Annotated in this window: 217 protein-coding genes, 5 tRNA genes, 1 other RNA gene, 3 pseudogenes and 1 riboswitch (1 of these 227 cut by a window edge); of the genes and pseudogenes, 139 read left to right on the forward strand and 87 right to left on the reverse strand. The window is 53.1% G+C overall.

The window, feature by feature from the left end:
- Nucleotides 1–152: GtrA family protein (locus tag VSR74_RS00005; protein WP_347794320.1), on the reverse strand; the 152-nt coding region annotated here is incomplete at its 3' end.
- A gap of 360 nt (nt 153–512) precedes the next feature.
- Here VSR74_RS00005 and VSR74_RS00010 point away from each other — a divergent pair.
- Nucleotides 513–890 (forward strand): HumD family translesion DNA polymerase, encoded by a 378-nt coding sequence (locus VSR74_RS00010; RefSeq protein WP_347794321.1) that lies wholly within the window; start codon nt 513–515, stop codon nt 888–890.
- On the opposite strand, the pseudogene VSR74_RS00015 reads toward VSR74_RS00010, so the two are convergent.
- The 3 genes and pseudogenes from VSR74_RS00015 to yedE form a co-directional block, all read right to left on the reverse strand.
- Nucleotides 891–1,369 (reverse strand): annotated as a pseudogene (locus VSR74_RS00015) (SOS response-associated peptidase family protein).
- A gap of 239 nt (nt 1,370–1,608) precedes the next feature.
- Complete coding sequence (gene yedF / locus VSR74_RS00020; RefSeq protein WP_347792801.1) at nt 1,609–1,842, reverse strand: sulfurtransferase-like selenium metabolism protein YedF; 234 nt, start codon at nt 1,840–1,842, stop codon at nt 1,609–1,611.
- A complete protein-coding gene (yedE, locus tag VSR74_RS00025; protein ID WP_347792802.1) occupies nt 1,839–3,053 on the reverse strand; it encodes a selenium metabolism membrane protein YedE/FdhT in 1,215 nt (404 codons plus the stop codon). Before yedE ends, yedF begins: the two co-directional genes overlap by 4 nt.
- A 181-nt stretch (nt 3,054–3,234) precedes the next feature.
- On the opposite strand from yedE, the pseudogene yedD reads away from it, so the two are divergent.
- Nucleotides 3,235–3,648: pseudogene (yedD, locus tag VSR74_RS00030) on the forward strand (lipoprotein YedD); the annotation flags it as partial.
- Between the two features lie 107 nt (nt 3,649–3,755).
- On the opposite strand, the gene amyA reads toward yedD, so the two are convergent.
- From amyA to fliD, 4 genes are all read right to left on the reverse strand, one after another.
- The gene (gene amyA, locus VSR74_RS00035; protein ID WP_347792803.1) at nt 3,756–5,243 is read right to left on the reverse strand and encodes an alpha-amylase; all 1,488 of its coding nucleotides are present in this window, start codon (nt 5,241–5,243) and stop codon (nt 3,756–3,758) included.
- 83 nt (nt 5,244–5,326) lie between these two features.
- On the reverse strand, nt 5,327–5,701 hold the full coding sequence (gene fliT / locus VSR74_RS00040; RefSeq protein ID WP_347792804.1) for a flagella biosynthesis regulatory protein FliT: 375 nt from the start codon (nt 5,699–5,701) through the stop codon (nt 5,327–5,329).
- The gene (gene fliS / locus VSR74_RS00045; RefSeq protein ID WP_347792805.1) at nt 5,701–6,111 is read right to left on the reverse strand and encodes a flagellar export chaperone FliS; all 411 of its coding nucleotides are present in this window, start codon (nt 6,109–6,111) and stop codon (nt 5,701–5,703) included. Before fliS ends, fliT begins: the two co-directional genes overlap by 1 nt.
- A 16-nt stretch (nt 6,112–6,127) precedes the next feature.
- Nucleotides 6,128–7,537: a flagellar filament capping protein FliD gene (gene fliD / locus VSR74_RS00050; protein WP_347792806.1), complete on the reverse strand. Its 1,410-nt coding sequence runs from the start codon at nt 7,535–7,537 to the stop codon at nt 6,128–6,130.
- Nucleotides 7,538–7,784: 247 nt separating this feature from the next.
- On the opposite strand from fliD, the gene VSR74_RS00055 reads away from it, so the two are divergent.
- The 8 genes from VSR74_RS00055 to sdiA all read left to right on the forward strand — a co-directional run bounded on the left by VSR74_RS00055 (nt 7,785) and on the right by sdiA (nt 15,156).
- Nucleotides 7,785–9,323 carry a FliC/FljB family flagellin gene (locus VSR74_RS00055; RefSeq protein WP_347792807.1) on the forward strand — a complete coding sequence of 513 codons (1,539 nt, stop codon included), beginning with the start codon at nt 7,785–7,787 and terminating at the stop codon, nt 9,321–9,323.
- Between the two features lie 160 nt (nt 9,324–9,483).
- Nucleotides 9,484–10,203, forward strand: a complete 720-nt coding sequence (locus tag VSR74_RS00060) for an RNA polymerase sigma factor FliA (RefSeq protein ID WP_347792808.1) — start codon at nt 9,484–9,486, stop codon at nt 10,201–10,203.
- Between the two features lie 51 nt (nt 10,204–10,254).
- Nucleotides 10,255–10,806, forward strand: coding sequence for a flagella biosynthesis regulatory protein FliZ (gene fliZ / locus VSR74_RS00065; RefSeq protein ID WP_347794322.1), 552 nt, complete (start codon nt 10,255–10,257; stop codon nt 10,804–10,806).
- A gap of 85 nt (nt 10,807–10,891) precedes the next feature.
- Nucleotides 10,892–11,692, forward strand: a complete 801-nt coding sequence (gene tcyJ / locus VSR74_RS00070) for a cystine ABC transporter substrate-binding protein (RefSeq protein ID WP_347792809.1) — start codon at nt 10,892–10,894, stop codon at nt 11,690–11,692.
- Nucleotides 11,693–11,785: 93 nt separating this feature from the next.
- Entirely contained in the window at nt 11,786–12,772 is a 987-nt protein-coding gene (gene dcyD, locus VSR74_RS00075) for a D-cysteine desulfhydrase (RefSeq protein WP_347792810.1), read from the forward strand.
- Between the two features lie 15 nt (nt 12,773–12,787).
- Nucleotides 12,788–13,456, forward strand: coding sequence for a cystine ABC transporter permease (gene tcyL, locus VSR74_RS00080; RefSeq protein ID WP_149462193.1), 669 nt, complete (start codon nt 12,788–12,790; stop codon nt 13,454–13,456).
- Complete coding sequence (gene tcyN / locus VSR74_RS00085; protein ID WP_347792811.1) at nt 13,453–14,205, forward strand: L-cystine ABC transporter ATP-binding protein TcyN; 753 nt, start codon at nt 13,453–13,455, stop codon at nt 14,203–14,205. The genes tcyL and tcyN overlap by 4 nt, the downstream gene beginning before the upstream one ends.
- Nucleotides 14,206–14,433: 228 nt before the next feature.
- Nucleotides 14,434–15,156: a transcriptional regulator SdiA gene (gene sdiA / locus VSR74_RS00090; RefSeq protein WP_347792812.1), complete on the forward strand. Its 723-nt coding sequence runs from the start codon at nt 14,434–14,436 to the stop codon at nt 15,154–15,156.
- Between the two features lie 68 nt (nt 15,157–15,224).
- Here sdiA and VSR74_RS00095 read toward each other — a convergent pair whose 3' ends face one another.
- On the reverse strand, nt 15,225–15,449 hold the full coding sequence (locus VSR74_RS00095) for a DUF2594 family protein (RefSeq protein ID WP_347792813.1): 225 nt from the start codon (nt 15,447–15,449) through the stop codon (nt 15,225–15,227).
- A gap of 451 nt (nt 15,450–15,900) precedes the next feature.
- On the opposite strand from VSR74_RS00095, the gene uvrY reads away from it, so the two are divergent.
- The 6 genes from uvrY (at nt 15,901) to VSR74_RS00125 (ending at nt 19,426) form a co-directional block, all read left to right on the forward strand.
- On the forward strand, nt 15,901–16,557 hold the full coding sequence (gene uvrY / locus VSR74_RS00100; RefSeq protein ID WP_015963967.1) for a UvrY/SirA/GacA family response regulator transcription factor: 657 nt from the start codon (nt 15,901–15,903) through the stop codon (nt 16,555–16,557).
- Nucleotides 16,554–18,386, forward strand: coding sequence for an excinuclease ABC subunit UvrC (gene uvrC / locus VSR74_RS00105; protein WP_347792814.1), 1,833 nt, complete (start codon nt 16,554–16,556; stop codon nt 18,384–18,386). Before uvrY ends, uvrC begins: the two co-directional genes overlap by 4 nt.
- Nucleotides 18,387–18,440: 54 nt before the next feature.
- Nucleotides 18,441–18,989, forward strand: coding sequence for a CDP-diacylglycerol--glycerol-3-phosphate 3-phosphatidyltransferase (pgsA, locus tag VSR74_RS00110; RefSeq protein WP_015963969.1), 549 nt, complete (start codon nt 18,441–18,443; stop codon nt 18,987–18,989).
- 150 nt (nt 18,990–19,139) lie between these two features.
- Nucleotides 19,140–19,215: transfer RNA gene (locus VSR74_RS00115), tRNA-Gly, on the forward strand.
- A gap of 38 nt (nt 19,216–19,253) precedes the next feature.
- Nucleotides 19,254–19,327: transfer RNA gene (locus tag VSR74_RS00120), tRNA-Cys, on the forward strand.
- 12 nt (nt 19,328–19,339) lie between these two features.
- Nucleotides 19,340–19,426 (forward strand) — tRNA-Leu (locus VSR74_RS00125).
- Nucleotides 19,427–19,614: 188 nt separating this feature from the next.
- Here the strand turns inward: VSR74_RS00125 and VSR74_RS00130 are convergent.
- Complete coding sequence (locus VSR74_RS00130) at nt 19,615–20,235, reverse strand: glycoside hydrolase family 19 protein (RefSeq protein ID WP_347792815.1); 621 nt, start codon at nt 20,233–20,235, stop codon at nt 19,615–19,617.
- Between the two features lie 281 nt (nt 20,236–20,516).
- Here VSR74_RS00130 and VSR74_RS00135 point away from each other — a divergent pair, with 281 nt between their 5' ends.
- Nucleotides 20,517–21,185, forward strand: a complete 669-nt coding sequence (locus VSR74_RS00135; protein WP_347792816.1) for a YecA/YgfB family protein — start codon at nt 20,517–20,519, stop codon at nt 21,183–21,185.
- Nucleotides 21,186–21,217: 32 nt separating this feature from the next.
- On the opposite strand, the gene tyrP is transcribed toward VSR74_RS00135, so the two are convergent.
- A complete protein-coding gene (gene tyrP / locus VSR74_RS00140; RefSeq protein WP_347792817.1) occupies nt 21,218–22,429 on the reverse strand; it encodes a tyrosine transporter TyrP in 1,212 nt (403 codons plus the stop codon).
- A gap of 194 nt (nt 22,430–22,623) precedes the next feature.
- Here tyrP and VSR74_RS00145 point away from each other — a divergent pair, with 194 nt between their 5' ends.
- Complete coding sequence (locus tag VSR74_RS00145) at nt 22,624–22,863, forward strand: YecH family metal-binding protein (protein WP_347792818.1); 240 nt, start codon at nt 22,624–22,626, stop codon at nt 22,861–22,863.
- A 34-nt stretch (nt 22,864–22,897) separates the two neighbouring features.
- On the opposite strand, the gene ftnA is transcribed toward VSR74_RS00145, so the two are convergent.
- Nucleotides 22,898–23,395 carry a non-heme ferritin gene (gene ftnA, locus VSR74_RS00150; protein ID WP_347792819.1) on the reverse strand — a complete coding sequence of 166 codons (498 nt, stop codon included), beginning with the start codon at nt 23,393–23,395 and terminating at the stop codon, nt 22,898–22,900.
- 153 nt (nt 23,396–23,548) lie between these two features.
- Complete coding sequence (gene yecR / locus VSR74_RS00155; protein WP_347792820.1) at nt 23,549–23,887, reverse strand: YecR family lipoprotein; 339 nt, start codon at nt 23,885–23,887, stop codon at nt 23,549–23,551.
- A gap of 260 nt (nt 23,888–24,147) precedes the next feature.
- On the opposite strand from yecR, the gene VSR74_RS00160 reads away from it, so the two are divergent.
- A complete protein-coding gene (locus tag VSR74_RS00160; protein ID WP_347792821.1) occupies nt 24,148–24,786 on the forward strand; it encodes an RpiB/LacA/LacB family sugar-phosphate isomerase in 639 nt (212 codons plus the stop codon).
- Between the two features lie 48 nt (nt 24,787–24,834).
- Here the strand turns inward: VSR74_RS00160 and VSR74_RS00165 are convergent, their stop codons facing one another.
- Nucleotides 24,835–26,259, reverse strand: coding sequence for an MFS transporter (locus VSR74_RS00165; RefSeq protein WP_347792822.1), 1,425 nt, complete (start codon nt 26,257–26,259; stop codon nt 24,835–24,837).
- Nucleotides 26,260–26,466: 207 nt separating this feature from the next.
- Between VSR74_RS00165 and azuC the strand changes: the two genes are divergently transcribed.
- Both azuC and VSR74_RS00175 read left to right on the forward strand, forming a co-directional pair.
- Nucleotides 26,467–26,556 (forward strand): stress response protein AzuC, encoded by a 90-nt coding sequence (gene azuC, locus VSR74_RS00170; protein WP_347792823.1) that lies wholly within the window; start codon nt 26,467–26,469, stop codon nt 26,554–26,556.
- Between the two features lie 96 nt (nt 26,557–26,652).
- Nucleotides 26,653–26,901: a DUF2766 family protein gene (locus VSR74_RS00175; RefSeq protein ID WP_347792824.1), complete on the forward strand. Its 249-nt coding sequence runs from the start codon at nt 26,653–26,655 to the stop codon at nt 26,899–26,901.
- A gap of 63 nt (nt 26,902–26,964) precedes the next feature.
- Here VSR74_RS00175 and VSR74_RS00180 read toward each other — a convergent pair whose 3' ends face one another.
- Nucleotides 26,965–27,468: a non-heme ferritin-like protein gene (locus VSR74_RS00180; protein ID WP_347792825.1), complete on the reverse strand. Its 504-nt coding sequence runs from the start codon at nt 27,466–27,468 to the stop codon at nt 26,965–26,967.
- Nucleotides 27,469–27,997: 529 nt separating this feature from the next.
- On the opposite strand from VSR74_RS00180, the gene VSR74_RS00185 reads away from it, so the two are divergent.
- The 6 genes from VSR74_RS00185 to otsA all read left to right on the forward strand — a co-directional run bounded on the left by VSR74_RS00185 (nt 27,998) and on the right by otsA (nt 34,770).
- Entirely contained in the window at nt 27,998–28,555 is a 558-nt protein-coding gene (locus VSR74_RS00185; RefSeq protein ID WP_347792826.1) for a DJ-1/PfpI family protein, read from the forward strand.
- A gap of 293 nt (nt 28,556–28,848) precedes the next feature.
- Nucleotides 28,849–29,829, forward strand: coding sequence for an arabinose ABC transporter substrate-binding protein (locus VSR74_RS00190; protein WP_347792827.1), 981 nt, complete (start codon nt 28,849–28,851; stop codon nt 29,827–29,829).
- Nucleotides 29,830–29,896: 67 nt separating this feature from the next.
- Nucleotides 29,897–31,411 carry an L-arabinose ABC transporter ATP-binding protein AraG gene (araG, locus tag VSR74_RS00195; protein WP_347792828.1) on the forward strand — a complete coding sequence of 505 codons (1,515 nt, stop codon included), beginning with the start codon at nt 29,897–29,899 and terminating at the stop codon, nt 31,409–31,411.
- Between the two features lie 14 nt (nt 31,412–31,425).
- Nucleotides 31,426–32,406, forward strand: coding sequence for an L-arabinose ABC transporter permease AraH (gene araH, locus VSR74_RS00200; RefSeq protein WP_347794323.1), 981 nt, complete (start codon nt 31,426–31,428; stop codon nt 32,404–32,406).
- Between the two features lie 164 nt (nt 32,407–32,570).
- On the forward strand, nt 32,571–33,371 hold the full coding sequence (gene otsB, locus VSR74_RS00205; protein ID WP_347792829.1) for a trehalose-phosphatase: 801 nt from the start codon (nt 32,571–32,573) through the stop codon (nt 33,369–33,371).
- Nucleotides 33,346–34,770, forward strand: a complete 1,425-nt coding sequence (gene otsA / locus VSR74_RS00210; protein WP_347792830.1) for an alpha,alpha-trehalose-phosphate synthase — start codon at nt 33,346–33,348, stop codon at nt 34,768–34,770. The genes otsB and otsA overlap by 26 nt, the downstream gene beginning before the upstream one ends.
- A gap of 49 nt (nt 34,771–34,819) precedes the next feature.
- Here the strand turns inward: otsA and uspC are convergent, their stop codons facing one another.
- The gene (uspC, locus tag VSR74_RS00215; RefSeq protein ID WP_347792831.1) at nt 34,820–35,239 is read right to left on the reverse strand and encodes a universal stress protein UspC; all 420 of its coding nucleotides are present in this window, start codon (nt 35,237–35,239) and stop codon (nt 34,820–34,822) included.
- Between the two features lie 786 nt (nt 35,240–36,025).
- Between uspC and flhD the strand changes: the two genes are divergently transcribed.
- From flhD to cheW, 6 genes are all read left to right on the forward strand, one after another.
- The gene (gene flhD / locus VSR74_RS00220; protein WP_347792832.1) at nt 36,026–36,376 is read left to right on the forward strand and encodes a flagellar transcriptional regulator FlhD; all 351 of its coding nucleotides are present in this window, start codon (nt 36,026–36,028) and stop codon (nt 36,374–36,376) included.
- Nucleotides 36,373–36,957: a flagellar transcriptional regulator FlhC gene (gene flhC, locus VSR74_RS00225; protein WP_347794324.1), complete on the forward strand. Its 585-nt coding sequence runs from the start codon at nt 36,373–36,375 to the stop codon at nt 36,955–36,957. Before flhD ends, flhC begins: the two co-directional genes overlap by 4 nt.
- Nucleotides 36,958–37,074: 117 nt before the next feature.
- Nucleotides 37,075–37,965 carry a flagellar motor stator protein MotA gene (motA, locus tag VSR74_RS00230; RefSeq protein ID WP_347792833.1) on the forward strand — a complete coding sequence of 297 codons (891 nt, stop codon included), beginning with the start codon at nt 37,075–37,077 and terminating at the stop codon, nt 37,963–37,965.
- A complete protein-coding gene (gene motB, locus VSR74_RS00235) occupies nt 37,962–38,870 on the forward strand; it encodes a flagellar motor protein MotB (RefSeq protein WP_347792834.1) in 909 nt (302 codons plus the stop codon). Before motA ends, motB begins: the two co-directional genes overlap by 4 nt.
- Nucleotides 38,871–38,874: 4 nt before the next feature.
- On the forward strand, nt 38,875–40,821 hold the full coding sequence (gene cheA / locus VSR74_RS00240) for a chemotaxis protein CheA (protein ID WP_347792835.1): 1,947 nt from the start codon (nt 38,875–38,877) through the stop codon (nt 40,819–40,821).
- A gap of 19 nt (nt 40,822–40,840) precedes the next feature.
- A complete protein-coding gene (gene cheW / locus VSR74_RS00245) occupies nt 40,841–41,344 on the forward strand; it encodes a chemotaxis protein CheW (protein ID WP_347792836.1) in 504 nt (167 codons plus the stop codon).
- 53 nt (nt 41,345–41,397) lie between these two features.
- Here cheW and VSR74_RS00250 read toward each other — a convergent pair whose 3' ends face one another.
- Nucleotides 41,398–42,669, reverse strand: coding sequence for a dicarboxylate/amino acid:cation symporter (locus tag VSR74_RS00250; RefSeq protein WP_347792837.1), 1,272 nt, complete (start codon nt 42,667–42,669; stop codon nt 41,398–41,400).
- Nucleotides 42,670–42,926: 257 nt separating this feature from the next.
- On the opposite strand from VSR74_RS00250, the gene VSR74_RS00255 reads away from it, so the two are divergent.
- The 10 genes from VSR74_RS00255 (at nt 42,927) to bglB (ending at nt 54,231) form a co-directional block, all read left to right on the forward strand.
- Nucleotides 42,927–44,528: a methyl-accepting chemotaxis protein gene (locus VSR74_RS00255; RefSeq protein ID WP_347792838.1), complete on the forward strand. Its 1,602-nt coding sequence runs from the start codon at nt 42,927–42,929 to the stop codon at nt 44,526–44,528.
- Between the two features lie 20 nt (nt 44,529–44,548).
- Nucleotides 44,549–45,403, forward strand: a complete 855-nt coding sequence (cheR, locus tag VSR74_RS00260; RefSeq protein WP_347792839.1) for a protein-glutamate O-methyltransferase CheR — start codon at nt 44,549–44,551, stop codon at nt 45,401–45,403.
- Entirely contained in the window at nt 45,400–46,449 is a 1,050-nt protein-coding gene (locus tag VSR74_RS00265) for a protein-glutamate methylesterase/protein-glutamine glutaminase (RefSeq protein ID WP_347792840.1), read from the forward strand. Before cheR ends, VSR74_RS00265 begins: the two co-directional genes overlap by 4 nt.
- 14 nt (nt 46,450–46,463) lie before the next feature.
- Nucleotides 46,464–46,853 carry a chemotaxis response regulator CheY gene (cheY, locus tag VSR74_RS00270; protein WP_015964001.1) on the forward strand — a complete coding sequence of 130 codons (390 nt, stop codon included), beginning with the start codon at nt 46,464–46,466 and terminating at the stop codon, nt 46,851–46,853.
- 10 nt (nt 46,854–46,863) lie between these two features.
- Nucleotides 46,864–47,508 carry a protein phosphatase CheZ gene (cheZ, locus tag VSR74_RS00275; RefSeq protein ID WP_347792841.1) on the forward strand — a complete coding sequence of 215 codons (645 nt, stop codon included), beginning with the start codon at nt 46,864–46,866 and terminating at the stop codon, nt 47,506–47,508.
- A 131-nt stretch (nt 47,509–47,639) separates the two neighbouring features.
- Nucleotides 47,640–48,788 carry a flagellar biosynthesis protein FlhB gene (flhB, locus tag VSR74_RS00280; protein ID WP_347792842.1) on the forward strand — a complete coding sequence of 383 codons (1,149 nt, stop codon included), beginning with the start codon at nt 47,640–47,642 and terminating at the stop codon, nt 48,786–48,788.
- Entirely contained in the window at nt 48,781–50,859 is a 2,079-nt protein-coding gene (gene flhA / locus VSR74_RS00285; protein WP_347792843.1) for a flagellar biosynthesis protein FlhA, read from the forward strand. Before flhB ends, flhA begins: the two co-directional genes overlap by 8 nt.
- Entirely contained in the window at nt 50,859–51,251 is a 393-nt protein-coding gene (gene flhE / locus VSR74_RS00290) for a flagellar protein FlhE (RefSeq protein WP_347792844.1), read from the forward strand. Before flhA ends, flhE begins: the two co-directional genes overlap by 1 nt.
- A gap of 251 nt (nt 51,252–51,502) precedes the next feature.
- Nucleotides 51,503–53,086, forward strand: coding sequence for an MFS transporter (locus VSR74_RS00295; protein WP_347792845.1), 1,584 nt, complete (start codon nt 51,503–51,505; stop codon nt 53,084–53,086).
- A gap of 5 nt (nt 53,087–53,091) precedes the next feature.
- Nucleotides 53,092–54,231, forward strand: coding sequence for a beta-galactosidase BglB (gene bglB / locus VSR74_RS00300; protein ID WP_347792846.1), 1,140 nt, complete (start codon nt 53,092–53,094; stop codon nt 54,229–54,231).
- Between the two features lie 81 nt (nt 54,232–54,312).
- Here bglB and argS read toward each other — a convergent pair whose 3' ends face one another.
- A complete protein-coding gene (gene argS, locus VSR74_RS00305) occupies nt 54,313–56,046 on the reverse strand; it encodes an arginine--tRNA ligase (protein WP_347792847.1) in 1,734 nt (577 codons plus the stop codon).
- Between the two features lie 230 nt (nt 56,047–56,276).
- On the opposite strand from argS, the gene VSR74_RS00310 reads away from it, so the two are divergent.
- The 4 genes from VSR74_RS00310 to VSR74_RS00325 all read left to right on the forward strand — a co-directional run bounded on the left by VSR74_RS00310 (nt 56,277) and on the right by VSR74_RS00325 (nt 58,940).
- The gene (locus VSR74_RS00310) at nt 56,277–56,843 is read left to right on the forward strand and encodes a VOC family protein (protein ID WP_347792848.1); all 567 of its coding nucleotides are present in this window, start codon (nt 56,277–56,279) and stop codon (nt 56,841–56,843) included.
- 75 nt (nt 56,844–56,918) lie between these two features.
- On the forward strand, nt 56,919–57,662 hold the full coding sequence (gene cutC / locus VSR74_RS00315) for a copper homeostasis protein CutC (RefSeq protein ID WP_347792849.1): 744 nt from the start codon (nt 56,919–56,921) through the stop codon (nt 57,660–57,662).
- Between the two features lie 184 nt (nt 57,663–57,846).
- Nucleotides 57,847–58,248, forward strand: a complete 402-nt coding sequence (locus tag VSR74_RS00320; protein ID WP_347792850.1) for an MbcA/ParS/Xre antitoxin family protein — start codon at nt 57,847–57,849, stop codon at nt 58,246–58,248.
- Nucleotides 58,245–58,940, forward strand: a complete 696-nt coding sequence (locus VSR74_RS00325) for an RES family NAD+ phosphorylase (protein WP_347792851.1) — start codon at nt 58,245–58,247, stop codon at nt 58,938–58,940. The genes VSR74_RS00320 and VSR74_RS00325 overlap by 4 nt, the downstream gene beginning before the upstream one ends.
- Before the next feature lie 47 nt (nt 58,941–58,987).
- Here the strand turns inward: VSR74_RS00325 and cmoB are convergent, their stop codons facing one another.
- Genes cmoB through VSR74_RS00350 form a run of 5 tightly spaced genes read right to left on the reverse strand, consistent with a single transcriptional unit; the run spans nt 58,988 to nt 62,565 of the window.
- On the reverse strand, nt 58,988–59,956 hold the full coding sequence (gene cmoB, locus VSR74_RS00330) for a tRNA 5-methoxyuridine(34)/uridine 5-oxyacetic acid(34) synthase CmoB (RefSeq protein WP_347792852.1): 969 nt from the start codon (nt 59,954–59,956) through the stop codon (nt 58,988–58,990).
- Complete coding sequence (gene cmoA / locus VSR74_RS00335) at nt 59,953–60,696, reverse strand: carboxy-S-adenosyl-L-methionine synthase CmoA (protein ID WP_347792853.1); 744 nt, start codon at nt 60,694–60,696, stop codon at nt 59,953–59,955. The genes cmoB and cmoA overlap by 4 nt, the downstream gene beginning before the upstream one ends.
- A gap of 39 nt (nt 60,697–60,735) precedes the next feature.
- On the reverse strand, nt 60,736–61,131 hold the full coding sequence (locus tag VSR74_RS00340; protein ID WP_347792854.1) for an MAPEG family protein: 396 nt from the start codon (nt 61,129–61,131) through the stop codon (nt 60,736–60,738).
- A gap of 52 nt (nt 61,132–61,183) precedes the next feature.
- Entirely contained in the window at nt 61,184–62,002 is an 819-nt protein-coding gene (locus VSR74_RS00345; protein ID WP_347792855.1) for a DUF72 domain-containing protein, read from the reverse strand.
- Nucleotides 61,999–62,565 (reverse strand): hydrolase, encoded by a 567-nt coding sequence (locus VSR74_RS00350; protein WP_347792856.1) that lies wholly within the window; start codon nt 62,563–62,565, stop codon nt 61,999–62,001. The genes VSR74_RS00345 and VSR74_RS00350 overlap by 4 nt, the downstream gene beginning before the upstream one ends.
- A gap of 244 nt (nt 62,566–62,809) precedes the next feature.
- Between VSR74_RS00350 and aspS the strand changes: the two genes are divergently transcribed.
- From aspS to ruvC, 4 genes are read left to right on the forward strand one after another with little or no spacing between them, the layout of a single operon-like run.
- On the forward strand, nt 62,810–64,597 hold the full coding sequence (gene aspS, locus VSR74_RS00355; protein WP_347792857.1) for an aspartate--tRNA ligase: 1,788 nt from the start codon (nt 62,810–62,812) through the stop codon (nt 64,595–64,597).
- A gap of 1 nt (nt 64,598) precedes the next feature.
- On the forward strand, nt 64,599–65,042 hold the full coding sequence (gene nudB / locus VSR74_RS00360; protein WP_347792858.1) for a dihydroneopterin triphosphate diphosphatase: 444 nt from the start codon (nt 64,599–64,601) through the stop codon (nt 65,040–65,042).
- A gap of 27 nt (nt 65,043–65,069) precedes the next feature.
- On the forward strand, nt 65,070–65,810 hold the full coding sequence (locus VSR74_RS00365; protein WP_347792859.1) for a YebC/PmpR family DNA-binding transcriptional regulator: 741 nt from the start codon (nt 65,070–65,072) through the stop codon (nt 65,808–65,810).
- Between the two features lie 33 nt (nt 65,811–65,843).
- Nucleotides 65,844–66,365, forward strand: a complete 522-nt coding sequence (gene ruvC / locus VSR74_RS00370; RefSeq protein WP_015964021.1) for a crossover junction endodeoxyribonuclease RuvC — start codon at nt 65,844–65,846, stop codon at nt 66,363–66,365.
- On the opposite strand, the gene VSR74_RS00375 is transcribed toward ruvC, so the two are convergent.
- The gene (locus VSR74_RS00375) at nt 66,366–66,968 is read right to left on the reverse strand and encodes a YebB family permuted papain-like enzyme (RefSeq protein WP_347792860.1); all 603 of its coding nucleotides are present in this window, start codon (nt 66,966–66,968) and stop codon (nt 66,366–66,368) included. It lies immediately after the preceding gene.
- A 348-nt stretch (nt 66,969–67,316) separates the two neighbouring features.
- Between VSR74_RS00375 and VSR74_RS00380 the strand changes: the two genes are divergently transcribed.
- From VSR74_RS00380 to ruvB, 3 genes are all read left to right on the forward strand, one after another.
- On the forward strand, nt 67,317–68,033 hold the full coding sequence (locus VSR74_RS00380) for a hypothetical protein (protein ID WP_347792861.1): 717 nt from the start codon (nt 67,317–67,319) through the stop codon (nt 68,031–68,033).
- A 189-nt stretch (nt 68,034–68,222) separates the two neighbouring features.
- Nucleotides 68,223–68,834: a Holliday junction branch migration protein RuvA gene (gene ruvA / locus VSR74_RS00385; RefSeq protein ID WP_347792862.1), complete on the forward strand. Its 612-nt coding sequence runs from the start codon at nt 68,223–68,225 to the stop codon at nt 68,832–68,834.
- An 8-nt stretch (nt 68,835–68,842) separates the two neighbouring features.
- Nucleotides 68,843–69,853, forward strand: coding sequence for a Holliday junction branch migration DNA helicase RuvB (gene ruvB, locus VSR74_RS00390; protein WP_347792863.1), 1,011 nt, complete (start codon nt 68,843–68,845; stop codon nt 69,851–69,853).
- A gap of 64 nt (nt 69,854–69,917) precedes the next feature.
- On the opposite strand, the gene znuB is transcribed toward ruvB, so the two are convergent.
- The gene (gene znuB / locus VSR74_RS00395; protein WP_347792864.1) at nt 69,918–70,703 is read right to left on the reverse strand and encodes a zinc ABC transporter permease subunit ZnuB; all 786 of its coding nucleotides are present in this window, start codon (nt 70,701–70,703) and stop codon (nt 69,918–69,920) included.
- Nucleotides 70,700–71,455 (reverse strand): zinc ABC transporter ATP-binding protein ZnuC, encoded by a 756-nt coding sequence (gene znuC / locus VSR74_RS00400; protein WP_347792865.1) that lies wholly within the window; start codon nt 71,453–71,455, stop codon nt 70,700–70,702. The genes znuB and znuC overlap by 4 nt, the downstream gene beginning before the upstream one ends.
- Before the next feature lie 77 nt (nt 71,456–71,532).
- Here znuC and znuA point away from each other — a divergent pair, with 77 nt between their 5' ends.
- From znuA to lpxM, 3 genes are all read left to right on the forward strand, one after another.
- Nucleotides 71,533–72,489 carry a zinc ABC transporter substrate-binding protein ZnuA gene (znuA, locus tag VSR74_RS00405; RefSeq protein WP_347792866.1) on the forward strand — a complete coding sequence of 319 codons (957 nt, stop codon included), beginning with the start codon at nt 71,533–71,535 and terminating at the stop codon, nt 72,487–72,489.
- Between the two features lie 15 nt (nt 72,490–72,504).
- Nucleotides 72,505–73,815, forward strand: a complete 1,311-nt coding sequence (gene mepM, locus VSR74_RS00410; RefSeq protein WP_347792867.1) for a murein DD-endopeptidase MepM — start codon at nt 72,505–72,507, stop codon at nt 73,813–73,815.
- A gap of 132 nt (nt 73,816–73,947) precedes the next feature.
- Entirely contained in the window at nt 73,948–74,913 is a 966-nt protein-coding gene (lpxM, locus tag VSR74_RS00415) for a lauroyl-Kdo(2)-lipid IV(A) myristoyltransferase (RefSeq protein ID WP_347792868.1), read from the forward strand.
- A 109-nt stretch (nt 74,914–75,022) separates the two neighbouring features.
- On the opposite strand, the gene pyk is transcribed toward lpxM, so the two are convergent.
- Nucleotides 75,023–76,465 (reverse strand): pyruvate kinase, encoded by a 1,443-nt coding sequence (pyk, locus tag VSR74_RS00420; protein WP_347792869.1) that lies wholly within the window; start codon nt 76,463–76,465, stop codon nt 75,023–75,025.
- Nucleotides 76,466–76,562: 97 nt separating this feature from the next.
- Nucleotides 76,563–77,467 (reverse strand): annotated as a pseudogene (locus VSR74_RS00425) (MurR/RpiR family transcriptional regulator).
- A 311-nt stretch (nt 77,468–77,778) separates the two neighbouring features.
- Between VSR74_RS00425 and zwf the strand changes: the two are divergent.
- The 3 genes from zwf to VSR74_RS00440 all read left to right on the forward strand — a co-directional run bounded on the left by zwf (nt 77,779) and on the right by VSR74_RS00440 (nt 81,977).
- Entirely contained in the window at nt 77,779–79,254 is a 1,476-nt protein-coding gene (gene zwf, locus VSR74_RS00430) for a glucose-6-phosphate dehydrogenase (RefSeq protein ID WP_347792870.1), read from the forward strand.
- A 232-nt stretch (nt 79,255–79,486) separates the two neighbouring features.
- The gene (edd, locus tag VSR74_RS00435) at nt 79,487–81,298 is read left to right on the forward strand and encodes a phosphogluconate dehydratase (RefSeq protein WP_347792871.1); all 1,812 of its coding nucleotides are present in this window, start codon (nt 79,487–79,489) and stop codon (nt 81,296–81,298) included.
- Nucleotides 81,299–81,335: 37 nt separating this feature from the next.
- Nucleotides 81,336–81,977: a bifunctional 4-hydroxy-2-oxoglutarate aldolase/2-dehydro-3-deoxy-phosphogluconate aldolase gene (locus VSR74_RS00440; protein WP_015964039.1), complete on the forward strand. Its 642-nt coding sequence runs from the start codon at nt 81,336–81,338 to the stop codon at nt 81,975–81,977.
- Between the two features lie 47 nt (nt 81,978–82,024).
- On the opposite strand, the gene purT is transcribed toward VSR74_RS00440, so the two are convergent.
- Complete coding sequence (gene purT, locus VSR74_RS00445; protein WP_347792872.1) at nt 82,025–83,203, reverse strand: formate-dependent phosphoribosylglycinamide formyltransferase; 1,179 nt, start codon at nt 83,201–83,203, stop codon at nt 82,025–82,027.
- Between the two features lie 180 nt (nt 83,204–83,383).
- Here purT and VSR74_RS00450 point away from each other — a divergent pair, with 180 nt between their 5' ends.
- The gene (locus VSR74_RS00450) at nt 83,384–84,025 is read left to right on the forward strand and encodes a tellurite resistance TerB family protein (RefSeq protein WP_347792873.1); all 642 of its coding nucleotides are present in this window, start codon (nt 83,384–83,386) and stop codon (nt 84,023–84,025) included.
- Nucleotides 84,026–84,107: 82 nt separating this feature from the next.
- Entirely contained in the window at nt 84,108–86,168 is a 2,061-nt protein-coding gene (gene ptrB, locus VSR74_RS00455) for an oligopeptidase B (protein ID WP_347792874.1), read from the forward strand.
- 1 nt (nt 86,169) lies between these two features.
- Here the strand turns inward: ptrB and exoX are convergent, their stop codons facing one another.
- The 3 genes from exoX to VSR74_RS00470 form a co-directional block, all read right to left on the reverse strand.
- Complete coding sequence (gene exoX / locus VSR74_RS00460; RefSeq protein ID WP_347792875.1) at nt 86,170–86,829, reverse strand: exodeoxyribonuclease X; 660 nt, start codon at nt 86,827–86,829, stop codon at nt 86,170–86,172.
- A gap of 23 nt (nt 86,830–86,852) precedes the next feature.
- On the reverse strand, nt 86,853–87,521 hold the full coding sequence (locus tag VSR74_RS00465; protein ID WP_347792876.1) for a carbon-nitrogen hydrolase family protein: 669 nt from the start codon (nt 87,519–87,521) through the stop codon (nt 86,853–86,855).
- Between the two features lie 98 nt (nt 87,522–87,619).
- The gene (locus VSR74_RS00470; RefSeq protein WP_347792877.1) at nt 87,620–87,850 is read right to left on the reverse strand and encodes a DNA polymerase III subunit theta; all 231 of its coding nucleotides are present in this window, start codon (nt 87,848–87,850) and stop codon (nt 87,620–87,622) included.
- 136 nt (nt 87,851–87,986) lie between these two features.
- Here VSR74_RS00470 and yobA point away from each other — a divergent pair, with 136 nt between their 5' ends.
- The 3 genes from yobA to VSR74_RS00485 are packed head-to-tail and all read left to right on the forward strand — an operon-like array spanning nt 87,987 to nt 89,579.
- The gene (gene yobA, locus VSR74_RS00475) at nt 87,987–88,361 is read left to right on the forward strand and encodes a CopC domain-containing protein YobA (protein WP_347792878.1); all 375 of its coding nucleotides are present in this window, start codon (nt 87,987–87,989) and stop codon (nt 88,359–88,361) included.
- A gap of 1 nt (nt 88,362) precedes the next feature.
- Nucleotides 88,363–89,226 carry a copper homeostasis membrane protein CopD gene (gene copD, locus VSR74_RS00480; RefSeq protein ID WP_347792879.1) on the forward strand — a complete coding sequence of 288 codons (864 nt, stop codon included), beginning with the start codon at nt 88,363–88,365 and terminating at the stop codon, nt 89,224–89,226.
- A 14-nt stretch (nt 89,227–89,240) separates the two neighbouring features.
- Nucleotides 89,241–89,579 carry a YebY family protein gene (locus VSR74_RS00485; RefSeq protein WP_347792880.1) on the forward strand — a complete coding sequence of 113 codons (339 nt, stop codon included), beginning with the start codon at nt 89,241–89,243 and terminating at the stop codon, nt 89,577–89,579.
- A gap of 387 nt (nt 89,580–89,966) precedes the next feature.
- On the opposite strand, the gene VSR74_RS00490 is transcribed toward VSR74_RS00485, so the two are convergent.
- Both VSR74_RS00490 and VSR74_RS00495 read right to left on the reverse strand, forming a co-directional pair.
- Nucleotides 89,967–90,566 carry a serine acetyltransferase gene (locus VSR74_RS00490; protein ID WP_347792881.1) on the reverse strand — a complete coding sequence of 200 codons (600 nt, stop codon included), beginning with the start codon at nt 90,564–90,566 and terminating at the stop codon, nt 89,967–89,969.
- 107 nt (nt 90,567–90,673) lie between these two features.
- Nucleotides 90,674–91,672, reverse strand: a complete 999-nt coding sequence (locus VSR74_RS00495; protein ID WP_347792882.1) for a glycosyltransferase family 2 protein — start codon at nt 91,670–91,672, stop codon at nt 90,674–90,676.
- A gap of 680 nt (nt 91,673–92,352) precedes the next feature.
- Between VSR74_RS00495 and lpxP the strand changes: the two genes are divergently transcribed.
- Entirely contained in the window at nt 92,353–93,285 is a 933-nt protein-coding gene (gene lpxP / locus VSR74_RS00500; protein ID WP_347794326.1) for a kdo(2)-lipid IV(A) palmitoleoyltransferase, read from the forward strand.
- Between the two features lie 9 nt (nt 93,286–93,294).
- Here the strand turns inward: lpxP and VSR74_RS00505 are convergent, their stop codons facing one another.
- The 5 genes from VSR74_RS00505 to yebS form a co-directional block, all read right to left on the reverse strand.
- The gene (locus VSR74_RS00505) at nt 93,295–93,486 is read right to left on the reverse strand and encodes a YdfD/YebW family protein (RefSeq protein ID WP_231827023.1); all 192 of its coding nucleotides are present in this window, start codon (nt 93,484–93,486) and stop codon (nt 93,295–93,297) included.
- 127 nt (nt 93,487–93,613) lie between these two features.
- Complete coding sequence (locus tag VSR74_RS00510) at nt 93,614–93,853, reverse strand: YebV family protein (protein ID WP_347792883.1); 240 nt, start codon at nt 93,851–93,853, stop codon at nt 93,614–93,616.
- 117 nt (nt 93,854–93,970) lie between these two features.
- Nucleotides 93,971–95,407 carry a 16S rRNA (cytosine(1407)-C(5))-methyltransferase RsmF gene (rsmF, locus tag VSR74_RS00515; protein WP_347792884.1) on the reverse strand — a complete coding sequence of 479 codons (1,437 nt, stop codon included), beginning with the start codon at nt 95,405–95,407 and terminating at the stop codon, nt 93,971–93,973.
- A gap of 78 nt (nt 95,408–95,485) precedes the next feature.
- A complete protein-coding gene (locus tag VSR74_RS00520) occupies nt 95,486–98,119 on the reverse strand; it encodes a PqiB family protein (protein ID WP_347792885.1) in 2,634 nt (877 codons plus the stop codon).
- Nucleotides 98,088–99,371: a membrane integrity lipid transport subunit YebS gene (yebS, locus tag VSR74_RS00525; protein WP_347792886.1), complete on the reverse strand. Its 1,284-nt coding sequence runs from the start codon at nt 99,369–99,371 to the stop codon at nt 98,088–98,090. The genes VSR74_RS00520 and yebS overlap by 32 nt, the downstream gene beginning before the upstream one ends.
- Nucleotides 99,372–99,515: 144 nt before the next feature.
- Between yebS and VSR74_RS00530 the strand changes: the two genes are divergently transcribed.
- The 4 genes from VSR74_RS00530 (at nt 99,516) to htpX (ending at nt 103,939) form a co-directional block, all read left to right on the forward strand.
- A complete protein-coding gene (locus VSR74_RS00530) occupies nt 99,516–100,013 on the forward strand; it encodes a GAF domain-containing protein (protein ID WP_347792887.1) in 498 nt (165 codons plus the stop codon).
- A gap of 97 nt (nt 100,014–100,110) precedes the next feature.
- Nucleotides 100,111–100,785 (forward strand): RNA chaperone ProQ, encoded by a 675-nt coding sequence (gene proQ, locus VSR74_RS00535; protein WP_347792888.1) that lies wholly within the window; start codon nt 100,111–100,113, stop codon nt 100,783–100,785.
- A 19-nt stretch (nt 100,786–100,804) separates the two neighbouring features.
- Nucleotides 100,805–102,853 carry a carboxy terminal-processing peptidase gene (gene prc, locus VSR74_RS00540; protein ID WP_347792889.1) on the forward strand — a complete coding sequence of 683 codons (2,049 nt, stop codon included), beginning with the start codon at nt 100,805–100,807 and terminating at the stop codon, nt 102,851–102,853.
- Nucleotides 102,854–103,054: 201 nt separating this feature from the next.
- Nucleotides 103,055–103,939: a protease HtpX gene (gene htpX, locus VSR74_RS00545; protein ID WP_347792890.1), complete on the forward strand. Its 885-nt coding sequence runs from the start codon at nt 103,055–103,057 to the stop codon at nt 103,937–103,939.
- 43 nt (nt 103,940–103,982) lie between these two features.
- Here htpX and VSR74_RS00550 read toward each other — a convergent pair whose 3' ends face one another.
- Entirely contained in the window at nt 103,983–105,356 is a 1,374-nt protein-coding gene (locus VSR74_RS00550; RefSeq protein WP_347792891.1) for an MFS transporter, read from the reverse strand.
- 177 nt (nt 105,357–105,533) lie between these two features.
- Here VSR74_RS00550 and kdgR point away from each other — a divergent pair, with 177 nt between their 5' ends.
- Nucleotides 105,534–106,325 (forward strand): DNA-binding transcriptional regulator KdgR, encoded by a 792-nt coding sequence (gene kdgR / locus VSR74_RS00555; protein WP_347792892.1) that lies wholly within the window; start codon nt 105,534–105,536, stop codon nt 106,323–106,325.
- A 44-nt stretch (nt 106,326–106,369) separates the two neighbouring features.
- Here the strand turns inward: kdgR and VSR74_RS00560 are convergent, their stop codons facing one another.
- Nucleotides 106,370–106,609, reverse strand: coding sequence for a YobH family protein (locus VSR74_RS00560; RefSeq protein WP_347792893.1), 240 nt, complete (start codon nt 106,607–106,609; stop codon nt 106,370–106,372).
- A 164-nt stretch (nt 106,610–106,773) separates the two neighbouring features.
- Between VSR74_RS00560 and mgrB the strand changes: the two genes are divergently transcribed.
- The 6 genes from mgrB to rlmA all read left to right on the forward strand — a co-directional run bounded on the left by mgrB (nt 106,774) and on the right by rlmA (nt 111,207).
- On the forward strand, nt 106,774–106,917 hold the full coding sequence (mgrB, locus tag VSR74_RS00565) for a PhoP/PhoQ regulatory lipoprotein MgrB (protein ID WP_347792894.1): 144 nt from the start codon (nt 106,774–106,776) through the stop codon (nt 106,915–106,917).
- Nucleotides 106,918–106,990: 73 nt separating this feature from the next.
- A complete protein-coding gene (locus tag VSR74_RS00570; protein WP_347792895.1) occupies nt 106,991–107,281 on the forward strand; it encodes a YebO family protein in 291 nt (96 codons plus the stop codon).
- Nucleotides 107,282–108,023: 742 nt separating this feature from the next.
- Complete coding sequence (locus VSR74_RS00575; protein ID WP_347792896.1) at nt 108,024–108,167, forward strand: DUF2627 domain-containing protein; 144 nt, start codon at nt 108,024–108,026, stop codon at nt 108,165–108,167.
- 12 nt (nt 108,168–108,179) lie between these two features.
- Entirely contained in the window at nt 108,180–108,389 is a 210-nt protein-coding gene (cspE, locus tag VSR74_RS00580; RefSeq protein ID WP_001062678.1) for a transcription antiterminator/RNA stability regulator CspE, read from the forward strand.
- Nucleotides 108,390–108,603: 214 nt separating this feature from the next.
- Nucleotides 108,604–110,346, forward strand: coding sequence for a peptidoglycan glycosyltransferase FtsI (ftsI, locus tag VSR74_RS00585; protein ID WP_347792897.1), 1,743 nt, complete (start codon nt 108,604–108,606; stop codon nt 110,344–110,346).
- Between the two features lie 63 nt (nt 110,347–110,409).
- Nucleotides 110,410–111,207, forward strand: a complete 798-nt coding sequence (gene rlmA, locus VSR74_RS00590; protein WP_347792898.1) for a 23S rRNA (guanine(745)-N(1))-methyltransferase — start codon at nt 110,410–110,412, stop codon at nt 111,205–111,207.
- Here the strand turns inward: rlmA and mntP are convergent.
- The 5 genes from mntP to manX form a co-directional block, all read right to left on the reverse strand.
- Nucleotides 111,204–111,773, reverse strand: a complete 570-nt coding sequence (mntP, locus tag VSR74_RS00595; protein WP_347794327.1) for a manganese efflux pump MntP — start codon at nt 111,771–111,773, stop codon at nt 111,204–111,206. The genes rlmA and mntP overlap by 4 nt on opposite strands.
- A gap of 107 nt (nt 111,774–111,880) precedes the next feature.
- Nucleotides 111,881–112,008: riboswitch (yybP-ykoY riboswitch) on the reverse strand.
- 198 nt (nt 112,009–112,206) lie between these two features.
- A complete protein-coding gene (locus VSR74_RS00600; protein ID WP_347792899.1) occupies nt 112,207–112,665 on the reverse strand; it encodes a DUF986 family protein in 459 nt (152 codons plus the stop codon).
- Nucleotides 112,666–112,719: 54 nt separating this feature from the next.
- Nucleotides 112,720–113,571 carry a PTS mannose transporter subunit IID gene (locus VSR74_RS00605; protein ID WP_347792900.1) on the reverse strand — a complete coding sequence of 284 codons (852 nt, stop codon included), beginning with the start codon at nt 113,569–113,571 and terminating at the stop codon, nt 112,720–112,722.
- Between the two features lie 12 nt (nt 113,572–113,583).
- On the reverse strand, nt 113,584–114,384 hold the full coding sequence (manY, locus tag VSR74_RS00610; protein WP_347792901.1) for a PTS mannose transporter subunit IIC: 801 nt from the start codon (nt 114,382–114,384) through the stop codon (nt 113,584–113,586).
- Between the two features lie 61 nt (nt 114,385–114,445).
- Nucleotides 114,446–115,399 carry a PTS mannose transporter subunit IIAB gene (gene manX, locus VSR74_RS00615; protein ID WP_347792902.1) on the reverse strand — a complete coding sequence of 318 codons (954 nt, stop codon included), beginning with the start codon at nt 115,397–115,399 and terminating at the stop codon, nt 114,446–114,448.
- A 459-nt stretch (nt 115,400–115,858) separates the two neighbouring features.
- Here manX and yoaE point away from each other — a divergent pair, with 459 nt between their 5' ends.
- Entirely contained in the window at nt 115,859–117,418 is a 1,560-nt protein-coding gene (gene yoaE, locus VSR74_RS00620) for a CNNM family cation transport protein YoaE (RefSeq protein WP_347792903.1), read from the forward strand.
- Nucleotides 117,419–117,426: 8 nt separating this feature from the next.
- On the opposite strand, the gene VSR74_RS00625 is transcribed toward yoaE, so the two are convergent.
- From VSR74_RS00625 to pabB, 4 genes are all read right to left on the reverse strand, one after another.
- Nucleotides 117,427–119,001, reverse strand: coding sequence for an EAL domain-containing protein (locus VSR74_RS00625; protein WP_347792904.1), 1,575 nt, complete (start codon nt 118,999–119,001; stop codon nt 117,427–117,429).
- Between the two features lie 121 nt (nt 119,002–119,122).
- Nucleotides 119,123–120,487, reverse strand: coding sequence for an L-serine ammonia-lyase (gene sdaA / locus VSR74_RS00630; RefSeq protein ID WP_347792905.1), 1,365 nt, complete (start codon nt 120,485–120,487; stop codon nt 119,123–119,125).
- Between the two features lie 165 nt (nt 120,488–120,652).
- On the reverse strand, nt 120,653–121,231 hold the full coding sequence (locus VSR74_RS00635) for a CoA pyrophosphatase (RefSeq protein ID WP_347792906.1): 579 nt from the start codon (nt 121,229–121,231) through the stop codon (nt 120,653–120,655).
- A 2-nt stretch (nt 121,232–121,233) separates the two neighbouring features.
- On the reverse strand, nt 121,234–122,589 hold the full coding sequence (gene pabB, locus VSR74_RS00640; protein WP_347792907.1) for an aminodeoxychorismate synthase component 1: 1,356 nt from the start codon (nt 122,587–122,589) through the stop codon (nt 121,234–121,236).
- Between the two features lie 59 nt (nt 122,590–122,648).
- Here pabB and VSR74_RS00645 point away from each other — a divergent pair, with 59 nt between their 5' ends.
- Nucleotides 122,649–122,834: a YoaH family protein gene (locus tag VSR74_RS00645; RefSeq protein ID WP_347792908.1), complete on the forward strand. Its 186-nt coding sequence runs from the start codon at nt 122,649–122,651 to the stop codon at nt 122,832–122,834.
- 4 nt (nt 122,835–122,838) lie between these two features.
- On the opposite strand, the gene VSR74_RS00650 is transcribed toward VSR74_RS00645, so the two are convergent.
- Nucleotides 122,839–123,183, reverse strand: coding sequence for a RidA family protein (locus VSR74_RS00650; protein WP_347792909.1), 345 nt, complete (start codon nt 123,181–123,183; stop codon nt 122,839–122,841).
- A 129-nt stretch (nt 123,184–123,312) separates the two neighbouring features.
- On the opposite strand from VSR74_RS00650, the gene VSR74_RS00655 reads away from it, so the two are divergent.
- The 5 genes from VSR74_RS00655 (at nt 123,313) to rnd (ending at nt 129,712) form a co-directional block, all read left to right on the forward strand.
- Nucleotides 123,313–125,223 carry an ATP-dependent DNA helicase gene (locus VSR74_RS00655; protein ID WP_347792910.1) on the forward strand — a complete coding sequence of 637 codons (1,911 nt, stop codon included), beginning with the start codon at nt 123,313–123,315 and terminating at the stop codon, nt 125,221–125,223.
- Between the two features lie 78 nt (nt 125,224–125,301).
- Nucleotides 125,302–126,000 (forward strand): tRNA (adenosine(37)-N6)-threonylcarbamoyltransferase complex dimerization subunit type 1 TsaB, encoded by a 699-nt coding sequence (gene tsaB, locus VSR74_RS00660; protein ID WP_347792911.1) that lies wholly within the window; start codon nt 125,302–125,304, stop codon nt 125,998–126,000.
- Between the two features lie 37 nt (nt 126,001–126,037).
- Nucleotides 126,038–126,625, forward strand: coding sequence for a Slp/YeaY family lipoprotein (locus VSR74_RS00665; RefSeq protein WP_347792912.1), 588 nt, complete (start codon nt 126,038–126,040; stop codon nt 126,623–126,625).
- A 204-nt stretch (nt 126,626–126,829) separates the two neighbouring features.
- Entirely contained in the window at nt 126,830–128,515 is a 1,686-nt protein-coding gene (gene fadD / locus VSR74_RS00670) for a long-chain-fatty-acid--CoA ligase FadD (RefSeq protein WP_347792913.1), read from the forward strand.
- A 69-nt stretch (nt 128,516–128,584) separates the two neighbouring features.
- Nucleotides 128,585–129,712 carry a ribonuclease D gene (gene rnd, locus VSR74_RS00675; protein WP_347792914.1) on the forward strand — a complete coding sequence of 376 codons (1,128 nt, stop codon included), beginning with the start codon at nt 128,585–128,587 and terminating at the stop codon, nt 129,710–129,712.
- 59 nt (nt 129,713–129,771) lie between these two features.
- Here the strand turns inward: rnd and minE are convergent, their stop codons facing one another.
- From minE to VSR74_RS00695, 4 genes are all read right to left on the reverse strand, one after another.
- Nucleotides 129,772–130,041 carry a cell division topological specificity factor MinE gene (gene minE / locus VSR74_RS00680; RefSeq protein WP_015964086.1) on the reverse strand — a complete coding sequence of 90 codons (270 nt, stop codon included), beginning with the start codon at nt 130,039–130,041 and terminating at the stop codon, nt 129,772–129,774.
- Nucleotides 130,042–130,044: 3 nt separating this feature from the next.
- Nucleotides 130,045–130,857, reverse strand: coding sequence for a septum site-determining protein MinD (minD, locus tag VSR74_RS00685; RefSeq protein WP_149462772.1), 813 nt, complete (start codon nt 130,855–130,857; stop codon nt 130,045–130,047).
- A 22-nt stretch (nt 130,858–130,879) separates the two neighbouring features.
- On the reverse strand, nt 130,880–131,587 hold the full coding sequence (minC, locus tag VSR74_RS00690; protein WP_347794328.1) for a septum site-determining protein MinC: 708 nt from the start codon (nt 131,585–131,587) through the stop codon (nt 130,880–130,882).
- A gap of 408 nt (nt 131,588–131,995) precedes the next feature.
- Nucleotides 131,996–132,256 carry a hypothetical protein gene (locus VSR74_RS00695; RefSeq protein ID WP_347792915.1) on the reverse strand — a complete coding sequence of 87 codons (261 nt, stop codon included), beginning with the start codon at nt 132,254–132,256 and terminating at the stop codon, nt 131,996–131,998.
- Nucleotides 132,257–132,831: 575 nt separating this feature from the next.
- Between VSR74_RS00695 and VSR74_RS00700 the strand changes: the two genes are divergently transcribed.
- From VSR74_RS00700 to VSR74_RS00725, 6 genes are all read left to right on the forward strand, one after another.
- Nucleotides 132,832–133,392, forward strand: coding sequence for a YagU family protein (locus tag VSR74_RS00700; protein ID WP_347792916.1), 561 nt, complete (start codon nt 132,832–132,834; stop codon nt 133,390–133,392).
- Between the two features lie 215 nt (nt 133,393–133,607).
- Nucleotides 133,608–133,889, forward strand: coding sequence for a YcgL domain-containing protein (locus VSR74_RS00705; protein ID WP_347792917.1), 282 nt, complete (start codon nt 133,608–133,610; stop codon nt 133,887–133,889).
- Between the two features lie 80 nt (nt 133,890–133,969).
- Complete coding sequence (locus tag VSR74_RS00710; RefSeq protein WP_347792918.1) at nt 133,970–134,629, forward strand: fumarylacetoacetate hydrolase family protein; 660 nt, start codon at nt 133,970–133,972, stop codon at nt 134,627–134,629.
- A gap of 93 nt (nt 134,630–134,722) precedes the next feature.
- Nucleotides 134,723–135,169, forward strand: a complete 447-nt coding sequence (locus VSR74_RS00715; RefSeq protein WP_347792919.1) for a YcgN family cysteine cluster protein — start codon at nt 134,723–134,725, stop codon at nt 135,167–135,169.
- 152 nt (nt 135,170–135,321) lie between these two features.
- Nucleotides 135,322–135,741, forward strand: coding sequence for a translesion error-prone DNA polymerase V autoproteolytic subunit (locus VSR74_RS00720; protein ID WP_347792920.1), 420 nt, complete (start codon nt 135,322–135,324; stop codon nt 135,739–135,741).
- Between the two features lie 2 nt (nt 135,742–135,743).
- Nucleotides 135,744–137,009 carry a Y-family DNA polymerase gene (locus VSR74_RS00725; RefSeq protein ID WP_347792921.1) on the forward strand — a complete coding sequence of 422 codons (1,266 nt, stop codon included), beginning with the start codon at nt 135,744–135,746 and terminating at the stop codon, nt 137,007–137,009.
- A gap of 79 nt (nt 137,010–137,088) precedes the next feature.
- Here VSR74_RS00725 and dsbB read toward each other — a convergent pair whose 3' ends face one another.
- Entirely contained in the window at nt 137,089–137,619 is a 531-nt protein-coding gene (gene dsbB, locus VSR74_RS00730; protein WP_347792922.1) for a disulfide bond formation protein DsbB, read from the reverse strand.
- Nucleotides 137,620–137,746: 127 nt separating this feature from the next.
- Nucleotides 137,747–139,297, reverse strand: a complete 1,551-nt coding sequence (nhaB, locus tag VSR74_RS00735) for a Na(+)/H(+) antiporter NhaB (RefSeq protein ID WP_347792923.1) — start codon at nt 139,295–139,297, stop codon at nt 137,747–137,749.
- 212 nt (nt 139,298–139,509) lie between these two features.
- On the opposite strand from nhaB, the gene fadR reads away from it, so the two are divergent.
- A complete protein-coding gene (fadR, locus tag VSR74_RS00740; protein WP_347794329.1) occupies nt 139,510–140,214 on the forward strand; it encodes a fatty acid metabolism transcriptional regulator FadR in 705 nt (234 codons plus the stop codon).
- Nucleotides 140,215–140,259: 45 nt separating this feature from the next.
- On the opposite strand, the gene VSR74_RS00745 is transcribed toward fadR, so the two are convergent.
- Nucleotides 140,260–141,792, reverse strand: a complete 1,533-nt coding sequence (locus VSR74_RS00745) for a SpoVR family protein (protein WP_347792924.1) — start codon at nt 141,790–141,792, stop codon at nt 140,260–140,262.
- Nucleotides 141,793–142,118: 326 nt separating this feature from the next.
- On the opposite strand from VSR74_RS00745, the gene VSR74_RS00750 reads away from it, so the two are divergent.
- Both VSR74_RS00750 and dadX read left to right on the forward strand, forming a co-directional pair.
- A complete protein-coding gene (locus VSR74_RS00750) occupies nt 142,119–143,417 on the forward strand; it encodes a D-amino acid dehydrogenase (protein WP_347792925.1) in 1,299 nt (432 codons plus the stop codon).
- Between the two features lie 9 nt (nt 143,418–143,426).
- Nucleotides 143,427–144,497 carry a catabolic alanine racemase DadX gene (gene dadX / locus VSR74_RS00755; RefSeq protein ID WP_347792926.1) on the forward strand — a complete coding sequence of 357 codons (1,071 nt, stop codon included), beginning with the start codon at nt 143,427–143,429 and terminating at the stop codon, nt 144,495–144,497.
- A gap of 17 nt (nt 144,498–144,514) precedes the next feature.
- Here dadX and VSR74_RS00760 read toward each other — a convergent pair whose 3' ends face one another.
- Nucleotides 144,515–146,248 (reverse strand): potassium/proton antiporter, encoded by a 1,734-nt coding sequence (locus VSR74_RS00760; protein WP_347792927.1) that lies wholly within the window; start codon nt 146,246–146,248, stop codon nt 144,515–144,517.
- A 94-nt stretch (nt 146,249–146,342) separates the two neighbouring features.
- Nucleotides 146,343–147,254 (reverse strand): muramoyltetrapeptide carboxypeptidase, encoded by a 912-nt coding sequence (gene ldcA, locus VSR74_RS00765; protein ID WP_347792928.1) that lies wholly within the window; start codon nt 147,252–147,254, stop codon nt 146,343–146,345.
- A gap of 94 nt (nt 147,255–147,348) precedes the next feature.
- Between ldcA and emtA the strand changes: the two genes are divergently transcribed.
- Nucleotides 147,349–147,960 (forward strand): membrane-bound lytic murein transglycosylase EmtA, encoded by a 612-nt coding sequence (emtA, locus tag VSR74_RS00770; protein WP_347792929.1) that lies wholly within the window; start codon nt 147,349–147,351, stop codon nt 147,958–147,960.
- Here the strand turns inward: emtA and ycgR are convergent, their stop codons facing one another.
- Nucleotides 147,961–148,695: a flagellar brake protein YcgR gene (ycgR, locus tag VSR74_RS00775; protein ID WP_347792930.1), complete on the reverse strand. Its 735-nt coding sequence runs from the start codon at nt 148,693–148,695 to the stop codon at nt 147,961–147,963.
- Between the two features lie 261 nt (nt 148,696–148,956).
- Here ycgR and VSR74_RS00780 point away from each other — a divergent pair, with 261 nt between their 5' ends.
- Complete coding sequence (locus tag VSR74_RS00780) at nt 148,957–149,214, forward strand: GlsB/YeaQ/YmgE family stress response membrane protein (RefSeq protein ID WP_113857059.1); 258 nt, start codon at nt 148,957–148,959, stop codon at nt 149,212–149,214.
- Between the two features lie 162 nt (nt 149,215–149,376).
- A complete protein-coding gene (locus tag VSR74_RS00785; protein WP_347792931.1) occupies nt 149,377–151,479 on the forward strand; it encodes a TonB-dependent siderophore receptor in 2,103 nt (700 codons plus the stop codon).
- Between the two features lie 367 nt (nt 151,480–151,846).
- Here VSR74_RS00785 and VSR74_RS00790 read toward each other — a convergent pair whose 3' ends face one another.
- Nucleotides 151,847–153,490 (reverse strand): alpha,alpha-trehalase, encoded by a 1,644-nt coding sequence (locus VSR74_RS00790; protein WP_347792932.1) that lies wholly within the window; start codon nt 153,488–153,490, stop codon nt 151,847–151,849.
- A gap of 366 nt (nt 153,491–153,856) precedes the next feature.
- Between VSR74_RS00790 and atzF the strand changes: the two genes are divergently transcribed.
- The 8 genes from atzF (at nt 153,857) to urtE (ending at nt 165,487) form a co-directional block, all read left to right on the forward strand.
- The gene (gene atzF, locus VSR74_RS00795; protein ID WP_347792933.1) at nt 153,857–155,659 is read left to right on the forward strand and encodes an allophanate hydrolase; all 1,803 of its coding nucleotides are present in this window, start codon (nt 153,857–153,859) and stop codon (nt 155,657–155,659) included.
- On the forward strand, nt 155,652–159,269 hold the full coding sequence (gene uca, locus VSR74_RS00800; RefSeq protein WP_347792934.1) for an urea carboxylase: 3,618 nt from the start codon (nt 155,652–155,654) through the stop codon (nt 159,267–159,269). The genes atzF and uca overlap by 8 nt, the downstream gene beginning before the upstream one ends.
- Before the next feature lie 9 nt (nt 159,270–159,278).
- Nucleotides 159,279–159,953 carry a GntR family transcriptional regulator gene (locus tag VSR74_RS00805; protein ID WP_347792935.1) on the forward strand — a complete coding sequence of 225 codons (675 nt, stop codon included), beginning with the start codon at nt 159,279–159,281 and terminating at the stop codon, nt 159,951–159,953.
- A gap of 53 nt (nt 159,954–160,006) precedes the next feature.
- Nucleotides 160,007–161,278, forward strand: coding sequence for an urea ABC transporter substrate-binding protein (gene urtA / locus VSR74_RS00810; protein WP_347794330.1), 1,272 nt, complete (start codon nt 160,007–160,009; stop codon nt 161,276–161,278).
- An 83-nt stretch (nt 161,279–161,361) separates the two neighbouring features.
- On the forward strand, nt 161,362–162,927 hold the full coding sequence (gene urtB / locus VSR74_RS00815; RefSeq protein WP_347792936.1) for an urea ABC transporter permease subunit UrtB: 1,566 nt from the start codon (nt 161,362–161,364) through the stop codon (nt 162,925–162,927).
- Nucleotides 162,927–164,003 (forward strand): urea ABC transporter permease subunit UrtC, encoded by a 1,077-nt coding sequence (gene urtC, locus VSR74_RS00820; RefSeq protein WP_347792937.1) that lies wholly within the window; start codon nt 162,927–162,929, stop codon nt 164,001–164,003. The genes urtB and urtC overlap by 1 nt, the downstream gene beginning before the upstream one ends.
- On the forward strand, nt 163,996–164,787 hold the full coding sequence (urtD, locus tag VSR74_RS00825) for an urea ABC transporter ATP-binding protein UrtD (RefSeq protein WP_347792938.1): 792 nt from the start codon (nt 163,996–163,998) through the stop codon (nt 164,785–164,787). Before urtC ends, urtD begins: the two co-directional genes overlap by 8 nt.
- A 1-nt stretch (nt 164,788) precedes the next feature.
- Nucleotides 164,789–165,487, forward strand: a complete 699-nt coding sequence (gene urtE, locus VSR74_RS00830) for an urea ABC transporter ATP-binding subunit UrtE (protein WP_347792939.1) — start codon at nt 164,789–164,791, stop codon at nt 165,485–165,487.
- A gap of 39 nt (nt 165,488–165,526) precedes the next feature.
- Here urtE and VSR74_RS00835 read toward each other — a convergent pair whose 3' ends face one another.
- Both VSR74_RS00835 and VSR74_RS00840 read right to left on the reverse strand, forming a co-directional pair.
- Nucleotides 165,527–165,706, reverse strand: coding sequence for a hypothetical protein (locus VSR74_RS00835; protein ID WP_347792940.1), 180 nt, complete (start codon nt 165,704–165,706; stop codon nt 165,527–165,529).
- Nucleotides 165,700–165,903 carry a hypothetical protein gene (locus tag VSR74_RS00840; protein WP_347792941.1) on the reverse strand — a complete coding sequence of 68 codons (204 nt, stop codon included), beginning with the start codon at nt 165,901–165,903 and terminating at the stop codon, nt 165,700–165,702. The genes VSR74_RS00835 and VSR74_RS00840 overlap by 7 nt, the downstream gene beginning before the upstream one ends.
- Before the next feature lie 380 nt (nt 165,904–166,283).
- Here VSR74_RS00840 and VSR74_RS00845 point away from each other — a divergent pair, with 380 nt between their 5' ends.
- On the forward strand, nt 166,284–167,651 hold the full coding sequence (locus tag VSR74_RS00845) for a hypothetical protein (protein ID WP_347792942.1): 1,368 nt from the start codon (nt 166,284–166,286) through the stop codon (nt 167,649–167,651).
- A 7-nt stretch (nt 167,652–167,658) separates the two neighbouring features.
- On the opposite strand, the gene prpR is transcribed toward VSR74_RS00845, so the two are convergent.
- Nucleotides 167,659–169,236 carry a propionate catabolism operon regulatory protein PrpR gene (gene prpR / locus VSR74_RS00850; protein ID WP_347792943.1) on the reverse strand — a complete coding sequence of 526 codons (1,578 nt, stop codon included), beginning with the start codon at nt 169,234–169,236 and terminating at the stop codon, nt 167,659–167,661.
- Between the two features lie 272 nt (nt 169,237–169,508).
- On the opposite strand from prpR, the gene prpB reads away from it, so the two are divergent.
- The 4 genes from prpB to prpE are packed head-to-tail and all read left to right on the forward strand — an operon-like array spanning nt 169,509 to nt 175,010.
- The gene (prpB, locus tag VSR74_RS00855) at nt 169,509–170,399 is read left to right on the forward strand and encodes a methylisocitrate lyase (protein WP_347792944.1); all 891 of its coding nucleotides are present in this window, start codon (nt 169,509–169,511) and stop codon (nt 170,397–170,399) included.
- Nucleotides 170,400–170,439: 40 nt separating this feature from the next.
- On the forward strand, nt 170,440–171,606 hold the full coding sequence (gene prpC / locus VSR74_RS00860; protein ID WP_347792945.1) for a bifunctional 2-methylcitrate synthase/citrate synthase: 1,167 nt from the start codon (nt 170,440–170,442) through the stop codon (nt 171,604–171,606).
- Between the two features lie 44 nt (nt 171,607–171,650).
- Nucleotides 171,651–173,102: a bifunctional 2-methylcitrate dehydratase/aconitate hydratase gene (locus VSR74_RS00865; RefSeq protein WP_347792946.1), complete on the forward strand. Its 1,452-nt coding sequence runs from the start codon at nt 171,651–171,653 to the stop codon at nt 173,100–173,102.
- Nucleotides 173,103–173,123: 21 nt separating this feature from the next.
- Nucleotides 173,124–175,010, forward strand: coding sequence for a propionate--CoA ligase (gene prpE / locus VSR74_RS00870; RefSeq protein ID WP_347792947.1), 1,887 nt, complete (start codon nt 173,124–173,126; stop codon nt 175,008–175,010).
- A gap of 38 nt (nt 175,011–175,048) precedes the next feature.
- On the opposite strand, the gene VSR74_RS00875 is transcribed toward prpE, so the two are convergent.
- On the reverse strand, nt 175,049–176,236 hold the full coding sequence (locus VSR74_RS00875; protein WP_347792948.1) for an MFS transporter: 1,188 nt from the start codon (nt 176,234–176,236) through the stop codon (nt 175,049–175,051).
- 626 nt (nt 176,237–176,862) lie between these two features.
- On the opposite strand from VSR74_RS00875, the gene VSR74_RS00880 reads away from it, so the two are divergent.
- The 3 genes from VSR74_RS00880 (at nt 176,863) to VSR74_RS00890 (ending at nt 182,281) form a co-directional block, all read left to right on the forward strand.
- Nucleotides 176,863–179,649 carry an AAA family ATPase gene (locus VSR74_RS00880; RefSeq protein ID WP_347792949.1) on the forward strand — a complete coding sequence of 929 codons (2,787 nt, stop codon included), beginning with the start codon at nt 176,863–176,865 and terminating at the stop codon, nt 179,647–179,649.
- 156 nt (nt 179,650–179,805) lie between these two features.
- Nucleotides 179,806–181,443: a hypothetical protein gene (locus tag VSR74_RS00885; protein WP_347792950.1), complete on the forward strand. Its 1,638-nt coding sequence runs from the start codon at nt 179,806–179,808 to the stop codon at nt 181,441–181,443.
- A gap of 40 nt (nt 181,444–181,483) precedes the next feature.
- Nucleotides 181,484–182,281 carry a hypothetical protein gene (locus VSR74_RS00890; RefSeq protein ID WP_347792951.1) on the forward strand — a complete coding sequence of 266 codons (798 nt, stop codon included), beginning with the start codon at nt 181,484–181,486 and terminating at the stop codon, nt 182,279–182,281.
- 126 nt (nt 182,282–182,407) lie between these two features.
- Here VSR74_RS00890 and VSR74_RS00895 read toward each other — a convergent pair whose 3' ends face one another.
- From VSR74_RS00895 to pth, 5 genes are all read right to left on the reverse strand, one after another.
- On the reverse strand, nt 182,408–182,641 hold the full coding sequence (locus tag VSR74_RS00895; protein ID WP_347792952.1) for a DNA translocase FtsK: 234 nt from the start codon (nt 182,639–182,641) through the stop codon (nt 182,408–182,410).
- Nucleotides 182,642–182,688: 47 nt separating this feature from the next.
- Nucleotides 182,689–183,069, reverse strand: a complete 381-nt coding sequence (locus VSR74_RS00900; RefSeq protein WP_347792953.1) for a hypothetical protein — start codon at nt 183,067–183,069, stop codon at nt 182,689–182,691.
- A 75-nt stretch (nt 183,070–183,144) separates the two neighbouring features.
- Nucleotides 183,145–183,315 carry a hypothetical protein gene (locus tag VSR74_RS00905; protein ID WP_347792954.1) on the reverse strand — a complete coding sequence of 57 codons (171 nt, stop codon included), beginning with the start codon at nt 183,313–183,315 and terminating at the stop codon, nt 183,145–183,147.
- A gap of 311 nt (nt 183,316–183,626) precedes the next feature.
- Complete coding sequence (gene ychF / locus VSR74_RS00910; protein ID WP_347792955.1) at nt 183,627–184,718, reverse strand: redox-regulated ATPase YchF; 1,092 nt, start codon at nt 184,716–184,718, stop codon at nt 183,627–183,629.
- A gap of 115 nt (nt 184,719–184,833) precedes the next feature.
- Nucleotides 184,834–185,418, reverse strand: coding sequence for an aminoacyl-tRNA hydrolase (gene pth, locus VSR74_RS00915; protein ID WP_347792956.1), 585 nt, complete (start codon nt 185,416–185,418; stop codon nt 184,834–184,836).
- Between the two features lie 272 nt (nt 185,419–185,690).
- On the opposite strand from pth, the gene ychH reads away from it, so the two are divergent.
- Entirely contained in the window at nt 185,691–185,966 is a 276-nt protein-coding gene (ychH, locus tag VSR74_RS00920) for a stress-induced protein YchH (protein WP_108475377.1), read from the forward strand.
- A gap of 39 nt (nt 185,967–186,005) precedes the next feature.
- Here ychH and dauA read toward each other — a convergent pair whose 3' ends face one another.
- From dauA to lolB, 4 genes are all read right to left on the reverse strand, one after another.
- Nucleotides 186,006–187,688, reverse strand: a complete 1,683-nt coding sequence (gene dauA, locus VSR74_RS00925) for a C4-dicarboxylic acid transporter DauA (RefSeq protein WP_347792957.1) — start codon at nt 187,686–187,688, stop codon at nt 186,006–186,008.
- 124 nt (nt 187,689–187,812) lie between these two features.
- Nucleotides 187,813–188,760, reverse strand: a complete 948-nt coding sequence (gene prs, locus VSR74_RS00930) for a ribose-phosphate diphosphokinase (RefSeq protein WP_003856663.1) — start codon at nt 188,758–188,760, stop codon at nt 187,813–187,815.
- Nucleotides 188,761–188,909: 149 nt separating this feature from the next.
- A complete protein-coding gene (gene ispE / locus VSR74_RS00935) occupies nt 188,910–189,761 on the reverse strand; it encodes a 4-(cytidine 5'-diphospho)-2-C-methyl-D-erythritol kinase (RefSeq protein ID WP_347792958.1) in 852 nt (283 codons plus the stop codon).
- Nucleotides 189,758–190,378, reverse strand: a complete 621-nt coding sequence (gene lolB, locus VSR74_RS00940) for a lipoprotein insertase outer membrane protein LolB (RefSeq protein ID WP_347792959.1) — start codon at nt 190,376–190,378, stop codon at nt 189,758–189,760. The genes ispE and lolB overlap by 4 nt, the downstream gene beginning before the upstream one ends.
- A gap of 233 nt (nt 190,379–190,611) precedes the next feature.
- Between lolB and hemA the strand changes: the two genes are divergently transcribed.
- The 6 genes from hemA to kdsA all read left to right on the forward strand — a co-directional run bounded on the left by hemA (nt 190,612) and on the right by kdsA (nt 195,996).
- Nucleotides 190,612–191,868, forward strand: coding sequence for a glutamyl-tRNA reductase (gene hemA / locus VSR74_RS00945; RefSeq protein WP_347792960.1), 1,257 nt, complete (start codon nt 190,612–190,614; stop codon nt 191,866–191,868).
- A gap of 35 nt (nt 191,869–191,903) precedes the next feature.
- On the forward strand, nt 191,904–192,986 hold the full coding sequence (prfA, locus tag VSR74_RS00950; RefSeq protein WP_347792961.1) for a peptide chain release factor 1: 1,083 nt from the start codon (nt 191,904–191,906) through the stop codon (nt 192,984–192,986).
- Nucleotides 192,986–193,825, forward strand: coding sequence for a peptide chain release factor N(5)-glutamine methyltransferase (gene prmC, locus VSR74_RS00955; protein WP_347792962.1), 840 nt, complete (start codon nt 192,986–192,988; stop codon nt 193,823–193,825). The genes prfA and prmC overlap by 1 nt, the downstream gene beginning before the upstream one ends.
- A complete protein-coding gene (locus tag VSR74_RS00960) occupies nt 193,825–194,217 on the forward strand; it encodes a SirB2 family protein (protein ID WP_347792963.1) in 393 nt (130 codons plus the stop codon). The genes prmC and VSR74_RS00960 overlap by 1 nt, the downstream gene beginning before the upstream one ends.
- 3 nt (nt 194,218–194,220) lie before the next feature.
- Nucleotides 194,221–195,030 carry an invasion regulator SirB1 gene (sirB1, locus tag VSR74_RS00965; protein ID WP_347792964.1) on the forward strand — a complete coding sequence of 270 codons (810 nt, stop codon included), beginning with the start codon at nt 194,221–194,223 and terminating at the stop codon, nt 195,028–195,030.
- A 111-nt stretch (nt 195,031–195,141) separates the two neighbouring features.
- Entirely contained in the window at nt 195,142–195,996 is an 855-nt protein-coding gene (gene kdsA, locus VSR74_RS00970; protein WP_015964131.1) for a 3-deoxy-8-phosphooctulonate synthase, read from the forward strand.
- 152 nt (nt 195,997–196,148) lie between these two features.
- Here the strand turns inward: kdsA and VSR74_RS00975 are convergent, their stop codons facing one another.
- Nucleotides 196,149–196,256, reverse strand: a complete 108-nt coding sequence (locus VSR74_RS00975) for a type I toxin-antitoxin system toxin Ldr family protein (protein WP_347792965.1) — start codon at nt 196,254–196,256, stop codon at nt 196,149–196,151.
- Between the two features lie 439 nt (nt 196,257–196,695).
- On the opposite strand from VSR74_RS00975, the gene VSR74_RS00980 reads away from it, so the two are divergent.
- The 3 genes from VSR74_RS00980 to VSR74_RS00990 are packed head-to-tail and all read left to right on the forward strand — an operon-like array spanning nt 196,696 to nt 198,529.
- Nucleotides 196,696–197,175 (forward strand): Imm57 family immunity protein, encoded by a 480-nt coding sequence (locus tag VSR74_RS00980; RefSeq protein WP_347792966.1) that lies wholly within the window; start codon nt 196,696–196,698, stop codon nt 197,173–197,175.
- Between the two features lie 5 nt (nt 197,176–197,180).
- The gene (locus VSR74_RS00985; RefSeq protein ID WP_347792967.1) at nt 197,181–197,801 is read left to right on the forward strand and encodes a hypothetical protein; all 621 of its coding nucleotides are present in this window, start codon (nt 197,181–197,183) and stop codon (nt 197,799–197,801) included.
- Between the two features lie 11 nt (nt 197,802–197,812).
- Nucleotides 197,813–198,529, forward strand: a complete 717-nt coding sequence (locus tag VSR74_RS00990) for a hypothetical protein (RefSeq protein ID WP_347792968.1) — start codon at nt 197,813–197,815, stop codon at nt 198,527–198,529.
- Nucleotides 198,530–198,632: 103 nt separating this feature from the next.
- On the opposite strand, the gene VSR74_RS00995 is transcribed toward VSR74_RS00990, so the two are convergent.
- Both VSR74_RS00995 and chaA read right to left on the reverse strand, forming a co-directional pair.
- Entirely contained in the window at nt 198,633–198,740 is a 108-nt protein-coding gene (locus VSR74_RS00995; RefSeq protein ID WP_041686436.1) for a type I toxin-antitoxin system toxin Ldr family protein, read from the reverse strand.
- Between the two features lie 321 nt (nt 198,741–199,061).
- Nucleotides 199,062–200,162, reverse strand: coding sequence for a sodium-potassium/proton antiporter ChaA (gene chaA / locus VSR74_RS01000; protein ID WP_347792969.1), 1,101 nt, complete (start codon nt 200,160–200,162; stop codon nt 199,062–199,064).
- A gap of 287 nt (nt 200,163–200,449) precedes the next feature.
- Between chaA and chaB the strand changes: the two genes are divergently transcribed.
- A complete protein-coding gene (chaB, locus tag VSR74_RS01005) occupies nt 200,450–200,680 on the forward strand; it encodes a putative cation transport regulator ChaB (protein WP_347792970.1) in 231 nt (76 codons plus the stop codon).
- 216 nt (nt 200,681–200,896) lie between these two features.
- Nucleotides 200,897–201,577, forward strand: a complete 681-nt coding sequence (locus tag VSR74_RS01010; RefSeq protein ID WP_347792971.1) for a gamma-glutamylcyclotransferase — start codon at nt 200,897–200,899, stop codon at nt 201,575–201,577.
- 33 nt (nt 201,578–201,610) lie between these two features.
- Here VSR74_RS01010 and VSR74_RS01015 read toward each other — a convergent pair whose 3' ends face one another.
- Both VSR74_RS01015 and VSR74_RS01020 read right to left on the reverse strand, forming a co-directional pair.
- Nucleotides 201,611–201,844 carry a DUF1883 domain-containing protein gene (locus VSR74_RS01015; protein WP_347792972.1) on the reverse strand — a complete coding sequence of 78 codons (234 nt, stop codon included), beginning with the start codon at nt 201,842–201,844 and terminating at the stop codon, nt 201,611–201,613.
- Nucleotides 201,845–202,108: 264 nt separating this feature from the next.
- On the reverse strand, nt 202,109–202,462 hold the full coding sequence (locus VSR74_RS01020; protein WP_347792973.1) for a DsrE/DsrF/TusD sulfur relay family protein: 354 nt from the start codon (nt 202,460–202,462) through the stop codon (nt 202,109–202,111).
- 66 nt (nt 202,463–202,528) lie between these two features.
- Between VSR74_RS01020 and nasR the strand changes: the two genes are divergently transcribed.
- The 7 genes from nasR (at nt 202,529) to VSR74_RS01055 (ending at nt 215,001) form a co-directional block, all read left to right on the forward strand.
- Entirely contained in the window at nt 202,529–203,725 is a 1,197-nt protein-coding gene (gene nasR, locus VSR74_RS01025) for a nitrate regulatory protein NasR (protein ID WP_347792974.1), read from the forward strand.
- A 223-nt stretch (nt 203,726–203,948) separates the two neighbouring features.
- The gene (locus tag VSR74_RS01030) at nt 203,949–205,205 is read left to right on the forward strand and encodes a CmpA/NrtA family ABC transporter substrate-binding protein (RefSeq protein ID WP_347792975.1); all 1,257 of its coding nucleotides are present in this window, start codon (nt 203,949–203,951) and stop codon (nt 205,203–205,205) included.
- A gap of 1 nt (nt 205,206) precedes the next feature.
- Nucleotides 205,207–206,088 (forward strand): nitrate ABC transporter permease, encoded by an 882-nt coding sequence (ntrB, locus tag VSR74_RS01035; RefSeq protein WP_347792976.1) that lies wholly within the window; start codon nt 205,207–205,209, stop codon nt 206,086–206,088.
- A 10-nt stretch (nt 206,089–206,098) separates the two neighbouring features.
- Nucleotides 206,099–206,887: an ABC transporter ATP-binding protein gene (locus VSR74_RS01040; RefSeq protein WP_347794331.1), complete on the forward strand. Its 789-nt coding sequence runs from the start codon at nt 206,099–206,101 to the stop codon at nt 206,885–206,887.
- Between the two features lie 11 nt (nt 206,888–206,898).
- Nucleotides 206,899–210,963 carry a nitrite reductase large subunit NirB gene (gene nirB / locus VSR74_RS01045; protein ID WP_347792977.1) on the forward strand — a complete coding sequence of 1,355 codons (4,065 nt, stop codon included), beginning with the start codon at nt 206,899–206,901 and terminating at the stop codon, nt 210,961–210,963.
- Complete coding sequence (locus tag VSR74_RS01050) at nt 210,960–213,563, forward strand: nitrate reductase (protein WP_347792978.1); 2,604 nt, start codon at nt 210,960–210,962, stop codon at nt 213,561–213,563. The genes nirB and VSR74_RS01050 overlap by 4 nt, the downstream gene beginning before the upstream one ends.
- Before the next feature lie 37 nt (nt 213,564–213,600).
- Nucleotides 213,601–215,001: a YchO/YchP family invasin gene (locus VSR74_RS01055; RefSeq protein ID WP_347792979.1), complete on the forward strand. Its 1,401-nt coding sequence runs from the start codon at nt 213,601–213,603 to the stop codon at nt 214,999–215,001.
- Here the strand turns inward: VSR74_RS01055 and narL are convergent.
- Both narL and narX read right to left on the reverse strand, forming a co-directional pair.
- Entirely contained in the window at nt 214,998–215,648 is a 651-nt protein-coding gene (gene narL / locus VSR74_RS01060) for a two-component system response regulator NarL (protein WP_347792980.1), read from the reverse strand. The two genes, VSR74_RS01055 and narL, sit on opposite strands and share 4 nt — an antisense overlap.
- On the reverse strand, nt 215,641–217,437 hold the full coding sequence (gene narX / locus VSR74_RS01065) for a nitrate/nitrite two-component system sensor histidine kinase NarX (protein ID WP_347792981.1): 1,797 nt from the start codon (nt 217,435–217,437) through the stop codon (nt 215,641–215,643). The genes narL and narX overlap by 8 nt, the downstream gene beginning before the upstream one ends.
- A 310-nt stretch (nt 217,438–217,747) precedes the next feature.
- Between narX and VSR74_RS01070 the strand changes: the two genes are divergently transcribed.
- The 5 genes from VSR74_RS01070 (at nt 217,748) to narI (ending at nt 226,143) form a co-directional block, all read left to right on the forward strand.
- Nucleotides 217,748–219,139, forward strand: coding sequence for a NarK family nitrate/nitrite MFS transporter (locus VSR74_RS01070; RefSeq protein ID WP_347792982.1), 1,392 nt, complete (start codon nt 217,748–217,750; stop codon nt 219,137–219,139).
- 341 nt (nt 219,140–219,480) lie between these two features.
- Nucleotides 219,481–223,224 (forward strand): nitrate reductase subunit alpha, encoded by a 3,744-nt coding sequence (locus VSR74_RS01075; RefSeq protein ID WP_347792983.1) that lies wholly within the window; start codon nt 219,481–219,483, stop codon nt 223,222–223,224.
- Entirely contained in the window at nt 223,221–224,759 is a 1,539-nt protein-coding gene (gene narH, locus VSR74_RS01080; protein ID WP_347792984.1) for a nitrate reductase subunit beta, read from the forward strand. The genes VSR74_RS01075 and narH overlap by 4 nt, the downstream gene beginning before the upstream one ends.
- A complete protein-coding gene (gene narJ, locus VSR74_RS01085; protein WP_347792985.1) occupies nt 224,756–225,466 on the forward strand; it encodes a nitrate reductase molybdenum cofactor assembly chaperone in 711 nt (236 codons plus the stop codon). Before narH ends, narJ begins: the two co-directional genes overlap by 4 nt.
- Complete coding sequence (gene narI, locus VSR74_RS01090; protein ID WP_347792986.1) at nt 225,466–226,143, forward strand: respiratory nitrate reductase subunit gamma; 678 nt, start codon at nt 225,466–225,468, stop codon at nt 226,141–226,143. The genes narJ and narI overlap by 1 nt, the downstream gene beginning before the upstream one ends.
- Before the next feature lie 155 nt (nt 226,144–226,298).
- On the opposite strand, the gene VSR74_RS01095 is transcribed toward narI, so the two are convergent.
- From VSR74_RS01095 to VSR74_RS01115, 5 genes are all read right to left on the reverse strand, one after another.
- Nucleotides 226,299–226,429: non-coding RNA, RtT sRNA (locus tag VSR74_RS01095), on the reverse strand.
- A 46-nt stretch (nt 226,430–226,475) separates the two neighbouring features.
- A tRNA-Tyr gene (locus tag VSR74_RS01100) sits at nt 226,476–226,560 on the reverse strand.
- Between the two features lie 35 nt (nt 226,561–226,595).
- A tRNA-Tyr gene (locus VSR74_RS01105) sits at nt 226,596–226,680 on the reverse strand.
- A 159-nt stretch (nt 226,681–226,839) separates the two neighbouring features.
- Nucleotides 226,840–227,682, reverse strand: a complete 843-nt coding sequence (gene purU / locus VSR74_RS01110; RefSeq protein ID WP_347792987.1) for a formyltetrahydrofolate deformylase — start codon at nt 227,680–227,682, stop codon at nt 226,840–226,842.
- Nucleotides 227,683–227,730: 48 nt separating this feature from the next.
- Complete coding sequence (locus VSR74_RS01115; RefSeq protein ID WP_347792988.1) at nt 227,731–228,189, reverse strand: YchJ family protein; 459 nt, start codon at nt 228,187–228,189, stop codon at nt 227,731–227,733.
- Between the two features lie 111 nt (nt 228,190–228,300).
- On the opposite strand from VSR74_RS01115, the gene rssA reads away from it, so the two are divergent.
- The 3 genes from rssA to galU all read left to right on the forward strand — a co-directional run.
- The gene (gene rssA, locus VSR74_RS01120) at nt 228,301–229,212 is read left to right on the forward strand and encodes a patatin-like phospholipase RssA (protein WP_347792989.1); all 912 of its coding nucleotides are present in this window, start codon (nt 228,301–228,303) and stop codon (nt 229,210–229,212) included.
- 90 nt (nt 229,213–229,302) lie between these two features.
- Nucleotides 229,303–230,316 (forward strand): two-component system response regulator RssB, encoded by a 1,014-nt coding sequence (gene rssB / locus VSR74_RS01125; RefSeq protein ID WP_347792990.1) that lies wholly within the window; start codon nt 229,303–229,305, stop codon nt 230,314–230,316.
- Nucleotides 230,317–230,504: 188 nt separating this feature from the next.
- Nucleotides 230,505–230,686 carry the start of a UTP--glucose-1-phosphate uridylyltransferase GalU gene (galU, locus tag VSR74_RS01130; protein ID WP_347792991.1) on the forward strand. 727 nt of this gene lie beyond the right edge of the window, so 182 of the gene's 909 nt are visible here — the first part of the coding sequence; its start codon is at nt 230,505–230,507; its stop codon lies beyond the right edge, outside the window.

A 230,686-nucleotide genomic window follows, 5' to 3' on the forward strand; every position in this document is an offset into this window, starting at 1 on the left:
TAGAAACTGAAGCTGACGGCTACCACGAATCCGGCAAAGTTCGCTAATGCCTGGTTTGTGGATAGCCCATACACGCAAACACCAAACACAACCCAGTGAATGAGCGTGTTTAAAACGCCAATCGATGTGTACTTAGCAAAAAGTTTTAACATTAGAAAAATCAGTCAATTCTGAGAAGGCAGAAGTTTAGCACCAACAGACAACTTGATCGACTATCAGAATAAGATATGCTGTATGTGTATACAGTGTTTATTTTTAGGTGATTGCATGCCGCGTCGTTCAGATTACGAAATCGCTTTTAGGGCCTCTATTGTGCATGAAAGGTCAGGCCTCAGGATTGTGAAAACTGATGATTTTGTTCAGGAACTATAAAGGTCAATTGGGACTTTACCCTGGAAGAGGCGAATCAATTTATAGCCAGATACACAACCTGCTTCAAAGACATCGCTCCCGATCATGGATAGAACAAGACATGGTTCATGTACAACCCGAACGGAGAACTTTGATATGGCATTGCATCCCCAGCCAAGGACTATGTAGAGCGCGGCATCTCATTAGATGCTGAGCTGATCAGCCACCCATCGGCAACTTACTATGCCAGGTCTGACATAGCTATTTTACGGGCTGGCATTAAGCAAGGCGCGCTGCTTGTCGTGGACTCCGCAGTAAACCCCTGTGATGGTTCGCTCGTTCTCTGTTCTATCGATGGGCAGTTTGTCTTGAGATATTACCGCGTGTTACCAGACTTGCATTTGGAGAATGTGGAGACAGGCCGGAAAGAGAGGGCGCGCGGGCTCGATGACGGAAGTGCGGTTGATGTTTTCGGCGTGGTGACATACATCATTAACGATGCGCGAACCGGAGAATTCGACGACAACCCGGTAATTTAATCAGACGGGCTCGATTAACTCCGGGCCCTGATTCTTCACATTTCCAACGGCGCGCGACACTGCGTGCCAGATAAATGCATCTGCTGGCACCGAACCGTCGAAAACAATCTCCTCTGCTTCTTTCCCGCCTACATCCTGCCGCATCCATTCGCGTGCTGCCTCCGGTGACAGGACCAGTGGCCTGCGGTCGTGAATATCGACCAGTCCTTTATCGGCAGCCGCCGTGACTATCAGAAAGCCTTCCGCTTCATCTCCACGTTCGAAGGGAGTGCTGCCTATCGCCGCCATGAATATCGGCTTACCGTCCTGTGGATGAAGTACGGCTGGTTCTTGTCGGCTTCTCTCTTCCATTCGAACCAGCCATCAGCGAAGAACCGGCCAATGGGTTCCGGGTCGAACGGGATGTCGCGCTCGGCTTCTTCGGCGATTAACGCCTGGTAATCTTCACGGGTCATTGACTGAGAGAAACGTCCGCACATGGATACCTCCAGTAGTCGAACTGAAAGTATAGAAGAGGATGAGTGCTGAAAGAGAATGGGGCATGGATGGGGCAAAAATGGAGGGTGATTCTTGGGGGAACTTGGGAGTGGAGTGTTTTTAACGACGCCAACCAACTGTTATGTAATGCGCTCTTGGACGATCTTTGTCGTTTATTAAAAATACATGCTCATGTGATGAGCATGCAGGTGTAATTGATGGGTGAGGGGACAAAACGACGCTACTTCTGAATCAAATAGCGAATCGTTGGCCCATCCTGCTGGATATCCAGCACGGTATAGCCGTAGTTGCGGGCATCCAGCGGAATATTGTTAATTGACTGCGGACAGTCGCTGACCACTTCAAGAATTTCCCCTTTCTTTAGTTGCGGCATTGCCTCAAGCGTTGCTACGGCGGGATAAGGGCAGGGTTCGCCAACCATGTCCAGACGATAATCAGGTACTATCTCTTTCATGCTGTCTCCTTCGCTGTGACTGCGGCCTGCTGATTTTTGCGTTTAAAGAAGTGTTTTTCCCAGCCGATGACCAGCATCAGCGCGGCGAACAGCAGAATATAGGTCATTAGCAACCCGCCGGTGGGGCCGAAGGTATTGAGCAGATTCACTTTGTCCCAGCTTGTTGCCAGCGCCGGGGAGAGGTCATCCCAGTAGTAGGCCAGAATCGTTGAGCCAATGACGTTACCGATCCCTACCCACCAGAAGTGTACCTGGCCTTCGACGGCACGGTACATCCAGCCAGTTTCACAGCCGCCCGCCAGCACGATGCCAAAGCCAAATAACAGCCCGCCAATGACGGCATTTGGGCCAGCCCACATGATTTTTGCTTCCGCCCCTAACTGAACGTAGCCGAAAATACCGATGGCGCTCGCTGCCATTCCGAAGATGATCGCTTTCGCCATATGGGTGCGCCCTGTGATCCACATGTCGCGGAATGCCGAGGTAAAGCAGATTTGCGCACGTTCAATCAACAGGCCAAAGCCGACGCCGAACAGCATCGCCAGGCCCAGCTTTGGCTTGTCAATGGCGGTAAACAGCGCCCAGCCGACAATGCCGACAAACACTAACACGCCCAGGCGGAAGCGGCGACGCGCCTGATCGGGTTTTTGCGTCAGAGGTGAGGCGGTCGAGACTTTCTGCATTTTTACCGGAATGCGGAACAACGGCAGCAAGGTAAAGCGCGCGCCAAACCAGGAGCCGATTGCGGTTGCGACGGCAAAGAACCATGCGTGCAGGGAGAACTGTGGGATCCCGGTAAAGAATGCTGCCAGATTACAGCCCATCGCCAGACGCGCGCCGAAACCGGCAATCGCACCGCCGATAATCGCCTGCAGAATGCGCACACGGCTGCGGGGCATCCGTAGTTTGACGTTGTTAGCCCATAGTGCCGCCGCAAAGCAGCCGCCAAACATGCCGATGATCATCATGCCGTCGATACGGGTCAGCGGGGTTCCTTCAAGGTGGATGAGTTTGTAATATCCCCACTCTTCGCTATGAACGCCGGCCAGTTGTAACAGTTGCCCGCCCCAGCGGGTAAATTCCCCGGTTACAGCCCAGAAGGTGCCAGTAATGCCGAAATAGTAGGTGGAGAGAATACCGGCTGCGATAACGGCCGGGGCAGGGGCCCAGAATTTAATCAGGTACGCCTGTTTGAAGTGTTGCCAGGTCATGGTGCTAGCCTCTGAACTCAGAAGGATCGAAAGAGCGGAGATTCTACGCTGCAACATTCATATGGCGAATGCTTTTTGCGTAAAACCTAGTTCAGATCAATTTCAGAGATGGGGCGTGAAAGGGTGGCGGGCTTAAGGCTATAATGTCACAATATTTTTTTCTCCGTGTGCAGGATGAATAATGAAGAAATTAGCAATGGTAGCCGCACTGTTGACGCTGGCAGGCTGTGTGCAGGTGGATAAATATAGTGAAGTGGTGAAAGCGCCTGCGCCGGAAGGCCTGGTCGGCTACTGGCAGAGCAAAGGGCCGCAGCGTTCTCTGGTCAGCCCGGAAGCTATCGCCAGCCTGATTGTGACGAAAGAGGGCGATACCCTTGATTGCCGTCAGTGGCAGCGTACTCTGGCTGTGCCGGGCAAACTGATGCTGCGTGGGGATTCTCTTTATAACGTTACTGAGAAACTCGATGTGTATGCCATTGACAGTGATAGCCGCAGCACGCTGGAGTATGACGGGATGACTTTACAGCGCGTCGATAGCCCAACGGTCGAGTGTATCGCTGTGCTGGAGAAGAAACCGTTAGCAACGGCACTGCCGACCGAGCTGACGCCGACGCAGCCGGAAGCGAAAACCAGCAGCGTCCCGGCGGATATCGTTCCCGTCCCCTGAGTACATTCCCGGCGGTTATCCCGCCGGGTTGCCTTTTACAGTACATCCTCCATAACCCAGACGCTAACGCTGCCACCGTTACAGGTGAAAACGGCGCACCCTTCGTCGTCCGTTTCGACACACTCTTCGCGATTATTAAGAAAATCTTTCCAGCGTTTGTTGCCGTAGTTTTCTCCCAGCGTGATCGTTTTTTCACCGTCGTCGCCGTTTGACAGCACAACCACGCAGCCAGGCGCATCATCGGTGCCGCTGCGACTGAAAGCGATGCAGTTAGGGTGATCAAACCACAGGGTTTGCACACCGTGGGCGAAGCGCTGGCGGGCGTCGATCAACTCATGCAACTGTTCAATGACCGGCATGTCGATGGTGTAGTTTTCGCCATCGCCGCCCGTATCTTCATAGTGCGCGCCGAAAAGGTCGGGATAGAAGACCGATGGTACGCCGTTTTCCCGGAGCAGGATCAGCGCATACGCCAGCGGTTTAAACCAGGCTTCCACCGGCGCTTCCAGTGCCTGAAGCGGCTGAGTATCGTGGTTGGCAACCAGCGTCACGGCGTGAAAGGGGTCGGCTTCAACCAGCGTGCCGGTGAAAATTTGGCTCATGTCGTAGTCGGCGCCCATACGGGAGGCCTCGTGGAAATGCATTTGCAGCGGCGCATCGAACAACATCGTCTGGCCATCAACCTGGTCGATGTACTGTTGCAGCTTGTCCACTTCGTGAGACCAGTATTCGGCAACAATAAACAGCGGTTTTGGCGCGACTTCCTGGACGTGCTCGATCCACTCTTTATAGAACCAGGCGGGAATATGTTTGACTGCATCAAGACGAAAACCGTCGCAGTGGGTTTGCTCCATCACCCAGCGCGCCCAGTATTTGATCTCTTCGGTGACCGCATGGTTGCGAAAGTCGATATTTTCGCCCATCAGATAGTCGAAGTTGCCCATCTCGTCATCGACCTGATCGTTCCAGCCTTCGCCGGTATAGTCGTTGACGATTTTAAAAATACCGTCCTCAGTGGGATCTTCAATATGGTCGATGCCGCTGAAGCATTTGTAATCCCAGATAAATTGTGAATATTTCCCTGCACGGGCGGGGAAGGTATAGCGCGTCCACGCTTCGCACTCGATGATCGTCTCATCAATTTGCGTGCGATCATCTTCATTCACCCTTTGTACGCGGATGCGCTCTTTTTCATCCGCGCCCATCTTATGGTTGACCACCACATCCAGCAGGACGGCGATATCGTGCTGTTTCAGGGCGTCAATTGCGGCCAGCAACTGGGCTTTATCGCCATATTTGGTGGCGACGGTGCCTTTTTGATCAAATTCGCCTAAATCAAACAGATCATAACTGTCATAACCGACAGAATAGCCGCCGGAAGCCCCTTTACTGGCGGGCGGCAGCCAGATCATATTGATGCCAATTTCATTCAGATTTGGCGCGAGCGCTTCGACTTCCGGCCATAACTCGCCGCCAGTGGGGTAATACCAGTGAAAGCATTGCAAGAGGGTGGGATTGCGCATACCTGTTCTCCGTGAAAGGCGATACAAGCACTATAAGTGGGAAATGCGCGCGGCGCGAGATTCAATCACTCGCGCCGCCGGGATTAATGGTTGCTGTCGTTACTGCTCTGCGGGGCCAGAACGTGTCCCCCCTGCTTGCCGTATACGGTCAGTACCGATTTTTGTACGGAAGATTGGCCGACCAGCCTGGCCAGTTCATCCATCCGCAACTGCAGTCGCCGCTTCACTTCGGCTTCGTTATCCAGTACGGCGCGCAGCAGGGGTTTGAGCTGATCCTGAATAGCGCTGGCGGGCGGATTCTGCTGAGTGAGCTCCGCGACCTGATGCACCGCACGCACATACTCCATCTCACTGGCGATCAGCTCCTCCCACAATCCTTCTGTCGCAAGTTGTCGCATCGTTTTGCTTTTTTCAACCAACTGCTGCCAGGCAATATACAAGTGCGGTGCGTGGTTCATTAGACGGCGTCCTGAATCAAGTTAGGCGTAAGTAAAGACTCCTTCCAGGCCTCGGCAATATTCCGCAGCAGACCTTCCACTTCCTCAACGGCGGCGACATCATTATGCAGATTAGCCTGCAACAGGCGTCGCACCATATAGCTATACAGCGCAACGAGATTTTGCGTGAGCTCGTCGCGGCTAGTCTCATCGAGCCCAACCTTCAGACCGTTTTCGATGATATTGATGGCCTTTGAGAGTGAGAGGCCTTTCCCTTCCTGCTGATTGTCCTGCATAAACAGGCGGGCGCGAACCAGCGCGCTTAGCGCGCCGTCAAACAGCATAGTGACCAGTTGCGACTGGCTGGCGCTCATTACCGCGCTCTCCACTCCGATTTGTGCGTAGGCCTGAGTGCCTTTTGCGCCGTACATGTCATCTCCTGGCTAATTATTTAGAGTTGCTGCTGGATGTATCGAACTGCTGCGTCAGATAGCTGCTGGTCGAGTTCAGGGAGTTCATCAGTACGTCCAGTTGCGTGAACTGGGCTTTGTAGCGCGCCATCATCGTATCGATGCGATCGCTGGCGGCATTGTACTGTTCTGTCAGGTTATTTAGCGTTTTGCTCACGCCATCTTTTGCGGCCTGGATAATCCCGGTAGTAGAGAGCCAACTGGTCAGGTTATTGCTGATGGTGGTCGTTACCCCGGTATTTTTACCGTCGCCGATGAACATCTCGCCGACGCCGGAGGCATCTTTTTTCAGCGCCGCCTGCAGTTTTTCGCTGGAGAGTTCCAGTTTGCCGGTGCTGGCGTCCGTGGTGATACCTATTTGCGAGAGCGTTTTATAAGTAGAACTGCTGTGAGTATTGCCGAGCAGGGTTTTCAACTGAGTTTGAATAGTACGCAGCGTTGAGTCGCCGAGCAGCGCGCCATTGCTTGAATCCTGGCTGTCAGCACCCGCATCGACAGAGGTGTATTTCGTTAAGCTGCTGAACGTATCCTGTAGCGCGTTATAGGCATCGACCCAGGCTTTAATCGCGCTTTCCGCTTTAGACGTATCTTTAGTGATGGTCAGCGTCTGGTTGCCGGTGGTGACGTCATTGAGGTTGAGCGTAATATCCTCCAGCGCATCGCTGATGGTATTGCTGCTGTTCTCAATTGCCACGTTGTTCACCGTTAGCTTCGCATTCTGTGCGGTGACGCTCTCCTCCATGCCGTTGCTGCCGTCAGTGCCATCGTAACCCATGAAACTTTGCAGGGCGCTGTCGCCGCTGATACTCAGGGTCATTGCGTTGTCGCTGCCGGTATCATTCGAGGTAATTGACAGGCGATACTGGCCGTTGCCGACGTTAATAATACTGGCGCTAACGCCAGCCTTTGCGTTGTTGATCGCATCGCGAATGTCGGTCAGGGATGAATTTGCGGCGCTGATATCAATAGTGACCGGGTCTTTTCCGCCGCCCTGCTGAATAGTCAACACGCTGTCGCTGGTGGCGATAGCCGCTTTAGTGTCGCTTTGGCTACTTTTCGTCGTTAACGTCTGCGCTTGCGCCAGTTGGGTAATGCTTATGGTGTATTTCCCGGCAATCGCGCTACCGGTGGTGGTGGCGCTAAAGGCGGTGGAGCTGCTGGTAGTCGACGTGGCGGTGAACAGGTCAGCTTTATTCAGCGCGGTGTTGGCGGTCTGAAAGGTTTCCAGCGCGCTTTTCAGGGTGCCGTAGGCGCTCAGCTTTGCGGTATACGAACTCTGTTGACTTGAAATAGGCGTTAGCGTGGATTTTTGCGCGGCTTCAAGACTATCCAGTATGCCGCTCAGATCTAAACCCGACCCGACGCCCAGCGTTGAAATACTTGCCATTATGGATTCCTTAATCGTGTGACACGTAGAACGAATACCGGGGTTATCGGCGGGAATGGCACAAAGTTTACGATTAATTTTGCCGGGTTAATGGCCAGAATAGGGCGGTGTGAGGAGAGTATTTCAGCGACTAGAAAAAAAGTCTAAAGGTTGTGAGTGACCAGACGATAACAGGTTTGACGGCGACGAAGCCGAAGGGTGGAAGCCCAATACCTAAACCGTAGACTTGAAAACAGGAACCGATATCATGGCACAAGTCATTAATACCAACAGCCTCTCGCTGATCACTCAGAACAATATCAATAAAAACCAGTCCGCGCTCTCCAGCTCTATTGAGCGTCTGTCATCTGGCCTGCGTATCAACAGCGCGAAAGACGATGCAGCGGGTCAGGCGATCGCTAACCGCTTCACCTCTAATATTAAAGGCCTGACCCAGGCGGCGCGTAATGCTAACGACGGTATTTCTGTTGCTCAGACCACGGAAGGCGCACTGTCTGAAATCAACAACAACTTACAGCGTATTCGTGAGCTGACCGTTCAAGCCTCTACCGGCACCAACTCCGATTCTGACCTGTCTTCTATTCAGGATGAAATTAAATCTCGTCTGGATGAGATTGACCGCGTCTCCGGCCAGACCCAGTTCAACGGCGTGAACGTGCTGGCGAAAGATGGCTCAATGAAAATTCAGGTTGGCGCGAACGATGGCCAGACTATCACTATCGACCTGAAGAAAATTGACTCCGATACTCTGGGCTTGTCCGGTTTTAATGTAACCAAGACGCCGACCATTACCACCACGGCTGTTACAAGCGGCACCCCGACTTACGCGGATTCCGGCACCGCTATCCAGGCTGTTGATGTCTCTTCTCTGCTGGACGGCGCGGCGGCGGATGCCACCTCTACCGTTGACCTCAGCACCATCAAATTCGATGCGACCACCAATAAATACTACGGTACCGTATCCGCCTCTACTAACACGGCTAACGACGGCGATTATGAAATCACCGTTAACACGGATGGTACGGCCTCTATCGCGGGTGGTAAAGTCACTATCCCGGCAACGGCAACCGCTGCTGTAACCGAAGTTCAGGAAGATACTTCCGCCATTGATACCACGACTGCCGCTGCGGCACTGGCTGCTGCGGGTGTGACGGGCGCGGACAAAACCAACGTATCGCTGGTTAAACTGACCTCAACGGATTCCGCGGGTAATGCCACCGATGCGGGTTACGGCCTGAAAGCGGCGGATGGCAAAATCTATGCGACCGATTACGATGGCACCAACGCCGCAACCTTCACGGCAAAAACCGTAAGCTACACGTCGGCTGCTGGTACTGCAGCGAATGCGGCTGTTACCCTGGGCGGCGCTGATGGTAAATCTGAAGTTGTGACCATCGGTACTGGCGCTGACGCGAAAACTTACGCCAGTGCTGACCTCAATGGCGCAGACCTGAAAACGGGCAAGACCAGTTCAGGCGCTGAGCTGAAAGAGACCGCAACGGGCACGACCGCTGATCCGCTGAAAGCGCTGGATGCGGCCATTGCGCAGGTTGATAAATTCCGTTCTTCTCTGGGTGCGGTACAAAACCGTCTGGATTCCGCGGTCACTAACCTGAACAACACCACGACTAACCTGTCTGAAGCGCAGTCCCGTATTCAGGACGCCGACTATGCGACCGAAGTGTCCAACATGTCGAAAGCACAGATCATCCAGCAGGCTGGTAACTCCGTGCTGGCGAAAGCCAACCAGGTTCCGCAGCAGGTACTCTCTCTGCTGCAGGGCTAATCGCCTGAACCCTTACAACCCCGCTCCGGCGGGGTTTTTCACGTTTAACGCTCTCCGACAGCGCAAATAGCCCCACATTTCACCCACTATTCCCTCAATTAAAAATAATGCAGAAACGGATAATTATGCCGATAACTTAATTAATGCAGGGCTGTTTATCGTGGATTCACTCTATACCGCTGATGGTGTAATGGATAAACACTCGTTATGGCAACGTTACGTACCTCTGGTGCGCCATGAGGCACTGCGCCTTCAGGTGCGATTGCCGGCGAGTGTGGAACTTGACGATTTGCTCCAGGCGGGCGGCATAGGGCTGTTGAATGCTGTCGAACGCTATGATGCTCTGCAGGGCACGGCATTTACCACTTACGCAGTGCAACGCATTCGTGGGGCGATGCTGGACGAACTACGCAGCCGTGACTGGGCACCGCGTAGCGTTCGGCGTAACGCGCGTGAAGTTGCGCAGGCGATGGGGCAACTGGAACAGGAACTGGGCCGTAACGCGACCGAAACAGAAGTTGCGCATCGGTTGGGGATACCCGTCGAGGAGTACCGTCAGATGCTGCTCGATACCAATAACAGCCAGATATTCTCGTGGGATGAATGGCGAGAAGAGCATGGCGATGGTATTGAGCTGGTGACGGATGTGAATCAACAGGAGAATCCGCTACACCAATTGCTGGAGGGCAATCTTCGCCAGCGCGTGATGGAGGCCATTGAAGCTCTTCCGGAACGGGAACAATTGGTGCTGACGCTCTACTACCAGGAAGAGCTGAATCTCAAAGAGATTGGCGCGGTACTGGAAGTCGGGGAGTCACGAGTCAGTCAGTTGCATAGCCAGGCAATCAAACGTCTGCGCACGAAGCTGGGTAAGGTGTAGTTGGCGATTCGCCACGTAAATGTCGCATAAGAAATGACAACGTGGAGTTTAATAACCATGCAGCAGTTAAAAAGACGGCCATTAAGCCGCTACCTTAAAGACTTTAAACACAGCCAAACACAGTGTACGCATTGCCATAAACAGCTCGATCGTGTCACCCTGGTGCGTCAGGGTGAAATCGTCAATAAACTCGCCATTGCTCGCCTGGATATGCTGGTGGATGAAGAGATGTGGTTGCAGCAGCGTGGTGATTGGGCGGCACTTTGCCGTTTCTGCGGCGATCTGCATTGCAAAGCGCAGAGCGACTTTTTTGATATTATTGGATTTAAACAGTTCCTGTTTGAACAGACCGAGATGAGCCCCGGAACCGTGCGCGAGTATGTCGTGCGTCTGCGGCGTTTGGGCGAACATCTGGTAAAAAACAACATCTCCCGAAACCTGCTGCAAAATGGCGCGCCGGATGAAATCTTAATTCCGTGGCTGCCAGTGACCAGCACCAACAACTACCGTATTGCGCTACGAAAATATACGCAATTTGTTAAGCGCGCGGGCATGATGCCGGGTCAGAACCTCGCTTATCCCGAAACCTCTGATATATATTAAAACGGAATAGCTTATAACTGACGGATGTTTGTCTGTTCAGACAAACGTCCTACACTACAAAAAAAGCAATCTTTTCGGGGGCATAATGAAATTAGCACTTTTCGGTCGTCAGGCTTTGATGGGCGTGATGGCGGTAGCACTGATGGCGGGCGTAAGCGCCAAAACGTTCGCAGCGGAAAACCTGCTCAACCAAATTAAAGAGCGCGGTACGCTGCGTGTGGGTCTGGAAGGCACCTATCCACCGTTTAGCTTCCAGGGCGATGATGGCAAATTGACCGGTTTTGAAGTTGATTTTGCTAACGATCTGGCAAAACACCTCGGTGTGAAAGCGGATTTAAAACCGACTAAATGGGATGGCATGCTGGCGTCGCTGGATTCTAAACGTATCGATGTCGCGATTAACCAGGTCACTATCTCGCCTGAACGGCAGAAAAAATATGACTTCTCCACCCCGTATACCATCTCCGGTATTCAGGCGCTGGTGAAAAAAGGCAATGAAGGTTCCATTAAAACCCCGGCTGATCTGAAAGGTAAAAAAGTGGGCGTGGGTCTGGGCACCAACTACGAAGAGTGGTTGCGCCAGAATGTACAGGGCGTTGACGTTCGTACCTATGATGATGACCCGACTAAATTCCAGGATCTGCGCGTAGGCCGTGTCGACGCCATTCTGGTTGACCGTCTGGCGGCGCTGGATATGGTGAAGAAAACTAACGATACGCTTGCTGTAACTGGCGAAGCTTTCTCTCATCAGGAGTCAGGCGTTGCGCTGCGTAAAGGCAATGAAGACCTGCTGAAAGCGATTGATGGCGCTATCGAAGCCATGCAGAAAGACGGCACAATGAAAGCGCTGTCTGAAAAATGGTTCGGGGCTGACGTAACGAAGTAAGTTAAATTGCTTAAAAAAGGCGCTAACAGAGCGCCTTTTTTTATTTCGGCGTCAACTGGGTGCATAATCAAAAGAATTTAGTCAGGAGGTTCCATGTCTCTGCAAAACTTAACGCGCTTCCCGCGCCTCGAATTTATCGGCGCGCCTACGCCGCTGGAATATCTACCGCGCTTCTCGGATTACCTCGGGCGTGAAATCTTTATCAAACGTGATGACGTCACGCCGCTGGCAATGGGCGGCAATAAATTACGCAAACTGGAGTTCCTCGCTGCCGATGCATTGCGTGAAGGCGCGGATACGCTGATTACCGCAGGCGCGATCCAGTCCAACCATGTGCGCCAGACGGCTGCTGTGGCGGCAAAGCTCGGCCTGCACTGCGTGGCGCTGCTGGAAAACCCAATAGGCACCACCTCTGAAAACTATCTCAGCAACGGCAACCGCCTGCTGCTGGATCTGTTTAATACTCAGGTTGAAATGTGTGATGCGCTGACCGACCCCAATGCGCAACTGGCTGAACTGGCGACGCGTATTGAAGCACAGGGTTTTCGTCCGTATGTGATCCCTGTTGGCGGCTCTAATGCGCTGGGGGCGCTGGGGTACGTTGAAAGCGCGCTGGAAATTGCCCAGCAGTGTGAAGGTGCGGTGGAGATCTCTTCCGTTGTGGTCGCTTCCGGTAGCGCCGGAACGCACGCCGGGCTGGCGGTGGGGCTGGAACACGTTATGCCGGGCGCAGAGCTGATTGGCGTGACCGTTTCCCGTAGCGTCGCCGATCAAAAACCGAAAGTCGTTACCCTGCAACAGGCAGTAGCCGAAAGCCTTGAGGTGAGCGCCAATGCCGATATCCAGTTATGGGATGACTATTTTGCACCTGCCTATGGCATGCCGAATGAGGCTGGCATGGAGGCAGTAAAACTCCTCTCACGGCTGGAAGGTATTCTGCTGGATCCGGTGTATACCGGTAAAGCAATGGCCGGGCTTATCGACGGGATTACGCAGAAGCGCTTTAAGGATGAAGGGCCTGTTCTGTTCGTTCATACGGGTGGCGCGCCTGCGCTGTTCGCCTATCATCCGCATATCTAAAAAAGAACAACACTTATGCAAGAGAGTATACAACTGGTCGTTGATTCGCTGCCGTATCTGCTGAAGGGCGCAGTTTTCACGCTGCAACTGAGTATTGGCGGCATGTTTTTTGGCCTGGTTCTGGGGTTTCTGCTGGCGCTGATGCGCATGTCACAAATTTGGCCTGTCCGCTGGTTGGCGCGTTTTTATATTTCCATATTCCGTGGTACGCCGCTTATCGCGCAGCTCTTTATGATTTACTACGGTCTGCCGCAGTTCGGAATTGAGTTAGACCCGATTCCATCGGCGATGATTGGCCTGTCGCTCAACACGGCGGCGTATACTTCTGAAACGCTGCGCGCGGCGATATCTTCTATTGATAAGGGGCAGTGGGAAGCGGCTGCCAGTATCGGCATGACGCCGTGGCAGACGCTGCGTCGGGCTATTCTGCCGCAGGCGGCGCGAGTGGCGTTACCGCCGCTCTCCAACAGCTTTATCAGCCTGGTGAAAGATACTTCGCTTGCGGCCACCATTCAGGTGCCAGAGCTGTTCCGTCAGGCGCAGCTTATTACGTCTCGCACGCTGGAAGTCTTTACCATGTACCTCGCGGCCTCGTTGATCTACTGGGTGATGGCGACGGTGCTTTCCTCGCTGCAAAACTACTTTGAAAATCAGCTAAACCGCCAGGAGCGTGATCCCAAATGAGTGCCATCGATGTAAAAAACCTGGTGAAGAAGTTTCATGGTCAAACGGTGCTGCACGGCATTGATTTGCAGGTGAATGAAGGGGAAGTGGTGGCGATTATCGGGCCGAGCGGCTCGGGTAAAACCACGCTTCTGCGCAGCATTAACCTGCTGGAGCATCCGGAAGGCGGCACCATTCGGGTCGGTGATATCACCATTGATACCGGGAAATCGATTAACCAGCAAAAAGGCTTGATCCGTCGCCTGCGTCAGCATGTCGGTTTTGTTTTCCAGAGCTTTAATCTGTTTCCACACCGCACGGTGCTGGAAAATATCATTGAAGGCCCGGTGATCGTCAAAGGTGAAAACAGGGCTGAAGCGAGCGCGCGTGCGCGTGAGTTGCTGGCGAAGGTGGGATTAACGGGAAAAGAGAACAGCTATCCGCGTCGTTTATCCGGCGGTCAGCAGCAGCGCGTGGCTATCGCCCGTGCGCTGGCAATGCGCCCGGATGTGATCCTGTTTGATGAACCGACGTCGGCGCTTGACCCTGAGCTGGTGGGTGAGGTGCTGAATACCATTCGTCAACTGGCGCAGGAGAAGCGCACCATGGTGATTGTGACGCATGAGATGAGTTTTGCCCGCGACGTAGCGGACAGGGCCATCTTTATGGATCAGGGGCGTATTGTGGAGCAGGGCGAAGCGAAAGCGCTGTTTGCTAACCCGCAGCAGGCTCGCACCCGTCAATTCCTCGAAAAATTTCTGCTGCAATAACGTCCGATTCATTCATTTACCGCCCTTATCGCAAGGGCGGTTTTTCTCACTGCCATTTCTCTGTACCAACGCTCTTTCCCGCACACTAGCCTGAAAACCAGAGGCCAGCTAGTGGATAATTAAGATTATTTTGCGGTAATGTAATATTTTATACATATAAGCGATGTTTATGTGTTAGTTTTCTGTGTTGAAAATAATTATTCTCAATAAGAGGCTTTCTCGTTCGTTATGAGGGACAGTGACTTTTTCAACTGGCGGCGGGAAATGCTGCATCGCTTTCAATCCGCATCGACCAGTGACCAAATCTATACGCTTTTGCAGCAGCAAACCGAATGTCTTGAATATGATTTTTTCTCGCTGTGTGTGCGTCATCCCGTGCCGTTTACGCGTCCAAAAGTTTCGCTTTATACCACTTACCCCGATGACTGGATGTCACACTATAAAGCGGCAAATTACGTGGCAGTAGATCCGGTGCTGAAAACGGAGAATTTTCGTCTTGGACATCTGCGCTGGGATGATCGTTTATTTAGTGACGTTCAGGTGTTGTGGGATGCCGCTCGCGACCATGGTATCCGTACCGGTGCCACGCAATGTCTGATGCTTCCTAATCATGCTTATAGTTTCTTCTCAATCTCCCGAACACATGAGAACCACTCCTCACCCTATAGCGATGAAATTGAACTGCGTCTGCAAATGTTGCTGGAAATGAGTTCGTTGGCGCTATTACGTGTGGAAGATGAAATGGTTATGCCAAAGGCGATGAAGTTCAGCAAACGTGAACTGGAAATACTACAATGGACGGCGGAGGGAAAGACTTCGGCAGAGATATCGATGATTCTTTCAATTTCCGAGAATACGGTGAATTTTCATCAAAAGAATATGCAGAAGAAGTTTGATGCGCCCAATAAAACGCAGATTGCCTGCTATGCGGTGGCGATTGGTCTTATCTGACTCTTCCGAATGTTCTGCGTGACAGACAGCAAACCGACCGTAAGCAACGCCTACAGTCGGTTTTTTTATTACTGGCGATAAGCTTGTTTAATTTGCTTAACGGTGCTGGAAAATACAGCAGACTGGGCTTCATCTTCCAGGTTTGCAATTTGCTTTTCCATTTTTAGAATCACGCGACCAGCATCAGCCTGACCCATAGCCTGCAGCATCAGGGTCAGCATGGCTTTCAGACAGGATACCTCCTGGGCCAGGTGTTGATTATTCTCCGCGGTGGAAAAATCAGGTGTGCTCATTTATTGCCTCGTATGATTTCTGCGCGCATGCGCGATACTGATATAGTGAAGGGCGCGAAGTATACCACAAGCCGACAGAAAATATGGAGTGCTTGTTTTTTACTCGCCTAACAAACTTGTGTCGATATATTTAATCGGCCGGGCAGGTGATTTGCCCCCCAAATGTTTAAATCTGGTTCACCCCTCGTTAATTATTGTTACATATTATATTTCGTATTTATCATCTGCGACAAATTGTCCATTTACGGACGGAGTCTGGAAAAGTAGCCAGAAAGGCGCACTGCATCTCACTGTTTTTAAGACCTTTCCAGCTTATGTACATTCTGATTTCCAAAAACGGGATCAAAATCGACGCCCAGGCACTTTTAGACTTTTAAAATTGTTATAAAACCCGGTAGTATGGGGGGAATTAAGAGGCAGTAGCGTTATCCCTATTCTGGAGATTATTCCTTTGATCAACGTCCTTCTTGTTGATGACCACGAACTGGTGCGCGCAGGGATACGACGCATTCTCGAAGATATTAAGGGTATTAGAGTCACCGGCGAAGTTAACTGTGGTGAAGATGCCGTGAAGTGGTGTCGCGCTAATCCCGTCGATGTTGTACTGATGGATATGAACATGCCGGGTATCGGCGGGCTTGAGGCTACGCGTAAAATTGCCCGCTCCGCTGTTGATACGAAAGTGATCATGCTGACGGTTCATACCGAAAACCCGCTTCCCGCCAGGGTTATGCAGGCAGGTGCGGCAGGCTATTTAACCAAAGGGGCAGCACCGCAAGAGGTGGTGAATGCCATTCGTTCTGTATTCTCCGGTCAGCGCTATATTGCATCCGATATTGCGCAACAAATGGCCCTGAGCCAGATTGAGCCGGAAAAAACAGAATCGCCATTCGCCAGTTTGTCTGAACGCGAATTGCAGATTATGCTGATGATCACTAAAGGCCAAAAAGTCAACGAGATCTCAGAGCAGTTGAATCTGAGTCCGAAGACGGTGAACAGTTATCGCTACCGGATGTTCAGCAAGCTGAACATCCACGGCGATGTCGAACTGACTCACCTGGCAATTCGCCATGGTCTATGTAATGCGGAGTCGTTAGCAAGTCAGTGAGTGAAGTTTTTGATTCGAAAGCCTTCCTGAAAACGGTAACCAGCCAGCCCGGCGTCTATCGTATGTATGATGTCGGCGGTACCGTTATTTATGTCGGTAAAGCCAAAGATCTTAAAAAACGCCTCTCCAGCTATTTTCGTCGCCAGGTCTCTTCCCGTAAAACGGAAGCGCTGGTGGCGCAAATCGCGCAGATTGACGTGACCGTAACCCATACGGAAACCGAAGCGCTGCTGCTGGAGCACAACTACATCAAACTTTATCAGCCGCGTTACAACGTGCTGTTGCGTGATGATAAATCGTATCCCTTCATTTTCCTGAGCGGCGATACCCATCCGCGCCTGGCGATGCATCGCGGGGCGAAGCATGCGAAAGGTGAGTATTTTGGCCCATTCCCCAACGGTTATGCCGTGCGGGAAACGCTGGCGCTGCTGCAAAAAATCTTCCCAATCCGCCAGTGCGAGAACAGCGTGTATCGCAACCGTTCGCGCCCCTGTCTGCAATATCAGATTGGCCGTTGCCTCGGGCCGTGCGTGGCCGGGTTGGTGAGCGAAGAAGAGTATGCGCAGCAGGTCGACTATGTGCGGTTGTTCCTGGCCGGAAAAGATGACCAGGTGCTAACCCAGCTTATCGCGCGTATGGAAAAAGCCAGCCAGGCGCTGGAGTTTGAAGAAGCCGCGCGCATTCGCGATCAGATTCAGGCTGTCCGCCGCGTCACCGAAAAACAGTTCGTCTCCAATAATGGCGACGACCTTGATGTGATTGGCGTGTCGTTTGAAGCGGGAATGGCCTGTGTTTACGTGCTTTTCATCCGACAGGGCAAGGTTTTGGGAAGTCGCAGTTATTTCCCGAAAGTACCCGGTGGCACGGAGCTTGACGAAGTGGTGGAAACCTTTGTTGGCCAGTTCTACTTCCAGGGCAGCCAGATGCGTACTCTGCCCGGAGAGATCCTGCTCGACTTTGCCCTCAGTGATAAAACCCTGCTGGCCGATTCGCTGTCGGAGCTGGCAGGACGACGTATTCACGTAGAAACGAAACCCCGTGGCGATCGCGCACGTTATCTGAAACTGGCTCGCACCAATGCGGCCACGGCGTTAACAACAAAACTGTCGCAGCAATCGACGGTGCATCAGCGTCTGAAAGCGCTGGCCGCGCAGTTGGAACTGCCCGAAATTAAGCGTATGGAGTGTTTTGATATCAGCCATACCATGGGCGAACAAACCGTAGCCTCTTGCGTGGTGTTTGATGCCAACGGGCCGCTGCGAGCGGAGTATCGGCGCTATAACATCACCGGTATTACGCCTGGTGATGATTATGCGGCGATGAATCAGGTACTGCGTCGTCGCTATGGTAAAGCGATAGAAGAGAGTAAGATCCCGGACGTTATTTTGATCGACGGTGGGAAAGGGCAACTGGGGCAGGCAAAAGCGGTATTTGCCGAACTGGATGTGCCGTGGGATAAAAGCCATCCATTGCTGCTTGGCGTGGCGAAGGGCAGCGATCGTAAAGCGGGCCTTGAAACGCTCTTCTTCGAACCGGAAGGCGAGGGCTTCAGTCTGCCACCCGATTCTCCGGCGCTGCATGTTATCCAGCATATTCGCGACGAATCACACGATCATGCGATTTCCGGGCACCGTAAAAAACGCGCTAAAGTGAAGAACACCAGTACGCTGGAAACGATAGAAGGTGTGGGGCCTAAGCGGCGCCAGATGCTGCTCAAATATATGGGCGGCCTGCAGGGGCTGCAGAACGCCAGCGTGGAAGAGATTGCGAAAGTTCCGGGCATTTCACACGGGCTTGCAGAAAAGATCTTCTACTCGTTGAAACATTAGGGGCTCTGTAGCAACATAGGGCTAATATTTACTAACAACAGATAGTTACCTTGCATGCAATATAATATTCCTACGTTGCTTACCCTGTTCCGCGTCATCCTCATTCCGTTCTTTGTGTTGGCGTTTTATCTTCCGTTTGTCTGGGCGCCGTTTGCCTGCGCGCTCATCTTCTGTATTGCCGCCGTGACTGACTGGTTTGATGGCTACCTGGCGCGTCGCTGGAATCAAAGCACGCGGTTTGGCGCCTTCCTCGATCCGGTTGCTGATAAAGTGATGGTGGCTATCGCCATGGTGCTGGTGGTCGAGCACTATCACACCTGGTGGGTAACGCTGCCTGCTGCCATTATGATTGGCCGTGAAATTATCATCTCTGCGCTGCGTGAGTGGATGGCGGAGCTGGGTAAACGCAGCAGCGTGGCCGTTTCGTGGATCGGCAAAGTGAAAACCACTGCGCAAATGGCAGCGCTGGCGTGGCTGCTGTGGCGTCCTAATGAGTGGGTTGAGTGGGCAGGTATTGTGTTGTTCCTGTTCGCTGCGGTACTGACACTGTGGTCAATGCTGCAATATTTAAACGCTGCGCGCGCAGATTTGCTTGAACAGTGATCGTTTCGGCGTAAATTTCAGCAAACGATTCAGGGATGCAAAAATATCGTTGACTCAGTGCGTCAGGTAAGTAGAATGCAACGCATCGAACGGCGGCACTGATTGCCAGACGATAGCAAAATCAAGTGATTAGCAAATCATCTTGATAACGCGGGAATAGCTCAGTTGGTAGAGCACGACCTTGCCAAGGTCGGGGTCGCGAGTTCGAGTCTCGTTTCCCGCTCCAGATTAAAACATCGGCAAATGCGGGTGTTAAGTTTTAAAGGCGCGTTAGCAAAGCGGTTATGTAGCGGATTGCAAATCCGTCTAGTCCGGTTCGACTCCGGAACGCGCCTCCACTTTCTTCCCGAGCCCGGATGGTGGAATCGGTAGACACAAGGGATTTAAAATCCCTCGGCGTTCGCGCTGTGTGGGTTCAAGTCCCACTCCGGGTACCATGGGAAAAGTAGAATAAAATCAATGATAAGCAGTGTCGTATAAGCCACCTTCGGGTGGTTTTTTATTGCCTGTAATCCTCCCTTTTATAACAAGTCTTCATAACGACCGGCCGCCAGCAACAGACATAATCATCATCTCAGCAGGCAACTCTTTGCGCCGCGCATATTTTTCATCGCTGTGAGTCGCCTCAGCCAACCGTATAGCTGATGGCGGCATAATAAGTTTTCGCATAACCTGCTACACGGTCAGCGCTCTCCAGACCGTTGATTATTTTTCGCGCCCGTACCCAGCTTTCACTCGTGTCGTTAAAAAAGTCTGCAAGTCGATGTGAAGTGAAAAGCCCGTTTTGCATTCCGACGAACATAATTTCCAGAGCGGTATCAAGAACCATGACCTTATCCGGTTCGCTGGTGAGATTACTGTGAATTGCTTTGCCCAGTTTTTCGTAGTTGGTTTTATGCGTTAACTGGACAAAACCCCGACCATACCATGACTTGCCATCGGCATCGGGGCGCCAATAGGGTTTAGTTACCCATGTCAGTTTTCCCGCATGCCAGGCTTTATCTAACCGCTTGATCGCATCTTCGTCTGTCGCAGCGAAGGTTTCCCGCACAGGCTGCATAGCGTGACCCGTTTCATGGTGCACGGTGCCGAGCATATAGGCCAGCCATCTGTCATCCGCATGAGGAGACTCCTTCTCCCACTTATCAAGGATCGCTTCAATACCTTCAAGCTGGCTCTGACGGATTGAACCCTGGAATAAGGCCGCCCTGATATGGTCGAAGAAAAAGTGTCTATTGATGCTCACTGGAACCTCCGGAACGGATGATGATGGCTATCACGCGCTTACCGATCCAAATATAGAGGTAGGGAAAAGGGGGACGAAGTAGTCGTAATTGATGATCTATAGAGGAAAAAATCACCCTTTAATCATATGCCGATCCGTTCGACAGGGCAGAAACCGGGTACGAATAAAAAGGAAGAGTGAAAAGGGCGCTGTGATTTCAGGAGGGCAGATCCCAATGGGGTTGGCGTGGTAATATTCAGCCATGGCGAACTGCCCCATAATCCCACTGACATGAGAATTGTATGAAAACAGGACCGTTAACCGAAAGCGAACTGGAATGGCTGGATGAGGTAATCACGAAGTATGCCACGGATAAATCTATCATCGATGTTTCCGAACTGGACGGTATGCTGACGGCGATCCTCTCCTCACCGCAGGAGATCGAGCCCGCAGACTGGTTACTGGCCGTATGGGGCGGGGCCGATAGCGTACCGCGCTGGGCAACGGAGCGCGAACGCGACCACTTTATCAACCTTACCCTGCAGCATATGGGCGATATTGCCGAGCGCCTGAATGATTATCCCGATCAGTTTGAACCGCTGTTTGGTACCCGCGAAGAAGAGGGGCAGGAGCTGACTATCGTTGAGGAGTGGTGCTACGGTTACATGCGCGGTGTGGCGTTAAGCGACTGGTCTGGTCTGCCGCAGGCGCTGCAGACTGAGCTGGATGCTATCGCTCTGCACGGTGACGAAGAGAAAACGGTGGCGCTGGATACCTTTACGGCGGATCAGTACCTTGAAAGTATCGACAAAATCCGCCCGGCGGCGTTGATGCTGCATGCCTACTGGATGGCGCACCCAAAAGTTGCGCCCGTTCAGCAGCCCGTCAGAAATGAAGCTAAGGTGGGGCGCAATGACCCCTGTCCGTGCGGCAGTGGCAAGAAATATAAGCAGTGCTGCGCAGGGAAATAATAACAATGCCGGGTAATAAACCCGGCATTTTTTTAGCCCACAGCGGGTAACAAATTGGCGGCAATGGCCACCTGAATCGCTATCACCGCAATCCCACAGGCAAATACAAACCACAACGCCGGGCTCCCCCCCGCAACGCGGTAGCCGCTCTGTGGATGATGCTTACGGCTTTGCATCGTTAACAGCGCGGGGATAATCAGCGCCAGAACGGCCAGCGCGACACCCGCGTATCCGAGTGCCATGACAAATCCACGCGGGTAGAAGAGGGCGAACGCCAGCGGCGGCAGGAAGGTGATACCGCCGGTTTGCAGGCGTCCTCTGACGCTGTTTTTACGCTGGAAGAGGTCAGCCAGGTAATCAAACAGCCCCAGCGCCACGCCCAGGAAAGAGGTTGCCAGCGCCAGATCGGCAAAGAGGTGCACCGCCAGTTCAACGTGTGCAGAGGCCACCACGGCGCGAATCGCTTCCAGCAGCCCATTCAGGCCAGTATGCTGTGCCATCAATGCCGCAAATACGCCTGATTCAATACTGCCAAGCGTTGCCAGTTGCCAGAAGAGATAAGCGACCAGAGGAATAAAGCTACCGATCATAAATACACGGCGCAGTTTACGAATGTCGCCATTCATATAGCTGACAATACTGGGCACACTACCGTGGAAACCAAATGAGGTAAAAATTACCGGGATGGCAGAGAGCGCCAGCCCTTGTTTTAGCGGTAGCGTCAGTAGATTGATTTTGTGGATATGCGGTAGCAGCAGTGCCAGCATGACCACCAGAAAGATGATTTTTGCGCTGAACAGGAAACGGTTGAAGAGATCAACCAGCGAGGTGCCGATACAAATTACCGTGCCGCCAATTGCTGTGAACAGCAGCACTCCGGTAGCAGGCGGCATCTCGACCGAGAGCCATTGGCTCAGGCTGGAAGCGAGTAACTCCCCCGCACCGCTAATGTAGGCCGCCGTCAGCGCGTACATTAAAAATAACATGCTGAAGCCGGTTAGCCACTGGCCGTAGCGGCCAAGGTAACGTTGCGCCAGCGACCCAAGCCCGGTATCCGCAGGAACGTGTTGATAGACTTCCAGCAGCAGCAGGGCGGTGTAACACATCAGTGCCCATAACCCAATTAACAACAGCAGCGTAACGCCAAACCCAACACCAGCCGACGCCAGCGGCATGGCCAACATTCCTGCGCCAATGGTGGTGCCCGCTACGATTAAAATACTCCCCAGGGTACGGTTCTTCACGCTTTCCTCTGCAACAACACGTCATAACGATACAATTATGTCGCGCAGGGTATGTGAATCCAGCCTATTCGTCAAATCCCGATTACAGGCTGTGTAATTATTTGTTTACGATATCAGGCGTTAACAAAAATCTGCGCTAGCGCAAAACAGGTAAGTGAAATGCAGGTTAAGGTGCGGGTTTTACAGGAGGCAATATGGATTCAATTCACGGTCATGAAGTGTTGAATATGATGATCGCAGCAGGTGGGCAATATTCTACAGAAAGTCTGGTGACGGCTATTGAGGCGCGTTTTGGCGCAGAGGCTCGTTTTCATACCTGTTCAGCAGAAAATATGAGCGCGGCCGAGCTGGTGGCTTTTTTTGCGCAGAAAGGGAAATTTATTCCGCTGGATGCCGGCTTTACGACGGCGGAAAGTAAAATCTGTCGGCATTAAAAAAGAGCGGCGAATTAACGCCGCTATCATTAAATTAATTCTGGGTATCGAGCGTAGCAAGCTCTTTATCGATAAAGTAAAGCCCTTCACCGCTTTTACCCGCGAGGGTCAGTTTATCAATCACTGATTTAAACAGCTTCTCTTCTTCGTGCTGCTCAGCAACATACCATTGCAGGAAATTAAAGGTTGGGTAATCCTGGTTGGTCATTGCGGCATGAGCCAGCTCATTGATCTTCGCCGTAATCAACTGTTCATGTTCATAGGTGGCGCGGAACAGGTCATCAAGCGAACCATATTCCGCAACCGGCGAGGCGACGCTATTAATGCATGGCAGGCTGCCGGTATCAGTCAGGTAATCAAACAGACGCTGCATATGCTGCATCTCTTCCTGTGCGTGGCGGCGCAAGAAGGCGGCTGCGCCCTCAAAACTATTGAAACTACACCAGGCGCTCATTTGTTGGTAAAGCAGGGAGGAATAGAGTTCGAGATTCATTTGTTCGTTTAATTTCTCGATCATTTCTGCTTTTAGCATTGTCAGGCTCCATAAAGATGTTAATTATGGGGGAACTATAAATTGTTATTAAATTATTTGCAAAAGGTAAAAATAAAAATATTTATTTAATAATGCGAATGGGAATAACACGCATTGGCATAATAATATCGCCGGTTTTATTCCGGCGATATATTAATTGAGGGCGGCGGTGGGCGATGTGACGGCAATACCCCGACACTGAAACTGGAGAGTGACACTTTCATTGATACACAGAGGGCCACTGCTGGTGGTGCAGGTGGTGATGGGCTGTCCGAAGGCGAATGCTGTCGCATAGCCCATCTGCTGGCAGGCTTTGGTGGCAGTGCCGTTTACGACATAGTCATCCGTTCTGGCGTTTTGCAGCATAGCCTGACCATAAGTCAGGCGCACGATCCCGCTGGTGGCGTCCATTTCGCTGACGCTCGCCTGACGGGTGACGTTACAGCCGGTCAACATCAGGGTAATAGCGCTAATCAGCAAGAGTGGTTTCATGAGAGTACTCCGGGCAATCTTTCATCCCTTTATCCTACCTGGCTGCCGGTCTGAACAATCCGCCGAATAGCCGCGCAAAGCGCACTCTCTTATCAGGAAGACAACTCTCCCGACGAAGAAAAAGTAAAAATGTGAGCTTTGCTGTGAATTTTAAAACCATTTTTCATAAAATTTGAAAGTATGTTTGAGAGGTTGTAAGGTTGATACATTGCTATCGAACCTTGCGGGAGACGCCCGCGCAGCATTCAGGAGAGGAAAGAATGAAAATTGCACTGATGATGGAAAACAGCCAGGCCAGCAAAAACGCCATCATTCACAATGAGTTAAAAGCCGTTGCTGATGAAAAAGGCTTCCCGGTGTTTAACGTCGGTATGAGCGATGAGAATGACCATCATCTGACCTACATTCACCTGGGCATTATGGCCAGCATCCTGTTAAATTCCAAAGCCGTCGATTTCGTCGTGACGGGCTGCGGCACCGGTCAGGGCGCGCTGATGTCTCTTAACATCCATCCGGGCGTGGTGTGTGGCTACTGCATCGACCCGGCGGACGCTTTCCTGTTCGCCCAGATCAACAACGGCAACGCGCTGTCTTTGCCGTTTGCTAAAGGTTTCGGCTGGGGCGCTGAGCTGAACGTCCGCTTTATCTTTGAAAAAGCATTCACCGGCCGCAATGGCGAAGGCTATCCGCCGGAGCGTAAAGAGCCGCAGGTTCGCAACGCGGGCATTCTGAACCAGGTAAAAGCCGCTGTCGTGAAAGAGAACTATCTCGATACGCTGCGTGCGATTGATCCGGAACTGGTAAAAACGGCAGTTTCCGGTCAGCGTTTCCAGCAGTGCTTCTTTGAAAACTGCCAGAATAAAGAGATTGAAGCATTCGTGCGCCAGATCATCGGCTAATCTTCTCTTTCCTTTAACCATCCCCACCCTCCGTGGGGATGGTCGTTTTTAGGCCTTCGCTTTTTGTGATACGGCGATGCCGGCATCTCTGCTCAGGCGCAGGGTGTCTACCATACCAACCAGACAGATCAGCGCAATAAACACAAACGCCAGCCGGAAACTAATGCCTGGCAGAGCGCTCAGTGCGAGCACTTCACCTATTTTCTCCCCGAGCCTAATCCCAATGGCGCCAAGCGTTATCCCCAAACCAATGGCAAGCTGACTGGCGGTGCTGAATAACGTGTTGGCATGGCTCATTTGTGGCGTTGGCACATCAGCAAAGGCCAGCGTGCTGACACCGGTGAACTGGATAGAGCGGAACACCCCACCCAGATAGAGCACCAATAAAATTACCCAGACAGGCGTTTGCGGCGTCAGAAAAGCGCAGGCGGTGAGCGCCAGCACGTTCAGTGCGCCATTTATAAGCAGCAAGCGGCGAAAACCAAGCCAGCGGATTAAAGGCGTGGTCGCGGGTTTGATAGTCAGGTTGCCGACAAACACCGCCAGTACCAGAAGGCCAGAATGGAATGGATCCATACCGAAACCGATCTGGAACAGCAGCGGCAGCAGAAAAGGCACCGCGCTGATTGAGGCGCGAAACAGAGACCCGCCGTACAGCGTTACCCGAAAAGTCGGGATATTCAGCGCATCCAGGCGGATCATCGGCCATTGAGCGCGCCGGAAATGGTACAGCGAGAAACAGAAAGCCAGCCCGCCAATCAGAAACAGCGTGATAACCAGCCCGCTTTGTAGCATCTCGCTACCCAGGGCTTCCATCGCGCAGACAAGGCTGACCATCGCCACCGATACGGCGAGAAAACCGGGCACATCGAACGGACGTCGCTGCTCATCGCGGATATCCGGAATAATGCGCAGCGACAACAGGATCGCGATAAGACCCAGCGGAATATTAATAAAGAAGATCCACCGCCAGTTGGCGACGCTGGTGATAAATCCGCCCAGCGGTGGGCCGATGATCGGCGCGATGAGGGCAGGCCAGGTGAGGGTGGCAATGGCGGTGATAAGCTGATGTTTGGGGGTAGTGCGTAAAACGGCGAGTCTTCCTATGGGAACCATTAATGCGCCGCCCATCCCTTGCAAAATGCGCATAGCGATAAAGCTTTCGACGCTGGTAGCCAGCCCACAAAACACGGAGGAAAGCGTAAAAATAGCCAGCGCAAGGGTGAAAATTTTCCGCGCGCCGAAGCGGTCAGCTATCCATCCGCTGGCAGGTATGAGCACCGCCAGGGTAATCAGGTAGGCGCTGATCCCGATATTGAGATCGACGGCGTCAACGGCAAAACTTTTCGCCATATCGGGCAGGGCGGTGGCGATCACCGTGCCATCAAGAAACTCCATAAAAAACGCGCCGGCAACCAACAACGCTGCGGGGGAGAGGCCGTGTGACTTCTGTGCCTGGAGAGGCTCACTCATTTCGTTTTCACCCTATCAAAACAGTTTGCAAAGTCTCGATGAAAATCAGCGGGAAGTTAACAGATTTGTTGCAAGTAATAGAATTTTTATGGTCGATTGCTGAGAAATAAAATGTGACGTATGTCTTGTTTTTGTTGATTTATGTGACGAATGTCATATTATGGGCGAAAAGACAATAACACCTGCGTAACAAAAAGGAGCATCACAATGAAACAACGCATGCGCAAAATCTTCAAAAGCATGTTCGAGAATTATTGTAAAACTTTCAAAGACGTACCGCCAGGCGGGATGTTCTGATAAAAAAACCTGCTCCGGCAGGTTTTTTTATATCTGTCGCGGGCGCGCTCCTGCCCTTTCGGGTACCATAGCCCCCCTAAATGTTAAGGAGCGTATATGTCCCAGAAACTGACCGCTGATGAAGAGCTGGTATCCGACGTTGTGGCCTGCCAGTTGGTGATTAAGCAAATTCTTGATGTCATTGATGTCATCGCCCCCGTTGAAGTTCGTGAGAAGATGTCCACTCAACTGAAATCGATAGATTTTTCCGCAAATCCGTCCGCCGACCCGGTGACGCTGCGCGCGATTCAAAAAGCGATTGCCCTGATTGAGCTAAAGTTCACGCCGCAGAACGAAGCGCACTAAAACGTGTAACCGGAAAGCGTTTGAGGCAACCGGCAGATAGCACTGCCGGTTATCGAAGCGAGATTAGTGAAGCTGGTGATTAACCACATTCAGTAGATGCTGATCGGTTTGCTGCATACACAGGCCCGCTTTTTTGGCGTTGCGTACTTCTTCGAGGATTGCCTGCAGTAATACGCCATCCTGCTGCTGTTCTTCCTCAATGTTCGTCAGGAAGTTCAGCGTGGTGTCGTCGCGCAACACTTTTGCCTGTTCGGTCAGCTCTGAGAGCGTATGGCTGCGCTGTTCATACTCTTCAATGGTTTTCAGGAAGAGTTCTTCAAGAGACGTGCATTGATCTTCATTGGGCTCGATAGCCTTCACCACCGGATATCCACCCGATTTCTTCATATAATCGAACATACGCATCATCTGGGTGACGCTGGTTTGTGCCTGTGCGCGCAGAAACGTTGCTGTTCCATTGAGGCGCTGCTCGGAACACCATTCGCTCAGGCGGAGGTAGAGGTTAGATGCATAAAACTCAAGGTTCATTTGAGTGTTAAGTTTTTGAACCATTCCTGGGACTGCCATACCAATATCCTTATTTCCTGGAAGGGACAACATGCGCTATTCACGCGTCAGAGAACAGATACAGAATGTAATATTCAGCAAACTCTGAATGTGACCGATGTACAATTCCTGTATCGGTTAAAAAATAATACTCCCCATAGCAATCTAAGAAAACTCTTAAGTCTCCAGATTTACGTTTCGTTACAACAATACAACAGAAACGGATTGCCTCTACGAATGTCGTTATAATGAATTTATGTAGTGCGCTGATTTATTTGGCAAATATATTAAATCTCATCTTTATTTGTGATCTATCTATCATTTTTTATCGGCGAGCGCTAAAACACGCTTCTCCCCGGCGGGGGAATTTCGTAGTATTTATACAATAAAATGAAACAGTGGTTTATTTTCCATTGTTTTTATTTTGTGGCACTGCACAGGATGGTAAAAAAGCCATAGATTGTTTTAGATCATTTTTGCCATAAATGCTGCAAATGGATTCTTTATTATTTATTCGGCCAACACCCGATTACAAAAAACAGGAGTTAAGATGAAAAAGGTTGCAGTGCTGTTGGCACCGGGGTTCGAAGAAGGCGAAGCGATTGTCACCATTGATATTCTGCGCCGTTTACACCTGGACGTTGAGCTGGTCTCCTGCGCTGAATCACGCGCGGTGGTCAGCTATCACGATATCCCGATGGTGGCGGATGCGACGCTCGCTGAGCGAATGGATAAAATGTACGACGCCGTGGTGCTGCCGGGTGGGCCGCAGGGTAGTGTTAATCTTGCCGGGAACAGGGATGTAGTCAGGTTTATCGCCATGCACGATAACGCCGGGAAATATATCTGTCCGATTTGTTCCGCTGCTGCGCGCGTACTGGCCGGAAACGGTCTGTTAAAGGGACGTCGTTATGTCTGTTCCGGCGACCTGTGGCAGGATATTAAAGATGGCGACTATATTGATGCCCCGGTTGTGGAAGATGGCAATTTGATTAGCGGTAAGGGCTTTGGTCATGTTTTCGATTTTGCTTTTACCGTTGCAGCACGCTTATTAGGGGATGACGCGCCAGTGCGCGACCATGCCGATCACATCTATTATCGCTGGTAGTGCCTGATTACAAGGGCTAGCGCGTTAATGATATAGAGCATATTGCTATACACAGGGCGAATTGTCGGACAATTCGCCCTTTCTGTATGTCATTTCCTGCTAAATCCATGTATGCAACTACTGTAATTCTGCGGTGTGATGTGGCTCTCTTATGGATAATTTTTTTCCCGCTATTAATGTGCTAACAACCGTATAGCAATTAACGAAACGGCTAATACGTTGTTTTATGTCTTATTTAAATATTAAACCCGATTATTTCCCTACATATAAGAGCATTGAGGCTGGAGTATACCATGCACAAATTCACTAAAGCGCTGGCAGCGATTGGCCTGGCAGCGGTTATGTCACAATCAGCTATGGCTGAAAATTTAAAGCTGGGTTTTCTGGTTAAGCAGCCGGAAGAGCCCTGGTTCCAGACCGAGTGGAAATTTGCCGATAAAGCGGGCAAAGATCTGGGCTTTGATGTCATTAAAATTGCCGTGCCCGATGGTGAAAAAACGCTGAACGCTATTGATAGCCTGGCGGCCAACGGCGCGAAAGGCTTCGTCATCTGTACGCCGGATCCGAAACTGGGGTCTGCCATTATGGCGAAAGCGCGTAGTTACGATATGAAAGTGATCACCGTCGATGACCAGTTCGTCAACGCTAAGGGTAAACCGATGGATACCGTGCCACTGGTGATGATGGCCGCCAGCGAAATTGGCGCACGTCAGGGGCAGGAACTCTATAAAGAGATGCAAAAACGCGGCTGGGACGTCAAAGATACGGCAGTGATGGCGATCACCGCGAATGAACTGGACACCGCGCGCCGTCGTACCACGGGCTCCATCGATGCCCTGAAAGCGGCCGGATTCCCGGAAAAACAGATCTACCAGGTTCCGACCAAATCGAATGATATCCCCGGCGCCTTTGATGCCGGTAACTCTATGTTAGTTCAGCATCCGGGCGTCAAGCACTGGCTGGTGGTGGGTATGAACGATAGCACCGTGCTGGGTGGTGTGCGCGCAACGGAAGGCCAGGGCTTCAAAGCCACAGATGTCATTGGCATCGGCATTAACGGCGTGGACGCGGTGAACGAGCTCTCTAAAGCTCAGGCGACGGGGTTCTATGGTTCGCTGCTGCCAAGCCCGGATATCCACGGTTATAAAACCAGTGAAATGCTCTATAACTGGGTTGAGAAAGGGGTAGAGCCGGCGAAATTTACCGCCGTTACCGACGTGGTGTTGATCACCCGTGAAAACTTCAAAGAAGAGTTGGCTAAAAAAGGTCTGTAAGTCGTGATGTCTATCCTTCCGGCGCGGGCGTCGGAAGGATAAGTGACCCTGTCATTCAGGAGTGGTTATGCAACAATCTACCCCTTATCTCTCTTTTCGCGGTATTTCCAAAACCTTCCCCGGGGTGAAAGCGTTGTCCGATATCAGCTTTGATTGCTATCCCGGGCAGGTACACGCGCTGATGGGTGAGAACGGCGCCGGGAAATCCACGCTGTTAAAAATTCTCAGCGGCAACTACGCGCCGACAGCCGGAACGCTGGCGCTGCGCGGGCAGGACGTGACTTTTGCGAATACCACTGCGGCTCTCGATGCCGGAGTCGCGATTATCTACCAGGAACTGCATCTGGTGCCGGAGATGACCGTCGCGGAAAATATCTATCTCGGACAACTGCCCAACAAGGGTGGGATCGTCAACCGTTCGCTGCTTAATTATGAAGCCGGGCTGCAATTGCAGCACCTGGGGCTCGATATTGACCCAAATACGCCGCTGAAATATCTCTCCATTGGCCAGTGGCAGATGGTGGAAATAGCTAAGGCGCTGGCGCGTAACGCTAAAGTTATCGCCTTTGATGAACCGACCAGTTCGCTTTCGGCGCGCGAAATCGAAAACCTGTTTCGCGTCATCCGTGAACTACGCAAAGAGGGACGGGTGATCATCTATGTCTCTCACCGCATGGAGGAGATTTTTGCTCTCAGCGATGCGATAACCGTTTTTAAAGACGGGCGCTATGTTTGCACCTTCAGCGATATGGAAAAAGTGAACCATGACAGTCTGGTTCAGGCGATGGTGGGGCGTGACATCGGTGATATTTACGGCTGGCAGCCGCGCGAACAGGGCGCGGAACGTTTGCGGCTGGATCAGGTGAAAGCGCCGGGGGTGCGGACACCCATTTCACTCACCGTCCACAGCGGTGAGATAGTCGGTCTGTTTGGCCTGGTGGGCGCCGGGCGGAGCGAACTGATGAAAGGGCTGTTTGGCGGCAGCAAAATTACTGGCGGCCAGGTGTGGATTGATGGTGTTGCAGTGACCATTGATAAACCCGCGCATGCCATTCGCGCCGGGATGATGCTCTGTCCGGAAGACCGCAAAGCCGAAGGGATCATTCCCGTACACTCGGTGCGCGATAACATTAATATCAGCGCACGGCGTAATAACATCCACGCCGGGTGCCTCATCAACAATGGCTGGGAGGCGCGCAATGCTGACCACCATATCCAGTCGCTCAACATCAAAACGCCCGGAGCAGACCAACTGATCATGAATCTCTCCGGTGGTAATCAACAGAAGGCTATTCTGGGGCGCTGGCTCTCCGAAGAGATGAAAGTCATTCTGCTTGATGAACCTACGCGTGGCATCGATGTTGGCGCGAAGCATGAAATCTACAACGTCATCTACGCGCTGGCCGCATCCGGCGTGGCGGTACTCTTTGCATCAAGCGACCTGCCGGAAGTGCTCGGTGTTGCCGACCGAATCGTGGTGATGCGCGAGGGCGAAATTGCCGGTGAACTGCTGCATGGCAGCGCGAATGAACAGCAGGCGCTAAGCCTCGCTATGCCTAAAGTGAGTCAGGCCGTCGCCTGAGAAAGGAGTTAATGATGTCATCTGTTACGACTTCCGGCACACGCCGGCCATCACTCAGCTTTGGACGTATCTGGGATCAGTACGGCATGCTGGTGGTATTCGCGGTATTGTTTATCGGCTGCGCGATTTTTGTGCCGAACTTTGCCTCCTTCGTCAATATGAAGGGGCTGGGTCTGGCTATCTCCATGTCCGGTATGGTGGCTTGTGGGATGCTGTTTTGCCTGGCTTCCGGTGATTTCGACCTCTCCGTCGCCTCGGTCATTGCCTGCGCCGGTGTTACCACGGCAGTGGTGATTAACCTGACGGAAAGCCTGTGGATCGGCATATTTGCCGGGCTGATGCTGGGAGTGCTCAGCGGCCTGGTTAACGGGTTTGTGATTGCGAAGCTGAAAATCAACGCCCTGATCACCACCCTTGCCACCATGCAGATTGTCCGCGGTCTTGCGTATATCATCTCTGACGGGAAAGCGGTAGGGATCGAAGATGAGCGCTTCTTTGAGCTTGGCTATGCCAACTGGCTCGGTTTACCCGCGCCAATCTGGCTTACTGTCGCCTGTCTGATCATTTTCGGATTATTACTTAATAAGACGACTTTCGGTCGTAATACGCTGGCGATCGGTGGTAATGAAGAAGCGGCGCGTCTGGCTGGCGTTCCGGTTGTCCGCACCAAAATCATCATCTTTATTCTCTCCGGTCTGGTCTCTGCCGCCGCGGGGATTATCCTTGCCTCGCGTATGACCAGCGGCCAGCCAATGACCTCTATCGGTTACGAGCTCATTGTTATCTCAGCCTGCGTGCTGGGCGGCGTGTCGCTGAAAGGGGGGATTGGTAAAATCTCTTATGTGGTTGCCGGGATCCTGATTCTGGGGACTGTGGAGAACGCCATGAATCTGCTGAATATCTCGCCATTCTCGCAGTATGTGGTACGCGGTTTGATTCTGCTGGCGGCGGTGATTTTCGACCGCTACAAACAGAAGGCGAAGCGCACGGCCTAAAAGACTGGATACAACTTTTAAGTGTATGTACTGGCAACGCCGGTGGCTAATCCCACCGGCGTTTTCATTTGAAAATGGCGAGCTGTATCACACTGTCTATACTTTAATTGCTAACTTTTTGTTAACACATGACTGAACTTCACTTTTATAAGGAGGAACCCAGGGTGGCTGACCTGTTATCTGTACCCCCTGCACCAACCGAAAATGTCGCCTTTTTCTTTGATTTAGATGGCACACTCGCCGGGATTAAACCGCATCCCGATCATGTTGCTATTCCTGAGCCTGTTCGTGATGCCCTGTTTCGTCTGTCGCAAAGACATGCTGGCGCAGTAGCGTTGATTTCAGGGCGCTCAATGGCTGAGCTTGACCGGCTGGCCAGTCCGTATCGCTTTCCACTGGCGGGCGTACACGGGGCGGAGCGCCGTGATATCAACGGGAAAACGCATATTGTCTCGCTGGCGCAGGAAACGGCGCTGCGTGTGGGCCAGCAGTTGAGCATGGCGCTTGAGACGCTGCCAGGATGCGAACTGGAAACCAAAGGGATGGCTTTCGCCCTGCATTATCGTCAGGCTCCGCAGTATGAATCGGCTATCGTTGCGCTGGCGCAAGAGATAGTCTCGCATTTCCCGGAACTGGCGCTCCAGCCGGGAAAGTGCGTGGTGGAGATCAAACCGAAGGGGATTGATAAAGGCGCAGCGATTACCGCTTTTATGCAGGAAGCCCCTTTTCTTGGCAAACGACCGTTCTTTATCGGCGATGATTTAACGGATGAGGCGGGATTTGCCGCCGTGAATAAACTGGGTGGGATATCAATAAAAGTGGGCGCGGGCGACACACAGGCGAAATCACGTTTACCTGATGTGGCGGCCGTGCACCAGTGGTTGCAAAACGCGGCTGATAATCAAGAACAAAACGCGCAAACTGACAGGAGAGATGGCTATGAGTCGCTTAGTCGTAGTATCTAACCGTATCGCAGTACCCGATGATAAGAAGGCCAGCGCAGGCGGGCTTGCGGTTGGCATCATGGGGGCGCTGAAAACGAAAGGGGGGCTGTGGTTTGGCTGGAATGGCGAAATCGGCGATGAAAATGCGCCGCTGGAGAAGGTGACTCGAGGGAACATTCACTGGGCCTCCTTTACGCTTAACGAACAGGATCACGAGCACTATTACAATCAGTTCTCGAATGCGGTGCTGTGGCCAGCGTTCCACTATCGCCTCGATTTGGTCACCTTCCAGCGCGAAGCCTGGGAAGGTTATATGCGGGTGAATGGCAAGCTGGCAGATAAGTTGTTGCCTTTGCTGAAACCGGACGATGATATCTGGGTACACGATTATCATCTGATCCCCTTTGCCAGCGAACTTCGCAAACGCGGCGTTCATAACCGCACCGGTTTTTTCCTGCACATTCCATTCCCGACGCCGGAAATTTTTAACGCGCTACCGCCATACGCAGAACTGCTGGAGCAGTTGTGTGAGTACGATTTGCTGGGTTTCCAGACCGAAAACGATCGTCTGGCTTTTCTCGATTGCGTCAGTGGTCAGACGCGGCTCAGCACACGCGGCGGGAAAACTCATACCGCGTGGGGGAAAACGTTCCGCACCGAAGTGTATCCGATTGGTATTGAACCGGACGAGATCGCCCGCCAGGCCCAGGGGCCTTTGCCGCCTAAGCTTGCGCAACTGAAGGCAGAGCTGAAAAACGTTAAAAATATCTTTTCGGTTGAGCGTCTGGATTACTCCAAAGGCTTACCGGAACGTTTCCAGGCCTATGAGGCGCTGCTGGAGAAGTTTCCCCACCATCACGGGAAAATCCGTTACACCCAGATTGCGCCCACTTCGCGCGGAGACGTCCAGGCATATCAGGATATTCGTCATCAACTGGAAACCGCCGCCGGGCGGATCAACGGCCAGTATGGTCAGCTTGGCTGGACGCCCCTCTATTATTTGAATCAGCACTTTGACCGCAAACTGCTGATGAAAGTATTCCGCTATTCGGATGTTGGGCTGGTCACGCCGCTACGTGATGGGATGAACCTGGTTGCGAAAGAGTTTGTTGCGGCACAGGATCCGGCGAACCCTGGTGTGCTGGTGCTGTCGCAGTTTGCCGGGGCGGCTAATGAACTGACCTCCGCGCTGATTGTTAATCCCTACGATCGCGATGAAGTCGCGGCTGCGCTCGACAGGGCTCTTTGTATGCCGCTTGCCGAACGTATCTCACGTCATGCTGAGATGATGGCGACCATAAAAAGTAACGACATTCACCACTGGCAGAAGCGCTTTATGGATGACCTGAAGGCTATCATGCCGCGCAGCGATGAGAGTCAACTGGAGCGTAAAGTGGCGGCATTCCCAAAGCTGGCATAGGAAGAAAATGACGCCGGAGAAGAGAGAACCGGCGTCAAACGAGAATAAGTTACAACGTCACTAACAGCACGTCGGCACAGGTGTTGCCGACGATGTTCTTCGCGGAGCAGGTCGCGCGCGAGAAAAAGCTCTGATTATGGTTGCCGCATATGACCAGATCCACCTGATAATGCTGACACCAGGATTTAATACTTTCACACAATTCACCGCTGGCAATTTGCGTTTTCCAGATGGGGTAATCGGCATGCGCTACCAGTGTCTCCAGAAACTGCCGGGTTTCCTCCTGCATCAGCTCACGCAGATTTTCCATCATCGGCGCCGCCAGTTGGTTATACATTTCCGGGTCGGTAGATAAGGTGATAAGACTGACGCGGGCATTAACCGGGCGAGCAATCGAAACGGCTTTCTTTAAAAGGGCGTGGCTTTCCGGGCCCGGTGCGACAGCCACTAACAGGTGAGAGTAAGGCATCAGACCTCCTTGCAGGACACTTCACTAACCATATTTAAGCTCATACTCTTTTTGTTGACCAACTGCAAGGTTGTCTGCAAATACCTCGATGAGCAGCTTCCGGGCATGCATTAGTTATTCTTATGTCAGGAATCGGATAAAAAGTAGGCTCGTTACAAAATATGCTGTAAATGTAATCACCTCTCGTAAGTTTTAATAATCAATTAACTTATAAAGACGTGTGATTAACTGATATTGAATGGTTAATAATGTTTATTATATGAATTTGAATTTTATTTAATTGCATGAATTTAATGTGGAAATTGATATTTTACCGCTCATGGTGTTTTAATGGGCAACTTGTCAATCCTTTCCTGCCTATGATTTCCTCCCCGGCGTGAAAATTTTCCCTCTTTTGAGTCGATATTCTCGCCCTCAGAATAGAAAAATGGCGATTTGGATTAATAAATAACCAATTAACAATGATATCTGATGGATCGCTAATTAACATTCAGGTAAATTGTGTGACATAAATCACATAATTCCTAAATTTACCCTAAGGTCAGATTGTATGTGTCATAGCTGGCGGGTAAAGTTGCGTGGATTTAGGAAAATTCTTAGTCATTTGTAAGAAATGTTTAAAATTGTTGCTTCTCAAGGCGAAGCACTTTCGCCGGTTACGCTCTGCATTTACGCGTAGCGGCGATGCATTTCAGCTTTTCTTTTTTATCGGGATTTCCCGACGACATCACGGGGTGTGCGGCATGGCCGCATTAAAACAATAGTTGGTTATTCGGGATGGGGAAAATGCAGACATCCGAGTTGCTAAAACATATTTATGACATCAATTTGTCCTATCTACTCCTTGCGCAACGTCTAATCGGTCAGGATCAAGCATCCGCCATGTTTCGCCTTGGCATCAATGAAGAGATGGCCACGACGTTAGGTGAGTTGACGCTTCCGCAAATGGTAAAACTGGCGGAAACCAATCAACTGATTTGCCAGTTTCGCTTCGACAGTCACCAGACCATCACTCAGCTTACGCAGGATTCGCGAGTAGATGACCTGCAACAAATTCACACCGGTATTCTTCTTTCCACTCGTTTACTGAACGACGCCAGCCAGCAGCGTGACTCCGTCCGTAAGAAAAGGGCCTGAGCATGAGCGAAAAAAGCATTGTTCAGGAAGCCCGGGATATACAGCTCGCAATGGAGCTTATTACCCTGGGCGCACGTTTGCAGATGCTGGAAAGTGAAACACAGCTTAGCCGTGGGCGCCTGATTAAGCTTTACAAAGAGTTACGCGGGAGCCCGCCGCCTAAAGGTATGCTGCCGTTTTCTACCGACTGGTTTATGACCTGGGAGCAGAACATTCACTCATCCATGTTCTGTAATGCCTGGCAATTTCTTCTGAAGACGGGTTTGTGCTCAGGCGTGGATGCGGTTATCAAAGCTTACCGCCTTTATCTTGAGCAGTGTCCTGCACAAGACGATGCTCCGCTACTGGCGCTGACGCGCGCCTGGACGCTGGTGCGCTTCGTCGAAAGCGGGATGCTGGAGTTGTCGCACTGTAACTGCTGCGGCGGTAATTTCATCACTCACGCACATCAACCGGTGGGCAGCTTCGTATGCAGTCTGTGCCAGCCGCCGTCACGCGCCGTAAAAAGACGTAAACTTTCCGACAATGCTGCCGATAGTAATCCACAACTGCTGGATGGACAGATAGAGCAAGCTGTTTAGCCGGAACGGTGTGGCAAACACTCCAGCAGCGGGGCCCGTGACCGCTGCTTTTTTTTGCCTGTCGTTTGGCGACGCTTTACCTGTCCTTCAGCCTGGTCAACAGTGGAAGGATGAAACGTGCTTATCTTAATCGGCTATCTGGTCGTCATCGGAACAGTTTTCGGCGGTTATGCCATGACCGGCGGGCACCTTGGGGCACTGTATCAACCGGCTGAGCTGATCATCATCGGTGGAGCGGGCATCGGCGCGTTTATCGTCGGCAATAACGGAAAGGCTATCAAAGGTACGATGAAGGCGCTGCCGCTGCTTTTTCGTCGCTCGAAATACACCAAAACTCTGTATATGGATCTGCTGGCGCTACTCTATCGCCTGATGGCGAAGTCACGCCAGCAGGGAATGTTCTCGCTGGAGCGTGATATTGAAAATCCACATGAGAGTGAAATTTTCGCCAGCTACCCACGTATTCTGGCCGATAGCGTGATGCTCGATTTTATCGTCGACTATCTGCGCCTCATCATCAGCGGCAATATGAATACCTTTGAAATTGAAGCGCTGATGGACGAGGAGATTGAAACCTTCGAGAGTGAAAGTGAAGTTCCGGCTAACAGTCTGGCGCTGGTGGGCGATTCCCTGCCTGCGTTTGGTATTGTCGCGGCGGTGATGGGCGTGGTACATGCGCTGGGGTCAGCGGATCGCCCGGCGGCAGAACTGGGCGCATTGATAGCCCACGCGATGGTCGGAACCTTCCTCGGGATTTTGCTGGCCTACGGTTTTGTTTCGCCGCTGGCAAGCGTGCTGCGCCAAAAGAGCGCGGAAACCACCAAGATGATGCAGTGCGTCAAAATTACACTGCTCTCCAACCTCAACGGCTATGCACCGCCAATCGCTGTCGAATTTGGTCGTAAAACGCTCTATACCAGCGAGCGCCCCTCTTTTGTTGAGCTGGAAGAGCACGTGCGCGCGGTGCGCAATCCTGCGGCACAGCAAACCACGACCGAGGACGTATGAAAAATCAGTCGCATCCTATCGTCGTGGTTAAGCGACGCAAAGCGAAAGCCCACGGGGGAGGTGGCCACGGTTCGTGGAAGATTGCCTATGCCGATTTTATGACGGCGATGATGGCCTTCTTTCTGGTGATGTGGCTTATCTCCATCTCCAGCCCAAAAGAGTTGATTCAGATTGCCGAGTATTTCCGCACACCGCTGGCGACGGCCGTGGCCGGCGGCCCGCGCGTTTCAAACAGCGATAGCCCGATCCCCGGCGGCGGTGATGATTTCACCGCGCAACAGGGGGAAGTGAATAAACAACCCAATATGGATGAACTGAAAAAGCGGATGGAAACCAACCGCCTGAAACGCATTCGCGGCGAGCTGGATCAGCTCATTGAAGCCGATCCCAAACTGAAAGCGCTGCGCCCGCATCTGAAAATTGACCTGGTTCAGGAGGGGCTGCGCATTCAGATTATCGACAGCCAGAACCGGCCGATGTTTAAAACCGGCAGCGCCGAAGTGGAGCCCTACATGCGCGATATCCTGCGCGGCATTGCGCCGGTTCTGAACGAAATACCAAATAAAATCAGTCTCTCTGGCCATACGGATGATTATCCCTATGCGGGAGGCGAGCGTGGATATAGCAACTGGGAGCTATCAGCGGATCGCGCCAACGCATCACGCCGCGAACTGGTGATTGGCGGACTCAGCGAAGGCAAGGTGCTGCGCGTGGTGGGAATGGCTAACTCGATGCGTCTCGCCACTCACGCAGGCGTTGATGCCATCAACCGCCGTATTAGCCTGCTGGTGCTTAATAATCAGGCTGAGCAGGCGATCCTGCATGAAAATGCGCAGAGCCAGAATGAACCATTAAGTGTCTTACCGCCGCCATCGGCGGCCCGTAGCCAACCCGAGCAGAGGTGATTGCGTGAGCATGGATATCAGCGATTTTTATCAGACTTTTTTTGATGAAGCCGACGAATTGTTGGCGGATATGGAGCAGCACCTGCTGGATCTGGTTCCGTCCGACCCCGACACCGAACAGATGAATGCCATCTTCCGGGCGGCGCACTCGATCAAAGGCGGGGCGGGTACCTTCGGGTTTTCTGTCTTGCAGGAAACGACGCATTTAATGGAAAACCTGCTCGACGACGCGCGTCGCGGCGAGATGCCGCTCAATACCGACATTATAAACCTGTTTTTGGAAACCAAAGATATTATGCAGGAACAGCTTGATGCCTATAAAAGCTCACAGGAGCCGGATGCCGTAAGCTTTGAATACATCTGCCAGGCGCTGCGCCAGTTAGCGCTGGAAGCCAAAGGCGAGAGCGTTCCCGCCGCGCCCGTCAACACCCGGCTGACGGTGGTGGAAAACGCTGATTCCGCGGAAGGGAGCACGCGTATTACGCTTTCTCGCCTGAAACCCGGTGAACCGGAGATGTTACAGGAAGAACTCAGCAACCTGGCGACCCTGAGTGAAATCTGTAAAACCGCCGATAGCCTGACCGCGACACTTGAGGGCGATGTTAATCAGGATGATATCGTCGCGGTGCTCTGCTTTGTCATTGAAGCCGATCAGATTGCTTTCGACGCTGTGCAGGCGGTGAGTGTTAAACCAATTGCCGCGCCGACGCTGGTGCCCGTTGCGCCCGCGCGCGTGGAGCGCGAGAAACCGGCGCGTACCAGCGAATCGAGCAGTATTCGTGTCGCGGTGGAGAAAGTCGATCAGCTTATCAACCTGGTGGGCGAACTGGTGATAACCCAATCGATGCTGGCGCAGCGATCCACGGCACTTGACCCGGTACAACATGGCGATCTCATCACCAGCATGGGCCAGCTTCAGCGCAACGCGCGGGATTTGCAGGAATCGGTGATGTCGATTCGTATGATGCCGATGGAGTATGTGTTCAGCCGCTTCCCGCGTCTGGTACGCGATCTGGCCAGCAAACTGGGCAAACAGGTTGAACTTACCCTTCAGGGCAGTTCGACGGAACTGGATAAGAGCCTGATTGAACGCATCATCGACCCGTTAACGCATCTGGTGCGCAACAGCCTCGATCACGGTATTGAACTGCCGGAACGGCGTATTGCCGCAGGGAAATCGGACGTCGGTAATTTGATTTTGTCTGCGGAGCACCAGGGCGGCAACATTTGCATCGAAGTCACTGACGATGGTGCCGGGCTGAATCGGGAGCGTATTTTGGCAAAAGCGCTGTCGCAGGGGCTGGCAGTGCACGACAACATGAGCGATGACGAGGTCGGGATGCTGATTTTCGCGCCAGGCTTTTCAACGGCGGAGCAGGTGACGGACGTCTCAGGGCGCGGTGTCGGCATGGATGTGGTAAAGCGGAATATCCAGGAGATGGGGGGACACGTTGAGATTAAGTCTAAGCAAGGCGTGGGAACGACAATTCGCATTCTGCTGCCGCTGACGCTTGCGATCCTCGATGGCATGTCGGTCAAAGTGAATGACGAAGTGTTTATCCTGCCGCTCAATGCGGTGATGGAATCCCTCCAGCCGCGTGAAGAAGATTTACACCCGCTGGCGGGCGGTGAGCGCGTACTCGAGGTGCGCGGTGAATACCTGCCTCTGGTGGAGTTGTGGAAAGTCTTTGATGTATTGGGCGCAAAAACCGAAGCCACTCAGGGTATTGTGGTGATCCTGCAAAGCGCGGGGCGTCGCTATGCGCTGCTGGTCGATCAGCTTATCGGCCAGCACCAGGTGGTGGTGAAAAATCTGGAGAGCAACTATCGCAAGGTGCCGGGGATTTCGGCTGCGACTATCCTGGGGGACGGTAGTGTGGCGCTGATTGTGGATGTCGCAGCCCTGCAAAGCCTCAATCGTGAAAAATGTCTGGCGTACATCGCCGCCTGAAAACAGAGAAGGAAAAAGCATGACCGGTATGAACAGCGTAGCAAAAATGGCGGGCGAGCCATCGGGCCAGGAATTTCTGGTCTTCACCCTTGGGGATGAGGAGTACGGCATTGATATTCTGAAGGTGCAGGAGATCCGCGGTTATGACCAGGTGACGCGCATCGCCAATACCCCGGCCTTTATTAAAGGCGTAACCAATCTGCGCGGTGTGATTGTGCCAATCGTTGATCTGCGCGTGAAATTCAGCCAGCAAGATGTGGAGTACAACGACAATACGGTGGTGATTGTGCTGAATCTGGGGCAGCGCGTGGTGGGAATTGTGGTGGATGGCGTCTCTGATGTGTTGTCGCTTGCGGCGGATCAAATCCGTCCTGCGCCGGAGTTTGCCGTGACGCTGTCAACGGAGTACCTGACCGGGCTGGGTGCGCTGGATGATCGGATGCTGATTCTGGTCAATATCGAGAAATTGCTGAGTAGCGACGAAATGGCGTTGCTGGATAGTACGGCGACGCAGGCAGCATAAATGCTTTTATCAGGCCTACGTGAGAATAAACGTAGGCCTGACAGGCGCCGCGCTTAAGCCTGAACCTCCTGCTGTTCCACTTCGTCGGCTTCGCCTGCGCTCAGCATTCCTTCATTCTGCGAAAGCATCGCCGCCGCCACGCCGTTACCCAGAACATTAATCGCAGAACGCCCCATATCGAGGAAATGGTCAATTCCCATTAGCAGCAAAATGCCTGCAACCGGAATATTAAAGCTTGGGATCGTGGCCGCCAGCACCACCAGCGCAGAGCGCGGAACCCCGGCGATACCTTTTGAGGCCAGCATCAACGTCAGCATTAATACGGTAATTTCAGAGAAGCTCAACTGAATATTGTAGGCCTGGGCGATAAACATCGACGCAAACGAGCAGTACACCATCGACCCAACAAGGTTAAAGGAGTAGCCAATCGGCAGAACGAAAGAGACGATATTCGGCGAGCAGCCAAATTTCGCCAGTTGTTCGAGGGTTTTCGGATAAGCCGCTTCAGAGCTGCTGGTGGTGAACGCGACCAGCACCGGATCTTTGAGCATATTAACCAGGCGGAAAATCTCTTTTTTCAGCACCATATATCCCACGCCCACCAGCACCAGACACGTCAGCATAATCGCAACATAGTAACCGCCGATGAACGAGGCGTAGTTGAGCAGAATGCCGAGGCCCTCTTTGGCAATAACGGAGGAGATAGCAGCAAAAATGGCCAGCGGTGCAACATACATCACATAACCCGTCACTTTCAGCATGATGTGCGATACCACATCCAGCGCAGCCACCAGCGGGGCGTTAAATTTCTGCCCCAGCGACGCGCCACCAATGCCGAAGAACATTGAGAAGACCACAATTTGCAGGATCTCGTTATCGGCCATCGCCCCTGCAATACTGGTTGGAATAGTGTGGGCGAGGAACGCTTTCAGCGACATTCCGCTGGTTGCCAGCCCGGTTTCCACCGTACTGGCTGGAATGGCCAGGTTCATCCCGCTGCCGGGTTGCTCCAGCGTTACGATGAACAGACCCACCAGAATCGAAAGAACGGAAGAGCTGATAAACCATACCATCGCCTTACCGCCGACGCGCCCGATAGTGGAAGTTTCACCCAGGCGCATAATCCCCACGGTCAGCGTACTGAACACCAGAGGGGCGATAACCATTTTGATCAGGCGAAGGAAGATATCGGTGAGGAGGGTGATGTTGTCTGACCATGCGGTGATGGTGTCTGCTGATGCGTAGGAATGGATCATTGCGCCGGTGAGAATCCCCGCCAGCATGAAAATCACGATAAAAACCGTGAGCTTATTTGCGTTTGCCACTTAATGTTTCCCCGTCGTATTACAATTTATCAACATGATGAATAATGATTTTTTATTATTTAATTTCACTTATTCATTCATCATATAAATTGAATTAAAGCGCACAGATTTACAACTATTTTTTAAGGTTTATTGCTGTTGTTGCGTTTTTGCGCATTTGTGCGCACCTTTTTCGCCTGCACATTTCCCACCCTCTGCATAAAGTTTCACTTCCTGGTGCCGATAACAGCGATATCACGTCATCGGGAAGGTGTTGCATGTTTAATCGTATTCGCATTTCGACCACGTTGTTTTTGATTTTGATTATCTGCGGCCTGTTACAGATTGGCAGCAATGGCCTGTCGTTCTGGGCGTTTCGCGACGGCCAGAAAAACCTGGAGCAAATTGAACATAGCGGGCAGCAGCTTAGTTCGCTGATGGCGGCGCGCGCGGCGCTGTTACAGACCAGCCAGGTGCTGAACCGTACCGGTACGCTGACCGCGCTGGGCTACCCGATTGACGAAATCAAAGCGGGGATGGTGGAAGCGCGTCAGGCGCTCAAACAGGCGGATAGCGAATTTGCCGCCTTCAAAACCATTGAGCTGCGCTCGGCGGCGTCCCGCCAGTTGGGCGAACGCACGGATGCCAGCTTTACCGCCTGGCGTAACGGGCTGGAACATCAGGCAACCTGGCTGGAAACCAATCAACTCGCCGACTTCCTCGGTTCGCCGGTACAAAAAATACAGGCCAAATTTGATGCTGATTACCAGGGGTGGCAGCGCCATATCGATGGTTATATCGATGCTGCCCGCGAGGAGAGTCAGCACGACTACCAACGTTCACTGGTGATGTTTATCACCATGGTGGTGCTGGCGGTGTTCATCACGGCCGGCTCCTTGCTGTGGTCGCGTCGGATGATTGTGTCACCCCTGAAGCGGGTCAGTGACCACTTCGAGGGGATTGCCAAAGGCGACCTGGCGCGTCCAGTCGCCGTCGTCGGCAAAAACGAAATCAGCGCCATATTTGCCGGGTTGAAAGCGATGCAGGATGCGTTGCGCAACACCGTAAGCCAGGTTCGTCAGGGCAGCTATGCGATGCATACGGGGATTTCGGAAATCGCAGCGGGCAACAATGACCTCTCGGCGCGAACGGAACAACAGGCGGCATCGCTGGCAGAAACGGCAGCCAGTATGGAGCAGTTGACCGCGACGGTTGGGCAAAACGCCGATAACGCGCGTCAGGCCTCAGACCTCGCCAGCAGTGCGGCGCAGACGGCGCGTCTTGGCGGTGATCAGGCCTCTAACGTCGCCGAGACCATGCAAAGCATCGCCACCAGTTCGCAGAAAATCGGCGACATCATCAGCGTGATTGACGGCATCGCCTTCCAGACCAATATCCTGGCGCTGAATGCGGCGGTCGAGGCGGCTCGCGCGGGTGAGCAGGGGCGTGGATTCGCCGTCGTGGCCGGTGAAGTGCGCAATCTGGCGAGCCGTAGCGCACAGGCAGCGAAAGAGATCAAAGTGCTGATTGAAGAGTCTGTCTCGCGGGTGCGGGAAGGCTCTGCGCTGGTGGACACGGCGGCAAAAACGATGGGGGAAATTGTTCACTCTGTCACTCAGGTCAACGACATCATGGGCGAGATTGCTTCTGCGTCGGATGAGCAGCGCCGCGGCATTGAGCAGGTAGCGCTTGCGGTCAGCCAGATGGATCAGGTTACACAGCAGAACGCCGCGCTGGTGGAAGAGGGGGCGGCGGCCACCGAACAGTTGACGGGCCAGGCGGACGTTCTGATAACCCTGGTCTCGGTTTTTAAAATTGATGAACTGAATACTCACTCCGGGGAGCGCGTGGTACCGAACGCACTGCCCGCCATTTCCTGAAGGCTATAGAAGAAGGCGCTATGACATCCATACCCTCGTCGTTCACCACACCGATGACGCAGCGCCTTGAGCTGTCTGACACTCAGTTTCGTCGGATAAGCCAACTGATCCACCAGCGGGCAGGCATTGTGCTGGCGGATCACAAGCGCGATATGGTCTACAACCGGCTTGTACGCCGTTTGCGCACGCTGGAGCTGGACGATTTTGGCCACTATTTATCGTTGCTTGAGAGTGACACAGAAAGCACAGAATGGCAGGCGTTTATTAACTCATTAACCACCAACCTAACGGCATTTTTTCGCGAAGCGCACCATTTCCCGACGCTGGCTGAGCATGCGGCAAAGCGGCGGGGGGAATACCGGGTCTGGAGTGCGGCGGCGTCGACGGGAGAGGAACCCTATTCCATCGCCATGACGCTTGCGCAAACGTTGGGGAGTACGCCGGGGAGCTGGAAAATACACGCCAGTGATATCGACACTGAAGTGCTGAAAAAAGCGCAGAACGGCATTTATCGCCAGGAAGAACTGAAGACGCTAACCCAGCAGCAGCTTCAGCGCTGGTTTATGCGTGGTACCGGCCCGCATGCCGGGCTGGTTAAGGTTCGCGCTGAACTGGCGAATTTTGTTGATTTCTCCAGCGTTAATCTGCTTGAACGTCACTACAACGTTCCGGGGCCATTTGATGCAATATTCTGTCGTAACGTAATGATCTACTTTGATAAAGCGACGCAGCAGGCCATTCTCCGCCGTTTTATCCCACTGCTAAAGCCGGGAGGATTACTGTTTGCCGGGCACTCGGAGAACTTTAGCCACCTCGTGCATGAATTTAGTCTGCGGGGGCAAACGGTTTACGCGCTGAGTAAGGAAAACGCATGAGTAAAATCAGGGTGCTTTCGGTTGATGATTCGGCGCTGATGCGGCAAATCATGACCGAAATAATTAACAGTCACAGCGACATGGAAATCGTCGCCACCGCGCCAGATCCGTTGGTCGCCAGGGATTTAATCAAAAAATTTAATCCTGATGTTCTGACGCTGGATGTCGAAATGCCGCGTATGGATGGACTCGATTTCCTTGAAAAACTGATGCGCCTGCGTCCGATGCCGGTGGTCATGGTCTCTTCGCTAACCGGGAAAGGGTCGGAGGTCACTCTACGCGCGCTGGAACTGGGCGCGGTGGATTTTGTCACCAAACCGCAGTTGGGGATCCGCGAAGGCATGCTGGCCTACAGCGAAATGATTGCGGAAAAAATACGTGCGGCGGCGCGGGCGCAGATTGCCGCGCACAAAACGCTGCCCGCCCCGGCGGCTTTAAAAACCGGGCCGCTATTGAGTTCTGAAAAGCTGATTGCCATTGGCGCGTCCACTGGCGGCACGGAGGCAATCCGTCATGTGTTGCAGCCGCTGCCGCTAACCAGCCCCGCGCTGCTGATCACCCAGCATATGCCGCCGGGATTCACCCGATCTTTTGCCGATCGGCTCAATAAGCTATGCCAGATAGGCGTGAAGGAAGCCGAAGATGGCGAGCGCGTTTTGCCAGGACATGCCTACATTGCGCCGGGCGATCGGCATATGGAACTGGCGCGTAGCGGGGCGAATTATCAAATCAAAATCCACGACGGGCCCGCGGTCAACCGGCATCGCCCGTCGGTGGACGTGTTATTTCATTCCGTGGCCCGCTATGCGGGGCGTAATGCCGTTGGGGCGATCCTCACCGGAATGGGCAACGACGGCGCGGCGGGATTACGGGCGATGCACCAGGCGGGCGCCTGGACGATTGCCCAGAATGAAGCCAGTTGTGTGGTGTTCGGCATGCCGCGTGAAGCCATCAATATGGGTGGCGTCAGCGAAGTGGTCGATCTTAGTCAGATAAGCCAGCAGATGCTGGCGAAAATCAGTGCCGGACAGGCAATACGAATATAACAGGAGAGATGGGAATGGCGGATAAAGAGCTTAAGTTTTTGGTCGTGGATGACTTTTCCACCATGCGCCGCATTGTGCGTAACCTGCTAAAAGAACTGGGTTTTAATAATGTCGAAGAGGCGGAAGACGGTGTCGATGCGCTGAATAAATTACAGGCTGGCGGTTTTGGCTTTGTGATTTCTGACTGGAACATGCCGAATATGGACGGGCTGGATCTGCTAAAAACGATCCGTGGTGATGGCGCCATGGCGGCATTACCGGTTCTGATGGTGACGGCGGAAGCGAAGAAAGAGAACATCATCGCCGCCGCGCAGGCCGGAGCCAGTGGCTATGTGGTGAAGCCATTTACCGCCGCGACGCTGGAAGAGAAGCTGAATAAGATTTTCGAGAAGCTGGGCATGTGAGGAGATGACGATGATACACCCCCCCATTAAGCCCGATGATGAACACTCCGCAGCCGATATTATTGCGCGTATCGGCAGCCTGACCCGCATGCTGCGCGACAGCCTGCGGGAGCTGGGGCTCGATCAGGCTATCGCCGAGGCGGCGGAAGCCATTCCTGATGCGCGGGATCGTCTGGACTATGTTGTCCAGATGACCGCTCAGGCGGCCGAACGCGCGCTGAACAGCGTTGAAGCGTCGCAACCGCATCAGGACGCGCTGGAGAAAAACGCCAACGCGTTGAGCACGCGCTGGGATGAATGGTTTGAGAACCCGATCGAACTGGCGGATGCGCGTGAACTGGTGAGCGATACGCGCCAGTATCTGCGCGATGTTCCGGAGCATACCCGCTCCACCAATGCCCAGTTGCTGGAAATTATGATGGCGCAGGACTTCCAGGATCTCACCGGGCAGGTGATTAAACGGATGATGGATGTGATTCAGGAGATTGAGCGCCAGCTATTAATGGTGCTGCTGGAGAATATGCCTGAGCCGTCAACGCGGACGAAACGTGAAAACGAAAGCCTGCTCAACGGCCCGCAGATGGACACGTCGAAAGCCGGCGTGGTTGCCAGCCAGGATCAGGTCGACGATCTGCTCGATAGTTTAGGTTTCTGATTTTTTTGTACACATTGCACCCGTGCCTGGCGTAAACGGGGGAGTTTCCCCTGTTTTACGCGCCTTTTCCTCCGATTGTTCTTTTCCCCTCGCGCAATAATGACCGTGGATGAGTCTGCGAGAGCCACGGCGTGTCAGAAGAAAACGACGATAAAACAGAAGACCCCACACCCCAACGGCTGGAAAAAGCGCGCGAAGAGGGGCAAATTCCGCGATCGCGAGAGTTAACCTCGCTGCTGATCCTGCTGGTGGGGGTTTGCGTCATCTGGCTGGGTGGGGAGTCGCTTGCCCGCCGTTTAGCCAGCTTGCTCTCCTCCGGGCTGCGCTTTGATCACTCAATTATCAACGACCCGAATCTTATTCTCGGGCAGATAATCCTGTTGCTGAAAGAGGCGATGCTGGCGCTGATGCCGCTGATTGTCGGCGTGGTGGTCGTGGCGCTGATAGCGCCTGTGATGCTCGGCGGGCTGGTATTTAGCGGCAAATCGCTGGCTTTTAAGCTTGATAAGCTCAACCCGCTGCCGGGCATTAAGCGCATGTTCTCGGCGCAAACGGCGGCGGAACTGATGAAGGCGGTGATGAAATCGCTGCTGATGGGCAGCATGGCCGGGCTCTTTTTGTGGCTTCACTGGCCGGAGATGATGCGGCTTATCAGCGAGTCTCCCCTGGTCGCGATGGGGAATGCCCTCAATATGGTGGGTTTTTGTGCGCTGCTGGTGGTACTGGCCATCATCCCGATGGTGGGATTTGACGTCTTCTGGCAAATCTACAGCCATCTTAAAAAACTGCGCATGTCCCGGCAGGATATTCGTGATGAATTTAAACAGAGCGAAGGCGACCCGCATGTGAAAGGGCGCATTCGTCAGATGCAGCGAGCGGCGGCCCGACGACGAATGATGGCGGACGTGCCGAAGGCGGACGTGATAGTCAACAACCCGACACACTACTCGGTGGCTTTACAGTACGACGAAAACAAAATGAGCGCCCCACGGGTGGTGGCGAAAGGTGCCGGGCTGGTTGCCCTGCGTATTCGTGAACTGGGCGAGGAAAATCGCGTGCCGATGCTGGAAGCGCCACCGCTGGCGCGTGCGCTCTATCGTCATGCCGAAGTAGGGCAGCAAATTCCCGGGCAGCTTTATGCTGCCGTGGCGGAAGTGCTTGCCTGGGTCTGGCAGCTTAAACGCTGGCGACTGGCGGGCGGAACGCCGCCGAAAAAACCTGATAACCTGCCGGTGCCTGAGGCGCTGGATTTTTTGAATGAGAAGGACTCCGATGGCTAATCTGGCTGCAATGCTGCGTCTGCCCGACACGTTTAAATCTACCCAATGGCAGGTTCTCGCCGGGCCGGTGCTGATCCTGCTGATTTTGTCGATGATGGTGTTGCCGCTGCCGGCATTCGTTCTCGACCTGCTGTTTACCTTTAATATCGCGCTGTCCATTATGGTGCTGCTGGTGGCGATGTTTACCCAGCGCACGCTGGAGTTTGCCGCGTTTCCAACCATTCTGCTCTTCACGACATTACTCCGTCTGGCCCTGAACGTTGCCTCAACGCGTATTATCCTGATGGATGGGCATACCGGCGGCGCGGCGGCGGGAAAGGTGGTTGAAGCCTTCGGCCACTTCCTGGTGGGGGGCAACTTTGCTATCGGTATCGTGGTCTTCATTATCCTTGTGATCATCAACTTTATGGTTATCACCAAAGGTGCCGGGCGTATTGCTGAAGTGGGCGCGCGTTTCGTGCTGGATGGCATGCCGGGTAAACAGATGGCTATCGATGCCGATCTCAACGCCGGAATTATCGGCGAGGAGGAGGCGAAAAAACGCCGCAGCGAAGTGACCCAGGAGGCCGATTTCTACGGTTCGATGGACGGCGCGAGCAAGTTTGTGCGCGGCGATGCCATCGCCGGGATCCTGATTATGGTGATCAACATCATTGGCGGCCTGCTGGTTGGCGTTTTGCAGCACGGGCTGCCGTTGGGTAAAGCCGCGGAATCCTACACCCTGTTGACCATTGGTGATGGCCTGGTGGCGCAGATCCCGGCGCTGGTTATCTCTACGGCGGCGGGGGTGATTGTCACCCGCGTCAGTACTGAACAGGATGTCGGTGAGCAGATGGTTAGCCAGTTGTTCAGCAACCCGCGCGTGATGCTGCTCAGTGCCGCCGTTCTCGGGTTGCTGGGCCTGGTGCCCGGAATGCCGAACTTTGTGTTTCTGTTATTTACCGCAGCGCTGCTGGGGCTCGCCTGGTGGCAACGTGGCCGCGCGTTGAATACGCCGGAACCGCCGCAGCCGACCAAAACCGTGGAAAATACCCAGGCTGTCGAGGCCACCTGGAATGATGTGCAACTGGAAGATACGTTGGGCATGGAGGTGGGCTACCGCCTGATCCCGATGGTGGATTTTCAGCAGGATGGCGAACTACTGGGTCGCATCCGCAGTATCCGTAAAAAGTTCGCCCAGGAGACGGGCTTCCTGCCGCCTGTGGTGCATATTCGCGACAATATGGATTTACCTCCCGCGCGCTACCGTATTTTGCTTAAAGGCGTCGAAATTGGCAGCGGTGAGGCCTATCCGGGGCGCTGGCTGGCGATTAACCCGGGGACGGCGGCGGGGACGCTGCCCGGTGAAGTCACGGTCGACCCGGCATTTGGCCTGGCGGCTATCTGGATTGAAAATGCGCTGAAAGAGCAGGCGCAAATCCAGGGCTTTACGGTGGTAGAGGCGAGCACCGTGGTGGCAACGCATCTTAACCACTTGATTAGCCAGCATTCATCGGAGCTGTTTGGCCGCCAGGAGGCGCAGCAACTGCTGGATCGTGTAACCCAGGAGATGCCGAAGCTGACGGAAGATCTGGTGCCCGGGGTGGTGACGCTGACCACGCTGCATAAGGTGCTGCAAAACCTGCTGGATGAAAAAGTCCCGATCCGCGATATGCGTACCATTCTGGAGACCCTGGCGGAACACGCGCCGGTGCAGGTCGACCCGAATGAATTGACCGCTGTCGTCCGTGTGGCGCTGGGACGGGCTATCACCCAGCGCTGGTTCCCGGGCAGTGACGAGGTGCAGGTGATTGGCCTCGACGCGCCGCTGGAGCGTTTGTTATTGCAGGCTCTGCAAAGCGGCGGCGGGCTGGAGCCGGGGTTGGCAGACCGCTTGTTGGCGCAAACCCAGGAGGCGCTCTCTCGTCAGGAGATGCTTGGCGCGCCGCCTGTTCTGCTGGTGAACCATGCGCTGCGTCCGCTGTTGTCGCGCTTCTTACGCCGCAGCCTGCCGCAACTGGTTGTGCTCTCGAGTCTGGAGCTGTCGGATAACCGTAACATCCGTATGACCGCGACGATTGGCGGGAAATAATGATCAAGTATCTGCTGTTATTCTGTTTGTCCTTTACCGTTCATGCGGCGGGAGAGGGGGCCTGGCAGGCCAGCCGTGCGGGGCTAACGCTGAATCATCGTGGCGAGTCTGTCTCCTCCGCGCCGCTTCGCGCAACCGGGCCTGTGACGGGCGCGATGACGCTGGTCGCATGGCGCTATGAGCTTAACGGCCCGATTCCTGCCGGGTTGAGAACACGTCTGTGTTCTTCCAGCCGCTGTGTGGAGATTGATAGTCAAAGCGGCACTACGCATGCATTCGCTCATGTTTCCGCCGCAGAATCACTGCGCTTTATCTGGGAAGTCCCGGGCGGTGGTCGGTTGATCCCGGCGTTGCAAGTGCGCCGTATTGCGGTGATTGTTAACTACCGCTAATTGTTTTTTTCTTAGCCATAAACAGCACTAATCTGTAGTAGGCCTCGCATTTTTGGCCCCTGCTTTTGATTGAAAAGAAACGTTGTTTTATAAATCGGTGAAGCACGTGCCACCACTCTTTGCATTTTTGCCAGTGAATGGATTCTCCTGGCAGTAATGGAAAGGTATAAAGCTTTGCATGATTTTACTGTAGCCGTGTCAGTCCTCTCTTGTCTTCTGAGAGGGGCTTAAAAAACACAGGATCCACGGCGATGAAAACACGAAAAATAGGTTTGGCTAATTACCTTGCTTACGGGTCAGGGGATTTTCTCGGCGCAGGCACCACTGCGTTAACGGCAGCCTGGCTGCTCTACTTCTACACTACCTTCTGCGGCTTAACGCCGATTGAAGCCACGTTCATTTTCGCGACGGCGCGCGTGCTTGATGCCGTTGTCAGCCCGCTGATGGGCTTCTTAACCGATAACTTTGGCTCGACCTGGCTTGGTAAGCGCTTTGGTCGGCGTAAGTTCTTTATTCTGCTCGGTATTCCCTGCGTCTTCAGCTACTCCTTTATGTGGGTCGGAGACATGGGCTTCTGGTACTACCTGCTGACGTATCTGATCTTCGATATCGTCTACACCATGATTCTGGTGCCGTATGAAACGCTGGTGCCGGAAATGACCGATGATTTCAAACAGAAAACTAAGTTCTCCGGCGCGCGTATTTCTATGGCGCAGATGTCGGCGATTCTGGCCTCTTTCCTGCCTGGTATTCTGTTGACCACCTTCGGTAAAGACAACGCCATCTCCTTCTTCTACGCAAGCCTGGTCTTCTCGGTATTGTGTGCCACGATGCTGACCTTCGTGTGGTTCTTCACCTGGGAGCGCCCGCGTGAAGAGTGGACGGAAGCGGCACTGCGCGCCGAAGAAGAGAAAAAACATCTCACTTTTGCACAAAGCATGAGTCGTCTTATCACCGAACTGACTTCCACGCTGCGCATCAAGATTTTCCGCCAGCATCTGGGCATGTATTTGGGTGGTTATATCGCGCAGGACGTGTTTAATGCCGTCTTTACCTACTATGTGGTCTTCGTGCTGATGCAGGAAGCCTCTATGGCCTCTAACCTGCTGGGTACCATGGCTATCTTCCAGTTCATCGCGGTTATCGCCATGATCCCACTGTGTATCCGCTTCGGGCCTGCACCATCCTATCGCATGGTGGTGGTGCTGTTTGGTCTGGGTTCACTCTCTTACGCCGCGCTCTACTATGCGGGCATGAGCGATGTCTATTCACTGCTGCTGCTGATTTCTGCCATTGCCGGTCTGGGTCGCGGCGGTATCAACTATGTACCGTGGAACACCTACACCTATATCTCCGATGTGGATGAGGTGATCACCGGCCAGCGTCGTGAAGGGATCTTCGCAGGCATTATGACCCTGACGCGTAAAGCCTCTCAGGCGGGCGCGGTAATGATGGTCGGCATCATTATGCAGATGTCGGGCTTTGTGTCCGGGCAGAAAGTACAGCCGCCTGAGGTGAGCCACACCATCCTGATGATTTTAAGCTTCGGCACTATTCTGGTGCTGGCCTGCGGCTTCCTGGTCTCACTGCGTTTCAAACTGAACCTGAAAACGCACAGCGTACTGCGTGAAGAGACCGCGAAGATGCGCGCATCTGGCCGCGCGATGCCGGAAAGCATTACGCCTTCCGCCCGTGCGACGGTCGAGATGCTGGCGGGGATGCCTTATGAATCCCTGTGGGGCAACAACAATATTGGTTATCTGAATCGTAACAAACCTGCTGCGCCATCGCTTAAGCAGGACGTCACACTGAACTCGACTTATAACAGAGGTTAATGGATATGAAAGTCTGGCCCGTTAAACACAGCGCATTATTACGTCAACCGGAGCGCTTTATCTCAAGGGAAGAACTAAAAGGCTTGATCCAGACGGTTACTCACAATCTGGTCAATATCAAGGATGAAACTGGTCAGTTTCTGCTGCGTCTCGACGATGGCCGTGTAATCGACACTAAAGGCTGGGCCGGATGGGAGTGGACGCACGGCGTCGGGCTCTATGGCATTCACCAGTATTTCCAGCAGACCGGCGATACTGCCATGCGGGATATCATCGATAACTGGTTTGCTGACCGCTTTGCCGAAGGCGCCACCACCAAAAACGTCAATACCATGGCGCCGTTCCTGACCCTGGCGTACCGTTATGAAGAGACCGGCAATGCAGAGTATCTGCCGTGGCTGGATAGCTGGGCTGAGTGGGCGATGAACGAAATGCCGCGCACCCGTCATGGCGGCATGCAGCATATTACTCTCGCCGAAGAGAATCATCAGCAGATGTGGGATGACACATTGATGATGACCGTTCTGCCGCTGGCGAAAATCGGCAAACTGCTTAACCGTCCGGAATATGTTGAAGAAGCGGTGTACCAGTTCCTGCTGCATGTGCAGAACCTGATGGATCGGGAAACCGGGCTCTGGTTCCACGGCTGGACTTATGAAGGTCAGCATAACTTCGCCAACGCCCGCTGGGCGCGCGGCAATAGCTGGCTGACCATTGTGATCCCGGACTTCCTGGAGCTGGTGGATCTTCCTGAAAACAACGCCGTGCGCCGCTATCTGGTTCAGGTGTTGAACGCACAGATAGACGCGCTGGCAAAATGCCAGGATGAAAGCGGTTTGTGGCATACGTTGCTCGACGATCCCAATTCATACCTCGAAGCCTCTGCGACGGCAGGGTTTGCCTACGGGATCCTGAAAGCGGTACGTAAGCGCTACGTCGGGCCGGAGTATGCAGAAGTGGCCGAGAAAGCCATTCAAGGGATTGTGAAGCATATCTCGCCGGAAGGTGAACTGCTGCAAACCTCGTTCGGCACCGGGATGGGGTCAAATCTTGATTTCTATCGCGAGATCCCGCTGACCTCTATGCCATACGGCCAGGCGATGGCAATTCTGTGTCTGACGGAGTATTTGCGGAAATATTTCTGATGGCGTGCGGATTAGCACCGTTCGGCGGGCAAGCGTAGCGCCTCACCAAAAAAGAAACCCGGCTTTCACCGGGTTTCTTTTTTACATCCGTTCAACCGTCTCGATACCCAACGTATCCAAACCTGTTTTCAGGGTTTTTGCCGTCAGCAGCGCCAGTTTCAGGCGGCTGTTACGTACCGCTTCGCTCTCTGCGCTGAGGATCGGGCAGTGTTCGTAGAAACCAGAGAACAGCCCAGCCAGATCGTACAGATACGCGCACATAACGTGCGGTGTGCCTTCACGGGCGACCACGTTCAGGGTCTCTTCGAACTGCAACAGGCGTGCGGCCAGTTGGGCTTCACGATCTTCTTTGATCTCAACCGTGGCGTTCAGCAGTTTGCTCTCTTCAATACCGGCTTTACGGAATACAGAGAGGACGCGGGTATAGGCATATTGCATGTATGGCGCGGTGTTGCCCTCAAACGCCAGCATGTTGTCCCAGTCGAAGATGTAGTCGGTGGTACGGTTTTTGGAAAGATCGGCGTATTTCACCGCGCCGATACCGACGACATTGGCCAGTTTTTCCAGTTCATCGGCTGGCATATCCGGGTTCTTCTCGGCAACCAGGCGACGGGCGCGTTCCAGCGCTTCGTCCAGCAGATCCGCCAGTTTCACCGTACCGCCCGCACGAGTTTTAAACGGCTTCCCGTCTTTACCCAGCATCATGCCGAACATGTGGTGTTCCAGCGGCACAGACTCCGGCACGTAGCCCGCTTTACGCACGATAGTCCACGCCTGCATCAGGTGCTGATGCTGACGGGAATCGATGTAGTAGAGTACGCGGTCGGCATGCAGGGTTTCATAACGGTACTTCGCACAGGCGATATCGGTGGTGGTGTAGAGGTAGCCGCCATCCTTTTTCTGGATGATGACGCCCATAGGCTCGCCTTCTTTGTTCTTGTATTCGTCAAGGAACACGACGGTTGCGCCTTCGCTCTCTACGGCCATACCTTTGGCTTTCAGGTCAGCCACAACGCCTGGCAACATCGGGTTGTACAGGCTTTCACCCATGACATCGTCGCGGGTCAGGGTGACGTTCAGACGGTTGTAGGTGATCTGGTTTTGGGTCATGGTGATATCGACCAGCTTGCGCCACATCTCGCGGAAGTATTCATCGCCACCCTGCAGTTTGACGACGTAGCTACGTGCGCGTTCGGCAAAGGCTTCATCTTCATCGTAATGTTTTTTCGCATCACGATAGAAACCTTCGAGGTCAGCCAGTTCCATTTCACCCGCATTTTCCTGCTGCTGTTTTTCCAGCCATGCAATCAGCATCCCGAACTGGGTACCCCAGTCGCCGACGTGGTTGGCGCGAATTACTTTGTGACCCAGCAGCTCCAGGGTGCGTACAGAGGCGTCGCCAATAATGGTTGAGCGCAGGTGGCCGACGTGCATCTCTTTGGCAACGTTCGGCGCAGAGTAGTCGACAACGACAGTCTGCGGAACAGGCTGCGTAATGCCGAGGCGTGGATCGGCCAGCGCGGAATTAACGTGCTCAGCCAGAAACGCCGGGTCAAGGAAGATGTTGATAAAACCCGGGCCGGCAATTTCAACTTTGCAGGCGACACCGGTAAGGTCAAGGTGAGACAAAACCTGCTCTGCCAGTTGTCGCGGCGCCATGCCCAGTTTTTTTGCAACCGCCATCACGCCATTAGCCTGATAGTCGCCGAACTGAACTTTTGCTGACTGACGAACCTGGGGTTCGCAATCGGCAGGCGCGCCTGCCGCAATCAGGGCCTGGCTAACCTTGTCTGAGAGAAGAGCCTGAATATTCACCGAAATACCTTACATTGAAAGACGCGCAAACCCGTGGTGGCCCGCGTCGGGTGTGGATAAATTAAAGCGGGAGTATACTTCATTTGCCTGATGGCGTCAGCATCAGGGACGCGTTACGACCACCCGAACTACCCGCCCGATTAATGAATGACCATTCATAACATAGTCAGTATTGGTTCAGCGCAGACAACAGGGTAGATTAGCGCCTTCATGAAAAACAGGAGTGGAAAATGGCAAACTGGCAGTCAATTGAGGCATTGAGTGATATTTCTGCGGATCTCCCGCGTTTCGTTCAGGCATTAACCGAGCTTTCCACTCGCCTGGGGTTAGATATTGCCCCGCTCGACGCCGATCATATTTCGCTGCGTTGCCATCAGAATGCCACTGCTGAACGCTGGCGACGCGGGCTGGAGCAGTGTGGCGAGCTGCTTTCTGAGAATATTATTAACGGGCGACCCATTTGTCTTTTCAGGCTACGCGAGCCGGTCTGTGTGGCGCACTGGCAATTTAGCGTGGTCGAACTGCCATGGCCGGGGGAAAAACGCTATCCGCACGAAGGATGGGAGCATATCGAAATTGTGCTGCCGGGCTCTCCTGAAACCCTTAATGCGCGAGCGCTGGCGTTGCTGAGCGACGAGGGGCTAAGCCAGCCGGGGATTTTCGTCAAAACCAGCTCGCCGAAAGGGGAGAAAGAGCGCCTGCCGAACCCGACGCTTGCCGTGACGGATGGTAACGTGACCATCAAATTTCATCCGTGGACAATAGAAGCGATCGTTGCCAGCGAACAGGCTGTGTAACAATGTGAAGTGGCGCGGGGTCTGCACAGGCTAACCGTGGCATGATCCGCCCAGTTTCGTGTTTTGGAGAATCGAATGACAGTGCTGGAGATTTGCTGTTACAGCATGGAGTGCGCGGAAAGCGCAGAACGCAGCGGAGCCGATCGCATCGAGCTTTGCGCCGCCCCGCTGGAAGGCGGGCTTACGCCCTCATACGGAGTGTTGAAATCGACGCGCGAGCGGGTGTCGATACCGGTGCATCCTATCATTCGCCCGCGTGGCGGTGATTTTTGTTACACCGAGGGGGAGTTTCTGGCAATGCTGGACGACGTGCGCACGGTTCGCGAACTGGGTTATCCCGGCCTTGTGATCGGCGTACTGGATGCCGACGGCAACGTGGATAAAACACGGATGCAGCAAATTATGACGGCAGCCGGCCCGCTGGCCGTCACTTTTCACCGCGCGTTTGATATGTGTGCGAATCCACTGGAAGCTTTTGAAACATTAGCGGAATTGGGCGTTGCCAGAGTATTGACGTCCGGGCAAAAAGCGTCGGCCGAAAAAGGTCTTTCATTAATTCGGGAACTTATTGCTCATGCTGGTGCTCCAATCATTATGGCGGGGGCAGGAGTCAGGGCCAGCAACCTTGAACTGTTTCTTGAGGCAGGTGTGAAGGAAGTTCACAGCTCTGCCGGGAAGTGGATCCCGTCGGCAATGCGTTACCGTAACCCGGGTCTCTCCATGTCAACTGACCCGGACGCGGATGAATACTCGCGCTATGCCGTCGATGCCGCCGCCGTTGCGCAAATGAAGGCGATTATCGCGCGCCGCGCCGAATAACTGATTTTTACCGCGCATCATGTCGCCCAATATGATGTTTGCTTGTACCAGGCCCCTGCCAATTCAACAGGGGCCTTTTTTTATGCGTGATGCAGTAAGATTCGACAATGTACATAAATGTACGTATGGATTATTATTGTCTGTATATAAGCATTCATTAAAACTAACTTGCTGAGGGGGAGATATGGCAACCGTGCACAAGAATCAGGAAAATAATGCGGTTGATACCAGTAAAGCGCTGCCCGTTGTCTTCCGTATTCTGGATAAATGGCAATGCAGCACAGATGAACAATTAAGACTGCTTGGTATTAGTTCACGTTCAACATTGAACAAATATAAAGAAGTGAGTGGCGGTATTCGTTTGAGTGCGGATACGCTCGAGCGGATGAGTTATATCCTTAACATCCATAAGTGCCTGCGCGTATTGTTCACCGCAGATGACAGCATTTATGGCTGGGTGCGCAAACCGAATAATCATCCCTTCTTTGCCGGGCGATCGGCAATGGAGGTGATGAACGGCGGCCGCGTGGCGGATCTCTACGAGGTCGCCACGCGTCTGCAGGCCTGGAGAGGGGGAATGGCTTGAATAATGACGCTCCGGTTCTGAAGGCCTTTAAGGGGGCATCGGCTTATCGCATTATCCCCAGCCGTTATCCCACCATTGATTTGTTTGAAGATGTCGCGAGCAGCGATGAATTAGAAGCCGTGTGGGCTGTTGAAGCCATCACCAATGAACGGTTACAGGAGCAGGTGGGGAGCCTGTCGCGGGTGCCGAAAGAAGACTGGCTCGTCGGGCTGCCTGGTTGCAGTTATGTGATGGCAGCCTTTACGCATGTGAATCCGGAAGGGGCACGCTTTACGACGGGGGATTTTGGCGGCTATTACTGCGCGCCGCAGCTTGATACGGCGGTGAAAGAGACGGTATACCACCAGGAACGCATTTTTGGCTATACCAACGAACCTGCGCAAAAAGTACAGATGCGGGTGCTTTATACTGAGTTTGATGCCACGTTAGCTGATATTACGCAGGAGCCTTTTCTCTCTTCTTCGATTTACCATGCCACTGACTACAGCCAGTCGAAGGTTTTCGCGCAGCAGCAGAAGGCGCAAAAAGTGGACGGGATCCACTATTGCTCGGTTCGCCATGCCGGACATAGCTGTTATGTCTTGTATCGCCCTTGCCTGGTGACGAAGATCCTTCAGACGGAGCACCTGGAATATCACTGGAACGGCAGGTCTGTTTCCAACATTCTCAGCATCAGGTTGTATGGAGAGTAACGGCGCAACGCCTGGGATGCGAAGCGCCATTATACGTTGCGGCGGAATTAAGGCTTTTTGGCAATCAACACCGCGCGCAGCGGGGCAGGATAACCTTCTACGGTTTTGCTCGGGTCATTCGGGTCGAGGAAGTCAGCCAGCGATTCCGTAACCATCCATTCGGTACGTCGCTGCTCTTCAGTAGAGGTGACGGACATATCAACGATACGCACATCGACAAAACCACACTTTTCCAGCCAGTTTTTTAACGCCGGCGCGGAGGGAATAAAATAGACGTTACGCATTTGCGCATAGCGATCGCCGGGCACCAGCACGCTATTTTCGTCGCCTTCAATAACCAGCGTTTCCAGCACCAGTTCCCCTTCGTTCACCAGTTGATCTTTCAACTGCCAGAGATGTTCAAGCGGCGAGCGACGATGGTACAGCACCCCCATTGAGAACACCGTATCAAAAGCTTTCAGAGCCGGAAGTTGCTCAATGCCGAGCGGCAGCAGATGCGCGCGCTGGTCATTACCCAGCAGTTTGCGTACCGCTTCGAACTGACACAGGAACAACTGCGTCGGGTCGATACCAACAGCCAGATGCGCGCCCGCGCCAATCATTCGCCACATGTGGTAGCCGCTGCCGCAGCCCACGTCGAGGATCGTGCGCCCGGTCAGGTCGGAAAGATGCGGCAGTACGCGCTCCCATTTCCAGTCAGAACGCCACTCCGTGTCAATGTTCACGTCATACAGAGAGTATGGGCCTTTGCGCCACGGCATCAGGTTACGCATTAACGTGTCAATGCGTTTGCGTTGCCCGTCGCTGAGCGGCGTTTCACTCTCGGCGGTTACGCTGTGCAGCAGGTCGAGTTTCCACGGGGTGATTTCCGGCAGAAACTCGACGGCGTTTGACCACTGCTTAAACAGACCATGCTGATCGCGCTGCCAGGCGGCAATCTGCGCAGGCAGGGTTTCCAGCCAGTGGGCGAGGTGATTTTTGGCAATAAGCTGATAGAAGTTGCCGAACTCAATCATGCTGCCGCTCCCGCTTTTAGTGCCACCAGAGAGCCGAAGTTGAAACACTGGAACCACAGTTCACTGTGCTCAAAACCAGCCTGGCTCAGACGTGCTTTATGGGTTTCGACGGAGTCGGTCAGCATGACGTTTTCCAGCATGCTGCGCTTCTGGCTGATTTCCAGTTCGCTGTAACCGTTAGCGCGTTTAAAGTCGTGATGCATGTTGAACAACAGTTCGCCAACGGTGGCATCTTCAAAGCTGAATTTTTCCGACAGCACCAGTGCGCCGCCGGGGTTCAGGCCTTTATAGATTTTGTTAAGCAGCGCCTGGCGTTCCGCTGGCTCGAGGAATTGCAGCGTAAAATTGAGCACCACCATTGAGGCATTCTCAATTTCAATATCGCGAATATCCCCTTCTAATACCTCAACCGGCGTCGGCGCTTTATACGCATCAATGTGGCGGCGGCAACGTTCGACCATCGCCGGCGAGTTATCCACGGCGATAATTTTACTGCTCTCATGGGCAATATTACGGCGAATGGAGAGCGTTGCCGCACCCAGCGAACAGCCGAGATCGTAGACCTGCGTGGCAGGCTGCACAAAACGTTCCGCCAGCATACCGATCATCGAGATGATATTGGAGTAGCCTGGGACGGAACGTTGGATCATATCCGGGAAGACTTCGGCTACCCGTTCATCAAAGGTCCAGTCGCCGAGACGGGCAATTGGCGCAGAAAAAAGCGTGTCGCGGTGAGACATAACGTAAAATCCGAAAAAACGAAAACGGCGTATTGTGCGCTAACGGAGTGAGAAAACCAACTCCCACGGCATATACCAGAGATTAGCCAGCACCATCAGCAACAGCGAAATATAGGTAGCGCTCATACCAGAGCGGCGCCAGCGGAAGAGGCGATGATGAAAACCGTAATAGTGCATCAGACGACCCGCCAACAGCAGAATGCCGCACAGATGAACCATCCAGGTTTCCGCACCGTTCATTTCCATAAACAGCAATAAAATTACACCGATAGGGATGTACTCTACTGCATTACCATGGATGCGGATGGCACTCTGCAGCTCGCTAAAACCGCCGTCGCCGTAAGCTACGCGGTATTGCATACGCAGACGGACAACGTCGAAGGAAAACTTGATCAACAAGAGTGCGGCCAGTACGGCATAAAGCGCACTTACCATACAAACTCCCTTTTAGGCTGGTAGATGGCATCCACTATGATAGGTAGGATTATCAAAAAAGAGAAGATTGTTGTGGAAGCGCGGGCGCAGAACCCACTTCCGGCAGGGCGGTTTGCAACGTTTGCCAGAGGGCGTTAACCAGTTCCAGCGCTTGCGCTATATCAGGCGTATGCAGGAACAGGTAGGGCGTTGTTGTCTCAGTCCAGACGGGCAGTTTATTTAGCCAGGGGGCGAAAAGCTCCTGATTCTGCAGCATATTATCGCTACCGATAAAACGCACCATCGGGTTTTTGGCCGTGACGATGGCGTGTACCGGCACCTTTGGTTTTTTCCGCTGCGCGTCGACTATCGCTTCACTGTGCGGCACGGCAGCATGTACCGGGCGGCTATCGAGAATGGTGCGATTGACGCCGCGTGCCATTAACCCGCGATTTAACTGCTGCTCATACTCGCCCTTGTCGAAAAACTGTGGGTGACGCACTTCAACGCCATAGGTGAAGTTTTTCGGCAGGCCGTCGAGAAAGGCCCACAGACCGGGGAGATCCTGAGGACTAAACGTCGCGGGCAACTGCAACCAGTATTGCCCGATGCGATCTTCCAGCGGCGACATTCGCTGGAAAAATTCGTGCGTCAGGTCGTCACAGTGGCGCAGTTTAGCCTCGTGCGAAATGGTGGCGGGAAATTTAAAGCAGAAGCGAAAGTTATCGTGGGTCTGCTCCCGCCAGCGCGTCACGATCTCAGCTTTTGGCAGGGCATACAGGGTGGTATTGCCCTCGACACAGTTGAAGTAACGGGCGTAATCCTCCAGCCCGCTAATCCCCTGGCGTCCCCATTTCGGATGTGACCACTGTGGCAGACCAACGTAAATCATAGGGCTTGTGCAATCTCTTCGCTGCTGCGTATACGGGCGATACGCGGGAAAATATGCGTCATGCTGCCCTGGTGCTGCTCCGTGCTGGCGGCGCTGCACGCATCTTCGGCAATCACCAGGTTGAAGCCGAGTTCCCAGGCGTTACGGGCGGTAGATTCAACACCGATGTTGGTGGAGATCCCGCATAATATAATGGTGTCGATACCGCGACGGCGAAGCTGTAATTCGAGATCGGTGCCGTAGAATGCGCCCCACTGGCGCTTGATCACTTCAATATCGCTCTCTTTTTTCCCCAGAGCCTGCGGATACGTCCACCAGTTTTCCGGCAGCGCATGCGCACCTGCTTGTGTATCTACGGGTTGTTTCAGCGCTTCGGCGAAATCAGCAGACCAGCCGACGCGCACCATCACCACCGGAGAGCCCGCAGCACGGCACTTTTCCGCCAGATGGGCGGCGCGGGCGACAACATCGCTCGCCGTATGCGGCCCACCTGCGAAAGGCAGAATGCCCTCCTGGAGGTCAATAATCACCAGTGCGGTCTTTTGCGCATCTAAATTCAACATCACGTTTCTCATCTGAACAGGCAAACAGAGCAATACCTTACGACGTCTGACAGGTTATAACAGGGATATATTTTGTTAATTTTTGTGAGTCTGCGCAATAAGCGTTCAGCAAACGCGCGGATAAACCCCAGCGGGCTTATCGCCAGCGAGAATTTCCAGTATAATAACCCCCTTTTTTCATCCAGTAGTGACATTCAGCAAAAGCTGCGACAGTTGTGCCTGCGGCTAAGTTAAGGGATATCTCATGCGTACAGAATATTGCGGACAGCTACGACTGTCCCACGTAGGGCAGCAAGTGACCCTGTGTGGTTGGGTCAACCGTCGTCGTGATCTCGGTAGCCTTATCTTCATAGATATGCGTGACCGCGAAGGCATCGTACAGGTGTTTTTCGATCCGGATCGCGCGGATGCGTTAAAGCTGGCCTCCGAACTGCGTAATGAGTTCTGCATTCAGGTTACCGGCACCGTGCGTGCGCGCGACGGGAAAAACGTCAACGCCGACATGGCGACCGGCGAAATCGAAGTGCTTGCGTCTGATCTGACCATCATCAACCGTTCAGAATCGCTGCCGCTGGATTCAAACCACGTTAACACCGAAGAAGCGCGTCTGAAGTACCGCTACCTTGACCTGCGTCGCCCGGAAATGGCGCAACGCCTGAAAACGCGTGCCAAAATCACCAGCTTCGTGCGTCGCTTTATGGACGATCACGGTTTCCTCGATATCGAAACCCCGATGCTGACCAAAGCCACGCCGGAAGGGGCGCGCGACTATCTGGTTCCGTCTCGTGTACACAAAGGCAAATTCTACGCGCTGCCGCAGTCTCCGCAGCTTTTCAAACAGTTGCTGATGATGTCCGGCTTTGACCGCTATTACCAGATAGTGAAATGCTTCCGTGACGAAGACCTGCGTGCCGATCGTCAGCCGGAATTTACCCAGATCGATGTGGAAACGTCCTTCCTGACCGCGCCGCAGGTGCGTGAAATAATGGAAGCGCTGATCCGCCAGTTGTGGCTGGAAATTAAAGGCGTCGATTTGGGTGATTTCCCTGTCATGACCTTCGCCGAAGCTGAACGCCGTTACGGTTCCGATAAACCGGATCTGCGTAACCCGATGGAGCTGGTGGACGTTGCTGACCTGCTGAAAGACGTTGAGTTCGCGGTCTTCGCCGGCCCGGCAAACGATCCGAAAGGCCGCGTGGCGGCGCTGCGTGTACCTGGCGGTGCGGCGCTCACCCGTAAGCTCATCGACGAGTACGGTAACTTCGTCAAGATCTACGGCGCGAAAGGTCTGGCCTATATTAAAGTCAACGAACGTGCGAAAGGTCTTGAAGGCATCAACAGCCCGGTGGCGAAATTCCTGAATGCGGACATCGTCGAAGCGATTCTTGAGCGCACCGGCGCGCAAGATGGCGATATGATCTTCTTCGGCGCGGACAACAAAAAAGTGGTTGCCGATGCGCTGGGCGCGCTGCGTCTGAAACTGGGTAAAGACCTGAATCTGACCGATGAGTCCATGTGGGCGCCGCTGTGGGTTATCGACTTCCCGATGTTTGAAGACGACGGCGAAGGCGGCCTGACCGCGATGCACCATCCGTTCACTTCACCGAAAGATATGACTGCAGACGAGCTGAAAGCGGCGCCGGAAGACGCGGTCGCCAATGCTTACGATATGGTCATCAACGGCTATGAAGTGGGCGGCGGTTCCGTGCGTATCCACCGTGGCGAAATGCAGCAGACCGTGTTTGGCATTCTGGGCATTAATGAACAGGAACAGCGCGAGAAATTCGGCTTCCTGCTCGACGCCCTGAAATATGGTACGCCGCCGCATGCGGGTCTGGCATTCGGCCTTGACCGTCTGACCATGCTGCTGACCGGCACCGATAACATCCGTGACGTTATTGCCTTCCCGAAAACCACCGCGGCTGCCTGCCTGATGACCGAAGCGCCAAGCTTCGCCAATCCGACAGCGCTGTCTGAACTGAGCATTCAGGTGGTAGCGAAGGAAGCGAAAGAGTCTGCGGAGAACAAGTAATATGCCATTCAAGCGCCCTGTTTCGATTCTGGTGGTGATTTACGCCGAGGACACGAAGCGGGTGCTGATGCTACAGCGGCGCGACGATCCTGATTTCTGGCAGTCGGTAACCGGCAGCGTAGAAGAGGGGGAAACCGCGTCGCAGGCCGCCGCGCGTGAAGTAAAGGAAGAGGTCTCTGTTGATGTGTTCGCAGAGCGTCTGAATCTTATGGATTGTCAGCGCACGGTGGAGTTTGAAATTTTTAGTCATTTACGTCATCGCTATGCGCCGGGCGTCATGCGCAATACCGAGTCCTGGTTTTGCCTCGCGCTCCCTCACGAACGGGAGGTCGTGTTCACTGAACATCTGACCTACCGCTGGGTTGATGCTGTGGACGCCGCAGCATTAACCAAGTCGTGGAGCAACCGGCAGGCGATTGAAGAGTTTGTAATTAACGCCGCCTGAGAAGGCGCGCTTTTCGAGGAAATATTTATGGCAGGTCATAGTAAATGGGCCAACACCAAACACCGCAAAGCGGCACAGGATGCCAAGCGCGGTAAAATCTTCACCAAAATCATTCGCGAGCTGGTAACGGCTGCGCGTCTGGGCGGCGGCGACGCTGGCTCAAACCCGCGTCTTCGTGCGGCGATTGATAAAGCGCTGTCAAACAACATGACGCGTGACACTCTGAACCGTGCTATCGCGCGCGGCGTCGGCGGTGACGAAGATGCAAACATGGAAACCATCATTTATGAAGGTTACGGCCCTGGCGGTACTGCGGTGATGGTGGAATGTCTGTCTGACAACCGTAACCGTACCGTCGCTGAAGTGCGTCATGCCTTCACTAAAACCGGTGGTAACCTGGGTACTGACGGTTCTGTTGCTTACCTGTTCAGCAAAAAAGGCGTGATCTCCTTCGAGAAAGGCGACGAAGACGCCATCATGGAAGCGGCGCTGGAAGCGGGTGCTGAAGATGTGGTGACCTACGACGATGGCGCGATCGACGTGTATACCGCATGGGAAGAGATGGGCGCAGTACGCGATGCGCTGGAAGCTGCCGGCCTGAAAGCCGACGAAGCGGAAGTTTCCATGATCCCGTCGACCAAAGCGGACATGGATGCAGAAACTGCGCCGAAACTGCTGCGTCTGATCGATATGCTGGAAGACTGCGATGATGTGCAGGAAGTCTACCATAACGGTGAGATCTCTGATGAGGTAGCAGCGACGCTGTAATGGCGCCGTTCACTCAACAGCCGGAGGTGCGTGTTGTCGATTATTCTCGGGATTGACCCCGGCTCACGCATCACCGGTTACGGCGTCATCCGCCAGGTCGGCAGGCAGCTTACCTATCTCGGTAGCGGCTGCATTCGAACCAAAGTGGATGACCTGCCGTCCCGTCTGAAGCTTATCTACGCTGGCGTTAGCGAAATCATCACTCAGTTTCAGCCTGATTTTTTTGCCATTGAGCAGGTCTTTATGGCCAAGAACGCCGACTCCGCGTTAAAGCTGGGGCAGGCGCGCGGCGTGGCGATTGTCGCGGCGGTGAATCAGGATCTCCCGGTGTTCGAATATGCCGCCCGTCAGGTCAAGCAGACTGTCGTCGGCATTGGTAGCGCGGAAAAAAGCCAGGTGCAGCACATGGTGCGCACCTTGCTGAAACTCCCCGCCAACCCGCAGGCCGATGCCGCCGATGCGCTGGCGATTGCCATCACCCACTGCCATGTCAGCCAGAATGCGATGCAAATGAGTGAATCGCGGCTGAATCTGGCGAGAGGGCGACTGCGTTAGTTATATCGCCTCAGCCATTTCTGGCTGAGGCGTTTCTATCCCTTTTGCATCAATCAGCACTAAATTCGGATGGTGCCACAGGCTGGCAGGCGTGACGGTTTTACGCTCCCACGGAATTGAACCCAAAAACCAGAACTTCCAGAAGGTGAGTTTTGCGCCAGGATTGCTGTGCAGCAGATTACCAAACGTTTCAATTTCCCCGACCGGAATACATAACGCCTCTTTATAGATATCAAAGACAAACTTCGAGCAGAACTGGCGCGCAGAGTCATATTTAAAACCGGTGTGATAGAGTTTGTGCAGGCGGCCAGGAACCCTTTCAACCAGGGCGAGTTTCTGTTCAGCCGTTAACCCTCCGGCCAGGCGGCGGACGGCGTAGCGCTGCCCGGTGGAGCGTTGAATAAAACGCGACAGCGTGGTGATCGTTGAGAGTGGTACGCGGCTTTCCGCCACCAGATAATCTTCACTATTGTGCCCGATGATAATCCCTACGTGGTTGCTCCAGCACCGAGAGGCGGTGGAGATTTGCCCAAACAGGCGAGCACCGATAGCGGTAAATACGATATCACCGGTTTCATATTTAACAGGATAATTGATGTCCATAATTTCAATCCATTATTCATCTATAAATGAGGTTGTTTCTTTCCTGATGAGAAAGAATTAGCATTGCACCGGAATAATGACAAGGACTGTTTTATACATAAATTCTTTAAAGTTATCCCTGGGCTTTTATTTAGTTATGCTGTGAATGTATTAGCCGCAACGACCCAGAGCGCAGTGAGTGCTGAAATTAGCGTAACGCAGAACAATCAGGCTGTTTTTTGCAATTCATCATGACCCTTCCGGTGATCTATCCGACCTGGTTAATGCGTTGATTATAACGGGTTGGCGCCAGCAGATGATAAAAATATGCCCTTTCCCCCAACAATTGATAGTCACAGGTGATGTGCAGTGAAAAATAACAGTGAAACATTTTTTATTACGCTGATGCTCCTGCTGGTGAGTCGGATCGCGATGGCTGATCCCATTGAACCGAATGATGATAGCTGCCGACAGTATGAACAATATGCACGATGGGTGAAGCAGGGGAGCGGCAGTGATGAGCAAAAATTAATGCGCCTGAACAGGTATATAAATTATTATTATGATGAATACGCAAGCAGTTGCGACAGTTTTGATAAGGACAAAGACGAATATTTGCAGCGGGTCTTTGCTTATGTGCAGAGTAGTTTTCCGGTGACGCCTTCGCTGGTGCTGGAATGTACCACCATCACTGATGATGACATCTGTGATGGCGACCGCGACTGGACTTCGCATTTATTTTTACTCAGTGATGAAAGAAAACTTCGGCGCCCTTTGCCGTTCAAATCAAATGAAGTGTTCTTGCCTTATAGCAAAATGTATATTCCTGATATGGAAATGTTTGTTTCATTTGCTCGCTATCGCTACTCCTTGACAGGTGTTTATTATTATTTTCACTCAGGCTCAAAGAGCCAGCATATAAAATTATTACCTGGCCCACAAAAAGGGGAATTTGTTTCACTGGACACAAAGAAAATCAACGAGCAGGGGACGATTGCCTGCCAAAGAAGTGACTCCTGTAGCCGACTTACCGCGATTTATAAGCGGGACGATTATCACTATCTTAAAGCGGTCTGGTATTACTGATATTGCGTATCTGCTCTTCTCTCCCTGCTTCTGCACAGGTTGAAAGCGCGCCGGGGAGGGGCAAGCCGGCCGTTTCCTTTAGCCCCCCGTGCCGGGCGAAGCATTTTAATTTCATCCTCCGCTGGATATCTATCCAGCGTTTTTTTATGATACACCTTCGTATCAGAGCCATTAACGCAGGAGCGTCATGTGATAGGCAGACTCAGAGGCATTATTCTCGAAAAACAACCCCCGTTAGTACTGCTGGAGACGGGCGGCGTCGGCTATGAAGTCCATATGCCGATGACCTGCTTCTATGAGCTGCCGGAAGCGGGGCAGGAAGCCATCATCTTCACCCACTTTGTGGTGCGCGAAGATGCACAGTTGCTGTACGGCTTTAACAACAAACAGGAACGCACCCTGTTTAAAGAACTGATTAAAACCAACGGGGTAGGCCCCAAACTGGCGCTCGCGATCCTCTCCGGCATGTCGGCGCAGCAGTTTGTCAATGCCGTTGAGCGTGAAGAGCCTGCCGCGCTGGTGAAACTGCCGGGTATCGGTAAAAAAACCGCCGAGCGTCTGATTGTCGAAATGAAAGACCGCTTCAAGGGGCTGCACGGCGACCTGTTTACGCCAGCCGCCGATCTGGTGCTTACCTCTCCGGCAAGCCCGGCGACGGACGATGCCGAACAGGAAGCGGTTGCCGCTCTGGTGGCGCTGGGCTATAAACCTCAGGAAGCCAGCCGGATGATTAGCAAAATCGCGCGTCCGGATGCCAATAGCGAAACATTGATCCGCGAAGCGTTACGCGCTGCGCTGTGAGGTAGAGGATGATTGAAGCAGACCGCCTGATTAGTGCAGAAAGCACCTTGCCGGAAGACATCGTCGACCGTGCCATCAGGCCCAAATTGCTGGAAGAGTATATTGGCCAGCCGCAAGTGCGATCGCAGATGGAGATTTTCATCCAGGCCGCGAAACTGCGCGGAGATGCGCTCGACCATCTGCTGATATTCGGCCCGCCAGGGCTCGGTAAGACGACGCTTGCCAACATTGTCGCCAATGAGATGGGCGTTAATCTGCGTACCACTTCTGGCCCGGTGCTGGAAAAGGCAGGCGATCTGGCAGCGATGCTGACCAACCTCGAACCGCATGATGTGCTGTTTATCGATGAAATCCACCGTCTTTCGCCAGTTGTGGAAGAGGTGCTCTATCCGGCGATGGAGGATTATCAGCTTGATATCATGATTGGCGAAGGCCCGGCGGCACGTTCAATCAAAATCGATCTGCCGCCGTTTACTCTGATTGGCGCGACCACCCGCGCGGGGTCGTTAACCTCGCCGCTGCGCGACCGTTTCGGTATTGTGCAGCGTCTGGAGTTTTATCAGGTTCCCGATTTACAGCACATTGTGGGACGCAGTGCCCGCTATATGGGGCTGGAGATGAGCGAAGAAGGTGCGCTGGAAGTCGCGCGCCGGGCGCGGGGCACGCCGCGTATCGCAAACCGTCTGTTGCGACGCGTCCGTGATTTTGCGGAAGTGAAACACGATGGTAGCATTTCGGCAGACATCGCCGCGCAGGCGCTGGATATGCTGAACGTAGATGCAGAAGGGTTCGACTATATGGACCGCAAACTGCTGCTGGCGGTAATTGACAAGTTCTTCGGCGGCCCGGTTGGCCTGGATAACCTGGCGGCGGCGATTGGTGAAGAGCGGGAAACGATTGAAGACGTGCTTGAGCCCTACCTGATTCAGCAGGGCTTTTTGCAGCGTACACCGCGAGGGCGTATGGCGACGGTTCGCGCGTGGAATCACTTCGGCATTACGCCGCCGGAAATGCCCTAAGCACATCCGACCCGGGGAATCGCACGTTCCTGCAGGCCGGAGAAGCGCAGCGCCATCCGGCATTTCACTGAGACTGCTTCTTCATCATGCTGAAAATAAACAAGGCTGCCGCGCATAACACGACGGACGGGCCCGCAGGCGTGTCGTAAAACGCTGAGAAGGTCAGCCCACCCGTAACGGCAATCATCCCAACGGCCACGGCAATTCCCGCCATCTGCTCAGGTGTGCGGGCAAAGCGGCGCGCCGTTGCTGCGGGAATAATCAGCAATGAGGTGATTATCAATGCACCGACAAACTTCATTGCTACGCCGATGGTTAATGCTGTCACCAGCATCAACAGCAGTTTCACGCGCTGTAGCTTCACGCCATCGACAAAGGCCAGATCCGGGCTGATAGTCATCGACAGCAGGTTACGCCACTGCCAGAAGAGGATCGCCAGCACGATAACCACGCCAATGGCGATGGAAACCAGATCTTCCGGCGTCACCGCCAGCAAGTCACCAAACAAATACGCCATCAGATCAACGCGAATGTTCGACATCAGGCTGACCACGACCAGACCCAGCGACAGCGCGCTATGCGCCATAATCCCCAGCAGCGTATCCACCGCCAGGTGAGGGCGTTTTTCCAGCCATACCAGACCGCCGGCTAACAGCAGCGTCACCGCAATCACCGCATAAAAAGGGTTTACATCCAGCAGCAGGCCAAAGGCGACGCCGAGCAGTGACGCATGCGCCAGGGTATCGCCAAAATAGGACATCCGACGCCAGACAACGAACGAACCTAACGGGCCCGCGGCGCAAGCTAACATCATCCCGGCAAGCCAGCCGGGCAATAACAATTCAATCATGAGTGACCATTTCCCCGACGCAAAACAATACGACCCTGGAGATCGTGGCGGTGGTTATGCTGATGGCGGTAGATACCGAGCTGTTCTGCGCCGCGTGGGCCGAACATAGAGATAAATTCAGGGTGCATGGAGACAACGTCCGGCGTGCCGGAACAGCATATATGGTGATTCAGGCACAGCACTTCATCGGTCTTCGCCATCACCAGATGCAGGTCGTGAGAAACCATCAGCACAGCGCAGTCAAGTTCCTGGCGCAACTGATTGATAAGGTCATAAAGCGCAACCTGACCATTCACATCCACGCCCTGGGTTGGTTCATCGAGCACCAGCAACTGTGGGCTATTGAGCAGGGCGCGGGCCAGCAGAACGCGTTGAGTTTCGCCGCCGGAAAGCTTTTGCATCGGCGCATTCAGCAGATGGCCGGCCTGTACGCGTTTCAGCGCCGGGAGGATATCCGCTTTGTGCGTCGCCGGATGCAGGCGCAAAAAACGCCCGACGGTCAGCGGTAGCGTTGCATCAAGGTGTAATTTCTGCGGTACATAACCGATGCGCAATTTACCCTCACGCTTGATCACGCCTTCATTGGGTGCTATCAGGCCTAACACCACGCGAACCAGCGTCGATTTCCCGGCACCGTTAGGGCCGAGGAGGGTGAGAATGCGACCCGGCTTCAGAGCCAGTGATATGTCAGACAACACGCGGCGTTGGCCGAATGAGACCGAAACATTTTCCAGAGTTACAAGATTCGTCATAGCAATTAGGGGTTGCACAAGGAAGAGAATGTTATAATATCACAACTCTTTCATTCATTACGATTATCAGACGCATTATGTTACAGAAAAATACGCTTCTTTTCGCTGCATTATCGCTGGCGCTCAGCAGTGCTGCCGTTCAGCGCGCGGACGCGGCTGTTGTCGCCTCTCTAAAACCGATTGGATTTATCGTTTCAGCTATCGCTGATGGCGTCACAGAAACGCAGGTTTTGCTGCCGGACGGTGCGTCTGAGCATGACTATTCACTGCGTCCATCCGATGTAAAACGCTTACAAAACGCGGACTTAGTTGTCTGGGTTGGCCCGGAGATGGAAGCGTTTATGAATAAGTCAACACAAAGTATTTCTGAAAAAAATAAAGTCACTATTGCACAGCTTGAAGGCGTAAAACCGTTGCTCATGAAAGGGGGCGATGATGACGACCATGACGATGATGAGGGCCACGCTCATGCAGGCCATGAGAGTGAAAAAGGTGACGTACATCACCATCACGGCGACTACAACATGCATCTGTGGCTTTCGCCAGAGATAGCGCGGCTGTCAGCGGTTGCAATCCATGACAAATTAGTGGAACTTATGCCGCAGAGTCGAGCCAAACTCGACGCCAACCTGAAGGATTTTGAGGCACAATTAGCCGCTGCCGATAAACAGGTTGGTCACGAGCTCGCACCGCTGAAGGGGAAGGGGTATTTCGTTTTTCATGACGCCTATGGCTATTACGAAAAACAGTACGGTTTAACGCCACTCGGCCATTTTACCGTAAACCCTGAAATCCAACCCGGTGCGCAGCGTTTACATCAGATTAGAACACAGTTGGTTGAGCAAAAAGCAACCTGCGTTTTTGCTGAGCCACAGTTCAGGCCAGCGGTCGTTGAAGCGGTCGCCCGGGGAACTTCTGTGCGTATGGGCACGTTAGATCCGCTGGGAACGAACATTCAATTGAGCAAAGAGAGTTACGCGACGTTCCTTCGTCAACTCGCGAACCAATACTCAAGCTGCCTGAAAGGAGATTAATGAGGAAGTGGATACGTGCAACAGATAGCCCGCTCTGTCGCCCTGGCGTTTAACAATTTGCCGCGACCCCACCGCGTTATGCTGGGGTCGTTGACAGTCCTGACTTTGGCGGTCGCCGTATGGCGACCATACGTTTATCACCCAACATCCAGCCCGATTGTCCGCACCATTGAGCTGGAGCAGAACGAAATCCGTTCCCTGTTACCGGAAGCCAGCGAGCCTATCGATCAGGCGGCGCAGGAAGATGAAGCTATTCCGCAGGATGAACTGGACGAAAAAACCGACACCCCTCATGAGTATGTCGTTTCAACGGGCGATACCCTCAGCAGCATCCTCAATCAGTATGGTATTGATATGGGTGATATCAGTCGCCTTGCGGCGGCGGATAAAGACCTGCGTAACATGAAAATCGGTCAGCAGCTTTCCTGGTCGCTGACGGCGGATGGCGATCTGCAGCAGCTTACCTGGGAGATGTCCCGCCGCGAAACCCGTACTTACGACCGCGTTGCCAACGGCTTTAAAATGAGCAGCGAAACGCAACAAGGTGAATGGGTTAACAGTCTGCTGAAAGGCACCGTGGGCGGAAGCTTTGTCACCAGCGCGCGTAATGCTGGCCTCACCAGTACTGAAGTCAGTGCGGTTATCAAAGCGATGCAGTGGCAGATGGACTTCCGTAAGCTGAAAAAAGATGATGAATTTGCCGTATTGATGTCCCGCGAAATGCTGGACGGCAAACGCGAGCAGAGCCAACTGGTGGGCGTTCGTATCCGCACCGAAGGTAAAGATTACTACGCGATTCGCGCCGAGGACGGTAAGTTCTATGACCGCAACGGTACCGGTCTTGCTAAAGGGTTCTTGCGTTTTCCAACCGCGCGTCAGTTCCGCGTCTCTTCAAACTTTAACCCGCGTCGTCTGAACCCGGTAACGGGCCGCGTTGCGCCGCATCGTGGCGTCGATTTTGCGATGCCGCAGGGGACGCCAGTGCTGGCGGTAGGCGATGGTGAAGTAGTGATGGCTAAACGCAGCGGTGCGGCGGGTTACTATGTGGCGATTCGTCACGGCCGGACTTACACCACCCGTTATATGCACCTGCGTAAAATTCTCGTTAAGCCAGGGCAGAAAGTTAAACGTGGCGACCGTATTGCGCTTTCCGGTAATACCGGGCGTTCGACCGGGCCGCATCTGCACTATGAAGTATGGATTAACCAGCAGGCCGTTAACCCGTTGACGGCAAAACTGCCGCGTACCGAAGGGCTGACCGGTTCCGATCGTACCGATTACCTGGCACAGGTTAAGCAGGTACTTCCGCAGTTGCGTTTTGATTAATTACGCTTAATTACTGCGCATTTAAAGCCGGTGTACTGAATGTCACCGGCTTTTTCTTTTGTACGAAGCAGTGCGCCTCGCTAAACTATTGATAAGCGTTTCGCACCAGAAGCGCCCGATCCTGGAATAAGCATGGAAACAACCAAAAAGAGTAACGAATTTATCCCCGAATTTGAAAAGTCTTTTCGCCACCCGCAATACTGGGGGGCCTGGCTCGGCGTGGCGGCATTTGCTGGCGTAGCTTGTCTGCCGCCGCGTGTTCGCGACCCGCTTCTGGGCTCATTGGGTCGGCTGGCCGGGCGTCTGGGTAAAAGTGCGCGTCGTCGGGCGCAAATCAATCTGCGCTACTGCTTCCCGGAAAAGAGCGATGCGGAAGTGGAGTCAATCATTGATGGTATGTATACCACTGCCCCACAGGCGATGGCGATGATGGCGGAACTGGCTATTCGCGGGCCAAAGAAGATTTTGCCGCGTGTGGACTGGCAGGGAAAAGAAATTATCGACGAAATGCACGAGAAGGGTGAGAACGTCATTTTCCTCGTGCCACACGGCTGGGGCGTTGATATTCCGGCGATGCTGATGGCGTCGCAGGGGCAGAAAATGGCCGCCATGTTCCACAATCAGGGCAACAAGGTGTTCGATTACGTATGGAATACCGTGCGTCGTCGCTTTGGCGGGCGTCTGCATGCGCGCAATGACGGCATCAAACCGTTTATTCAATCGGTGCGCCAGGGATATTGGGGCTACTATCTACCGGATCAGGATCATGGCCCGGAGCATAGTGAATTTGTCGATTTCTTCGCAACCTATAAAGCGACCCTGCCGGCGATTGGCCGTTTGATGAAGGTGTGCCGCGCGCGCGTCGTGCCGCTGTTCCCGGTTTATGATGGTAAAACGCATCGCTTAACGATTCTGGTACGCCCACCGATGGATGACCTGCTGGAGGCGGATGACCACACCATCGCGCGCCGGATGAACGAAGAGGTGGAGATTTTTGTTGGCCCGCATCCGGAACAGTACACCTGGATCCTGAAGCTGCTGAAAACGCGCCGTCCGGGGGATGTGAAGCCCTATAAGCCGAGCGAGACCTATCCGTAACGCATTCAGTGCCGCCCGATAAAAAAAGCCTCTTCAGTGTATTGAAGAGGCTTTAGTTCGTTAAATACCCGGAAGCGAAGCCCCCGGGCAACTTCTGTTGAGCCGAATATCAATCGACGGTCAAAATACGTGTGGTATTGGTTGAGCCCACCGTATCCATTACATCGCCCTGCGTAACGATGACGAGGTCTCCGGCGACCAGATAGCCTTTGTCGCGCAGCAGATTAACGGCTTCGTGCGCCGCCGCAACGCCGTCGCTTTCGCTATCGAAATGTACCGGCGTTACGCCGCGGTAGAGCGCGGTCAGATTCAGCGTGCGCTCATGACGAGACATGGCGAAAATCGGCAGACCGGAGGTGATACGAGAAGTCATCAGCGCGGTACGGCCAGATTCGGTCATGGTGATGATGGCGGTGACGCCTTTCAGATGGTTGGCCGCATACATGGCAGACATCGCAATCGCTTCTTCCACGTTGTCGAACTGAACGTCCAGACGGTGTTTAGAGACGTTGATGCTTGGGATTTTTTCCGCACCCAGACAGACGCGCGCCATCGCCGCGACGGTTTCAGAAGGATACTGACCCGCAGCGGTTTCCGCAGACAGCATCACCGCATCGGTACCATCCAGCACGGCGTTTGCCACGTCCATCACTTCGGCACGGGTCGGCATTGGGTTGGTTATCATCGACTCCATCATCTGGGTCGCGGTGATGACCGCACGATTAAGCTGACGCGCGCGACGAATCAACGCTTTCTGAATGCCAACCAGCTCCGGATCGCCAATTTCAACGCCCAGGTCGCCGCGGGCAACCATGACGACATCGGAGGCCAGAATGATGTCATCCATTGCATCCTGGCTGCATACGGCTTCCGCACGTTCAACTTTGGCAACAATTTTTGCATCGCAGCCCGCTTCACGCGCCAAACGGCGGGCATAGTTCAGGTCTTCGCCGCAGCGCGGGAAGGAGACCGCCAGGTAATCGACCGCAATCGCAGCGGCCGTCGCGATATCGGCCTTGTCTTTGTCAGTCAGGGCTTCAGCCGAGAGACCTCCGCCGAGCTTGTTGATGCCTTTGTTGTTGGAGAGCGGGCCACCTACGGTCACTTCGGTGAACACTTTCATGCCCTGAACTTCCAACACTTTCAACTGCACACGGCCATCATCCAGCAGCAGGATATCGCCCGGAACAACATCCGCAGGCAGTCCCTTATAGTCGATACCAACTTTTTCTTTGTCGCCTTCACCTTTACCCAGGTTGGCGTCAAGCAGGAATTTATCGCCGATGTTAAGGAAAACTTTACCTTCTTTGAAGGTCGAAACACGGATTTTAGGGCCCTGGAGATCGCCTAAAATAGCTACGTGACGACCCAGTTTTGCCGCGATTTCACGGACTTTATCAGCGCGAAGTTTATGATCTTCCGGCGTACCGTGGGAGAAGTTCATTCGTACTACGTTGGCACCTGCGGCGATAACTTTTTCAAGGTTATTATCGCGATCTGTTGCCGGGCCTAACGTGGTAACGATTTTGGTTCTGCGAAGCCTTCTGGACATGTAATACTCCGTTAACTTAAACAACCAGGTGTTGCGTGAACATGGATTCGGCGCTTTTTGCCGAATGTCTAATCAAAATACATCTTATTAACGACTTTTATTGGTTATCGCTGTGTGTCATACCTTCTTTATCAAACCGCGATTCCTTCAATGCTTCTTTGACTCGCTTCAAGTTATCCCTGAATTTTGCCCCCCGGCGCAGCGTAAAGCCCGTTGCCAGCACATCAATGACCGTAAGCTGCGCCAGCCTGGAAACCATCGGCATGTATACGTCAGTGTCTTCCGGCACCTCAAGTGTAATGGCGAGCGTGGCTTCGCGCGCGAGCGGGGTATGAGCGGAGGTCAGGGCTATCACCATAGCATCGTTTTCCCGCGCCAGTTGCGCCAGTTCAACGAGGCTTTTGGTTCTGCCCGTGTGAGAAATAAGCACAACGACATCATCTTCGCTACAGTTCATGCAACTCATTCGTTGCAGGACGATATCATCGGAATAGACCACCGGCACATTGAAGCGAAAGAATTTGTTCATGGCATCGTGCGCAACGGCGGCAGAAGAACCCAGTCCGAAAAATGCGATGCGCTTGGCCTGGGTCAGGAGATCGACCGCCCGGTTAACCGTTGCCATGTCCAGGGACTGGCGCACATGCGCAAGGCTTGCCATTGCGGACTCGAATATTTTTCCCGTATAGGCCTCTACGCTGTCATCTTCATCGACATTACGATTAACATACGGTGTACCGTTAGCCAGACTTTGGGCAAGATGCAGTTTAAAATCAGGAAAGCCGCGGCTTTCCATGCTGCGACAAAAACGGTTTACCGTGGGTTCGCTGACAGCAGCTTCCAGTGCCAGTGCCGCGATACTTGAATGGATAGCCTGCTCCGGCGCGGCGAGGATAACCTCCGCCACTTTGCGTTCGGATTTGCTAAGGTTTTCCAGTTGCGACTGAATTTTTTCCAGCATGTTCATCGTGATGGGGCGCTCATTGATTGAAACGATTCCATTAATGGGTGAAATCTGCAGGCGTTTTAGCAAGAATATACCCCTGTGGGTCGCTGAAAGGGGACAAACAGCAGCAAAAAATGTTGTTTTTTTTCATTACATGATCAACGTCGTATTTTTGCATCCCCGTCCAGGGCGAAAGAACGAACAATATTAGGGCGTTGTCCAGGTATAACCGCGCAGACATTTCCATTTGTGCGGTGAAAAGCGGTAAAAGGTTTCGGTAAGTTAGTAAACACAGTACAGTGCGGTGTAATAAAATTACAACTGTAGCCTGGCATAAGAACCAGGAAATACAACTGAGGAGAATGACATGGCGGTAACGCAAACGGCCCAGGCATGCGATCTGGTCATTTTCGGCGCGAAAGGTGACCTGGCGCGTCGTAAATTGTTGCCTTCCCTGTATCAGCTTGAGAAAGCCGGTCAGATCAATCCTGATACCCGGATCATCGGCGTAGGTCGCGCTGACTGGGACAAAGAGGCGTACACCAAAGTGGTGCGCGAGGCGCTGGAAACCTTCATGAAGGAAAAAATTGATGAAGGTTTATGGGAAACCCTGAGTGGCCGCCTGGATTTCTGCAATCTGGATGTTAACGATACCAGTGCGTTTACCCGCCTGGGCGAAATGCTGGATCAGGACAACCGCGTTACGATTAACTACTTTGCGATGCCGCCTGGAACCTTTGGCGCAATCTGCAAAGGGTTGGGCGAAGCAAAGCTGAATGCTAAACCGGCGCGCGTAGTGATGGAAAAACCGCTGGGTACTTCTCTGGCGACCTCGCGCGAAATCAACGATCAGGTTGGCGAATATTTCGAAGAGTGCCAGGTTTACCGTATCGACCACTATCTGGGCAAAGAGACGGTGCTGAATCTGCTGGCGCTGCGTTTTGCCAACTCCCTGTTTGTGAACAACTGGGATAACCGCACCATTGATCATGTCGAAATCACCGTGGCGGAAGAAGTCGGGATCGAAGGCCGTTGGGGCTACTTCGACCAGGCAGGCCAGATGCGCGATATGATCCAGAACCATCTGCTGCAAATTCTGTGCATGATTGCTATGTCGCCGCCGTCTGACCTGACCGCCGACAGCATTCGCGATGCGAAAGTGAAAGTGCTGAAATCCCTGCGTCGTATTGACCGTTCCAATGTGCGCGAGAAAACCGTGCGCGGACAGTACACTTCGGGATTTGCTCAGGGCAAGAAAGTACCGGGATATCTGGAAGAAGAGGGGGCGAACAAACAGAGCAATACGGAAACGTTTGTGGCGATTCGCGTCGATATCGATAACTGGCGTTGGGCAGGTGTTCCGTTCTACCTGCGCACCGGTAAGCGTTTGCCGACCAAATGCTCTGAAGTGGTGGTCTATTTCAAAAATCCGGAACTCAACCTGTTCAAAGAGTCCTGGCAGGAGCTGCCGCAGAATAAACTGACTATTCGTCTGCAGCCAGATGAAGGTGTGGATATCCAGGTACTGAACAAAGTGCCGGGTCTTGACCATAAGCACAACCTGCAGATCACCAAACTGGATCTGAGCTACTCTGAAACCTTCAACCAAACGCACCTGGCCGATGCCTACGAGCGTCTGTTGCTGGAAACCATGCGTGGGATTCAGGCGCTGTTTGTACGCCGTGATGAAGTGGAAGAAGCGTGGAAGTGGGTGGACTCCATCACCGAAGCGTGGGCTGCCGATCAGGATCCGCCGAAACCCTATCAGGCAGGGACATGGGGGCCAGTGGCGTCCGTTGCGATGATCACCCGTGATGGCCGCTCCTGGAACGAGTTCGAGTGAGGTCAGCCGGTAATCCCATTGGGGTATTTTACCGGTAACATGATCTAACACAGCATGTAGTGCTATTTTTACGCATTTAAGCCCCGGGTGGATTCACCCCCGGGGCTTTTTTTATTACACTATCCGCAGATGTTTGCCCCTAAGCTACAGAATACGGGGGTTTTGTGGCAGAAAATGCTAATCGAAACCTTATGTCGCTGAAGCCTGGACAGAAAAATTTTGAGGAGCTTTTATGAATCCTGTGTTGTTACGCGTAACAAATCGCATTATTGACCGCTCGCGCGATACCCGTTCTGCCTACCTTGAACGCATTAAGCGCGCGAAGACAGAAACCGTTCACCGCTCCCAACTGGCCTGCGGTAACCTGGCGCACGGTTTTGCGGCTTGTGGGGCGGAAGATAAAGCCTCGCTGAAAAGCATGTTGCGTAACAATATCGCGATCATTACCTCCTACAACGACATGCTCTCCGCGCATCAGCCGTATGAACACTACCCGGACGTTATTCGTAAAGCACTGCACAGCGTTAGCGCAGTGGGGCAGGTTGCGGGCGGCGTTCCGGCAATGTGCGATGGGGTGACTCAGGGCCAGGATGGGATGGAACTCTCTCTGCTGAGCCGTGAAGTGATTGCCATGTCTGCGGCAGTCGGCCTGTCTCATAACATGTTTGATGGCGCGCTGTACCTCGGCGTCTGTGACAAGATTGTCCCGGGCCTTGCGATGGCGGCACTCTCTTTTGGCCACCTGCCTTCCGTATTTATTCCATCAGGCCCGATGGCGAGCGGTCTGCCAAACAAAGAAAAAGTGCGTATTCGCCAGCTTTATGCTGAAGGTAAAGTTGACCGCAATGCGCTGCTCGATTCAGAAGCGGCCTCTTATCATGCGCCAGGAACCTGTACTTTCTACGGCACGGCGAACACCAACCAGATGGTTATTGAGTTCATGGGTATGCAATTGCCGGGTTCCTCTTTCGTCCATCCGGATGCGCCACTGCGCGAAGAACTGACCGCTGCAGCGGCACGCCAGGTCACTCGCATGACCGGGAATGGCAACGAGTGGATGCCGCTTGGCCAGATGATCGACGAAAAAGTCGTGGTCAACGGTATTGTTGCGCTGCTGGCAACCGGTGGCTCCACCAACCACACTATGCACCTGGTGGCCATGGCGCGCGCGGCGGGCATTATTATCAACTGGGATGATTTCTCCGAGATCTCTGACGTGGTTCCGCTGATGGCGCGTCTCTACCCGAACGGCCCGGCTGATATCAACCACTTCCAGGCTGCGGGCGGTGTACCAGTGCTGGTGCGTGAACTGCTGAAAGGCGGCTTGCTGCATGAAGACGTTAATACCGTCGCGGGCTTTGGTCTGTCTCACTACACCATGGAGCCATGGCTGAACAATGGCAAACTGGACTGGCGTGAAGGCGCTAAGGCATCCCTGGATGAAAACGTTATCGCCACCTTCGACAAGCCGTTCTCCAAACACGGCGGTACCAAAGTGCTGAGCGGCAACCTTGGTCGCGCAGTGATGAAAACGTCTGCGGTGCCGGTTGAAAACCAGGTTATCGAAGCGCCGGCGGTGGTTTTTGAGAGTCAGCATGACGTTCTGCCAGCGTTCGAAGCGGGTCTGCTCGATAAAGATTGTGTCGTTGTGGTTCGTCATCAGGGGCCAAAAGCGAACGGAATGCCAGAATTACATAAACTCATGCCGCCACTTGGTGTATTATTGGACCGTTGTTTCAAAATTGCGTTAGTAACTGATGGACGACTCTCCGGTGCTTCAGGTAAAGTGCCGTCAGCAATCCATGTTACCCCGGAAGCCTATGACGGTGGTTTGCTGGCGAAAGTTCGTGACGGCGACATGATCCGCGTTAACGGGCAGACCGGTGAGCTGGCGCTGCTGGTTGATGAAGCCGAGCTGGCCGCTCGTCAACCGCACATTCCTGACCTGAGCGCCTCCCGTATAGGTACTGGCCGCGAAATGTTCAGTGCGCTGCGTGAGAACCTTTCCGGCGCAGAGCAGGGCGCGACCTGCATTACATTTTAAGATGATACGTTTTTAGATCTGGCGAGAGAATAATCTGATGAAAAACTGGAAAACCACTGCAGAAGCAATCCTGACCACTGGCCCTGTTGTACCGGTTATCGTAGTGAACAAGCTGGAACATGCTGTACCAATGGCGAAAGCGCTGGTTGCAGGCGGTGTACGCGTTCTGGAAGTGACTCTGCGTACTGCGTGCGCAATGGACGCTATCCGTGCGATCGCTAAAGAAGTGCCGGATGCTATCGTGGGCGCGGGTACCGTAACCAACCCACAGCAATTGAAAGAAGTTACCGAAGCTGGCGCGCAGTTCGCTATCAGCCCGGGCCTGACTGACTCCCTGCTGAAAGCGGCAACTGAAGGTACTATCCCGCTGATCCCAGGTATTAGTTCTGTTTCTGAACTGATGCTGGGTATGGATCACGGCCTGAAAGAGTTCAAATTCTTCCCGGCGGAAGCCAACGGCGGCGTGAAAGCGCTGCAGGCGATTGCAGGCCCGTTCTCTCAGGTTCGTTTCTGCCCGACTGGCGGTATCTCCCTGAAAAACTGCCGTGACTATCTGGCGCTGAAAAGCGTACTGTGCGTGGGTGGTTCCTGGCTGGTTCCGGCAGATGCGCTGGAAGCGGGCGACTACGATCGCATTACTAAACTGGCTCGTGAAGCGGTAGAAACTGCAACGCTGTAAGCGTTACCGACAAAGCGAGTGAGAAGCGGGCCATCGGCCCGCTTTTTTTATCCTTTAACAAGCACCGCTGCGGCAGCCGCTTTTGCCTGTTCAATTGCGCCATCTACTGTTTCTGCGGTTGCCAGCGCCACGCCCATGCGACGTGTGCCGTCAATGTCCGGTTTGCCAAACAGACGCACCTGCACGCCAGCGCCAACGGCCAGGTTAACGTTATCAAACGTCACATTCTGGCTCTGCAAACGGGGCAGGATCACCGCCGAGGCCGATGGCCCGTACTGGCGAACGGCACCTACCGGTAAGCCAAGGAATGCGCGAACGTGCAGGGCAAATTCGGAGAGATCCTGCGAAATCAGCGTCACCATTCCGGTGTCGTGCGGACGCGGAGAGACTTCACTGAAGATCACCTCATCGCCGCAAACAAACAGTTCGACGCCAAATAAGCCGTGTCCGCCGAGGGCCAGTACCACTTCGCGGGCAATTGACTGCGCACGCTCCAGCGCCAGCTTGCTCATTTGCTGAGGCTGCCAGGATTCACGGTAATCACCATCTTCCTGACGGTGACCTACCGGGGCGCAGAAGTGTACGCCATCGACGGCGCTGACCGTCAGCAGGGTTATCTCAAAATCAAAATTCACCACACCTTCAACAATGACACGGCCTGCGCCGGCGCGCCCGCCTTGCTGGGCGTATTGCCAGGCGTCGGCAAGCTGCGCTTCAGTGCGAATAAAGCTCTGGCCTTTGCCGGAAGAACTCATCACCGGTTTGATGATGCAAGGCAGGCCAATCTCTGTAACCGCTGCACGGAACGCCGCTTCGCTGTCGGCAAAACGGTAGGCGGATGTCGGAAGTTTAAGCTCTTCCGCCGCCAGGCGACGGATGCCTTCCCGGTTCATGGTGAGCTTTGTCGCACGGGCACACGGCACAACTTTTTGCCCCGAGAGCTCCAGTTCAACCAGCATATCCGTGGCGATAGCTTCAATTTCTGGCACGATATAATGCGGCTTTTCCAGCTCGACCAGCGCCTTGAGTGCCTGACCATCAAGCATATTGATCACATGTGAACGATGCGCGACATGCATCGCTGGCGCATCGGCGTAGCGATCGACAGCAATCACTTCGATCCCCAGTCGCTGGCATTCGATGGCGACCTCCTTACCGAGTTCGCCAGAACCTAAAAGCATTACGCGCGTCGCCGCCGGACGCAGGGCTGTGCCTAATAAAGTCATTGCATTTTCCATCATCTGTCAACATTTCGCGCATTATAAACGAAAACGTTTGCGTCTGTCTTGTCATCGGCGTGAGGCGCACGTTATCCGCGTTAATTTGCGGATCTTTATGCAGCGCAGACATATCCTGACAACGACTCGCTTAGGCTGGATTGCTACTACCATTCTACGGGAGGTCATATGTCTGGCTGGCTTAATCAATTGCAATCGCTTCTTGGGCAAAAATCGGGTGAGGGGAAAAAGGATCTCAGCCAAATGTTGGTGCCGGGCGCATTGGGCGGACTGGCTGGGTTACTGGTTGCCAGTAAGTCGTCGCGTAAAATGCTGGCGAAGTATGGCACCGGCGCGCTGTTAGTGGGCGGCGGGGCGGTGGCTGGCAGCGTTTTGTGGAATAAATACAAAGATAAATTACGTGGCGACCCGCAAGCAGAGACGAAGTACGGTGAACCGGCGGCTCCGCTGGATGTGCGCACAGAGCGTCTGATTCTGGCGCTGGTGTTTGCGGCGAAGAGCGATGGGCATATTGACGCCAAAGAGCAGGCGGCGATTGAACAACAACTGCGTGAAGCTGGTGTGGAAGAGCAGGGGCGTGCGCTTATCGCACAGGCGATAGCACAGCCGCTCGACCCGGAGCGCCTGGCGCGCGATGTGCATAATGAGGAAGAGGCGCTGGAACTCTACTTCGTTAGCTGCGCAGCCATTGATATCGACCACTTTATGGAGCGCAGTTATCTCAATGCGTTGGGGGATGCGCTTAAGCTGCCAGTTGAGGTGCGCGAAGGTATTGAGCAGGATTTGCAGCAGCAAAAACAGCAACTTTGAATATCTTGTCACAGGTTTCGCTTGCATCGTCTGTCAATTTGTCCACCCTTATAGAGTGTGACTAATACAGAAGAATAATGAGATGCCGCCAAAAGCGAAAAAAATTCCCCACGCCATGACGCTACATGGCGATACGCGTATCGACAACTATTTCTGGCTGCGTGACGACAGTCGCACGCAGCCAGAGGTTCTCGATTATCTGCATCAGGAAAATGATTACGGGAAAACGGTGATGGATTCCCGGCGCGAACTCCAGGAGCGCGTGCTGAAGGAGATTATCGATCGTATCCCTCAGCGCGAAGAGTCTGCGCCCTATACGAAAAATGGTTATCGCTATCGCCAGATTTATGAGCCGGGCTGCGAGTATGCGATTTATCAGCGCCAGTCGGTGCAGAAAGGGGAGTGGGAAGCGTGGGAGTTATTGCTTGATGCTAATCAACGTGCTGCCCACAGCGAGTTTTACACCCTCGGCGGGATGACCATTTCGCCAGATAATGCGCTGCTGGCAATCACCGAGGATTATCTTTCCCGACGTCAGTATGGCCTGCGTTTTTGTAATCTGCTGACGGGGAACTGGTATCCCGAAGTGCTGGAGAATGTCTCTCCGGGCATCGTGTGGGTTAATGATTCGCAAACGCTCTATTACGTTCGCAAGCACCCTACCACGCTTCTGCCATGGCAGGTATGGCGACACACTATCGGTACGCCCGCACAGCAGGATACGCTGGTGTATGAGGAGAAGGACGATACCTTTTACGTCAGTTTGCATAAAACCTCCTCACAGCACTATATAGTTATCGCGCTCTCCAGTGCCACCACCAGCGAAATGCGTCTGCTTGATGCCGAACTGCCGGATGCGGAACCTATTATCTTCCTGCCGCGACGTAAGGATCATGAATACAGCGTCGATCACTTCCAGCATAACTTCTATATTCGCTCGAACCGTGAAGGGAAAAATTTTGGTCTTTATCGCAGTAAAGTGCGTGATGAAACACAGTGGCAGACACTGATCCCCGCCCGCGATGATGTGATGCTGGAGAGTTTTACCCTGTTTACCGACTGGCTGGTGCTGGAGGAGCGGCAGCGCGGTCTGACCAGCCTGCGGCAGATTAATCGCCATACCCATGAAGAAACCGGCATCGCTTTTGATGACCCGGCGTATGTGACCTGGGTGGCCTATAACCCTGAACCGGAAACTTCCCGCTTGCGTTATGGGTATTCATCGATGACCACGCCCGATACGTTGTTTGAACTGGATATGGATACCGGCGAGCGGCAGGTATTGAAACAACAGGAAGTGAAGGGCTTTGATGCCGCGCTTTATCAAAGTGAGCATCACTGGATCACCGTGCGTGATGGCGTGGAAGTGCCGGTATCTCTGGTTTATCATCGCGAACATTTCCGTAAAGGGAAAAATCCGCTGTTGGTGTACGGCTATGGGTCGTATGGTGCCAGCATGGATGCTGATTTCAGCAGTAGCCGCCTGAGCCTGCTCGACCGTGGGTTTGTCTACGCAATTGCCCACGTGCGCGGAGGCGGGGAACTTGGCCAGCAATGGTATGAAGATGGTAAATTCCTGAAGAAGAAAAACACGTTTACCGATTATCTGGATGTTACCGATGCGCTGCTGGCGCAGGGTTACGGCGATGCGAAACTCTGTTATGGGATGGGGGGCAGCGCGGGAGGAATGCTGATGGGCGCCGCAATCAATATGCGGCCTGAGCTGTTCCACGGCGTCGTCGCCCAGGTGCCTTTTGTTGATGTCGTCACCACCATGCTGGATGAGTCTATTCCACTGACGACGGGCGAGTTTGAAGAGTGGGGCGATCCGCGGGATGAAACCTACTATCACTATATGAAGTCGTACAGCCCTTACGATAACGTGCAGCCGATGGCGTATCCACATATGCTGGTGACTACCGGGCTGCACGATTCCCAGGTGCAATACTGGGAACCGGCAAAATGGGTGGCGAAATTGCGCGAGCAGAAAACCGACGACAATCTTTTACTGCTATGTACGGATATGGACTCCGGGCATGGCGGCAAGTCGGGACGCTTCAAAAGCTATGAAGGCGTGGCGCTTGAGTTTACGTTCCTGATTGCGCTGGCACAGGGGACGCTACCCGGCAGAACGGCGCGGTAAACTACTCACCCAGATAGTGCTTTAAGGTCAGGCGTAATTCCGGGCTCATCCGATCCAGGTTGTTGAATAACCAACGCAAATAACCTGGATCGTTCTCCGCGATTTCAGCAACCTCTTTACCGCGATATTTACCAAAGGTGAAAGTACGCAGTAAGGCGGGACGCCCGGTGACCTCTGCCATTTGATCCGGCGACCAACCTGAAACCTGAATAATATCAATCAGCAGGGCCGCCGTAATATAACAATCGTAAAGCGCCCGGTGATGATGCAGACCCGGCGGCGTGACCACGCTCAGTTTCCGGGATTTGTAGAGCGCCATATTGCTGTATTTGATTCCAGGCCACAGTCGACGCGCCATTTTCATGGTGCAGATCCACTCGCCGTTCATCTCCGGCAGCACGCGACGATCGAAACTGGCGTTATGCGCGACATACCACGGGCTGCCCTGATAAACAGGCAGCACTTCTTCAATCCATGGTTTGTCGGCAACCATCTCTTCGGTGATGCGATGTATAGCCATTGCCTGCGGGCTGATGGGGCGATCAGGACGCACAAGGTGACTCATTGGGTTGGTGATTTTCCCATCAACGACATCCACAGAGGCTATCTCAACGACGCCTCCCTGCAGGTCGCAGGTTTCGGTATCGATCACGCGTAACATGGCTTACTCCCGGCCAAAAGAACCTAGCGTAATGGAATGATGTCACCTTGCCAACCCTGGGCGCTTTTTCTGCCAGTCACTAACAGTTCGCCCTGGTCTGCGCGAACGATTAATTGCCCGGTTTCATCCCACAGCGCGCTGCCGCCGGAAAAATAGTCGCAACTGTAGTTTGATTTCAGTACCGCGATGGCATGCTTGCGGGCGAACCATTGCAGACGCTGGGTGTTAAGGCTCTGCTGCGACTCCACCGTGCTGGTTAGCGTGGCTAAGAGCGAGGCCTGGGGTGCAAGGTCGCAGCCGTCATTATTGAGGTTAAAAACGCTGATATAGTGCGATTCAGGCGTGAGACAGGTACCGTTTCCCTGCAGGCAGGTGTAGGGCTTCAGGGCATCGGGCGCGAATATCGCGACACCTTTTCGCCGCTGGCCGTTTTCCTCAACGGGTAGCCCTGCGATGATCGTCATCTGATGACGCCGGGCTGCATCGGTTAACGGTTGCAACTGAGCATCACTGAGAGGCGAGGGGAGTTCCTGCTTATCATTCGGGCCCGTCAGTGACAGTTCAGGGAAAATTAATACCTTGCAATCAAGGTGAGCGGCAGCGTCAATAAAACGCAGATGATGGGCGATATTTTCGGCGATACTGCCGTCCCGTGGTGCATATTGCGCTGCAGCGATAGACCATGCCAGCATAGTTGCTTCCTTCAACAAGAGGTCAGGGGGTCGTTACTTCAGAATTTCCCTAGAAGTTTACACCGATCGCCGTAAGGAAGTGTAACCATGGGTAAGAATTATTTTTGTTTCGGTTCGTAAGGCAAACGAGACAGCGAAACGGAAGCCAGACGATGGGCAATTAAACGCTCGCGAAACCAGTCGCGCAGGTGTTCGGGTTGTTCACGCTCTACCACCTCTGCGATGACCGGCATGTTATAACGCTCCTTAAAGGCAACGCCAGCGGCGGCCAGATCAACGTTAACTTTGTCCATCTCATGCTGAGGAAGTTTTGCCAGATTTGTATGCATCAGATTCTCTCCTTTTCAGGGCGCAACGTTACTTATAGTCTCGTAGAATGGCAAGCTTAATGGCGGCTTATCTCGACTCGGGAATTATACAAGGTTATTCTTTCTGCTACATCCATAACAAAAGGGAATGAACAATATGGGAAACATGTCTGCTCGCGCCTTCAGCGCTATGCTTTTTCTGACCTGCTCACTCTCTGCGCCAGGCGTCTGGGCTCATGCCCATTTGCAACAGCAAACGCCAGCGGCGGACAGTGAAATCACTGCGACACCGCAGTCGCTGACGCTCAATTTTTCAGAAGGTGTTGAATCGCGCTTTAGTGCAATAACCGTCACCGATCCTGAGGGGAAGACGGTTGATACGGGCAAAGTGGTTCGCAGTGAAACGAACAAAGCGGAACTGAGTATCCCGTTTAACCAGCCGTTGTCGGCCGGGGTTTACACCGTCAAGTGGCATGTGGTGTCGGTTGATGGCCATAAAACCCAGGGCCATTATCAGTTTCGCGTGAAATAAGATGCTGACGACGTTCTACGTTGGATTACGTTTTGTTCATTTCGCCGCCCTTATCTCCGTGCTGGGCTGTGCGCTCTATGGCGGCTGGTGGGCGCCTGCGGCGCTGCGGCGTCTGTTTACCCAGCGTTTTTCTCAACTGATTCACTCCTCATTACTGGTTGGTACCGTGTCGGCGGTGCTGATGATGATGGTGCAGGGGGGATTAATGGGCGATGGCTGGGGAGACGTCTGGCAGCCGGACGTGTGGCTGGCTGTTGCGACGACGCAGTTTGGCAGCGTCTGGATCTGGCAGATTGTGCTGGCCGGCGTAGCGCTGGTCGTTGGCTGGGTGAAACCGCGCCAGATGATGCGGTTGTTGCTTCTCCTGACCGCCGCACAGTTTATTTTACTGGCCGGAACCGGGCATTCGGCGATGCGTGACGGGATCATGGGGGCGATTCAGCGGAGTAACCACGCGCTGCATCTCCTCTTCGCCGCAAGCTGGCTCGGCGGACTGCCGCCTTTTCTTTACTGTCTGCGGCTGGCAAAGGGACGCTGGCGGCAGGCGGCCATCTATACCATGATGCGTTTTTCGCGCTACGGGCATGTGGCTGTGGCGGGCGTGGTGCTGACGGGGGTTATTAATGCGTTGCTCATCCAGAACGGCTGGCCGCTGGATACCGCTTATAGCCGGATGTTGCTGATAAAATGCGCGCTGGTGGCGGTGATGGTGGTCATTGCGCTGGTGAACCGCTATGTTGTGGTGCCGCGAATGGCGCAGTCGACGACACAACGTTTTTTCCTGCGAGCGACGCAGATGGAACTTGTTCTTGGGGCGCTGGTACTGGCATCTGTCAGTCTGTTCGCTACATGGGAACCTTTTTAAACAATGGCGAAGATATGAAAAAAATCGTTCTTACTTTTTTATTGTTCACCGCTGCGGGCTCAGCGCTGGCAGCCCCTCAAATCATTACCGTGAGTCGTTTCGAGGTGGGGAAAGATAAGTGGGCATTTAATCGGGAAGAGGTGATGCTGACCTGTCGCCCGGGTAACGCGCTGTATGTGATTAACCCGAGTACCCTGGTGCAGTATCCGCTCAATGACATCGCTGAAACGCAGGTCAAAGCGGGTAAAACGACGGCACAACCGCTGAGCATCATACAAATTGATGATCCTGCGCATCCGGGCGAGAAAATGAGCCTTGCGCCATTTATTGAACGCGCCGAAAAACTTTGCTGATTGCCAAAAATATCTAATTGATTCCAAATAAAAAACCGCCACCATTTCTGAAATGGTCTGGCGGTTTTTTGTATCGTATGCCGTTTTTATCGCCTGAATTTTCCGGGCGCTTTCGACGCGGACTGGAAAACCTGGCACGGTCATCTATTCTTATAGAGCAAGGCGACTTAGCCTGCATTAATGCCAACTTTTAGCGCACGGCTCTCTCCCAAGAGCCATTTCCCTGGACCGAATACAGGAATCGTATTCGGTCTCTTTTTATCAGGCGGGAACCGCCGATAAACAACCTGACCCGGGGAACCTTCTTAACGGGTCATTCCTTGCGGTTATACCACACCTCTCGCCACATTAACAATTATTTTACAAAAAATGTGGCGCCCTGGAAGGTTAGTCGCGAACGTTGTCTATCAACGCAGAATTATCCGGGGATGACCCTTCTCTGATGTCGATGACACTCTCTTTTCTGGTGTAGTAAGTACAATTATCCGGAATGTCCTTGCTGATAAAAGACATCGCCCCTACCAGGACATTACTGCCAATGGTGAGTTCGTCGGCGATGATGCAACTGTTTGCACCAATCATGACATTATCGCCGATGATGATTTTGTACTCGTCATCGGGTTTGCCAAGGGTTTTTATACCGATAGTGGTGTTTTGACGCAGGGTAAAGTTTTTGCCAACATCGCAATAAGAGGTTACGACGATGCCATTGTAATGTGCAATGAATAAGCCGGGTTGAATTTTGGCTGCAAGGCCAATTTCCGTATTGTAGTGTCGGATTAAACGCCTGTTCAGATAAACGGCAAACTTCTTAACGCGTTTATTACCGGTTGCGTGAAGATATGAGGCTATGCGCCACCAAAAAAGAAATCTCCGCTTAGGCTGGCGCCAGGCGTGCCGGATTGCGCGAGGCCATGTGAATTTTTTATCCTTTCCGCCGATGACTTCAACTCTGAGACATTCTTTTAAAAATTCTTTTTCTAACATGAAATCCTCAAACGCAGCCTGGTTGGTGGCGCCACAGTGATCTTTTTTTGTGTATAGTGTGAACACTGTGGCCTGGAGATAGGATTTTACTGACTACGCACCGAATATCAAAATTTTTTCTTTCGCAGGCAGAAATACATCGCCCATATAAATTTATTTTTACATTGTAGTATTTTATATTTTTTTGCTTCTTTACGGGCTAAGCGGTTTATTTCTTCATTAGAAAGTTTAAGGAAGCCATTATTTAAATAATTTAAAACTACAGCGTAGTGCCTTGACTGTAATAATGCCCAGAGGAATTTTATTTTAGCAGCGAACGCAGCATTTCTGAGGAGTGGCGCAATGGCTTCTCTTTCGCTCTCCGGGCACCACTGGTTGATCGAGTCATAAATGACCTGCATCGCTAATGCATTATGTTCATATTCAGTTTTCGACCATGTGGCGTTCATGACCGAATCGTCTCGCCAGGTTTGATGGTAAAGATATTTTTGTACGGCATAGAGATGTGTTTTTGCTAAAATCGTATAAGTGAAAAGGAGATCTTCACCTAATTTTAGATCAGGATTGAATCTGATATTTTCCGCAATCAGGAACGTTCTGCGAATGAGTACACCGCCCAGATGAAAAAGCATCTCCCGCTGGATTCGCTGAGCTAATAAATATCCCTCCTGGAATTTATTTGGCTTGAGATTAACGCCTTTTTTCCCTCCCTGATGGCAGCCGCAGTAAACTACATCAGCCTGAGTTTCTGCCTGGCGAGTAAGCAGGTTTTCCAGAAAGTCGGGCGCAACGTGATCGTCGCTATCGATAAAGATACAAAACTCACCTTGTGCATGATCAAAACCAGCGTTACGTGCAGCCGAGACTCCGGCATTCACTTGCTGAATAAGTTTCAGGTTGAGTTGGTCATCACTGCCATATTTACTTACAACTGCGCTGGTTGCGTCACGGGAACCATCATCAACAACGATGACCTCGAAATCTTTTATTGTTTGCTTGAGTAAAGAATCCAGCAGAATATGAATAAATTCAGCAGAGTTATATGCCGGAATGATGATTGATACAGTAGGGGTGTCAGTCATAACAGGATTTACATTTTCTTTCATAACGTTAACTTGTTACGGTAGTCTCATTGGCTGGTGTAGTAAGTTGATTTTAAATAAATTTTGTACGTACTTTTTTGCTGCGCATGGTAGCAAATTACAGAACCCGCCGCCAGAGTTTGTCGTGTCCAGTTTAGGTTTTAGAAACATACCGCATCTAATTATTAGCACGATAATTTATTGGGGGGTGTTATGGGCTCTGGTAATTTTATGGAACTGAATCAGGAATTAGCGCAGAGGCGCTTTTAATTTGCTTAATAAACCAGGAACAATCTGGTGGAGGATGTTAATCAACAATTAGGTTCACCTTTTTGGTTTGCCTGGCAATGTTACGGGTGGGAGCCATTTTCAGAAATGACTGAGAAATCATGTTTTTCGCCTTTGCACACCACAGAATGCTGGTTTTCAGCGGGGGGAGAGGGATTTATAGCTCTAATGTAATCGTGTGGTGGACGCAAATCTCTCTATCCTTTTTGTACAAAAAAGTGCATGCTGGCGGCGAGTTGAGCTACAGCCTTCCGGTAAGTTTTTCCTGTTTTTGGGATTGTTTTGTAAAGTCTTGTCCCCACAGGGAATTAGCCGAACGTATTTCTGTCAAACTCTTATACGTATCGCATAATGACAGATGAACGGATTCGTTTTTTCCTTACGCGTTACTTTTTTTCATGCTTCAGGAAAAAATGATGTCTAAAGATTTTGATATCCAGTTATTGCATCCGCGTAACTGGACAACGTGGTTTGGCCTGGGTGTGCTGTGGCTTATCGTCCAGCTTCCTTATCCTTTATTACATACCCTCGGTTCTACGGTGGGTAAAATGTCCCGTCGCTTCCTTAAACGCCGTGAACGTATCGCTGCGCGTAATATTGAGCTTTGCTTCCCGCAAATGGATGCCGCGTCACGTGAAGCGTTGCTGCAGCAGAATTTCATGTCGTTGGGTATGGGGTTAATCGAAACCGGCATGGCCTGGTTCTGGAGCGATGCGCGGGTTAAGAAATGGTTTGATGTTGAAGGCTATGAACATCTGACGAATGCGCTGAAAGAGCAGCGCGGTGTGATGGTGGTGGGCGTTCACTTTATGTCTCTGGAACTGGGGGGCAGGGTGATGGGGTTGTGCCGCCCGATGATGGCAACCTATCGCCGACACAATAATCCATTAATGGAGTGGGTGCAGACTACCGGGCGCCTGCGTTCCAATAAAGCGATGATCGATCGCCGCAATCTGCGTGGTCTGGTTCAGGCTCTGAAAGCCGGTGAAGCCGTATGGTTCGCCCCGGATCAGGATTATGGCCCTAAAGGCAGCGTCTTTGCGCCATTCTTTTCAGTCAACGAAGCCGCGACCACTAACGGAACCTGGGTGCTTTCGCGTCTGTCCGGTGCGGCAATGCTCAGTATTACGATGGTGCGTAAGGCGGATAAGAAAGGCTATGTATTGCATATCAGTGAAGTGATGTCTGATTATCCGGTCAATGATGAGTTCGATGCGGCCAGCTATATGAATAAAATCATCGAGAAAGAGATTTTACGTGCGCCGGAACAATATCTTTGGGTGCACAGACGTTTTAAAACTCGCCCCCGCGGTGAAGCGTCACTCTATCATGCGGCTTCGCCGCACTAACCACCGCGACTAAAAGTCGCTATATTCGTGGGCGGGATACCAAAACCCGTCCACAAAATCCTCAATCGGAAAACACCCCCCACGGCGTAGACGTTGATCCTCCATCGCCGCAACGCATTGCTTTTCCGAGTTATATACGTCCACGACAATATCATCGCAGCCACCGTCAAGGTAGCAGATGAACAAAACCAGTGCGAACATCCTGCCCTCAGTCTGATAAAAATGGTGACACAACGGATCCGTTAAGTATTAAGTGTAGGGGATGAAGGGCGGTGACGGGAAAGGTTATGCAAATAAATAACCCGCCTGTGGGCGGGTTCCTTTTGAGTTATGCGAAGCGCAAAACCCAGGCATCAGAACGCTGGTCGTAATGTTTACGGTAGAGGACGGAGTGTTCGCCGTTGAGTACGGCAGGGACGCTGGTATCGGCATCCCAGGCGTCTAACTGCATGCATAAATCAGGATCGGATTTACAGGGAATGCTTAACGTTCGTTCACCTTGCTGCCCGGCGTGCAGCTCGGCATCATCTATCTCGAATGCGCCAATGCGCACATTGGTTTTACTCATGATGCTCTCCGTTGATCTGCTGTTAGTGTGGTATGACCAGTTCAGGTCGCCCATTTCTTAGCGTAGACAACGAAGAGAATATCGCCAGTAAAAAAGTGCGCAATTTTTGCGCGGCGCTCAGGGCTTTTCGGCAAAAAGTTTGCCATCGCGCACCAGTTCTCGCGGATAACTGTTTTTCAGCCGGGCGTTAATTCGTTTCGCCAGCCCCAGCGGGAACCCCTGGAAAGTGACGATCACATCATCGTATTTTGGGTTATTTTCCGGGTAGATATCACGCCCGCGGTACCACTCCTCAGCTTCCGTTTGCGTCAGCTCATGACCATTTTTGTCACTTTTGGCCAGTGCGATGACGGCTTCGTGCTGCCAGCGATAGCCTTTGTTATGCGTCTCTGCAAGCTTGAGCCCGATACGCGAGAAACGGACTTTTCCGAGCAGGGGCTCAATTTCAGCCGGGAAGAGCCAAATTTCTTTATCACGTTGCCAGAGAGAGAGGGCGTCATTCCAGTGAAGCCCGACTTTACCGGCAGCATCGACCACAGCGGCCGCTTCACGGGTTTTCAGCGGGGTAAAAGGGAATTTACCGACTTTATAACCTGGCGCAGGCAGGGGCTCAACGTGAGCCGTTTTACGCAAACGAGCGACAAAGAATCCTTCGCAATCGTAAATTTGCGGGAAGACGTGCAGATAGCCTTCCGGCGTCAGCGCTTTCTCTGCTGTCGGGAAGAGCGCAGATAACGACTCAATTTCGACGGCCTGTGGATACTGTGCCAGTAGCCAGGCCAGCACGGATTCGTTTTCATCGCGATTCAGTGTACAGGTCGAATAGACCAACGTGCCGCCGGGACGCAGCGCGTGGAAAGCGCTGTCGATCAATTCGCGCTGTGTGGCGGCAATCTCCAGATTGCTTTGTGGCGACCAGTTTTTCAGCGCATCAGGATCTTTACGGACGACACCTTCGCCAGAGCATGGCGCATCAAGCAGAATGGCATCGAAGCTTTCCGGCACGGCTGCGCCAAAAACACGGCCATCAAAGTGGGTCAGCGCCACGTTAGCGATACCACAGCGGCTGAGATTGGCGTGCAGCACTTTAACCCGACTGGCGGAGTATTCATTGGCGAGAATTGCGCCCTGATTACCCATTTTTGCCGCGATTTGTGTCGTTTTGGAACCCGGTGCCGCCGCGACATCCATTACCCGCTCTGGCATCTTTTCACCTGCAAACAGTGCGGCGACGGGCAACATTGAACTCGCTTCCTGAATATAAAACAGGCCGCTCAGGTGTTCGGCGGTACTGCCTAAAGGCAGTGACTCTTCGTCTTCCCGCTCGATCCAGAAACCTTCCGCACACCAGGGCACTGGCGTGAGCTGCCAGCCATAAGGGGCAACCAGCACCAGAAAATCCGCCACGCTGATTTTCAACGTATTTACGCGGATGCTACGGCGCAGCGGACGCTGACAGGCGGCAATAAAATCGTCGAAGGAGAGATGGGTGGGCATCGCTTCACGCATTTGTGAAAGGAATGCATCAGGAAGATAAACAGAGTTTTGAGCCACAGGGGAGTACCACACGTAAACAGAGAGCGCGCAGTTTAACATAAACGCTCCGGTGAAGAGACACCGGAGCGTTCAGCATTAACGCGGCAGGGCCGTTCCCCATTGACGCCACTCTTTCGGCTCTTCTTCCTGGAGCAGGAAGTGTTTGCCTGCCTGTGCTTTCGGCGCCAGCGGCGTACCTGGCGGTGTGGCAAAGGCAATACCACCACGGATGAACTGGTTGAAGGTGCCGGTTTTCACCACGCCGCCCGTCAGACCGAAATCGAGACTGTAACCGGACGCCAGCCAGAAGACCGAGTTGTTTCGCACCAGATGCTGATAGCGCTGACTGATACGTAGTTCAACCATTACGCGATCCGACAGGGAGCCTAACGTCAGACCCGTTACTGTTCCCACTTCAATGCCCCTGAACAGCACAGGTGTACCGATGCCCAGAGAACCCGCCTCTGGCGCTTCCACCACCAGGTTCAGGCCGTCGAGGTAGCGGGAGTCTGCGATAGTGGCTTCCTGTAGTTCGAAGTCACGACGCGGAGAACCTTGCCCCATCTCAACGTTGATATAGGGTTGCAGGATGGTATCGAGATGCTCAACGCCCGCAGCGGAAATTTGTGGGGTGACTACCGAGAAGCGGCTACCGCGACGCGCGAAGGTATTCACATATTCCGGGTAGAGTACCGCTCGAGCCTGTACTTCATTGCGCCCGGTGTTGAGTTCCAGCGTTTGCACCTGGCCGATATCAATGCCCAGATAGCGAATGGGCATACCCGCCGCCAGCTTACCGGCATCAAATGCATGCAGGGTGATTTGACCGCCGACAGCACGAGCAGCGGTTTCTGAAGCGAACAGAATACGTTTGTCACCTTTACGCGTGTTTCGGGCAGCCCCGCTCAGGTTATCAAAGCTGATAGCCCCTTTCAGCGCCCGAGAAAGAGGGGATGCCTGTACGGTCAAACCACTGCCGTTAAGCTGAACTTTCGCTCCGCCTTCGGCCCAGAAAACGCTATCTGGTGTCAACAGGGCGCGATATTCCGGCTTGATATGCAACGAGATATCAAAAGCGTTGGCGCGTGGGCTGACGGTGATCACTTCCCCTACTTCAAACTTGCGATACAGCACCACGGAACCGGCCTGGATGTCCGGGAGGGTCTCTGCCGTCAGGGTGAGGGTAGAGGTTGGCAGCTCGCTCAGGCTATTCTCCTGGGCTTTCTCAAGGTTTGCATAAAGCGGGTAGTCCGCTTTCATCTCACCTTTTTCACCCGGCAGAATACGAATGCCGCCGCTCAGCCACTCATTGGCGCTGGCGCCAAGGAACTCAACGCCATCCAGCCCAACTTTCACATCGACGCGGCTGTTAACCACAAATTTGCTGTCGCCGTGAATCAATTCGCGATATTGCGGCTCAACCGCAATAGTGAACGTTACGCCTTTGCGGGTCAGTTTACGTTCCATTACCTGACCCACCTTCACACCATGCAGGATCAACGGCTGCCCGGCATCAATGCCATAGCTTTCCGGCGCACTCAGGGATAGCGTCAGCACATCCGGCTGCTGTAGCAGCGTTTTGCTGGCAGGAAGGACATTAAATTCGCTACGGGGCTCGCCTTCGCCAGGAATCAGCGCAAAGGTACTCCCCGTGAGGAGCATACTCAGATTCGTGTTCTCAAGAGAGAGCTTCGGCTCCTGCAATTCAATCCGCGTTTTATCGCGCAGAAGAGTGACCACGCTGGGATCAACGGTCATTTCTCCGGTCACTGAACTGTCCGGGTTAAGCTGCAGTTTGGTCAGTTGCCCTACTTCGAGTCCCTGGTAGAGCAGGGGAGTTGATCCCGCTTTCAGCCCCTGGGCACTGGGAAGTTGCAACTTAACCAGTACGCCGCGTTGGCTGTGCGCGAGGTCTTCATACAAACCGTATTCATCGTTTTGTGCGGCAACTTCGGAGTTCTCCGGCGAGTCGAAGGCAATGGCGCCATTGACCAGCGCCGTTAAGCTTTCTAACTGCACTTTCGCCCCACTCAAATCCACGTCAGCTTTGATACCGGACACATTCCAGAAGCGAGAGCCTTTTTTCACCAGATTGGTGAAGCGACGTTCGATCAATACATCGATAGTCACGCCACGTTTGTTGGCGTTGATAGCATAATCGTACACTCGTCCGACCGGAATTTTGCGGTAGTAGACCAATGAGCCGCTGCTAAGAGAACCCAGATCGGGAGCGTGCAGGTGAATCATTAATTCGCCGTTATTCAGCCGATATTTCGGCTGCGTGTCTAACGCGGTGAAGTGGTCGCGGGCTTTACCTTTGCCGGGCATCATGCCGATATAGTTACCGCCGACCAGCGCATCCAGCCCGGAGACGCCAGCCAGCGAGGCTTTTGGCGTCACTAACCAGAATTGTGTGTCATCCCGCAGTGCGTCTTCCATATCATTTTTGATGCTGGCTTTCACTTCGATACGATTCAGGTCTTTAGTAAGACGAATCTCCTGTACCGTGCCGACTTCTACCCCCTGATAACGCACGGGCGTTCGGCCCGGCACGATACCGTCCGCCGACATAAAATCGATGGTGATGGTGGTGCCGCGATCTTCGTAGCTATTCCAGATAAGCCAGCCTGCAATCATCAGCGCAATGATAGGCAATAACCAGAATGGCGATAGGCGACGTTTAATTTTAATTCTCGCTTCAGTCGGCGAAGCGGGCGTTTCCTGACTCATGAGCGTCCCAAAGTAAGCGGCTGTCCAGCCAATTAACAGCAAGAATAGTCAAAATAACCGCAGCACCGAAATAAAACGCTGCCGGGCCCATGGTAAATGCGAGAAGTTGATCGCGATTAATCAGCGACATGGTCAATGAGATCACAAATAAATCCAGCATCGACCAGCGACCAATCCACGTCACAAAGCGCAGTAAGAGTATACGAGTGCGTAAACCTTGCTCACATTTAGAATGGATACTAATGAGTAGTGTAAACAGCACAATAATTTTGGTAAACGGTACCAGAATGCTGGCGAAGAATACCACGGCAGCGACGGCAACGTTACTGTCAGCCAGAGAGAGGATCCCCGACATGATGGTATCCTCCTGTCGCCCGCCGTTGACATAAATAATGGAAATCGGCAAAAAGTTTGCTGGCAATAAAAACACCACCGAGGCGATAAGTGCGGCCCAACACTTTTGTAAACTCTGGCGGCGACGGCGATAGAGCGGAACGTGACAGCGATGGCAGCGGCCGCGTGAATCAGGAAAACCTGTGTAGTGACAGTCGAGGCACACCATCAGCCCTTCATTAGGCCGGGTGGCAGGGCGTTGAGGATAAAAGCGCTCCCATAGCTCCTCGATGTTCAAATGAATCAGCGTCAGGATGCTAAGTATCACCAGCGAAATAAAGGCCAGCAGACCGAGCCCCGGTTGCAGGAATGCATAGTCCTGAACCTTAATCGAGGCAACCGCAATGCCCACCAGATAGATATCCAGCATCACCCACTCTTTAAGTTTCTCAAGCATCAACAGCACCGGGCGCAGGTTCATACCCAGGATATTGCCGAGCCAGAGATAGGCGATGGCGACAACCAGCACCGCAGGCGCGGCAATGCTACAAAACAGAACCATTGCTGCGGTGATAGGGTCGCCCTGAGCGGTCATCTGCTGAATGCCGTGTAATACATTTGCGTCAATACGCACCCCAAGGAGGTGCAGACGTAATAAGGGCTCGCTCCAGGCAAAGGGCATCAGCAGCAGCATGGCGATCGCCATTGCGCCCAGCCGCGTCAGAGACCAGTCACGGCCATCGCGGATTTTGGCATCGCAGCGCGGGCAATAGGCGCATTGGTGCGATTTTACGACCGGTAACTGAAAAAGCATATCGCACTGCGGGCAACGTTGATATTGTGCCTGCGGGATCGGGTCGCCGATCGCATGGATACGAATTTTATGAGCCGGTGTAAGGCGTGTTGTTTTTAGTGGCATTTATTACATCGTTGAATGAATGTATCTCTCTATCTTAACCCATGAATCGATTGAACTTGAGCCCTGACGCATTTAATGCTTATTTTATAGGGGTATGTGCCGTCCATGGGGCCGGTGATTGAAGTAGACAATATTGGTTTAATAATGAACAAAACAGAGTTTTACGCGGATTTGAACCGTGATTTTCAGGCATTGATGGCAGGTGAGACGAGTTTTCTGGCGGTAATCTCCAACACCAGTGCGTTGCTTTTTGAACGACTGACTGATGTCAACTGGGCCGGTTTTTATCTACTGGAAGGCGATACGCTGGTGCTGGGGCCATTCCAGGGCAAGCTGGCCTGCGTGCGCATCCCGGTTGGAAGGGGCGTTTGCGGCACGTCTGTCGCGAAAAACCAGGTACTGCGTGTGGATGATGTCCATGCATTCGATGGCCATATCGCCTGTGATAGTGCCAGCAACGCCGAAATCGTTCTACCGCTGGTGGTGAACGGGCAGGTGATTGGCGTGCTTGACATTGATAGCCCAACCTTTTCTCGCTTTGACGAAGACGACGAAAAAGGGCTGCGTGAGCTGGTTGCACATCTTGAAAACGTGCTTGCCGCCACCGATTATCAAAAATTCTTTGCACCCATCGAAGGATAATCAACGGATAACGTAGCATTTAGCGATAGCGTCATTATAATGACGCCTGTTCATGCCTGCGGCTTGTTGGCTACGTCCGTTGTAATCAGGAAATTTCATGGAAAATCAACCTAAGTTGAATAGCAGTAAAGAAGTTATCGCATTTCTGGCCGAACGTTTTCCGCACTGCTTCAGTGCTGAAGGTGAAGCTCGTCCTCTGAAAGTCGGTATTTTTCAGGATCTTGTCGAGCGCGTTAATGGTGAAATGAACCTCAGCAAAACGCAATTACGTTCCGCATTACGTCTCTATACCTCAAGCTGGCGCTATCTGTACGGTATCAAAGCTGGTGCAGTACGAGTCGATCTCGACGGTAACCCTTGTGGTGAACTTGATGAGCAGCATGTTGCTCATGCGCGTCAGCAGCTTGAAGAAGCCAAAGCACGCGTGCAGGCGCAGCGCGCTGAACAGCAGGCGAAAAAGCGCGAAGCTGCCGCTGCTGCGGGTGAAACTGAAGCACCTCGTCGTGAGCGTAAGCCACGTCCGCCGGTCCGCCGTAAGGAAGGGGCTGAGCGTAAACCACGCGATGCAAAACCAGCCGCTAAAGCCGTGCGTGAAGAAAAGCTTACTCCTGTTTCCGACATTTCTGCGCTGACCGTTGGTCAATCCCTGAAAGTCAAAGCGGGCAATAACGCAATGGACGCCACGATTCTGGAAATCACCAAAGATGGTGTCCGCGTACAGCTTACTTCTGGTATGTCAATGATAGTACGCGCAGAACACCTGGTGTTCTGAAACGGAGGCCGGGCCAGGCATGAACAAACTTTTTAGGCTCTCCGCCCTTGCTGGCCTGTTTTTAATAACAGGCCACGCCTTAGCGGTGGAAGATATTACCCGTGTTGATCAAATTCCGGTTCTTAAGGAAGAGACACAGCACGCAACGGTGAGCGAGCGCGTAACGTCGCGCTTTACCCGTTCCCACTATCGTCAGTTCGATCTTGACCAGTCTTTTTCTGCAAAAATATTTGATCGCTATCTGAATCTGCTCGATTACAGCCACAACGTGCTGCTTGCCAGCGATGTCGAGCAATTCGCGGCGAAGAAAGGGCAGATTGGCGATGAGTTGCGCTCCGGCAAGCTCGATGTTTTTTACGATCTCTACAATCTGGCGCAAAAACGACGTTTCGAACGTTATCAGTACGCGCTGAAAGTGCTTGAACGTCCGATGGACTTCACCGGCAACGACACCTTCAATCTTGACCGGGCTAAAGCGCCATGGCCGAAAGATGAAGCTGAGCTGAATGCGCTCTGGGATGGGAAGGTCAAGTTCGATGAACTGAGCCTGAAGCTGACCGGGAAAGATGAAAAAGAGATCCGCGAAACCCTGACGCGCCGTTATAAATTCGCGATTCGCCGTCTGGCGCAAACGAACAGTGAGGACGTTTTCTCGCTGGCGATGACTTCATTCGCCCGTGAAATCGACCCGCACACCAACTATCTCTCTCCGCGTAACACTGAGCAGTTTAATACCGAAATGAGCCTTTCTCTGGAAGGTATCGGTGCGGTGCTGCAGATGGATGATGACTATACGGTTATCAACTCGATGGTTGCCGGTGGCCCGGCGGCGAAGAGCAAGTCTATCAGCGTCGGCGACAAAATCGTCGGTGTTGGTCAGGCGGGTAAGGGCATGGTCGACGTGATTGGCTGGCGCCTGGATGATGTGGTCGCACTGATTAAAGGGCCGAAGGGCAGTAAAGTTCGCCTGGAAATCCTACCTGCGGGTAAAGGGGCAAAAACCAAAACTGTCACCCTGACGCGTGAACGTATCCGTCTGGAAGACCGCGCCGTGAAGATGTCGGTGAAAACCGTTGGTAAAGAGAAAGTCGGCGTACTCGACATTCCGGGCTTCTATGTTGGCCTGACGGAAGACGTCAAGGTACAGTTGCAGAAGCTGGAAAAACAGAACGTCAGCAGCGTTATTATCGACCTGCGTAGCAACGGCGGCGGCGCACTGACGGAAGCCGTATCGCTTTCCGGTTTGTTTATCCCTTCAGGCCCGGTTGTGCAGGTGCGTGATAACAACGGTAAAGTGCGCGAAGACAGCGATAACGACGGCGTGGTTTACTACAAAGGGCCGCTGGTGGTGCTGGTTGACCGCTTTAGCGCCTCGGCCTCGGAAATCTTTGCTGCGGCAATGCAGGATTATGGTCGTGCTTTGATCGTCGGTGAACCGACCTTTGGTAAAGGTACCGTGCAGCAGTATCGCTCTCTGAACCGCATTTACGATCAGATGCTGCGTCCTGAGTGGCCTGCGCTGGGGTCGGTGCAGTACACCATTCAGAAGTTCTACCGCATTAACGGCGGCAGTACGCAGCGTAAAGGTGTGACGCCGGATATCCTGATGCCGACCGGTTCGGAAGAGACGGAAACGGGTGAGAAGTTTGAAGATAACGCATTGCCGTGGGACAGCATCGACGCGGCGACCTATGTGAAGTCTGACGATTTAACGCCGTTTGGCCCGGAACTGCTGAAACAGCATAATGCGCGAATTGCGAAAGATCCTGAGTTCCAGTACATCGTGAAGGATATCGCGCGCTTTAATGCGATGAAAGACAAACGCAACATCATCTCTCTGAACTACGCCCAGCGTGAGAAAGAGAACGAAGAAGATGATGCTACCCGTCTGGCGCGCGTTAACGATCGCTATAAGCGTGAAGGTAAACCATTGCTGAAGAAAATTGATGATCTGCCGAAGGATTATCAGGAACCGGATCCGTATCTCGATGAAACGGTGAATATTGCGGTTGACCTCGCCCATCTTGAAAAAGACAGGCCAGCGACAACGCCAGCAACCAGTAAGTAATTTCACTAAATGAAACAGGCACAAGAGATTGTGCCTGTTTTTTTACATCCTTAAACCGGGCGTAAGCAAGTGTGCGAAAAAATGTAAAGTTGTGTCTTTCTCGTGACTTACCCGCCATGGATAGTTGAAAATTGTATTAATACCCATACGATGTGGGTAATCGCATAGTGCGCTTTGTTAAAACGAGGTTAAAAGTAAATTATGATGCGAATCGCGCTCTTCCTGTTGACCAACCTGGCTGTGATGGTTGTGTTTGGGCTGGTGCTAAGCCTGACAGGAATACAGTCGAGCAGCATGACGGGCCTGTTGATTATGGCTCTGCTGTTTGGCTTTGGGGGTTCCATTGTTTCGCTGATGATGTCGAAATGGATGGCCCTGAAGTCGGTAGGTGGGGAAGTCATTGAGCAGCCGCGTAACGAAACGGAACGTTGGCTGATGGATACCGTCGCGCAACAATCGCGCCAGGCGGGGATTGGTATGCCGCAGGTGGCTATCTACCATGCGCCGGATATCAACGCTTTTGCAACCGGTGCGCGTCGTGATGCGTCCCTGGTGGCGGTCAGTACGGGTCTGTTGCAGAACATGAGCCGTGACGAAGCTGAAGCGGTTATCGCTCACGAAATCAGCCATGTGGCTAACGGCGACATGGTTACGATGACGCTCATTCAGGGGGTGGTAAACACCTTCGTGATCTTCATTTCACGCGTGATTGCGCAGATTGCCGCCGGTTTCCTGAGTGGCAACCGTGATGATGGCGAAGAGAGCAGCAATGGCAACCCGCTGATTTACTTTGGTGTTTCCATGGTGCTTGAACTGGTATTCGGTATTCTTGCCAGCATTATCACCATGTGGTTCTCCCGCCACCGTGAATTTCACGCCGATGCCGGTTCGGCCCGTCTGGTTGGTCGTGAGAAGATGATTGCCGCGCTGCAACGTCTGAAAACCAGTTATGAGCCACAGGAAGCCAGCAGCATGATGGCATTCTGCATCAACGGTAAGTCTAAAACGCTGAGTGAGTTGTTTATGACGCACCCACCGCTGGACAAGCGTATTGAAGCGCTGCGTACCGGTGAATACCTGAAATAATAAAAAAAGCGCCTGATTAAAGGCGCTTTTTTTCTGTGCCTGATTAGCGTTGCGCGCGCGGTTGTGTCACCCGCAATCCACTGAACAATGCCGCGACGACCGCCAGACTTCCCGCCAGCAGCAGCGAAACATGCGTTCCGCTGTCACCAAACGCATTAAACATCAATGCCACCAACGCGGCACCCGTGCTTTGACCAAGCAGGCGAGCGGTGCCCAGCATGCCACTGGCACCGCCGCTGCGCTGACGAGGCGCGGCAGAAATAATCGTATGGTTATTGGGGGACTGAAACAGACCAAAACCTGCCCCGCAAAGAATCATTCGCCAGATGATGTCGAGGTCTGAAGGCGAGGAGGGCAGCAGTGCAAGCGCAAATAATCCACAGGCCATGACCACCATTCCCAGCGCGCCAAGGAATCCGGCGTGCACTCGCTCGATCAGATAACCCGCCAGGGGCGCCATTACCATCGTTGCCAGCGGCCAGGGGGTTAGCAACAGACCTGTTTCGACTTCGCTGCGTCCCATCATGGTTTGCAGGAAAAAGGGCAGTGAAACCAGCGCCAGCATCTGAGCGCAGAATGAACAAATGGAGGTGCAAATCGACAATGAAAACAGCGGAATACGCAGTAAATCCACGGGCAGCAACGGCACCGGTAAGCGCAATTGCCGCCGGACAAAGAAAAAGCCGACAATCAGCAGCAGCACCACTTCTGCGACAACCTGAGTGATGGACTGCCCCTGAGCGAATCCACCAAGCGCGGTAATGAGCAGGCCAAAGGTTAAGGCATTCATTATCGCGCTGGGCAGGTCGAAGCGCGTTGCCTGGTTACGCGTGGCATTGTGCGGCAGATACCGTACCGCCAGCAGCCAGGAGAGGACGCCCAGCGGAATATTGACCAGGAACAACCATTGCCAGGAGGCGACAGAAAGGATGGCCGCTGCAATGGTCGGCCCGGCGGCAGAGGAGACGGCGACGACAAATGAGTTGACCCCCATCCCGCGGCCAAGCTGTCGTTGTGGGTAGATAAGCCTGATTAGCGCTGTATTCACACTCATCAACGCCGCGCCACCGAATCCCTGGGCGACGCGGGCGAGAGTCAGCATCTCCAGTGAACTTGAGAGGGCGCATAAACCGGAGGCGAGGGTAAAGGCGATAAGGCCAATTTTGTAGATCCGGTGGTAGCCAATCATGTCACCAAGAAAGGCCAGCGACAGCAGAGAGATAACGATAGCTATCTGATAGGCGTTGACTATCCAGATTGAGGCTGCCGGAGAGGCGTGGAGATCGCTGGCAATCGTTGGTAGCGCAACGTTAGCGATAGCCCCGTCGAGCACTGCCATGCTGATGCCGAGCACAATGGTCAGGATAGCGCCGTACCGTTGCGGTGCTGGCAGACCATCAGTAAGAGTTTTATCCATGTGAGAAGTGTGATTTTACGGAAATTATTAGTCAGGAAAATATTTTAGCATTGATTATTCGGCGGTATGTCGCAGATTTGTAACCAGGTTGCAGAAGATTCATTGCGACGAAGGCTTTGCGAAATTATAATAAAAACCGGTTCTATTTTTTATAAAACAGTTGCGATGAGGTGATAAATGGCAGTTGCAGATTTGGATAAACAGCCAGATTCTGTCTCTTCAGTATTGAAGGTTTTTGGCATCCTGCAGGCGCTTGGTGAAGAGCGTGAAATCGGAATTACCGAACTGTCGCAGCGTGTCATGATGTCGAAAAGCACTGTTTATCGCTTTTTGCAGACCATGAAATCATTGGGATACGTAGCCCAGGAAGGGGAATCTGAAAAGTATTCGTTAACGCTTAAGTTGTTCGAATTGGGTGCGCGCGCGTTACAAAACGTCGATTTAATTCGTAGCGCTGATATCCAGATGCGTGAACTCTCTCGCCTGACCAAAGAGACCATTCACCTGGGGGCGCTGGATGAAGACAGTATTGTTTACATTCATAAAATCGATTCGATGTATAACCTGCGTATGTATTCTCGCGTTGGCCGCCGTAACCCGCTGTACAGTACCGCAATTGGTAAAGTGCTGCTGGCCTGGCGTGACCGCAGCGAAGTGCGTGAAATTCTGGAAGATGTGGAATATAAACACAGCACCGACCGCACTATCACCAGTACCGATGCGCTGATGCCTGTGCTCGATCTGGTTCGCCAGCAGGGGTACGGTGAGGATAACGAAGAGCAGGAAGAAGGATTGCGTTGTATCGGTGTGCCGGTATTCGACCGCTTTGGCGTGGTCATCGCCGGGCTGAGTATCTCGTTCCCGACGCTGCGTTTCTCTGAAGAACGTCTGCACGAGTATGTGGCGATGCTGCATACGGCGGCGCGTAAAATCTCAGAGCAATTAGGCTATAACGACTATCCCTTCTGATAGCACGTCAGCATAAAAAACGCCGCGTTTATCGCGGCGTTGTTTTATCCGTTATCGACGACGGTTTCACTTTTTCGCAGTACCGGGCAGTCGGTAAGCCCGATGATCCCACTGTCGGAATGCACATACTGGGCGGTGCTGGTGCCGCGCGCGGTCAGATATTTACACTGCAGGCCCAAACCGCCAGCGTTCTCACTGCTGCCGATCAACACGCCGTATCCACTCAGCAATATGCCAATCCAGACAATTGCCAGTATAATTATTGTTCTGATCGCTATTCTCATGACATCCTCACGTCTTTTTTATCCTGATTATCAGGGTACCTTGTCTTTAAAGCGACACAACTCCATGATTCCTAAAAGCAGATTTTCTTTGTACAGTTAGCCGCTGTTTAAGATACGCGTGTTACCCTGGTCATCTGATAGTGTTACTAGTAGCGGAGTGTGGAGTGAAAAAATTTCGGTGGGTGATACTGATTGTCGTGCTGGCGGCTTGTTTGCTGCTCTGGACTCAGACGCTCAACGTGTTGTGCGACCAGGATGTTCAGTTCTTCAATGGGATCTGCAGTATCAACAAATTCATTCCCTGGTAAAACATTTTTTCCCTTAACGATTTCCTTCCTTAATGCGAGTGGTAGAATGTTCCGTTCCTGTTGAGGTGGTGATATGAGTGATTTGGTAAGTTCTGGGGCGTTAAATCTGGTATCTGTCGTCGTATCTCTCCTGCTGTTGGTGGTGGGGCTGGTATTGTGGTTCTTTGTTAATCGCGCAAGTTCGCGTACCAACGAGCAGATCGAACTGCTCGAAGCGTTGTTGGATCAGCAAAAGCGGCAAAACGCACTGCTGCGTCGACTCTGCGAAGCGAATGAGCCTGAAAAACCGGCTGTCGAAGAGAAAGCTGTTGAAGTAAAAAATGAAGATGAGGATGATTTCATTCGCCTGGTGGCAGAAAGATAATCTTTTCCTCTTACACGCCGGTAAGCTGAAATGCCTGCTGGCGTCCGTGGGTTGCACCGTTGCGGTGCGCCCATCGTCAAACCGGGTTTTACCTGAACCGCCCATCTCCTTTTCTGCCTCTTCTTTCAACCTGACTTTTACTGGCTAGCCCCCTGTCTTCGTATCTGATTGTATTTATAATTATTTTTTTCTGCTGTTAACTGTTTGTTCAAATATCAATCAGTCAAACGTGTGAGTGATGGATATCTAATTTATTTGCCCAATGCCCGGAAAACATTTGCCGTATGGAATTAGCGAAACGTTTTTATTGCGCAACGATGACGTTATGTCATTAAAGTTTCATTATTTTGGTGCAACCTGATCACATTATATTGTTTAGGTTATCCGTGATCGTGGTATAGCGAAACGTTACTTGCTTATAACCGGTTATCAGAATGCATGTTTCATAAATTATGTCAGAAATATTCTAATGATATAAAAAATTGTTGAAACCGCTTCGCTTTTCTGGACGAACTGAAAATGTTGAACTATGGTAAAAAAGTCTTACGATACCGTGGGCTAGGGGAGTCGGAAGACCTTAACAGAGGCGCTGCGCATTACCGTTCGGCGCGTAAATGCGTAGTCGATCAAATGATTGTTGTAGGATTTGTGCGGCTGATCGAGACACGTTTAAAAATGGCTTGCCATTATTAACGTTGTATGTGATAACACGTTTTGGGTTAAACGAGGTACAGTTCTGTCTATGTATGGCATTATCAGTAAAGAAGTCCTGAGTAAACACGTTGACGTTGAATACCGCTTCTCTGCCGAACCTTATATTAGTGCCTCATGCAGTTATGTCTCAGTTTTATCTATGAATGCGCCTGCGGGCGAAAAAACACTCTAAGGAATTTTGCAAATGGCAAAGATTAAAGGTCAAGTTAAGTGGTTCAACGAGTCTAAAGGTTTTGGTTTCATTACTCCTGCTGACGGCAGCAAAGACGTGTTCGTACACTTCTCTGCAATCCAGGGTAATGGTTTCAAAACTCTGGCTGAAGGCCAGAACGTTGAGTTCGAAATTCAGGACGGCCAGAAAGGCCCAGCCGCAGTTAACGTAACTGCAATCTGATTCGACTGCCACTGATGCTTTGATGCGCATGCGCATCATAATCAGCCTTAAAGCCTCGCACTGCGGGGCTTTTTACTTCTATTACTAAATGTTTCTCATATCCCCCCTCGTCGCCCTTTGTTGCAAATCCGCGACCTTATTAGCATTGTTTCGCGATAAATCTCTGAACTATTCCTGTTAAATCAGCCTGTTGCTTTTTAACGCTGGAGTCAGAGTGCAAGATAAATCCCGAGGGAAAAACCCTCACTTTTCCCCTGTCCGTTTTGGCCTGGTGTGTGCCGGAATTCTGAGCTGTATGGGGCTGTTGCTGGCCAGGGTCGCCTGGTTGCAAATTGTCTCCCCCGATAACCTGGTTAAACAGGAAGATATGCGCTCAGTGCGTGAAGAGCCGATTGATGTCCCGCGCGGGATGATTGTTGATCGTGAGAACCGACCGCTGGCGGTCAGTGTACCGGTAAGCGCTATTTGGGTTGACCCGCAAACGTTACTCGAAAAGGGCGGGGTTGGGATTGACGATCGCTGGCAGGCGTTGTCGAAAGCATTGAACCTGCCCCTGGGCGCTTTGCAGGCGCGGATTCATGCCCATCCGCATAGTCGTTTTCTCTATCTGGCGCGTCAGGTTGATCCACAGCAGGCGCAGTGGATTAGTAAGCTGCATCTGCCAGGAATAAACCTGCGCGAAGAGTCGCGTCGCTTTTACCCTGCCGGGCATGTGGCTGCGAATTTGATTGGTTTTACTAACGTCGACGATCAGGGAATTGAAGGCATTGAAAAGAGCTTCAATCGCCAGTTAATTGGCAAGCCGGGTTTGCGGCAGGTGCGCAAAGACAAATTTGGACGAGTCATTGAAAACATTACCGAAGTGGCATCGGTACCGGCTCATAATATCCAGTTGAGTATTGATGAACGCCTGCAAACGGTCACGGAGGATGCGCTGGATAACGCCGTGCGCTGGAATAAAGCTGCCTCGGGGGCGGCCGTATTGGTGAAAATAGACACAGGCGAGATCCTGTCGATGGCCAGTTATCCCGACTACAACCCCAATAATCGTGATAGCGCGACGTTGGATGATTTCCGTAATCGCGCAATCAGCGACACCTTCGAACCGGGGTCAACGGTGAAGCCGCTGGTTATCATGACGGCGCTTCAGCAGGGGATTGTTGCGCCGGACAGCGTTGTCGATACCCACCCCTATACTCTGGATGGCCATCGCATTCGTGATGTCGGTTACTATCCTGAACTGACGCTCACAGGCATTCTGCAGAAATCGAGCGATACCGGCGTATCCCGGTTATCGCTGGCGATGCCGGTGCAAAAACTGTTGAATACCTACACAGCGTTTGGCTTTGGTCAGCCTACCGGGTTGGGATTAACCGGGGAAAGTCAGGGGCTGTTACCGCATCGCCGCTACTGGGGACAACTGGATCGCGCAACGTTCGCTTTCGGCTATGGCTTAATGGTGACGCCGCTACAACTGGCACACGTATACGCGACCATTGGTGGATTTGGCGTGTCGAGGCCGCTGTCCATCACCCGCATCGACCCGCCGGTGATGGGTACCCGGGTTATGCCGGCTGCTCTGGTACATCAGGTCGAACATATGATGGAAAGCGTGGCCTTGCCCGGCGGCGGCGGCGTTAAGGCCGCGGTGCGTGATTATCGCGTGGCGGTCAAAACCGGGACGGCGAAGAAAATTGGCCCTGACGGGAAATATGTCGACAAATATGTCGCCTATACCGCAGGTGTGGCACCTGCGAGTGACCCGAAGTTTGCGCTGGTTGTGGTGATCAACGAACCGCAAAATGGACAGTATTACGGTGGGGCTGTCTCTGCGCCGGTCTTCAGCCAGATAATGGGGGATGTCCTGCGTCTGGAAAACGTGATGCCAGATGGTTTACCGCAGGGCTCTGAGAATTTGATTGTCATGCATTCAGCGGAGAATGCGCCTGCGTTGTAATCCTTCCCACTCAAGGGCGAAAAGCGTTACACTTTCGCCCTTTGAATGATCCCCGGAGTTGTTATGTCCTGGAGTTGCCCGCTCTGCCATGCGCCGCTGAACCGCAGCGGAAATAGCTATTGCTGTCCTCAACGTCACCAGTTTGATGTGGCGAAAGAGGGGTATGTGAATTTATTGCCGGTGCAGCACAAACGTTCCCGCGATCCGGGTGACAGCGCAGAGATGATGCAGGCGCGCCGCGCATTTCTGGATGCCGGGTATTATCAGCCTTTGCGCGATGCGGTTTGTGCGAAACTGGCGGAAATTAAACCGGCACAGTTACTGGATATCGGATGCGGGGAAGGGTATTACACTCACGCCTTTGCCGGGATCGCCGGGCAGACCTGGGGGCTGGATGTCGCGAAAAACGCTGTTCGTGCCGGAGCAAAACGCTATCCGCAGGTGAATTTCTGTGTCGCGTCCAGCCAGCGTCTGCCGTTTGAAGATAACAGCATGGACGTGGTGGTGCGGATTTATGCGCCCTGTAATCCTGAAGAACTGGCGAGGGTAGTAAAACCGGGGGGAAGGGTGATCACCGTGACACCGGGGCCTCGTCACTTAGTTGAGCTGAAGGGGCTTATCTACGATGAGGTTCAACTGCATGCTCCCCACTCTGAAACACTGGCCGGTTTCACTTTGCAAACGCACGACGCACTGGCGTACCCGATGCAGTTGAGCGGTGCACAAGCCGTAACGCTATTGCAGATGACGCCATTTGCCTGGCGCGCAAAGCCTGAAGTATGGGAAGACCTGCAAGGGCGGGCGGTATTTGACTGCCAGACAGATTTTGCTCTGCATGTCTGGCAGCGTCTGGACGATTAACCGGTGAAGTGGCTGTAGAGAATTTCCGCGCCGATACCGATAAGCACAATACCGCCAAGAATTTCGGCCCGTTTGCCCAGCAGCGGGCCAATAAAACGGCCAATCATCATCCCCAGCGTCGACATCGTGAAAGTGGCGCAACCAATTGCCAGCGCCATCACCAGAATATTAACCTGTAAAAACGCCAGGCCAACACCGACCGCCATGGCATCCAGGCTGGTGGCAATCGCCGTCGTCACCAGTAGCCAGAAGCCATGGCGGCGCAGCGGTTCACACTCTTCGTCGTCATTGCCGTTGCGGAAGCCTTCAATAATCATTCGCCCGCCGAGAAACACCAGCAGAACGAAGGCGACCCAGTGACTCCACTCCAGCACGAAACGGCTGGCGAGCATACCCAGACTCCAGCCGATGAGCGGAGTCAGCGTTTCGATAGCGCCAAAGATGAGACCAGTGCGGATGGCTTCAGAGAATTTAGGTTTATGGAGCGTAGCGCCTTTGCCCATCGATGCAGCGAAAGCATCCATCGACATGCCAAGGGCGAGGAGAATAATTGCGTATGCGTTCATCAGAGCGTCCAGACCGGGAATATCCATATGACACACTCCTGCCCCCAGTAAACAGCAGTAAGCGCATCTATGGTCTCGCCTGACGGTTTACACTTCATCAATCAAGCGACCTGTACGCTGGCGGCTTGATTGGTTTGTGTATAAAACAGTCCGTACGTGCCACGTTTTGCAACGAGTATGTTGACACGCACATTTTCAGTAAACTGAAAATCGGCTACTCCCCAACGACGGACGCAACATTAACATATTTTGGGAATGTAAACCAAGAACAGAAAGTGTTATTTCCCGCTCTCAATTGATAACGATTTTCATTTGCAAAATAAAGTAATTAAAAGGTTAATAATTATCGGGTGTGACGAATGGCTAATATAGCCAACGCTATATTTAACGCGCCTGAAAATAGCACGATTATAGCATTGGGTATATTTATAATTTATTGATTTGAAAGTAAAAGGTTGGATATCTTTTCGAGGTCGTCGATATTCTTTACCCGTACCAGCAGACGTCGCTGCTCTAATTGCATCACCAGCACGCCATCTTCAGATAAATTCATCTGTTTCACGCGTGGATATTCAATCCAGATATTGGCGAAAAAGAAACCTTCTGATTTGAAAATAATCTTTGGGCTACGTATCCAGAAGAGATAGAAACCCATTAATGCCAGTACCGATAACAGCCAGGTGGTGATTTGTGCACCATTATTGGTGATGTTGTTATAGATAAGAATGGCCGTCAACCCGACGAAAATCGCGCCGTCGATACGATTGCGGCGCAAAAGGGGAATGGAAAGCAGCGTGGCGCCATGGCGGCGGGGCATGATGAACTGGTCATAGATGGCAAAGGCCAGCAGCGTGATGATGAAGAAAACCAGTACCCAATCCGTGATTGTCATTAAGCCTCCGAATAAAAAAAACCGGGGGCATGAGCCCCCGGTATACAACAGATATTACAGACCCAGCAGACCGATTGCGTAGCCTACGATACCGATGACGAAGAAGCCAACGATGATCCACAGTGGGTTAACTTTCTTACGCAGCAGCCACATGCAGGCGAAGGTCAGCAGCAGCGGAACCAGACCCGGCATCAACTGGTCAAGGATTGTCTGCACCGTGGTCACACGCGTTTGGCCATCCTGACCGGTGATGGTTGACACCACCAGAGGAATGTTGACGTGCGTCCACTTGTTAACCAATGCCCCCATGACAAACAGGCCGAGGATAGAAGCCCCCTCAGTCAGTTTCTGCAGGAAGCCGCCGCCCATATCTTTAACGATATCGATACCTTTGCGGTAGCCGTAAGCCACGCCGTAGTAACGAGTCGCCAGACGCACCATGTTAAACAGGATGAAGAACAGCAGAGGCCCAAGCAGGCTGCCGCTCATCGCGATACCCGCACCCAGTGCCGCAAATACCGGACGCACGGTACCCCAGAAGATCGGGTCACCTACACCAGCCAGCGGCCCCATCAGACCCACTTTGATACCGTTGATGGCAGCATCGTCGATCTCTGCGCCGTTAGCACGTTGTTCTTCCATCGCAAGCGTAACGCCCAGAACCGGTGCCGCAACGTAGGGATGGGTGTTGAAGAACTCCAGGTGACGCTTGATAGCCTGTTTGCGCGCATCGTTGTTCTCAGGATACAGGCGACGGATCGCCGGAACCATGGAGAAGCAGAAGCCCAGCGCCTGCATACGTTCGAAGTTCCATGAACCCTGGAACAGGTTTGAACGAAGGAACACGCCACGGATGTCGCTCGGAGTGAGTTTTTTCTCGGTGGTAGTTTGAGTTGTATCAACCATTTCGCTCACCTGTTAGTCCAGTTCGTTATCAAGGTCGTTCGCGCCAGCAGCCGGGGCCGCAGCACCCGCAACGCGGTTATATTTCGGGCTCAACTGAATGTACAGAATCGCCATTACCGCACCAATCACACCCAGAGCAACCAGGTTGAAGTTGGTGAAGGCAGCGGTTACAAAGCCCAGGTAGAAGAACGGCATCAGGTAGCCTGCACGCATCATGTTGATAACCATGGCGTAACCGACGACAACGATCATACCACCGGCGATGTTCAGGCCGCTGGTAACCACTTCAGGAATGGCGTTCAGCATGTTCTGTACTTCGCTGGTACCCACAGACACCGCCACGATCACTGCCGGGATAGCGATACGCATCGCCTGCAGGAACAGGGAGGAGACGTGGATCCAGGAGAGTGCCGTGAGGTTGCCGTTATCAGCCGCCTTATCCGCCGCGTGCTGGAATGCCACGGTAATGGTACGCACGATGATGGTCAGAACCTGGCCGGCTGCTGCCAGAGGGATTGCCAGCGCGATACCCGCGCCGATGCCCTGATGGCCCGCAATAACCAGAATGGTTGAGATGATAGATGCCAGCGCAGCATCAGGCGCAACTGCCGCACCGATGTTCATCCAGCCCAGAGCGATCATTTCCAGCGTACCACCGATGATAATACCGGTTTTCATGTCGCCGAGAACAATACCGACCAGGGTACAGGCAACGAGTGGTCGGTGGCACTGAAACTCATCAAGGATAGATTCCATACCTGCGATACAGGCAACGATGAATATCAGCACAATTTGAAGAACTGTAATCTCCATTGTACTTCTCCTATAAACGTAAGACTAAAGTGTGAAAGCTGATTGGTCATCAACGAGAGGCTTATTTGCCAATCTTGTTGATCAAATCCATCATTTTCAGTTTCGGATCGTTGGAGACCTTACGGACTTCCAGTTCAATACCGCGGTCGTTCAGTTTTTTGAACGCTTCGATATCTTTCTCATCGACCGAAACGGCGTTATTCACCTGAGTTTTACCCTGACGGAATGCCATACCACCGATGTTGATGGAGGTGAATTTCACACCACCTTCAGCAAGGCGTTCGACATCAGTTGGGTTAGTGAACAACAACATCACTCGTTCACCCGCGTATTTCGGGTTGTTGTAGACGCGAAGCATCTTGGCAACATCAACCACATGCGCGGTTACGCCCGGAGGAGCAACCTGCGTCAGCAGGGTTTTACGTACGGTATCTGCAGCAACTTCATCACTGACAACGATGATGCGGCGGACGTTGGTTTCTTTCGTCCAGCGGGTAGCGACCTGACCGTGGATTAAACGGTCATCGATACGCGCCAGGCCAATGACCATATAGTCATCAGCGCCCATCGGTTTAACCGGTGCCGCGGCAACCGGAGCAGGGGCTGCTTTTTCAACCGGCTGTGCTTTCAGCGCCTTAACGCCTTCACGACCGGTTTCGACGGCAATCGCCACTAACTCATCAAATGATGGGTTGTCATCGCGCGCCATGAGTGTTTCCACTAACATCGGGATGTTGACCCCGGCAATGACTTCATAGTGTTCTTTATCGACGACAATGCGGCTGGCAGCATTGAACGGGCTGCCACCCCATGTATCTACGAGAAACAACACCCCTTTGCTGGTATCAAGTTTCGCCAACTGTGCGTTGTATTTTTCGATCAACGTCTCAGCGTTTTCGCCGGGCACGAAGTCGATCCAACCCACATTCTCCTGCTCGCCCAACAGCATCTCTGCTGTTTTCAGCAGTTGTTCTGCTGCCCAACCATGTGTGCCTATAACAATAGCAATCGTCACTTGCTACCTCCTTTTATTATCGTTGCATCAGGCGGGCTGATGCTTGTTGAAACGATATCGTGACCGAATCGATTCAGATAAGGGTTTGAGAGAGAAAATTTAATAACTGCCGAGAATTATTTTAGATAGTGAAAAAATAATTAATGTGATGAAGATCCGTAATTTAGTTAATGGTGAACAATTATTTTGCGGCGCAAAAAATAATCGTATTTATTGCAAAGTCAGGTAAATCTTTGCCAAATTGTGATTAATCTTTGCTATGTTTAGCTTCCGTTTAATTTTGCAGGAGTAGAGGGCAGCAGCCCAAAGTATGGACCGTCACCGACGCCTTTTCACTTTCACATCGCACATTAGTGCAGTACATCCCGGCCAGCAGCGCCATCAATCCCTTTTGTCCGATATTGTCACGCCTGTGTTTGACAGCGCGATGACGCGTCATTTCGTTAACTGGAGTCGCTCATGGAATTGTTAATGGACCCGTCAATTTGGGCCGGTTTGTTGACGCTTGTCGTCCTGGAAATCGTGCTGGGTATCGATAACCTGGTCTTTATCGCGATCCTTGCGGATAAACTGCCGCCAAAGCAGCGTGATAAAGCCCGCCTGATTGGCTTGTCGCTGGCGCTGATTATGCGTCTTGGCCTGCTTTCGGTTATTTCGTGGATGGTGACGCTCACCGCGCCGCTGTTCAGCGTATGGGATTATTCCTTCTCAGGACGCGACCTGATCATGCTGCTGGGTGGTCTGTTCCTGCTGTTCAAAGCGACAACAGAGCTCCATGAACGGCTGGAAAACCGTCAGCATGACGCCGGACATGGTAAGGGTTACGCCAGTTTCTGGGTGGTGGTGCTGCAAATCGTGGTGCTGGATGCGGTCTTCTCACTTGATGCGGTAATTACTGCGGTCGGGATGGTGAACGATCTGCCTGTCATGATGGCGGCGGTAGTGATCGCAATGGGTGTAATGCTGCTGGCGTCGAAACCGCTGACGCGTTTCGTCAACCAGCATCCGACGGTGGTGGTGCTCTGTCTGAGCTTCCTGCTGATGATTGGTTTGAGCCTTGTGGCGGAAGGTTTCGGATTCCATATTCCGAAAGGTTATCTGTACGCGGCGATTGGATTCTCAATCATCATCGAACTCTTTAACCAGATTGCGCGTCGCAACTTTATTCGCCATCAGTCAACGCAGCCGCTGCGCGCACGCACGGCAGATGCCATTCTGCGCATGATGGGGGGGCGTAAACAGGCCAACCCGCAGCAGGAGAGCGACAGCCAGGCGCCGGTGCCGGTACCTGAAGGCGCGTTTGCGGAAGAAGAACGTTACATGATTAATGGCGTACTGACGCTGGCTTCCCGCTCGCTGCGCAGCATCATGACTCCGCGTGGTGAAATTAGCTGGGTGGATGCCGATCTGAGCAAAGATGAAATTCGTGAACAGCTTCTCTCATCGCCGCATAGTCTGTTCCCGGTGTGTCGTGGCGAACTGGACGAAGTTATCGGTATCGTGCGCGCGAAAGAACTGCTGGTTTCGCTGGAAGCGGATGAAGACGTTGCGGCTATTGCCTCAGCACATCCTGCTATCGTGGTTCCGGATACGCTGGATCCGATTAATCTGCTGGGCGTGCTGCGACGGGCGAAAGGCAGCTTTGTCATTGTGACTAACGAGTTCGGCGTTGTGCAGGGGCTGGTCACGCCGCTGGACGTGCTGGAGGCCATCGCCGGTGAGTTCCCGGATGCCGATGAAACGCCGGAAATTATTGCCGATGGTGACGGCTGGATTGTGAAAGGTGGTGCCGACATCCACGCGCTGCAACAGGCGCTGGGGCTGGATCATCTGGTCAATGATGAAGAGGATATCGCCACCGTGGCAGGGCTGGTGATTGCCGTGAATGGACAAATCCCGAAAGTGGGCGATGTGATTGAACTGGCACCTCTGCAAATCACCATCACTGAGGCCAATAACTACCGTATCGACCAGGTGCGCGTGGTGAAACAGCCGTCAGAGCATGACGAAGAAGAGTAACGAATCGTCTACGGCATAATGGGCGTTGTCGGCCCGTTATGCTCTGCCAGCCACTGGGGGAACTCTTCCAGTGGCATCGGCGGTGCGTAGAGATAACCCTGCAATAAATGGACGCCGTGGCGCTGCAAATAGTTCGCCTGCTCCGGCGTCTCTACCCCTTCCGCAACCAGCTCAATATTCAAACGTTGCCCCAGCGCGATAATGATATCCGTTACCGTCGAGTTCACCGCATCGGTGCCTATGGCGTGGGTAAACGACTTGTCGATTTTCAGCACATCCGGATGCAGTTTTTCCAGCCAGGAGAGGGAGCTATTACCGGTGCCGAAGTCATCAATGGCGAGCTGGATATTTTTACCGTGCAGTGCGCGTAAAAGACCGGCGTTCACGTCGTGCAGCGCATCACGTTCGGTCAGTTCAATGGTCAATTGCACGGTGGGGTTGACGCTGAACCAAAGATTATTGAGGTCTTCAAGCAGAATCTTGTCGTCGCGCAGATGAGCGGCCGCGACGTTAATGCCGATATGGAATTTCGGGTCGGCGGGAAAGCGGTGCAGTTCCTTCGCTGTTTCATTCAGCACATAACGGGTCAACGGGAGAATAAGATTCTTCGCTTCCGCAATCGGTATGAAGACATCGGGTGTAATTGGGCCAAGACGAGGATTGTTCCAGCGTAGCAGGATTTCGACACCATCGCAGCGCTGCGCACGCGTATTCAACAGGGGCTGACAGAAGAGGGTAAATTCCCGCTGGGCAATGCCCATATTGATTTCCCAGGAGAAACTCATTCGCCTGGCGGTAGCAATCCAGGTAATCCAGGCCGCCAGCAGGCCAAATATCAGCGCCAGTGGAAGCCGGCCCGGTAGTTCGCGAAGGGCAAGACGCCAGAACGAAGGGCCGCTTACGACAATGCTGAAAGGAAATGCGCTGGACGCTCGTGTATAGACCCGTTCATCCTCGCGTTGGATAGGCTGTCTGATGATCCCCACGTCTTCTACATACCAGGCGTCATCGATACCCAGACTGACGCGTGTAATCAGCGGTGGAAAAGGGTCGAGCATCATATCGCTGACTAAATCGATATTGATCCCTATGGCGACGCCATCCTGCCCATCCTTTGATGCCGGGAACCACTGCATCAGAACCGGACTTCCTTTGACCAGCGAACGATCTATGGTGAGGAGCAGTTTGGAGTGATTGTCGGCTAAACGCGGCTGTAGCTTCCGCAGCGGAATGCTGCGTTCACCGAAGGCGCTGGAGCAATAGATAATCCCGGATTTAACCAGGAATATTGAACGGACGGTTTTTAAGGCCGCTACCTGCTGACGAAGCTTTAACAGGCTGTTATTACAGGGTTTATCAACCATCGGGAGCAGTGTGTCGCGTTCGTTTTCCACCGCCAGCAGGATTTTATCCAGCGTAGTGACGGCCCGCTGGGTGACGTTTTCAATCTGCTGCTTATTTTCGCTACGCTGTAAAATAAATCCAATAGTCAGCGTGAGCGAAAAGGCTCCCAGCGCCACAAGGGTACAGAGAAGAATACGCTTATGCAGATATCGTTTTACTATCCAGTGTGCAGATTGCATGTTCGATGCTCAATATCGAAAAGACCGATTACGGCAACACCTGCAAGTTTAGCGGTGAGAGCGAAAAAAAGTGAAAGAAAAGAGAGAAATAAATCGCCCATCAGAAGATGGGCGAGGAGTGTTAGTCGCACTGCACTTTAATGGCCAGGCCGCCGCGGGAGGTTTCGCGGTATTTAGCGTTCATATCTTTCCCGGTTTCGTACATCGTTTCGATGACTTTATCGAGAGAAACGCGTGGCTCGCTGGTACGGCGCATCGCCATCCGTGAGGCGTTGATGGCTTTAACAGAGGCGATGGCGTTACGCTCAATGCACGGCACCTGTACCTGACCAGCAACCGGGTCGCAGGTTAAGCCCAGGTTGTGTTCCATTCCGATTTCCGCTGCCACACAGACCTGCTCCGGGCTCGCGCCCAGCAGTTCGGCCAGACCGGCTGCAGCCATTGAACAGGCTACGCCCACTTCCCCCTGACAGCCCACTTCAGCACCAGAAATTGAGGCGTTCATTTTATAGAGCGCGCCAATCGCCCCGGCGGCAAGGAAGTAACGAATGTAGATATCCGGGCTCACGGACTCAATGAAGTGATCGTAGTAGGCCAGTACGGCTGGCACGATCCCGCAGGCGCCGTTGGTGGGCGCAGTCACCACGCGGCCCCCTGCGGCGTTCTCTTCGTTGACCGCCAGCGCAAACATATTCACCCAATCGACCACATTCATTGGATCGTTAGAGAGCTTATCGCTTGCCACCAACAGGCGACGCAGGGCAGAGGCGCGACGAGGGACGCGTAGCGGGCCTGGCAGAACGCCTTCGGTGTTCATCCCGCGATCGATACACGCCTGCATGGTCTGCCATACATTGGCAAAATAGTCTTCAATCTCTTTTTTGCTGTGCAGCGCCAGCTCGTTCTGCATCACCATGCCCGAGAGCGAAAGGCCGGTCTCTTTGCAGTAGTTCAGCATTTCGGTGGCGGAAGCGAATGGGTAAGGCACTTTCACCTCGTCAACTGCCTCTTTACCGAAATGCTCTTCATCCACGATAAAACCGCCGCCGATGGAGTAATAGGTTTTGCTGTAGAGTTCCGTCTCGCCCGCCCAGGCGTGGATTTGCATGCCGTTTTCATGCAGCGGCAGATTGCCGTTGTGGAAGCGCATGCCGTTATCTTTCGGGAAGTCGACTTCTTTACGCCCCTGCGCCAACAGCAGGCGCCCGCGCGCTTCTACGTCGCGGATAAACGCCGGAATGGCATCAATGTCGACCGTTGCAGGCTCGTTGCCCGCAAGGCCCATGATAATGGCGATATCAGTATGGTGACCTTTGCCGGTTAACGAGAGTGAACCGTAGACGTCCACCGCTACACGGGTTACGTCATCAATCAATCCTTTTTCGACCAGGTCATCGACGAACTGCTTACCAGCCTTCATCGGCCCTACAGTATGGGAAGATGAGGGGCCAATCCCCACCTTGAACATGTCGAATATACTAATCACATTGATACTCCTGACAGGGTTGCCGGGTTGTTGCGGCAACGATGTTATAATTGCGCATAGTGTATGAGGGAACCGGATATTCGGCTGAACTATTCACATGAATTAAACTAATGAAACGATCCTGTTTTACTAATGCCGAACATCTCGCTATTACGCTAAGTATAGTCAGGGTTTCAGCCCAACCTGTAACGCCAGCTCACGAATAATGCCGGCAGTCATTCCCCAGACAAAGTAGTGCTGGTACCAGGAAAGCCATACACGATGTGAATCACCGCGGCGATGAATGTCGAGCGGGTGGTAACGGCCCAGCCTTAATGCCTCTGCGAGCGGCATTTCGAATACGGAGGAGACTTCGTCTACGCTTGCGTGATAGTGCAGATTTGGCGGGATCACGCCCACTACCGGAGTCACCTGAAAACCGGTGACGCTGTCTACTGGCGGTAAGATACCGATTACCTCCACGCTTTCCGGTGGGATGGCCACCTCTTCTTGCGCTTCGCGCAGCGCGGCGGCAATTAATGATGCGTCGGTGCTATCGACGGCCCCGCCGGGGAACGCCACCTGACCCGGATGTTTGCGCAACTTAGCCGAGCGTTGGGTCAGTAACAAACCCGGCTCAGGACGTCGAACGATGGGCACCAGCACCGCTGCCTGCCGCTGATTGATAGCCATGCGGTTAGCCTGTGGGCGAAGCAGTTGAAAACGGGAAAGAAAATCATCCAGATTCAATTCAGGGGATGCCATCGTTAAGACTCCAGTTGATGCAGAATACGGTTCACTTTATCAAACGTTTCCTGGTATTCCGCGGCTTCGTGACTGTCTGCCACAATACCACCGCCAGCGGAACAGTAAACCTGGCCGCGCCAGGCCGTCACGGTGCGAATTGTAATGCTGGTATCCATATTGCCGCAGGCGCTCAGATAACCAATGCTGCCGCACCAGGCATTACGGCGCTGCGGCTCCAGTTCATCAATAATTTCCATGGCGCGTACTTTTGGCGCGCCGGTAATGGAACCGCCGGGAAAGGCCGCGCGCAGCAGGTCGCTGGCGTGAAGTGTTTCTGGCAACGTCGCGGTTATGGTGCTGACCAAATGGTGTACTGCAGGGAAAGGCTCGACGACGAACAGTTCCGGTACGCGAACGCTGCCCGGCACCGCCACCCGGCCAATGTCATTGCGCATTAAATCGACAATCATCAGGTTCTCAGCGCGATCCTTCGGCGAGTTCGCCAGACGTTCAGCCTGAGCGGCATCATCATTTGCGTCAGGAAGGCGGGGAAGGGTGCCCTTAATCGGGCGTGTTTGAATCTTCCCCTGTTCGGCAAGAATAAACCGCTCCGGCGAAAGACTTAAAATTGCACCTTCATTGAGCCGGATAAAGGCGCTGAACGGCGCGCGATTGGAGCGGTTAAGCCGGACAAATGCCCGCCACTCATCGCCGTCATAGCTTGCCTGAAAACGCTGGGCCAGATTGACCTGATAGCAGTCGCCGCTGTGCAGATAGTTTTGCACCTGGCGAAACTTTTCTCCGTACTCTTCGCGGCTCATGTTCGCCTGCCACGCAGAGGTGAGCGTGAATGGCCGGCTTTGTTTAACCTGTTGATTTTGCAGCCAGCACAGTCGCTCCTGCGCGTCAGACTGACTCACCAGCGTCACCACTTTGCGCAAGTGATCGACAATCAGCGCCCAGTCATAGATACCAACCGCCATATCGGGCAGATCGATATCCTGCTGTGCCTGCCCGGGGAGGTGCTCAAAACGACGGCCGAGATCGTAGCCAAACAGTCCCAGAGCGCCGCCGGTATAGGGGATATCCGCAATGGTTTCGCTGATGAAGGGGCTGGCATCGAGTTCAGTCTGCAAAAGCGTGAGCGGATCCTGCGTGGATGAGGTATGCTCTGCACCGCGATGAATCGTCGTGATATCCCCCCGCGTTACCAGCGTCGTGCGAGGTTGCGCAACAAGAATGTCAAACCGGCTATGCGGATGGTCGGCAAACCCGGAGTGCAGCAGCATGGCCCACGGCAGGTGGCTTAACGGTGCGAAATAGTGCTCTGCGGCATCCTGTCGCCACGGTAATGTAATCATTGACGGGAGTAACATCTTCCTCAAACCTAGACTGCGTGAAATAATAAGCGCCGATAATGTAGCAGGAGTCAAACATGTTTGCAGGATTACCTTCGCTGAGCCATGAGCAACAGCAACAAGCGGTTGAACGTATCCAGGAGCTGATCTCCCAGGGGATGAGCAGCGGCGAGGCGATTGGCCTGGTCGCCGCCGAGATCCGCGCCAGCCACTCAGGTGAGCGGATCGTGGCGCGGTTTGAAGATGAGGATGAAGAAGAGTAAAGCCTTACACTGCGGCGATAATTTTAATTTCGACCTTATACTCTGCTTTCATCAGTCTGGCCTGCACGGTGCAACGCACCGGCGCATGGCCCGCAACGACCCACTCATCCCACGCTTTATTCATCGCGGCAAAATCATCGCCGTTGGCGAGAAAAATCGTCGCGTCGAGAATTTTGGTTTTATCGCTACCCTGTTTTTGCAAAATAGCGTCAATCTGCGCCAGCGTGTTCGCTGTTTGCGCATAGGCGTCCGCCTGCAGATTTTCCGGCACACCGGTGTAGTAGAGCGTCTGATTGTGGATCACGACATCAGACCAGCGGGCTTCGGCATCAATACGCGTAATCGTCATTGCAGTTTCCTCTGTTGAAATTCCTTTGAGGGCGCAAGAGTGCCATATTGTTATCCAGTCGTCACCCGTTCGACTGGCGAAAGCGCGGGCAGCCTGACATAATCACTGTCCAAATAAACAGGGGGCAGTGTGACGGACGATTTTGCAGCAGACGGTCAGTTAGCGAAAGCGATCACCGGTTTTAAACCGCGCGAACCGCAGCGCCAGATGGCTCATGCCGTCTCGCAGGCGATTAGCGACGGCAAGCCGCTGGTGGTTGAAGCGGGAACCGGTACCGGGAAAACTTACGCCTACCTTGCACCCGCCCTGCGCGCCAATAAAAAGGTGATTATCTCCACGGGCTCAAAAGCCCTGCAGGATCAGCTCTACAGCCGTGACCTGCCCACAGTCGCGAAAGCGCTGGAGTTCAAAGGAAAACTGGCGCTGCTGAAAGGCCGTTCTAACTACCTCTGTATAGAACGCCTTGAACAACAGGCGCTGGCGGGCGGCGATCTTCCGGTGAATACATTAAGTGACGTCATTATGCTGCGCTCGTGGGCTAATCAGACGATTGATGGCGATATCAGCACCTGCGTCAGCGTGGCGGAAGATTCTCAGGCCTGGCCGCTGGTGACCAGCACTAACGACAACTGCCTTGGCAGCGACTGTCCGCAATATGCCGATTGCTTCGTGGTGAAGGCGCGAAAAAAAGCGATGGACGCCGATGTGGTGGTCGTCAACCATCACCTGTTCCTGGCCGATATGGTGGTGAAGGAGAGCGGTTTCGGGGAATTAATCCCTGAAGCTGAGGTGATGATTTTCGATGAAGCGCATCAACTCCCGGATATTGCCAGTCAGTATTTTGGCCAGTCTCTCTCCAGCCGCCAGCTATTGGATCTCGCCAAAGACATCACCATCGCCTATCGCACTGAACTCAAAGATACTCAGCAACTGCAAAAATGCGCCGACCGTCTGGCGCAGGCAACGCAGGATTTCCGTCTGCAACTGGGCGACCCGGGCTATCGCGGCAACCTGCGTGAACTGCTGGCAGATAACACTATCCAGCGCGCGCTACTGCTCCTCGATGACGCTCTGGAACTCTGTTATGACGTCGCCAAACTGTCGCTGGGCCGTTCAGCGTTGCTGGATGCCGCTTTTGAACGTGCGACCCTCTATCGTACACGACTGAAGCGATTGAAAGACGTCAATCAGCCGGGCTACAGCTACTGGTATGAGTGCAATTCGCGCCACTTTACGATGGCGCTAACGCCGCTCACGGTGGCGGATAAATTCAAAGAAGTGATGGCGCAAAAGCCTGGCTCGTGGATTTTCACGTCCGCGACGCTTTCGGTGAATGACGATCTCCATCACTTCACCGAACGTCTCGGTATTGGCGAAGCGCACGCATTGCTGTTGCCGAGCCCGTTTGACTACCAACACCAGGCGCTGCTGTGTGTGCCGCGCAACCTGCCGCTGCCTAATCAGCCAGGCGCTGCGCGGCATCTGGCGGCCATGCTGAAACCGCTTATCGAAGCGAACGACGGCCGCTGCTTTATGCTCTGCACCTCGCATGCCATGATGCGTGACCTTGCCGAGCAGTTCCGCGCCACCATGACGCTGCCTGTGCTGTTACAGGGCGAAACCAGCAAAGGGCAGTTGCTTCAGCAGTTTGTCAGCGCCGGGAACGCTCTGCTGGTCGCGACCAGCAGCTTCTGGGAAGGGGTGGACGTGCGGGGTGATGCGCTGTCGCTGGTGATCATCGATAAGCTTCCGTTTACCTCGCCGGACGATCCGCTGTTGAAAGCGCGAATGGAAGATTGCCGCCTGCGCGGCGGCGACCCTTTCGAAGATGTCCAGCTTCCGGATGCGGTCATTACCCTTAAGCAGGGCGTCGGGCGACTGATTCGCGATACTGACGATCGCGGTGTGCTGGTGATTTGTGACAACCGCCTGGTCATGCGCCCCTACGGCGCGACGTTTCTTGCCAGCCTGCCGCCTGCGCCGCGTACCCGCGATATCGGCCGTGCGGTTCGCTTCCTGGCGATGTCATCCATTCGTTAACAGAGGCGCAGCCTGGTGCAAAGTGTGCTAAGATGCGCGCCATTTTATTGATCTGCAATTGCGAGAGCGCGACGAATCATGCGAATTCTGGCTATCGACACCGCCACGGAAGCCTGCTCGGCTGCCCTGTGGAACAACGGTGAAATCTGTGCTCATTTTGAACTTTGTCCTCGTGAACACACCCAACGTATTCTGCCTGTCGTGCAGGATATTCTGAGCCAAAGTGGCGTCACCTTAACGGAGCTGGATGCGCTGGCGTTCGGCCGCGGCCCCGGCAGTTTTACCGGCGTGCGTATCGGCATCGGTATCGCTCAGGGCCTGGCGCTGGGCGCGGAACTGCCGATGATTGGCGTCTCAACGCTTGCCACCATGGCGCAGGGCGCATTCCGCAAAAGTGGTGCGATGCGCGTACTGGCGGCCATTGATGCGCGGATGGGCGAAGTTTACTGGGCCGAGTATGTGCGTGATGAGCAGGGCGTCTGGCACGGCGAAGAAAGCGAAGCGGTGCTGAAACCGGAAGCCGTGAAAGAACGTCTGACGCAGTTATCCGGTGAATGGGTGACGGTCGGTACGGGGTGGCCGGCATGGCCCGATCTGGCGGCTGAAGCCACGCATCTGACGATTGGTGACGGCGATGTTTTGCTGCCGGAAGCTGAAGATATGCTGCCCATCGCCTGTTACCTGCTGGCGCAGGGGAAAACCGTCGCTGTTGAGAAAGCCGAACCTAAATATTTACGCAACGAAGTGGCATGGAAGAAACTTCCGGGTCGTGAATGAATCTTAGTAAGTAAATACTGAGAAAAGGAGTTGCATCATGGCAGGTCAGAACGTTGTTATCCGCGTGGCTATCGCAGGGCTTATTGCCGCTGCGCTCAGTGGCTGCGTTAGCGTGCCGGATGCTATTAAGGGCAGCAGCCCAACGCCGCAGCAGGATCTGGTGCGGGTGATGGCGTCACCACAGCTTTATGTCGGCCAGGAATCTCGTTTCGGCGGGAAAGTGGTTAGCGTACAGAATACTAACGGCAACACCCGACTGGAAATTGCCACCGTACCGCTTGATAGCGGCGCACGTCCCATTCTAGGCGAACCTTCGCGCGGGCGTATTTATGCCGATGTGAATGGTTTCCTTGATCCGGTCGATTTCCGTGGGCAACTGGTGACGGTCGTTGGCCCTATTGCCGGTACAGTCGACGGTAAAATTGGCAACACGCCCTACAAATATCTGCGTATACAGACGACGGGCTACAAACGCTGGCGCGTGACGCAGCAGGTAGTGATGCCGCCGCAGCCTATTGACCCCTGGTTCTATGGCCCGCACCCATGGCGTGGAGGTTATGGTTATGGCGGCTGGGGATGGTACAACCCAGGCCCCGCGCAGGTACAAACCATCGTTACTGAATAACGAATTGATTTGTAAAAGAAAAGAGACAGCGGCTAGTCCGCTGTCTCTTTATTTAGATGGTATTCGAAAAATAAAAAGTGACGCGCTTCGCAACCCTGATTTCGCGTAATTAATAAACTGGTACGCTGAGTTAATATTATGTTAACAGATGGCATGTTTATTGGGGCTGCGATGACGACGAATGCTTATTTTAGAGGTGATGCTTTGAAGAAGGTTTGGCTTAACCGTTATCCGGCCGATGTTCCGGCGGATATCAATCCTGACCGTTATCAATCCCTGGTTGAACTCTTTGAACATGCGACGACGCGCTACGCTGACCAGCCAGCTTTCGTCAACATGGGCGAAGTGATGACGTTTCGTAAACTGGAAGAGCGTAGCCGCGCGTTTGCCGCGTATCTGCAGCAGGGGCTGGGGTTACAGAAGGGCGATCGCGTTGCGCTGATGATGCCGAACCTGCTGCAATATCCGGTCGCCCTGTTTGGTATATTGCGCGCCGGGATGATTGCGGTGAACGTCAACCCGCTTTACACCCCTCGCGAACTGGAGCATCAGCTTAACGACAGCGGTGCGGCGGCGATTGTGATTGTCTCCAACTTTGCTCATACCCTGGAAAAGGTTGTTGATAATACGCAGGTTAAACACGTCATCCTGACGCGTATGGGCGATCAGCTTTCCACCGCGAAAGGTACGCTGGTTAACTTTGTGGTGAAGTACATCAAACGTCTGGTGCCGAAATATCATCTGCCGGATGCCATCTCCTTCCGTCGCGCACTGCATAATGGTTATCGTCTGCAGTACGTCAAACCAGAGATCTCCGCGGACGATCTGGCTTTCCTGCAATACACCGGCGGTACTACCGGCGTGGCGAAGGGCGCGATGCTCACCCATCGCAATATGCTTGCGAACCTGGAACAGGTGAATGCCACTTACGGGCCGCTGTTGCACCGGGGAAGCGAACTGGTGATCACCGCGCTGCCGCTCTATCACATCTTTGCGCTCACCATGAACTGCCTGTTGTTTATCGAACTGGGTGGCAAGAACGTACTCATCACCAACCCGCGTGATATTCCCGGCCTGGTAAAAGAGCTGGCGAAATACCCGTTTACCGCCATGACCGGTGTGAACACGCTGTTCAATGCGTTGCTGAATAATAAAGAGTTCCAGCAGCTTGATTTCTCCACGCTGCACCTTTCGGCCGGTGGCGGTATGCCGGTACAAAATGCCGTTGCGGAGCGCTGGGTAAAACTCACGGGTCAGTATCTGCTGGAAGGTTATGGTCTGACGGAGTGCTCGCCGCTGGTCAGCGTCAACCCGCATGATATTGACTATCATAGTGGCAGCATCGGCCTGCCGGTACCGTCGACTGACGTCAAGCTGGTTGACGATGATGGCAATGAGGTCGCCCATGGCGAGCCTGGTGAACTGTGCGTGAAAGGGCCACAGGTCATGCTGGGTTACTGGCAACGTCCTGATGCCACCGACGAAATTATCAAAGACGGCTGGCTGTACACCGGTGATATCGCGGTGATGGATGATGAAGGCTTCCTGCGCATTGTCGATCGTAAAAAAGATATGATCCTCGTCTCCGGTTTCAACGTTTACCCGAACGAAATTGAAGATGTGGTGATGCAACATCCCGGCGTACAGGAAGTGGCGGCGGTAGGCGTTCCGGCGGGTAGTAGCGGCGAAACGGTGAAGATTTTCGTGGTGAAAAAAGATGCCGCATTAACCGATGAGGCGCTCATCACTTTCTGTCGCCGTCAGTTGACGGGCTATAAAGTGCCGAAACTTGTCGAATTCCGGGATGAATTACCGAAGTCTAATGTTGGTAAGATTTTGAGACGAGAATTACGTGACGAAGCCCGCGCTAAAGTAGAGAATAAAGGCTGAGTAATTTCTGAGTCGCCAGACGCCGGCTATGCCGGCGTTTTTATTGGGCGCAATCTAAGAGAGTATGATTTGAACTATCAGATGATCACCACCAACGAAGCGCTGAGCACCCTGTGTGACGCGGTTTCGCAGGTTACATCCATCGCGCTGGACACTGAATTTGTCCGCACCCGTACCTATTATCCGCAACTGGGGCTGATTCAGTTGTTCGATGGTCAGCAGACATCGCTTATCGACCCGCTCGGTATTACCGACTGGTCGCCGCTCCAGGCGATTTTGCAGGACAGCAACATTACCAAGTATCTGCATGCGGGAAGTGAAGACCTGGAAGTGTTTCTGAATGTATTCGGTTCGATGCCAAAACCGCTCATTGATACTCAAATCCTTGCGGCGTTTTGTGGTCGCCCGATGTCCTGGGGCTTCGCGGCGATGGTGGAAGAGTATTCTGGCGTCAAACTGGATAAAAGTGAGTCGCGCACCGACTGGCTGGCACGTCCGCTGACGGAACGTCAGTGTATTTATGCGGCGGCGGACGTCTGGTATTTGCTGCCTATCGCTCATAAGTTGATGGCGGAAACCGAACAAGCAGGCAGATTAGACGCCGCGCTGGATGAGTGTCGCCTGATGCAGCAACGTCGTCAGGAAGTGGTTGACCCGGCAGAGGCCTGGCGTGATATCACCAACGCCTGGCAGCTACGCACACGACAACTGGCATGCCTGCAAATGCTGGCAGACTGGCGTCTGCGCAAAGCCCGTGAGCGTGATCTGGCGGTTAATTTCGTGGTGCGTGAAGAGCATTTGTGGAGCGTGGCGCGCTATATGCCGGGCAGCATGGGCGAACTGGACAGCCTGGGACTCTCGGGTAGCGAAATCCGTTTTCATGGTAAAACGCTGTTGAGCCTGGTCGCCAAAGCGCAGGCGCTGCCGGAAGAGGCATTGCCGGAACCGCTGCTGAACCTGATGGATATGCCTGGCTATCGTAAAGCGTTTAAAGAGATTAAAGCGCTGGTGCAGGAAGTGGGGCAGGAGTCTGGCGTGAGTGCCGAGCTGCTGGCTTCCCGCCGTCAGATAAACCAGTTGCTGAACTGGCACTGGCAGTTGAAAACGTTTAACACCCCACCGGAAATGGTTTCCGGTTGGCGGGGCGAGTTGCTGAGCGCGCGTCTTGACGCACTGCTTGCTGAGTATCCCCGCTAAAAAAGAAACCCCGGAAGCAGCTTGCCTTCCGGGGTTTTGAACAGACTAAACCGACGCTATCAGGATTTCGACTCTTCCGCTTCCGGTAAGGTCACGTTAAGTTCCAGAATCGAGATATCGCCGTCCTTCTGCTCCAGTTGCACCGTCACCATTTCCGGGTCTATCTGAATGTACTTGCAGATGACTTCCAGGATGTCCTTGCGTAACTGCGGCAGATAATGCGGCTCAGCATCGCTGCGACGGCGTTCTGCGACAATAATCTGTAATCGTTCTTTCGCGATATTAGCGGTGCTCTTTTTTCGTGAGAGAAAAAAGTCGAGTAATGCCATAATTTATCCTCCGAACAGGCGTTTGAGGAAACCTTTCTTCTCTTCTTCAATGAAGCGGAAAGGACGTTCTTCTCCCAACAGACGATCCACGGTGTCGGCGTAAGCTTTACCTGCGTCGGACACCGCATCCAGAATCACCGGTTCACCCTGGTTGGATGCGCGCAGTACTGACTGATCTTCCGGGATAACGCCAACCAGTTTAATGCGCAGAATTTCCAGCACATCTTCCATGCTCAGCATATCGCCTTTGTTGACGCGACCCGGATTGTAACGGGTGAGCAGCAGGTGCTCTTTGATGGGGTCTTCACCATTCTCAGCGCGACGTGATTTCGAGGCCAGAATGCCCAGAATGCGGTCGGAGTCGCGCACGGAAGAGACTTCCGGGTTGGTGGTGATAATGGCTTCATCAGCGAAGTAGAGCGCCATCAGCGCGCCGGTTTCGATACCCGCCGGGGAGTCGCAGACCACAAAGTCGAACTCCATCTTTTTCAGTTCGTCGAGGACTTTCTCGACGCCTTCGCGGGTCAGCGCGTCTTTATCACGGGTCTGAGACGCCGGGAGAATAAACAAGTTTTCGGTGCGCTTGTCTTTAATCAGCGCCTGATTCAGCGTGGCATCACCCTGAATAACATTAACAAAATCATAAACAACGCGACGTTCACAGCCCATGATCAGGTCGAGGTTACGCAGACCGATATCGAAGTCGATAACGACAGTTTTCTTTCCCTTCTGCGCCAAACCAGTCGCGATGGCCGCGCTGGAGGTGGTTTTGCCCACGCCCCCTTTACCCGAAGTCACAACAATAATGCGTGCCATAGAAATTCCTTGTTAAAAGGGATTAATTAAACGGTTGAATTGACAAAGCGCTGTCGTCTAAACGCAGACGCGCCGCTTTGCCATAAAACTCGGCTGGGATCTTATCGCTCAGCCAATATTCCCCGGCAATGGACATCAGTTCCGCTGCAAGGTGTGTACAAAAAATTTGTGCTTCCCGATCACCGGCAGCACCTGCCAGCACGCGTCCCCGCATCATGCCATACACATGAATGTTACCATCAGCGATAAGCTCAGCGCCCGCGCTCACGTGATTTGTAACAATCAGATCACAGTTTGGCGCATAAATGCGCTGACCGGAACGAATCGGCGCATCTATCAATCGTGTTTTTGTGATCGTGCTAACAGTTGGGATGGGTTCTGCCTGTGGTTGTGGTTCAACAGGAGCAGGGCGGGTGACTTTTTCTTTACCCTCAGTGAGTAAAGGAAGACCCGCCTTGTCGATTTCTGCTTTCATGCGCGGGTTCTTCGCGCCGCTCACGCCCACAATACGCAAGCCTGCTGCAATAATCGCTTGTTGCAACGGCTGCCATTGGGTTGTCTCTTCCAGGCTACTGACGTTTACCACCACCGGCGCGTGACGAAAAAAAGCCGGAGCCTGGGCCACCTTGTCCTCTAACGCCTGACGAATAATCTCGGGATTTGCCTCATGCAAATGCACCACTGATAAAGTGAAGCTACTGCCTTTAAGTTCGATTGGCGTGTTTGACATCCTGGCCTTACTCAATTTGCTATTTATCATCCAGCACAATGCGGTGATATTCCGAAGACTATCAGGCATGTTATAGTCACTGATATATAGAGGCAAGTAACCACAGGCCTAAATAAGAGTAAAAGTATGTTTTATGAAAGAAGCCTCCCCAAATTGGCCATAAAAAAAGCCCTATGCATCAGTTGGGGGCGTATCCTGATGCATATGACTTAGGCCTTGCATCCCTGCGCCAAAACCAACAAACATTGTTCAAATATTCAGCACTAAGATGCCATGAATCTCAGAATTGATTTCGTCAATGTCTGATTGTTTTTACATGCCTGTAGCAAATGCTTATTAGTATGGCATTTCATACCCATACCAAACTCTGATTGTCCCTTCATCTAATCGCGTTCATCCGTTTCGCTGTTAATTCCCTGTGGTGAGTAAGGCTAAGATTCTCTCTTTCAGTTTATCCTCATACCCCTCCTGGGTGGGGTGGTTGAATTGAACAAGTGGAGCAGAACTTTTTTCCTGTTCATATGAGTTTGCAAGCAGACCAGGCTCGCTGCCCATTTTGTTAATGACACTGGATAACACTGTGATGGCAACCTTTGAGGCATCAAGGTCGAGGCGCAGTTCAGCAATGGTTTGCTCAAGAATTTCAACGCGTTCATTTATTTCAGCCATTTAACCTCCCGGGCCCTGTGGGCCGACGTTCAAAGAACATCTGTTTCAACACTGAACTTAAAGTATAGAAGTGCAGGAGAAGAATGGGGTCAGTCAATCTGTTGCCAGGTGGATGTAATAGGTGACGGCTGGTGACTGATTCCTGTCTGGTTGAGTATTCGTTCATTACCACTCGATTATCTTGTGTCTAAGTCATTCGTATGAAGGGACATGGATAATGGAGTATTCTTTCTTTGTGATTCTGGGGATGTTTGCTTTCGGTCAGGGGCTTTTGGTGTTGGCTATTGTCTGCCTTATTATGCTGGCATCAAGATTAAACCCTCCGGATTAAGTCCTGTCCACCCGATAAGAGGCCTGGCGGTTATCGATAAAATGTCGGCTCATTGTTGCTATTCTAATTATACTGTGGAGTGGTTATTGTTCGTGTGATGCTTTTTGTTTTGCCTGGAATGAGAAAAATCCCTTTATTTAATTAATAAATTGGTTTAGCCAAGATTTTGTGATGTTGATCAAGAAAATGCGGCTCTGTTTGATGAAGATAGAGTTACTTATCATTATCATTTGGTGGTATAGCCATGTCATTTAATCTGCTTGAACGTACTGAACCGGGTCGGCGTCGCTTTGGTGTCGCGCTTTTTGTGGGCATAATCGCAGGTATTATGTCTGCATTTGTTAAATGGGGTGCAGAAGTCCCTCTGCCACCGAGAACCTTCTCGGGGGGTCGAGACGAGTTTAACCCTCCTTATCTTTTTCTGCGTGACTATCTGGGAATTGATCCTACACATGCCGTCTATACATTTTCAGAGCATGTAATTAACCCGGTGATGGTAACGCACATTATTTTTTCACTGGTCTTTGCGATTGGTTACTGCCTGGTTGCTGAGATTTTCCCTAAAGTGAAATTATGGCAAGGGGCATTAGCGGGTATTATCGCAACTATCGCCGTTCACTGGATTTCCTTCCCGTTACTCGGCCTGACACCTTCACTACCGAATATACCGTTGGATGAGTATATATCAGAGTTACTTGGCCATATTTTTTGGTTTTGGGCGATTGAAATGATCCGTCGAGATCTGCGTAACCGAATCACACACCAGCCTGACGCCGAAGTTCCCCTGGACGCTAAATTCAGGTAGCGGACGAGATTCCGCCAAAGATTAAATACAGAACCTCAACAGGCCTCGCTCTCAGTGCGGGGCTTTTTTGTGGGGATGGAATACCTTATGACACGAAAAGAGAGATATCGTGACGTCGTCTACTTTCGCTAACAAAAATGGTGGCGGCTGGCTTGTGGTGCGGGTTTGATTGATGTTAGCGTATGTCGAAATTACGCATTTAAAAGAGTAAAAGTATGTTTTGTGTGATCTACCGGAGCGCTAAACGCGACCAGACTTACCTGTATGTCGAAAAAAGAGACGATTTCTCCCGTGTGCCTGAGGAGCTGATGAAAGGCTTCGGACAGCCGCAGTTAGCAATGCTGCTGCCGCTGGATGGGCGCAAACAACTGGTGAATGCCGATCTGGACAAGGTGAAGCAGGCGCTGAAAGAACAGGGGTATTATTTACAGATCCCGCCACCGCCTGAAAATTTACTTAAAGAGCATCTGGCCGGGTCAGGAAAACCGCAAGAGTAATTCTGGCCGAAATGGGTGCTGGTCAAAGCATGCGTCTATTGGTTCTAACAAATATGTTGAAAAACGGATAGGGGAAACAAATGTATCAGCATCATAATTGGCAGGGAGCATTGCTCGATTACCCGGTAAGCAAAGTTGTTTGCGTAGGCAGTAATTACGCGAAGCATATTCAGGAGATGGGTAGTGCCATCCCGGATGAACCGGTGCTGTTTATCAAACCGGAAACGGCGCTCTGTGATATTCGTCAGCCGCTGGTGCTGCCTCAGGGGCTTGGCTCTGTGCATCACGAAGTGGAACTGGCGGTACTGATTGGCGCAACTTTGCGTCAGGCGACGGAAGACCACGTCCAGAAAGCGATTGCTGGCTATGGTGTGGCGCTGGATCTCACCCTGCGCGATGTGCAGGGCAAAATGAAGAAAGCCGGGCAGCCCTGGGAAAAGGCAAAGGGCTTTGATAATTCCTGCCCTATTTCTGGTTTTATTCCCGCAGCGGAGTTCGACCGCGATCCACAAAATACGCCGCTGGAGCTAACCGTAAACGGCGAGGTACGTCAGCACGGTACCACGGCGGATATGATCCATAAAATAGTGCCGCTGATTGCCTACATGAGCCGTTTCTTTACGCTGAAACCGGGCGATGTGGTGCTGACGGGGACGCCAGAAGGTGTTGGCCCGCTGTTAAGCGGCGATGCGTTGACCGTGAAATTTAACGGTCTTTCTCTTTCAACCCGCGTGCTGTAACCCCTGCTTGCCGCTCTCATTGGGCGGCAAAACTTGCATCCCTGTGCCAGACTGGTTATAAGGTGCACCCGGAATTTTGATGTGGACATCCTGATGAGCGAATTACCTTTCTGGCAAAACAAAACTCTCGACGAAATGACCGACGCCGAGTGGGAATCGCTGTGCGATGGCTGTGGGCAGTGCTGTCTGCATAAACTGATGGATGAAGACACCGACGAGATCTACTTCACCAACGTCGCCTGCCGTCAGCTCAATATCAAAACCTGCCAGTGCCGTAACTACGAGCGACGCTTCGAGTATGAGCCGGACTGCATCAAGCTGACCCGTGATAACCTGCCAACATTTGAGTGGTTGCCGCACACCTGCGCTTATCGCCTGCTGGCTGAAGGAAAAGGGCTGCCGGACTGGCATCCTCTGCTAACGGGGTCAAAAGCCGCGATGCATGGCGAGCGTATTTCCGTGCGCCATATTGCAGTGAAAGAGACGGAAGTGCGCGACTGGCAGGATCATATCCTCAATAAGCCAGAGTGGGCGGATTGAGCCTCTAAAATAACCATCAGGCTTTTCTTTTCGCGCGCGACAAAAAACGCTATGCGTATAAGCCCTTAGCTGCAGCGAGCAAAACGAGGGTTGATCTGCCAGAACAATACAACTACTGTACATAAATGCAGTGTTTGTTTATGGTAGTTATCATGCAGCGATATAAGCCAACTGATTTATGTCAGGTTGTGGCGCTTCCTATGTTTAGTGACCTTGCCCCATGCGGGTTTCCCAGCCCTGCCCAGGACTATGTCGAGAGGCGAATCGATCTCAATCAACTCATGGTACAGCACCCCAGTGCGACCTATTTTGTGAAGGCATCGGGAGACTCGATGTCCGACGCCGGAATTGGTGAGGGGGATTTGCTGGTGGTGGACAGCTCACGTAAAGCCGGACACGGTGATATCGTTATCGCGGCGGTTGATGGTGAATTTACCGTTAAGCGTCTGCAACTGCACCCCACCGTGATGCTTAAACCGGAGAACGCTGCCTATCGGCCAATCATGATAGGTTCCGAAGACAGTCTGGAAATCTTCGGTGTTGTAACATTTATCGTGAAGTCTGTGAGCTGAAAATGTTCGCGTTAGTTGACGTAAACTCATTCTACGCCAGTTGCGAGATTGTATTCAGACCCGACCTACAAGGGCGACCGGTGGCCGTTCTTTCTAATAACGATGGCTGCGTTATTGCGTGTTCGGCCGAAACCAAAAAACTGGGTATCAGGACAGGCGCTCCATACTTCAAATACCGGGATCTCTTTTTGCGCCATAACGTGGTGTGCTTCAGCAGTAATTATGAACTGTATGCGGATATGTCTGACAGAGTCATGACAACGCTGGAAGAGATGGTGCCACGTCTGGAAATTTACTCTATTGACGAAGCATTCTGCGACCTCACGGGGATACGTAATTGCCGTGTACTGGAGGATTTTGGCCGGGAAATAAAAGAGGCGGTGTATCGAAATACCCATCTGCGCGTTGGCGTTGGGATTGCGCAGACAAAAACCCTGGCAAAGCTGGCCAATCATGCGGCGAAGAAGTGGACGAAAACGGGTGGGGTTGTTGATTTGTCGAACATTGAACGCCAGCGTAAATTAATGTCTCTGTTTCCCGTAGATGAAGTCTGGGGCGTGGGGCGTCGTATCAGTAAAAAGCTCGACGCCATGGGGATAAAAACGGTTCTGGATCTGGCAGACACGCATATTTCCGTGATCCGTAAACACTTTAATGTCGTGCTCGAAAGAACGGTCAGGGAACTACGCGGTGAACCCTGCTTAGAACTTGAGGAGTTTGCCCCAGTTAAACAGGAGATCGTATGCAGCCGTTCATTTGGCGAACGTATCACCGAATATGAACAAATGCGGCAGGCAATATGCGCATACGCGGCACGCGGTGCCGAGAAATTACGCGGAGAGCATCAGTATTGCCGCTTTATCTCCACTTTCGTGAAAACCTCCCCCTTTGCTCTGAATGAGCCCTATTACGGTAATAGTGTAGGCGTCAGACTGCTGACGCCTACACAGGATAGCCGCGATATTATCAATGCTGCGATTCGTTGTCTTGATGTCATCTGGCGCGACGGGCACCGATACCAAAAAGCGGGGATTATGCTGGGTGACTTCTTCAGCCAGGGGATCGCGCAGCTCAACTTGTTTGATGATAATGCGCCACGTGCCGGCTGTGAGAAGCTGATGGAGGTGCTGGATCGCCTGAATGCAAAAGATGGCAGGGGGACGTTGTACTTTGCCGGACAGGGGATCCAGCAGCAGTGGCAGATGAAGCGTGAGATGCTCTCTCCCCGCTATACAACCCGGTATTCGGATCTGCTGGTTGTCAGGTAACGGAGTGGATTAACGCCGGGCGGACACCGTCATCGGCGCGATGACGTGAAACAAAAAACGCTCCCTCAGGAGCGTTTTCTTAACGACCAAACAGGTCGCGCTTTTTGGGTTTGAAAGGCTGTGCAATCAGCACCAGTACCGCCACCACCAGATAAGCGGCAAAAATACCGACCAGCCATTGCGGCATCTCCAGCGTCAGAAATTCCCACTGACGTACAGAACAGTCTCCGGAAGCAACAAACACTTGCGGTAGCCATTTGTCCAGCGGCAGCCAGCTCGGGAAGCGCGCGGCAAAGTCGCAGGTCATAAATGGCGACGGATGCAACTGAATCATGGTGTGTTCCCAGGCGAGCTGCAAGCCACGGACGGCGCTGTAAATCCAAATCACGATAGCGACGTAGCGCAGCGGCGTTTTCGGGGCGATTGCGCCGACGATGCCTGCCCCCATAATCCCAAACAGGGCGCATCGCTCATAAATGCACAGTACGCACGGTTTAAGCAGCATGACATGCTGAAACCACAGCGCAACGAGTTCAAGCGCAAAGGCTGTCAGCGCCATCAATAACCAGGCGCCACGGCCCCGTGAGCACTGGTTCAAATATCGCAACATAATCATTTCCCTGGAACATGTTTAAGGGTCGTAGTTTAAACCAAAAAATGTCTGCCGCCACTGACGTTTAGCAATTATTACGTAAATGAATATTCAATGCCCGGCACTCAGTGCCGGGCAGGGGATACTAAGGTGTGTGAGGGGAGGGGATCCAGCCGAGAGCAAGCAACCAGTCGCTAACCGGATGAAGGGTAAACTCAACACACAACAGCCCCACCGCGGTCAAGACCAGGGTATAAGGCAGAGCCATCCAGACCATCCGGCCATAAGAAAGTTGTATGAGTGGAGCGAGGGCGGAGGTCAGCAGGAACAGAAATGCCGCCTGTCCATTCGGTGTTGCGACGGAAGGCAGGTTCGTCCCGGTATTGATAGCCACCGCCAGCATTTCAAATTGCTTCAGGGTGATGGCACCAGATTCCAGCGCCGCTTTCACTTCATTGATATATACCGTCCCAACGAAAACGTTATCGGAAATAGAAGATAGCAGGCCATTGAAAATATAGAACAGGGGAAGCTGCGCCTGCGGTGATGCCTGCAGCACGAAGCTGATTACCGGGGCGAACAGGTGCTGATCGATGATGACCGCCACGACGGCGAAGAAAACCGTCAGTAATGCAGTAAAAGGCAGAGCTTCTGTGAATGCTTTGCCGATAGCATGTTCATCGGTGACGCCGGTGAACGAGGTGGCTAAAATTATCACCGACAGGCCAATCAACCCCACTTCCGCAAGGTGGAAGGCCAGCGCCAGTATCAACCAGATGCCAATCAGGGCCTGAACCCACAGGCGCATGGTGTCCTGACGGCTACGCTGTTGGCGGCTGCGCTGATCGAAGTCATGGAGTATTTTTCTCACGCTTTCCGGAAGCGTGGCGCCATAACCGAATCGCTTAAATTTCTCCAGCAGCAGGCAGGTGGCGATGCCACAAATAAAGACCGGTATAGTTACTGGCGACATACGCATAAAAAATTCGCCGAAATGCCAACCCGATGCTTTCGCGATAATCAGGTTCTGCGGTTCGCCAACCATCGTCATTACGCCGCCAAGAGCGGTACCCACGCCTGCATGCATCATCAGGCTGCGCAGGAAAGCGCGGAATTGTTCAAGCACATCCCGATAGTGTTTATCGATATGGCTGTCGTCGAGAAGGTTGTCATCGTCTGGTCGGCTGGATGCGGCACGGTGGTAGATCCCGTAGAAGCCCACTGCGACGCTGATGATCACCGCCACGACCGTCAGGGCATCAAGGAAGGCGGAGAGAAAAGCGGCCGCCATGCAAAATGCGAGTGAAAGCAGCATTTTGCTGCGGATACTCAGCAGCAGCCGGGTGAAGATAAACAGCAGCAACTGCTTCATGAAGTAGATACCGGCAACCATAAAGATCAACAGCAACAGCACTTCGAGGTTGGCAGCAATCTCTTTACGCACGTGTTCGGCTGAGGTCATGCCGACAATCACGGCTTCAATCGCCAGCAGACCGCCGGGTATCAGCGGGTAGCATTTTAACGCCATAGCCAGCGTGAAGATAAATTCAACAACCAGCAGCCATCCGGCGATAAAAGGATTAAAGAGAAATATGATTGGGTTGATAACCAAAAATATCAGCAATAAGAGCTTATACCAGTCGGGAGATTGCCCAAGAAAGTTTCGCCACAATGCGCGTGAGTGTGAGATTTCCATGACGTATCGTCTGCCTCGTAGATGTCATTTTTTGTTACAGTCAAGGCAGAAACTCTAGCAGAGTTTACGAAAAAAAACGTTCATTACTGTGGAAAAGGAAATCCGAAAAATGAAACGGCGATCCCTTTTTAATTCACTCCCTGCGCTATCTGCTGTGATTACGGTCTGGTATGATGAGTGGATTGCAACGCTGTGTAATGGAAATTCTAACTATGGTCATTAAGGCGCAAAGCCCGGCGGGTTTCGCGGAAGAGTATATTGTTGAAAGCATCTGGAATAACCGTTTCCCACCGGGTTCTATTCTGCCTGCCGAGCGCGAACTTTCTGAACTGATTGGTGTTACCCGTACTACGTTACGTGAAGTGTTACAGCGCCTCGCGCGCGACGGTTGGCTAACCATCCAGCATGGTAAGCCGACGAAAGTGAACAACTTCTGGGAAACGTCCGGGTTGAATATCCTCGAGACGCTGGCGCGCCTCGATCACGAAAGCGTGCCGCAATTGCTGGATAACCTGCTTTCCGTGCGCACTAACATCGCCACTATCTTCATTCGTACCGCGTTTCGTCAACACCCTGACAAAGCGCTGGAAGTACTGGCGACCGCGCGTGAAGTGGAAGACTACGCGGATGCCTTTGCCGACCTTGATTACAACATTTTCCGTGGTCTGGCCTTTGCCTCCGGCAACCCGATTTACGGCCTGATCCTCAACGGGATGAAAGGCCTCTATACCCGCATTGGCCGTCACTATTTCGCGAATCCGGAAGCGCGTAGCCTGGCGTTAGGTTTCTACCATCGCCTGACGGAAGTGTGCGAACAGGGGTTACACGATCAGGTTTATGAAACTGTGCGCCGCTATGGCCGCGACAGCGGTGAAGTCTGGCATCGAATGCAGAAAAATATGCCGGGCGGCGTTTAAGCTCTCGCAAAAGAAGAAGCCTCTCGAAAATGAGAGGCTTTTTTATTACAGCGCGCTCGCTCTTGGCGGGCAGCGTTCCAGCAGCTCCACGCTGCCATCCGCATTCTGCTGCTCCAGATGAACCTCGAACCCCCACAGGCGATGCACATGTTTCAGCACCTCCCGGCGGCCTTTATCCAGCGGCGCGCGATTATGCGGAACATAGCGTAGCGTCAGCGAGCGGTCGCCGCGTAGATCCACATTCCACACCTGAATATTCGGCTCAAGATTACTGAGATTATACTGGGACGAAAGCTGGGCGCGAATCTCCCGGTAGCCTTCTTCGTTGTGAATGGCTGAGATCTCCAGATAATTATTGTGATCGTCATCCAGCACCGTGAACAAACGGAAGTCACGCATCACCTTCGGCGACAGGAACTGGCTGATAAAGCTCTCATCTTTAAAGTCGCGCATGGCGAAGTGCAGCGTTTCCAGCCAGTCAGAACCGGCGATATCCGGGAACCAGTAGCGATCTTCCTCCGTCGGGGTCTGACAGATGCGTTTAATATCCTGGAACATAGCAAAGCCCAACGCATACGGGTTAATGCCGCTGTACCACGGGCTGTTGTAAGGCGGCTGGAAAACAACGTTGGTGTGGCTGTGGAGAAATTCCAGCATAAAGCGCTCTGTGACTTTCCCCTCATCATAAAGATGGTTGAGGATGGTGTAGTGCCAGAACGTCGCCCAGCCTTCGTTCATCACCTGAGTCTGCTTTTGGGGGTAAAAATACTGGCTTACTTTGCGCACAATACGCATGATCTCACGCTGCCAGGGCTCCAGCAGTGGGGCATTTTTCTCCATAAAGTAGAGCAGGTTCTCCTGTGGCTCCGAAGGATAGCGCCGGGACTCCACGGCTTTCTCCTCTTCTTCACGTTTTGGCAGCGTGCGCCACAGCATATTCACCTGGCTTTGCAGATACTCTTCCCGGCTTTTCTGTCGTGCTTTCTCCTCCTGTAAGGAGATTTTTTGCGGTCGTTTATACCGATCCACGCCGTAGTTCATCAGCGCATGGCAGGAGTCGAGCAATTTCTCCACTTCATCCACACCGTAGCGCTCCTCGCACTCGCTGATATATTTGCGGGCGAAGATCAGGTAATCGACGATAGAGCTGGCATCTGTCCAGCTACGGAACAGGTAATTGTTTTTAAAGAAGGAGTTATGACCATAGCAGGCATGCGCCATCACCAGCGCCTGCATGGTAATGGTATTCTCCTCCATCAGATACGCGATACAAGGATTGGAGTTGATCACAATCTCATAGGCCAGCCCCTGCTGACCGTGTTTGTAGGCACGCTCGGTTTCGATAAATTTTTTACCAAATGACCAGTGCGTATAGTTAATCGGCATCCCGATGCTGGAATAGGCATCCATCATCTGTTCAGAGGTAATGACTTCGATTTGATGGGGATAGGTGTCCAGCCTGTACAGTTTTGCTACCCGGTCAATCTCAACCAGATAGGTTTCCAGCAGGGGAAATGTCCAGTCGGGTCCGTCGCTCAAACGCGTGCTGTCCTTATTCATCGAATCAATAGTTGCCATTAGCGCGCCCTCATTGTTGGCGACTCTCTCTGTCTGGAGAGCCTCAGTAAAAGAATAGAACACCTGTGCAAAACCGTAACAAGCACCATTTTTTTTCTTCGCGATTTCTTCATTTTGATGACGACAATTTCCCGCGATTGCAAAATTTTATGCTGGGTAAATTTTTTGCTCAGCAGGAGATGTTGAAACTCGCTCTCCAACGCTGGCGGGGCTGTATGTGAACCGTGTCACCATAAAAAAAGCCTATGTTGAATAATATTTTCATCTGGGTTATCAATTTGTAATCAGAAGATTGTTCTTTTACTCAATTCGATTCTGGAGTAGCTATGCACGTTGTCATACTGGGAAGTGGCGTAGTGGGCGTGGCCAGCGCCTGGTATTTAAGTCAGGCAGGCCATCAGGTCACGGTTATCGACCGCGAGGCGGGCCCGGCGATGGAGACCAGCGCTGCCAATGCCGGGCAAATTTCTCCCGGCTATGCGGCACCCTGGGCCGCCCCGGGCGTACCGCTGAAGGCGATAAAATGGATGTTCCAGCGTCATGCGCCGCTGGCTATCGCACTGGATGGCACTCAGTTTCAACTCAAGTGGATGTGGCAGATGCTGCGCAATTGCGACACCCGCCACTACATGGAAAACAAAGGCCGGATGGTGCGCCTGGCCGAGTACAGCCGCGACTGCCTGAAAGCGTTGCGTGAATCTACCGGTATTGCCTACGAAGGGCGACAGGGTGGAACGCTGCAACTTTTCCGCACCGCGCAGCAATATGAGAATGCGATGCGCGATATTGCCGTGCTGGAGGATGCCGGCGTCCCGTACCAGCTTCTCGAAGCGTCCCGTCTGGCGGAAGTCGAGCCCGCGCTGGCGAGTGTGGCCCACAAACTGACCGGTGGCCTGCGTCTGCCGAACGATGAAACCGGCGACTGCCAGCTCTTTACACAACGTCTGGCGCAAATGGCTGAGAATGCTGGCGTAACCTTCCGCTATAACACCCCGGTAGATGCGCTGTTGCGCGAGGGCGAACATATCTATGGCGTGAAGTGCGGCGACGAGCTTATCAAAGCCGATGCTTACGTTATGGCCTTCGGCTCTTACTCTACCGCCATGCTTAAAGGGCTGGTGGATATTCCTGTTTATCCCCTGAAAGGTTACTCCCTGACCATTCCGGTGAAAGACGATGCCGGCGCGCCGGTCTCGACTATCCTCGATGAGACTTACAAAATTGCGATTACCCGTTTTGATAATCGTATCCGTGTCGGAGGGATGGCGGAAATCGTCGGTTTTAATACCGACCTGTTGCAGCCGCGCCGTGAAACACTGGAAATGGTGGTGGGTGATCTCTTCCCCCGTGGCGGGTATATCGAACAGGCCACCTTCTGGACAGGTTTGCGTCCGATGACGCCTGATGGTACGCCGATTATCGGCAAAACTGCGTTTAAAAACCTCTGGCTGAACACCGGTCATGGCACCCTGGGCTGGACGATGTCCTGCGGTTCCGGGCAGCTCATCAGCGATTTAATCTCCGGGCGTACTCCGGCTATCCCATATGACGATCTGAGCGTGGCACGGTATTCGCCGGGCTTTACGCCGTCGCGCCCTCAGCATCTGCACGGTGCTCATCAATAAGGAGAAGAGATGTCTCGTCCTGTAGAAGCCTGTGTTGATCTCAGCGCACTGCGGCAGAACCTAAACGTTGTGCGGCGGGCAGCGCCGGGCTCCCGCGTGTGGTCAGTGGTAAAAGCCAATGCCTACGGGCATGGTCTGAAGCGGGTATGGAGCGCGCTACGTGAAAGCGATGGCTTCGCAATGCTCAATCTGGAAGATGCCATTCAGCTTCGTGAGTGGGGCTGGAAAGGGCCGATTTTGCTGCTGGAAGGTTTTTTCCACGCCGATGAACTGGCGCTGTTTGACCAATATCGCCTGACCACCAGCGTGCACAGCAACTGGCAAATCAAGGCGATTCAGGATGCGCGCCTGCATGCCCCGCTGGATATTTATTTGAAGGTAAACAGCGGCATGAATCGCCTTGGGTTTACGCCCGATCGCGTTCATACGGTGTGGCAGCAGTTGCGTAAACTGCCGAATGTTGGGGCGATGACGCTGATGTCGCACTTTGCCGATGCGGAGAAAAGCGATGGCGTAACAGCGCCGATGCAGTGTATCGGGCAGGCAGCAGAAGGGCTTGAGTGCCCACGCTCACTGGCAAATTCAGCCGCGACGCTTTGGCATCCGGAAACCCATTTCGACTGGGTACGACCGGGCATTATCCTCTACGGTGCGTCACCTTCCGGTCAGTGGCAGGATGTGGCCAACAGTGGGATCAAACCGGTGATGAGCCTGAACAGCCAGATAATCGCAGTGCAAAATCTGAAGCCGGGCGATACGGTCGGTTACGGCAGCCGTTATACCGCCGCCCAGGAGCAGCGAATCGGGATTGTCGCCTGCGGCTATGCTGATGGTTATCCACGCATTGCGCCGTCCGGCACTCCGGTGATGGTCGATGGTGTGCGCACCGGCACGGTGGGGACGGTATCGATGGATATGCTGGCGGTGGATTTAACGCCGTGCCCGAATGCAGGGATTGGCGCGCCAGTCGAACTGTGGGGCAACGGCATCAAAATTGACGACGTTGCCGCCTGCGCGGGTACCGTTGGCTATGAATTAATGTGCGCCCTGGCGCCGCGCGTACCAGTTGTGACGGTGTAACTTATTCAATGAGGCGGTTATTCCGCCTCTTCTTCAGCGACTTTAACACCGACTTTCACCACTTCATTATCGGCTTTCTCGGCAACCGTCCAGACCATCCCGGCGAACTCGACCTGATCCCCAACGACCGGTGTTGCCCCTAACAGTTGCTGCACGATTTCGCCCAGCGACCGCTGCTTGTCGAGAAACTCTTCGCCACCGTCAAGGCCGTAAATCAGCGCCACATCGGCAAATTTGGCACTGGCTTCCAGAATAAAGTCACCGAAGAAACGCTGATCGAGCGCGACCGGCGGCGACTGACTGAAGAGTTTACCCAGTGCCGGAATGTCGCGTTCACGACCAATCACGCAAAGAATATCGCCCTCGCGCAGGCGCGTACTGCCATTCGGGTGCAGTAACACATTATCGCGGAACAGGGCGGCGATACGCGTATCCTTCGGCAGATGCAGGTCGCGCAATGCCGCACCCACACACCATTTATCGGCGCTGAGCTGATAGATAAGTTGCTCCCACGGGTTTTCCGGGTGGATATCGAGCCCGATGCGCGACACAGGCCAGCCGACGGGCGGCACCACCACTTTGGCTTTTTTCGCCGCCCATGAGAGTGATGTTCCCTGCAACAGCAGCGACACCAGCACCACAAAGAAGGCAACATTAAAGAAGAGACGCGCGTTATCCAGCCCGGCCATCATCGGGAAGACGGCGAGGATAATCGGCACCGCGCCGCGCAGGCCGACCCAGCTAATAAAAATACGCTCGCGCAGGTTAAAACCGCGAAACGGCAGCAGGCCGAGAAACACCGACAGCGGGCGAGCAAAGAAGATCATCCACAGCGACAGCAGCAGAGCGGAAGCGGCAATCGGCAGCAGGTCAGACGGCGTGACCAGCAAACCAAGAACCAGGAACATGCCGATTTGCGCCAGCCACGCCAGGCCGTCGAAGTTTTGCAGGATGCCAAAACGGTTGCGGATAGGCCGGTTGCCGAGCAGAAAACCGCACAGATAAACGGCGAGAATGCCGCTGCCGTCCAGCGAGGTGGTAATGGCAAAAATCATGATCCCGCCGCTCAGAGCCAGGAGCGGATAGAGCCCGGCTGGCAATGTGATGCGATTGATCATCTGCAGCAACAGATAGCCACCCATCAGGCCAATCAAAATACCGAGGCCGAACTGCTGAATAATATGCACGGCAAACATCCAGCTTAAGCCCGTTTCATGCTGCTGGATCATCTCAATTAATGTGATGGTAAGAAAAACCGCCATCGGGTCGTTACTGCCTGACTCAATTTCCAGGGTCGAGCCGACACGTTCGTTCAGCCCCTTACCACCCAGCAAGGAAAATACGGCAGCGGCATCCGTCGACCCGACAATCGCGCCAATCAGCAGGCCTTCAAGCCAGTTCAGATTGAACAGCCACGCTGCGGCGATGCCGGTCAGTCCGGAGGTGATTAACACGCCCACCGTCGCCAGCGACAGCGCAGGCCCCAGCGCGACGCGAAATGAGCTGGCCTGGGTGCGCATTCCGCCATCAAGCAGGATTACTGCCAGTGCGAGGTTGCTCACCATGTAGGCGAAAGGGTAGTTATCGAAAGGAATGCCGCCGATGCCATCCACGCCTGCCAGCATGCCGATGGCTAAAAAAATCACCAGAATTGGGATACCAAGACGGGAAGAAAACGAACTTAATAGAATACTGCAGGTTACTAAGACCGAACCCAGAATAAAGAGGCTAATGACTGCCGCGGCGTCCAATGTTCACGTACTCCCCGATAACGAACAAGATAGTTACAAAAGTTATCATAATTAGCGTGTGAACATTGGAACAATAAGAGTAATGAATGACTTTTTATTCGGTGATGGTCGGATGCCCGCTCAATGTTAGGGTTGTTGAACGTCCTGAATGCACCAGTTGCGCTTTCGCCCCCAGCGGCAGAGTCACCGTGCGCTGTTCATGGCCGAAATCAAGCCCGCTAATCATCGGAATATCCAGCCGTGAGCGCAGATAGGCGTACATGGTCTGCAAATCATAGCCCGCGTCGTAGTCATTCGGCGCGCTGCCGGTGAAGCTACCCAGCACGATGGCGCTCTGGCGCGGCAGAATACCGGCATACAGCAGTTGCAACAACATACGCTCGACGCGGAACGGATGTTCGTTGATATCTTCCAGCACCAGAATACCGTTACTGATTTCCGGCATCCACGGTGTGCCAATCAGCGACGTCAGCATCGCCAGATTGCCGCCCCACAGCGTACCTTCTGCGCGACACTCAGGCCCATCGCCCGGCCACTCGAGGGTAAAATGTTCGCTACGCAGCGCCTGCCAGAAGTGATGCAGTGTGAAATCATTCAGGGTTTCCGCGCCAAAATTTCCCGCCAGCATCGGCCCGCTGAAGGTGATAACGCCCTTTGTGAGTAGCCCCATCTGAATGGCCGTAAAGTCGCTGTGCCCACAAATAAGCAGGGGATCCTGCTGCTGGCGCGCCGCCAGCGCCTGCCAGTCGATAGCATCCAGCAGGCGGCTTGCGCCGTAGCCGCCACGCACTGCCAGCACAATTTGATTTTTCCCGCGCAGAGTCGCGAGGTCATTAATATCCGCCAGCCGCTCGCTTTCCACGCCTGCAAAGCGCTGGCTGCGGCGGGTGATTACCTGCTGATTGTTAACCTGGTGTCCTGCGTTGATAAGCCTTGTCACGCCGCATTGGGCGGCAGATTGATTGATGCAATAGCCCGACGGGGCAATCAGATGAAACTGTGACATGGCAATTCCTTGCAGAGAATGAAACGAGTATCATGCCGCCTGAACCCGTTATTGTCATTACTGGCGACAAACTTGAGCTTAAAAGGATAGTTGCGTGAAACTAAGATGGTTTGCTTTTTTAATTGTGTTACTTGCCGGATGCAGTTCAAAACAGGATTACAAAAACCCGCCCTGGGATCCGCAGGTGCCGGTTAAGCGCGCAATGCAGTGGATGCCAATCAGCGAAAAAGCCGGTGCAGCATGGGGCGTTAGCCCACGCCTGATCACCGCCATCATTGCGGTTGAATCTGGCGGCAATCCCAATCTGGTCAGCAAATCCAATGCGGTAGGGCTGATGCAACTGAAAGCCTCAACTTCCGGGCTGGATGTGTATCGCCACATGGGCTGGAAGGGGCAGCCATCAACCAGCGAGCTGAAAAACCCAGAGCGTAATATCTCCATGGGGGCGGCTTATCTGAGCATTCTGGAACATGGCTCGCTGGCGGGTATTAAAGATCCGGAAGTAATGCAGTATGCGCTGATGGTCTCCTATGCTAACGGCGCGGGGGCGCTGCTGCGCACGTTCTCTTCCGATCGTAAAAAAGCGATCAGCAAAATCAACGAACTGGATAAAGACGAGTTCTTTGAGCACGTGGTGGATAATCACCCGGCGCCGCAGGCGCCGCGCTATATCTGGAAAATGCAAAAAGCCATGGATGCGATGTAACTAGTCACGTACCCGGTTTGCGCGTTCACGCGCCTCTCGCTCCAGCGAAAAGATAATGCGCTGGAGCGAGCGTTCCGCCGCCGGGTTGATGTTAAGAAAACGCAGGCTCAGGCGCGGCGTCGTAATCGTCTCATTTTTATGAGAGACCACTTTGCGATCGCTGACGGCAATCAACTGGGCATCGAAGTTAAATTTTCCCCACTCTCCCATATCCAGTTCAAGCTGTGAGAAACGCATTCCAGGCTGTAACGCCTTCTCAGGCTGGCTATCCAGCAACGCGCCCAATCCGCCCAGCGACAGATCAAAAAGGCGAAAACTGAGCACCTGTTTATCGGGCAGCAGCGCTTTGCCGAAATAGGGGAGATGCTGTGGGGCGGTAATACGGAAATATTCCCGACGCTGGATAAACCATAACGTCGGAGGAACGGGAAGCACGAACGCGGGGCGATTCTCATGTTCACCTGCTGTTATCTGGCGCACGGAAAACTCCATTTTTGCGCCTGCGGTTTCTGCCGTAATGGTTACGTTTTCCACGCGCTGCACCGCGCGATTCTCGTACTCCTGGCTGCCAAAATCGAGCACCAGTTCACTCTTGCTTACTGCAAGAATACGGCTGATAAACTGTCCGCTGCTCCAGGAGACGCGAAGCGGTATCTCGTCACGATGCAGATCGCGCAAAATATTCTGCACAGCAAGAGGGTTTTGCTTAAGAAACTGTGAAGGGTACTGATTCATCTGACATCTCTCCTGGAGGATAAACCATCCCCCAGTTATCGGTCGGCCCTGTGGAAACTTCAGCGAGGCAAACATTTTTTTGCCGATTTTTTCTGTGAATCAACGGGCAAAAAGAGCATGTTCAGGTCAAACTCATTGACCGTGCGAATAAAATATAGGCGCGATGACGGGATTTTTAAGAGTAATTACCTATACTTGAAACATTAGCGGCGCAAAATACCGGCGCTTTTTTTGAGGTTTTTTAACTGGAGGATGGTAAAAATGGGTGTTATTGCCTGGATTATTTTTGGTCTTATTGCAGGTGTTATTGCCAAACTGATTATGCCGGGTAAAGACGGCGGCGGCTTTATTCTGACCTGTCTGCTGGGGATTGTCGGCGCAGTGGTGGGCGGCTGGATCGCAACCACGCTGGGCTTTGGCGATCGCGCGATGGGCTTTGATATGCATAGCTTCCTGGTGGCGGTCGTGGGTGCCATCGTGGTGCTGGCGATTTTCCGCTTCCTGCGACGCAACAACTAAGTATCAGCGAATCAATCTGAACGGCCCCTTTCGGGGCCGTTATCTTTTCTACTCTTTGATCCCTTCGACATTTTTCTGACTGCGCGCATTTGAGTGTTGCATCATAAATAGAAATGAGAATAATTGGCGTTCTCTATTCTAATAACAGGTCAGACTAATACCATGCGCTTCGCTTATCGCACACTTTCGGGAATGATCGCACTGGCTCTCGCCACTCAGGCCTGGGCTGACAAAAATGAAACCACCATGGTTGTGACGGGGGGCGGCGAGGGGAGTGAACTGCCGGCCTGGACCAACAGCGCCACCAAATCCGCCGTGGCGGAGAGTAAAACGCCGCAGGTGATCAACACCATCAGCAGCAAGGAAATCACTGAGCGCCACGCCACCTCAGTCAATGAGATCCTGCGTTATGCGCCGGGCGTCTCGACGGAAGTGCGTGGTAGCACCAGCTACATGAGTGAATATAAAATCCGTGGTTTTACCGTGGATAACGAATTTTATAATGGCCTCCAGTTGCCCTATAACGTTAACGGCAACACGAAAGCGCGAATTGACCCGCTGCTGATTGAGAGTGTCGATATCCTGAAAGGGCCATCATCCGTGTTGTACGGCAACGGTTCTCCGGGCGGGCTGGTGAATATCCAGGGGAAAAAGCCGCAAACCGGGCAGCGAACGGAAGTGGGCTTTAATACCGGGACGCGTAATCTGAAAGAGGGGTATCTCGACTCCACCGGGCGTATTCTCGACAGCGACTGGAGCTATCGCCTGCTGGGGAAGGCGCGGGAAGGGGACGATCAGCCGCACACCACCCGTTATGAAGACTATCTGGTCGCGCCGAGCGTCACCTGGCAGCCGGACAGTCAAACCCGTCTGACCATCGACGCACTGGCGCAAAACACGCCGAGCCTCACTCCGTCTAACCCGTTGCCGCTCTCTTACCTTCGTTCCAGCTACGCGGGGAAACGCGATTTTGCTGGCGACAAATGGAGCGGTTTCGAACAGCGGCAATGGATGGTGGGCTACAGTTTCGAACATGCCTTTGACAGCGGCTGGGCCATTGCTCAGAAAGCGCGTTATTTCGATATCGATACCCATCAGCGCAGCGCCTATTCCACGGGCAACGCGGGAAATGCAGAAGTGTATGAGTTAAACCGTTTTGCTTATACCACCGATGAAGATCTGCACAGTTTTAATATTGATAACCAGGTCACCAAAACCTTCGCCCTGGGCGACTGGCAGCACCATTTACTGGCCGGGTTTGATTACCAGAAGCTGAACTCACACTACAACTATCGCTACGCCTCGACCACGCCGGGTATGGATATGCTGCACCCGGACTACTCACAAATCACCAGCGATAATCTGGGGCTCTATACTGCGCAGAAAAACCGTCTTTCATACAATCAGAAGGGATATTACTTCCAGGATCAGATTGAGTACGGTGGCCTGAATATTCTTGGCAGCATTCGCTACGACGAATATCAGTCCGCCACCACGGATTATCTCAACAACCAGCAGAAAGAGTGGATTTCTCAGGACAGAGTCACCAAACGTCTGGGTGCGCTCTATGCGTTTGAAAATGGTATCTCGCCATTTATCAGCTATTCAGAGGGGTTCCTGCCCGTTTCACCGCGCGGCAACCTGACGGCGAAGGAGGTGAAACCGACCACCAGTAAACAGGTTGAAGGTGGGGTGAAGTATCTGCTGGCGGAGTACGCCACCACGCTTACCGCCTCGGTATTTAATATTCGGCAGAAAAATGTGGTAAGCGCAGACCCGAGCTGGAACTATCGTCAGACCGGGGAGATTGAATCGAAAGGAGCGGAACTGTCTGTCATAAGCCGCCCGACTGATAATATCAACCTGATTGCCAACTACGCCTATACCCATGCGATCAACACCGAAGATGAAACCTACCAAGGCAAACGCCCAACGCAAATCCCGGAAAACGCGTTTAACCTGTGGGGGGACTACACCTTCGACAGCACCTTCTTAAGCGGTGTAACCCTGGGGGCGGGAGTACGCTATACCGGGCCGATGGAGATTTCCCCGGCAAATAACGAAGGGAAGCTCGGCGGCACGACACAATATGATATGGCGGTCTCTTACGATATGTCCGCGCTCGACAGCAGCCTGAACGGGTTAACGCTAAAAGCCAGCGCGCAGAACCTGACCAACAAAGAGACATTGAGTTGCTACGATAGCACCAACTGCTGGATTGGCCGCGACCGCACGGTACAGGTGGGGGCGAGCTATACGTTTTAAGGGGAGGGGATTTGCCCCTCACCCCGCCCTCTCCCTGAGGGAGAGGGAGAAAAACAGCGCAGGTCTGCAAAACTGGCACGGACGGTTCCCCCCCTGAGGGAGAGGGAGAAAACCAGTGCAGGTCTGCAAAACTGGCACGGACGGTTCCCTCCCCCTGAGGAAGAGGGTAGAAAACCAGCGCAGGTCTGCAACACTGGCACGAACGGTTCCCTCCCCCTGAGGGAGAGGGTAGAAAACCAGCGCAGGTCTGCAAAACTGGCACGGACGGTTCCCTCTCCCTGAGGGAGAGGGTTAGGGTGAGGGGGAAAACCGGTACAGAACTTAGCAACTGTGCACAATCCATCCCCTCGCCCCTTTGGGGAGAGGGTTAGGGTGAGGGTGCCGCCTGCACCGGTGTATCCGGCACGGTATCGCACGGCTTCTCTTGCGGGCAGATTAAATCCAGCATCTTCAGCGTGACGCCGTTGGTCCAGCCAAATCCATCCTGCAACGGATATTCTCCGCCGCCGCCGCCCGTTCCGGTAGAGGTAATATCATATTTTTCCACCAGTTTTTTCTCGCGGTCATAAGTGTGCTGTACGTTACTCAGGAAGCGCCAGGTTACATCCATCGCCACTTTTTGCTGTCCATAATTCTGCAGCCCTTCAACCGCAACCCACTGCAATGGCGCCCAGCCGTTCGGGGCATCCCACTGCTGTCCGCTGTTGATGGTAGTGGTGGTAATTCCGCCCGGTTTTAACAAACGGCTCTCGGTGGCGGCTGCCACTTTGGTTGCGCGTTCGTGGGAAGCAGCATTCACATACAGCGGGAAGAGAGTGGCGGCGGTGAGCTGATTACGCACCTTATGCGATTTCAGATCGTAATCGGCGTACCAGCCCTCTTTATCATTCCACAAATACTTCTCCATCGCTTTTTGTCGTGCGCTGGCCTCGGTTTCATACTGCGCGCTTTTCGCCGTGTCTCCCGCCGCTTTGCTGGCTTCGGCGATCAGTTTTTCCATTTTAAACATCAACGCGTTCAGATCGACCGGTACAATACTGGTAGTGCGAATGGTGCCCAATTGCTGGGGGTTATCCATCCAGCGGGAGCTGAAATCCCAGCCCGAGGCGGCGGCAGAGCGTAAGTCGCGATAGATCTCCGTCGCCGGGCGGTTCGGGTTACTTTTCGCGGTGGTCACATCATCAAGCCAGGATTCCGGACGCGGCGTGTCGTTATCATCCCAGTAACGGTTCAGCAGCTCGCCGTCACGTAATTTCACAACCCGTTTGTTGCTGTCGCCTGGTTGCAGGCTCTCTGCACCCTCCATCCAGTAAGCATGCTCTTTTTCCATTTGCGGCAGGTAGGTTTTCAACGCCTCGCCGTCATGGGTGGCGAGCAATTCTACCATTAACGAGAAGAAGGGCGGCTGGGAACGGCTCAGGTAGTAGCTGCGGTTGCCGTTAGGAATATGTCCCCAGGCGTCGATTTCCCAGGCGAAGTTGGCGACCATGTCCGACACTTTATCCCAGTGCCCGCTTTCGGCAAGGCCGAGCATGGTGAAGTAGCTGTCCCAGTAGTAAACCTCGCGAAAACGCCCACCGGGCACCACATACGGTTTCGGCAGCGGCAGCAGGGAACTCCACTTCTCCGCCGTTTCGCTGGTGCGGGTCAGCACCGGCCACAGGCCGTCAATATGCTGACGCAGGGTCTGACCCTTTGGCGGCACGTAAGTCTCCCCAGCCGTCGGCAGGGTGAAATTCATCTCCACAAAGTGGCGCAGGTCAAAGCTGGTCTGGCTCTTTTGCATCCGGTAATCGGCGAGGATCATCAGCGGGTCGCTTTTGGGTACCGCATCGGCAAAGGTTTTTTGATCGGCAAAAAGTTTCGCGCTTTGCACATCATTAAACAGCGGCCCCAGCAAAATATCAGGGGAGGCAGGGCGGGCCTCCTGCGCCTGAGCGCTAAAAGCCAGCAGTACGGCGCTTAACGTCAGGGCACGGAGCGCAACAGGATGCGCAGCAGGTTTTTTCATCGGTTATTCTCCAGTTCGGTAAACAGCAGGAGCGCTGCAATCAACCTGATGAAAACCTTAGTCGAAATTCCTTCCTGCCGTGGCGATTTGCGTGATTTCTTGCCGTTTTTTCAAAGCGGATCGCATTCATAGCCTGAAAAAATAATCCCTCATAATTATTGGAATAACTGATTGCTGATGCTGGCAGACATTATTTTTATTGATGATTATTTGCACAGTGATCGCACATGTATGTTCTTAAAGAGTGCAGCTATTTCTTATAAAAATAAGACTTCACCCATGAAGTATTTATAAAACAGATAGTTAATTATTTGGCATGCCAGTTGCTATATGAATCCCATCTTGTATACCAACAGGGATTCCAACATGGCAGTAATGATCGGAAAAACGCTTGCCGAATGGCAACAGACGATAGCAAGTAATAGCGATAACGTTTTTGCTTTATTAAAAGCCCATCTTGATTCTCTGCCTGCGCCGGATAATGCGTGGATTGCACTGGCAAACGAAAGCGCGCTTCGCGAACAAATTGACGCCTTGCTGCCGCGCTATCAACAACAGCCTGATGCTCTCCCGCTGTTTGGTATTCCCTTCGCCATTAAAGACAATGTGGATGCCGCAGGCTGGCCGACCACGGCAGGGTGTCCGGCGATTGCGCAGGTCGCAGAACGCGACGCGACCGCCGTGGCAAAGCTAAAAGCAGCGGGCGCGATTCTGCTGGGGAAAACCAATCTCGATCAGTTCGCCACCGGCCTGGTGGGGACGCGTTCGCCGTATGGCGCGGTCGCCAATGCCTTTAACCCGGAATATGTCAGCGGCGGCTCCAGCTCTGGTTCTGCATCGGTGGTGGCGCGCGGGCTGGTGCCGTTTTCGTTAGGAACGGATACCGCAGGATCTGGCCGCGTCCCCGCTGGATTTAATAACATTGTCGGGCTGAAACCGACCAAAGGCTGGCTTTCCGCTACCGGCGTTTTTCCGGCCTGCCGCCTGAACGATACCCTCTCGGTGTTTGCGCTGACGGTGGATGATGCCTGGCAGGTGGCGACGATTGCCGGGGGATATGATGCTGAAGATGCCTACTCGCGTAGCAACCCGGCGACGGCGCCAGCGGCATTCACCGCGAGCCCGGTGCTTGCCATTCCCGATGAACTGCGCTTTTTTGGCGACAACGAGGCGGAGCAGGCATGGCAGGCGGCGCTTGGCGCTTTACGCGTGAGCGGCGTGACCTTAAAGCCTATCGATTTCTCCCCGTTTTATCAGCTTGCAGAACAGCTCTATCAGGGGCCATGGGTGGCTGAACGCACAGCCGCGGTGGGGGATACGCTCCGGCATCCGGAGCAGATGGATCCCACCGTCCACACCATCATCGCCGCCGGGCTGAACTACAGCGCCGTCGAAACATTCAACGCTGAATATCTGCGTGCGGAGCTGGCGCGCAAAATCCAGACTGCGCTGGCGGATGTTGACGCGCTGGTGGTGCCGACGTCACCGACCATCCACACCATCGATGAGATGGCGCGTGAACCCATTCGCTTTAACTCAGAGTTTGGCACTTACACCAATTTTACGAATCTCGCGGATCTCAGTGCGCTGGCGCTTCCTGCCCCGTTCCGCGCTGACGGCCTGCCCGCCGGGATTACGCTGCTTGCGCCAGCATGGCATGACCGCGCTTTAGCGGTATTTGGTCGCCGCTGGCAGCAGCAACTGGCGTTACCGACAGGCGCTACCGGGCACGCATTTCCGGCGATACCGCCCACATTACCGGGTTCAGAACATCACGTCCGTATCGCTGTGGTAGGGGCACACCTGCGCGGCATGCCGCTCAACTTCCAGCTAACGCAACGGAACGCCGTTTTTGCCGAGGCGACGGAAACCGCGGCCAGCTACCGCCTGTATGCGCTGGCGAATACCCGCCCGCCAAAGCCTGGCCTCTTTCGTGACGGGGACGGCGCGGCCATTGAGGTCGAGCTTTGGGATATCCCGCGGGCACGCTTTGGAGAATTTGTCGCCGAAATTCCCTCCCCGCTGGGGATAGGCTCGCTGGAACTGGCTGACGGGCGTTGGGTTAAAGGGTTTATCTGCGAACCGGCGGCGCTCAACGATGCCACCGATATCACTGAATTTAAAGGCTGGCGCCACTGGGTTGGCCGCAAGGAGACGCATCATGTTTAACACGGTTCTGATTGCTAACCGGGGTGAAATCACCTGCCGTGCCATTCGCACACTAAAACGTCTCGGTATCACCAGCGTCGCGGTCTATTCCGATGCCGATAAAAATGCGGAGCACGTCAAACAGGCGGATATTACGTGGCCGCTGGGCGGAGAGAAAGCCAGCGACAGCTATTTGCGTATCGACAAGATCATTGCCGCCGCGCGGGAAAGCGGGGCACAGGCCATCTGGCCTGGCTACGGTTTTCTCTCGGAAAGTCTTGCCTTTGCCGATGCCTGCGAACAGGCAGGCATTGTTTTTGTCGGCCCGACGGCGCAGCAGATTGGTGAATTTGGCTTAAAGCACCGGGCGCGCGAACTTGCCGCCCAGGCAGGCGTACCCATGACGCCGGGCACCGGGCTGCTGAACTCTCTTGATGAGGCGCTAAGCGCCGCGCAGAAAATTGGCTATCCGGTCATGCTAAAAAGCACGGCGGGCGGTGGGGGGATCGGCCTGACGCGCTGCGCCGACAGTGAAGCATTACAGCAGGCGTGGGAGAGCGTGCGCCGCCTTGGCGAACAGTTCTTCAGCGATGCGGGGGTATTTATTGAGCGCTGTATCGACCGTGCCCGCCATATTGAAGTGCAGCTTTTTGGCGACGGTAAAGGTAACGTTGTCGCACTCGGCGAGCGTGACTGCTCTCTTCAGCGCCGCAATCAGAAAGTGGTGGAGGAGACGCCTGCGCCCAATTTACCGGCGGCCACACGCGCGGCATTACTGAATGCTGCCGTTGAGCTCGGCAAGCTGGTGAACTACCGCAGCGCCGGAACGGTGGAGTTTATCTACGACGCGGATCAGGACGCGTTCTACTTTCTGGAAGTGAACACCCGTTTACAGGTGGAGCATCCGGTGACGGAGTGCGTGAGCGGGCTGGATCTGGTTGAATGCATGCTGCGGGTTGCCGCTGATGAATGTATTGACTGGACGCGTCTGGCGCAGCCGCCGCAGGGGGCGGCGATAGAAGTGCGTATCTATGCGGAAAATCCGCTAAAGAACTTCCAGCCCAGCCCCGGCGTACTGACGGAAGTCGCTTTCCCGCAAGGCGTGCGCATTGATAGCGGCGTGGCGACGGGCAGCGAAGTCTCTGCGTTTTATGACCCGATGATCGCCAAACTGATTGTTCATGCCGATACCCGCGAGGCAGCGCTGGCTAAACTGGCGCAGGCGCTGAATGCCACGCGTTTGCACGGTATTACCACTAACCTCGACTACCTGCGTCAAATCACCTCCAGCGCGGCGTTCAGCGAAGGAAACGTCTGGACGCGCTGGCTTGATAGCGTGGAGGCGCAATCGCCGGTAATTGAAGTTCTGCAACCGGGCACCTGGAGTAGCATTCAGGATTATCCGGGGCGGCTGGGTTACTGGGATATTGGCGTGCCGCCGTCAGGGCCAATGGATGATTACGCCTTCCGGCTGGCGAACCGCATTGTCGGCAACCATCACACTGCCGCCGGGCTGGAATTTACGCTACAGGGGCCGGTGTTGCGCTTTCATACCGACGCGGTTATCGCCCTGACGGGGGCGGATTGTCAGGCCACGCTGGATGATCAACCGGTAGCGCTGTGGCAGCCGATCCGCGTGAAACGCAGCCAGACGCTGACGCTTGGGCGCGCGAAAACCGGATGTCGGGCCTATCTGGCGGTTCGCAATGGTTTTGATGTGCCGGAGTATCTCGGCAGCCGCTCGACTTTCGCGCTGGGTCAGTTTGGCGGCCACGCCGGACGCACACTGAAGATGGCGGATCTGCTGCCTGTTTCTCGCCCTGAGCTTGCCGCCTGTACCACGCCCGCGCCGGTCAGTGAACCGCAGCCGCTTACGGCATCGCTGGTGCCGGAGTACGGCGAAACATGGCGTATCGGCGTGCTTTATGGCCCGCACGGCGCGCCGGATTTCTTCAGCCAGAAATCAATTGATACCTTTTTCGCCAGCGACTGGCAGGTGCACTACAACTCCAACCGTCTCGGTGTCCGGCTGGTCGGCCCAAAACCCGAGTGGACGCGCCCGGATGGTGGTGAGGCAGGGTTGCATCCGTCCAACGTGCATGACTGTGAATATGCCATCGGCGCGATTAATTTCACCGGAGACTTCCCGGTGATCCTCACCCGCGATGGCCCAAGCCTCGGCGGATTTGTCTGCCCCGTCACCATCGCCAAAGCCGAACTGTGGAAAGTGGGGCAGGTGAAACCGGGCGATCGCATTCGGTTTTACCCCATCAGCGTTGAAGAGGCTGTGGCGCGGGAAAAAGCCATGGATCGGGTTATCGATACGCTACAGGGCGCACATCTGCCGACGTTTAACGTACCGTCCCTCGCCGGGCGCGATGGCGTCTCGGCGGCGGCGCTGGTATCGCTGCCCGCCACGCACAGCACTCCTGCCATCGTTTACCGTCAGGCAGGGGATAACTACATCCTGATTGAGTATGGCGACAATGTGCTCGATCTGGCGCTGCGTCTGCGCGTGCATCTGCTGATGGCCCGGCTCAATGCGCAGGCGCATCCGGGCATTAAAGAGCTGTCACCCGGCGTGCGCTCGCTGCAGGTTCGCTACGATAGCCTTGTTCTCAGCCAGCAGGCGCTGGTGGCGCTGCTGCTGGAACAGGAGTCGCACATCGGCGATGTTAGCAACATGACTGTGCCGTCGCGTATCGTCTGGCTGCCGATGGCCTTTGAGGATAGCGCTACGCTGGACGCGGTCAGCCGTTATCAGGACACGGTGCGCGCCAGCGCGCCGTGGCTGCCCAATAACGTTGATTTTATTCAGCGTATCAATGGGCTGGCGAGCCGGGATGCGGTGCGCGATACCCTCTTTGACGCCAGCTATCTGATCCTCGGACTGGGCGACGTCTATCTTGGCGCCCCGTGCGCAGTGCCGATTGACCCGCGTCACCGCCTGCTTAGTTCGAAATACAACCCGGCGCGTACCTTCACCGCAGAAGGTACCGTGGGGATTGGCGGCATGTATATGTGTATCTACGGTATGGACTCTCCCGGCGGCTATCAACTGGTCGGGCGCACCTTGCCCATCTGGAACAAATTCCTTAAAAACCCACAGTTTGCAGAGGGTGAACCCTGGCTGCTGCGCTTCTTCGATCAGGTGCGGTTCTATCCGGTGAGCGAAGCCGAGCTGGATGCGTTGCGCGACGATTTCCGCGAAGGGCGCGCCTGCGTGCGCATTGAAGAGAGCGTGTTCGATTTTGCCGCACATCTGCGCTTCCTTGATGACAACGCCGATGCGATCCGTCATTTCCGCGAGCAACAGGCGCGAGCGTTTGAAAGTGAAGTGGCGCGCTGGCAGCACGAAGAACAGAACGTTGAGGTCTCACGCCCGTTGCAGCCCGCGGTGGACGAGGGCTGCGAACAGGCGCTTGCCGTCACTGGCGATATGAGCGGCAACATCTGGAAAGTACTGGTCAAACCGGGGGATGTGGTGAAGGAGGGCCAGCCGCTCATTATCGTCGAGGCGATGAAGATGGAGCTGGCTATCCACGCGCCGCAATCCGGCAGGGTTAAACGTGTTGGTTGCCAGCCGGGACATCCGGTGAGCCCCGGCGACGCACTGCTCTGGCTGGAGTAAGGAGGGGGGATGGAGAACAGCAAACGGAGCCCCGGACTTGGCGAGCGAATTTACCATGCGCTGAAAAACGATATCTTCGATTTTCGTCTGATGCCCGGCGAGCACTTCAGTGAGAGCGAGATTTCAGAGCGGATGGCCGCCAGCCGCACGCCGGTACGGCAGGCACTGTTTCGCCTTGAACAGGAGGGCTACGTGCAGGTTTACAGCCGCAGCGGCTGGCAGGTCAAACCGTTTGATTTTGCCTGGTTCGAAGCACTGTATGACTTTCGCATCGTACTGGAGTGTGAAGCGGTGAAGCGTCTGTGTGCCATGGCACACAACGCCTGCCAGGCTCATCTGTCACCGCTGGTGAACTTCTGGATTGATGCGCCGCGTATGGCGCCGGGTAAGACGCTTTCGCGTCATGACGAAGCATTCCACACCACTCTGGTGCGCGCCAGTGGTAATGACGAAATGGTACGGGTGCATATCGAACTGACGGAAAAGATCCGCATTATCCGCCATCTCGATTTCACCCGGGAAGACCGGGTGGATGCCACGTATCAGGAGCATGCCCGCATTTTGCAGGCGGTGCTGGGTCAGCAGAGTGAGGAGGCGCAACGCCTGCTGACCGAACACATTTCACAGAGTAAAGCCGAGGTCAGGAAAATCACCCTGCACCGGTTGCAGCAGGCCAGGTTGTAGATCGTTCCCGCTCCGCGACAGCGGAGAAATCAATACTACTTAGGGGTTTAATGATGAAAAGACGTTCTTTACTGAAAGCTTTTGCCCTCTCAGCCACTTTTTTGAGCATGGGCTATTCGTTACAGGCATACGCAGCAGACACCATTAAAGTCGGCATCATGCATTCACTCTCCGGCACGATGGCCATCTCCGAGACGCCGCTGAAGGATATGGCGCTGATGACCATTGATGAGATCAACGCCAAAGGCGGCGTGCTGGGGAAAAAACTGGAACCCGTGGTAGTCGACCCGGCATCCAACTGGCCGTTATTCGCCGAGAAAGCCCGCCAGCTACTGAGCCAGGATAAAGCCGCCGTGGTATTTGGCTGCTGGACGTCGGTCTCGCGTAAATCGGTGCTGCCGGTATTTGAAGAACTAAACGGCCTGCTGTTCTACCCGGTGCAGTACGAAGGCGAAGAGATGTCGCCTAACGTCTTCTATACCGGTGCGGCGCCGAACCAGCAGGCGATTCCGGCGGTGGAATATATGATGAGCGAAGACGGCGGAAGCGCGAAACGCTTCTTCCTGCTCGGCACTGACTATGTCTACCCGCGCACCACTAACAAGATCCTGCGCGCCTTCCTGCATACAAAAGGTGTGCAGGATAAAGACATTGAAGAAGTTTATACGCCGTTTGGCTACAGCGACTATCAAACCATCGTATCCAATATCAAGAAATTCTCCGCTGGCGGTAAAACCGCGGTGATCTCCACCATTAACGGTGATTCCAACGTCCCGTTCTATAAAGAACTGGCCAACCAGGGGATTAAATCCACCGATGTTCCCGTTGTTGCCTTCTCCGTCGGCGAAGAAGAATTGCGCGGCATCGATACTAAACCGCTGGTTGGGCATCTGGCGGCGTGGAACTACTTCGAGTCCGTCAGCAACCCGGTGAATACGAAATTTGTGGCGGATTATCGTGCTTATGCCAAAGCGCATAAATTACCGAACGCCGATACCGTCGTGACCAACGACCCCATGGAAGCCACTTATGTCGGTATTCATATGTGGGCGCAGGCGGTGGAAAAAGCGGGTACCACCGATGTGGATAAAGTGCGCGAGGCGATGGCTAACCAGTCTTATGCCGCACCGGGTGGCTTCACCCTCACCATGGACGCCACCAACCACCATCTGCACAAACCGGTGATGATTGGCGAAATCGAGGATAACGGCCAGTTCAACGTGGTATGGCAGACCGAACAACCGGTTCGCGCCCAGCCGTGGAGCCCGTACATTCCGGGGAATGACAAAAAATCGGAAAGTCCGGTGAAGACGGGCGGTCAATAATCGCAGCGGCAGAGGCGGTCTGCGCCGCTGCCAACGGTTGACAGGCCCGGCGTTGTCGGGCCACAGAAGAAGACACCGACACGATGAAAATATTAGGCTCTCTTTTTATTAGCTGTCTGCTGATGGCGACATCCGCGCTGGCCAGTCCTGCCGGGGATTATGGTAAGGCAAACCGCAGCCAACAGGCGCAACTGCTACAACAGTGGGCGCAAACGCCTGATCCTTCCCGCCTGACACTCTTACAGGCGCTGAGTCGTGAAACGGTGGTTGTGGATACGCAGGGGCAGCTCTTTTCACTGCAACAGGGCAAACTTATGCCGCTGGAAGGTAATGCAATACCGGCAGGCGTAACCAAAAAAGTTTTTATGAACAATCGCCTGCGCGGGATGGTGGCGAGCGCGCTGTCGGCGCATCAACTGGTCAACCCCGACGATAGCGTTCGCTTGCGCGCGGCGCAGGCGTTACAGAACAGCGCTCAGGCAGATCAGTTACCGTTCCTCAGCCAGCGTCTGGCAGAGGAAAAAGATGACGCAGTACATCAGGCGTTAGCGCTTGCGGTCGCCGGGTTGCAGTTGACCGACTCCCGCCCGGAAACGCGCCTGCAGGCCGTGGCATTACTGGGTGAGTCCAGCGACCCACAGGTGCAGGCGAGTCTGAGTCGACTCACTCAACCGGAAAACGAACCTGATGCGAAAGTGCGTGATGCCGCCGCCGACAGTCTGAAGCAGATCCAGCAGCGTCTGAAATGGGGGGAATGGCTGGGGCTGGCATTCAGCGGCATATCGTTAGGTTCAATCCTGCTGCTGGCGGCGCTGGGGCTGGCAATTACATACGGTCTGCTGGGCGTCATCAATATGGCGCATGGTGAAATGTTGATGCTGGGGGCTTATGCCACCTGGCTTGTGCAGGATCTCTTTGTGCGCTACGCGCCGGACTGGCTGGCATTTTACCCGCTGGCGGCGCTGCCGCTGGCCTTTGCCATCACCGCGGTGGCGGGCATGCTGCTGGAGCGCACGATTATACGCCATCTTTACGGCCGACCGCTGGAAACATTGCTGGCGACGTGGGGGATCAGCCTGATGCTGATCCAACTGGTGCGCGTAACCTTTGGTACCCAGAACCTGGAAGTGGCAAACCCGGCGTGGCTTTCGGGTGGCTGGAATGTACTGCCCAATCTGGTGCTGCCGTACAACCGTATTGCGGTGATTATTTTTGTTGCGGGCGTGCTGGCGCTCACCTGGCTGCTGCTCAATAAAACGCGTCTTGGAATGAATGTGCGCGCCGTTACGCAGAACCGGCGTATGGCTGATTGCTGCGGTGTACCGACCGGGCGCGTGGATATGCTGGCGTTTGGGCTCGGTTCAGGCATCGCCGGGTTGGGCGGTGTGGCGCTGTCGCAGTTGGGGAATGTGGGGCCGGAACTGGGGCAGGGATACATTATCGACTCGTTCCTGGTGGTCGTTACCGGCGGTGTTGGGCAACTGGCTGGCACCGTGGTCGCCGCGCTGGGGCTGGGCGTCCTCAATAAGTTTCTTGAACCGCAGCTTGGCGCGGTGCTGGGTAAAATCGCCATCCTGGTGATGATTGTGCTGTTTATCCAGAAGCGTCCGCAAGGACTGTTTGCCTTCAAAGGGAGGGTGATTGACTGATGAGCCAGCCAATAACACTGACATTAGCTCGCCGCGCACCGCGTGCGTCGGGAGCTTTAGCGGCACTGATTATCGTCGCGCTGCTTACCCTGCCGTTTCTCGCGTTGCTGCCTGCCGGTCATCCGCTGGCGATTTCAACCTATACCCTGACGCTGGTGGGGAAAATCCTCTGCTATGCGGTAATGGCCGTCGCGCTGGATCTGGTGTGGGGCTATGCGGGGTTGCTGTCGCTCGGACATGGGTTGTTCTTTGCCCTTGGCGGTTATGCGATGGGAATGTACCTGATGCGTCAGGCATCCGGCGACGGTCTGCCGGCCTTTATGTCGTTCCTTTCGTGGACGGAACTGCCGTGGTTTTGGGCCGGAACGCAGCACTTCGCCTGGACGTTGTGCCTCATTATTCTTGTGCCGGGCCTGCTGGCGCTGCTGTTCGGCTATTTTGCCTTTCGCTCGCGCATCAAAGATGTCTACTTCTCAATCATGACCCAGGCATTGACATACGCCGGTATGTTGCTGTTTTTCCGTAACGAAACGGGTTTTGGCGGCAATAACGGTTTTACTGGTTTCACCACCCTGTTGGGCTTTCCGGTCTCGGCGACGGGCACACGTATCGCGCTGTTTATCGCGACGGTGTTACTGCTGGTTGCGGCGCTGGCGACTGGCGTGGCGCTGACGCGCAGTAAATTTGGCCGCGTATTGACTGGCGTGCGCGATGCGGAAAATCGCCTGATGTTCTGCGGCTACGATCCGCGTGGTTTCAAACTGTTTGTCTGGACGCTCTCGGCGGTGCTGTGCGGACTGGCAGGCGCCCTCTACGTGCCGCAGGTCGGTATTATCAACCCCAGCGAAATGTCGCCAACTAACTCCATTGAGGCGGCAATTTGGGTGGCGCTTGGCGGGCGCGGTTCGCTGATTGGCCCGGTACTCGGGGCTGGTATTGTTAACGGCGCTAAAAGCTGGTTTACCGTTGCCTTCCCGGACTACTGGCTCTTTTTCCTGGGGCTGATGTTTATTCTGGTGACGCTCTTTTTACCGCGCGGCGTAATTGGCCTGCTCAAACGGAGGAAGCATGACTGATTCCCTCTTTACCCAGCCGCTGCCGCAGGATCGCTATCGCGGCAAAACCGACCCGGTGCTGCAACTGGAAAAGATCAATGTGACGTTCGATGGTTTTCGCGCGCTGACCGATCTTTCTCTCTCGATTGGCGTGGGGGAACTGCGCTGCGTGATTGGCCCCAACGGTGCCGGGAAAACCACGCTGATGGATGTGATCACCGGTAAAACCCAGCCAGATAATGGCCGAATTTTCTACGACCAGGATATCGACCTGCGCACGCTTTCACCCGTTGAGATCGCCCGCGCGGGTATTGGCCGTAAGTTTCAGAAACCGACGGTGTTTGAGGCATTGACGGTGGTGGAAAATCTGGAAATTGCACAGAAGTGCGATAAATCCGTGTGGCACAGCCTGCGGGCGAAGCTGAACGGCGAACAGCGGGATCGCATCAGCGAGGTGCTGCAATTACTGCGGCTGACGGAGTTCAGTAAGCGATCGGCGGGGTTATTGTCGCACGGGCAAAAACAGTTTCTGGAAATTGGCATGCTACTGGTGCAGGAGCCGCATCTGCTGTTGCTGGATGAACCTGCGGCCGGGCTGACGGATGCGGAGACAGACTATATCGCCGAACTGTTTCGTCGCCTTGCGGGGAAGCACTCCCTGATGGTGGTGGAACATGATATGGGCTTCGTGGAGAGCATCGCTGACCATGTCACGGTGCTGCATCAGGGGCAGGTACTGGCAGAAGGCTCGTTGCGCGATGTACAGGCAAACGAGCAGGTCATCGACGTTTATCTGGGGCGCTAATATGTTGCAGGTTCAGGATCTCAATCAGTATTACGGCGGTAGCCACATTCTACGTGGCTTATCCTTCGACACTACCCCGGGAGAAATTACCTGTTTATTGGGGCGTAACGGCGTCGGGAAAACCACGCTGCTAAAGTGTCTGATGGGGGTGATCCCGGCGAAATCGGGCACCATTCAGTGGAAAGGGCGCGTTATCAATGGCGCAAAGCCGCACCAGCGCGTCCAGCAGGGAATTGCTTACGTACCGCAAGGGCGCGAGATTTTCCCGCGCCTGACGGTGGAAGAAAACCTGTTAATGGGCCTGGCGCGCTTTTCTGGTCGGGATGCTAAAGCCGTACCGGAAGAGATTTATCAACTCTTTCCGGTGCTGCGAGAGATGAAACAGCGCCGCGGCGGCGATCTCTCCGGCGGGCAACAGCAGCAACTGGCAATCGGCCGCGCGCTGGCCTGTCGGCCTGAACTGCTGATTCTTGATGAACCGACGGAAGGGATTCAGCCTTCAGTGATCAAAGAGATTGGCGCAGTGATCAGAAGCCTGGCTAATCGTGGTGATATGGCTATTTTGCTGGTGGAACAGTTCTACGACTTCGCCGCGGAACTTGCGGACAATTACCTGGTGATGTCGCGCGGAGCGATTATCCAGCGCGGACGTGGTGATGAGATGGAGGCCCAGGGGGTGAGGGGGCTGGTGGCGATTTAACGCAATGCTGGGGGCGGATTAGCCCCCCGGCATCTCTTGTCATTTGTGCGGGTTATCCTCTTCCTTGAGGTTTTCAGTTAATGCCCTATTGGCATAATCGCCAACAGATTGCCCTTTGTTTGTTGCGGCCTGGATCAACATTTTTTTCTGCTGAGTGTTCGGTTTAAAGGTAACGGGCTGGCCTACGATAAACCGTTCCTGATAGGCGGCTTTTAACATTTTGCATCCTCCTGCGCTTTTTCCAGCACGAGCTGTTTTGCCAGCTTGGTAGGGGTTATACGATGCTTCTGCTCAGGTACGATCGCCTGTATCCGCTTTAACTGGCGGTTTAAAAGATGAACTTCGTACTCTGTCTGCGGCACTACGGTGACGTAGTTACCCCCGTTATCAATCGTTGTTTTTGCTGATACTGGCATCGTTTTTCTCCTGGCTTGCCGATCTTATCGATATGTTGAGGTTCACGTATAAGGTTATCCATCCATCAACCAAAAAGAGATTACATAAAGTTAAAAATGTAGTCAATATCAATGACTTGCGTCATATTTAATGTTTTTTTTGGTGTATCTGGGTATTGTTTTTAAAATATTTGCCTTTTTCATTACCCTTTTTAGTTTATGGAGAGGTTTTTATTGAAAATTTTCTATTTTAATAAGTTAAAATGGTATGATTTTTGGATGGGGTTTTCGGGGGATAGCGAAAACTAAGGGGATAAAAAATTAATCAGAATCAGCGATACAAAAAAATTCCTGGCATCGATGTCAAAGCACTGAACAAAAGCATCCAGAACATCCATAAAATGGCCTGGGAACAGGTGCTTTTGTTAGCGATCTTTTCGCGGCAACAGTATCTCTTTGCCGATGCACAAAACTTCCGCAACCGAATGATGCTTGTCCATGAGGCGCTAAAATGTAAGGACGTCTGTGGTGATGTTCTGAAACGGCTGGATCAGGGCAAAGGCAGCAATGACATCCTGGAAATGCTGTTTCAGCATCCGAGCATCTGGAGAAAGTCACTTCTGCATGCCATTGAGGAGAAAGGAATTGCGTTCAAGGCCGACCAGGGACGTTGCCCTTATTCTTATTACGCCATGTATATGATTTTACGCGATCCTGTCAGGGTGTTTCAGTCGCTTCGCGGGTTAGAATCGTTGTCCGTTAATGAACGGGTTGTTAAAACGTATCAACGTTTACATGCCGGGCCATTCAGGATGCCCTTCAATACCAGCCCTTTGCATGCGGATGACCTGACGCTGGATGCGTTAGTTGATCTTCTTGAAGAAAATGGCAACCCGGTTAAAGGGGAAGAATTAACTTTAGAGGTTAAGGGGCAGTTGGCCACGGATATTGGTCGTTATTTACGTGGCGCATTTGAATATCTTACCTGGCATCACCCCGACCAGCCGTTGAGGTATGAACCCGCAACGCTCTTCAGGGATATGTGTACCACGACACGAGATCGACAAACGTTAACACTCAGTTTTGATGTTACCCAACTGGACAACCTGGTCAATCTTGGGCAGATCGAGAGTGTCATGGCGGGAGTTAAATCGGAAATCCTCAACGCATTTAATCACTCTCCGGCCGTTAGATTCTCAGGACAGCCCGAAAATCAAAATTTTGCCAGCGTGATAGATTCGCTTAGCGACTGGTATATGACTGTGAATACCGGGTTGTTAAAAAAAATCGAACGTGTACCGCAATTGATCGCCGCTGTGCTGGATTTCGACCTGCGCTATGAAATCGGCGTGGGAGATCGCTATTGGGGGAGCGTCCCCCTGAGCCAGTTTAGATTCAGGCTTATATCTCGCGATTACAACCAACTCGTGTCAGGCATTATTCGTCATAAACTATATCTTGCCGCTCAATACAGCGATCTTGCTGACGTTTCGCTGTTCACCTATCAGAGCGTGGATGAATTTCTTGAGCGGATTGCGAATACGGAAGATAACCCGTTGCCAGTATCGACATTAATGAAAACCTGGGCCGATCCAGAACCTGGGCCGATGATTGAAAGATTTAAAAAACTGCCTGCCTGGCTTAAGCCCTCTAAACAGAAAGAGTATGCGAAGGATAAGATCGCGCAGCAACGCCGTAAAAGTCAGGATTGCCCTTATCCCATCAACTCTTTGTTTCCATTACCGCTCTGGGCAACCTTAAAAGAATAATGACTCATCATGAGCCCGCTTTCAGCCGTCGCCAGAATGTGGTGCGGCTGACGCCCAGATAGCGGGCTGCTGCCGCGCGATCGCCGCCGAACTGTGCCAGCACATCGCTGGCTGATTGCATACTGGCGGGTGGGCTATCCGCTGCGAATAATTCCGGAAGCAGAGCCGGGAGATCGCGCTCATCGCTGAGTATTTCGCTGCTTAATAACAGCGCCAGTCGTTCGGTGATGTTACGCAATTCCCGGATATTTCCCGGCCAGGGGTAGCGAAGCAGCGGCGGCAGGCAGTGGGCGATGCGATGTTGCAGCATGTCGTTTAGCGGCGAATCCAGCGCTGCCAGCGATTGCGTTAAGTAGCGTCGCGCCAGCAGGGCGATATCCTCACCGCGTTCACGCAGCGCAGGAATACGCAGACGCAGCGCGCTGAGACGGAAAAAGAGATCGGCGCGAAATCGACCGTCAGCGATAGCCTGTCGCAGATCGCAGTGGGTGGCGCTGATTACGCGAAATTCCACCGCCAGTGGCTGCTGCCCGCCGACCCGGGTGACGCGTTTTTCTTCCAGTACACGCAATAGCCGGGTTTGCAGATGCAGCGGCATTTCGCCTATTTCATCCAGAAACAGTGTGCCGCCGTTGGCGGTTTCCAGTAAACCACTGCGCCCGCCGCGTCGTGAACCGGTAAACGCGCCTTCTTCATAGCCAAACAGTTCCGCTTCCAGTAAGGACTCGGCAATCGCCCCGCAGTTGATGGCGACAAAGGGCGGCTGGCGGCGTCGGCCCTGGCGGGCAAAGTACTCCTGATGCAGTGCCTGTGCCGCCAGCTCTTTCCCGGTGCCGGTTTCTCCCTCGATTAATACTGCCGCCGGGGAGCGGGCATAGAGCAGGATGGAGCGCCGCACCTGTTCCATAGCCGCTGATTCACCGATCAGATCGCCCAGCCCGTAGCGGGCGCGCAACGTGTCGAGGCGCTCGTGGCTTCGCGGAGCGGCTGTAAGCGCCATGCGCGTCATCTCCAGCGCGTCGCTGAATGCCTGGCGCACCGTGGCGGCAGAGTAGAGAAACACCGCCGTCATCCCGGCTTCTTCCGCCAGTTCCGTCACCAGCCCCGCGCCAACCACAACGTTGATGCCGGCGGCTTTGAGTTCGTTAAGCTGGCTGCGGGCATCCTCTTCAGTAACGTAGCTGCGTTGATCGAGCGGTAGCTGGAAACTTTTCTGAAACTCCTGGAGCGCAGGAAGGGGCGTTTTGTAGGTAATGACGCCAATTCTGTTGCCAACGCGGCGTGCTTTTCCCAGCGCCTGTAGCAGGTCGAAGCCTCCCGGGCGAATCAGAATAACCGGGACAGAAAGGCGACTTTTCAGATACGCGCCGTTAGAGCCTGCGGCAATGATAGCGTCGCAGTGTTCGGTGGCGAGTTTCTGGCGGATGTACTGCACCGCCTTTTCGAACCCAAGCTGAATAGGGGTAATAGTCGCCAGATGGTCAAACTCCAGGCTGATATCGCGAAACAGATCAAACAGACGCGTGACGGAGACTGTCCAGATAACCGGTTTTGTGCCTGCTGGCTGGCTAAAGTTGTCGGTCATGGCGGCTAACCTGCGTTGAAGAGACCTGATCTGTTGTAGTTGTGTTTCAGCGATGTTTCAAAGATTGCGGTTGAAACATGCTCTGAAACGTTAGCTGAAGCGCTTTAATCCTTTGAAGGGGAATTACGGCCTCGGGGTGATTTTTAACATGCTGTTTTTGTGGGTTATTTGATGATTTCTACTGTTTTGTGAACCTGCGCGGCTGTCCTGGCACACCGCTTGCTATTTAGTTGTTAAATCAAAACAACATTTAAATAACAATCGGAGGGTGCATGGGTATTCAATCACCGGGGCTGGCGTTTCGTCAGGCACTGAGTAAAGAAACACCGCTGCAAATCGTGGGTACCATTAACGCCAACCACGCGCTACTGGCACAACGCGCCGGGTTTCAGGCGATTTATCTTTCCGGTGGCGGCGTGGCGGCGGGTTCCCTCGGCCTGCCAGATTTAGGTATCACCGGGCTGGATGATGTGTTGACGGATATCCGTCGTATCACCGACGTCTGTTCGTTGCCGTTGTTAGTGGATGTCGACAGCGGTTTTGGCGCGTCGGCGTTTAATGTAGCACGCACCGTAAAATCGGTGATTAAAGCGGGGGCGGCAGGGTTACATATTGAAGACCAGGTGGGCGCAAAACGCTGCGGTCATCGCCCGAATAAAGAGATTGTATCCACACAAGAGATGGTCGATCGCATTAAAGCCGCTGTGGATGCCCGCACCGACCCGGATTTCGTGATTATGGCGCGAACCGATGCGCTGGCGGTGGAGGGGCTGGAGGCCGCTATCGAACGCGCCCGCGCCTATATCGAAGCCGGGGCGGACATGCTTTTCCCCGAAGCTATTACCGAACTGTCGATGTATCGCCAGTTCGCCGACGCCGTAGAGGTGCCGATTCTTGCCAATATCACCGAGTTTGGCGCCACGCCGCTGTTCACCACCGACGAACTGCACAGTGCGCATGTGGCGATGGCGCTCTATCCGCTGTCGGCGTTTCGCGCCATGAATCGCGCCGCGGAACGGGTCTACAACGTGCTGCGTCAGGAAGGAACGCAAAAGGGCGTTACCGACATCATGCAAACCCGCAATGAACTCTACGAAAGCATCAACTACTACCAGTTTGAAGAGAAACTCGACGCCCTGTTTGCCAGCAAACGCGGCAAGTAATCGGTTTTACCCTACACATCCATAATAAGACGAGGCCAGTATGAGCGAAGCGACCATTTTGCAAAACACGACTGCCACAAAAACGAAAAAATCCGTGGCGCTCTCCGGTGTGCCTGCCGGAAATACCGCCCTCTGCTCCGTAGGCAAGAGCGGCAACGATCTGCACTACCGCGGCTATGACATTCTCGACCTCGCGAAGCACTGCGAGTTTGAAGAGGTGGCGTATCTGCTGATCCACGGCAAGCTGCCGAACCGTGATGAACTGCATGCCTACAAAACACGCCTGAAGGCGCTGCGCGGCCTGCCCGCCAATGTGCGTATTGTGCTGGAAGCATTGCCTGCGGCGTCGCATCCGATGGATGTGCTGCGCACTGGCGTATCGGCCCTCGGCTGCACGCTGCCAGAAAAGGAGGAGCATACGGTATCCGGCGCGCGTGATATCGCCGACAAGTTGCTGGCCTCGCTGGGGTCGATTCTTCTCTACTGGTACCACTACAGCCACAACGGGGAACGCATCCAGCCGGAAACCGATGACGACTCTATCGGCGGCCATTTTTTGCACCTGCTGCACGGCCATAAACCGTCGGCGAGCCAGGTAAAAGCGATGCATGCGTCGCTCATCCTTTATGCCGAACATGAGTTCAACGCCTCGACATTTGCTTCCAGAGTGATTGCCGGAACCGGCTCAGATATCTATTCGGCGATTATCGGTGGTATTGGCGCGCTGCGCGGGCCAAAGCACGGCGGAGCCAATGAGGTCTCGCTCGAGATTCAACAGCGCTATGAAACGCCGGACGAAGCGGAACAGGATATTCGCCGCCGTATTGAAAATAAAGAGGTGGTGATCGGCTTTGGTCATCCGGTATATACGATTTCAGACCCTCGTCATCAGGTGATCAAAACCATCGCACATCAGCTTTCCCGCGAAGCGGGTTCGCTGAAGATGTATGACATTGCCGACCGCCTTGAAACGGTGATGTGGGAAACCAAAAAGATGTTCCCCAACCTCGACTGGTTCTCAGCGGTTTCTTACAACATGATGGGCGTCCCGACGGCGATGTTCACGCCGCTGTTTGTTATGGCGCGCGTGACGGGCTGGTCGGCGCACATTATTGAACAGCGTCAGGACAATAAAATCATCCGCCCGTCAGCCAACTATACCGGGCCGGAAGAGAGGCCTTTCGTCGCGCTTGACCAGCGCCAGTAATTCACCTGCTTACCTCTGATAATGACAAATACGGGAAAAATAACATGTCTCAGCCGATGACCAATCAACGTCCAGCTTTCGACCAGGAAATCGTCGATATTGTGGACTACGTGATGAACTACCGCATCGATTCTCCGGTGGCCTGGAACACCGCACACTACTGCCTGCTGGATACGCTGGGCTGCGGGCTGGAAGCGCTGGAGTATCCGGCCTGTAAAAAATTGATGGGGCCAATTGTGCCAGGTACGGTGGTACCAAACGGCGCGAAGGTGCCGGGAACGTCGTTCCAGCTCGATCCTGTACAGGCGGCGTTTAATATTGGCGCCATGATCCGCTGGCTCGATTTTAATGACACCTGGCTTGCGGCGGAGTGGGGGCATCCTTCTGATAACCTCGGCGGTATTCTGGCCGTGGCAGACTGGCTGTCGCGTACTGCGCTGGCGGCAGGTAAAGCGCCGCTGACGATGCAAAAAGTGCTGAGCGGGATGATCAAAGCGCATGAGATCCAGGGCTGTATCGCACTGGAAAACGCTTTCAATAAAGTCGGGTTGGATCACGTCCTGCTGGTGAAAGTCGCCTCGACGGCGGTGATCGCTGAAATGCTCGGCCTGAGCCGCGATGAGATCTTAAATGCGGTTTCACTGGCGTGGGTGGACGGGCAGGCGCTGCGAACCTATCGCCACGCGCCGAATACCGGTACGCGTAAATCCTGGGCGGCGGGTGACGCCACTTCACGCGCCGTGAGGCTGGCACTGATGGCACAAACTGGCGAGATGGGCTACCCGTCAGCGCTAACGGCCAAAACCTGGGGCTTCTATGATGTCTCGTTCAAAGGTGAAGTGTTTCGCTTCCAGCGTCCGTATGGCAGCTACGTGATGGAGAACGTGCTGTTCAAGATTTCCTTCCCGGCGGAGTTTCACTCTCAGACGGCGGTCGAGGCAGCGATGACTTTGCACCACAAAATGGTTGCGGCGGGGAAAACGGCGGCGGAGATTGAACGCGTGACTGTCCGCACGCATGAGGCCTGCATCCGCATTATCGACAAACAGGGGCCGCTGAATAACCCGGCCGACCGCGACCACTGTATCCAGTATATGGTGGCGATCCCTCTTCTGTTTGGTCGCCTCACCGCTGCGGATTATGAAGAGGATGTTGCCTGCGATCCGCGTATCGATATCCTGCGTGCCAAAACGCACTGCCATGAAGATCCGACTTTTACCCGCGATTATCACGATCCGCAAAAACGCTCGATAGCCAACGCCTTAACCGTCGAATTTTCCGATGGCAGCCGCTTTGAGGAAGTGGTGGTCGAGTACCCCATTGGTCATGCGCGCCGTCGCGAAGAAGGGATCCCACTCCTGATTGAGAAGTTTAAAACCAACCTCGCGCGTCAGTTCCCGTCGCGTCAGCAGCAGCGCATTCTTGATGTCTCCCTGGATCGTCAGCGGCTGGAGCAGATGCCGGTAAACGAGTTTCTTGACCTGTTCGTCATCTGATCCGTTCAGAAGGAGACATCTATGTCTTATGAAGCGTTTTATCAGCAGTCGATTAATGACCCGGACGGGTTCTGGGGTGAGCAGGCCCGCCGTATAGAGTGGCAAACGCCGTTTACGCGCACACTTGACTATGACAAACCGCCGTTTGCGCGCTGGTTTTGCGGTGGTACCACTAACCTTTGTCATAACGCCATCGACCGATGGCTGTCGGTTCAACCGGATGCGCTGGCGCTGATTGCCGTGTCGGCCGAGACGGGTGAGGAGCGAACTTTTACTTTCCGCGAGCTGCATACGGAGGTTAACCGGACTGCCGCGATGTTGCAGGCGCTTGGCGTCACGCGAGGCGACCGGGTATTGGTCTATATGCCGATGATCGCCGAGGCGCACATTACTTTGCTGGCCTGCGCACGGATTGGCGCGATTCATTCGGTGGTGTTCGGCGGTTTTGCCGCACACAGCCTGGCGACTCGTATTGACGACGCCCGCCCGGTGCTGATCGTTTCGGCAGATGGTGGCTCGCGTGGGGGAAAAGTCATCCCCTATAAAAAGCTGCTTGATGAGGCTATTCACCTCGCCGGGCATCCTCCGCGGCATGTGCTGCTGGTGGAGCGCGGCCTGGCGCCAATGCAGAGAACGCCCGGGCGGGATGTGGATTACGCGTCGTTGCGCGAACAGCATCTTACGGCGCAGGTACCGGTGGCCTGGCTTGAAGCGAGTGAGACCTCCTGCATTCTCTACACATCCGGTACCACGGGCAAACCAAAAGGCGTACAGCGCGACGTTGGCGGCTATGCCGTGGCGCTGGCGACGACGATGGCCACTATCTTTGGCGGCAGGGCGGGTGGCGTCTTTTTCTGCACTTCAGATATTGGCTGGGTGGTGGGTCATTCTTACATCGTTTATGCCCCGCTGCTGGCGGGGATGGCTACGGTGGTATTCGAGGGGACGCCGACCTGGCCGGATTGCAGCGTGTGGTGGAAGATCGTCGAAAAATATCAGGTTAGCCGGATGTTCTCAGCGCCGACGGCGATTCGGGTATTGAAGAAATTCCCCACCGCACAGATCCGCAACCACGATATTTCTTCGCTGGAGGTGCTCTATCTCGCAGGAGAACCGTTGGATGAACCCACGGCCAGTTGGGTGACGGAAACGTTAGGTGTCCCGGTCATCGATAACTACTGGCAGACTGAATCCGGCTGGCCGATTATGGCGATTGCCCGCCAACTGAGCGATCGCCCGACTCGCCCCGGCAGCCCTGGCGTGCCGATGTTTGGTTATCACGTCAAACTGCTCAACGAACATAGCGGCGCGGAGTGCGGTGCGAATGAAAAGGGGATGGTGGTGATTGAGGGGCCATTGCCGCCGGGCTGCATTCAGACTATCTGGGGGGACGACACGCGATTTGTAAATACGTACTGGTCGCTATTTGATCGCCCGGTGTATGCGACCTTCGACTGGGGGATACGTGACGACGATGGCTATTACTTTATTCTTGGGCGCACCGACGACGTGATTAATATTGCCGGGCATCGGTTGGGCACGCGTGAAATTGAAGAGAGTATCGCTGGTCACAGGAATGTCGCCGAGGTTGCCGTGGTTGGTGTGAAAGATGCGATAAAAGGACAGGTGGCAGTGGCGTTTGTCATCCCCAGGCAGGGCGACAGCCTGCTGTTGCGAGACGTGGCGCAGGATGAAGAAGCCGCCATTCAGCACCGGGTGGCGGAACAGATAGGCCACTTTGGTCGCCCGGCGCGGATTTACTTTGTCTCACAATTGCCAAAAACGCGATCGGGAAAGATGCTCCGGCGCACAATGCAGGCTCTCTGCGAAGGGAGAGACCCTGGAGATTTAACGACGATTGAGGATCCTGGCGCTTTGCAGGAGATACAGCGAGTGTTGGGGGAGTAGGGAAAAAGTCCACGTGAGAGCGTGGACTTTTCGCAGCATTATTGCGCTTTATCCGCGACAAATCGCGTCAGGATAAGTGTAAGAACGCAAATAATGGCACCGGCGAAGAAAGTGGAGGATGAACCCCATATATCCCAGAGCAAGCCCGCGCCCAGGCTTGCGATCAGTACTCCCGCACCACTCAGTAAACTGAAAAAGCCAAATGCTGTTCCGCGGAGATCGGACGGGGCTGTCTGTGCGATCATCGTATTCAGTAGCCCTTGCGTCATCCCCATATGAACGCCCCAAAGCGCCACGCCAACAATAATGCCTTGCCAACTGTCACTCGTCGCGAGTACCACGTCGGCGGCAATCAATACCAAAAGACCTGCTTGCAGTAATTTCCGGTGACTGAGGCGGTCTGATAGCTTACCGAAAGGATAAGCCGTAAAAGAAAAGACCAGATTCATGGCGACCATCACCAGAGGGATCAAGGCAAGAGGTATGTCAACTTCCTGTGCCCTGAGTACCAGAAAAGCTTCGCTGAAGCGGGCAAGGGTGAAGACACCTCCCAGTGCGATAACGAACCAACATTCAGCACCGAGCCTTTTCAGATTTTCTTTCTTAACCGGATTCGTTCTGACGGTTGCAACGGGTGTGCGGGGCTCATGTAAGCCGAAGAATAACAGGGCGACGGCCAGAAATGCCGGGATGACGGCAACCCAGTACACAGCCCGAAAATCATTGCTCCAGAGCAGCATCAGCCCAACGGCCAGAAGCGGCCCGAGAAATGCGCCCATGGTATCCAGCGTCTGACGCAGACCGTAAGCCGCGCCTCTGATCTCCGGCGGAGTCACGTCGGCAACCAGCGCGTCGCGCGGTGCGCCGCGAACGCCTTTGCCTATACGGTCGATGATGCGGGCGCTGAAAATCATTCCGGAGGTTGAGGCAATTGCGAACAACGGTTTGCTGAGTGCGCCGAGGCCGTAACCAATGACGGCCAGTTTTTTACGTTTGCCGATGTAATCACTGATGACGCCCGAAAACACCTTAACGCAGAGTGCGGTGGCTTCAGCCAGGCCTTCAATAAGCCCGATGATGACAACCGGCGTCCCCAGAGCGGTTGCCATAAAGAGTGGCAGCAGGCTGTGGATCATTTCTGAAGAAATATCCATGAGTAAACTGACAAAACCGATTATCCATACACCGCCCGGGATGCGGCGTAGCGTTGTAAAGCGAAAGATCATTTTCATATCCTTTGAAACGGAAAGGGACTATCAAAGATTATCGGGGAAAATATGTTAATGAGAATCATTATTGCTTAACTGACTGCTGCAACACAAGTTTCCTGACTCGTTGGCCGTAGCGAAGGAGATGTTCAGAGGAAGGGGGAGGGTTTGGTTTTACTGAGTTCGTTACAGATAAAATAAGGGGATACTGCGGTATCCCCTCTGAGTGTGAATTATTCAACGTAGCGGTTTGTCGTTTGCTAAGAACAGACAAACCAATGGGTTACATTAGACGTTAAACTGTGATTTCATATTTATTTTGTTGATATTTAATTATTTTATTTATATTTTTCATTTTTATACTCATTTCTGTACTCACTTTGGTTGGTGCTGTTAACTGAGGTTAGTTATCACAGCTCCTGTTCATCTGTTCTTTTTACCAAGAGCATATCTTTTATCGCTGCCCTTCATAAGTTACTTTAGCTTAACTTATTGTTTTATTAGTGCGAATGTATCGTTTATAGTATGGTTCTATGCTCAAAAATCATACCATGTACAAGCACTCAAGTTAGTAACTAGCTGTATAGGACAAAGATTCTTGTATAGGGCGACTAACGCTATTCACTGTCAGAAGGAGCTATCAATTGAGTAAAGCTGGTATTCAATCTAATAGGGGGGATGGATATCAAACGTTGGTAGCGTTTGAGTGGGCTTTGACCGTGTTATCCAATCCTGACTATCAATGGTTAGAGACAGATTCAGTGAAATGGCTGGTTGATGACGTTGTGATAGGGCGGACTGACGGTACAATAATTTGTTGTCAGTGCAAAAAAAATCAAACAGGATTTCGAGCGTGGTCGTTCACCGATCTTAATGATGAGCTAGATAAGGCCATTAAAACGCTTATACAAGATCCTACTACGACAGTCAGATTCTACTCCCGTACCCCTTTTGGTGAACTGGCAGCTTTACAAGAGTTTAGTACTAATTTTCCAGATGAAAGTGCCTATCATGCTGCTTTAAAAGAGACAAAGGTACATGAGGCGACAAATAGAAAGCTCAGTGAATTAATTGCAAAAATATCTTCTAATTTTAATAGTTATGAGCTTTTATCCAGAACAAAATTTGTTACTAGCGATATTCATGAGCGAATGAGAGAAACACTAGAAGAGCGCTTACAATATTTGGTGAGTAATTCTGTTGCAGCTTTTAATTCACTTTGGACTTGCCTTGATTACCAAGGGATGCGAGTTGCTGATACGCAAGATAATAAACTGTCATCTTGCTCGCGTTTAACCAAAATCGACCTTATAAATCTTCTTTCTCAGTCAGGTTGTGTTATTTCTCCTCCAACAGACATTCAATCTATTTTTAATTCATTCAGAAAAACATCATCGATTGGTCGTTCGTGGCAAAGAGATATTGGTGGTCATCGCATTGACACTCTTTTAGTTAGTGAATTAATTGAGGCTATCGAAAACAAGAGCCATTCCATATTAGTGACTGGAGGGCCGGGTTCAGGGAAAACGTGTATTCTACTTGAATTGCAGGAGAAATTAGAGCAATTAGCGCAATCTGATAGTGCTATGTTACCGCTATTTATTCAATCGCGAGAGTTTGCTGATTTAGAAACTGCACAGGAACGGCAATCTCTAGGGTTAGATGAGCTATGGATTGAAAAGATTGCGCGTGTAGCTGACAGCTATCATGTAATAGTCATAATTGATTCACTTGATGTGCTTGCTATAGCTCGAGAACATACGGTGCTAACGTATTTTTTAGCTCAAATAGATCAGCTGTTATTAATTCCAAATGTTACCGTTATTACGGCTTGCAGAGAGTTTGATAGACATTACGATAGACGTATATCTCAGCGCTCATGGGATAAGGAGTTTAAGTGCCAGGCATTAGATTGGGAAGGTGAAATCATGCCGTTGCTTGAAAAACTCTCAATCGACTCATCAGCTATTGATAACACAACGCGACATTTAATTAGCAATCCACGTGAGTTAGCTCTATTTATAAATCTTGCTCAAAGAGATGGTAGTTTTAATATAGTGACTAGCCAGGCGTTAGCTCAACGCTATATTGATTCAATTATGTTGACGAATCCATCGCTAGGTGATGAAGGGAAAATAGCACTTGAAAATATGGCCACGGAAATGTTAAAGCTTCGTAGCCTGTCGATACCAACTCAACGATTTACTGCTTCAGATGACATTCGTAGAATGTTACTTAGTCATAATGTTTTGCATGAAACTGAGGATAATAAATTAACATTTGGGCATCAAACGTTACTTGATGTATTAGTTATTAGTAGAGCTATTCGTCATGGATTGACTTTAAATGATTTTATAAAGGATCTCCCACCAGTACCTTTTGTCCGCCCATCTATTCGTAGCTTTATTGCACAGCTTGTCAATGAAGGAAGACAAGAGTTTAGAAAACAGTTACGAACGGTGCTTACCGGAACTTATGCTTTTCATATACGTCGCCTAGTCGCCGAATGTTTTGCTGAGCAATTACCTCAAGATGATGATTGGCCAATGTTACGTGATTTACGTAACACGCATCGAGATGTTTTCCAAGTTATTTATAGTAAAGCTTCACAAGTTGAATGGCATTATTTTTGGCTAAGGAATCTTGTTCCGGTTTTAAAAACTACGCGTGATGTTGATGGTATAGGAATTCATACTTACCGTATAGCGCATTGGTTAAATTTAGATCCATCAGGTGTCGTTGATTTTTGGATGGGAATATTAAGATCTGATTGGATAGATAAGTCACAATTGATCAGTAAGATTGCTGTTTCCATATCGAACATAAAGGAAGAACATGCATATTTGATGTCTCCTCTATTGCTGGAGCTATTTAAATTTCCACAGGAAGAATATAGCTTTTTAGGTAGAGCCCTTGCTCGTTGTGTTGCTGTAGGGGGTATAGATGATGCGGTGCTTTGGGATTACATCATTGCTGATGTTAAAGATGAAGACATTCTATCCTATCGTTTTGGAAATAAGCTTAAGTGCCGACCACACGAATTTGGTGATAAGGATAATAAATTTCTTTCAAATAAAATGATTAATTCTGTTACTTTGTTAGAGCTGGCTATATCGACAATTGAACAGTGGAGCAAAGTACGAAGTTCTCGATATGAAGAAGAAAATAATTATCGAAGTGGTTTTCTAAGTGGAACTTCTCATTTTGATGATCGCAGAATGAGGGATTTTGAGCATAAAGATAGTCAACGTGTCCTGATGGATGCTTTAGAAGTAGCTATTATTCATCATGCTAATATCAATTCTGAGTGGTGGCAAAACAATCGTGAGCGTTTATGTTTTAATCTAGAAGGTTCACTTCGTTACTTTGCATTGTTAGCATGTATTAATTCTCCGCTAACTAATCTTGACATATCCTCTCGTTTGCTGTAGAAAGCAGATTTATTAGAGTCTGAGCTTTCATATGAATTGGGAACTTTAGTTCAGAAAGTTTTTATCCATTTGAGTTCAGAATCCCAAGACGCAATACAGATTATAATACTTGCTCTTTCTCAGAGATATGCTGATCTCCCTGAGTATAGGCAATATATGCTTAAAGATCAGGTTAAGTTTATTATTTGTATACCGTGCTATTTACGTTCACCGTCATGTGTAAGTATTTTAGATGAATATATCCGTTCAAACTGGCCACTTGAACATAAACCAGATGTTAATGGGTGGTGCGGAATTGTAAGAGCTCCGTTCTCATATGAAGTTTTTAATGAGCTCAGTAATGAAGGCGTTCTCAGTCTTCTTGAGCACTATAATGGGTATAGGCGAGACTCATTTAGCGACATGTTAATTGGTGGAGAGGAGCAAGTTGCTCAACAACTGAGTGAGGCATCTTCAAGGGATCCATTACGATTTTTGAGTTTTTTATCTTCTTACTGGCAGGATATAAATGAAGAGTTCCGAAATCATATTATGGATGGTATTGCACATTATTTGAATTATCGTTATGGAAACCTTCGCCCAAATAATGACTGGAAACCGATTAATGAACCTAATATTGATGTTTTAGTTAGCAATACTTTAGATGAATTAGAGCGACATACTGTTTATTGGAGGCAAAACCGCTCTGCTTCTGAAGTGCTACAAGGATGCTCACATGTAGTAAAAGATATCAATAATGCGAAAAGAATAACTTTTTTATCTATTCCCTATTTAGCAGTGGAAGAAAGAGATCCTATCTCAGGAGATGGTGTCACTTTTATTGGTATAGGTATTAATATGATTCGAGGGCATATCGCTGATGCTCTTATGGTTATGGCAATAAAATTATACGAAGAACATATCTCTTGGCCTGAATTACTGTTACCGACACTACATCAATTTGCTACTAACGATCATCCTGCGGTGAGGGCTGTAGTATTACGCCGTTTACCTCATTTACAGCATATTTTACCTGAGGTTGGTTGGGGGATTTTTGAATTAATAATGCGGAAAGGTAGTGAAGGACTTTGGGATATGGCAGAACGTTGTCTCTATTATACCTATCATCATGAGTTTGACAGAGTTTCCCCATGGTTAAATAAGATTGTATCTGAAAGTATTAAAGATGGATTGCAAGCATGGGGAAGAATATCTGCATTAGCCGTATTGTCAGAAAAAATAGAAAATTGTGACTTTATCAAACAATTAAAAGAATTAAGTGATAGTGATGCATGGGAAGGTGCTGTCGATGTTTGGACACATCGTGAGAATTTTCAACGGCATCAGGATTTATGTCTTGCTGGTTTGTCCACTGCGTTAAGTGATGATAATCAATATGCCTCAACATTAATAGGGTCGATGGGTAGCATTTTTAGAGAAAAGGAACCTGTTATTATTTTACCTATGCAAATGTTAGAGCGTTATTTTTCATTAGTATCTACGAGTTCTGAAGCATCGAGAATTGGCTTATTCGATTTCGGCGCATGGCTAAATATTGTTTCATACATAGATCCTTTGTATGCATTGAAGGCTACGGAGATTTACCTTGAATATGTTCGTACAACAAAAGCCTATTTGCATGACCATAATAATAATTTAATGCAGTTATTGACCCGTTTATTTGCACAAGCAGAAGAGCAGGAAGAGTCGGATGGCGGAGAAATACTACATCGGGTAGTTGCTTTGCAAGACACTATGTTGGCTTTAGGTGTTGATGGGGTGAATACATGGTTAGAGGCAGCTGAGAGAGCATAATTAACTATCTGTGAACTATATGGATATTAAGGTGGAGAGATTGAAAAAAGATTTATTGATAGAATGGGTTAAGTGTTTTTATTCTCGTTTGAATGTTAGTCAAAAATTGCATTTAAATTATATTTTATTATTTATCTATACATACGTAATATTTCTTGTATTGAGTTATGGTCAAATATTCAGGTCTACATTCTTATTGGCTATTGTATTTTGGTGCATTGCATTGGCATATGATGCTATTCTTTTATATAAAAGAATATATGAAAATATTATAGGGAAAGCATTGTTAACTATAATATTGGTTGTCGGGACTAATTTTTCTATATCTATTGCTGGGATCATATTAAATGATGTTAGCGGGGTTGAGCCTTCTAATTTTCCTCATGCATTAATTATTATTTCTATTTTAACCATTCCATTCATTACGGCTTTAATTGCTTTGTTTCTATATTATATCTTAGCCTTAATTGTTTTCCCTTTTACAATTCTATATTTTTTATTATCGGATGCTAAAGTAAATAATTTTTTATTTCCCTTCAAAAGTGAAAAAGATGATATTTATCTAAAGAAATCCACAATTCTAATCAAGGTTTTTAGTTTTGGCATATTTTTTGTTTTCATTTATGGAATATCACAGAATACTATGTCTTGGTACGAAAAGAAGTTATCAAAATTTTCTGAGAACCTGATATATACATTTGAGATGTATTCGAAAAGCCCATGCGATCTTGATAGTGGTACTAAATCATTGTTTATAAATGATGATAGAATTATTTCTGCAAAAAAAGTTGGTGATGAAGTTATTTTTAAAGTTGAGGAATGCAATTATAAAAAATAGCATATATATAATATAATATAATATAATATAATATAATATAATATAATATAATATAATATAATATAATATAATATAATATAATATAATATAATGTTGGGAGATGACTCTCCCAACACTACCTCTGAGTTATGTAAAGTGTTCCTCAATAATGGAAATTTTTGTATTAATTTCAGCTTCCAGCATTTCGTGGATTCCTGAAGCACGATTATAACCAATATGAAACTGCCTCTGTATTTTGGAAATGGATATCTCTGCTAGAGTGACCCTCGTTAGTTGTTTTTGTATTACCCATTCTCTGACGGCGGTTATCAGCGGTTCTTGTTGCTCATGTTTTTTCATCACTCGATTAACTTTATTCATAATTGCTCTTATGATTTATTTTTCCTGAGCTTAAGCAGTCGAGAAAATCACAACCCGTAAACGTTAATATAAAACTGGTTATCACCATCATCTGTTTTCTGTATCTGATAGGTAATTGGGATACTTCTTGTTTCTCTAGCTGCACTATGTGTAAGTTCTAAATCAGCCGCGCATTGATGAATGTCTAGTTGTGGGTCATGTCGGGTTGTTCTGGTATTTATTACTGAAAATTGAACTTCGCTAAATTTAGTGCCGACAGGGAGTCCGAGTCTTACCAAAGCATTATATAAATTTTTTCGTCCGTAATTCTCATGAGCAATGTTAATGACCAGCTCACGAGCGTCGTCACTATTACACTTCGGTGTGCTGGCATCGCAGCCTGCTAATATGAATAGTGTCAGGAATGATAAAGCAGGGAATACTTTCATGATTACAAAACCCTATTAACTTATTGAATGAAATCCTTCTTTAATAAAGTATGTGTACTAAATGATATAATTTAATTAGCCAGACAAATCATCATTTGTCGGTGAAGGTGTTGACAATTGACTAATCTGCAATGCTGATGCTTTATTTTGTATATCCTCTAATCTCTCCACTCGGCGGGTAAGTTGAATAACCTGCCAGACACATACAGCCAACGCACCAATTGCTATACCGGTTAATAGGCTCATGGCATTCCTCCTTTTTTAATAAAATGTTTAATTAATGCGGATGTTCTTAATAATTTTCCCTGATGTCAGCGGTCGCCGCTTTTTCACATAAAAGTATGCAACGTTGAAAGCGGATTTTTTATGGTTTCCTTGTCCCAATGAAGGCCAGTCTCTGACAGCTTCAATCTACTGTTCTGTAAATGGTGTGCTTACATTGTTACACGATGAATTAAGACATCGTGAAATGAAAAATCCACGCAATTGCGTGGATTTTATAGGGTTTTACCGTCGTTATGAGATTCAGTGAAACCTCATGAGTCAACAGATTTTATTTAGACGTTGAACAAGAAGTTCATCACATCGCCATCTTTAACGATGTAATCTTTCCCTTCAGCACGCATTTTACCGGCTTCTTTCGCGCCTTGTTCGCCTTTGTAGGTGATGAAATCTTCAAATGCGATGGTTTGTGCGCGGATAAACCCTTTTTCGAAGTCAGTGTGGATTTTACCGGCTGCCTGCGGTGCGGTTGCGCCAACTGGAATTGTCCATGCACGAACTTCTTTTACGCCAGCGGTGAAGTAGGTTTGCAGGTTGAGCAGGGCGTAACCTGCGCGGATCACGCGATTCAGCCCCGGTTCTTCAAGACCCAGTTCCTGCATGAACTCATCACGCTCTTCATCGTCGAGTTCGGCGATATCGGATTCAACGGCGGCACAAACCGGAACGACCACAGAACCTTCAGCAGCAGCGATTTCACGCACTTTGTCGAGGTATGGGTTGTTCTCGAAACCGTCTTCATTAACGTTGGCGATGTACATGGTTGGCTTCAGCGTCAGGAAGCTCAGGTAGCGGATGGCGGCTTTGTCTTCGTCAGTCAGATCCAGCGCGCGCAGCATGCCAGCGTTTTCCAGATGCGGCAGGCATTTTTCCAGCGCAGCCAGTTCAGCTTTAGCGTCTTTGTCACCACCTTTTGCTTTCTTCTGTACGCGGTGGATTGCGCGCTCGCAGGTGTCGAGGTCAGAGAGCGCCAGCTCAGTGTTGATGACGTCGATATCTTCTGCCGGGTCAACTTTGCCGGAGACGTGAATGATATTGTCGTTTTCGAAGCAGCGCACTACGTGGCCGATGGCTTCGGTCTCGCGGATGTTGGTCAGGAACTGGTTACCCAGGCCTTCACCTTTGGAAGCCCCTTTTACCAGCCCCGCGATGTCAACAAATTCCATTGTGGTCGGGAGGATGCGCTGGGGTTTGACGATTTCAGCCAGTTGGTCCAGACGCGGGTCGGGCATGGGTACAACACCGGTGTTCGGCTCAATGGTACAGAACGGGAAGTTCGCCGCTTCAATACCAGCTTTCGTGAGCGCATTGAACAGGGTGGATTTGCCAACGTTAGGCAAACCGACGATACCGCATTTAAATCCCATGTTTAAATCACCTTAATATCTTGATAATCAACCTGTTATAGATAACAGGTATCAGAAAAGTAAATAACTCTGCCTATTATACACGGCATACGGCAAAAATGCCGCTGTTCAACGGTTATTGCGCCTTAAAGGCATGCAAACGGTTGGTGGCTTTTGTTAAACCATCCTTTAGCCAGATTTCAGTACAGCGCGCCGCTTCGTCCACCGCTTCGTCGATAAGCTTCTGTTCGGAGGTTGGCGGTTTGCCAAGCACAAACCCGACAACTTTGTTTTTATCGCCCGGATGGCCGATTCCGATGCGTAAGCGATGAAAATTGGGGTTATTGCCCAGTTTACTGATGATATCTTTCAGGCCATTGTGGCCACCGTGGCCACCGCCGAGCTTGAATTTTGCAACGCCTGGCGGCAGGTCGAGTTCATCGTGCGCCACCAGAATTTCATCCGGATTAATACGATAGAAGGTAGCCAGTGCTGCCACAGCTTTGCCGCTCAGGTTCATAAAGGTCGTCGGCACCAGCAGGCGAACATCTTCTCCCGCCAGATTAATGCGCGAGGTGTAACCAAAAAATTTACTCTCTTCTTTCAGCGGCGCGCGCGCGCGTTCCGCCAGCAAATCGACATACCAGGCACCCGCGTTATGGCGCGTCGCAGCATACTCTGCGCCGGGGTTAGCCAGGCCGACAATCAGTTTAATCGTCACGTTATTATTCCTGCACAGGTCGTATTTCTGGCGCGTAGTTTACGTGGTGATGGCGCACTTGACAAAAATAAGCGTCCAAAGGGGCATAAACCAAATAGTTCATCACTGTTACCATTCGGAATTGATGTATTTCAGTAACTTAAATGTAAAGTTATGTTGCGTTAATGTTCGTAATTGCGATCGCCATCGCACAAATTGCCAAAAGTGGTGTCTATACTTTACACACAAGGAGAAGGGATATTCCCTTACGCCCAAAAGCTCGGAGGTGACATATGAAACGTAAAAACGCTTCGTTACTCGGTAATGTGCTCATGGGTCTGGGCCTGGTCGTAATGGTCGGCGGTGTTGGCTATTCTATTTTAAACCAGTTGCCACAGTTCAATTTGCCGCAGTTTTTTGCGCACGGTGCAGTATTAAGCATCTTTATTGGCGCAATTCTCTGGCTTGCCGGGGCGCGTGTCGGCGGACACGAACAGGTCTGTGACCGATACTGGTGGGTACGTCACTATGATAAACGTTGCCGCCGCGATAAACGCACCAGTCACTAATACCCAATGAAAAATGGCTCCTGAACAGGAGCCATTTTGTTATTTGAGATCCGCCAGTGCGGCTTCTTTATTCGGGAAGAAAGCCAGACGTCCTGGAATCGGTTTAATGCCGGCGCGCGCCATTGTGCGCAGCGGCTGAAACTCCATATTTGATACCCTCAGTTCGCACCCTTCCGGTAATTTGCGCACAAAGCGTTGAAATGCATCCAGCCCTCCGGCATCCAGTACCGGCACGGCGTCCCACTTCAGCACCACCACCCGTTTTCCTGCAACACGAGACTCAAGGTCGGTAAACAGATTTTCGGCAGCGGCAAAGAACAGCGGGCCAATCACGCGCAGTACCAGCACATCATCAGGCACCACAACGTTGACCGGTGACAGACGGGTCATTTGTGCAATGCGTCGCATGAAGAGCAGCGAGGCCAGCACAATTCCGACGCTGATGGCGATAACCATGTCGAACAGCACGGTCAGCGACATACAGATAAGCATCACGATGATGTCATCTTTAGGCGCCCGGCGTAGCAGGTTCACCACCTTATGCGCTTCGCTCATATTCCAGGCCACCATCAGCAGCAGAGCGGCCATCGCCGACAGCGGAAGCCAGGAGAGCAGCGGGGCGAGGATCAGCAGCGCCATGATAACCAGAATAGCGTGGATAACCGCAGACACCGGCGAGGTGGCTCCGGCGCGGACGTTGGCGGCAGATCGTGCAATCGCGGCGGTAGCGGTGATGCCGCCAAAGAACGGTGCGGCGATATTCCCCAGCCCCTGACCGATCAGTTCGCTGTTGGCTTTGTGTTTTGTTCCTGTCATGCCGTCCAGCACCACGGCGCAAAGCAGCGATTCAATCGCGCCGAGCATCGCCATCGAAAAAGCAGCAGGCAACAGAGCCTGCAATGAGGCCCAGCTCAGGGTGAAGTTCGAGCCTGGCATATCCCAGGGGAGTACCAGTTGTGGCAGCAGTTGCGGGATGCCGTTACCTTGCGAACCGTCCGCCAGTACATAGTGGAACTGCGAGCCGATGGTAGCAACGTGCCCGCCCAGCATGTTCACCATAAACATGACGACACAACCCGCAATGAGGGCAGGCAGGTGACCCGGCAGGCGAATGCCGAGGCGAGGCCAGAGAATAAGCGTGCCGAGCGTGACGATACCAATCGCAGCATCGCCCAAATTGATGGTCGGTAGCGCCATGACCAGCGCCCCGACTTTTTGCAGATAGTGTTCCGGCACGTGCGTCAGTTGCAGGCCGAGGAAATCTTTGATCTGCATCGTCCCGATGGTGATACCAATACCGGAGGTAAAACCCAGCGTGACGGAGAGCGGAATGTATTCAATTAAACGGCCAAAACGCGCAAGGCCAAAAAGAATTAAAAATACCCCGGACATCAGGGTCGCGACCAGCAACCCGGCAAGCCCGAATTGCTGTGAAACAGGGTAGAGGATCACCACAAAGGCGGCGGTTGGCCCGGAGACGCTAAATCGCGAGCCGCCAGTCAGAGCAATGACAATCCCTGCCACTGCTGACGTGTAGAGGCCATACTGGGGTGCCACACCGCTGCCAATCGCCAGCGCCATTGCCAGTGGGATAGCGATAATACCGACGGTTATGCCGGCGATGACGTCGCGAGTAAAGCGGGATACGGTATATTTCTCTTTCCAGCACGCGTCGATGAGAGCGCGGAAAGGCATCACCTGTGAGGAAAATATTTTATTCACAATAATGTTTCATCCGTGAGCGCATCATCTGTCATGTGAATGGCAGGTGAAGGAGGCATAAATAATACAAATGGTTACTATAGACAAAAAAACCCGCCGTAGCGGGTTTTTTAACCAGATTCGATTAATGCTCGAACATGGCAGAAATGGATTCTTCATTGCTGATACGACGAATCGCTTCGGCCAACATCCCGGACAGGGTCAGTGTACGAACGTTAGGCAGTGCTTTGATTTCATCCGATAACGGGATGGTATCGCAGACGACCACTTCGTCGATAACCGAGTTGCGCAGGTTGTTTACCGCATTGCCGGAGAAGATCGGGTGAGTTGCGTATGCGAATACGCGTTTTGCACCACGTTCTTTCAGGGCTTCTGCTGCTTTGCACAGTGTGCCACCGGTGTCGATCATGTCGTCAACCAGAACGCAGTCACGGCCAGCAACGTCACCGATGATATGCATCACCTGAGAAACGTTCGCACGCGGGCGGCGTTTGTCGATGATAGCCATGTCGGTATCGTTGAGCAGTTTAGCGATGGCGCGAGCACGAACAACGCCGCCGATATCCGGGGAAACCACAATTGGGTTGTCCAGATTCAGTTGCAGCATATCTTCGAGCAGGATTGGGCTACCGAATACGTTATCTACCGGTACGTCGAAGAAGCCCTGAATCTGTTCAGCATGCAGGTCAACGGTCAGTACGCGGTCAACGCCGACGCTGGACAGGAAGTCAGCGACAACTTTTGCCGTGATGGGTACACGCGCGGAACGCACGCGGCGATCCTGACGGGCATAGCCAAAGTAAGGGATAACGGCTGTGATACGGCCTGCGGAAGCACGACGCAGAGCATCAACCATAACAACCAATTCCATCAGGTTGTCGTTGGTGGGAGCACAAGTGGACTGGATGATGAAAATATCACCACCGCGTACATTTTCGTTAATTTGTACGCTGACTTCACCATCGCTAAAACGACCGACAGCGGCGTCGCCAAGAGAAGTGTACAGGCGGTTGGCAATACGTTGTGCTAGTTCCGGGGTGGCGTTACCAGCAAAAAGCTTCATATCAGGCACGAGAAGAACCTCAGGCATGCGTCCATTGGTGGAAAGAATCAGCCAAAAACTGTGCGGGCCAGGCTATATTCTTCCCAGGCGGTGTATTAAAGAGCGCGATGCAACGTCTGGAACAGGGTGACGTTGTCACCGAAACTCAGCTTGCCCGGCTAAAGCATGGATTGATGGAGTGGAGAAAGGTTGACACCCTTAGCCACAAAGCCATTAAACCATTCCGGGGCTTGCTCCAGCACCTGACGAGCAGCGAGTTCTGTGTCAAATTCAGCAAAAACACAGGCCCCTGTGCCAGTCAGGCGCGACGGCGCGTATTCTAACAGCCAGGAAAGCACATCATCAACCTCGCGAAAACGTTTTCTTGCGATAACCTCGCAATCATTGCCAAATTCACATTTTAATAACGTCTCTATTGACCTTTTTGGCGTATTCCGGGGCAACTCCGGGTCTTTGAAAATGACCGGCGTCGGGATGCTGACGCCTGGATGCACCACCAGATACCACTTTTCCGCGACGTCGATAGGGGTGAGCTTCTCACCGACGCCTTCAGCGAAGGCCGCGCGCCCGCGCACGAAGACGGGAACGTCTGCGCCGAGCGTTAAGCCGATGGACGCCAGTTCGTCTTCCGACAAACCGCACTGCCAAAGATGATTCAGAGCGACTAACACCGTCGCGGCGTTGGACGAGCCACCACCAAGGCCTCCGCCCATTGGCAGACGTTTTTCGATACTGATATCGGCGCCGCTGCCTTCTGGCAGGCGATGCGTAGCAGCGGTTGTTTTCATCAGCAGGCGTGCCGCGCGAACGATCAGATTCTCTTCGTCGGGTACGCCCTCAACCGGCGTCAGCAGCCGTAACTGACCGTCCTGACGCGGTTCAATGGTTAACGTATCGCCGTAATCGAGAAACTGAAACAGTGTTTGCAGCTCGTGGTAACCGTCTGCACGTTGTCCGGTAATGTACAAAAACAGATTCAGTTTCGCCGGGGAGGGCCAACGCGTCATCATTTGACTATCCAGTTATCCATTTTCAGTTTGATACGCTGAGACCCTTCGGTCAGTTCCATATTGGCAGGTAGCGCCGGTTTTTGGTCGTTGTAGCCGCCGTAGACCACTTTCCATGTTTTACCGTTCTGCGTGTAGTTCACTTCACGGAGTCGGTATTGATCGTCGAGTTTATAATCGGTCGCATCGCCCGGCAGGCCTAAAATCCACTGGCGCAGGCTATTAAGTGGAATCGGCATGCCGGTGAGCTTGCCAATCATCTCTTCGCCGTCAACATCGGTGTAGGTTTTGCCCTGATTGTCGACGAGTTGCGCGGATCCTGGCTGCGCGGTTAGCGACAATTCTGTGCTGCCCAACGGGTTAGTTAACAGCAGACGGTAGCGATCCTGACCGGTTTGTTGCCAGAAAAAGCGAGCATAAACTTTTTGCTCATCAGAGAGATAGGCGAATGCGCCGCGGGTTTGATACTGGTTCAGCTTGCGAATTTCCTGCTGATGTTCACGCCACTGTGGCGAGTCCGGGCTTTTCCCCGGCCCTTGCGGCGGCGTGGTGACACAGGCGGTGAGAACGAGGCTTGCCAACGGCAGCAGACGAATCAGGCGAAAGTCAGACAGGGTCATGATTATGACAATCCTTGCGATAGGTAGCAGTTATAGCTCTTAATGCTAGCGTCGTGACAAAGCAGCGTCTACGCTCAAGTTGTCTTAAATCATTAAATTATCATGGCTATCAGTTTGGACAGAGGATGAGCGGCGTCAGTACCCCAAAAGGGGAGCGTCCCTTTTATTGATCTCGCGCATCCTGTATGATGCGCTCAGACTAACCTTATCAACGCTGGTACTACTCCCGCAACATGACCCTTTTAGCACTTGGCATCAACCACAAAACAGCCCCGGTAGCGCTGCGAGAACGCGTTTCGTTTTCGCCGGAGTCGCTTGACCAGGCGCTGCAGAGCTTGCTGGCTCAGCCAATGGTGCAGGGGGGCGTGGTGTTGTCGACCTGTAACCGCACCGAGCTATACCTGAGTGTGGAAGAACAGGACAATCTTCACGACGCCATCGTGCGCTGGTTATGTGACTACCATCAGTTGAACGAAACCGAGCTGCGTGAAAGCCTGTACTGGCATCAGGATAACGATGCTGTCAGTCACCTTATGCGCGTGGCCAGCGGCCTCGATTCACTGGTGCTGGGCGAGCCGCAAATTCTCGGGCAGGTTAAGAAAGCCTTCGCGGATTCCGCGCAGGGGCATCTGCATGCCAGCGAACTTGAGCGCATGTTCCAGAAATCGTTCTCGGTCGCCAAACGTGTGCGCACCGAAACCGATATCGGTGCCAGCGCGGTGTCTGTGGCGTTTGCGGCCTGTACGCTGGCGCGACAAATTTTTGAATCACTTTCTACCGTTACCGTGCTGCTGGTCGGCGCAGGCGAAACCATTGAACTCGTGGCGCGCCATCTGCGTGAACATCACGTCAAGAAAATGCTGATTGCTAACCGTACCCGCGAACGTGCGCAGGTGCTGGCGCAAGAGGTGGGTGCGGAAGTGATTGCTTTAAGCGATGTGGATGAGCGCCTGAAAGAGGCGGATATCATCATCAGTTCTACCGCCAGCCCGTTGCCGATTATCGGTAAGGGGATGGTTGAACGGGCGCTGAAAGCACGTCGTAACCAGCCGATGCTGCTGGTGGATATCGCCGTACCGCGTGACGTCGAGCCTGAAGTGGGCAAACTGGCGAACGCCTATCTCTACAGCGTGGATGATCTGCAAAACATCATCCAGCACAACCTCGCCCAGCGTAAAGCCGCTGCGGTGCAGGCTGAAACCATCGTCGAGCAGGAAACCAGCGAATTTATGGCCTGGCTGCGCGCCCAGAGCGCCAGCGATGTCATTCGCGACTACCGTTCTCAGGCCGAAATGGCGCGTGAAGAACTCACCGCCAAAGCGCTTGCCGCGCTGGAACAGGGCGGAGACGCCCAGGCTATTTTACAAGACCTGTCGCGTAAGCTGACTAACCGCCTGATCCACGCTCCAACCAAATCTCTTCAGCAGGCCGCCCGTGACGGGGATGACGAACGCCTGCATATTCTGCGCAACAGCCTCGGGCTGGAGTAGCACAACTCTATTTATTACAAGGTGCATTTACGCCAATGAAGCCTTCTATTGTTGCCAAACTGGAAGCTCTGTATGAGCGCCATGAAGAAGTGCAGGCGCTGCTGGGCGATGCGCAGACTATCGCCGACCAGGAGCGCTTCCGGGCACTCTCACGCGAGTATGCGCAGCTAAGCGACGTTGCCCGTTGTTACACTGACTGGCGTCAGGTTCAGGACGACATCGAAACGGCCCAGATGATGCTGGACGATCCTGAAATGCGCGAAATGGCGCAGGAAGAACTGCAGGAAGCCAAAGCCCGTGGCGAAGATCTGGAGCAACGTCTTCAGGTGCTGCTGCTGCCGCGCGATCCGGATGATGAGCGTAACGCTTATCTTGAAGTGCGAGCTGGCACCGGCGGCGACGAAGCGGCGCTGTTTGCGGGCGATCTCTTCCGGATGTACAGCCGTTATGCCGAAGCGCGCCGCTGGCGTGTGGAAATCATGAGCGCCAACGAAGGTGAACATGGTGGGTTTAAAGAAGTGATCGCGAAAATCAGCGGCGAGGGTGTTTATGGCCGCCTGAAATTTGAGTCTGGCGGTCATCGCGTACAGCGTGTTCCGGCGACAGAATCACAGGGGCGTATCCACACGTCAGCCTGCACCGTCGCCGTGATGCCAGAACTGCCGGAAGCTGAATTACCTGATATCAACCCATCAGAGCTGCGCATCGATACTTTCCGCTCTTCCGGGGCGGGCGGTCAGCACGTTAACACCACCGACTCCGCGATACGTATTACTCACCTGCCAACCGGTATTGTGGTGGAGTGCCAGGACGAACGCTCGCAGCACAAAAACAAAGCCAAAGCGCTCTCTGCTCTCGGCTCGCGCATTCGTGCTGCTGAAATCGCTAAACGTCAGCAGGCGGAAGCGTCAACACGCCGTAACCTGCTCGGCAGCGGGGATCGCAGTGACCGTAACCGCACCTATAACTTCCCGCAAGGGCGCGTGACCGACCACCGTATCAACCTGACGCTCTATCGTCTGGATGAAGTGATGGAAGGGAAGCTGGATATGCTCATTGAGCCAATTGTCCAGGAATACCAGGCAGACCAACTGGCGGCGTTGTCCGAACAGGAATGATGACCTATCAACAATGGCTGAAGCAGGCAGTGACACGGCTGCGGGGGAGTGAAAGCCCGCGCCGTGATGCGGAGATCCTGCTCGGGCATATTACCGGTAGAACGCGCACGTTTATTCTGGCGTTTGATGAAACCGTGTTAACGCAGGATGAGCTTGCGCCGCTGGATGGTCTATTGGCTCGCCGCGAGCGCGGTGAGCCGGTGGCTCATCTGGTGGGGATGCGCGAATTTTGGTCGTTGCCGCTGGCCGTTTCTCCCGTCACCTTGATTCCCCGACCGGACACCGAATGTCTGGTAGAACAGGCGTTAGGACGTTTGCCTGAACAACCCTGCGATATCCTTGATTTAGGCACCGGCACCGGTGCTATCGCGCTTGCGATCGCCAGCGAAAGACCGGATTGCCGTGTTACCGCCGTCGATTTTATCGCGGATGCCGTGGCTCTGGCGCAGCAGAATGCGCAAACGCTGGGCATTTCCAATGTCAATATTCTACAGAGCAACTGGTTTAGTGCACTGGCCGGGCTACAGTTCGCAATGATCGTCAGTAATCCTCCCTATATTGATGGGCAGGATCCGCATCTGCATCAGGGCGATGTCCGTTTTGAGCCGAAAAGCGCGCTGGTCGCTGATGATGGCGGGCTTGCCGACCTTGCGCATATTATTCATGAGGGGCGCAACGCTCTGCTTCCTAATGGTTTAATGTTGCTGGAACACGGCTGGACGCAAGGGGAAGCGGTACGCCGTCTCTTTACCGACGCGGGATACCTTCAGGCGCAAACCTGCAAAGATTATGGCAATAATGACCGCCTGACGCTCGCCGTATGGCCGGGGGCGGCGTAATGAGCCTGTTCAGCGTTATTCTACCGATACACATTATCAGTGCGATCGCCTCGGTCTCGTTGTTTGCATTTCGCTACTGGTGGACGTGGAATAATGATTCACGTCTGAAATTACGTTGGGTGCGTGTATTACCGCACACAATTGATAGCGTGCTGCTGCTTAGCGGTATCTCACTAATGGTGATGGCGCATGTTTATCCCTTTTCCCCACAAGCTACGTGGCTGACGGAGAAACTGTTTGGCGTTATCATCTACATCGTTTTGGGTTTTGTTGCGCTCGGACGTCATTGTCCGCGCAGTCAGCAGCGAGGCTTTATTGCCTTTCTACTGGGGCTGGTGGTGTTGTGCATCATCGTTAAACTCGCCATCACTAAAGTTCCGTTGTTGGGGTAAGGTATGAAGTCATTGGCTGATTTTGAATTTAATAAAGCACCGTTGTGCGAAGGTATGGTGCTGGTGTCAGAGTTGATCCGTGATGATTTCCCGACACAGCGCGTGAATGAGCAACTGGAGTGCCTGCTGGCGCTGGCGCAGGAGGAGATCAGCCCCTCCTGGACGTTGACCCGGCAGATGGAACGTCTGATCGAACTGTTTTATCACGAATGGCACTTTAGCGACTCAAAGGGTGTCTATCGCCTCTCTGATGCCCTGTGGCTGGATCAGGTGTTGAAAAATCGTCAGGGCAGCGCGGTTTCGCTTGGGGCGATCATGCTCTGGCTTGCCGGGCGTCTGGACATTCCCGTTGTCCCGGTGATATTCCCGACACAGCTTCTTCTGCGGGCGGATGTTGACAGCGAAGAGCTGTGGCTAATCAACCCGTTTAACGGTGATACGCTGGATGAACATACCCTTGAGGTATGGCTGAAAGGCAACATAAGCCCTATGGCGGAGCTCTTTAATGAAGATCTCGACGAAGCTGACAATGCGGAAGTGATCCGCAAACTGCTCGATACGCTGAAGTCAGCGCTGATGGAAGAACGCCAAATGGAACTGGCGCTGCGTACCAGTGAAGCATTGTTGCAGTTCAATCCGGAAGATCCTTACGAAATTCGCGACCGCGGGCTTATCTACGCCCAGCTTGAATGTGAGCATATTGCATTGAATGACCTGAGTTATTTTGTCGAACAATGTCCGGAAGATCCGATTAGCGAGATGATTCGTGCGCAGATTAATACTATCTCGCAGAAACAAATTACCCTTCACTAAAATCCGGGGATTCCGGTTATACTCGCGAACAATTACGTGACGTCATTATTGGCAGGACAGCCTGGACGCATCCCGAGATAACTGGAGTATTTACCCTAATAAGGCGATCTTATGAAACAGAAAGTGGTCAGTATTGGTGATATCAACGTAGCAAACGACCTGCCGTTCGTACTGTTTGGCGGCATGAACGTGCTGGAGTCGCGTGACCTGGCGATGCGTATCTGTGAACACTACGTTACCGTTACCCAGAAACTGGGTATCCCTTACGTATTCAAAGCATCGTTTGATAAGGCTAACCGTTCTTCTATTCACTCTTACCGTGGCCCGGGCCTGGAAGAGGGGATGAAAATTTTCCAGGAACTGAAGCAAACTTTCGGCGTAAAAATCATCACCGATGTTCACGAAGCAAGCCAGGCTCAGCCGGTTGCCGACGTGGTTGACGTTATCCAGTTGCCAGCGTTCCTTGCTCGTCAAACTGATCTGGTAGAAGCTATGGCGAAAACGGGCGCGGTCATCAACGTCAAAAAACCGCAGTTCGTAAGCCCTGGTCAGATGGGGAACATCGTCGATAAGTTCATCGAAGGCGGTAATGACAAAGTGATCCTCTGCGATCGCGGCGCGAACTTCGGTTACGACAACCTGGTCGTCGACATGCTGGGCTTTGGGGTGATGAAAAAAGCGTCCAATAACTCTCCGGTTATCTTTGACGTTACCCATGCGCTGCAGTGCCGCGACCCGTTTGGCGCAGCCTCTGGCGGTCGCCGCGCGCAGGTTGCGGAACTGGCGCGCGCGGGTATGGCGGTTGGCATTGCCGGCCTGTTTATCGAGGCGCATCCGGATCCGGATCATGCTCGCTGCGACGGCCCGTCCGCGCTGCCGCTGGATAAACTGGAACCGTTCCTGAAGCAGATGAAAGCGATCGACGACCTGGTGAAAGGCTTCGACGAGCTCGATACCAGCAAGTAATCACGCCGTAGTGCATTTTTTATCGAAGCCTTACCGTTGTGCGGTAAGGCTTTTTTGTCTCTGGCCCTAACAAAAAAGGCCGCAGGCTATTACCCCTGCGGCCCGTTTCGAGCGCATGTTGTCATCACGACAGCCAGACGCCCGCCTTCACGTTACTTCCTGTTACGCCACCAGCCGACAATCGCTGCGGTGATAATTCCCGCAAGGATTGGGGCTGCCAGGTCATGCCAGAACATCACGCTAAACTGCGCGAACGTCATATAGCCGCCTATTGTCATGACAACGTTTCGCGGCTATCCTTGAATTGTTCTGGTTCAAGATTAGCCCCCGTTATGTCGTCAGGTTTATGCCTTTCAACGTGCGGGGGTTTTCTCTTTCCAGCAACCAACGCCGCCGGGGATCAAGCCCCCGCAACATTGCGCCTCACCGGAAGACTCCGGCTTGGTGCGGATTCTACGTCTTCGGCCTTGCTTACTTCATTCTCAGAATGCGCACGATGCGAGATGCTTTCTGATGTTTCATTCTCTTTTGCATTCCTTTCGCCAAATCTTCCATACCTGCTCGCAATTCTGACGGGTACCCCTCGAATGCCAGTCAGTCATTACTTTTTTCTCACGCCATACCTTTTTGGGCTAAGGCTTTTTTTGTACATGCAGGTTCTACAGGCAGCGATACACTTTGCGTTTTCAGGGAGGGAAAATGATGAACAGGAGCGGATTTCTGGTGGCCGGTATTTTGCTGGTGTCTCTGTTTGCTCAGGCTGAAATATCGGGTCATCAACAGAGAACGCTGGAATTTGCTGAGCATGCGATTGTGCAGGGAACAGGCGCGGAGCCGGAATTAGGGCTGGATGTTATTGGTGAGGGTAATGATCCTCAATCATTACAATTTCTGACTGAGCTTGTTCGTTGGCAGCGGGGGATGGATGCCGGGCAGGGGGAATCGTATACCTGTTACCTGTTGAGTAAAGGAAACGCGATTCTTCCCTATCTTGAGCAGATGGATCCGGCGGCGTTACGACAGAAATGTTTAGCTGAGTTCAATGGCAGAAAGTATGGTTTAAAATCCAGTGATAATGTGGATTTTATCTGCCGAAGTGAAAAGAATATCCGTTTAAAAAAAACAGACATTATCGCGGGTATAGGCGAAGGCATTGTTTGTAATGATGAAGACTGGTGAGAACGATGAAATCAGTCAACGCGATCTGTTTATATCTGATGCTTCCCGAGGCTGCAATGGCTGCGTGGCCCACTATCCAGGAAGTGCATCAACGTTTTCCGCAAACCGCCGACAGCCTTCTTCTTGAGCAACCGATTTTGTTAGCAACGGGAGAAAAACGTTATGTGTTGGGATGCATGCATCTAAAACAGGCCGATGTCTATCAGGGGGGCTGGGGGGCGTTTTCTGGCATGTTTCAATGTAAATTTCGCGATTTAACCGATGATACCGATATTCTTCAGCCAACTGACCATTGGGGCAGTACTGTCACTCGTGCCCGTTTTTATGCCTCTGACGTCATTGGCGGCTGTCGCGATCATCGCTGGTACGGGCATCATCGTGAATTTCATGTTCGTGGAATGAAAGTGGTGCTGGATATTGTCGATTTTGTTCCAGGCAGTACGATTGAAACCTTTTACGATCAATATCGTTTCACGTTGAACGTCGATGTCATTAATGACACTACGGCTACATCCGCCTGGAGCGGTTTGGCCGCGGAAATATGCCGCGCGGAAACGGAAGGATTCGATAAGGACGGGCATTTCATTGATCGGGTGAGCATCATCCGCGGGGATAGTGCCTTTTAGGACAATAAAAAATGAGCAAATGGTTAATTCTGGTATGGCTGCCATTACTATTGAGCAGAGCCTTTGCGGGAACTCCGTGTGACGGCGTGGAGCGAGATTTAGGGCTGACGGCAGAGCAGAACGTGGCACTAAAGGCAAATATCGGCCCACAGGTCAATGCAACAAAAATAGATATTATCAATGTATTCAAGATGAAAGGATGGTCAGTTATCTACATTGATACGCATAACTCTGATGAAACGTATCTATTTTTCACTGGTGATATCCTGACTTCACACTACGTGATGGAATGGAGTGGGGCGGCAACGATATTTGAGGGCGCTGAACTTACTACGCAGTTCAAACAAAATGCTCCGGGTATCCCTGAACGTTTGGTCCAATGTATGGCGTGGCATATTGCAGAGCAGGGAAAATTGCCGGGTGTGTATTCAAGCCTCAAGGTTCACCCTGAAACGTTTGATATTCTGGGTGATGAAATGATGTTCACTCTTGCGGAAGGGGGAAAATACTGGGTGGTATATCAGCACGCAGAAGGCAGTGTAACGAAACCGGTTGTCTCGCCTGTAAAGATTGATAGCGCCACTGGCCATTTCACCTTCCACCTTCCAGGTGAGATGGCGTCCCTGGGCGAATTTCATGGCAGGATTACAGAAGATGATGATCTTATTGGTATTTTTGACAACGGTTATTCGGTAAAACTACCGCGTAAAGCAAGCTTTTGGCAATGATGCCACGCTAATGCATGGACACAAAAAAGGCCGCAGGCTATTACCCCTGCGGCCCGTTTCGAGCGCATGTTGTCATCACGACAGCCAGACGCCCGCTTTCACGTTACTTCCTGTTACGCCACCAGCCGACAATCGCTGCGGTGATAATTCCCGCAAGGATTGGGGCTGCCAGGTCGTGCCAGAACATCACGCTAAACTGCACGAGCGTCATATAGCCGCCTATTGTCATGACAACGTTTCGCGGCTATCCTTGAACTGTTGAGGATCAAGATTAGCCCCCGTAATGTTGTCAGGTTTACGCCTTTCAACGTGCGGGGGTTTTCTCTTTCCAGCAACCAACGCCGCCGGGGATCAAGCCCCCGCAACATTGCGCCTCACCGGATAAATCCGGCTTGATATGGATTCTACGTGTCCTTTCTTACTCGCTTCACTCTGAGAATTGCCACAATGCGGCGTGATTTCCGGCTTTTTATCACCATTTGCATCTGTTTACACCGCTTCTCACGCAGGCTCGCAATTGTGGCATTTCCCATCAGGCAAAGATTGTCATCAGATACGCTGCGAACAACGCCAGGTGTGCCGCGCCGTTGAGCACATTGGTGCGTCCGGTAGAGAACGAGATTTGACACAGTACCAGCGATGAGACCATCACAATCATCTCCGGCGCGCCAAGACCGAATACCAGATCGTTGCCGGTCATGAAGGCGATTAACGTGACCACCGGTACGGTAAGAGAAATCGTTGCCAGCACCGACCCGAAGAAGAGGTTCATCGCGCGCTGCACCTGATTGTTCAGCACCGCTTTCAGTGCACCTAACCCTTCAGGTGAAAGGATCAACAGTGCAACCAGGAAACCGGTGAAAGCGACCGGCACATTCAGGCTGGTCAGCAGTGTTTCCAGCGGGTTAGCGTTCATTTTGGTGACTGCGATAACCGCAACCAGGTGGACAATAAGCCACGAAGCATGCCAGAGATTGCTATGGGCGGACGGTTTACCGTGATGCGGGTCGTCATCGTCGCCATCGTCCTCATGCTCATAAACAAACAGACTCTGGTGTGTTTTAGTTTGGATCAGCAGAAATACGCCGTACATGGCGGCTGAAATTAGCGCCACCAGCAGTGATTGCCCAATGGTGAAGTTTGCGCCCGGCAGTGCCATTGGGAAGACGAGAACGATAATCGCCAGCGGGAAAAGGGCAATCAGGTACTGTTTAATCCCGAACAGATTCACGTACTGGGTTGCAAATTTACGTCCGCCCAGCAGCAGTGAAAAACCAACCAGACCGCCAGTGACAATCATGATGATTGAGTAGAGCGTGTCACGCATCAGGGTTGGTGCGGCATCGCCTGTCGCCATCAGGGCGGAAATCAGGCTCACTTCAAGAATAACCACCGAAAGGCTTAAGATCAGAGAACCGTAGGGTTCACCGAGACGGTGCGCCAACACATCCGCGTGACGTACAACGCTGAATGCGCTGCTGAGAATACCGACTAACGCCAGGATATTAATCCCAACGACGACTGGCAATGATTGACTACTTCCCCAGAAGAACAATATTGCCAGCGCAATAACCGGGAAAATGAGAGAAGTCTCCTTATGGCGGGTCTTTACCGCCTCTTGTTCATGCGTCATGTCCATCTCCGTTAATGCAGGTGTTTATAATTATATACTTAGTATATTTCTAATCGTTGCAGCATAAGTCGATAAATTAACAGATAGCGTCTTATATTTAACGTTCTTTTACTAAAATTTACCCTGCTATGCATCTTCTGCTTAGAGTTCCTGAAATTGACTGTTATGTATTATTTTGTGATGTTTTACATGATGTTATATCTTAGTTGTGAGTAATAATCTGAGTTTTAAATCAGGTGCTTCCGTGATGAGCCATACTTATAGTGTACTCATTAACAGGAGGCTCTATGCCGTATAAAAGCAAAAGTGATCTACCCGACAGTGTACAACACGTTCTTCCAGCCCATGCCCAGGATATCTACAAAGAAGCCTTTAACAGCGCATGGGAACAATATAAAGACAAATCCGAGCGTCGTGATGATGCCAGCCGCGAGGAGACTGCGCACCGCGTCGCCTGGGCGGCAGTTAAGCATGATTATGAGAAAGGAGATGATGATAAATGGCATAAAAAGAAATAGGCTGATCGCACGATAATCCTATAGTCCGCAAATGCGATTTAATATTCTTGATGGCTGAACCTTGATTGCATATTGCCAGATAAAGCTGGATAATTATTGAGCAATAAAAACTCATGGAAGGGCAAATGCAAATGAGAATTTGCCTGGTTCGCTATTGGCTAAAACCAGAGGTATGAATAACACGCAGGGAAGTAGAGCAGTGGCGGAGGAAGTAGAGTGATTACACGTGATTTCTTAATGAAGGCGGATTGTACAACGGCGTTTGGCGCTATTGAGGAATCGCTGCTCTGGTCGCCCGAGCAACGTGCGGCGTCGCTGGCTGCAACGATGGCCTGCAGGCCCGATGATGGCCCCGTGTGGATTTTCGGCTATGGTTCACTGATGTGGAACCCCGCACTGGAGTTTACTGACTCCTGTACCGGTACGCTGGTTGGCTGGCATCGCGCGTTCTGTTTGCGTCTGACGGCAGGGCGCGGTACAGCCTGTCAGCCGGGGCGCATGCTGGCCCTCAAAGAGGGCGGGCGTACTACAGGTATTGCCTATCAACTGCCGAACGACACGGTGGAAGAAGAACTGTCCCTGCTGTGGAAGCGTGAAATGATCACCGGTTGCTATCTGCCGACCTGGTGCAAGCTCGAACTCGATGATGGCCGTATGGTCAATGCGCTGGTCTTTATTATGGATCCTCGCCATCCGCAGTATGAAGCCGATACCAGCGTGCAGGTTATTGCACCGTTGATTGCCGCTGCCAGTGGCCCATTGGGTACCAATGCGCAGTATCTCTTCTCGCTGGATGAAGAGTTGCAGAAGTTAGGTATGCCTGATGAAGGCCTGGATGAATTGATTAAGAAAGTGCGTGGCCTGCTGGGGGTTAGCCCGCAGCCGGGGCTGGCATAAAAAACCCGAAAGCCGGGGCTTTCGGGCGCTTATTCAGGCGGCTACGTAGCTGATTGAGTGCTCCAGCGACTGGCTGTGACTGTCGATCAGCACATCCCAGGTTCCACTATACGGCACGGTTAACCAGGCGCTGTCTTTATCCTGTACGCTCAGAATATCACGGTGCTTATTTTGAGCGTTCATCAAATGAATATGGCAACGCTCCGAGCAGCGCACCACAACTGTATCCCCACCAAATAACGTCAAACTCGCTTTCACCATCGCCATCACCACTCCCCCAACACGCTGTTAATGCACTCCCTGCGACGGATATCCTGTATGTGATATTGCTCACAAATCACTCATTGATAACACCAAATAGGGAGGATGAAGATGATGATTTCGATCAACAAATTTGATAACGCTTCAACAAATGTGAGATTGTTCCTGAAACCATTCAGCCAGGCGCGCGATCGCCTCGCCACGCGCCTTAGCAGAACATTTAATGCGGATAAATTCGTCGTACAGAGTTAACCCTGCTTTTTGAGTGGATTAAAAGGTCAGAACTTTATCTGCGGCCAGCGTCCATTGCGCCAGCTCAACCAGGGTACCAATTTCCACGCCGTCAATCAGCGGTAGGGGAGTGATGCCACGGCCATCGGTGCAGGTTTTGCACAGTTTTACCGGGACATTTTGTGCTGTGAGGATCTCCAGCATCTGCTGAATATTGTAGCCTTCCGCGGGTTTCTGCCCGCGTAACCCGGCAGTGACGGCGTCAGACATCAAAAAAAGTTTCAGGTCGGGCGAGTCCTGCTGTTCTCGCAACGCGATGGCGAGACGCAGGCTATTAAACAGGGATTCACTGCCGTAGGCAGCACCGCTCGCGACAATCACAATATGTTGCATCTCTACTCCTTCAAAAAGGCACGTTTATTGCTTCTGTTAATAAAAGAGACGTTACCGGGAGGGAGCATGATGAATCGTGCTGACACAGCACCCGGCGCAATCGAATGGTTTCGTTATGCGCGCCAGGTTCAGAAAGAGCAGCTTCAACAACTGGCGCAGCAGGGCCGACTGGTAAGCCAGCTAAGCCATCTGGTGCATATGTTACAGTGCGAGCGTGGCGCATCCAACATCTGGTTGTGTTCGGAGGGGCGATTATATGAGCCGGAACGGCGGGCCAGTGCTGCGCTGGTGGATGAACAGGCGCGGGGCTTTATGCAGATGCTTAATCCTGACGCGATGTCTGCGGCGCCGGGGCTCTGCCAGCGTATAGCAAGCGCGGTATGGTCGCTGGAGCAGTTGCCTGATTTACGCCGTGCTCTCAGCGCCCACAGTGTCGATGCCAGTACCGCGACGTCCCGCTATAGCCGGGTGATCCGCCATCTGTTGAACATTATTCCCCAGCTTAATGACGCGATTGATAATCCCGCTCTTGCCGGGCGACTGGTTGCGCTTTACAGCTTTATGCAGGGGAAGGAACTGGTGGGACAGGAGCGGGCGCTGGGGGCGCTGGGCTTCACGCAGGGCAGTTTTAGCGACGATCTTCGCCAGCAACTGGTCGACAGAATCGACGGTCAGCAGCCCTGTTTCGATGGTTTTCTGACTCTTACCAGCGCGACATTAAAAACGCTCTTCTGTGAACATGGGCTGGCGGGGCTTGAGATAGAACAGCTCCGGCGGATTGCCTGCACGCGTCAACCCGCCCCCGATGCAGGAGAAGCCGCCTTACGCTGGTTTGGCCTGCAAACTCATCGACTGGAACAATTACGCAGCCTTGAAGAGGCACTCATCAGTGAACTGATGGCCGAAGTGGTGCTGCTGCTGCGTGATGATGACGCGCAAGCTCTCCAGGCTGCGACGCTTGACGATCCCGCCAGCGATAATCTGCTGTTCACCCTCGACAGGCAGTTACTGCCCCTGGTGCGTCAGCAGGCGCGTGAACTCGAGCAACTTACCGGTCAACTGGCTTCGCTCAAAGAGATGCTTGAGGAGCGCAAGGTCATTGATAAAGCGAAAAGTGTGCTGATGGCGCATCAGAATATGAATGAGGAACAGGCATGGCACTGCCTGCGCAGGATGGCGATGGATAAGAATCAGCGCATGATAGAAGTGGCGCGCGCACTGCTAACGGTCAGCGCCCTGTGGCAGGGCGCTGCAAAGACGTAGTTGCACACCAGGCGGGCAGTGATTGCCTGTTTGCAGTGCATACGATAGCGCTGCCCCGGCATTTATCACTGAATTGACTCATTTTTACGGCCTGGCATCCGAATTGCATTATCACCTGTAAATAATCGGTAGCGGGCCAACGGCGGCCCTAAACCAAAGGATAACGGCGTCCAGCAGTGCGTTTGCACTGCCGGGCGCTTTTTTTTTGCATGTGGGGGCAGCTATGAGCGACGCATTTTCACTATCACGACGGCGGTTTATCCAGGCAGGGGCAGCGCTTGGGAGCACACTGCTGTTGCCAGGACTGATGCATTCCGCCTGGGCGGCAGGCTCGGATAAACCAGAACGGGAGACGGTCAAAGTGGGTTTTATTCCGCTTACCGACTGTGCGCCGCTGGCTATTGCGTCACTGAAAGGTTTTGACAAAAAGTACGGCATTACCCTCGTACCGAGCAAAGAGGCGAGTTGGGCGGCAGTGCGTGACAAGCTGGTCAATGGTGAACTGGATGCTGCACACATCCTGTATGGGCTGCTGTATGGGCTGGAACTGGGTATCGCCAGCAAACCTCAGGCGATGGCAAACCTGATGACCCTCAACCGCAACGGGCAGGCGATTACTCTCTCCGCCGACTTACAGGAGAAGGGCGTCACCGATCTTCCGGCGTTGAAAAAGATGATTAGCCAGCGCGCGCCGGGTACTTACACCTTCGCTCATACCTTCCCGACGGGTACCCACGCCATGTGGCTCTACTACTGGCTGGCAAGTGGCGGTATCAACCCGTTTGATGACGTGCGCACCGTCGTGGTGCCGCCGCCGCAAATGGTGATGAACATGCGCATCGGCAACATGGTGGGTTTCTGCGTGGGTGAACCGTGGAATGCTCGCGCCATCAACGATCGAATCGGATTCACTGCGACCACCACGCAGGAGATCTGGCCGGAACACCCGGAAAAGGTACTGGGCACCCGGCGTGAATGGGCCGAGCAAAACCCGAATACCAGCCGGGCGCTGGTGGCGGCGCTGATAGATGCCGCCCGCTGGATTGAGGCCTCAGAGCAAAACAAACGCGAAACCGCGCACATCCTTTCTCGTCGGGGCTGGCTGAACACCAAAGAACAGTATCTCACCGGGCGCATGCTGGGGGAGTACGACAACGGTATGGGGCGTCGCTGGCAGGATGCGCATCCGATGCGTTTCTACGCAGACGGAGAGGTGACTTTCCCATGGCTCTCCGATGGCATGTGGTTCTTAACCCAGTTCCGTCGTTGGGGGCTACTGAAAACGCAGCCGGATTATCAGGCCGTCGCCCGGCGCATCAATCGTATTGATATCTGGAAAGACGCCGCGCAGGCGGTGGGAGGGATAGTCGTGCCGACCAGCCTGTTACGCACCAGCACACTGATGGATGGAACCGTGTGGAACGGCAGCGATCCGGAAGGTTATGCCCATAGTTTTGCCATTCAACGTAAAGGGGCCTGAGATGAAACAGAGACAAAACGTACAGCCAGCAGAAGTCCCGGCTACATCGGGAGAAGTGATTACCCTGCCGCCGGTGCAGGTTCGACGCCGTGCGCCAGCGTTAGGGCGGGTAATGCGGGAGCTCGCCGAGCGAACCGTCCCGGCGGTGCTGGGCCTGGGATTACTGGTACTGGCCTGGCAACTGGCAGCCATCAACAGCAAGGGGTTCCCGACGCCGCTAAGTACCCTGGATTCGGCGCTGACCCTGTTTGCCGATCCGTTCTATAACAACGGCCCGAACGACGTAGGCGTGGGCTGGAACGTGTTGGCCTCCCTGCAGCGCGTGGCGGTGGGTTTTGGCCTTGCGGCGCTGGTGGGGATCCCGCTGGGTTTCCTGATTGGCCGCTTTACCTTCTTCTCACGTATGTTCTCGCCGCTGATTGCGCTGTTGCGCCCGGTGAGCCCCCTGGCCTGGCTGCCCATCGGTCTGCTGCTGTTTCAGAAAGCAGAGCCGGCATCAAGCTGGACAATTTTTATCTGTTCCATCTGGCCGATGGTGATCAACACCGCCGAAGGGGTGCGGCGCATTCCGCAGGATTACCTCAACGTCGCGCGCGTACTTCAGCTCTCCGAGTGGACGGTGATGCGCAAAATTCTCTTCCCGGCGGTGTTGCCTGCAGTACTGACTGGTGTGCGGCTCTCTGTTGGTATCGCGTGGCTGGTGATTGTTGCCGCCGAAATGCTGACCGGCGGCCTGGGGATAGGTTTCTGGATCTGGAATGAGTGGAACAACCTCAACGTCGAAAACATTCTCATCGCCATCGTCATTATCGGTGTGGTGGGGCTGGTGCTGGAGCAGGGGCTGATGCTGATCGCCCGCCGCTTTAGCTGGCAGGATAAATAAGGAGCGCATGATGAAACCCTTAATTCAGGTTCAGGCGGTAAGCCAACGTTTTAACACCGCCAGTGGCGAGTTCCTGGCGCTGCAAAATGTCTCGTTCGATATCCATGAAGGTGAAACGGTCAGCCTGATTGGCCACTCCGGTTGCGGCAAGTCGACGCTGCTGAATCTCATCGCCGGGATCGCGCTGCCGACAGATGGCGGCCTGATTTGCGACAACCGCGAAATTGCAGGCCCGGGGCCGGAACGTGCCGTGGTGTTCCAGAACCACTCTCTGCTGCCGTGGCTGACCTGTTTTGATAACGTCGCGCTGGCGGTAAACCATGTCTTTCACCAAAGCATGAGTAAAGCCGAGCGCCACGACTGGATTGTGCACAATCTTGAACGGGTGCAGATGGGCCACGCGCTTCATAAGCGGCCAGCGGAAATTTCTGGTGGTATGAAACAACGCGTCGGCATCGCCCGTGCGCTGGCGATGAAGCCGAAAGTGCTGCTGATGGATGAACCTTTCGGGGCCCTGGACGCGTTGACCCGCGCTCATCTTCAGGATTCGGTGATGCAGATCCAGCAGGCGCTGAATACCACTATTGTGCTGATAACTCACGATGTGGATGAAGCGGTACTGCTTTCTGACCGGGTGCTGATGATGACTAATGGCCCGGCGGCCACGGTGGGCGAGATCCTCGACATCAACCTGCCACGCCCGCGTAACCGGGTACAACTGGCTGACGACAGCCGTTATCACCATCTGCGCCAGCAAATTCTTCATTTCCTCTACGAAAAACAGCCGAAAGCGGCGTAAAGGAGAGAGCGATGCGCAAGCTGGTGATGATTGGTAACGGGATGGCGGCAAATCGGCTGGCAGAGCGCCTGGTGACGGGAGCTCCGGGGAAGTTCGCTATCACCATTTTGGGCGATGAACCCTGCCAGGCCTATAACCGTATCCAGCTTTCACCGGTACTCAGCGGCGAAAAAACCTTCGCACAGACACTGTTGCAGACTGCTGCATGGTACGCGGAGCACAACATTACGGTGTTGCAGGGCGTCACGGCGCTGCATGTAGCGACCGATGCCCGGCGTCTTCTGACAAGCCATGGGGAGTTGGCGTGGGATGAACTGGTATTCACCTGCGGTTCGCTGCCATTTATGCCGCCAGTACCGGGTATTACGCTGCCGCATGTTCACGCTTTTCGAACTCTGGCGGATGTGGAAGCGATGCTGGCACAGCCGGGGGATACCGTGGTCATTGGCGGCGGTGTGCTGGGGGTGGAAGCTGCCGCGGCGCTCAAATACAGAGGTGACAACGTCACGTTAGTTCATCGCAGTGCGCTGTTGATGGAACAACAACTCGATAGCCAGGCAAGCGGCCTGCTCAGCGAAAACCTCGAAGCTCGCGGCATTCATTGCCTACTCAGCGCGGGCATCAGCACCATTACAGAACAGGCGGTGGTGCTCAACGATGGACGTCAGATCCCGGCAGTACGCGTAGTGATAGCGACAGGCGTGCGCCCCAATATTGCCCTGGCGCAGCGCAGCGGTGTTGCCTGTCAGCGGGGAATCGTGGTTGATCGCCAGATGGCGACGGCAATACCCGGCATCAGCGCTATCGGTGAGTGCTGCGAAATCGGCGGACAGACGTGGGGGCTGGTGGCGCCCTGTTTACAGCAGGCTGAGATATTAGCCGCCCGTCTGGCGGGAACGCCTGGCGAGGATTTTCACTGGCAGGATAACGGCACGCGCCTGAAGGTGACGGGTATCGATCTCTTCAGCGCCGGGCAGGTACAGGCAAAAGACGGGGATGAGTGCTGGTCAAGCTTTGATCCGCAGACGGGGCATTATCGCCGTTTTCTGCTGCGTGACGGCACTCTCAACGGCGTGCTGCTGATGGGCGATTGCACCAGCGCCGCGGCGTTCACCAATCTGCTTAAAACGCCTCAGCCCGCCCAGACGGGCTGGATCTTCGACCAATTTACAGCGCAGCCGTCGGCTGCAGGAATGCAAAAAATGACAAAACCAACGCTTGCGGTGGTAGGGCACGGCATGGTCGGCCACCATTTTCTTGAACAATGTGTGCAGCAGAATGTGCATCAGCGCTATCAGATTGTGGTCTTTGGCGAGGAGCGTTATGCGGCCTACGATCGCGTGCATCTCTCGGAGTATTTTGCCGGCCGGGATGCAGCCTCGCTGTCGTTGGTGAGCGAGGATTTCTTTGCCACTCATGGTATTGAACTGCGGCTTTGCCAGGCAGTGACGGCTATCGATACGGAGACCCACCTGATTCGCGATGCGCAGGGTCACGAACTGCACTGGGATAAACTGGTGCTGGCAACCGGTTCATATCCGTTTGTGCCACCGATTGCTGGCAACGATCTGCCCGATTGCTTTGTCTATCGCACGCTGGATGATCTGGACGCTATCGCCGGACGGGCAAAAACCGCCACGCGCGGCGTGGTGATTGGCGGCGGCCTGCTCGGTCTGGAGGCCGCCAATGCCCTGCGCCAGTTAGGGCTCGAGACGCATGTGGTGGAGTTTGCTCCTAATCTGATGGCGGTGCAGCTTGATGATGGCGGTGCGGCGATGCTGCGCGAGAAGATTACTGAACTGGGCGTAGGAGTGCATACCCGTAAAGTCACAACGGCAATCGAGCAAACTCCGGGCGGGCTGGTTTTGCGTTTTGCCGACGGTGAAGCGCTTACCTGCGATATGGTGGTCTTCTCTGCGGGGATCCGCCCACAGGACGCACTGGCGCGAAGCGGGCAACTCAGCGTGGGTGAACGTGGCGGTATTGTCATTGATGAGCACTGCCGTACATCGGACGCCGATGTTTTCGCTATTGGCGAGTGCGCGCTGTGGCAGAACCAGATTTTCGGCCTGGTGGCGCCGGGGTATCAAATGGCGCGTACCGTAGCGGCGGCCCTTGCCGGAGAAGAGGTACCGTTTACCGGTGCAGATATGAGCACCAAACTAAAACTGCTGGGTGTGGATGTGGCGTCATTTGGCGATGCGCACGGGCGCACGCCAGGTTGCCAGAGCTATCAGTGGGTTGATGGCCCGGCACAGGTGTATAAGAAAATCGTCGTCAGCGCTGACGGGAAAACGCTGCTGGGTGGGGTGCTGGTTGGCGATGCCAGCGACTACCCTACGCTTTTGCAAATGATGCTTAACGCCATCGCGCTCCCGGCGCGGCCGGAATCGCTGATTTTACCCGCGCTTGAGGGGAGTGCGCCAAAAGCGCTGGGTGTCGCAGCGCTGCCCGACAGCGCGCAGATCTGCTCTTGCCATAATGTCAGCAAAGGCGCCATTTGTGAGGCAGTGCTCGCCGGAGCCACGGAGTTTGGCGCGCTAAAAAGTTGCACCAAAGCGGCAACCGGCTGTGGCGGATGCAGCACGCTGGTGAAGCAGGTAATGGAATTTCAGCTTCAGCAACAGGGCGTTGAGATCAAAAAAGATATTTGTGAGCATTTCCCGTATTCGCGGCAGGAAATCTACCACCTGGTGCGCGTCAATCACATTCATACTTTCGAGCAACTGATTGCTCGCTATGGTCACGGCGACGGCTGCGAAATCTGCAAACCGCTGGTGGGCTCGATTCTGGCTTCCTGCTGGAACGAATATCTGCTGAAACCGGCGCATCTGCCGTTACAGGACACTAACGATCGCTACTTCGCCAACATCCAGAAAGATGGAACCTATTCCATCGTGCCGAGGATGGCGGCGGGAGAAGTCACGCCAGATGGTTTAATTGCGATAGGCCAGATTGCTAAACGCTACCAGCTCTACAGCAAAATTACCGGTGGTCAGCGAATCGATCTTTTCGGCGCACGACTGGAACAGCTTCCGGATATCTGGCGTGAACTGATTGACGCCGGGTTTGAAACGGGTCATGCCTACGGAAAATCGCTGCGCACGGTGAAGTCCTGTGTGGGTTCGACCTGGTGTCGCTACGGCGTGCAGGACTCCACTGGTCTTGCCGTCACGCTGGAGCACCGTTACAAAGGTTTGCGCGCACCGCATAAAATTAAAATGGCGGTATCGGGCTGTACCCGTGAATGTGCCGAAGCGCAGGGCAAAGATGTCGGCGTCATCGCAACCGAAAAGGGCTGGAACCTCTATCTGTGCGGCAACGGCGGTATGAAACCGCGCCATGCGGATCTCTTCGCAAGCGATCTTGACGACGCCACGCTGTTGCGCACTGTCGACCGCTTCCTGATGTTTTACATTCGCACCGCCGATCGTCTGCAACGCACCAGTACCTGGATGGATAACCTGGAAGGGGGGATCGACTACCTGCGGGCGGTGATCCTCGAAGATAGCCTGGGTATTGGCGAAGAGCTTGAGCAGGAGATGGCGCGGGTAATCGGGAGCTATCAGTGTGAATGGCACACCACCCTGAACGACCCGCAACGGCTGGCGTTGTTCCGCTCTTATGTGAACAGCGATATGCCGGATGAAGCGGTACAGCGGCATGATGTCCGGGGGCAGTTGCAACCCATTGCTGACCCGGCGCTCCCGTTACTTAACGCCGGGACTAAACCGTGGCAGGCTATTTGTCCGCTGTCGTCGATTCCGGCGCAGGCGGGGATCGGCGCCCGACTGGGCGAAATGCAGATCGCGCTGTTCCGCTTCGGCGACAAGGTTTATGCCCTGGATAATCTGGAACCGGGCAGCCAGGCTAACGTGCTGTCGCGGGGCTTATTAGGCGATGCGGCTGGCGAGCCGATTGTGATTTCACCGCTCTATAAACGCCGGATCCGCCTGCGCGACGGCAGACAGTGTGACAACGGCGAAGCGGTGGTGCGCGCGTGGCCGGTGAAAGTGGAAGATGGCACGGTGTGGGTGAGCAATCAGGCGCTACTGCTGCGTGCGGAGGCCTCATGAGTGAAACCCGTACAACCTGCCCATACTGCGGCGTTGGCTGCGGGGTGATAGCCCGGGAAGACGAGGGCAAGGTCAGCGTGCGCGGTGATGACGCGCACCCGGCAAATTTTGGTCGCTTGTGCGTTAAGGGCGCCGCGCTGGGTGAAACCACCGGGCTGACGGGGCGGCTTTTGTACCCGGAAGTGGCGGGGGCACGTGTTAGCTGGGAAGTGGCTACCGCCGAAACGGGAGCGCGATTGCGCGCCATTATCGACGAATACGGCCCACAGGCGGTGGCATTTTATGCCTCCGGGCAGTTGCTGACGGAGGACTATTACGCAGCCAATAAACTGATGAAGGGATTCATCGGCGCGGCAAATATCGACACCAACTCCCGCCTCTGCATGTCCTCTGCGGTGACGGGCTACAAGCGCGCCCTGGGCGGTGATGTGGTGCCATGCAGCTATGAGGATGTTGAAAACAGCGATCTGGTGATTCTGGTGGGATCGAATGCCGCGTGGGCGCATCCGGTGCTTTATCAGCGGCTGGTGAAGGCGAAGCAGGCCAATGCAAAAATGCGGGTCGTGGTTATCGACCCCAGACGCACGGCGACCTGTGATATCGCAGACCAGCATCTGGCGATTGCGCCGGGGAGTGACGCCGGGCTTTTTGTCGGCCTGCTGCGGGCGATAGCGCAACAGAGAGATGTCGCAACGTTTACCGATGGGGCAGCCGCGCTAGCGGCCGCACAACCCTGGAATATTGCGCGCGTCGCCGCATTCTGCGGCCTGACGGAACAAGAGGTCGCTGAGTTTTACGCGGCGTTTATTGCTGCTCCGCGCGCTATAACGCTTTACACCATGGGGATTAACCAATCCGCCAGCGGCAGCGACAAATGTAATGCAATCATCAATGTCCATCTGGCGAGCGGAAAATTCGCGCGTCCCGGATGCGGCCCCTTTTCGTTGACCGGACAGCCAAATGCGATGGGTGGCAGAGAAGTGGGCGGGCTGGCGACCATGCTGGCGGCGCATATGAATTTTGAGCCGGACGACCTCGCGCGGGTGGCCCGGTTCTGGGGAACGGAGCGTCTGGCGCAAACGCCGGGGCTGATGGCGGTCGATCTTTTCGCTGCCATCGGGCGTGGAGAGGTGAAAGCGGTGTGGATTATGGGCACGAATCCGGCCGTGTCTCTCCCCGATAGCCATGCGGTGAGTCAGGCGCTGGCGGCTTGCCCGCTGGTGATTGTCTCAGAGGTGGCAGAGGATACGGAAACATCACGCTTCGCGCATATCCGTTTCCCGGCGCTGAGCTGGGGGGAGAAAAACGGCACTGTCACCAATTCAGAGCGACGGATTTCACGTCAGCGCGCATTTTTACCCGCGCCAGGTGAAGCCAAAGGCGACTGGTGGATTATCGCCCAGGTGGCAAAGGCGCTGGGTTATGGTGACGCGTTTCGCTGGCAACATCCTCATGAGGTATTTTGCGAACACGCGGCGCTCTCGGGGTTTGAAAATCAGGGACAGCGCGCCTTTGATATCAGCGGGCTGGCAAATCTTAGCCGGCAGGCGTGGGACAATCTAATGCCAGTCCGCTGGCCGGTGTGTTCAACGGATAAAGAGTGGGAATTGACTCGTGGCTGGCGCGCTGATGGCCAGTTGCGGATGGTTCCCGTCAGGCCGCAATCCACCCGGGCGCGCACCGGGCCGCTCTATCCTCTGTTGCTTAATAGTGGGCGCATTCGCGACCAGTGGCACACCATGACGCGAACCGGAACCGTAGCGCGTCTGATGCAGCATATCGATCAGCCGATAGTGGAGGTGTCGCCCGGTGACGCAGCGCATTTTCAGCTTCGTGAAGGCGGGCTTGCCAGAATTACATCGCTGAATGGCATGATGGTCGCCAAAGTGGTGATTCACGCCGGACAGCGGCAAGGCTCACTGTTTGTACCGATGCACTGGAATGCCTGTTTTGCTCGCCTGGGGAAGGTGAATGCGCTGGTGGCGGCACAAACCGACCCCGACTCGGGTCAGCCGGAAAGTAAGCAGGTGGCGGTACGTATTGCGCCATGGCAGCCCGCCTGGCAAGGAGAAATTATCTCGCGCGAGGCCGTGATATTACCGCGCCACGTTCAGTGGTGGCGTAAGGCCACTGACCGGCTGCATCATCTGACGGTTTGTGGGGATAAACGCATCAATGATGACCTGCTGGCGCTTTGTCAGCAGCGCGGCTGGCAGGCGCAAATTGCGCAGGCGGGGGCGCTCTGGCATTTACTGGCATGGGAGGAAGGGCGCCTGATGCTGGGGATGTGGAGCGGCCCGACGCTACCGGCAGTCGATTTGGCGCTGATCCGCGCTGCCTTCAGCGATGGCCCACAGACTGCTGCTGAGCGCCATGCATTACTGAGCGGGCATGAGAACGGGCGGCCTGCGCAGGGACGGATTGTTTGCAGTTGCTTTGGGGTCGGCGAGATGAGGATTCAGGAAGCGATTGCCGGGGGATGCCGCTCTGTTGAAGCGTTAGGGCTAAAGCTGAAATGCGGCACCAACTGCGGATCGTGTGTGCCGGAACTGAAGGGGATGCTGAGCCCGGCACCAGATTTTTCCCGAAATTTACCTTAAAGCTGAAATGGTTTAGCAAAAGCGATAAACTAAAAAAATGCTTTTAGTCTCACGCTTTCGTTCTCCATTCTGGTTATTGCTGCTGCTGGCGAGTGCCAGTGGCGCTGCGCGTTCATCTTTTATCCTGCAGGCGGAAAACCCCTTCGATAATAATCAGGATAACCTGCCCGATCTTGGCATGGCGAAGGAGAGCAACGAGGGTGAAAAACACCTCGCCGAGATGGCAAAAGCCTTTGGTGAAGCCAGTATGGTTGATAACGGCCTCGATACCGGTGAGCAGGCGCGGATGTTCGCGTTGTCAAAAATTCGCGATCAGGTGAGCGGGGAAGTTAACCAGACGCTGGAAAACTGGCTATCGCCATGGGGCAACACCAGCGTGGCGCTACAGGTCGATGACGATGGCGGCTTTACCGGCAGTCACGGGAGCTGGTTTGTGCCGTTGCAGGATCAGTGGGACTACCTTACCTGGAGCCAGCTTGGCCTGGCGCAGCAGGATGAAGGGCTGATTGGCAATGTGGGCTTAGGCCAGCGCTGGGTGGCCGGAAACTGGCTGCTGGGCTACAACACCTTTTACGACACGCTGCTGGATGAAAATATCGACCGCGGCGGGGTTGGCGCTGAAGCCTGGGGCGAGTACCTGCGTTTTTCAGCCAACTATTATCAGCCATTACGCTCCTGGACTGAAACCGAAGCGACGCTCCAGCAGAGGATGGCGCGCGGCTACGACGTTACCGCACAGGCGTGGATCCCCTCCTATCATCACATCAATACCAGTTTAAGTCTGGAGCAGTATTTCGGTGATAATGTTGACCTCTTCCACAGTGGTACGGGTTATCACAACCCTGTAGCCGTGTCGCTCGGGCTCAACTATACGCCCGTCCCTTTAGTCACCTTTAGCGCACAGCACAAACAGGGGGAAAGTGGCGTCAGCCAGAATAACCTGGGCATGAAGCTTAATTATCGTTTTGGCGTGCCGCTTAAAAAACAGCTTCAGGCTGATGAGGTGGCGATGACGCGCTCACTGCGCGGTAGCCGCTATGACAGCCCGGAGCGTAATGCGTTGCCGGTGATGGAGTCGCGTCAGCGTAAAGATTTAACGGTTTATCTGGCGACGCCGCCCTGGGATCTCAGCGGTGGCGAAACGGTGCAGCTTAAGCTGCAAATCCGCAGTCGATACGGTATTAAATCGCTAAGCTGGCAGGGCGATACTCAGGCGTTAAGCCTGACGCCGCCTGCTTCGCGTGAGAGTGCTGATGGCTGGAGTATTATTATCCCCGCCTGGGATTACAACGAGGGAGCCAGCAACCGCTGGCACCTGACGGTGGTGGTAGAGGATAAACACGGTCAGCGTGTTTCATCGAATGAGATCACCTTGTCACTGACCGAGCCGCTTGTCAGCTTCCCTGAGCAGGGGAATGGCTGGCAAGACCATCCTTAAAAAATACGTTCCTGGTGTACCCACACCGCCGCTTCTACGCGTGACTTCAGCTTCATTTTTTTCAGCATATGTTTGACGTGGACTTTTACCGTGCTCTCGGTGATGTCGAGACGGCGGGCGATCATTTTGTTCGGCAGACCCTGCGCGATTAACTTCAGAATGTCGCGCTCACGTGGCGTTAGCTGGTTGATATCACGGTCTGAGGTGGCACGGTTGGCGCGAAGACTGGCGGCCAGCACTGGTGTTAATGCTTCACTCAATACCATTTCGCCTGCTGCGGCCTGTTGCAGCGCTTTCAGCAAATCTTCCGGCTCCATATCTTTCAACAGATAACCGTCCGCACCGCGTTTCAGCGCTGTCACCACATCTTCTTCATGGTTCGACACGCTAAAGACGACGACGCGCCCGGACAGCGTTTTTTCACGCAGTTTGTCCAGGGTCTCCAGGCCGTTCATGCCCGGCATATTGAGATCAAGCAGGATCAGATCGGGATCGAGCGCTTCAGCCAGTTCAATGCCTTGTTCACCATTGCTGGCTTCGCCGACAACCTGAATATCCGGCGCCATACTGATGAGCTGTTTTACGCCAGTACGGAGCATCGGATGATCGTCAATTAACAGGATAGTTGCCCGTTCCTGATTACTCATGGATATCTCCTTGTTGAGTTGAGAGGGGTTTTTCAGGGATAAACGTCACCACGACTTCGGTGCCGCCGCTGTCGCGGCGTCTTACCTGGCAGTCTCCACGCAGGCTTTGCGCGCGGTCACGCATAATAATAAGACCGTAATGATTGCTGCGTTCGGCATGAACCGGCACGCCGCAGCCATTATCCGCAACAACCAGTTTGACCTGGTTATCGTGTTGTGACACTGTAACTTTCACTTCGCTGGCCTGCGAATGCTTGAGAGAGTTGCTCAATGCTTCGCGGGCGATTTGCAGAACATGGATGGCCTGATGAGAGGGCACATAGCGCGGCGGCAGTTGGTAATCAAGCTGTACCGGGAAACCAAAATGCGCGCTGTACTCCTGGCAACTGGCCTCCAGCGCCGGGCGCAGGCCGGGTTCGGTAAGTTGCAGGCGGAAGGTGGTCAGCAGTTCACGCAGTTGCGCCCACGAGGTATTCAGCTCGTTGCGAATCTGCGCCAGCAGGTCACGGCTCTGTGCTGACAGTTCTTCACCCTGCATTTGCAGGCAACTGACCTGCATTTTCATACACGAGAGCGATTGAGCGATAGAATCATGCAGTTCGCGGGCGATGGTGGCGCGCTCTTCCATGACGATCAGTTGTTGCTGGCGCTCCTGATGCCTGTCGAGCGCAAGCGTAGAAGTTAACTGTTCAAGCAGGGTATCAACCAGTTGTTGTTGGTCGTGGCTAATCTGACGACCATGGGGCAGTGTCGCCAGTAAGATGCCATATTGATTATGCTTATCGGTCAGACGCCATTTCAGCGTTGAACCGCCGTCTGGGGTTAGCAGATCGTCGCGTGGGCAGAGATAACAGCCTTTATCATCGCAGGCCATTCCGGAATGACAGCTAAATTCCTGATGATTTTCTTCATCTTCAACATCGTAAACCCGCACTTCAATTTCGCGCAGCGGGGTAAGCCCCTGCAGGCCGTTAAGCACCGGGGAGATGCGCTCGCAGAGCGGGGCATTGGCGTGCAGACGGCGGTTAGCCTGCCAGAGGAAAGCGAGAATGGCGTTTTTCTGCTCCAGCCCCGCGGTCTTCTCCTGTACCCGGCGTTCAAGGGACGCATAGCTTTCAGCCAACTCCTCCGACATATTGTTCAGCGCCATCCCGAGCGTCGCCATTTCGTTGCGTCCGCTAATTTGCGCCCGTTGGGTAAAATCGCGGTGGCTTACTGCGCGCGCCATGCTCAGCAATTGTTGCCACGGATGCAGCAGCCGGGCGCGTAGCCAGATAACCGTGAACAGCAGCAGCAGAGCCATAAATGCCGCCATGGCCCGGTGAACCCACACGACATGGCGAATACGTTTTTCCGTGGTGTGATCAAAAGCGGTAACCAGTTGGTCGATGCGACCGACAAAGTTCGCCACTTCGCCTGCCACGACTTCCTGACTATTTGCCTGGCGAATACCTGGCGCCAGACTGGATTGCCAGTATTGCTGCAATGCGAGCAGTTGCGCCTGTTGACCATCGCGGCGAGCGGCCTCGACCAGTTCCGGGCTGAATACGGTGGTGCGCATTTCATCAAACAGCGCGTTATCGCTCTTTTTAATGGGGATCGCCGCAAGCAGACGATAGCTCTGCATGCGCAGCGAACCGGCTTTGTTGATGGCGTGTGCGCTTCCCTGAACACCGTCAACCAGGCGGCCAGACGTGATCATCCCCGCCATGCCAATCGCGGTGGAGAGCAGGACGATAAGGGCCAGTTGATTAACCAGCGTCAGTGGTGTAAAGAGACGTTTAAACATAGACTGCAGGATCCCGAACGGGGCAACTCCCCGGTAGTGGCGTTATTTTCGGCTATCGCCTGGAGTATACCCATACCCCTAAAGTACTACCCATTAATTGCCATGATAGTAGAGATGTTTGCAGGGGGGGAGTATATACCGGTCAGCCCTGTGAAATATCAGGTCTTTTTACATAAAGTCATCTACTCATAAAGAGTGATGATGATTTTTCATCCAATCTGATGACCACTTTTCCTTTGATTTATATCAACTTACCTAACGGTGTAAACCCTAATGTGGCAAGGGTTGATATTAATAACCAGAGGTGTCTATGAGTCACTCAACTACCCCGGAACGGGCAAGCGGCGCTGTTATTACCGAATGGCGACCGGAAGATCCCGAATTTTGGCAATCGCGCGGTCACCGCGTCGCCAGCCGAAATTTGTGGATCTCCGTGCCGTGTTTGCTGTTGGCGTTCTGTGTGTGGATGTTGTTTAGTGCCGTGGCGGTGAATCTACCGAAAGTCGGCTTCCAGTTTACTACCGATCAATTGTTTATGCTGACGGCGCTGCCATCGGTGTCGGGCGCACTGCTACGCGTGCCTTACTCCTTTATGGTGCCGCTGGTGGGCGGCCGCCGCTGGACGGCGTTCAGTACCGGTATCCTGATCGTGCCTTGCGTGTGGTTAGGTTTTGCGGTGCAGGATACGTCCACACCGTTTAGTACCTTCATTATCATTTCTCTGCTGTGTGGTTTTGCGGGTGCGAACTTCGCCTCCAGCATGGCGAACATCAGCTTCTTCTTCCCGAAAGAGAAACAGGGCGGGGCGCTGGGTATTAACGGCGGCCTGGGCAATATGGGCGTGAGCGTGATGCAGTTAGTCGCACCGCTGGCCATTTCCCTCTCCATCTTTGCGGCGTTCGGTAGCCAGGGCGTTGAACAGCCCGATGGCACGCAACTTTATCTGGCGAATGCGGCGTGGATTTGGGTGCCGTTCCTGGCCATCTTTACCCTTGCAGCCTGGTTTGGCATGAACGAACTGGCGGCGTCGAAAGCGTCTCTGCGCGAGCAGTTACCGGTTCTGAAACGCGGTCATCTGTGGATTATGAGCCTGCTGTATCTGGCAACCTTCGGCTCGTTTATCGGCTTCTCTGCTGGTTTTGCGATGCTGTCGAAAACCCAGTTCCCTGACGTGCAGATCCTGCAGTATGCCTTCTTTGGCCCGTTCATCGGCGCGCTGGCACGTTCTGCGGGCGGGGCGATTTCCGACCGTCTGGGCGGTACGCGCGTTACGCTGATTAACTTTATCGTAATGGCTCTGTTCAGTGCGCTGCTGTTTATGACCCTGCCGGCTGATGGCGTGGGCGGTAACTTCACCGCGTTCTTCGCGGTATTCCTCGTGCTGTTCCTGACGGCCGGGCTGGGTAGCGGTTCCACCTTCCAGATGATCTCCGTTATCTTCCGTAAGCTGACGATGGATCGCGTGAAAGCGGAAGGCGGCTCTGAAGAGAAAGCAATGCGTGAAGCGGCAACGGATACAGCGGCAGCGCTGGGCTTTATTTCCGCGATTGGCGCTATCGGCGGCTTCTTTATTCCAAAAGCTTTCGGTACGTCTCTGGAATTAACCGGTTCTCCGGCCGGGGCAATGAAAGTTTTCCTCGTGTTCTATATTGCTTGTGTGGTGATCACATGGGCGGTATACGGACGTAAAATAAAAAAATAAGTCTGACTTTTTGATTATCAGGCGCGAGAAATCGCGCCTTTTTTTTGACCTGATAAAAGGCAGTATGAGAGTGAATACAAAGCGTCTACCCCTTAATACCATTAACATCTCTTTACGGGATGTTAAATGGTGAAGGATTGAAATAAATCCTTTTAAATCATTGTCTTATAAATAAAGAAATAATACCACCAAGGTGGTATATGTAAAATTCCATGTGCTTATTAAGCCAATTCATCTTGATCCCCATCAATTCACTACCTCTTTCAGCGCGTTAATTTCCCTGCAAATTCAGCAATGTCGATTTATCAGAGAGCCGACAGGCTCCAAACAGGAGAGACCCGATGAGTAAATTCCTGGACCGGTTTCGCTACTTCAAACAGAAGGGTGAAACTTTTGCCGATGGGCACGGACAGATTCTGAATACCAACCGGGATTGGGAAGATGGATACAGAAGCCGCTGGCAGCATGACAAAGTGGTACGTTCTACCCACGGGGTAAACTGCACCGGTTCATGTAGCTGGAAAATCTATGTAAAAAATGGCCTCGTGACCTGGGAAACCCAGCAAACCGATTACCCGCGCACCCGCCCGGATATGCCAAACCATGAGCCTCGCGGCTGCCCTCGCGGCGCCAGCTACTCCTGGTACCTCTACAGCGCCAACCGCCTGAAATACCCGCTGATGCGTAAACGCCTGATGAAAATGTGGCGTGAAGCAAAAGTGCAGCATAGCGATCCGGTAGCCGCCTGGGCGTCAATCATTGAAGATGCTGATAAAGCCAAAAGCTTCAAACAGGCTCGCGGTCGCGGTGGTTTTGTTCGCTCCTCCTGGCAGGAAGTGAATGAACTGATCGCAGCGTCTAACGTCTACACCGTCAAAACCTACGGCCCTGACCGTGTGGCAGGCTTCTCGCCGATCCCGGCGATGTCGATGGTCTCCTACGCCTCCGGCGCGCGTTATCTGTCACTGATTGGTGGTACCTGCCTGAGCTTCTACGACTGGTATTGTGACCTGCCGCCGGCGTCGCCGCAGACCTGGGGCGAGCAGACCGACGTGCCGGAATCCGCCGACTGGTACAACTCTAACTACATCATCGCCTGGGGCTCTAACGTGCCGCAGACGCGTACCCCGGATGCGCACTTCTTCACGGAAGTTCGCTACAAGGGTACCAAAACTGTCGCTATCACCCCGGACTACGCTGAAATCGCCAAACTGTGCGACCTGTGGCTGGCGCCGAAGCAGGGTACCGACGCCGCGATGGCACTGGCAATGGGCCACGTGATGCTGCGTGAGTTCCACCTCGACAAGCCGAGCCAGTACTTCACCGACTACGTGCGTCGCTACACCGACATGCCAATGCTGGTAATGCTGGAAGAGCGCGACGGTTACTATGCTGCAGGCCGCATGCTGCGCGCCGCCGATCTGGTCGATGCGCTGGGCCAGGAGAAAAACCCGGAGTGGAAAACCGTCGCTTATGACGAGCAGGGCGAGATGACCGCACCGAATGGCTCTATCGGTTTCCGTTGGGGCGATAAAGGTAAGTGGAACCTCGAACAGCGTGACGGCAAAACCGGTGAAGACGTACAACTGCGTCTTAGCCTGCTGGGCAGCCACGATGACATCGCACAGGTCGGTTTCCCGTACTTTGGCGGCGACGGCACTGAGCATTTCCAGAGCGTTGAGCTGGAAAACATCCTGCTGCACAAACTGCCGGTGAAACGTATTCAACTGGCCGATGGCAGCAGCGCGCTGGTGACCACCGTTTATGACCTGACGCTGGCGAACTACGGCCTGGAACGCGGTCTGAACGATGAAAACTGCGCCACCAGTTACGACGATATGAAAGCCTACACCCCGGCCTGGGCCGAGAAGGTGACGGGCGTTTCCCGTGCGCAAATTACCCGTATCGCACGCGAATTTGCGGACAACGCCGATAAAACTCACGGTCGTTCAATGATTATCGTCGGTGCCGGTCTGAACCACTGGTATCACCTGGACATGAACTACCGCGGCCTGATCAACATGCTGATCTTCTGCGGTTGCGTGGGTCAGAGCGGTGGTGGCTGGGCGCACTACGTCGGCCAGGAAAAACTGCGTCCGCAGACCGGCTGGCAGCCGCTGGCGTTTGCCCTTGACTGGCAGCGTCCGGCACGTCACATGAACAGCACCTCCTACTTCTATAACCACTCCAGCCAGTGGCGTTACGAGACCGTCACGGCGGAAGAGTTGCTGTCACCGCTGGCGGATAAATCCCGCTATACCGGTCACATGATTGACTTCAACGTGCGCGCTGAACGCATGGGCTGGCTGCCGTCTGCGCCGCAGTTAGGTACTAACCCGCTGCACATTGCACAGGAAGCGGAAAAAGCCGGGATGACGCCGGTGGATTACACCGTTAAATCTCTGAAAGAGGGTTCCATTCGCTTTGCGGCGGAACAGCCGGAAAACGGTAAAAACCACCCGCGTAACCTGTTCATCTGGCGTTCTAACCTGCTGGGTTCCTCCGGTAAAGGTCATGAGTTCATGCTGAAGTACCTGCTGGGTACTGAGCACGGTATTCAGGGCAAAGACCTGGGCAAGCAGGGCGGCGTGAAACCGGAAGAAGTGGAATGGCAGGACAACGGCCTCGACGGCAAGCTGGATCTGGTGGTAACGCTGGACTTCCGTCTGTCGAGCACCTGTCTCTACTCTGACATCGTGCTGCCAACCGCAACCTGGTACGAAAAAGACGACATGAATACCTCGGATATGCATCCGTTTATTCATCCGCTTTCCGCCGCTGTTGACCCGGCCTGGGAATCAAAAAGCGACTGGGAAATCTACAAAGGTATCGCGAAGAAATTCTCCGAAGTGTGCGTGGGCCATTTAGGCAAAGAAACCGATGTGGTGACGTTGCCAATCCAGCACGACTCCGCCGCCGAACTGGCGCAGCCGCTGGATGTGAAAGACTGGAAAAAAGGCGAGTGTGACCTGATCCCCGGCAAAACCGCGCCGCACATTCTGACCGTTGAACGCGACTACCCGGCAACTTACGAGCGCTTTACCTCTATCGGCCCGCTGATGGAGAAAATCGGTAACGGTGGCAAAGGTATCGCCTGGAACACCCAGAGCGAGATGGACTTGCTGCGTAAGCTCAATTACACCAAGGCAGAAGGCCCGGCGAAAGGCCAGCCGATGCTGAACACCGCGATTGATGCAGCAGAGATGATCCTCACTCTTGCGCCGGAAACCAACGGTCAGGTGGCGGTAAAAGCCTGGGCGGCACTGAGTGAGTTTACCGGTCGTGACCATACGCATCTGGCGCTGAATAAAGAAGACGAGAAAATTCGCTTCCGCGATATTCAGGCGCAGCCGCGCAAAATCATCTCCAGCCCGACCTGGTCCGGCCTTGAAGATGAGCATGTCTCTTATAACGCCGGTTACACCAACGTTCACGAACTGATCCCATGGCGCACCCTGTCCGGTCGTCAACAGTTGTATCAGGATCACCAGTGGATGCGTGATTTCGGTGAAAGCCTGCTGGTTTACCGCCCACCGATCGATACCCGCTCGGTGAAAGAAGTGATGGGGCAGAAATCCAACGGCAATCCGGAAAAAGCGCTCAACTTCCTGACGCCGCACCAGAAGTGGGGGATCCACTCCACCTACAGCGACAACCTGCTGATGCTGACCTTAGGTCGCGGCGGCCCGGTCGTCTGGATGAGCGAAGTGGATGCGAAAGCGTTAGGCATTGCGGATAACGACTGGATCGAAGTCTTCAACAGCAACGGTGCGCTCACCGCTCGTGCGGTTGTCAGCCAGCGTGTGCCGGAAGGGATGACCATGATGTACCACGCGCAGGAGCGTATCGTGAACCTGCCGGGTTCAGAAATCACCAGCCAGCGCGGCGGTATTCATAACTCGGTGACGCGTATCACGCCGAAACCGACGCATATGATCGGCGGCTATGCGCAACTGGCCTACGGCTTTAACTACTACGGCACCGTCGGCTCAAACCGCGATGAGTTTGTTGTAGTACGTAAGATGAAGAACATTGACTGGTTGGATGGCGAAGGCAATGACCAGGTACAGGAGAGCGTAAAATGAAAATTCGTTCACAAGTCGGCATGGTGCTGAATCTGGATAAGTGCATCGGTTGCCACACCTGTTCAGTCACCTGTAAAAACGTCTGGACCAGCCGTGAAGGCGTGGAGTACGCGTGGTTTAACAACGTGGAAACCAAGCCGGGTCAGGGTTTCCCGACCGACTGGGAAAACCAGGAAAAATATAAGGGCGGCTGGATCCGCAAAATCAACGGCAAAATTCAGCCGCGCATGGGTAACCGTGCGCTGTTGCTGGGTAAAATCTTCGCTAACCCGCATCTGCCGGGGATCGACGATTACTACGAACCGTTTGATTTTGACTACCAGAATCTGCATACCGCGCCGGAAGGCAGCAAAGTGCAGCCGATTGCTCGCCCACGCTCGCTGATTACTGGCCAACGCATGGCCAAAATTGAGAAAGGCCCGAACTGGGAAGATGACCTGGGCGGTGAGTTTGAGAAGCTGTCGAAAGACAAAAACTTCGAGAACATGCAGAAGGCGATGTACGGCCAGTTCGAAAACACCTTCATGATGTACCTGCCGCGTCTGTGCGAGCACTGTCTTAACCCGGCGTGTGCCGCAACGTGCCCGAGCGGGGCTATCTACAAGCGTGAAGAAGACGGCATCGTGCTGATCGACCAGGATAAGTGCCGCGGCTGGCGTATGTGTATCACCGGCTGCCCGTACAAAAAAATCTACTTCAACTGGAAGAGCGGTAAGTCTGAGAAGTGCATCTTCTGCTACCCGCGTATCGAAGCCGGTCAGCCGACCGTGTGCTCCGAAACCTGCGTTGGGCGTATCCGTTATCTGGGCGTGCTGCTGTATGACGCAGATGCGATTGAACATGCTGCCAGCACCGAGAACGAGAAAGATCTCTACCAGCGTCAACTGGACGTGTTCCTCGATCCGAACGATCCGAAAGTGATTGAGCAGGCACTGAAAGATGGTATTCCGCAGAGCGTCATCGACGCGGCTCAGCAGTCTCCGGTGTACAAAATGGCCGTTGACTGGAAGCTGGCGCTGCCGCTGCACCCGGAATATCGCACCCTGCCGATGGTTTGGTACGTGCCGCCACTGTCACCGATTCAGTCGGCGGCGGATGCGGGCGAACTGGGCAGCAACGGTATTCTGCCTGACGTGGAAAGCCTGCGTATCCCGGTTCAGTATCTGGCGAACCTGCTGACCGCGGGCGATACCCAGCCGGTATTGCTGGCGCTGAAACGGATGCTGGCGATGCGCCACTTCAAACGTGCGGAAAGCGTCGATGGCGTGGTGGATACCCGTGCGCTGGAAGAAGTGGGGCTGACTGAAGCACAGGCGCAGGAGATGTATCGCTATCTGGCTATCGCCAACTACGAAGATCGTTTCGTGGTGCCGAGCAGCCACCGTGAGCAGGCGCGTGAGGCCTTCCCGGAGAAAAGCGGTTGTGGTTTCAGCTTCGGCGACGGTTGCCACGGTTCAGACAGCAAATTCAACCTGTTCAACAGCCGCCGCATCGATGCCATTGATGTCAGCAGCAAAACGGAGCCGCACGCATGATTGAGCTACTCATCATCTCGCGTCTGCTCGAATACCCGGATGCTGCCCTGTGGCAGCATCAGGACGACGTTTTCGAGGCTCTCGCGTCTTCAGAAAAAATCGACAAAGAGGATGCCCGGAAACTGGGCCTCTTCCTGCGTGACTTAACTGCGCAGGATCTGCTGGATGTGCAGGCAAGCTACTGCGAGCTGTTTGATCGTGGCCGCGCAACGTCGCTGCTGCTGTTCGAACACGTGCATGGCGAATCTCGCGATCGTGGTCAGGCGATGGTTGACCTGATGAATCAGTACGAGCAGCACGGTTTGCAGCTTGATAGCCGTGAGCTGCCAGACCATCTGCCGCTCTATCTGGAGTATCTTGCCCAGTTGCCGGAAAGCGAAGCCATTGGCGGATTGCAGGATATTGCGCCGATTCTGGCGCTGTTAAGCGCGCGTCTGACCCAGCGTGAAAGCCGTTATGCGGTGCTGTTTGATACGTTGCTGAAAATGGCGCACAGCGAAGTGGACGGTGACAAAGTTGCAGAAAAAATCGCTGACGAAGCGCGCGACGATACGCCGCAGGCGCTGGATGCGGTCTGGGAAGAGGAGCAAGTGAAATTCTTTGCCGACCAGGGCTGCGGTGAGTCGGAAATCGCTGCCCACCAACGCCGCTTTGCGGGGGCTGTCGCACCGCAATATCTGAATATCTCTAACGGAGGAGAGCGATAATGCACTTCCTGAATATGTTTCTCTTCGATATCTATCCGTACATTGCGGGATCGGTATTTCTGATTGGTAGCTGGCTGCGTTACGACTATGGTCAGTACACGTGGCGTGCGGCGTCCAGCCAGATGCTGGATCGCAAAGGGATGAACATGGCGTCGAACCTGTTCCACCTCGGCATCCTGGGGATCTTCGCCGGTCACTTCCTGGGGATGCTGACGCCGCACTGGATGTATGAAGCGTGGCTGCCGATTGAAGTGAAACAGAAAATGGCGATGTTTGCTGGCGGCGCCAGCGGCGTATTGTGCCTGATTGGCGGTGTGCTGTTGCTGAAACGCCGTCTGTTCAGCCCGCGCGTGCGTGCAACCTCTACCGGAGCGGATATTCTGATTCTGACTCTACTGGTGGTGCAGTGTGCGCTGGGTCTGTTGACCATTCCGTTCTCTGCGCAGCATATGGACGGTAGCGAGATGATGAAACTGGTGGGGTGGGCGCAATCGGTAGTGACCTTCCACGGCGGCGCATCCGCGCATCTGGATGGCGTGGCGTTAATCTACCGCGTGCATCTGGTGCTGGGGATGACGTTGTTCCTGCTGTTCCCGTTCTCGCGTCTGGTGCATATCTGGAGCGTGCCGGTTGAGTATCTGACCCGTAAGTACCAGGTGGTGCGTGCGCGTCGCTAAGATACGCGAGCGTTGACGATAAACCCCGCTTCGGCGGGGTTTTTTTATGGGGATAGTGCGGCGTTTGCCCCTCACCCTAACCCTCTCCCCGAAGGGGCGAGGGGACTGTACGTGCATATTTCAGGAATGGGCACAGGTCTTCTCCTGAGGGGGGAGACGACGTAGGGCCGGTAAACGCAGCGCTACGCGCTTTGCCCTTCGGGTCATTGCCTTCGGCAATGCTTTCTCGCTACGCTCGAATCGAACCTTGGTCGAAGCTTCTCATCCTTCCCCGCATGGGCAGAATATGAAACGATATCGATAAGTTTAAATTAGGCTTTATCAGGAAGTGATGGTGGTGGGGGAAGGATTCGAACCTTCGAAGTCGATGACGGCAGATTTACAGTCTGCTCCCTTTGGCCGCTCGGGAACCCCACCAGGGGTAATTCTAATTTTGAGATGATGCTTTGAAATGGTGGTGGGGGAAGGATTCGAACCTTCGAAGTCGATGACGGCAGATTTACAGTCTGCTCCCTTTGGCCGCTCGGGAACCCCACCACGGGGTAATGCTTTTTACTGGCCTGCTTCCTTGTTGGGAAGCGGGGCGCATCATATCAAATGACGCGCCCCTGTAAAGCATTCCTTTGAATAAAATGAACTGTTTGCGTACTTTTCAGCCGTAACGCGTTAAAGCCAACCAGTTCATTTTGCTGGTGATTAAAGAATAATCGTCCGGTTACCGTAAACAAAGACACGCTGAGCCAGAACCTGATACAGCGCCCGACTTAACACGTTCTTTTCGACGTCACGCCCGGCGCGCATCATATCTTCAGCCGTATAGGTATGATTAACGTGGATCACGTCCTGCATAATGATCGGGCCTTCGTCCAGATTATCATTTACATAGTGAGCCGTCGCGCCAATGATCTTCACGCCGCGCTCATAGGCCTGGTGATAAGGCCGTGCGCCAATAAAGGCGGGCAGGAACGAGTGGTGGATATTGATAATTTTATTCGGGAAGCGGGCAACAAAACCAGGCGTCAGGACGCGCATATATTTTGCCAGTACGACATAGTCCGGCTCCCAGGCGTCAATGGCATCAGCCATCTGCTGGTCGTGCTCTTCGCGGGTCAGCCCTTCGTGGCTTACTAACTGGAATGGAATATCAAAACGTTCAACCAGTGTACGCAGGGTTTCATGGTTGCCAATTACTGCGGCAATGTCCACATCCAGACCGCCGTAATTGGCTTTCATTAGCAAATCACCCAGGCAGTGCGCCTCTTTGGTGACCAGAATAACGATACGACGGCGGCCTGCCGGGTTCAGTTCGCGCACAGAACCTTCCGGTAATGCGCTGTCTAAATCCGCCAGCAGTGTAACGTCATTAAAAATGCCTTCCAGCTCGGTACGCATGAAAAAACGCCCGGTGCGGTGGTCGACGAACTCGTTGTTCTGCACGATATTCAGCTCATGCTTGTAACAAATGTTGGTAATTCGTGCGATCAGGCCTTTTTGATCGGGGCAGATGGTGCGGAGAACTTTTCGTTGTAATGAATGCATTGCCGGGTGAATCCTGTTGATGATGTTTGCGAAGCTGTATTGGGGTGCTTACTGCCCACAGCATTTTTTAAATTTTTTCCCTGAGCCACAAGGGCAGGGATCGTTTCGACCTATTACTGGGCGCGTGCCATCAATATAGTACCACTGACCGTTTTCTTTTAAGAATCTTGAACGCTCAATGATTGCGCCGTTCTTGTTATGGTCGTGAAAACGAGCGACGAAGCTGACAAAACCTTCATCACCGTTTTTTCCATCTTCAGTAGCGAAAACGGTAAGACCGAGCCACTGAGTATTGGCGAAGCCGTTTTCAATATCCTGGCGAAACGCGCCAGCCTGGCAGGATGGGTGCCAGGTTTTCACCAAATAATCTGCGTTTTTCATCACAAAAGCGCTGTATCGTGAGCGCATAAGTTGTGATGGCGTCGGCGCAAGCTGTGCGCCAGACAGATAAGGTTGGCAACATGCGCTATACTCGACTGCGCTGCCACAGGGGCAAAGTTCAGACAAAATCGTCTCCCTGTAAAATAATGAATGGCGCGATTGACGCCGGGTAGCACTATGTTAACCGAGCAGTAGCAATGTGGCTACGATGAACCGAGAGGATGTCCACCGGTACGAATGAGAAAAGTTAAAATTGGTTTGGCTTTGGGGTCGGGCGCTGCGCGCGGCTGGTCTCACATTGGTGTCATTAAAGCACTACAGCAAATGGGAATTGAGATAGACATCGTCGCGGGTTGTTCCATCGGTTCACTGGTGGGAGCCGCGTTCGCCAGCAATCGTCTTCCCGCACTTGAAAAGTGGGTCTGCTCCTTTAGCTACTGGGATGTGTTACGCCTGATGGATCTCTCCTGGCGTCGCGGTGGTTTGCTACGCGGAGAACGTGTGTTCAACCACTACCGACAGGTGATGCCTAACGACACCATCGAGCTTTGCCAACGCCGCTTTGCCGCGGTGGCGACAAATCTGAGTACCGGCCGAGAACTTTGGTTCACGGAGGGAGACCTCCATATGGCGGTTCGCGCTTCCTGTAGCATCCCCGGTTTGATGTCTCCGGTGCTGCATAATGGCTACTGGCTGGTCGATGGCGCAGTCGTTAACCCGATACCGGTTTCGCTGACGCGCGCCCTGGGGGCAGATATTGTCATTGCCGTTGATTTGCAACACGATGCGCATCTTATGCAACAGGATTTGATGTCGGTAAATATTCAGCCCGATCCTGAAGACACTGATAATCCTGATACGCTCTCCTGGCGTGAGCGTCTGCGGGCTCGTTTAGGCCGTGTCACCGCACGGCGTTCATCTGTTGCGCCAACGGCGATGGAGATCATGTCCACCTCGATTCAGGTGCTGGAAAATCGACTCAAGCGTAATCGGATGGCGGGCGATCCGCCGGATATCCTGATTCAACCGTTTTGCCCACAAATCTCAACACTGGATTTTCATCGGGCCTCGTCTGCAATTGCCGCGGGTCAGCTTGCGGTAGAAAAAAAGACAGATGAGCTCTTACCCTTAGTTCGTGCCTCAATTTGAGACACTTTTAAGACTACTTAAGCAAAATCTGACAGGCGATTCCGGGAATAGCATGCCACTATTTACTTATCGTCGGCCAGGGGAGATATCATGACGCAGCCATTGGCGGGAAAACAGATCTTGATTGTCGAGGACGAACCCGTTTTCCGCTCTCTTCTGGATTCGTGGCTCTCGTCGCTGGGCGCCGAGACCTCACTGGCGCAGGATGGCGTCGCGGCGCTTGAAATCATGGCGACCATACAACCTGATTTGATGATTTGTGACCTCGCGATGCCGCGTATGAATGGCCTCACTCTGGTTGAACATGTCCGTAACGGCGGGGCAACCTTACCGATTCTGGTGATCTCCGCAACGGAGAATATGGCGGATATTGCCAGAGCGCTGCGGCTTGGCGTACAGGATGTGCTGTTAAAGCCCGTCAAAGACCTGAACCGCTTACGGGAAACCGTGTTTGCCTGCCTCTATCCCAACATGTTTAATTCCCGGGTAGAGGAAGAGGAACGGTTATTTGAAGACTGGGACGCGCTGGTTAATAATCCCTCGGCGGCGGCAAAATTGCTGCAGGAACTTCAACCCCCGGTACAACAGGTTATCTCGCATTGCAGGATAAACTACCGCCAATTAGTGCTGGCTGATAAACCGGGGCTGGTGCTGGATATTGCGCCGCTGTCTGAAAACGATCTCGCGTTCTATTGCCTTGATGTCACGCGGGCAGGGGATAATGGCGTATTAGCTGCGCTGTTATTACGTTCACTGTTTAATGGTTTGTTACAGGAACAACTCTCGCATCAGGGGCAGCGTCTGCCGGAATTACGAAGCCTGCTAAAGCAGGTTAATCAACTTTTACGCCAGGCCAATCTTCCAGGTCAGTTCCCGCTGCTGGTTGGTTATTACCACAGTGAATTAAAAAACCTGATTCTGGTTTCCGCTGGACTTAATGGCACATTAAATACTGGCGAGCATCATATTCAAATAAGTAATGGTGTGCCCTTAGGTACGTTAGGCAACGCCTATCTTAACCAAATTAGTCAGCGCTGTAGCTCCTGGCAATGTCAGATTTGGGGAAACGGGGGACGCCTGCGTTTAATGTTGTCTGCAGAGTGAGCAAACGCATTTTTCACGCGGGATAGCTTTAACCGCTTATCGGGAGTGGTGGTAGTATCATTACGTATAAATCTTAATTCGAGGTTCGCGTGTCCTTTTCGGAGCAGCCCCAACTGGCTGTGATGATATACTCAACGCGTTATTAATTAACGAGCAAGTTCAAAGTTTGAACAGTCCAGGAGATTTGAATGGCTGCCCTAAATTCGAAAGTTACGAAGGCCGTCATCCCGGTAGCAGGATTAGGTACCAGGATGTTACCCGCGACGAAAGCAATTCCTAAGGAAATGCTGCCTCTGGTCGATAAACCTTTAATTCAGTACGTGGTGAATGAATGTATCGCCGCAGGCATCACTGAAATTGTGCTGGTCAC

This window comes from Pseudocitrobacter cyperus (genome assembly GCF_039889165.1).
Classification (GTDB): Bacteria; Pseudomonadota; Gammaproteobacteria; order Enterobacterales; family Enterobacteriaceae; genus Pseudocitrobacter; species Pseudocitrobacter cyperus.

Excerpts from the sequence above, each read along its gene's own strand:
- yedF (WP_347792801.1), bottom strand. The coding sequence starts at position 1,842 with ATGAAAGAGATAGTACCTGATTATCGTCTGGACATGGTTGGCGAACCC.
- yedE (WP_347792802.1), bottom strand. The coding sequence starts at position 3,053 with ATGACCTGGCAACACTTCAAACAGGCGTACCTGATTAAATTCTGGGCC.
- amyA (WP_347792803.1), bottom strand. The coding sequence starts at position 5,243 with ATGCGCAATCCCACCCTCTTGCAATGCTTTCACTGGTATTACCCCACT.
- fliT (WP_347792804.1), bottom strand. The coding sequence starts at position 5,701 with ATGAACCACGCACCGCACTTGTATATTGCCTGGCAGCAGTTGGTTGAA.
- fliS (WP_347792805.1), bottom strand. The coding sequence starts at position 6,111 with ATGTACGGCGCAAAAGGCACTCAGGCCTACGCACAAATCGGAGTGGAG.
- fliD (WP_347792806.1), bottom strand. The coding sequence starts at position 7,537 with ATGGCAAGTATTTCAACGCTGGGCGTCGGGTCGGGTTTAGATCTGAGC.
- VSR74_RS00055 (WP_347792807.1), top strand. The coding sequence starts at position 7,785 with ATGGCACAAGTCATTAATACCAACAGCCTCTCGCTGATCACTCAGAAC.
- tcyJ (WP_347792809.1), top strand. The coding sequence starts at position 10,892 with ATGAAATTAGCACTTTTCGGTCGTCAGGCTTTGATGGGCGTGATGGCG.
- dcyD (WP_347792810.1), top strand. The coding sequence starts at position 11,786 with ATGTCTCTGCAAAACTTAACGCGCTTCCCGCGCCTCGAATTTATCGGC.
- tcyL (WP_149462193.1), top strand. The coding sequence starts at position 12,788 with ATGCAAGAGAGTATACAACTGGTCGTTGATTCGCTGCCGTATCTGCTG.
- tcyN (WP_347792811.1), top strand. The coding sequence starts at position 13,453 with ATGAGTGCCATCGATGTAAAAAACCTGGTGAAGAAGTTTCATGGTCAA.
- sdiA (WP_347792812.1), top strand. The coding sequence starts at position 14,434 with ATGAGGGACAGTGACTTTTTCAACTGGCGGCGGGAAATGCTGCATCGC.
- VSR74_RS00095 (WP_347792813.1), bottom strand. The coding sequence starts at position 15,449 with ATGAGCACACCTGATTTTTCCACCGCGGAGAATAATCAACACCTGGCC.
- pgsA (WP_015963969.1), top strand. The coding sequence starts at position 18,441 with ATGCAATATAATATTCCTACGTTGCTTACCCTGTTCCGCGTCATCCTC.
- VSR74_RS00135 (WP_347792816.1), top strand. The coding sequence starts at position 20,517 with ATGAAAACAGGACCGTTAACCGAAAGCGAACTGGAATGGCTGGATGAG.
- VSR74_RS00145 (WP_347792818.1), top strand. The coding sequence starts at position 22,624 with ATGGATTCAATTCACGGTCATGAAGTGTTGAATATGATGATCGCAGCA.
- ftnA (WP_347792819.1), bottom strand. The coding sequence starts at position 23,395 with ATGCTAAAAGCAGAAATGATCGAGAAATTAAACGAACAAATGAATCTC.
- yecR (WP_347792820.1), bottom strand. The coding sequence starts at position 23,887 with ATGAAACCACTCTTGCTGATTAGCGCTATTACCCTGATGTTGACCGGC.
- VSR74_RS00160 (WP_347792821.1), top strand. The coding sequence starts at position 24,148 with ATGAAAATTGCACTGATGATGGAAAACAGCCAGGCCAGCAAAAACGCC.
- VSR74_RS00165 (WP_347792822.1), bottom strand. The coding sequence starts at position 26,259 with ATGAGTGAGCCTCTCCAGGCACAGAAGTCACACGGCCTCTCCCCCGCA.
- azuC (WP_347792823.1), top strand. The coding sequence starts at position 26,467 with ATGAAACAACGCATGCGCAAAATCTTCAAAAGCATGTTCGAGAATTAT.
- VSR74_RS00175 (WP_347792824.1), top strand. The coding sequence starts at position 26,653 with ATGTCCCAGAAACTGACCGCTGATGAAGAGCTGGTATCCGACGTTGTG.
- VSR74_RS00180 (WP_347792825.1), bottom strand. The coding sequence starts at position 27,468 with ATGGCAGTCCCAGGAATGGTTCAAAAACTTAACACTCAAATGAACCTT.
- VSR74_RS00185 (WP_347792826.1), top strand. The coding sequence starts at position 27,998 with ATGAAAAAGGTTGCAGTGCTGTTGGCACCGGGGTTCGAAGAAGGCGAA.
- VSR74_RS00190 (WP_347792827.1), top strand. The coding sequence starts at position 28,849 with ATGCACAAATTCACTAAAGCGCTGGCAGCGATTGGCCTGGCAGCGGTT.
- araG (WP_347792828.1), top strand. The coding sequence starts at position 29,897 with ATGCAACAATCTACCCCTTATCTCTCTTTTCGCGGTATTTCCAAAACC.
- araH (WP_347794323.1), top strand. The coding sequence starts at position 31,426 with ATGTCATCTGTTACGACTTCCGGCACACGCCGGCCATCACTCAGCTTT.
- otsA (WP_347792830.1), top strand. The coding sequence starts at position 33,346 with ATGAGTCGCTTAGTCGTAGTATCTAACCGTATCGCAGTACCCGATGAT.
- uspC (WP_347792831.1), bottom strand. The coding sequence starts at position 35,239 with ATGCCTTACTCTCACCTGTTAGTGGCTGTCGCACCGGGCCCGGAAAGC.
- flhD (WP_347792832.1), top strand. The coding sequence starts at position 36,026 with ATGCAGACATCCGAGTTGCTAAAACATATTTATGACATCAATTTGTCC.
- motB (WP_347792834.1), top strand. The coding sequence starts at position 37,962 with ATGAAAAATCAGTCGCATCCTATCGTCGTGGTTAAGCGACGCAAAGCG.
- cheW (WP_347792836.1), top strand. The coding sequence starts at position 40,841 with ATGACCGGTATGAACAGCGTAGCAAAAATGGCGGGCGAGCCATCGGGC.
- VSR74_RS00255 (WP_347792838.1), top strand. The coding sequence starts at position 42,927 with ATGTTTAATCGTATTCGCATTTCGACCACGTTGTTTTTGATTTTGATT.
- cheR (WP_347792839.1), top strand. The coding sequence starts at position 44,549 with ATGACATCCATACCCTCGTCGTTCACCACACCGATGACGCAGCGCCTT.
- VSR74_RS00265 (WP_347792840.1), top strand. The coding sequence starts at position 45,400 with ATGAGTAAAATCAGGGTGCTTTCGGTTGATGATTCGGCGCTGATGCGG.
- cheY (WP_015964001.1), top strand. The coding sequence starts at position 46,464 with ATGGCGGATAAAGAGCTTAAGTTTTTGGTCGTGGATGACTTTTCCACC.
- cheZ (WP_347792841.1), top strand. The coding sequence starts at position 46,864 with ATGATACACCCCCCCATTAAGCCCGATGATGAACACTCCGCAGCCGAT.
- flhA (WP_347792843.1), top strand. The coding sequence starts at position 48,781 with ATGGCTAATCTGGCTGCAATGCTGCGTCTGCCCGACACGTTTAAATCT.
- flhE (WP_347792844.1), top strand. The coding sequence starts at position 50,859 with ATGATCAAGTATCTGCTGTTATTCTGTTTGTCCTTTACCGTTCATGCG.
- VSR74_RS00295 (WP_347792845.1), top strand. The coding sequence starts at position 51,503 with ATGAAAACACGAAAAATAGGTTTGGCTAATTACCTTGCTTACGGGTCA.
- bglB (WP_347792846.1), top strand. The coding sequence starts at position 53,092 with ATGAAAGTCTGGCCCGTTAAACACAGCGCATTATTACGTCAACCGGAG.
- VSR74_RS00310 (WP_347792848.1), top strand. The coding sequence starts at position 56,277 with ATGGCAAACTGGCAGTCAATTGAGGCATTGAGTGATATTTCTGCGGAT.
- cutC (WP_347792849.1), top strand. The coding sequence starts at position 56,919 with ATGACAGTGCTGGAGATTTGCTGTTACAGCATGGAGTGCGCGGAAAGC.
- VSR74_RS00320 (WP_347792850.1), top strand. The coding sequence starts at position 57,847 with ATGGCAACCGTGCACAAGAATCAGGAAAATAATGCGGTTGATACCAGT.
- cmoB (WP_347792852.1), bottom strand. The coding sequence starts at position 59,956 with ATGATTGAGTTCGGCAACTTCTATCAGCTTATTGCCAAAAATCACCTC.
- cmoA (WP_347792853.1), bottom strand. The coding sequence starts at position 60,696 with ATGTCTCACCGCGACACGCTTTTTTCTGCGCCAATTGCCCGTCTCGGC.
- VSR74_RS00340 (WP_347792854.1), bottom strand. The coding sequence starts at position 61,131 with ATGGTAAGTGCGCTTTATGCCGTACTGGCCGCACTCTTGTTGATCAAG.
- VSR74_RS00345 (WP_347792855.1), bottom strand. The coding sequence starts at position 62,002 with ATGATTTACGTTGGTCTGCCACAGTGGTCACATCCGAAATGGGGACGC.
- VSR74_RS00350 (WP_347792856.1), bottom strand. The coding sequence starts at position 62,565 with ATGTTGAATTTAGATGCGCAAAAGACCGCACTGGTGATTATTGACCTC.
- aspS (WP_347792857.1), top strand. The coding sequence starts at position 62,810 with ATGCGTACAGAATATTGCGGACAGCTACGACTGTCCCACGTAGGGCAG.
- nudB (WP_347792858.1), top strand. The coding sequence starts at position 64,599 with ATGCCATTCAAGCGCCCTGTTTCGATTCTGGTGGTGATTTACGCCGAG.
- VSR74_RS00365 (WP_347792859.1), top strand. The coding sequence starts at position 65,070 with ATGGCAGGTCATAGTAAATGGGCCAACACCAAACACCGCAAAGCGGCA.
- VSR74_RS00375 (WP_347792860.1), bottom strand. The coding sequence starts at position 66,968 with ATGGACATCAATTATCCTGTTAAATATGAAACCGGTGATATCGTATTT.
- ruvB (WP_347792863.1), top strand. The coding sequence starts at position 68,843 with ATGATTGAAGCAGACCGCCTGATTAGTGCAGAAAGCACCTTGCCGGAA.
- znuB (WP_347792864.1), bottom strand. The coding sequence starts at position 70,703 with ATGATTGAATTGTTATTGCCCGGCTGGCTTGCCGGGATGATGTTAGCT.
- znuC (WP_347792865.1), bottom strand. The coding sequence starts at position 71,455 with ATGACGAATCTTGTAACTCTGGAAAATGTTTCGGTCTCATTCGGCCAA.
- znuA (WP_347792866.1), top strand. The coding sequence starts at position 71,533 with ATGTTACAGAAAAATACGCTTCTTTTCGCTGCATTATCGCTGGCGCTC.
- lpxM (WP_347792868.1), top strand. The coding sequence starts at position 73,948 with ATGGAAACAACCAAAAAGAGTAACGAATTTATCCCCGAATTTGAAAAG.
- pyk (WP_347792869.1), bottom strand. The coding sequence starts at position 76,465 with ATGTCCAGAAGGCTTCGCAGAACCAAAATCGTTACCACGTTAGGCCCG.
- zwf (WP_347792870.1), top strand. The coding sequence starts at position 77,779 with ATGGCGGTAACGCAAACGGCCCAGGCATGCGATCTGGTCATTTTCGGC.
- edd (WP_347792871.1), top strand. The coding sequence starts at position 79,487 with ATGAATCCTGTGTTGTTACGCGTAACAAATCGCATTATTGACCGCTCG.
- VSR74_RS00440 (WP_015964039.1), top strand. The coding sequence starts at position 81,336 with ATGAAAAACTGGAAAACCACTGCAGAAGCAATCCTGACCACTGGCCCT.
- purT (WP_347792872.1), bottom strand. The coding sequence starts at position 83,203 with ATGACTTTATTAGGCACAGCCCTGCGTCCGGCGGCGACGCGCGTAATG.
- VSR74_RS00450 (WP_347792873.1), top strand. The coding sequence starts at position 83,384 with ATGTCTGGCTGGCTTAATCAATTGCAATCGCTTCTTGGGCAAAAATCG.
- ptrB (WP_347792874.1), top strand. The coding sequence starts at position 84,108 with ATGCCGCCAAAAGCGAAAAAAATTCCCCACGCCATGACGCTACATGGC.
- exoX (WP_347792875.1), bottom strand. The coding sequence starts at position 86,829 with ATGTTACGCGTGATCGATACCGAAACCTGCGACCTGCAGGGAGGCGTC.
- VSR74_RS00465 (WP_347792876.1), bottom strand. The coding sequence starts at position 87,521 with ATGCTGGCATGGTCTATCGCTGCAGCGCAATATGCACCACGGGACGGC.
- VSR74_RS00470 (WP_347792877.1), bottom strand. The coding sequence starts at position 87,850 with ATGCATACAAATCTGGCAAAACTTCCTCAGCATGAGATGGACAAAGTT.
- yobA (WP_347792878.1), top strand. The coding sequence starts at position 87,987 with ATGGGAAACATGTCTGCTCGCGCCTTCAGCGCTATGCTTTTTCTGACC.
- copD (WP_347792879.1), top strand. The coding sequence starts at position 88,363 with ATGCTGACGACGTTCTACGTTGGATTACGTTTTGTTCATTTCGCCGCC.
- VSR74_RS00485 (WP_347792880.1), top strand. The coding sequence starts at position 89,241 with ATGAAAAAAATCGTTCTTACTTTTTTATTGTTCACCGCTGCGGGCTCA.
- VSR74_RS00490 (WP_347792881.1), bottom strand. The coding sequence starts at position 90,566 with ATGTTAGAAAAAGAATTTTTAAAAGAATGTCTCAGAGTTGAAGTCATC.
- VSR74_RS00495 (WP_347792882.1), bottom strand. The coding sequence starts at position 91,672 with ATGAAAGAAAATGTAAATCCTGTTATGACTGACACCCCTACTGTATCA.
- lpxP (WP_347794326.1), top strand. The coding sequence starts at position 92,353 with ATGTCTAAAGATTTTGATATCCAGTTATTGCATCCGCGTAACTGGACA.
- VSR74_RS00505 (WP_231827023.1), bottom strand. The coding sequence starts at position 93,486 with ATGTTCGCACTGGTTTTGTTCATCTGCTACCTTGACGGTGGCTGCGAT.
- VSR74_RS00510 (WP_347792883.1), bottom strand. The coding sequence starts at position 93,853 with ATGAGTAAAACCAATGTGCGCATTGGCGCATTCGAGATAGATGATGCC.
- VSR74_RS00520 (WP_347792885.1), bottom strand. The coding sequence starts at position 98,119 with ATGAGTCAGGAAACGCCCGCTTCGCCGACTGAAGCGAGAATTAAAATT.
- yebS (WP_347792886.1), bottom strand. The coding sequence starts at position 99,371 with ATGCCACTAAAAACAACACGCCTTACACCGGCTCATAAAATTCGTATC.
- VSR74_RS00530 (WP_347792887.1), top strand. The coding sequence starts at position 99,516 with ATGAACAAAACAGAGTTTTACGCGGATTTGAACCGTGATTTTCAGGCA.
- proQ (WP_347792888.1), top strand. The coding sequence starts at position 100,111 with ATGGAAAATCAACCTAAGTTGAATAGCAGTAAAGAAGTTATCGCATTT.
- prc (WP_347792889.1), top strand. The coding sequence starts at position 100,805 with ATGAACAAACTTTTTAGGCTCTCCGCCCTTGCTGGCCTGTTTTTAATA.
- htpX (WP_347792890.1), top strand. The coding sequence starts at position 103,055 with ATGATGCGAATCGCGCTCTTCCTGTTGACCAACCTGGCTGTGATGGTT.
- VSR74_RS00550 (WP_347792891.1), bottom strand. The coding sequence starts at position 105,356 with ATGGATAAAACTCTTACTGATGGTCTGCCAGCACCGCAACGGTACGGC.
- kdgR (WP_347792892.1), top strand. The coding sequence starts at position 105,534 with ATGGCAGTTGCAGATTTGGATAAACAGCCAGATTCTGTCTCTTCAGTA.
- VSR74_RS00560 (WP_347792893.1), bottom strand. The coding sequence starts at position 106,609 with ATGAGAATAGCGATCAGAACAATAATTATACTGGCAATTGTCTGGATT.
- VSR74_RS00570 (WP_347792895.1), top strand. The coding sequence starts at position 106,991 with ATGAGTGATTTGGTAAGTTCTGGGGCGTTAAATCTGGTATCTGTCGTC.
- VSR74_RS00575 (WP_347792896.1), top strand. The coding sequence starts at position 108,024 with ATGTATGGCATTATCAGTAAAGAAGTCCTGAGTAAACACGTTGACGTT.
- cspE (WP_001062678.1), top strand. The coding sequence starts at position 108,180 with ATGGCAAAGATTAAAGGTCAAGTTAAGTGGTTCAACGAGTCTAAAGGT.
- rlmA (WP_347792898.1), top strand. The coding sequence starts at position 110,410 with ATGTCCTGGAGTTGCCCGCTCTGCCATGCGCCGCTGAACCGCAGCGGA.
- mntP (WP_347794327.1), bottom strand. The coding sequence starts at position 111,773 with ATGAACGCATACGCAATTATTCTCCTCGCCCTTGGCATGTCGATGGAT.
- VSR74_RS00600 (WP_347792899.1), bottom strand. The coding sequence starts at position 112,665 with ATGACAATCACGGATTGGGTACTGGTTTTCTTCATCATCACGCTGCTG.
- VSR74_RS00605 (WP_347792900.1), bottom strand. The coding sequence starts at position 113,571 with ATGGTTGATACAACTCAAACTACCACCGAGAAAAAACTCACTCCGAGC.
- manY (WP_347792901.1), bottom strand. The coding sequence starts at position 114,384 with ATGGAGATTACAGTTCTTCAAATTGTGCTGATATTCATCGTTGCCTGT.
- yoaE (WP_347792903.1), top strand. The coding sequence starts at position 115,859 with ATGGAATTGTTAATGGACCCGTCAATTTGGGCCGGTTTGTTGACGCTT.
- VSR74_RS00625 (WP_347792904.1), bottom strand. The coding sequence starts at position 119,001 with ATGCAATCTGCACACTGGATAGTAAAACGATATCTGCATAAGCGTATT.
- VSR74_RS00635 (WP_347792906.1), bottom strand. The coding sequence starts at position 121,231 with ATGGCATCCCCTGAATTGAATCTGGATGATTTTCTTTCCCGTTTTCAA.
- pabB (WP_347792907.1), bottom strand. The coding sequence starts at position 122,589 with ATGTTACTCCCGTCAATGATTACATTACCGTGGCGACAGGATGCCGCA.
- VSR74_RS00645 (WP_347792908.1), top strand. The coding sequence starts at position 122,649 with ATGTTTGCAGGATTACCTTCGCTGAGCCATGAGCAACAGCAACAAGCG.
- VSR74_RS00650 (WP_347792909.1), bottom strand. The coding sequence starts at position 123,183 with ATGACGATTACGCGTATTGATGCCGAAGCCCGCTGGTCTGATGTCGTG.
- tsaB (WP_347792911.1), top strand. The coding sequence starts at position 125,302 with ATGCGAATTCTGGCTATCGACACCGCCACGGAAGCCTGCTCGGCTGCC.
- VSR74_RS00665 (WP_347792912.1), top strand. The coding sequence starts at position 126,038 with ATGGCAGGTCAGAACGTTGTTATCCGCGTGGCTATCGCAGGGCTTATT.
- minE (WP_015964086.1), bottom strand. The coding sequence starts at position 130,041 with ATGGCATTACTCGACTTTTTTCTCTCACGAAAAAAGAGCACCGCTAAT.
- minD (WP_149462772.1), bottom strand. The coding sequence starts at position 130,857 with ATGGCACGCATTATTGTTGTGACTTCGGGTAAAGGGGGCGTGGGCAAA.
- minC (WP_347794328.1), bottom strand. The coding sequence starts at position 131,587 with ATGTCAAACACGCCAATCGAACTTAAAGGCAGTAGCTTCACTTTATCA.
- VSR74_RS00695 (WP_347792915.1), bottom strand. The coding sequence starts at position 132,256 with ATGGCTGAAATAAATGAACGCGTTGAAATTCTTGAGCAAACCATTGCT.
- VSR74_RS00700 (WP_347792916.1), top strand. The coding sequence starts at position 132,832 with ATGTCATTTAATCTGCTTGAACGTACTGAACCGGGTCGGCGTCGCTTT.
- VSR74_RS00705 (WP_347792917.1), top strand. The coding sequence starts at position 133,608 with ATGTTTTGTGTGATCTACCGGAGCGCTAAACGCGACCAGACTTACCTG.
- VSR74_RS00710 (WP_347792918.1), top strand. The coding sequence starts at position 133,970 with ATGTATCAGCATCATAATTGGCAGGGAGCATTGCTCGATTACCCGGTA.
- VSR74_RS00715 (WP_347792919.1), top strand. The coding sequence starts at position 134,723 with ATGAGCGAATTACCTTTCTGGCAAAACAAAACTCTCGACGAAATGACC.
- VSR74_RS00720 (WP_347792920.1), top strand. The coding sequence starts at position 135,322 with ATGCAGCGATATAAGCCAACTGATTTATGTCAGGTTGTGGCGCTTCCT.
- VSR74_RS00725 (WP_347792921.1), top strand. The coding sequence starts at position 135,744 with ATGTTCGCGTTAGTTGACGTAAACTCATTCTACGCCAGTTGCGAGATT.
- dsbB (WP_347792922.1), bottom strand. The coding sequence starts at position 137,619 with ATGTTGCGATATTTGAACCAGTGCTCACGGGGCCGTGGCGCCTGGTTA.
- nhaB (WP_347792923.1), bottom strand. The coding sequence starts at position 139,297 with ATGGAAATCTCACACTCACGCGCATTGTGGCGAAACTTTCTTGGGCAA.
- fadR (WP_347794329.1), top strand. The coding sequence starts at position 139,510 with ATGGTCATTAAGGCGCAAAGCCCGGCGGGTTTCGCGGAAGAGTATATT.
- VSR74_RS00745 (WP_347792924.1), bottom strand. The coding sequence starts at position 141,792 with ATGGCAACTATTGATTCGATGAATAAGGACAGCACGCGTTTGAGCGAC.
- VSR74_RS00750 (WP_347792925.1), top strand. The coding sequence starts at position 142,119 with ATGCACGTTGTCATACTGGGAAGTGGCGTAGTGGGCGTGGCCAGCGCC.
- dadX (WP_347792926.1), top strand. The coding sequence starts at position 143,427 with ATGTCTCGTCCTGTAGAAGCCTGTGTTGATCTCAGCGCACTGCGGCAG.
- ldcA (WP_347792928.1), bottom strand. The coding sequence starts at position 147,254 with ATGTCACAGTTTCATCTGATTGCCCCGTCGGGCTATTGCATCAATCAA.
- ycgR (WP_347792930.1), bottom strand. The coding sequence starts at position 148,695 with ATGAATCAGTACCCTTCACAGTTTCTTAAGCAAAACCCTCTTGCTGTG.
- VSR74_RS00780 (WP_113857059.1), top strand. The coding sequence starts at position 148,957 with ATGGGTGTTATTGCCTGGATTATTTTTGGTCTTATTGCAGGTGTTATT.
- VSR74_RS00785 (WP_347792931.1), top strand. The coding sequence starts at position 149,377 with ATGCGCTTCGCTTATCGCACACTTTCGGGAATGATCGCACTGGCTCTC.
- VSR74_RS00790 (WP_347792932.1), bottom strand. The coding sequence starts at position 153,490 with ATGAAAAAACCTGCTGCGCATCCTGTTGCGCTCCGTGCCCTGACGTTA.
- atzF (WP_347792933.1), top strand. The coding sequence starts at position 153,857 with ATGGCAGTAATGATCGGAAAAACGCTTGCCGAATGGCAACAGACGATA.
- uca (WP_347792934.1), top strand. The coding sequence starts at position 155,652 with ATGTTTAACACGGTTCTGATTGCTAACCGGGGTGAAATCACCTGCCGT.
- VSR74_RS00805 (WP_347792935.1), top strand. The coding sequence starts at position 159,279 with ATGGAGAACAGCAAACGGAGCCCCGGACTTGGCGAGCGAATTTACCAT.
- urtA (WP_347794330.1), top strand. The coding sequence starts at position 160,007 with ATGAAAAGACGTTCTTTACTGAAAGCTTTTGCCCTCTCAGCCACTTTT.
- urtB (WP_347792936.1), top strand. The coding sequence starts at position 161,362 with ATGAAAATATTAGGCTCTCTTTTTATTAGCTGTCTGCTGATGGCGACA.
- urtC (WP_347792937.1), top strand. The coding sequence starts at position 162,927 with ATGAGCCAGCCAATAACACTGACATTAGCTCGCCGCGCACCGCGTGCG.
- urtD (WP_347792938.1), top strand. The coding sequence starts at position 163,996 with ATGACTGATTCCCTCTTTACCCAGCCGCTGCCGCAGGATCGCTATCGC.
- urtE (WP_347792939.1), top strand. The coding sequence starts at position 164,789 with ATGTTGCAGGTTCAGGATCTCAATCAGTATTACGGCGGTAGCCACATT.
- VSR74_RS00835 (WP_347792940.1), bottom strand. The coding sequence starts at position 165,706 with ATGTTAAAAGCCGCCTATCAGGAACGGTTTATCGTAGGCCAGCCCGTT.
- VSR74_RS00840 (WP_347792941.1), bottom strand. The coding sequence starts at position 165,903 with ATGCCAGTATCAGCAAAAACAACGATTGATAACGGGGGTAACTACGTC.
- VSR74_RS00845 (WP_347792942.1), top strand. The coding sequence starts at position 166,284 with ATGGCCTGGGAACAGGTGCTTTTGTTAGCGATCTTTTCGCGGCAACAG.
- prpR (WP_347792943.1), bottom strand. The coding sequence starts at position 169,236 with ATGACCGACAACTTTAGCCAGCCAGCAGGCACAAAACCGGTTATCTGG.
- prpB (WP_347792944.1), top strand. The coding sequence starts at position 169,509 with ATGGGTATTCAATCACCGGGGCTGGCGTTTCGTCAGGCACTGAGTAAA.
- prpC (WP_347792945.1), top strand. The coding sequence starts at position 170,440 with ATGAGCGAAGCGACCATTTTGCAAAACACGACTGCCACAAAAACGAAA.
- VSR74_RS00865 (WP_347792946.1), top strand. The coding sequence starts at position 171,651 with ATGTCTCAGCCGATGACCAATCAACGTCCAGCTTTCGACCAGGAAATC.
- prpE (WP_347792947.1), top strand. The coding sequence starts at position 173,124 with ATGTCTTATGAAGCGTTTTATCAGCAGTCGATTAATGACCCGGACGGG.
- VSR74_RS00875 (WP_347792948.1), bottom strand. The coding sequence starts at position 176,236 with ATGATCTTTCGCTTTACAACGCTACGCCGCATCCCGGGCGGTGTATGG.
- VSR74_RS00885 (WP_347792950.1), top strand. The coding sequence starts at position 179,806 with ATGCTTAAAGATCAGGTTAAGTTTATTATTTGTATACCGTGCTATTTA.
- VSR74_RS00895 (WP_347792952.1), bottom strand. The coding sequence starts at position 182,641 with ATGAATAAAGTTAATCGAGTGATGAAAAAACATGAGCAACAAGAACCG.
- VSR74_RS00900 (WP_347792953.1), bottom strand. The coding sequence starts at position 183,069 with ATGAAAGTATTCCCTGCTTTATCATTCCTGACACTATTCATATTAGCA.
- VSR74_RS00905 (WP_347792954.1), bottom strand. The coding sequence starts at position 183,315 with ATGAGCCTATTAACCGGTATAGCAATTGGTGCGTTGGCTGTATGTGTC.
- ychF (WP_347792955.1), bottom strand. The coding sequence starts at position 184,718 with ATGGGATTTAAATGCGGTATCGTCGGTTTGCCTAACGTTGGCAAATCC.
- ychH (WP_108475377.1), top strand. The coding sequence starts at position 185,691 with ATGAAACGTAAAAACGCTTCGTTACTCGGTAATGTGCTCATGGGTCTG.
- ispE (WP_347792958.1), bottom strand. The coding sequence starts at position 189,761 with ATGATGACGCGTTGGCCCTCCCCGGCGAAACTGAATCTGTTTTTGTAC.
- lolB (WP_347792959.1), bottom strand. The coding sequence starts at position 190,378 with ATGACCCTGTCTGACTTTCGCCTGATTCGTCTGCTGCCGTTGGCAAGC.
- hemA (WP_347792960.1), top strand. The coding sequence starts at position 190,612 with ATGACCCTTTTAGCACTTGGCATCAACCACAAAACAGCCCCGGTAGCG.
- prfA (WP_347792961.1), top strand. The coding sequence starts at position 191,904 with ATGAAGCCTTCTATTGTTGCCAAACTGGAAGCTCTGTATGAGCGCCAT.
- prmC (WP_347792962.1), top strand. The coding sequence starts at position 192,986 with ATGACCTATCAACAATGGCTGAAGCAGGCAGTGACACGGCTGCGGGGG.
- VSR74_RS00960 (WP_347792963.1), top strand. The coding sequence starts at position 193,825 with ATGAGCCTGTTCAGCGTTATTCTACCGATACACATTATCAGTGCGATC.
- sirB1 (WP_347792964.1), top strand. The coding sequence starts at position 194,221 with ATGAAGTCATTGGCTGATTTTGAATTTAATAAAGCACCGTTGTGCGAA.
- kdsA (WP_015964131.1), top strand. The coding sequence starts at position 195,142 with ATGAAACAGAAAGTGGTCAGTATTGGTGATATCAACGTAGCAAACGAC.
- VSR74_RS00975 (WP_347792965.1), bottom strand. The coding sequence starts at position 196,256 with ATGACGTTCGCGCAGTTTAGCGTGATGTTCTGGCATGACCTGGCAGCC.
- VSR74_RS00980 (WP_347792966.1), top strand. The coding sequence starts at position 196,696 with ATGATGAACAGGAGCGGATTTCTGGTGGCCGGTATTTTGCTGGTGTCT.
- VSR74_RS00985 (WP_347792967.1), top strand. The coding sequence starts at position 197,181 with ATGAAATCAGTCAACGCGATCTGTTTATATCTGATGCTTCCCGAGGCT.
- VSR74_RS00990 (WP_347792968.1), top strand. The coding sequence starts at position 197,813 with ATGAGCAAATGGTTAATTCTGGTATGGCTGCCATTACTATTGAGCAGA.
- VSR74_RS00995 (WP_041686436.1), bottom strand. The coding sequence starts at position 198,740 with ATGACGCTCGTGCAGTTTAGCGTGATGTTCTGGCACGACCTGGCAGCC.
- chaA (WP_347792969.1), bottom strand. The coding sequence starts at position 200,162 with ATGACGCATGAACAAGAGGCGGTAAAGACCCGCCATAAGGAGACTTCT.
- chaB (WP_347792970.1), top strand. The coding sequence starts at position 200,450 with ATGCCGTATAAAAGCAAAAGTGATCTACCCGACAGTGTACAACACGTT.
- VSR74_RS01015 (WP_347792972.1), bottom strand. The coding sequence starts at position 201,844 with ATGGCGATGGTGAAAGCGAGTTTGACGTTATTTGGTGGGGATACAGTT.
- VSR74_RS01020 (WP_347792973.1), bottom strand. The coding sequence starts at position 202,462 with ATGCAACATATTGTGATTGTCGCGAGCGGTGCTGCCTACGGCAGTGAA.
- nasR (WP_347792974.1), top strand. The coding sequence starts at position 202,529 with ATGATGAATCGTGCTGACACAGCACCCGGCGCAATCGAATGGTTTCGT.
- VSR74_RS01030 (WP_347792975.1), top strand. The coding sequence starts at position 203,949 with ATGAGCGACGCATTTTCACTATCACGACGGCGGTTTATCCAGGCAGGG.
- ntrB (WP_347792976.1), top strand. The coding sequence starts at position 205,207 with ATGAAACAGAGACAAAACGTACAGCCAGCAGAAGTCCCGGCTACATCG.
- VSR74_RS01040 (WP_347794331.1), top strand. The coding sequence starts at position 206,099 with ATGAAACCCTTAATTCAGGTTCAGGCGGTAAGCCAACGTTTTAACACC.
- nirB (WP_347792977.1), top strand. The coding sequence starts at position 206,899 with ATGCGCAAGCTGGTGATGATTGGTAACGGGATGGCGGCAAATCGGCTG.
- VSR74_RS01050 (WP_347792978.1), top strand. The coding sequence starts at position 210,960 with ATGAGTGAAACCCGTACAACCTGCCCATACTGCGGCGTTGGCTGCGGG.
- VSR74_RS01055 (WP_347792979.1), top strand. The coding sequence starts at position 213,601 with ATGCTTTTAGTCTCACGCTTTCGTTCTCCATTCTGGTTATTGCTGCTG.
- narL (WP_347792980.1), bottom strand. The coding sequence starts at position 215,648 with ATGAGTAATCAGGAACGGGCAACTATCCTGTTAATTGACGATCATCCG.
- narX (WP_347792981.1), bottom strand. The coding sequence starts at position 217,437 with ATGTTTAAACGTCTCTTTACACCACTGACGCTGGTTAATCAACTGGCC.
- VSR74_RS01070 (WP_347792982.1), top strand. The coding sequence starts at position 217,748 with ATGAGTCACTCAACTACCCCGGAACGGGCAAGCGGCGCTGTTATTACC.
- VSR74_RS01075 (WP_347792983.1), top strand. The coding sequence starts at position 219,481 with ATGAGTAAATTCCTGGACCGGTTTCGCTACTTCAAACAGAAGGGTGAA.
- narH (WP_347792984.1), top strand. The coding sequence starts at position 223,221 with ATGAAAATTCGTTCACAAGTCGGCATGGTGCTGAATCTGGATAAGTGC.
- narJ (WP_347792985.1), top strand. The coding sequence starts at position 224,756 with ATGATTGAGCTACTCATCATCTCGCGTCTGCTCGAATACCCGGATGCT.
- narI (WP_347792986.1), top strand. The coding sequence starts at position 225,466 with ATGCACTTCCTGAATATGTTTCTCTTCGATATCTATCCGTACATTGCG.
- purU (WP_347792987.1), bottom strand. The coding sequence starts at position 227,682 with ATGCATTCATTACAACGAAAAGTTCTCCGCACCATCTGCCCCGATCAA.
- rssA (WP_347792989.1), top strand. The coding sequence starts at position 228,301 with ATGAGAAAAGTTAAAATTGGTTTGGCTTTGGGGTCGGGCGCTGCGCGC.
- rssB (WP_347792990.1), top strand. The coding sequence starts at position 229,303 with ATGACGCAGCCATTGGCGGGAAAACAGATCTTGATTGTCGAGGACGAA.